We start from the raw sequence: 224,266 nt of genomic DNA, 5'->3' as shown, positions 1-224,266 counted from the left end.
TGTGACACCTGCCCGGTGCCGGAAGGTTAATTGATGGGGTTAGCGCAAGCGAAGCTCTTGATCGAAGCCCCGGTAAACGGCGGCCGTAACTATAACGGTCCTAAGGTAGCGAAATTCCTTGTCGGGTAAGTTCCGACCTGCACGAATGGTGTAACCATGGCCACGCTGTCTCCACCCGAGACTCAGTGAAATCGAATTCGCCGTGAAGATGCGGTGTACCCGCGGCTAGACGGAAAGACCCCGTGAACCTTTACTATAGCTTGACACTGAACATTGAACCTACCTGTGTAGGATAGGTGGGAGGCTTTGAAGTGATGACGCCAGTTGTCATGGAGCCGACCTTGAAATACCACCCTGGTATGTTTGATGTTCTAACCTCAACCCATTATCTGGGTCAGGGACAGTGTCTGGTGGGTAGTTTGACTGGGGCGGTCTCCTCCCAAAGAGTAACGGAGGAGCACGAAGGTGGGCTAATCACGGTCGGACATCGTGAGGTTAGTGCAATGGCATAAGCCCGCTTAACTGCGAGACGGACAGGTCGAGCAGGTGCGAAAGCAGGTCATAGTGATCCGGTGGTTCTGAATGGAAGGGCCATCGCTCAACGGATAAAAGGTACTCCGGGGATAACAGGCTGATACCGCCCAAGAGTTCATATCGACGGCGGTGTTTGGCACCTCGATGTCGGCTCATCACATCCTGGGGCTGAAGTTGGTCCCAAGGGTATGGCTGTTCGCCATTTAAAGTGGTACGCGAGCTGGGTTCAGAACGTCGTGAGACAGTTCGGTCCCTATCTGCCGTGGGCGTTGGATGATTGAGTGGGGTTGCTCCTAGTACGAGAGGACCGGAGTGAACGAACCGCTGGTGTTCGGGTTGTCATGCCAATGGCACTGCCCGGTAGCTAAGTTCGGAAAAGATAACCGCTGAAAGCATCTAAGCGGGAAACTTGCCACGAGATGAGTCATCCCTAGGACTATAAGTCCTCTGAAGGGCCGTTGAAGACTACGACGTTGATAGGTGGGGTGTGTAAGTGTAGTGATACATTGAGCTAACCCATACTAATGACCCGAGAGGCTTAACCATACAACACCCAAGTAGTTTTGAAGCGCTTGTTTGATTGATGAACGAAATAAAGACCGCGAGGTCACAGCTTTCCAAGACTTATTGCTAACGAGACCCAATGAGTTAGTGATAAGGGACCCGAATATGCCTGGCGGCAATAGCGCGATGGAACCACCTGTACCCATGCCGAACACAGAAGTGAAACGTTGTAGCGCCGATGGTAGTGTGGCATTCGCCATGTGAGAGTAGGACACTGCCAGGCTTCTAAATTAGACGAAAGTCAGCCGGAATAAAGTGCTGATATGGCTCAGTTGGTAGAGCGCACCCTTGGTAAGGGTGAGGTCCCCAGTTCGACTCTGGGTATCAGCACCATTGAAAAAACAAAGCCCTGCAGTTATCTGCAGGGCTTTTTGTTTTTATAACATTCTGAATAATAAAAAGCGGGTTTCCCCGCAACATCCGAATTATTTTTTCTTAAAGAGAAATTTATTGAGTGGTTCAGGATCTGCTATCTGTAATGTGCCTTTGATATCCAGCAATTCTTGCTGTAATTGATATTCTTCCCAACTTAGATCCTGCTGCTGTTCCTTATTTGCTGAACCTTTAGCTATTTGAATTTCTTTCAGCCGTGTTTCTATTCGCTGTAATTCCACTTTCTGTCTGGTTTCTGCTGCACCAATACTGAATGTTTTTCGGAATTCCGCATCTGCAAGACAAGGACCGGTATAACTCTGCTGACTGGCGGCTAATTCAAATGCTTTTGTTGAAGGGCATTGTTGATGTAAAGCCGATAGGTATCCTTTACGCCATTGTTTGAAATCTGGTTGGATATCATATTCAGCACATTGGTCAGCATATTCATCGGCATCACTTAAATATTTTCCTGACCAGGCATCACTGATCCCGCGGGTATGCCAATTGGTGTCGGCACATTGTTGTTCTGTCATTGAACTACTACAGCCGGCAAGTATCAGACTGGCGCAAATAAGATATTTCATAAGATTTAAATAATGTTGAAAGCGATAATTGGATCTTATCAGTTAACAATACCAGGTGGTATTGATTCGACAATGGCATATCAGTAATAGATACAGTCGCCCAAATGAACATATAGTCTATATGTTATTACTTATTCACATTCTCTGTGGATCCTCTGATGGAAGTATCCATAGGAACAACAGAAATAGCACTTTTGTAAGAACCATCGACAACACGGGTACTATATGTCAGATAAATCAGTGTGTTATGTGTTTTATCCAGAAAACGAACAACGCGCTGTTCTTTAAATATCAATGATGTTTTTACATCGAAGACGATTTCGCCGGGTGAAAAAGGCTGATTGATTTTTACTGGCCCGACCCGGGTGCAGGAGATTGAAGCATAGGCCCTGTCTTCCGCAAGACCCAGCCCACCCGAGAGCCCCCCGGTTTTGGGGCGGGAAAGGTAACAGGTAACACCGCTGATTTTGGGATCTTCAAACGCTTCAATAATGATTTTGTGGTTTGGTCCCACTAATTTAAATTCGGTACTGACTTCACCAATTCGTTCTGCATCCTGCGCGTTGGCAAGTAATGAACCAAAAGAAAGAAGGCAAAGAGTGAACAGGCGCATTGGTGACTCCTTGAATGCGGGATAGCAGCATAAACCGAACAACTCAGTGTTATCGCTATGCCATTCATAACCGTTGATTTTACTGTCTGGATCTTAAATAAGATCGTGGATTTTTTGCATACAACCACATTTATTCTAAATATAATGAAATTGTATTCGTCCATGATGACATGCCACTGATTGGCATATTTCGAGAATACCACACAAAGCGACACGGATAGAAATGTGGATGCGTCTGCCATATGCATCACTTTCGTATACGGATCCATTACTTGAGATTCAGGAGATGCTTGATGTCATACATTAAAGGATTAGTGGCTGCTTCTCTTGCAGCTACTGTGACGATGAGTAGTGCAGTGGCTCAGGAAGAAAAAGTTCTGCATGTATATAACTGGAGCGATTATATCGCTGAAGATACGGTTGCCAACTTTGAAAAAGAGACCGGTATCAAGGTTGTTTATGATGTATTCGATAGTAATGAAGTCTTGGAAGCTAAGCTGTTAGCGGGAAATACAGGCTTTGATATTGTCGTGCCCAGCTCCGACTTCCTGGCTCGTCAGATCCAAGCTGGTGTGTTTCAATCAATGGACAAGAGTAAGTTGTCTAATCTGAAAAACATGGATGCCGGCATCATGAAATTGTTGGCAGAAAAGGATCCTGACAACGCACATTCTGTTCCGTATTTAGGCGGGACCACAGGCATTGGTTTTAATCCGCAAAAAGTTGCTGCGGTAATGGGGCCTGATTTCAAACTGGATAGCTGGGATGCGGTGTTTAAACCTGAGAACTTGGCGAAGCTGAAAAAATGCGGTGTGTCATTTCTGAATGCACCAACTGAGATAATGGCAACAGCGCTGCATTACATGGGCAAAGATCCTAACAGTACGAATCCGGCTGATTATCGTGAAGCAGGTAAGCTGCTGTCGACTCTGCGTCCACATATTTCTTATTTCCATTCTTCTCAATACATCAATGACTTGGCAAACGGCGACATTTGCGTTGCAATCGGCTGGTCTGGTGATGTGATGCAGGCGGCTGCGCGTGCAGAGGAAGCGAAAAATAATGTGACTGTTGATTATGTGATCCCGAAAGAAGGCGCACTGGTTTTCTATGACATGCTGGCTATTCCGGCAGATTCAAAACATCCGGAAAATGCACATGCATTTATTAATTATCTGATGCGTCCGGAAGTGATCGCAAAAATTTCTAACTATGTTTCCTATGCCAGTGGTAATGAAGCATCATTACCGATGGTGGATGAAACATTACGCAATAATCCGAATATTTATCCGCCTGTAGAATTAAAGGCCAAGATGTTCGGGCTGAAAGTTTTACCCGCTAAGATCAATCGCGAAATTACTCGTGAATGGACTAAAGTCAAAACCGGTAAATAACCACTGTTTATATAAGAATAGGGGCGTCGTTAACGCCCCTTGATTGTTTCTGGGAGAAAAACATGGCTGTGGTCGATAAACCTGCCGTAGCGTCTACCGAGCACTCTGCTCGACCACTACTGGAAATCCGCAATCTTACCAAGCTGTTTGATGGTATTCCTGCGGTGGATAATGTCAGTCTTACTATTAATAAAGGTGAGATTTTTGCGTTGCTGGGAGCATCCGGTTGCGGTAAATCGACGTTATTGCGTCTGTTGGCCGGTTTTGAAACACCGACTAAAGGACAAATCATTCTGGATGGGCAGGATCTGGCTGATATGCCGCCCTATAAACGACCGATTAATATGATGTTTCAATCATATGCTTTATTTCCACATATGACGGTAGAACAGAATATTGCATTTGGTCTGAAACAGGATCGTTTACCCAAGGATGAGATCAATCAGCGGGTGCATGAAATGCTGGAGCTGGTTCATATGCTTCAGTTTGCCAAACGTAAACCACACCAATTATCAGGCGGTCAGCGGCAGCGAGTGGCTTTAGCCCGTTCTCTGGCAAAACGTCCCAAGCTGTTATTGCTTGATGAGCCGATGGGGGCGTTGGATAAAAAGTTACGTGAAAAGATGCAGTTGGAAGTCGTCGATATCATTGAGCGGGTCGGCGTAACCTGCGTTATGGTAACCCATGATCAGGAAGAGGCCATGACGATGGCGGGCCGTATCGCGATCATGGATCGTGGTGAATTCGTGCAGATCGGTAGCCCGGAAGAGATTTATGAACACCCTAACTGCCGTCTGAGTGCTGAGTTTATTGGTTCGGTAAATATTTTTGAAGGAACGCTGGTTGAAGACGGTCCTGATTACATGATCATTCAGTCTGACGCTCTGACGCACCCTATTCAGGTTAACCATGGTGCTTCGATGGCGGAAGGGGTGCCGCTGATGGTGGCTTTGCGCCCTGAGAAAATCCATTTCCGTAATGACATTCCATCCGATCATACGAACTATGAACGAGGTCTGGTTGAGAACATTGCCTATCTGGGTGATATCTCTATTTATCACGTGCGTTTGGAAAGTGGTAAGTTGGTGACTGCGACATTACCGAATGTGAACCGTTTCAGAACGGGCCAGCCAACCTGGGATGATCAGGTTTATCTGTGCTGGGATCCGGATTCTTGTGTGGTGCTGACAATATGAGTGCTGAGAAACTACGACAACTTCCCTTCATGGGCTGGTTGCCGGGTGGTCGTCATCTGGTGATTGCGATTCCCTATTTATGGATGGTGCTGTTTTTTCTTATTCCATTTTTGATCATTCTGAAAATCAGTTTTGCTGAAGTGCTGATCGCTATTCCGCCTTATTCAGATCTGGTCTCATATTCTGAGGAAAAACTGAACTTTGTGCTGAACCTGGGAAATTACATCTATCTGCTGGATGATGTGATGTACCTTGATTCATATCTGCAATCCATTCAGGTCGCTATCACATCCACCTTGCTTTGCTTGCTGATTGGTTATCCCATTGCATGGGCGATCGTTCATTCCAGTCCGGCGATGCGTAATGTTCTGTTGATGCTGGTCGTACTGCCCAGCTGGACGTCATTTCTGATCCGTGTTTATGCATGGATAGGGATACTGAAGAATAACGGGCTGATCAATAATGTATTGATGTGGTTAGGTCTGATCGATGAGCCACTGCATATGTTGCATACCAATGGTGCAGTGTATGTCGGGATCGTATATGCGTATCTACCATTTATGATCCTGCCTATTTATACCGCTTTAATGCGGGTGGATTATTCTCTGATCGAGGCGGCGTCTGATCTGGGGGCCCGACCATTCCGCTCATTCCTTTCTATCACCTTGCCTTTGACCAGGAGCGGTATTATTGCCGGCTCTATGCTGGTCTTTATTCCTGCGGTCGGTGAGTTTGTTATCCCTGAATTATTGGGTGGCCCGGACTCATTACTGATTGGCCGTGTCTTGTGGCAGGAATTCTTCAATAACCGTGACTGGCCGGTGGCCTCCGCGGTAGCGGTGGTAATGTTAACTATCCTGATGGTACCGATTATCTGGTTCTACCGTTATCAACGTCGGGAAATGCAGGAGAGTGGATCATGACACCAATCCCGCAGGTGAAATCGAAATTTCGTACATTTATCTTGCTGGCCGGATTTGGCTTTTTGTATGTGCCGATCCTGTTGCTGATTGTGTACTCGTTCAATGAATCCCGTCTGGTGACCGTGTGGTCAGGCTTTTCAGTTAAATGGTATGGCGAGTTATTTGCCGATAACCTGATGATGAACGGTGTGATCCTGAGTCTGACCATTGGTGTATTGAGTGCCAGTATGGCGGTGGTAATTGGTACGTTGGCCGCGTTTGTCCTGACGCGTATTGGCAATTTCCGCGGACAAACCAGCTTTGCTTTTTTGATCACTGCACCAATGGTTATGCCAGAGGTGATCACGGGTCTGGCATTACTACTGTTGTTTGTTGCTATGTCCAATATGTTTGGCTGGCCAGCGCAGCGTGGGGCGATGACGATCTGGATCGCGCATGTGACGTTTACTGCCGCGTATGTCACGGTGATCGTGCGTTCCCGTTTACAGGAACTGGATCTCTCGATTGAAGAAGCGGCGCAGGATCTGGGGGCCACACCCTTCAAGGTGTTTTTCCTGGTCACGTTACCCTCTATTGCGCCGGCAATTGCTGCGGGGTGGTTATTGGGATTTACTCTGTCAGTAGACGATCTGGTTATTACCAGCTTTGTTTCCGGGCCTAACGCAACTACGCTGCCGATGGTAGTGTTCTCCAGTGTTCGCTTAGGTGTAAGCCCTAAAATCAATGCATTAGCGACGTTGATTATCCTGGTCGTATCTATTGCCACTTTTATTGGCTGGTGGATGATGGCCTCTGCCGAGAAGCGTCGCAAGGCAGAAATTAAAGCAGCTATGCAAAACGGCTGATGTGATTAGATGAGAGGTTCGAATCCTCTTACGCCGACCAAACTATTCAAAGGGTTAGCTGAAGCTGACCCTTTTTTCTTTTTGGCATTTGCCATGTCAGTTATACTTTAATCCCTTATAGTTATATTGGTTGTTTCAGAATGGCGACAGAACATAGTCATTATTATCGTTGGGTGACTTTCGCGGGGATCGCTTCTTCTGCAACCGCGGGTTTATTGATTATCGGTAAACTTACCGCCTGGCTGATGACAGGCTCATCAAGTTTACTGGCGTCACTGACTGACTCAATGATGGATATTAGTGCTTCACTGATCAGCCTGATGGCTGTGCGCTATGCATTAATTCCTGCGGACGATAATCATCAGTTTGGTCATGGCAAAGCGGAATCGCTGGCCAGTCTGGCTCAGGCTGCATTTATCACAGGTTCAGCCGTTGTATTGTTGATGCATGGTGTGGATGCGCTGCTGGATCCTAAGCCGTTACAGCATGTTGCTGTCGGGATCTGGATCAGTATCGCTTCATTGGGATTGACTCTGGTTCTGGTCACGTTCCAAAGCTATGTTATTCGTCTGACGGGAAGCCAGGCGGTAAAAGCGGATTCATTACATTACCGGTCGGATTTGCTGCTGAATGCGGCGGTATTACTGGCTCTGGTTTTATCGTCACAGGGGTTTCCTAATGCCGATGCGATCTTTGCTATTCTGCTGGGCGGGTATATTCTGTGGAGTGCGCTGCAAATTGGCTACGAAGCGATACAGACATTGTTGGATCGTCAGCTGCCGGAAGATGAATGTCAGCAAATTACGGACATTTGTTGCGCAGTGGACGGGGTTCGCGGGATCCATGATTTGAAAACCCGCCTTTCCGGACCAATGCGTTTTATTCAGTTACATCTGGAGCTGGATGATGAACTTCCACTGGTGAAGGCGCATGAGTTAGCGGATATCGCTGAAATGCGTTTGAAGGCGCAGTTTCCAATTTCAGACATTCTTATTCATATGGATCCTGTTTCTGCGCTGCCCAAAGAGAATGTGCACCATCAGCCATGAAATACTGCAGTTAGGGAGTGATATGGCCTGCAAAAAATGCGTTAAAAAAGACAAAGCTTGGCAGACTATCCGGGATGAAGCCGTGCAAATGGCAGCCGAAGAACCGATGCTGGCCAGCTTTTTCCATTCCACGATTATTAATCACGATAGTCTGGGGGCTGCACTCAGTTTTCAGCTGGCCAATAAACTAGGCAGCGTGACCATGCCACCGATAGTGCTGCGCGAAGTCATTGAACAAGCGCTCCGTACCGATCCAGAAATTCTGAATGCAGTTGCCTGTGATATTTGTGCGGTCACGGAACGTGATCCGGCTGTGAACTTCCTTTCTACGCCTCTGCTTTATCTGAAGGGGTTTCAGGCTTTACAGGCTTATCGTGTATCGCATTGGTTATGGCTGCAGGGAAGACAGTCGCTGGCGTTATTTCTGCAGCATCAGATTTCTGTTGTTTACGGTGTGGATATTCATCCGGCCGCGCAGATAGGCTTCGGTATCATGCTCGATCATGCGACGGGCATTGTCATCGGGGAAACCGCCGTTGTGGGGAATGATGTTTCTATTCTGCAAAATGTGACGCTGGGTGGTACAGGTAAAGAACACGGCGACCGTCATCCTAAGATCCGTGAAGGGGTGATGATTGGTGCTGGTGCCAAAGTGCTGGGTAATATTGAAGTCGGTGAGGGCGCCAAGATTGGTGCGGGGAGTGTGGTACTGGCTCCGGTACCGCCACACACGACAGTTGCGGGCGTACCGGCAAAAGAAGTCGGACGACCATCTACATTAAAACCATCACTGAGTATGGAACAGGATATCTGAACGGGGCAACAGCCCCGTTTTCTTCAACGGAGGATCCATGTTAAAGCCAGTGGCCGGGGTGTTACTGCTCGGTATGTGGGCCTGTTATCTGAGCTATCTGTTCATGGGAATGTCTCCGTGGCCTGCGACTGCTCTGGCATGGAGTGCGGCCTTATTGCTGGGGCCGCGTCTGGATCACGCTGCCCGCCGGCAATGCACCATTTTATACGGGGTGGCATTCCTGCTGCTTTTGTTTTGCTGGCTGAACGGTGTTCATTTTTCTGCCCGGCAATTATTCCTTCCTAATCTTGATATGGTGGCGTTATTCACCGGGGTCAGTACATTAAATCTGGCTACGAGTGCGCTGGCAGAAAATGCGCAGTCTAACTGGCGTGGCTGGAAGGGCTTATTCAGTTCCTTGTTAGGAGTGAGTTTTCTGGGGGCCGTGATCAATATGTCGGTGTTGTTTGTCGTTGGTGATCGGTTGGCAGTTAACGGCACACTGGAGCGGCGACAGGTAATTATTCTTAACCGGGTCTATTGTGCAGCTGCATTCTGGTCACCCTTCTTCATTGCTATGGCCGTAGCATTAATTTATGCCCCAGGGATGCAGTTTTCACGGATTTTGCCGTTTGGCTTGCTGGCAGCACTGGGCGCTATGCTGATCACAACATGGGATGTGTGGCGGCGTGGTATCGCCGATTTTGAAGGCTATCCACTGAGTATACAGACGCTACGGTTACCGGTTTTATTATCACTGGCGGTGATATTGGGAAAGTGGTGGTGGCCGGCATTAACTATCACCGGCATTATTGCCTTAATGGCACCGCTGATATCTGTGCTGTTAATGCCTAAAAAGCAGATGACAACCGCATTAAAACGACAGGTTACAGAACGTTTTCCTGCAATGGGCAGTCAGGTGGTGTTGTTTTTGGGGGCAGGGCTGCTGGCTGCCGGGATCCACGGCTTAACACAGATCTGGTCTCCGGAGGCGTTATTTGCCCGCATTGAGCATTACGGTGTTCTGGAAGCGGCTGTTGTGACGCTGGTGATCCTGCTGGTGGCTTATCTGGGCGTTCACCCTATTATTATGATATCCAGTCTGGCGCCATTGTTGTGGCACTTACATCCTGATCCCTCTTTACTGGGAATGACATTTTTGTTTGCCTGGGGACTTTCAACCGGGGCCACACCTTTATCCGGTGCCAATCTGGCGCTGATCGCCTGTTACCGGGTAAAAGCCTGGAATATGCTGATTTGGAATCTTGGGTATGCAGTCAAACAATGGCTCTGGCTGACAGCATTATATGCGTTGTATATCTGGTGTTATTTGTAACTTTTATGGTGCGGCTTTTTGCGCTGGTTAGTTGTGTCGCCGGCATTAGCAGACTATCCTAGCCTTCCAAATGAATTCCTCTGCCGCTGGCAGAATTGTGTATAGGTGTGTTATGTCTTTTGAAGTATTAGAACAGCTTGAAGCGAGAGTCCAATCTGCGGTGGATGGCATCACTTTGTTGAAAATGGAACTCGATGAGCTGCGGGCACAAAATCAGCAACTGAAAGAAGAAAACCAGCATTTACGGAATGAACATCAGGCATGGCAGGAACGTCTGCGTTCTTTGCTGGGCAAAATGGATCAGATGAACAGCGAAGGTTAATAACAAAAACGCCGGAAAATTCCGGCGTTTTTCATGGTATCGGTTATTCGATATCCAATGGTTCCGGCGATAAAATGACACCGGTAGTATCCGCATAGATATGGTCTTCCGGCAGGAAAGTGACACCGCCGAAGTTAACCGGCAATTCGCTGTCTCCGGTATCATCTTCATCTGCACCGACCGGAATGGACGCTAGCGCCTGAATTCCGATCTCCAGATCAGCCAGTGCATCGACTTCCCGCACTGAACCGTAACAGATGATGCCTTCCCAACCATTATCTGCAGCAATAGCTGCAATATCTGCATCGATCAGGGCGCGTCGTAAAGAGCCACCACCATCAATCAACAGTACTCTGCCAACGCCACTTTCTTTGACAATCTGGCGAATAATGCCATTTGCCTCAAAACATTTAATTGTGGTTACCAGTCCACCGAAAGAGGAGCGCCCGCCGAAGGTGCTGAACATAGGTTCCACAACATCGACTTGATCCTGGTAAATATCACAAAGCTGGGAGGTATTGTATTCCATGGTGATGAGTCCAACGTATTGACGTTATTAGCAGTATAAGGATGCCATCGTGGAAAGCAAAGCATGAACCATACAGAATTGGCCTGTGTGACAGAAAAACGCTGGCTGGTATTGGTTGAATACGGAAATTAGCGAAGAAATGTGATTGTCATCACTCAGTCATCGGTGTTTAATCAATAAATCAGGCTGCTGCGCATTAAAAATGTCTGTTTTTGGGTTTTATTGCGAATTTGTGGCCGGTATAAGAGGGAATTTGCATATTTCTGCTGCGAGGAAGCCATGTCACAAGATATATCATCAATATCAACCGGGGGAGCTCATCGCCCGCTTAATCGTAATGATTACAAAACATTATCTCTGGCTGCACTGGGCGGTGCGTTAGAGTTTTATGATTTCATTATCTTTGTTTTTCTGGCTACGGTCGTTGGCCAGCATTTTTTCCCGACTGATATTCCGGAGTGGCTGCGTCAGTTTCAGACTTACGGCATTTTTGCTGCCGGCTATCTGGCCCGGCCGCTGGGTGGCATTGTGATGGCGCACTTCGGCGATCTGTTCGGCCGCAAGAAAATGTTTAACCTAAGCATTTTGCTGATGGCTTTTCCGACCTTGTTAATGGGGTTGTTACCGACTTATGCCTCAGTGGGTGTGATTGCACCGGTTGGTTTGCTGATCCTGCGTATTTTGCAGGGGGCAGCGATTGGTGGTGAAGTTCCGGGGGCGTGGGTCTTTGTTTCTGAGCATGTGCCTGCCCGTCGTGTCGGTTATGCCTGTGGCACACTGACCGCCGGCCTCACAGCCGGTATTCTGCTGGGTTCACTGGTTGCGACTGCGCTGAACACCATACTGACACAAGAAGAGATCATCGCCTGGGGCTGGCGTATTCCGTTCCTGTTAGGTGGTGTGTTTGGGTTGTTTGCCATGATGCTGCGTCGTTGGCTGGAGGAGACCCCGATATTTACCGAGATGAAAGCCAAAAAACAGCTGGTGGAAGGTTTACCGCTGAAACAGGTGCTGGGTAATAGTAAAGCCGAAGTGGCGGTATCGATGTTGCTGACCTGGGTGCTGTCTGCCGCGATCGTGGTGGTGATCCTGATGACGCCAACCTATCTGCAGAAACAACTGGCCATTGCGCCAACCGCTGCGTTGCAGGCGAACTCACTGGCGATTGTAGCATTAACGATCGGTTGTATTTTCTTTGGCTGGTTAAACGATCGTTTCAGCAGTGGTCTGATTTTTATCGTTGGCAGTATTGGACTCGCGCTGTCTGCGTATACTTTTTATCACGGTGTCGTAGCGGATCCGTCTTTGTTGTTTGTCCTTTATCCGCTGGTTGGTTTCTTTGTGGGGATCGTCGGCGCCGTGCCCTATGTCATGGTGAATGCGTTTCCGCCAGCGATCCGTTTTTCCGGCCTTTCATTTTCTTATAATCTGTCTTATGCCATTTTCGGTGGTATGACGCCGATGCTGGTGGCGTTCTGGCTGAAGAATGAACCCATGGCACCTTGCTATTATGTTATGGCGCTGTGCTGCGTTGGTGTGGCGGTCGGTGGCTGGTTGTTGCTGCAGGAGCGGCAGGAACCTGAAGCGATACCTCAGGTTAATTAAATTTGTCGGGCCAGCAGTTACTTGCTGGCCTGATAACAATGCAGTTCTTTGCCGATTTCCAGCACACTCAGATAGCCACCGGGAAAAACAGCGCCGCTGTCCAGCCAGATACAGTTTCCTTTTCTGAATGGTGTAGGACGAATTGGCGTGTGTCCCATGATGCACCAGTCGACGCCTTTGATCCGATAAGCATCGGAGAGCAGATCTGTTTTATTGGCCAGCGAGATCCGTTCTCGTGACCAGATCAGTTTTTCAATCAGGTCTTCCCGTTTTTTCTGCTTGTATTCATTTAATGCGGTCCGTAATTCCTGCCAGTCATTGAACACCGGATCTGCGTGACAGATGCCGATGTGCAGGTTATCTGCAGTAAAGAGATCAATGACGAGCGGCAATTGTTCCAGTCTGGGAAGCCAGTGCTCTTTGGTTCTTTGCTGTTCTTCCGGCGGAAGCTCATAGAACCAGTTTCCTCCATTTCTGATCCAGCAATATTCCGACAGCGGTTCCTCTCTCCAGGCAGAACAGCACATCTGTTCGTGGTTTCCCTGGATAGCGAAGATCCCGGGTTGATCCAGTAACTTCAGGCAACCGGGGCTATCTGGCCCGCGATCGGTCAGGTCACCCAGCAGAATGCATACATCGCCCTGATCGGCAGAAAAGTGAACCTGTTGCAGTATGGATTGCAACGGTGACAGGCAGCCATGTAAATCACCTGCAACAAATGTTCTGCCCCGAACCTGCAATGTCTGACAAGACGGCATGATGATGCTCCGGACACGGTATCCCATTATCCAAGCGTAGTTTATTTTCACTGTTTTAGATTTGTCGGCGGTAAAAATCCGGCTGTATGGAACTGAGCTGTAAAGAGGGCTGTGTTAAAATCAGTGCTTTGTTGGCTTCTCAGGAAACACTATGTCATCCAGCACAGAATTGTGCCCTTGCGGTAGTAAAAAGCTCTTTTCTCAGTGTTGTCAGCCGCTACTGAACAGAGAGAAAACGGCAGAGACGCCGGAACAGTTAATGCGTTCGCGTTTTACCGCATTTTCCCGGGCGGATGCGTGGGGATATGTACTGAAAACCTGGCATCCTGATAACCGGCCTGCGGTGAGTGAAGCGGAACTGGCGGAAGAAAGCCGGTTAGCTAAATGGGAAAAGCTGGAGATCCGTGAGACGAAAGTGCACGGAGAGCAAGGTGAAGTCACCTTCTGTGCCTGGTATCGCGACCAGACGGGATTGCATCCGCATATTGAGCGTTCGCAGTTTGTGCGTTATGACGGTGAATGGGTGTATACCACCGGGGAATTTTTGCCTTATACCCGTGCGGTGAAAACCAAACCTAACGATCCGTGCCCGTGCGGGAGTGGTAAAAAATATAAGCGTTGCTGCGGCTGAGTGCGGAGTAATTATGATCCTGCTGATCGATAACTATGACTCTTTTACCTATAACCTGGTGCAGTATTTCGGACAGCTGGGTGCGCAGGTGGATGTGCGTCGCAATGATGCCGTGACTATCCCGGACATCTCAGCACTACGCCCCTCGCATCTGGTTATTTCGCCCGGTCCGTGTACACCCAATGAGGCAGGGATCTCGCTGGATGCGATCCGTATGTTTGCCGGAAAAATACCGATCCTCGGCGTTTGTCTCGGGCATCAGGCCATTGCTCAGGCATTTGGCGGCACGGTGATCCGGGCGCGCCAGGTGATGCATGGCAAAACCAGTCTCATTGGTCACGATGGCAAAGGTGTCTTTCGCGGATTAAACAATCCGTTGACGGTGACGCGTTATCACTCCTTGCTGGTTGAAGAATCGTCATTACCGGCGGAGTTTGAGGTATCAGCCTGGACCCTGCCGGAAGCGGGGGTTGCCAGAGAGATAATGGGATTACGTCATCGCAGCCTTCCTGTGGAAGGCGTTCAGTTTCATCCCGAAAGTATACTGAGTGAGCAGGGACTCGAATTATTAGCAAATTTCCTGCAGCAATAGTGTTTCGTTATTGGGTGTCACCATTTGTGGTGATATATTATGCACTCTAATTGATTAAATTTTCATTTTCCTGGTTTTACAGTGCTAAGGAGTTTGTATGACAGAACAGATGCAGGTGACGCGTAGTTGGTTTGATGAAGTCATTGTCCCAACTTATGCTCCCGCAGCTTTCATTCCGGTGCGTGGTCTGGCTTCCCGTTTATGGGACCAACAGGATCGCGAATATATCGATCTCGCGGGTGGTATCGCGGTCAATGCGCTGGGTCACTGTCATCCGGCTTTAGTTAAAACCCTGACTGAACAAGGGCAGCGTCTGTGGCATGTCAGTAACTGGATGACCAACGAACCGACATTGCGTCTGGCACGTAAAATGGTTGATGCGACATTTGCTGATCGTGCGTTTTTCTGTAACTCCGGCGCAGAAGCTAACGAAGCGGCATTCAAACTGGCGCGTCGTTATGCCAAAGAAAAATTCGGCGAGCAGAAAAACCAGATCATTGCCTTCCTGCAGGGTTTCCATGGCCGTACTTTCTTCACTGTGAGCGTGGGTGGTCAGTCACATTACTCTGATGGCTTTGGCCCGCGTCCGGGAGCGATCCAGCATATTCCTTATAATGATATTGCAGCACTGAAAGAGCTGATTTCTGACAGTACCTGTGCGGTGGTGATGGAGCCATTGCAGGGTGAAGGCGGGGTGTTACCAGCCGATAAAGAATTTGCCAAAGCAGTTCGCGAGCTGTGTGATCAACATAATGCACTGCTGATTTTTGACGAAGTACAGACTGGCATGGGGCGTACCGGTAGCCTGTTTGCTTATATGCAGATGGGTGTGGAGCCGGATATTCTGACGACTGCCAAAGCTTTGGGTGGCGGATTCCCGATTGCGGCGATGCTGACACGTGAAGCGGTTGCTCAGGTATTCCAGCCGGGTGTGCATGGCACGACTTTCGGTGGGAACCCGCTGGCCTGTGCAGTGGCTGAAACCGCGTTTGATCTGATCAATGATCCAGCGATGCTGGCTGGTGTGAAAGAGCGCGAAGGCTGGTTCCGTGCTGAACTGGAAAAGATCAACGCTGAATATCATTGTTTCAGTGAAGTCCGTGGTCAGGGTTTACTGCTTGGTGCTGTATTAACCGAGGCCTTTGCCGGTAAAGCCAAAGCGTTTGTGGATGCGGGAATTGAGCAGGGCGTACTGGTGCTGGTGGCTGGCCCAAATGTGGTGCGTTTTGCTCCGGCACTGAATTTGACGGCAGAAGAGTTCGCCGAAGGTATGCGTCGTTTTACCCTGGCCGTCGCTCAGGTGGTAAAAGCGTAAGCTGTCTTTCAGGCAGAGACAAAAAAGGCTGCGTTTGCAGCCTTTTTACTGTCATTCAAAAACCACCTCCGAAGGAGATGGTGATCGTATGCTTTAACCGGGATTAACGAGTGCCGAACACGACAATTGTTTTACCGTGTGCGGTGATCAGTTCCTGATCTTCCAGCATTTTCAGAATACGGCCCACAGTTTCACGGGAACAACCCACGATCTGACCGATTTCCTGACGGGTGATCTTTATCTGCATGCCGTCCGGATGAGTCATCGCATCAGGCTGTTTTGCCAGATTCAGCAATGTCTGCGCGATACGACCCGTTACATCCAGGAAGGCTAGGTTGCCGACTTTCTGGCTGGTGCTCTGCAGGCGACGCGCCATCTGGGAAGACAAACGCATCAGAATTTCAGGGTTAACCTGGATTAACTGACGGAATTTCTTGTAAGAAATTTCAGCCACTTCACAAGAGGTTTTAGCGCGGATCCAGGCTGAACGAGTTGGGTTTTCGCTTTCATCGAACAGACCCAGTTCGCCGATAAAGTCTCCCTGATTCAGGTAAGACAGAATCATTTCCTTGCCTTCTTCATCTTTGATCAGCACTGCAACAGAACCTTTGATGATGTAGTACAAAGTTTCTGCTTTTTCACCGGCATGGATCAGTGTGCTTTTTGCCGGATATTTATGAATATGGCAGTGAGATAGAAACCATTCCTGTGTTGGATCGCTTTGCGGTTTGCCGATTACCATTATCTGTCCTCTTGAGCGCCTGTGCATTGCATCACTGCGAAGAGTGATACATGCTTTTTTTATTTCTTACTATTTTGAGTCAATCGAAACATCAAAACAGGATCTGTGGCGAAAATGACACAAATTTAGTGACGAGCCCGTCCCTTTCCGGTAACGAACGAAGTTTAAACGTAAGCTCGCAATAACGACTTAGCATAAGGTGCAGAAAAAGTAATGACAAGAGATGCTTATGCAAATAAGCCGCTTGTTACAGCCGGAGTGGGATATTTTAAATTTCTGTTACATCCCCGATCACCTGGATGGCCTCTTTTGGCGCAATCGTCACTGATTCATGCAGTTCACTGTATAAGATGACTACATCACCGTGTTCCAGTTGCTGACGGACCTGCTCTACTTTTTCAGCCAGCGAGAATGTTTGTTCGCCATAATCGGTGCCTTCACGTAATACGAAGGATTCAATCAGGCTATCCAGGGTGGCGGCAGGGAGTTGTTGCCAGGGTATTATCATTGCATGACCTCATATCACCCATTGGGGAGTTGGTTCACTATCCAGTAATTGTCTCAATACCCGTAATGCTTTATCCAGCGAAATATTATCGGCCGGATGACTGATGGAAATACGCACTGCCTGCGGGGAAGGATAGTGCGCGGCAGCAAACAGCTCGGCCCCCGCGACACCGACACCATGCTGGTTTGTTGCCTGCACAAAGGCCTGACTACGCCAGTGAGCCGGGAGGGGTAACCAGGCATGCATACCACCTTCCTGATACTGTACCTGATAATGGCCTAAATGATGACGCAGCAGTGCTCCGCGTTCCCGTAATGTTTTCCGTTGTTGCAGTAACATACGGTCTGCTTGTCCGGATAACAGCCATTGGCAGGTCAGCTCAATCATCAGTGGCGTGATCATCCAGCTGGAACCACGTACAGCAATCGACATGGCCGCATGTAAATGTGCCGGTACCAGCATGTAGCCCAGACGCAATCCGGCACTGGTGTTTTTAGCAAAACTGCCCAGATGAATGACGCGTTCCGGCGCTAGCTCCACCAGTGCTGGCGGCCGAATTTCCGGTAATAGGCCATGGACATCGTCTTCAATGACCGTCAGCTGATAACGCTCGCACAGTGCCAGGATCTCCTCGCGCCGGGAGAGGCTCATGGTCGCAGTCGTCGGATTCTGAATTGTCGGCGTGAGATATAACGTCCGGTAGTTGCCGGTCTGACATGCCTTTTCCAGTGCCTGTGGCAAAAGACCTTCCTCATCCATCGTCAGCCCTTTCAGCTGAATGCGTAACGAATGCGATAATGTGCTGAGCCCCGGATAAGTCAGTCCTTCACATAATATGGTTTCTCCGACGGCACCGCAGGCCATCAGACTCAGTAATAAACCATTCTGAGCACCAAAACTGAAGAACAACCGCTCAGGTTGAGCTGTGCTGAATCCGTATTGACTCAGCCAGTGACAGACCGTTTCCCGCTGCGACAACTCGCCATTCACCGAACTGTATTCCATCAACGCATTGATGCGGCCGGGTGTTGCCAGCAATTGCTCCATGGCATCCCGGAAGGCATTTTCCCGATCCTGCAGGATCGGCAGGTTTTGCCACAATTCGATCCGGGAGGGATCCGGCTGACGGATGTGCCAGTTTAATGCCGGCTCTCCCGTTTCTTCGCGCACATAAGTGCCGGCACCGACTCTTGCGGTTACCCAGCCCTGATGTTCCGCTTCACTGTATGCGCGAGTGATGGTGCCAACCGTGACACCCAGTCGATCGGCTAGGGCGCGATGCGTCGGTAAGCGTTGCCCGGGTTGTAATTCACCCTGTTCCACCGCCTGACCGATAGCCTGCGCCAGTTGACGATAGAGCGGTCCCTGACCGGAAAGCTGCGGATTCCAAATTGTCATGGTGACAATAAACCTGTTGATCCTTTGAATGGCTTCAATATAACGTGAATTCAACGATTGATGTAGTTCAATTCCACTGTTTTTGATTAATTGTATCGATACAATTATTGCAAGGAGTAAACCAATGGAACAAAGCCTGTTATTGTCACTGATTGCTTTTGCCTGGATCACCTGTGTTACTCCTGGTCCGAACAACGTCATGCTGACCAGCTCCGGTGCCCGTTTTGGCTTCTGGCAATCCATTCAGCACATTGCCGGGATCAGTGGCGGTCTGGTTTGTATGCTGACTCTGATGGCGCTGGGCGTGGGTGCCGTATTCCAGCAATGGCCGTTGTTGCAGTGGATGCTGAAGATCGGCGGCTCGGGCTATCTGCTTTATCTGGCCTGGCAAATCGCGCAAGCCGGTATGCCAAAGCTGGATACGGCCGTCAAAACACAGACCATCAAGCCGTGGCGTTTTCATCAGGCGGTGTTGTTTCAGTTTATGAATCCGAAAGCCTGGCTGATGAGTCTGTCAGCAATTGGTAGTTTTACCCTGTTAGGTGAGCAGTATTGGTCATCGGTGATTTGGGTACTGGTGGTGTTTTGTCTGATTTGTTTAAAAACCAGCTCGATGTGGACTTTATTTGGCGTGAAAGTCGGTCAATGGTTAAAAACACCCAGAGCTTGGGAATATTGGAATCGCATCATGGGCGGATTAACGGCACTTTGTGTTGCGTTGATCTGGTTTGAGTGAAATGGGCGTTGCCATAAATCTGGATCGGGCTTATTTCCCGCCAATTAATAGTGTTTATGTCAAATCCGTGTAGAATTGCGCCGTTTTTACTCGCTGCATAGAAAGATATTGGCATGACAACATCGCTTGATGAATTGGATCGTTATAAAGAGATCCGTCCGTACAATGATAATGAAGTTCCGGCCGCGATCGAGCGACTGATCAGTGATGAAGAATTGATCAGTGCTGTGGCGCGTTTTCGTTTTCCACATGCGGTCAACTATTTTGGCTGGGTATTAAAACCCTTGATCCGGCGTGCGCTGCATAAGCGTGTCGCGAATGTCCGTACCGTCGATGATGTACAGCAACAGGTTGCCCATTTTATGGAGCAGATGATTGCGAAGACCACCGATGGCGTGACTTATTCTGGTCTGGAAAATCTGCAGTCAGGTAAGGGATATCTGTTTATCTCTAACCACCGTGATATTGCGATGGACCCTGCTTTCGTGAACTGGGGTCTGTATCAGTGTGGTCTGGATACGGCGCGTATTGCGATTGGCGATAATTTATTGCGTAAACCCTGTGCCACTGAACTGATGCGTCTGAACAAAAGTTTCATCGTAAAACGTTCGGCGAAAGGCCCGCGTGAGATGGCGAAAACCTTCAGTGAACTTTCCTCTTATATTGCGGATTCACTGCAGGAAGGTCACAACATCTGGATCGCACAGAAAGAAGGACGGGCGAAAGACGGTAATGACTGCACCGATCCTGCCATTCTGAAAATGTTCCACATGGCTGGTAAGCAGAAAAAGCTGGGCTTTGTGGAATATATGCAACAGCTGAACATTGTGCCGGTCGCGATCTCTTATGAATACGATCCGGGTGATGAAGCCAAGGCGCGCGAGCTGTACGAGACCTCAACGACTGGTTCTTACCAGAAAAGTGAATTTGAGGATATCGAGAGTATTGTGGCTGGTATCATTGGCTATAAGGGACGGGTGCATGTCAGTGTTGGCAAACCGCTGACCGATGGCTTTGAAACGCCGGAAGAACTAGCGCAAGTTATAGATCGTGCTATTCATAGCCAATATCGTCTGTTTGCATCCAATGTGCTGGCTGCTGGTGAAGCATCTGCCGACATCACTGCGGAACAACGCGCTCAGTTTGAACAGCGAATGGCTGCAATGGATCCGAAGTGGCGTGATATTGCGAAAGCAACTTATGCCAAACCGGTAGAAAATCAGCGCTCCTGAACTACCGCATGACATGACAGGCAGGTATTTAACCTGCCTGCTCTAACCATTTGGCCGACTCTTCTTTTACGGCAGCCATAATATCCAGCAACTCCAGTAATTCCGGTTCAAATGCACTGCAACTGAGGCCGGAACGTAGTCCCTGTTCCAGTCCGGCACAACTGGATTGCAATTGTGGTACGCCGCAATAGGCTGCCCCGCCACGTAATTTATGGATCGTATCGAGTAAGTCAGCACATTCTGTCCCTGCGGCGGAAGCCTCGATCATCGGCGTGATCTCATCAAAGCTGGCGACCAGCATCTGCAGCATATCTCGGGCCAGTGCTTCATTCCCTTTTACTTTTTCCAGCGCCAGGTTCCAGTCAATAAATGTTAGTCTGGCAGCAGTGGATTTGAGATCACTGAACTGCAGCAGCAGTCGTTTTAGCTGAATTTCATCGATTGGTTTTGACAGATACTCATCCATACCACTGGACATCAGACGTTCGCGCTCGCCGGGAGAGGCGTGTGCGGTGACGGCGATAATCGGTGTCAGTTTGTTACAGGTATTCTGATGGATGATCTGGCAGGCCTGAATACCGTCCATGATCGGCATCTGTACATCCATAAAAATAATATCAAAACGCGTCTTTTCCGCCAGAGAGACAGCCAGATGCCCGTCCTGACAGGAGTGGACCTCATCGACTAAGTCGTTTAGCAAAGCGACAATCAGTTTCAGGTTAGCCGGATTATCATCAACAGCCAGGATCCGTAACGGTAATTTCTCTTTATGCTGTTCTGCAGGTTCTGCCAGTATCTGTATCGGTGGCAATGGTTGTAGCAGGGCCTGGAGCAACTTGCTGTGGATCACCGGCTTACTGAGCGAATATATCTTATTATTCTGCATCAGTTTTTCATGCAGAGTCGGATCGCTGGAGTTAATTAATACGATTAATTTATCGAGCTGATAACGTTGCAGACAAAGATCAACCGTATGCTGGATTTGCTCCGTCGGGGTTTCGGGTGCAAAGCCGATGATCATGGCGTAGAACGACGCACCGGCATAAGTTTGTTCATCATTTTCCAGAACCGTCTGCATTTTCCATTCATTAAGCAGACTTAAACAGGACTCCCGGCTCCAGATTGCATTTTCCCACAACAGCACATTTTTCCCGGCCAGCAGTAACTGTTCCGCAGGGATATTCCCTTCCTCTGAAACCAGTTCTAACGGCATCGTGATCGTAAATTCAGAACCCTGGTTCGGTTCAGAATGCACCTGCATGGAACCATCCATCTGCTCAATCAGTTTCTGGCTGATCACCAGACCCAGCCCGGTACCGCCATAACGGCGTGAAATGGAACTGTCGCCCTGAATGAACGGCTGGAACAGACGCATCAGCTGCTCATCATCCATACCAATCCCGGTATCACGGATCCGGAACCGCAGCAGTACTTTTTGCTGGTCGATGGAAGGGGTGGTACTGACATGGATGTTCACCATTCCCTGTTCGGTGAACTTGATGGCATTACCGACGATATTGGTGATGATTTGCTGCAGACGTAATGGATCCCCGGCAACCAGATCCGGTATCGGCTGGCTGACCAGCAGCGATAACTCCAGCTTTTTGTCATGTGCCGACGGCGCCAGCAGCGTGACCGTATCATTAATCATTTCACGGATGTTGAACGGAATGTTTTCCAGCGTCAGCTTGCCGGCTTCCAGTTTCGAGAAGTCGAGGATGTCATTGATGATGCTGAGCAGATTCTTGGCTGAATGCTCGATGGTGCTTAAATAGTCACGCTGATGCAGGCTGAGCTGAGTCTTAAACAGCTGACGGGTAAAGCCAATGACGCCATTGAGCGGAGTTCGCAGTTCGTGCGACATGTTGGCCAGGAATTCGGATTTGATACGGGCCGCTTCCTGGGCACGCTTTTTCGCCATATCCAGTTCGACGTTCTGGATCTCGATCTGCTCTAACGTTTCCCGCAGATCGGAGGTGGCCTGATCGATACTCTGCTGCATTTCGTTATGGTATTCGCTGATCGCTTTCGCCATCGCGTTGATACCATTTTTCAGCATGTCCAGTTCACCATCCATCTTGCCGCGCACACGGGTATCCAGCCGGCCTTCACGAATATGATAAACCGCGCGTACCATACGGTTTATGGGCTCGATGACCACATGCACCAGATTCAGACCAAAAAACAGGCTCATGATCAAACCGAGCAGCACGATGAAAATGGCCGTCGCGGTATCCCGGTACTGCGCAATCACCGAGCGATCAATATTGAGCTGGATGGCCATGTAACCAATCACTTCCGGCGTACTGCTGGTTTGCAGCGACGTTTCACTCAGGCTGTTTTCTGCCAGAATAGGTGTCCGCAGGATAATATAGTCATCCAGATGTTCAACGCTGGTCAGCTCCGGAATACTTCTGCCTTCCGGCAAACGCATCTGCATAAAATCACGGTGAAAGTTCGAGGTGACAAACAGATTGTTGTCTTTGGTAAAGATCGCGATGGATTTAATCAGGGGTGAGTTACGACGATGACTGGTGCTGATCAACCGGCGCAGATCTTCCCGGCTGGAGCGGGTCAGGCCATATTCACTGGCAATTGCCAGCGGTTCTATCACGCTGGTGCCTTGCTCGATCATGAAATTTTCGATCTGCTGGTGGCGATGAAAAATAAAATAGCCAGCTAAAAGCGTACCGATCAGCAGCGTTGGTATAATAGTGAATGCAAGAACGCGGGCGCGCAGGCCATATTTCGTCATAGTCTGTTTTGGTTGACCCGTACTTGTGGGACAATAAAGTATTCCGGTGCTTCTCTTTCAGCATCATACCTACCTAACGATAAGCCACCAAGAGATATGGTTCAGTTTTTCCAACCCAAACCTAAAGCATTACCTACCCAGGCGGTAGAGATAACTATCGATAACTTGGATCACCACCTGACCGGTGTGGGTCGCTATCAGGGTAAAGCCTGTTTTGTCGAAGGAGTCCTGCCTGGCGAAAAAGTCAGTGTGCAGATCACCGAGCAGAAAAAGCAGTATGCTCATGCCCGGTTACGGCAGGTGATTGAGCCTTCTGCCGATCGCTGCGAACCTTTTTGTCCGGCATTCAAGCAATGCGGTGGTTGTAACGCACAAATGATGCCGCAAGCAATGCAATGCCAGGCAAAACAGCAAGGTGTGCAGCGTTTATTCCGGCAACTGGCCAAAATCGACCTGCCTGCACCGCTGTGGATCGAAAGCAGCGCCCCGCAAGCCTATCGACGTGTCTGCCGTCTGGCGGTGAAATACGATAAAAACAAACGTTGCGTGCTGGTTGGTTTCCGTCAAAAGCAAAGTCAGGCGCTGGTGGAAATTAACAGCTGCCCGGTGCTGACTGCTGCGTTATCGGCGCTCATCGTGCCATTGCGCACACTGATCAATGAGCTCAGTTCGGCTCGTGATGTCGGTCATATTGAACTGTATGAAACCGAAAGCGGGCTAGCGATGTTGCTGCGTCACAACGGTCGTCCGCCAGTAAAAGATAAAGAGCTGCTGCTGGCGTTTGCGTTACAGCATGATTGTGCTCTGTATCTGCAGACAACCGGCTACCCGGAACCGCTGGCTGACGTTAAACCGAGCTTCTATCAGCTGGATGGCTTGCGGCTTTATTTCCAGCCGGGTGACTTCTTGCAGGTCAATCCGCAGGTCAACCAACGTCTGGTCAACTATGTGCGCGAATGGCTGGCTCCGACCGCGACAGATAATGTGCTGGATCTATTCTGTGGTATCGGTAATTTCACCCTGCCGTTAGCCCGTGAGGCAGCATCTGTCACCGGAATCGAAGGTGTGGATGAAATGGTACAAAGAGCCACTCATAATGCAGAACAGAATCAGCTGGTTAATACCGGATTTCATCGCGCAGATCTGACAAAAATGGCGGAATATGCCAACGCAGGCTGGCAGCAACAATGCTATGATCTGGTGCTGTTGGATCCGGGGCGGACAGGTGCTGAAGCGGTCATGCCATGGCTGGCCAAAAGCGGTGCCCGCCGGATCGTGTATGTTTCTTGCAACCCGGTCACCGCAGCGCGTGATTGTGCACTGTTACAACCGGGCTATACATTGAAACAGTGGGGATTACTGGACATGTTCCCGCATACCGGGCATGTCGAATCTCTCTTTTTGTTTGAACGAAAATAAATAAGGACGAGCGTCCCATGGTTGCGGTTCGTGATACTCACCTGAAAACTGGTTTTGACTTAAACGAGTGGATGACTACGCTGGATCTGCCTGCAGCAGACAAAGCCGCATTGTTCTCGGTATTCGAATATTGTCATAACCGCATTCAGGACCAAAACGAACAGCAACGCCTCTCCAAACGCAGCGCCGAAATGATCGGTATATTACTGACGCTGCATATGGATATGGATACGCTCAAAGCAGCGGCGTTATTCCCGCTGATTGAACCTGCATATATGACCGTCGAGCAGGTAACTGCCGATTTTGGCGCGGTGATCAGCCAGTTGCTGCAAGGTGTGATTGATATTGATGCGATCCGCTTTCTGCAACAATTGAGTAGTGCCAGTGTTTCCGATGCTCAGGTAGACAATGTTCGCCGCATGCTGCTGGCGATGGTCGAAGATGTGCGTGCGGTCGTTATTAAACTTGCCGAACGCATTGCCTGCCTGCGGGAAGTAAAAAATGCGAACGAAGAAACCCGGGTGCTGGTGGCCAAGGAAATTTCCAACATCTATGCACCGCTGGCCAACCGTCTGGGGATCGGACAGCTCAAATGGGAGCTGGAAGATCTCTCATTCCGCTATCTGCATCCGGATACCTATAAGCAAATAGCCAAATTGCTGGATGAAAAGCGGCTGGATCGTGAACATTATATCCAGCGTTTTGTTACGGATACCAAAACCGCACTGCAGGAAGCGGGGATTGATGCCGAAGTTTATGGCCGTCCGAAGCACATCTACAGTATCTGGCGCAAGATGCAGAAGAAAAACCTCAATTTTTCTGATCTGTATGATGTCCGGGCTGTGCGTGTCGTAACCAAACGCCTGCAGGATTGCTACGCCGCACTCGGTATCATCCATACCCTCTGGCATCATATTCCGCGGGAATTTGATGACTATGTCGCTAACCCGAAACCCAATGGTTATCAGTCTATCCATACCGTGGTATTAGGGCCGGAAGGCAAAACCGTTGAAATCCAGATCCGTACCGAGCAGATGCATCAGGAATCGGAACTGGGGGTGGCAGCGCACTGGAAATATAAAGAGGGAATGCAGGCGGGTAAAAATGCCGCCTATGAAGAACGCATTGCCTGGCTGCGCAAACTGCTTGCCTGGCAGGAAGATATGGTCGAATCCGGCTCGCTGGTGGATGAACTGCGTACCCAGGTATTTGAAGATCGTGTTTATGTCTTTACCCCGAAAGGTGATGTGGTGGATTTGCCTGCCGGTGCGACACCACTCGATTTTGCCTACCAGGTGCACAGTATGATCGGCCACCGTTGTATCGGTGCCAAAATAGATGGCCGTATCGTCCCGTTCACTTATCAGCTGCAAACCGGTGATCAGATCGAAATTATCACCCAGAAAGAGCCGAACCCCAGCCGTGACTGGATGAATCCTAACCTGGCGTTCTTGCGCACCAGCCGTGGCCGGGCCAAGGTAGCTGCGTGGTTCCGGAAACTCGATCGTGATAAGAACATTCTGGCTGGTAAAGAGTTACTGGAAAAAGAGCTAGATCGTCATGGCTTTACACTTTCCCGTGATGAGTTGGCATCAACGGTAAAAGAGTTCTATACCCGTCTCAGTCTGATGGAATTTGATGATCTGCTGTCCGGAATAGGTTCCGGAGAAGTGCGGATCAATCAGCTGATGAACTTCCTGGAGCAGAAGCTGAATAAGCCGACAGCAGAGGAAGAGGATCGCCGGTTGTTAGAGCAACTGGAAAATAAAACCCAGCACCGGATGAAAAATGTAAAACCGGGGAAAGGGCATATTGTCGTTCAGGGAGTTGGTAACCTGATGACGCATGTTGCCCGTTGCTGCCAGCCGATCCCGGGTGACAGCATTACCGGTTTTATTACCCAGGGACGCGGTATATCGATCCATCGTGAGGATTGTGAACAGTTCAAAGAGCTGAGCCGCCGGAATCCGGAACGGATTATTGATGCGGTATGGGGTGAGAATTATTCCGGTGGTTATGCGCTGACGGTGCGGATCACGGCTAATGATCGTTCAGGACTGTTGCGTGATATCACCACCATCATTGCCAATGAAAAAATCAATGTACTGGGAATGCGCAGCCGTTCCAACGTTAAACAGCAAACGGCAGACATCGATATTGATATGGAAATATATAATATTGAAACACTGAACCGCATGCTGGCGAAGATCAATCAGATGAATGATGTAGTCAGCGCCAAACGTCTTTAATCAGTACTTATCTTTGACCGCCGTTTTCCGCAACGGCGGTTTTTCATTTTCAGCAGGTACCCTCATGACACATACATACTCCATGCAAGATCTTCTGGCTCTGATGCAGCAGTTGCGTGATCCGGAAAATGGCTGTCCGTGGGATAAAAAACAGACCTTACAGAGTTTGACAGCCTATACCATCGAAGAAGCCTATGAAGTGGTGGATAGTATCGAACAGAATGATCTGGGCGGATTACAGTCAGAATTAGGTGATCTGCTGTTTCAGGTGGTTTTTTATGCGCAACTGGCGCAGGAACAAGGCCTGTTCAATTTTCAGGATGTCGTGAATACCATCAGTGAAAAACTGGTACGCCGGCATCCGCACGTTTTTGCCGGTAAAGATTTTGCAGATGTCGCTGCGGTAAGCGCTAACTGGGAAGCAGAAAAAGCGAAAGAACGCCAGGAAAAGGATGCTGATGCGATCAGTGTCCTGGACGATATTCCGCAAAGCCTGCCTGCACTCATGCGGGCGGCTAAAATTCAGAAACGATGTGCGACCGTCGGATTTGACTGGCATGAATTGCCACCCGTAATTGAAAAGATCCACGAAGAGCTGAACGAGGTCATGGCTGAGGTTAATCAGCCGGAACTGGATAAAAAAGCACTCGGCGAAGAGCTGGGCGACCTTTTGTTTGCTAATGTTAATCTCGTACGCCATCTGGGCTTCGATCCGGAGAAAATTCTGCGGGCCGGCAATCATAAATTTGAACGTCGTTTTCGTGCACTGGAACAAATTGTTCAGTCACAGGGACGTACTTTGAAGGCCTGTTCACTGGATGAACTGGAAGCCGTTTGGCAACAAGTCAAACAAATGGAGTGAAGTTGACCCAACGCAAGACTCCTCTCAATGCAAATGAGTATCCTGTTGCCGTTGTTAGGAGCGGGGGCTTGCGGTATAATTTCATCCCGTCTGTTTCTCCCGCACGCATCTGCGTGATTCCTAAACTTCTTCAGGTTCAGCATGACGACTAAATATATTTTCGTGACAGGCGGGGTGGTTTCATCCTTAGGTAAAGGTATCGCAGCAGCCTCATTGGCAGCGGTCCTGGAAGCGCGTGGTTTAAAAGTAACCATGCTGAAACTCGATCCGTACATCAACGTTGATCCGGGCACCATGAGCCCCATTCAGCATGGTGAAGTATTCGTCACGGAAGATGGCGCTGAAACCGATCTGGACTTAGGTCACTACGAACGTTTTATTCGTACCAAGATGTCCCGTCGCAATAACTTTACCACCGGCCGTGTGTATTCCGACGTGCTGCGTAAAGAGCGTCGTGGTGACTATCTGGGTGCAACCATTCAGGTTATTCCTCACATCACTAACGCTATTAAAGAGCGCGTGATTGCAGGTGCTGAAGGGCATGATGTTGCGATCGTTGAAATCGGCGGTACTGTCGGTGACATCGAATCGTTACCATTCCTGGAAGCTATCCGTCAGCTGGCAGTGGATATCGGCCGTAATAACGCGCTGTTCATGCACCTGACTCTGGTGCCATATCTGGCCGCTGCCGGTGAAGTGAAAACCAAACCAACTCAGCACTCCGTTAAAGAATTGCTGTCGATCGGTATTCAGCCAGACATTTTGATCTGCCGCTCCGACCGCGCTATTCCTGCGAATGAACGTGCGAAAATCGCCTTGTTCTGTAACGTGCCGGAACGCGCTGTTATTTCACTGAAAGACGTTGATTCTATTTATAAAATCCCGGCATTGCTGAAATCACAAGGTCTGGATCAACTGGTAGTTGATCGTTTTGGCCTGCAATGTGGCGAAGCGAATCTGGCTGAGTGGGAACAGGTTATTTATCAGGAAGCCAATCCAACTGGTGAAGTCACTATTGGTATGGTCGGTAAATACGTTTCTCTGCCGGATGCTTATAAATCAGTTAACGAAGCCCTGAAACACGCAGGTCTGAAAAACCGTTTGAGCATCAATATCCGCTACATCGACTCTCAGGATCTGGAAACCAAGGGTCTGGAAGTTCTGGATGGTCTGGATGCGATCCTGGTTCCTGGTGGTTTCGGTGAGCGTGGTGTCGAAGGTAAGATCCTGGCAGCACAATATGCGCGTGAAAACAAGATTCCTTACTTAGGTATCTGTCTGGGTATGCAGGTTGCGCTGATTGAATTCGCGCGCCATGTTGCCGGTATGGATGGTGCACATTCTTCCGAATTTAAGCGTGATACACCTTATCCGGTCGTTGGTCTGATCACTGAATGGATCGACGAAGAAGGTAAAGTGGAAGTGCGCACCGAAGGTTCTGATCTGGGCGGCACCATGCGTCTGGGTTCGCAACTGTGTCATTTGGTGGAAGGCTCTAAAGTTCGCGCATTGTATGGTAGCGACACCATTCAGGAACGTCATCGTCATCGTTACGAAGTGAACAATACTCTGTTGCCGAAGATCGAAGCGGCTGGTCTGAAAGTCACCGGTTTGTCTGCAGACAAGAAACTGGTAGAAATTGTTGAAAACCCTGATCACCCATGGTTCGTAGCAGTACAGTTCCATCCGGAATTTACCTCTACACCTCGTGACGGGCATCCTCTGTTTGAAGGCTTCATTCAGGCCGCAGGGGAATACATGAAAAGACACCTAAATTAATCGACAATAACCGTGGTTGTGGCATATTGCGGCAACTGCATTTTATAACTTTGTTTGTTGTTTATTTCTTAAAACGAGGATTGATAATATGTCTAAAATCGTCAAAGTGATTGCTCGCGAAATCATCGACTCACGCGGTAACCCTACTGTTGAAGCTGAAGTGCACCTGGAAGGTGGTTTCGTAGGTATGGCTGCTGCTCCGTCTGGTGCATCTACCGGCTCTCGCGAAGCACTGGAACTGCGTGACGGTGACAAAGCTCGTTTCCTGGGTAAAGGTGTTCTGAAAGCTGTTGGCGCTGTAAACGGCCCAATCGCTGCTGCCCTGCTGGGTAAAGACGCTCAGGATCAAGCTGCTATCGACCAGATCATGATCGACCTGGATGGTACTGAAAACAAATCTAACTTCGGTGCTAACGCAATCCTGGCTGTGTCTCTGGCGAATGCTAAAGCGGCTGCTGCTGCTAAAGGCCTGCCACTGTACGCTCACATCGCTGAGCTGAACGGTACTCCAGGTGTTTACTCTATGCCTCTGCCAATGATGAACATCATCAACGGTGGCGAGCACGCAGACAACAACGTAGACATCCAGGAATTCATGATCCAGCCTGTTGGCGCTAAGACCCTGAAAGAAGCAGTTCGCATGGGTGCTGAAGTGTTCCACAACCTGGCTAAAGTTCTGAAATCTAAAGGCTACAACACTGCAGTTGGTGATGAAGGTGGTTTCGCTCCTAACCTGAAATCTAACGCTGAAGCACTGGAAGTTATCGCTGAAGCTGTTGCTGCTGCTGGCTATGTGCTGGGTAAAGACGTTACTCTGGCGATGGACTGCGCTGCATCTGAATTCTACGATGCTGAGAAGAAAGAATATAACCTGAAAGGCGAAGGTCGTATCTTCACCTCTAACGGTTTCTCTGACTTCCTGGAAGACCTGACTACCAAATTCCCAATCGTTTCTATCGAAGACGGTCTGGACGAATCTGATTGGGAAGGCTTCGCTTACCAGACTCAGAAACTGGGTAAAAAAATCCAGATCGTTGGTGACGACCTGTTCGTAACTAACACCAAGATCCTGAAACGTGGTATCGACAACGGTATCGCTAACTCAATCCTGATCAAATTCAACCAGATCGGTTCTCTGACCGAAACTCTGGCTGCGATCAAAATGGCTAAAGACGCTGGTTACACTGCAGTTATCTCTCACCGTTCAGGTGAAACTGAAGATGCAACCATCGCTGACCTGGCTGTTGGTACCGCTGCTGGCCAGATCAAAACTGGTTCTATGAGCCGTTCTGACCGTGTTGCTAAATACAACCAGCTGATTCGTATCGAAGAAGCTCTGGGCGCTAAAGCACCGTTCAACGGTCTGAAAGAAGTGAAAGGTCAGGCTTAATTCCTGTATTCGCTTAAAAAATGATGAAGCCCCGCCAATTGGCGGGGCTTTCTTTTATGTTGGAATATGGGAAACTATGTCTCCAGGAGGAGACGCCATGCGCCTGTTTACCCTTATCCTGATGGTTGTGTTGGCGTTAGTGCAACGTCAGCTCTGGTTCGGGAAAAACGGACTCGTTGAGTATCGACAAGTCTCAGAAAATTTATTACGCCGGCAGGCTGATAATCAGAAACTGCAGGAACGTAATATGCTGCTTAAAGAAGATATTGAAGACCTGAAAAGTGGTCTGGAAGCCATTGAAGAATTAGCCCGAAATGATCTGGGTTTTATTAAATCCGGAGAAACTTTTTATCGGGTACTGCCTCGTGACAGTGCCGGACAAAATAAACAAAGCTCACTACCGAAGAGTGATTAAGTCATGCAGACATTTACCGCCGTAGTGCCCGCCGCAGGCCGGGGAAGCCGGATGCAGGCTAATAAGCCGAAACAATATTTGCATCTGGGTGATAAAACGATCATCGAGCATACGTTAACCCGCTTGCTGGCTCATCCGCAGATTGAAAAAATTGTTGTGGTGATCGCCGATGATGATCACTATTTTTCCTCGCTGCCCCTGGCGAATCATCCCCGGATTGAAGTAACGCTGGGGGGGCCGGAACGGGCAATATCGGTATTAAATGGTCTGTCCTCAGTTGAAACAGACTGGGTGCTGGTGCATGACGCTGCACGGCCCTGCATTACGCAGTCTGATCTGGATGCTTTAATGGCTGCGGCGGAACTCGGTGAGGACGGCGCTATTCTGGCGGTTCCGGTTAAAGACACCATGAAACGTTCCGACTCACAGCAACGGATTGAAGAAACAGTAGAAAGAGGTCACCTCTGGCATGCGTTAACACCGCAAATGTTTCCTACTCAGCAGTTGGCTGATGCAATTGATGCCGGACTGACTCAGTCAATCGTATTAACAGACGAAGCTTCAGCGATGGAGCGGGCAGGATTCAAGCCTCTTCTGGTTGCAGGGCGTTCCGATAATATCAAAGTAACCCGGCCGGAAGATTTGGCATTGGCGGCATTTATTCTGCAGCAACAGGAGCTTGAATGATTCGGATCGGGCACGGTTTTGATGTCCACCGTTTTGGTGGCGAGGGTCCCTGTATTCTGGGCGGCGTAAAAGTACCTTATGAACAAGGATTAATTGCCCATTCTGACGGCGATGTTGTACTACATGCGGTGGCTGATGCTTTACTGGGCGCGATTGCCGCAGGTGATATCGGACGTCATTTCCCGGATACCGATCCACAGTTTAAAGGTGTGGATAGCCGTATCCTGTTGCGGGACGTTTTTGCCAGAGTGAAAAATAGCGGATTTAAACTGGGCAATCTGGATGTCACCATTCTGGCGCAGGCTCCTAAAATGGCACCGCATATTCCGGCGATGTGCATCAATCTGGCTGCAGATTTAGAAAGCGGGTTATCGCAGGTTAATGTGAAGGCAACGACCACGGAAAAGCTCGGCTTTACTGGCCGTAAAGAAGGAATAGCTGTGGAAGCTGTCGTGTTACTGGTTGCTGCCGATGAGTAAAGAATTCGATATGGATTGGCCATACCGTTTTGGCAAACCGGAACAATCTGCATTATTTAAAGCTGAACCTGCAGATTTCCGCGTAGTTGAAGATCTGGGCTTCATGCCATGCGGACAGGGGGAGCATCTGTTTGTCCGTATCCGCAAAACAGGGGAAAACACAGCCTGGGTTGCAAAGCTACTCGCTGAGCACACGGGGTTGCCACTTTCCTCCGTCAGCTGGGCCGGCCTTAAAGACAGACATGCAGTCACCGAGCAATGGTTCGGTCTGCATCTGCCCGGGAAGCCAGATCCGGATCTGCGAGCGTTAGAGTCTGATACTATTCAGGTTTTACAGACAATCCGGCATGATAAAAAGCTGAGACCAGGCGCATTACGTGGTAACTTCTTCTGTCTGCGATTGCGAGAGCTCAGTCAGAGTCGTGATCTGGATATGCGGTTACAGCAAATATCGCAATTAGGTGTTCCTAATTATTTTGGCCCGCAGCGATTTGGCCGCAATGGTAATAATTTACGTGCTGTAGAGGGTATGTTTGCCGGTCGCCGTATCCATGATCGGCAGAAACGGGCTATCTATCTCTCTGCCGCCAGAAGTTATATTTTTAATCATGTTGTGGCTGCCCGTATCCGCGATAACTGTCTGCATGACGCGATGCCTGGGGATTGTTTGCTGTTTAATCATAGCGATGGTTATCTGGTAACCGATAAGAAAACAGATAAAAACGTTATCGCTCAGCGAATTGAGTTTGGTGAGTTAGTCACCAGCGCACCGCTGTGGGGGCGTGGAGAGAGTCCTGTTCAGGGTGATGCTCTGACTTGGGAGTCGGCCGTATTAGCAGAACATGAAGTCTGGTTGCGTGCATTAGAGCAGGCAGGAATGCAACAGGAACGGCGTCGGGCTGTTTTACGTACCAATGATTTACGCTGGCGTTGGCTGGATAATTCACTGGAGCTGCATTTTTCATTATCGGCCGGTAGTTATGCTACCAGTCTGATCCGCGAATTAGTTAATACAAGAGAAAACAGTCACGATGAAGATTTTGGTCAGCAATGATGATGGTGTCAATGCACAGGGATTACACTGCCTGAGCGAGGCATTGTGTTCACTGGGTGAGGTTATTGTCGTCGCCCCTGATCGCAATCGCAGTGGCGCCAGTAATTCGTTAACGCTGGAAAATCCTATCCGGGTTGAGACGCTGGAAACAGGGAAACGTTATTCCGTCAAAGGCACGCCCACGGATTGTGTGCATTTTGCCGTGAACAAATTACTGGATCCCTGGCCGGATATTGTCGTATCAGGAATCAATCATGGTGCGAATCTCGGTGATGATGTTATCTATTCCGGTACCGTAGCTGCAGCCACAGAAGGCCGGCATATGGGGTTGCCTGCAGTTGCTGTATCACTGGTCGGTGAGACTCATTTTGCTTCTGCAGCTCATTATGCATGTCTGCTGGTTTCGCGTTTGCGGACGCATCCGCTACCATCCGACCAGATCCTGAATGTAAATGTACCTGATTTACCTCTGGAGCAGATCAAAGGCATTAAGGTAACCCGACTCGGTAATCGTCATCGTGGCGAAAAAATGATCGTCATGCAGGATCCTCGTGGTAAACCAGTCTATTGGATTGGCCCTCCGGGTGAAAAACAGGATGCCGGAGAAGGCACTGATTTTCATGCCATCGAACAAGGCTATGTATCTATCACTCCGCTTCAGGTCGATATGACAGCCTATGGTAGTGTCTCTGAACTAACCACATGGGTTGGGGAGTTTAAGTAGCGTGCGTGGCACGGTGGCTTATCTTTTAATCAAACAGTTGCAGGAACTCGGCATCAGAGATGAACGGGTGCTTTCTGCTATGGCTAATGTTCCGCGCAACTATTTTGTGGATGAAGCCATCTCCCATCAGGCCTGGGATAACACAGCGTTACCGATCGGCTTTGGTCAGACGATTTCACAGCCTTACATCGTAGCTAGAATGACGGAACAACTGATTCAGAACAATCCGCAGAATGTGTTAGAAGTTGGCACCGGATCCGGTTATCAGACTGCCGTGTTATCTCAGCTTATCCCGCGGGTTTACACTGTTGAACGAATTAAAGCTCTGCAATATCAGGCTCGCCGCCGGTTGCTGCGCCTTGATTTTCATAATGTCTCTATGCGTCACGGCGATGGCTGGGCGGGATGGACAAGCAAAGCCCCATTTGATGCAATTATTGTGACTGCGGCTGCTGAAAAAGTCCCTGATGCATTACTGGCGCAGTTAGCTGATGGTGGCAGGATGGTGATACCTGTTGGTGAATATAAGCAGGAACTGTTGCTGATTGAAAAATATGGCAAAACAATCAGAACGGAGGTACTTGAAGCCGTTCGTTTTGTTCCTCTGGTTCATGGTGAGTTGATGTGAAGTTGATTAATTCAGCCCGGGTATTCATGCGTACATATAATATACAACGAATTGTTTCCTGCATGCTGGCGTTATTGTTTTCTCTGGTAATAACAGCGTGTACCTCATCGTCATCTCCGGCTCCCGTTCGTGATGCTGGCAGTAAGCATCAGCTAAAAACGTCATATCGTATTAATAACGCTGCCGGTGTAAAGAATGAAAACATCCGTTCAACTGCTATTACAACCGGAAATGAGCGTCCAAAATTAACACCTGGTACACCGTATACGGTCAAAGCCGGTGATACTTTATATGCGATTGCATGGATGTACGGGGCTGATGTCCGTACGCTGGCGGAACAGAATGTGATCCCGGTGCCCTATCATGTGCGTACGGGCCAGGTGTTGCGATATTCATTACCTGACACAGTGTCATCGTCACGCGCTATACCGGAAACATCGGTGATATCCGAACACCGGGTAACCGTGGGTGACAGCCTGTCTGTCCTTGCGGAAAAAAATGGCTTACGTCTGGCCGAATTGGGCGCTTTTAATAATATCAAGCCACCTTATGTTATCCATCCGGGACAAATTATTCATTTCCCCGCATATGCATCCACAGCAACTGAAAACAATGCAACAACCAGTCCATCTTTTGGTCCAAAAGGCTCCTTTAATGAGGAGCGTGCAGTAGATCAGATATCTGAAAAAAGCAATAAAAAAGTGGTTGTTGATAAAAAAGAAACTGCTTACTCTGAACCTGAGAAATCAGCTGCTAACAAATTATTAACTTGGCGATGGCCAGCAAAAGGAACGGTTGTTGGCGGTTTTAGCGCTGGTGAACAGAGTAACAAGGGGATTGATATATCAGGTAGCCGTGGTCAGCCAGTAGTCGCTGCAGCCGGAGGGCGAGTTGTCTATGCTGGTAATGCACTTCGCGGGTATGGAAATCTTATCATTATCAAACATAACGAAGATTACCTTTCAGCGTATGCACACAATGATGCGTTGCGAGTGACAGAGCAACAAGTGGTTAAAGCTGGGCAAAAGATTGCCGATATGGGTAGTAGCGAATCGTCAGATGTCAGACTACATTTTGAGATCCGTTACCGCGGTCAATCTGTAAATCCGTTGAGATATTTGCCGAAACGATAGCTCCCCAATGTCGCAGTCAGATACGTTGTGGAGCTCAAGGAGGGAACCATGAGTGTAACTGAACGTGCTGATAGTGATCAGGATCTTTTAGAGTTACAAGATCCGGTAGAGATGGATGACATTGCTGAGATCGATGTTGACGTTACCGAACCAGCCGATGAACTCCAGCTATCTCCCACACTAAATCGCATCATGGATGCGACTCAGCTTTATCTCGGTGAAATTGGTTTTTCACCTCTACTGACTGCAGAAGAAGTCTATTTTGCCCGCCGGGCTCTGCGTGGTGATGATGCAGCACGTAACCGCATGATTGAATCCAATCTGCGCTTAGTCGTTAAAATCGCCCGCCGTTACAACAACCGGGGACTGGCGCTATTGGATCTGGTTGAAGAAGGTAACCTTGGCCTGATTCGCGCCGTTGAAAAATTCGATCCGGAACGGGGCTTCCGTTTTTCAACTTACGCAACATGGTGGATCCGCCAGACGGTTGAACGTGCCATCATGAATCAGACCCGGACCATCCGCTTACCTATTCATGTAGTCAAAGAACTGAATGTATACCTGCGTACGGCCCGGGAATTGGCTCAACGTCTGGATCATGAACCGACCGCTGAAGACATCGCCAGTTTGCTGGATAAACCGGTAGAAGAAGTATCCCGCATGCTGAAACTGAACGAGAGAATTTGTTCAGTGGATACACCGATTGCCGGTGATGGTGACAAGTCTTTGATCGATATTCTGACTGACGATCGTATTAATTGTCCGGAAGATCAGACCCAGGATGATGACATGCAGCACAGCATTGTCATATGGCTGGAACAACTCAATCCAAAACAACGTGAAGTATTAGCCCGCCGTTTTGGCTTGCTGGGCTATGAACCCGCTACTTTGGAAGAAGTCGGGGAAGAGATAGGGCTGACCCGGGAAAGAGTCCGTCAGATCCAGGTTGAAGGTTTGCGTCGCATGAAGGAGATGCTGACACAGCAAGGTTTATCGGTAGAGACGCTCTTCCAGCTGGACTGATTTTATTACTCAGTAAACAATATCGCCGGCATGAAGTCCGGCGATGTTGTTTCTATCAATCAAGCAACTCTGTTCTGGCCAGCTCTTTTATTTTATACAGCCAATCCAATGCATCTCTTGGCGACAAACTGTCAGGATCTAGCTGCTCTAACGCACGGTATAACTCACTTTCTTTTATGGAGTAATGGGTTTCCGGTGCTGCTGATGCTGAACCACTGGCCAACGCTTGTGGCGCGGAGTGATCGCGACTTTCCAGCTCATGTAACTTAGCTCTGGCCTGGTTGATCACTGCACGCGGAACGCCTGCCAGTGCTGCTACCTGTATGCCATAGGAGCGATTCGCCGCACCTTCCTGAACGGTGTGCATGAAGGCGACACTATCGCCATGCTCAATCGCGTCAAAATGCACGTTCACGATATTAGCTTGTTGTTCAGCCAGTTGTGTCAGTTCAAAGTAGTGCGTGGCAAACAGGGTATAGGCATTGATTTTTTGAGCCAACTGTTCAGCACAGGCCCACGCAAGGGAGAGGCCGTCATAAGTACTGGTTCCTCGTCCAATTTCATCCATCAGAACCAGACTCTGATGCGTTGCATTGTGCAGGATATTTGCAGTCTCGGTCATTTCCACCATAAAAGTAGAACGTCCGGAAGCCAGATCGTCAGATGCGCCGATTCGGGTAAAGATGCGATCTATCGGTCCGATTCTGGCTGCTTCCGCCGGGACATACGAGCCGATATAAGCCAGCAGTACGATTAATGCTGTCTGGCGCATATAAGTGGATTTACCACCCATATTCGGACCGGTGATGATCAGCATGCGCCGCAGGTCATTCAGTTGCAGATCATTAGCTATAAATGGTGTCTGTAAACTTTGTTCGACCACCGGATGGCGTCCGGCTTTGATCTGGATCCCTGGTTCATCAACCAGTTCTGGCCGGTGATAATCCAGCGTCTGTGCCCGTTCCGCCAGATTATTCAGTACATCCAGTTCTGCCACTGCGGCTGCACTGACCTGCAATGCAGGTAAATGAGGTAATAGTTGATCCAGCAGATCTTCATAAAGCTGTTTTTCCAGCGCAAGTGCCCGGCTTTGTGCGGTCAGGACTTTATCTTCATACTCTTTTAGTTCCGGGATCAGGTAACGCTCGTTATTTTTCAACGTCTGACGGCGGATGTAATCAACAGGAACCAGATGCGCGTTGGCTTTAGTCACATCAATGTAGAAGCCATGCACCTTGTTGTAGCTGACTTTCAGCGTCGTGATACCGGTTCGTTGTCGTTCACGTAATTCAAGCTGTTCCAGATAGCGGGTCGCACCATTTTCCAGATCGCGTAATTCGTCCAGTTCCGGATGATAACCGCTGGCAATCACTCCGCCATCACGGAGCACGACCGGCGGGTTTTCCACCACGGCGCGCTCAAGCAGCTCCTGTAATTCAGGGAAGGTGCTTATTGCCTGTGCCAGTTGCTGCAGCGTCGGATTGTTCTGCAGGATGATCTGTAATTCAGGCAGTTGCTGGAATGCCACACGCAAGCGACTCAGATCGCGGGGGCGGGCAGAACGCAAAGCCAGACGAGCGATGATCCGCTCCACATCACCGATCTGTTTTAAAACCGGCATCAGTGCACTCATCATTTGCTGATCCAGTAATTCAGTGATCACGTCTTGTCGCTGTTGCAGCTGATTTTTACTGCGGATTGGCTGATGTAACCAGCGTTTTAATAAACGGCTACCCATCGGTGTTGCGGTAGCATCCAGTACGGCGGCCAGTGTGTTATCGAAGCCACCGGACAAATTACCGGTTAATTCAAGATTACGTCGGGTGGCCGCATCCATCACCACCATCTGCTCACTTTTTTCCAGCCGGATGCCCTGAATATGTGGCAACGCAGTACGCTGTGTATCACGCACATATTGCAACAACGCGCCGGCTGCCTGCAGTGCGATTTTTTCTTCTTCAACACCAAAACCACGCAGGTCCTGTGTTTCGAATTGGTTGCAAAGCAAATGATAGGAAGTGCTGAATTCAAACTCCCAGGCTGGACGGCGACGCATACCACGGCGTTGTCCCAGCTGAGTCAAATCAGGGAAATTTTCAGAATAAAGTAACTCTGCCGGATTCAGTCGTTGAAGTTCAGCAGCCAGCGTTTCCTGCCGGGTAAACTGATTGATGACAAAACGGCCTGAAGCTACGTCCATTGCCGCCAGACCATAATGCGGTGCCACAAAATCGACCGCAACAATCAGGTTATCCTGGCGTTCATTCAGTAACGCTTCATCTGTTAATGTACCCGGAGTAATGATCCGGACAACTTTACGTTCTACCGGTCCTTTACTGGTTGCCGGGTCACCAATTTGCTCACAGATAGCAACTGATTCTCCGAGCTGTACCAGACGGCTCAGATAGCCTTCTACAGCATGATACGGAACGCCTGCCATCGGTATCGGCTGGCCCGCAGACTGTCCACGTTTGGTCAGTGATATATCCAGTAATTCCGCTGCCTTACGGGCATCGTCATAGAACAACTCATAGAAATCACCCATCCGGTAAAACAATAAAATATCCGGATGCTGGGCTTTGAGCCCCAGATATTGTTGCATCATCGGAGTATGGGTGGTCAGTGATTGCGGTGCAGAAGAGGCTGGTAGCATAATGGATTCAGGTTCAGTTGAGAGAGTCAGCATGCAGAAGGATATTATTGAATTAGCTCAGCGGGTAGGACAAGCGTTGCTGGCCAGACAATGGATGGCGGCAACGGCAGAATCCTGTACCGGTGGAGGAGTAGCATACGCTATCACTACTATTTCGGGAAGTTCGGCCTGGTTTGATCGTGGTTTTGTTACTTATACCAACGAAGCCAAACAACAGATGCTGGGCGTGTCCGCGGAGACTTTACAAGCTCACGGTGCAGTCAGTGAAGCTGTTGTGAAGGAAATGACAGCTGGTGCACTGGCACATTCACAAGCCAATATCGCAGTTGCCATTAGTGGTGTTGCCGGGCCTACCGGTGGTTCAGATGAAAAACCGGTTGGTACTGTCTGGATTGCCTGGCAAATAGCCGAAGGGAAAGCCAGCACAAAAGGTTATAAATTCTCAGGAGATCGGGAACAAGTCCGCTTGCAAGCGATCCGTGAGGCCTTACTCGGTTTGTTATCATACAGTAAATAAAATACTTGATACTGTATGGATAAACAGTATGATGCTATTCATCAGCTAAGATGCTCGTTTCGTGGGGATAATTATGGATTCAAATAAAGAAAAAGCACTGGCCGCCGCATTAGGCCAAATTGAAAAACAATTTGGTAAAGGTTCGATCATGCGCCTGGGAGATACTCAGTCTCTTGATATTGATTCAATCCCTACGGGCTCGCTGTCGCTGGATATTGCTCTGGGTATCGGTGGTTTACCGATGGGGCGTATTGTTGAAATTTTTGGTCCTGAGTCGTCAGGTAAAACGACGCTGACTCTGGAAGTCATTGCCCAGGCACAAAAAGCCGGTAAAACCTGTGCTTTTATTGATGCGGAACATGCACTTGATCCTATTTACGCCGGCAAGCTGGGCGTGAAGGTCGATGATCTGCTGGTTTCTCAGCCAGATACCGGTGAACAGGCACTGGAGATCTGCGACATGCTGGTTCGTTCCGGTGCCGTGGATGTCATCATCATTGACTCTGTGGCTGCGCTGACACCAAAAGCAGAGATTGAAGGTGATATGGGTGATTCCCACGTTGGTTTGCAGGCTCGTCTGATGTCTCAGGCGCTGCGTAAACTGACAGGGAATATTAAAAATGCCAACTGTCTGTGTATCTTCATTAACCAAATTCGTATGAAGATTGGTGTGATGTTTGGTAATCCGGAAACCACAACCGGTGGTAACGCACTCAAGTTTTATGCATCAGTTCGTCTGGATATTCGTCGTACCGGTGCCATCAAAGATGGCGAAGAGATTGTTGGTAACGAAACCCGCGTCAAAGTGGTTAAAAACAAGGTCGCACCACCATTTAAGCAAGCAGATTTCCAGATCCTGTACGGTGAAGGGATCTCTAAAGAGAGTGAGCTGATCGACCTTGGTGTGAAATGTAAACTGATCGATAAATCAGGTGCCTGGTATGCCTACAAAGGTGACAAGATTGGTCAGGGCAAAGCGAATGCGATGAAATATCTGAAAGAAAATACCGCTGCAGCAGAAGAGATTGAACTGAAGTTGCGTGAATTGCTCTTAAGCCACAATCCGCCAACTGAAATCGCCGTAGCTCCGGTGGTTGAGGAGTTCACCCCATCAGATGATGAACTGGATAGTTTGTCGTTAAGCGATGATATCTGATGTGATCAGGGTTGCTTCGGCAGCCCTTTTTTCTGTGTGATTTCATTCTATGAGTTTATCTGCAAATAAAAAAAGCGTATCACCGCTGGCTAAGGTGCTGAAATTACTTGCCAGACGCGATCACAGCGTCAGTGAGTTAACACTGAAATTAAAACCCTTTTATTCCGGCAGTGAAATTGATGACGTTATTGAGCGTTGTCTGCGGGAAAACTGGCTGAATGATGCCCGGTTTGCTGAAAGTTATATTCGCAGCCGCAGTAGTAGTGGCTACGGCCCCCGGCGTATTGCGATGGAATTGCAGCAAAAAGGGGTAGCATCGGAAACTATTCGTCTGGCATTGCGGGAAGCCAATATTGACTGGCAAGCCTTGTTACTCTGGTTACTTGAACGCCGACGTCCCTTACCAGAAGAACCAGCAGAACGATTTAAACTGCAGAATATGCTGCTGCGCCGGGGTTTTTCGCCCGATCTGATTCAACGCTGTTTTTTCTCAACAGAAATCTGATTCTGTAGTGTCTTTATTATCGCCAGCGTTTTACTTTGCCGGCGATAACTTTTACAGTATGCCCACCATAAGCCTGTCTGCTTAATTATCTGAATTTAATTAATCAGGCGGGACTCAATTGCCCATGATTATTTTGTAGCAAGCAGGTTTTTTCATGCAAATGACCACATCAGAGATCCGTACCGCGTTTCTCGAGTATTTCCGTTCGCAGGGACATCAGGTTGTCGACTCCAGTTCTCTGGTGCCGCATAACGACCCTACATTGTTGTTCACCAATGCCGGGATGAATCAGTTCAAAGATGTTTTCCTTGGCGGTGACATTCGCCCATATTCCCGTGCAACAACGGCTCAACGCTGTGTTCGTGCGGGTGGTAAGCACAACGATCTGGATAACGTCGGCTATACCGCGCGTCATCATACCTTCTTTGAAATGTTAGGTAACTTCAGCTTCGGCGATTATTTCAAACATGATGCGATCCGTTTTGCATGGGATTTCCTGACTAAAGTCTTGCAATTACCGCAGGAAAAATTGCTGGTAACTGTCTATGCGACTGATGACGAAGCCTACGGTATCTGGGCTAACGAAATTGGTGTTTCGGCTGATCGAATTGTACGTATTGGCGATAACAAGGGTGCTCCATATGCTTCAGATAACTTCTGGCAGATGGGTGACACCGGCCCTTGTGGCCCTTGTACTGAGATTTTCTATGACCATGGCGCTGATATCTGGGGCGGCCCACCGGGTTCTCCAGAAGAAGATGGCGACCGTTTCATCGAGATCTGGAACGTCGTGTTTATGCAGTTCAACCGTCAGGCCGATGGTACGCTGGAACCACTGCCGAAGCCATCGGTTGACACCGGCATGGGTATCGAACGTGTTTCTGCGATCATGCAAGGTGTGCATTCCAACTACGAAATTGACATCTTCAAGACGTTGATTCAGAACGCAGCGAAGATTGTGGGTGTTACTGACCTAGAAAACAAATCGCTGCGCGTTATTGCCGACCATATTCGTTCCTGTTCATTCCTGATCAGTGATGGTGTGATGCCATCCAATGAAGGCCGTGGTTATGTGTTGCGCCGTATCATTCGCCGTGCCGTACGTCATGGTCGTAAGCTGGGTGCGACAGATACTTTCTTCTATCAATTGGTCGGTGCACTGGTTGCGTTGATGGGCGAAGCCTATCCGGAACTGAAGAGCCAGCAGCCAGTTGTTGAACGTGTACTGAAACTGGAAGAAGAACAGTTTGTCCGGACACTGGATCGTGGTCTGTCTTTGCTGGAAGAAGAACTGGTTCGTCTGGGTGACGTACGCGAAATTCCGGGTTCTGTTGTATTTAAACTGTATGACACTTACGGTTTCCCGGCCGATCTGACGGCAGACGTAGTTCGTGATCGCGGTTATACCATCGATGAAGCTGCTTTCCAGCAAGAGATGGAAAAACAACGTGAACGAGCTAAAGATGCTTCTCATTTTGCTGTGGATTACAACAAACAGCTGAAAATCGAGCAGACCAGCGACTTCTGTGGCTATGAAAGAACAATTGCTAATACCACTATTACCGCCATTTATCTGGCTGATCAGCTGGTATCGACACTGAAAGATGGTGATCAGGCTCTGATCGTATTGGAAAATACGCCTTTCTATGCAGAATCCGGTGGTCAGATGGGTGATGCTGGTCTGTTGCGTGTCGGAGATGCGCTGTTTGCGGTAACAGATACCCATAAAATAGGGCAGGCGATTGTTCACAAAGGTTTTGTTGAACAAGGTAGTTTCAAGACAGGTGATACTGTAGAGGCGATTGTCGATAACACTCGCCGTAATGCAACTGCTCTGCACCATTCAGCAACGCATTTACTGCATGCCGCTTTACGTAATGCGCTGGGTGAACATGTCGCACAGAAAGGTTCACAGGTTGGTCCGGATCGTCTGCGTTTTGACTTTTCTCATTTTGAAGCCATCAATCCTGCTGCATTGCGCCAGATTGAACAAAGTGTAAATGCGGAAATTCGCAAAAATGTACTGATTGATACTCAGCTGATGTCGCTGGATGATGCGAAAACCAGTGGCGCGATGGCGCTGTTTGGTGAGAAGTACGGTGATGAAGTCCGCGTAGTTAAGATGGGTGATTTCTCGACTGAACTGTGTGGCGGTACACATGCTAAACATACTGGTGATATCGGGTTCTTTAAAATCATCAGTGAAAATGGTGTTGCTGCCGGTGTTCGCCGTATTGAAGCAGTAGCTGGTGAAGCTGCTCTGGCGCATATTCATCAGTTGGGTGAACAACTGGATGAAGCAGCTTCCATTGTTAAAGCCGATGCTTTGTCAGTCGTGAGCAAAATCCGTCAGATGCAGGAGCGTAGCCGCCTGCTGGAACGCGAAATTGAAACCCTGAAAGCAAAACTGGCCTCACAGGCTGGTAATGACCTGTTATCGCAGATCATGCAGATCAACGGTCAGCAAGTGTTGGTAGCGCAGGTGGAAGGTGTTGATGCCAAATCACTGCGTACCACCATGGATGATCTGAAGAATCGTTTGCAGTCGGTTGTGATGTTGCTGGCGGCAGTGAATGATGGCAAGGTCAGCCTGATTGCTGGTGTAACGGCTGATTTAACTTCTAAAGTTAAAGCCGGTGAACTGGTGAATCTGGTGGCGCAGCAAGTAGGCGGTAAGGGGGGCGGACGTCCTGATATGGCGCAGGCGGGTGGTACCGATGCGACCGCCTTACCGGGTGCTCTGAAGTCAGTACAATCCTGGCTGGAAGAACGTCTGTAATTACGTCTTTTATAGCTGATGATCGACAAGCGGCGTTCAGTGAATGCCGCTTGTCGTTTTTTATATCAAAAAAATTTCAAACACTTCAGGAAAATTTCAGATGACTGATTTCCTGAACTAGACTTGAAATATGACTAATTAAACCGCACATTGATTAAACCGCCGGGATTTTTTCTGGCTGAATTCAAAAGGAGTTTATTAATGCTGATTCTGACTCGCCGTGTAGGCGAAACCTTGATGATCGGTGATGAAGTCACTGTAACCGTACTGGGTGTGAAAGGTAATCAGGTCCGGATTGGTGTGAATGCGCCGAAAGATGTTTCGGTACATCGTGAAGAAATTTATATGCGCATTCAGTCTGAAAAAGACAATGAGAACGGGCCGCAGTCTTATTGAGCCAGAACGAAAAAGTACTCAATAGGGGCGGCTAACAACCGCCTTTGTTGTAGCTATTTGATGTAAAAAGAGTAAATCTGCTCACTCCCTGTACGGATGAGTAAATCGCACAGAAAAATTGTTTGACTTATTTTCCCTGCACAGTAATATCTGCCCCCGCAACGGTGAGGTGGCCGAGAGGCTGAAGGCACTCCCCTGCTAAGGGAGCATGCGGTCAAAAGCCGCATCGAGGGTTCGAATCCCTCCCTCACCGCCATTGCGCCTGTGCATCCGTAGCTCAGCTGGATAGAGTACTCGGCTACGAACCGAGTGGTCAGAGGTTCGAATCCTCTCGGATGCACCATTTTATTTTAGTGTTATAGTTTACTCATGCATCCGTAGCTCAGCTGGATAGAGTACTCGGCTACGAACCGAGTGGTCAGAGGTTCGAATCCTCTCGGATGCACCATTTTCTTCACCTGTTTTACCTTACTCTTGCATCCGTAGCTCAGCTGGATAGAGTACTCGGCTACGAACCGAGTGGTCAGAGGTTCGAATCCTCTCGGATGCACCATTTTCTTCACCTGTTTTATCTTACTCTTGCATCCGTAGCTCAGCTGGATAGAGTACTCGGCTACGAACCGAGTGGTCAGAGGTTCGAATCCTCTCGGATGCACCATTTCCTGTTTTATCTGCTATATCCTTACTTCCTCTGTTTCACTGTCGGCTAAAAAGTCCGATAATGTATCCGTTATTCTGTTTGGTATCGAGTTTATGCCTGCCACGTCATCCAGTAAAAAAGATCAGAATGTAGAACAACTCAAGCTGCCGCCACATTCATTTGAAGCAGAGCAGTCGGTGCTGGGTGGTTTGCTGCTAGACAATCAGGCCTGGGACCGGGTCAGTGAACGGGTGGTTGAACGGGACTTCTACAGCCGGCCACATCGCCTGATCTTTCAATCGATAGCCCGTCTGGTTGAAAAAGGCAGCCCGATTGATCTGATCACGTTGCAGGAAGAACTGGAACAACGTGAACAGCTGGATGCGGTGGGTGGCTTTGCCTATCTGGTCGAAATCGCCCGCATTACGCCCAGTGCAGCCAATATCAGTGCTTATGCGGAGATTGTGCGTGAACGCGCTGTTGTCCGCGAAATGATCGCTGTGGCTAATGAGATCGCTGAAGCAGGATTCGATCCGCAGGGGCGGGGGGCAGCGGATTTATTAGATCTGGCTGAAACCAAAGTATTCAAGATTGCGGAACAGCGTACCAGTAGTACTGAAGGGCCTCAGCCACTGAAAGTCTTGCTGGAAAAGACCGTTGATAAAATCGAAGAGTTGTTTCATAAACCACACAACGGTGTGACCGGGGTTTCCAGTGGTTATGCTGACCTGGATAAAATGACTGCCGGTTTTCAGTCTTCCGATTTGATCATTGTTGCTGCGCGTCCTTCCATGGGGAAAACCACGTTCGCGATGAACCTGTGTGAACATGCTGCGTTAACCTGTGATAAGCCGGTACTTATTTTTTCGCTTGAAATGCCTTCTGAACAGATCATCATGAGGATGCTGGCGTCACTCGGTCGTATTGAGCAAAACCGGGTCCGAACCGGACAACTGGATGATGATGACTGGGGCCGTCTCTCTTCCACTATGGGGTTGTTACTGGAAAAAGGACAACTCTATATTGATGATGCCTCCGCGCTGACTCCGACAGAGTTGCGTTCCCGTGCCCGCCGTATTGCCCGAGAGCATGGCGGGCTCAGTATGATCATGATCGACTACCTGCAACTGATGCGGGTTCCGTCACTCAGTGAGAACCGGACGCTGGAAATTGCGGAAATATCCCGTTCATTAAAAGCATTGGCTAAAGAGCTGCAGATTCCGGTGATTGCATTATCACAGCTGAATCGTGGTCTGGAACAACGTGCAGATAAACGTCCGGTTAACTCGGATTTGCGTGAGTCAGGCTCTATTGAGCAGGATGCTGACTTGATCATGTTCATTTATCGCGATGAAGTTTATCACGATGACAGTGCTGATAAAGGCATTGCCGAAATCATCATCGGGAAACAGCGTAATGGCCCGATCGGTAAGCTGCGTCTGACATTTCAGGGGCAATATTCCCGGTTTGATAATTATGCCGGCCCCGCGTTTAATGACGATTACTAAGGATTATTCATGAAGGGTGCAACGGCGCAGATTGATACTCAGGCATTACAACACAATCTTGCGGTAGTCCGATCTCAGATCCCGGCGAATACAAAAGTAGTCGCAGTAGTGAAAGCCAATGCTTACGGGCATGGGCTGATTCAGGTTGCTAAAACATTAGCGTCGGCAGATGCCTATGCCGTAGCTCGTTTGGAAGAGGCGCTGATCCTTCGTTCCAGCGGTATTGTGAAGCCAATTATTATGCTGGAAGGTTTTTTCAGCGCGGATGATTTGCCTGTGTTAGCTGCCAACAATATCCAGACTGCTGTGCATTCGGTCGAACAACTGGATGCGCTGGAGCAAATGCAGTTACCTAATCCGGTTACCGTATGGTTAAAACTGGATACCGGAATGCATCGGCTGGGGGTGCGCCCTGAAGAAGCTGAAGAGTTTTGTGAGCGGTTGGCTAACTGCCGGAATGTAGTGCAGCCGTTCAACTTCATTACCCATTTCAGTCGTGCTGACGAATTAGACAATCTGGCTACAACCAAGCAAATTGAATTATTTAATCAACTGACTCAAAAGTATGCCGGTGAGTGTTCTTTGGCCAGTTCTGCAGGCATCATGGAATGGCATGATGCGCATGCGGATTGGATCCGTCCCGGGATCATGCTGTACGGTGCATCACCGTTCCTCGGAAAAACAGGTTATGATCATGGTTTGCAGCCTGTGATGACTTTGAAAACCAGCCTGATTGCGGTGCGTTTAGTGAAACAGGGCGAACCTGTTGGCTATGGCGCGAAATGGGTAGCTCAGCAAGACACTAAAGTCGGTGTGGTCGCGATAGGATATGGTGATGGGTACCCTCGCATGGCACCCAGCGGTGTTCCGGTGCGGGTGAACGGCCGTATCGTACCATTGGTTGGCCGGGTTTCAATGGATATGCTGACGGTTGATTTGGGGCCGGATGCAACTGATAAGGTTGGTGATGATGTTACCTTATGGGGTGAAGGCTTACCTGTTGAAACTGTCGCTGAAGCAATCGGGACGATCCCTTATGAGCTTATTACTAAGCTGACACCACGCGTTATCATGGAATATAAATAATTCAGCGATAGTAAAACGCCAACCCGTGAGTTGGCGTTTTATTTGTTTATTGCATAAAGCCCAGTGTTGGTACTGCTGGCTCTTCTTCTTCCGATGGATCTTGCTTCCATTTTACAATGCCGGGAGTCCAGTAAAAATACAGCCATGGCTGTTCTGTCTGCCATTGCGGGAAGATGATCTCAATGCTGTTTTTATCTTCTTTATAAATCGATGTTTCCAGATTGATTTCGGAGCAAGCCAGTACGGCTACAAATGCTATAAAGGACCATAAAAATAGTTTGTTAAACATAGGCTAATTCCTGCTCTGTCAATGTTCCATCACTCACGTTGCTACCGTAAACTCTAACATACCGGGAGCCAAGTGGTAGCTGATGCGCTGATTATATCTGTCAGATGTTACATAAAAGATGTGTTTTCACTCTTTTTGTCATTAACAGCTGATGATTGCAATACCGTAATTCTCACGTAACATACTCGCCTTTTCAGCTATTACAGGTTATGCAGGCATGCTCAGTCCGGCTTCATCTACCGATAACATTTCCGGTTATCCTCTTAATCGTTTTTCTATTGCACCTATGCTGGACTGGACTGACCGGCATTGCCGCTATTTTCACCGCTTGCTGACGAAAAATACCTTACTTTACACAGAGATGGTTACTACCGGGGCTATCTTGTTCGGGAAAGGGGATTATCTGCAATACAGTACGGAAGAGCATCCTATTGCATTGCAGCTGGGCGGTTCTGATCCGGTTGATCTGGCGAAGTGCGCCAGAATTGCCGAAGATCGTGGTTATGATGAAATTAATCTGAATGTGGGATGTCCTTCCGATCGGGTACAGAACGGACGTTTCGGTGCTTGTCTGATGGCATCTGCACAGCTGGTGGCGGATTGTGTTGCTGCGATGCGGGCAGAAGTGCAGATCCCGGTAACCGTGAAAACCCGCATTGGTATTGATGAACTCGATTCTTATGCTTTTCTGTGTGACTTTATTGAGACCGTACAGCAGACAGGGTGCAATACGTTTATTGTTCATGCCCGCAAAGCCTGGCTGAGTGGCCTGAGTCCGAAAGAAAACCGGGATATTCCGCCTCTGGACTATGAGCGGGTCTATCAGTTAAAGCGTGATTATCCGCATCTCACGATCGCCATTAACGGAGGCATAACGGATCTGGCACAAGCCAAACACCATCTGCAGTATGTTGACGGGGTGATGGTTGGCCGTGAGGCATATCAGAATCCCTATATGCTGGCTCAGGTTGACGCTCAGTTATTTGCCGATCCACATCCGGTTCTTTCCCGCCATGAAACGGTCATGCAGATGTTGCCATACATTGATGCCCATCTGCAGGCCGGCGGTTATTTGTCGCATATCACCCGTCATATGCTGGGTCTTTTCCAGGGTGTTCCGGGAGCACGGGCATGGCGTCGCCATCTCAGTGAAAATGCGACCCGTAAAGGTGCTGATACTAAAATTGTGCTGGATGCATTAAGCCATGTACAGGAATGTGATCTTGTTGGCTAAATATTAAGCAGAACCATCTATAGTCATGAGACTTCTGTATTCGGAGGTCTCATGATGCCTTATTCACTGACCGAAGAGTTTCCCGATCTGGCCGGCCGCTTTGAACGCCTGAGCCATAACGATCCTGAATTTGCCGCACAACTCGCTTCTTTTTATGCGGTAGATGCTCAGATCACGACTCTGTGTGGCGCGAATGCGCTGGATCAGTTGCCAAATCTGGCTGTTCAACGTCTGCGCCTGAAAGAATCACTTTACCGCCAGTTACTCGCGAAATAAATTCCATCGATAAATATGTGATCTTTATCGCTTTTCATGTACGCATTACTGGTACCCGTAGTAAAAACGATCTGACACTGATTATTGTTATTACTAATCCGGGATGAGTATGAAATTGCGTGGTGTGGTATTTGATTTTAATGGTGTTTTACTGTGGGATACGCATCTGCATGAGCAGGCATGGCAGCTGTTTTCAGAACGACTGCGCGGCTATGCATTCACGGCAGAAGAGATGGATCTGCATGTCCATGGTCGTAATAACAAACATACACTGACTTACTTGTCTGGCGGCCGGGAATTAACCGTAGCTGAGCTGAACTCTCTGATAGAACAAAAAGAACGCACCTATCATGAACTGGCTATTGCCGCTGGTGATCAATACTGTTTTTCTCCCGGTGCGTTAGCACTGCTGGAAAAACTGCAGCAGTTGCAGATCCCGTTTACTATCGCGACAGCTTCTCCTAAGTTAAATGTTGATTTCTATTATCAGCAGCTCGATCTGGGTCGCTGGTTTGATCCGGCAAAGCTGGTTTTTGATGATGGTTCGCGTCCGGGAAAACCGGAACCGGCGTTATTTTTGGCGGCCGCCGCGCAAATTGACGTGCCATTTAATGAGTGTTTATTGATTGAAGATTCGTTATCCGGACTGGAAGCAGCCCGACGTGGTGGTGCGGGTTACATCGTGGCGTTAGGCCCTAAAGAAAAGCATGCCCGATTAAGTGAGGCGGAAGGTGTCCATCAGGTTATTTCGCAGTTGGATGAACTGGATGTATCCGCATTGTTTGGTTGATTTGGAATAAGCAGGTCAGCGTACTGACCTGCGTTAAACAGATTACAGATAGCGGGGTCGTTTATGGTTTTGTCGCCATAATCCGATTATTAATGCCACTATACAGAAGGCAATCAACGGCAGCGATCCCCACCGGGTATAAGGCGTAACACCTGTTGTCGGTGCCACATCAACACGCAATACCTTTTGTTCAAATTGCGGCAGCATGCCGATGATTTTACCCTGATGATCGAAAGCAACGGTGACACCACTGTTCGTTGCCCGCACTACGGCTTTACCGAATTCAATGGCGCGCATACGTGCAATTTCCATATGTTGCCACGGACCACCTGAGGTACCAAACCAGCTGTCATTGGAGACATTGACTATAAATTGCGTATCTTCATGAATGTTCTGGCGCAGCTCGTCAGAGTATTCCATCTCATAGCAGATAGAGGTGGCGAACTTATAGCCGCCTGACAGCAGGTTTTCCTGCACGGCATCGCCGCGGGAAAATGAGGACATAGGCAGATCGAAGAACGGGGCGATCGGGCGCAGCAGATCACCAAATGGCACAAACTCACCAATTGGCAGCAGATGGTGTTTATACCAGCGGTTGCCCTGTCCGTACTGATATGTTCTCTGTCCTTCTTTATCTATCATACCGGTAGCCACTACGCCGTTATAGTAGCGATCCAAGGATTGATCATAATACTGTATGCCGGTGATGAAACCGGCTTTCTGGCTGCGTAATGCATCGTCCATGTTCGTCATGAACTCACGCATATCATTTTCCAGTGCCGGTACAGCAGACTCAGGCCAGATGATGATGTCGGCCCCTTTGCTTTCCCGGGTAAGATCAAGGTAACGGACCAGCGTCGGTTTAATAAAGTCAGCTTCCCACTTTGATGATTGCGGGATATTCCCTTGAGCCAGTGCAAAATTGACTGTTTCACCCGGCTGTGTCCAGACTTTCTGTTGTAATCCGTAGCCGGTAACAAACAGTAAGGGCGGCAGCAGTAACCATAAAATCCGGCGCTGTTGCCAGCAGAGCAGACAAGCCGCCGCACTCCACAGTACTGCCAGAGTGATACTCTGCACGCCAAATAATGGCGCAAAGCCGGTTAACCAGGTATCGACCTGACTGTAACCCAGCCACATCCAGGGAAAACCCGTCATGACATGACCCATGGCCCAGTCACTTAACAGCCACAATGCCGGAAAAGCAAACAGTAACCGGGTAACACCGGTGCGGGGGAAAAAACGATTGAGCAGGGCTGCAGCCAGTGCCGGATACAGCGATAAATAGGCGCATAATATGGCAACCAGCACAAACGCTGCTGGCAGGGAGATCCCGCCGAATTGGGTCATACTGACGTGGATCCACCACAAGCTGGGCAGATTCATTGCCATGGCAAAAAGCCAGGTCAGCCAGAATGCACGTTTGCCGGTTTGCTGATGCAGGGAGGCCAATAAGCCGAACATGGCGAAGAAAGCCAGTGGCCAAAGTTTGAATGGTGCAAAGGCAGCACCGCAGAGCAGGCCAGACAACAACGCGCCCCAGAGAGCGCGTTGTGAAACCGGACGGCTGAAACCGTCATAATCATTCCATTTCATTATCAGTTCGCTGTTCAGGAATAGTGACTTGTAATTGAATCAGACGGCGACGATCGACCTGCAGGATCTTGAATTCAAACCCTGATAGTTCAATGCTTTCACCGCGTTTTGGCAGGTGACCGAATCCATGCATGACCAGACCACCGATCGTATCGACGTCATCATCACTGAAGTGACTGCCAAAATGCTCGTTGAAATCCTCAATCGGAGTCAATGCATTGATGGTGTACCGATATTCATCCAATGCCCGGATCGACGGTTGATCCTGCGCCTGATCATCATATTCATCTTCGATTTCACCGACGATCAATTCCAGAATATCTTCAATCGTGACGAGTCCGGAGACACTGCCAAATTCATCGACCACAATCGCCATATGATAACGTTGCTGCTGGAACTCTTTCAGCAAGCGATCAACGCGTTTACTTTCCGGCACGACGACTGCAGGGCGTAAGACCTTCTCGAAATCGAATGATTCACTGGTCAGTCCGAAGCCGTAAGGCAGCAGGTCTTTCGCCAGCAAAATGCCATCGACATGGTCTTTATCATCACTGATAACAGGAAACCGGGAATGTGCCGAGCGGATGATCATCGGTAAAAATGCCGAGACCGGCTGGTCACTGCGAATGGTGATCATCTGTGTACGCGGGATCATGATGTCCCGCACTCTTAATTCGGAAACTTCAAGAACACCTTCAATCATTTCCTTTGTGTCTTCGTCAATGACGTCGCGTTCTTCGGCATCCTGTATTACTTCAACCAGATCGTTACGATCTTTCGGTTCACCCTGAAACAGATGGCTTAAACGCTCCAGCCATTTTTTTCGTGATGAACCGTGACTACTGTGAGAGTACTCGTCACTCATGATGTCATTAATCCTTAAATTTCATCATCTTTATAGGGATCAGGGAAACCGAGAGTCTGCATGAACTCTTTTTCCAGTGCTTCCATCTCTTCGGCTTCTTCATCTTCTATATGGTCATAACCGAGTAAATGCAAGCTGCCATGAATAACCATGTGTGCCCAGTGTGATTCCAGCGTTTTTTGTTGCTCAAGTGCTTCTTTTTCCACCACCTGCCGACAAATAATTAAATCGCCTAATAACGGGAAATCTTCCACTTCCGGCGGACATTCAAACGGGAATGAGAGCACGTTAGTTGGTTTATCTTTGCCGCGGTAGGTGAGGTTCAGCTCATTACTTTCGGCTTCATCCACCAGACGGATGGTAACTTCTGCTTCCTGCTGAAAAGGTAATACTGCCGTATCCAGCCATTGCTGGAATTGCGTTTCAGAAGGCAGGCCGGTGCTGTCAGCACAGGCTATTTGCAGATCAAGCGTAACGCTCATGACGATGATTCCTCGCGATCAGCTGGTTTACTTTCAGCTACCGCTTTTTGTTGTTCGAATTTTTCGTAAGCCTGCACGATGCGTGCGACAACCGGATGACGAACGACGTCTGTTGACTGAAAAAAGTTAAAAGAAAGACCATCGACACCGCTCAGCACTTCAATCGAATGGCGCAGACCGGATTTTACATTGCGCGGCAGGTCGATCTGGGTGATATCACCGGTAACCACTGCTTTGGAGTTAAAGCCAATACGGGTCAGGAACATCTTCATCTGTTCGACCGTGGTGTTTTGCGCTTCATCCAGAATGATAAAGGCATCATTCAGCGTACGGCCACGCATGTAAGCCAGCGGCGCAATTTCGATCACATTGCGTTCAATCAGCTTTTCCACACGTTCGAAACCCAGCATTTCAAACAAGGCATCATAAAGCGGGCGCAGGTAAGGATCGACCTTCTGACTTAAATCACCCGGCAGGAAACCGAGTTTCTCTCCGGCTTCGACTGCAGGACGGGTCAGCAGGATCCGGCGGACATCCTGACGTTCCAGCGCATCAACTGCTGCGGCAACCGCCAGATAGGTTTTACCGGTTCCGGCCGGGCCGATACCAAAAGTGATGTCATGCACCACGATATTGTTGATGTACTGCGCCTGATTCGGTGAGCGTGGTTTCACCATGCCACGTTTGGTTTTGATGTTGACCTCTTTGCCATAAGGAATGGCATCCGGGGTTTCATCATCATTCTGTTCCAGCATATGACATTGCTGAATGGCCAGATGTACCTGATCCGGCGTCAGATCAACGACTTTTTGCCCGCGGACAGGCTGTGTTTCAACATAAAGCTGTTTCAGGAGTTCAACGACCACTTGAGACACATTGCCTTTACCGACAACCTGAAAGTGATTATTGCGATAGATGATTTCTACGCCCATGCGGCGTTCAATCTGCTTGATGTTGTCGTCGAAAGGTCCGCACAGGCTAGCCAGTCGATGGCTGTCGGCGGGTTCAAGATGGATGTCGAGAGTGGCGATGTGTCGGCTCAAAGTATTCCTCTCTATAAAACAGGCCGTCATGTGACGGCCATAGAATCAGCAATTAAGGGCGGAACTGGGCTACACCCAATTCATCTGCTACGCCATCCGGGCGGCGATTCAGGATCTCTGCCGGGCTGACTGCATGACGCAGATCCATTTCCGCTTCAGTACGGATAATTTTACCACGTAATGAGTGTGGCCGCGCTTCTGTGATCTCCACATCCACGAACCGACCAATCAGACGGGCATCACCGGCAAAGTTTACGACACGGTTATTCTCAGTGCGGCCACACAGCTCCATAATGTCATGGCGTGACGGGCCTTCTACCAGAATCCGCTGAATGGTGCCGTGCATCTGGCGGCTGTACTGCATTGCTTGATTGTTGATGGTCTGTTGCAGATGAGCCAGACGCTCTTTTTTCACTTCCATCGGCGTGTCGTCAGGCATATCGGCAGCCGGTGTACCCGGACGGGCACTGAAAACAAAGCTGTAGCTGGTATCAAACTGAATGTCTTCAATCAGCTTCATGGTCTTGGCGAAATCTTCATCGGTTTCGCCCGGGAAACCCACGATAAAATCAGAACTGATCAGAATATCCGGACGTACCGCTTTCAGCTTACGGATCTTCGATTTGTATTCCAGCGCCGTATGCGGACGTTTCATCATCGACAGGATCTTGTCTGAACCGCTTTGTACCGGCAGATGCAGGAAATTCACCAGCTCAGGCGTATCTTTATAGACTTCAATGATGTCATCGGTGAATTCGATCGGGTGGCTGGTGGTGTAACGGATACGGTCAATACCGTCGATCGCGGCAACCAGACGCAGCAACTGCGCAAATGAACAAATGCCACCATCGTAAGTTTCACCACGATAGGCGTTGACGTTCTGCCCCAGCAGATTCACTTCACGTACGCCCTGTTCAGCCAGCTGTGCGATTTCGTACAGCACGTCATCTTGCGGACGGCTGACTTCCTCACCACGGGTATAAGGCACCACGCAGTAAGTACAATATTTAGAACAGCCTTCCATGATGGAAACATAAGCGGTCGGACCTTCGGCGCGTGGTTCCGGCAGGTTGTCGAATTTCTCGATTTCCGGGAAGGAAACATCGACCTGTGCACCGTGACCGGCTTTGACCTGTTTGATCATGTTTGGCAGACGGTGCAGTGTTTGCGGACCAAACACGACGTCCACATTCGGCGCCCGGGAACGAATTGCTTTGCCTTCCTGGGAAGCGACACAACCACCCACTGCGATCACCAGTTCAGGATTTTTCTTTTTCAGCTCTTTCCAGCGTCCTAACTGGTGGAACAGTTTTTCCTGCGCTTTTTCGCGGATGGAACAGGTATTCAATACCAGCAGGTCAGCTTCTTCCGGAAGCTCAGTGGTTTCATAACCCAGAGAACTGGTCAACAAATCTACCATTTTGGCCGAGTCATACTCGTTCATCTGGCAGCCCCAGGTTTTGATATGCAGTTTCTTGCTCATGGATGTGCTTGGCCGACTCACTATTAACAAAGACGCAATATTCTACTTGGTTACTCAGACACTGACTATATTTCCGGCTTTAACCTGACCAGAATTCACATCTTTAGTGATAAACAGGCGTGGTAATCACTACTTGTGATAGTTATCACCGCGCCGACTTTCATCTATAATGCCCGGTCTTTTGTGGAACAATCGTGGGTTAACACTATGCCAATGTATCAGTACGAATGTACTCATTGTGGTCATCAGCTTGCGAAATTGCAGAAAATGTCTGATGCGCCGCTTGTGGATTGTCCGGCTTGCTCTCAGGCCGCACTGAAAAAATTGCTGTCCGCACCAGGATTTCGTCTGAAAGGTGGTGGCTGGTATGAAACAGATTTCAAAACCGGCACGAAAAAGAATCTGGCGAGTTGTGACTCGGAGCAGGGCGGATGCAAGGGCTGTCCGGCTGCTGGCGAATAATTAAATGAATCTCCGGAATGCCGGAGATATAAATTCAGTAAAGGAATAAATCATGCGTAGCATTTACTGTGGTCAGGTGACAAGTAGCCATGTCGAACAGACCGTAACCCTGTGTGGTTGGGTTCATCGCCGTCGTGATCTGGGCGGACTGATTTTTATCGACATGCGTGATCGCGAAGGCATTGTTCAGGTGTTTTTTGATCCGGATAAACCGGAAGCTTTCGCACTGGCTTCAGAACTGCGTAATGAATTCTGTATCCGTGTAACCGGTGTGGTGCGTGCACGTCCGGACAGCCAGATCAACAAAGATATGGCGACTGGTGAAGTTGAAATCTTCGCGCATGGCCTGGAAATCATCAACCGTGCAGAACCACTGCCGCTGGATTTCAACCAGACCAACACCGAAGAACAACGTCTGAAATACCGCTATCTGGATCTGCGTCGTCCGGAAATGGCCGCATCACTGAAAACCCGTGCCCGTATCACCAGCTTTGTGCGCCGTTATATGGATGAGCATGGTTTTCTGGATATCGAAACCCCGATGCTGACTAAGGCGACACCGGAAGGTGCACGTGACTATCTGGTACCAAGTCGTGTGCACAAAGGCAAATTTTACGCGCTGCCACAATCACCTCAGCTGTTCAAACAGCTGCTGATGATGTCTGGGTTCGACCGTTATTATCAGATCGTTAAATGTTTCCGTGATGAAGACTTACGTGCGGATCGTCAGCCTGAATTTACCCAGATCGACGTAGAAACCTCTTTCCTGAACGCAGAACAAGTACGTGAGCTGATGGAAAACCTGATCCGAGGTCTGTGGCAGAACATTATTGGCGTCGATCTGGGTCAGTTCCCGATCATGACCTTTGATGAAGCAATGCGCCGTTACGGTTCTGATAAGCCCGATCTGCGTAACCCGATGGAAATGGTTGATATTGCCGATTTGCTGAAAGACGTTTCTTTTGCGGTGTTTGCCGGCCCGGCTAACGATCCGAAAGGTCGTGTTGCCGCACTGCGGGTACCGGATGGTGCACAGCTGTCGCGTAAACAGATTGATGAATATACCCAGTTCGTGTCTATCTATGGCGCGAAAGGTCTGGCGTGGATGAAAGTCAATCAGGCTGACAGCGGGCTGGCAGGCGTGCAGTCACCGGTGGCTAAATTCCTGAACGATGAAATCGTGCGTGAAATTCTGAGCCGTACCAGTGCACAAGATGGCGATATCATCTTCTTCGGTGCTGACAGCAAGAAAGTAGTGTGTGATGCCATTGGTGCGTTGCGTCTGAAACTGGCCCGCGATCTGGATCTGGTGGAAAACTGCTGGAAACCGCTGTGGGTTGTTGACTTCCCGATGTTTGAAGAAGATGGCGAAGGTGGTGTGACTGCGATGCACCATCCGTTTACTGCGCCGAAAGATTTTACGCCGGCCCAGCTGGAAGCTGACCCGTTAGCTGCTTATGCCAATGCCTACGATATGGTTATCAATGGTTATGAAGTCGGCGGCGGTTCCGTGCGTATTCACCGTGGTGATATGCAACAGACGGTATTCCGTGCGATCGGTATCAGTGAAGCAGAACAAAAAGAAAAATTCGGCTTCCTGCTGGATGCACTGAAATTTGGTACGCCACCGCATGCGGGTCTGGCATTCGGTCTGGATCGTCTGACCATGTTGCTGACTGGTACTGACAATATCCGTGATGTGATTGCATTCCCGAAAACTACCGCAGCAGCCTGTCTGATGACAGATGCGCCTAGTTTTGCCAACCAGCAACAGCTGAGCGAGCTGGCTATCCAGACGACCGTGAAAGCGGCTGAATAAATTTTGTTTTCCGGGTGACGCGGCTTTTGTGGCAGAAATACTACTGCCACCACGTTACCCGCTGATTTTAGCTGATAGATTCAGCGTTAATTTTTATCAGGAGAGAGTTATGGCAGGTCACAGTAAGTGGGCCAACATTAAACACCGCAAAGCAGCGCAAGATGCCAAACGCGGTAAAATGTTTACTAAAATGATCCGTGAAATTACCACCGCTGCCCGCCTTGGTGGCCCTGATGGCGGTTCTAATCCTCGTCTGCGTGCGGCCGTTGCCGCGGCACTGTCTATCAACATGACCCGTGATACGGTTGATCGTGCGATCAAGCGTGGTGCCGGTGGTGACGACGGCGTTGAGTTAGAAACCTTAGTGTATGAAGGTTACGGCCCGTCAGGTACCGCAGTAATGGTTGAATGTATGACTGATAACCGTAACCGTACTGTTGCTGGTGTACGCCATGCTTTCAGTAAGAGCGGTGGTGCATTGGGTACTGATGGCTCTGTGGCCTATTTATTTACCAAGAAAGGTATCCTTTCTTTCACCAGCGCAGATGAAGACGCACTGATGGAAGCCGCTCTGGAAGCGGGTGCTGATGACGTTGAAACCAACGATGATGGCTCTATCGACGTTTACACCTCACCAAACGATTTTGGTACTGTGCTGGATGCGCTGGAAGCGGCGGGTTTTAAACCTGATAACGCGAATGTCAGTATGATCCCAAGCACCGAAGTAGATCTGAACGCCGATGATGCACCGAAACTGCTGCGTCTGATCGACATGCTGGAAGATCTGGACGACGTACAAGAGGTTTATCACAACGGTACTATTTCTGATGAAGTTGCGGCAACACTGGAATAACTGTTCTGCAAATTCATGATACAGGGAGCTTCGGCTCCCTTGTTTTTTTCCGGCGTGTTAGTCTGCCGGGTAGTTATTGCGTTATCTGAATAAGTGTTGTTATGACAATCATTCTGGGTATAGATCCGGGATCCCGTATTACGGGGTATGGCGTGATCCGCCAACAAGCGGGAAAAGTGGAATACTTGGGTTCTGGTTGTATCCGTACCAGCGGTGAACAACTGTCTGATAAGTTGAAGCAGATTTATGATGGTATCAGCGAAATAATTCTGCAGTTTAAGCCAGACTTGTTTGCCATCGAACAGGTATTTATGGCGAAAAACCCGGATTCTGCCTTAAAGCTGGGGCAGGCGAGGGGGAGTGCGATTGTGGCGGCGGTGAATGCCGGATTGCCGGTCGCGGAATATGCTGCCCGTCAGGTAAAACAATCGGTAGTTGGCACCGGTGCGGCCGATAAAGAACAGGTACAGCATATGGTGAAACAACTGCTGAAACTGCCGGCCTGTCCGCAGGCGGATGCAGCTGATGCGCTGGCCGTCGCCTTGTGTCATTCGCATACTCAGCAAACACTGATCCGCATGGCGGGAAAAGTGCATGGTACTGCGCGCGGACGCCTGCGATAATCCATCGAATAACTGGATGTTCATCCAGTTATTTATTATGCTAGCGCGATAATTAAGTCAAAGGAGCAAGCGCGTGATCGGCAGACTGCATGGCATCATTATCGAGAAATCCCCACCGGAAATTCTGCTGGATGTTGGCGGTGTGGGTTATGAACTCCAATTGCCGATGACTTGTTTCTATGAGCTTCCGGCCGTCGGGCAGGAAGCGACTATCATCACCCATTTTGTGGTGCGTGAAGATGCACAGCTGCTGTATGGGTTTAATACCAGACAGGAACGCACTTTATTCCGTGAGCTGCTGAAAGCTAACGGGGTGGGGCCCAAACTGGCACTGGCGATTATGTCCGGTATGTCCGCGAATCAGTTTGTCTCCTGTGTCGAACGGGAAGATGTTTCCTCCTTAGTCAAATTACCGGGTGTCGGTAAAAAAACAGCTGAACGCTTAATCGTCGAGATGAAAGATCGCCTCAAAGGCTGGATCAGTCACGATCTGTTCACCCCCTATACCGATGCTGCACCTGTTGATCATGAACCGTCGCTTGCGCCTGCTGACACTGTCGAGTCTGAGGCGGTTGCGGCACTGCTGGCATTAGGTTACAAACCACAACAGGCTAGTCTGGTGGTGAGTAAAGTCATTAAGCCGGAAATGACAGTCGAGAATGTCATTCGTGAAGCCCTGCGATCGATGCTGTAACGGAACCTGAATCATGATTGAAGCTGACCGCCTGATTGCTCCGGCTGCAATAACCGAAGAAGAACAACTGGATCGTGCGATCCGCCCTAAAATGCTGTCCGATTATCGGGGGCAGGATCAGGTGCGTTCGCAGATGGAGATCTTCATCGAAGCAGCTCGTCGCCGCAGTGAAGCACTGGATCATGTACTGATTTTTGGCCCGCCTGGTCTGGGTAAAACCACTCTGGCTAATATTGTGGCGAATGAGATGGGGGTGAATATCAAAACCACCTCCGGACCTGTGCTGGAAAAAGCCGGTGATCTGGCCGCGTTGCTGACCAACCTCGAACCGCACGACGTCTTGTTTATCGATGAGATCCACCGGCTCAGTCCGGTAGTGGAAGAAGTGCTGTATCCGGCAATGGAGGATTACCAGCTGGATATCATGATCGGCGAAGGGCCGGCAGCCCGTTCAATCAAACTGGAATTGCCGCCCTTTACGCTGATTGGTGCGACAACCCGCGCCGGTTCGCTGACATCTCCGTTACGCGATCGTTTTGGTATCGTGCAACGCCTTGAGTTTTATAAGGTGGAAGATCTGGCACATATTGTTGGCCGAAGTGCCGATGTGCTCGGTTTATCGCTAGACCAGCAAGGTGCATTTGAAATTGCCAAACGTGCGCGTGGTACGCCGCGTATTGCTAACCGCTTGTTACGCCGGGTACGTGACTTTGCTGAAATCCGGTCTGATGGTCATATCTCCGACCAGATCGCCGCTCAGGCGCTCGATATGCTGGATGTAGACAATGCCGGTTTTGATTATATGGATCGGAAGTTACTGCTGGCGATCATAGATAAATTTCTTGGCGGGCCGGTAGGTGTTGATAACCTGGCGGCGGCTATCGGTGAAGAAAAAGAAACCATCGAAGATGTGCTGGAGCCTTATCTTATCCAGCAGGGATTTTTACAACGTACGCCACGTGGACGTATCGCCACGCCTCGTGCCTATCTGCATTTTGGTCTTACCACTCCGGAACGTCAGGGCTGAACCTGACGTTCCATTCCCCGATCCCTTCTGTTTTATCCATCCTGCATCCGTATTCCGGAATATTTTTTGTTAAAATATTGTTAATAATTTATCCGGTTTATTTATTAAGGATACTGAGAATAACATCTCAATTTCCTGATGAATAATTGCTTTGTTTATTGAGTTAAATCAACGAAAAGAGTTTAAGCTTATCTTAACTAATTGTTCTGATTTACAATGATGAGTGCTGAGTTTGTTTAACGAATTGTTAAATATAAGAATTATTGTCGTCTTTCATTTTTCGCCAAAGCGTTAAGATTTAACTACATTTATGGCAAAAATGATCCAAATTTGTGCCAGATAGTATAACATTTACGAAAAATACAACATTAACGTGGCTCAGTCGTTTCCTGCCGACGAAGTTACAAACAATGTCACTTTTGATGAGGAATAATCATGATCAATGAACTTGTGGTTGATCTGTCGCGGCTCCAGTTTGCCGCTACAGCGCTCTATCACTTCCTGTTCGTTCCATTAACTATCGGGATGACGTTTATCCTGGCAATAATGGAATCAGTGTATGTGATGACAAACAACCCGATCTATAAGGACATGACCAAGTTCTGGGGTAAATTATTTGGTATTAACTTCGCTCTGGGTGTGACCACTGGTCTGACCATGGAGTTTCAGTTCGGTACTAACTGGTCGTATTATTCCCACTATGTGGGTGATGTTTTCGGTGCACCGCTGGCAATTGAAGGCCTGATGGCGTTCTTTCTGGAATCGACCTTCGTTGGTATGTTCTTCTTCGGTTGGGATCGTCTGAGCAAAAATCAGCATCTGGTTTCAACCTGGTTAATGGCGCTGGGGACTAACCTCTCTGCACTGTGGATCCTGGTGGCAAACGGCTGGATGCAGTTCCCGGTGGGTTCTGAGTTCAACTATGAAACCATGCGCATGGAAATGGTCAGTTTTGCTGATCTGGTTTTCAGCCCGGTCGCTCAGGTTAAATTCGTACACACTGTTGCCGCTGGTTATACCTGTGGCGCTATGTTTGTACTGGGGATCTCTTCTTACTATCTGCTGAGAAAACGGGATATTCCTTTTGCCCGTCGTTCTTTCGCTATTGCCGCTGCTTTCGGTATGGCTTCAATTCTCTCCGTTATCGTGCTGGGTGATGAATCCGGTTACGAATTAGGTGATGTTCAGAAAGCCAAGCTGGCAGCTATCGAATCGCAATGGGAGACGCATGAAGCACCAGCTCCTTTCACTGCATTTGGTATTCCTGATCAGGAAAATCAACGCACTGATTTTGCCATCGAAATTCCGTATATGGCCGGTATTATTGCCACACGCTCTATCGATGAAGAAATCACCGGTCTGAAAGATCTGATCGCGCAGAATGAAAAACGTATCCGTAATGGCATTCAGGCGTATGCGTTGATGAAAAAGCTGCAGGCAGGCGAGAAGACTCCTGAAAATCTGGCTAAATTCCAGGAACTGAAAGTTGATCTGGGATATGGCCTGCTGTTAAGCCCATATACAGCAAATATCGTTGATGCTACTGAAGAGCAGATCAAAATGGCTGCTGATGATTCAATTCCGCCAGTAACGCCGATTTTCTTCTCATTCCGGGCCATGGTTGGTGCGGGTGTGCTGATGCTGCTGCTGATTGGTCTGGCATTTTATGACAGCTGCCGTCACCGTATCGGTGAGCGTACCTGGTTGCTTAAAGCATTGCTGTGGGGTATTCCGCTGCCATGGATCGCGATTGAAGCGGGTTGGATAGTTGCTGAAATCGGTCGTCAGCCATGGACGATCGGTGAGGTATTACCAACCTATCTGTCCGCATCGACTCTATCAACGAGTGATCTGCTATTTTCCATGATTGGTATCTGCGCGTTCTATACCGTATTACTGGTCATTGAAATGTACCTGATGGTTAAGTTTGCCCGCAAAGGTCCGAGCAGCTTAAAAACAGGTAAATATTTCTATGAAACAGAGCAGGCATAAGAGGAAGCCATCATGTTTGATTACGAAGTATTGCGTCTGATTTGGTGGGTTCTGATTGGTGTATTGCTGATCGGATTCGCTGTGACTGACGGTTTTGACATGGGGGTAGGCGCACTGTTGCCTATCCTCGGTAAAACAGACACGGAACGTCGTGTCATGATCAATACCATTGCACCGCACTGGGATGGCAATCAGGTGTGGTTGATCACGGCCGGTGGTGCATTGTTTGCCGCCTGGCCAATGGTGTACGCGACTGCTTTTTCCGGTTTCTATATTGCGATGGTTCTGACACTGATGGCGCTGTTTTTCCGCCCCGTTGGCTTTGATTACCGCTCTAAACTGGAAAATCCACGCTGGCGTAACAGTTGGGACTGGTGCTTGTTCATCGGTGGTTTTGTTCCGCCAACAGTCATCGGTGTGGCGTTTGGTAACTTGCTGCAAGGCGTACCATTCAGCGTTGATACCATGATGCGTACCACTTACGAAGGTACTTTTTTCCAGTTGCTGAATCCGTTTGGTCTGCTGGCAGGACTGGTCAGTCTGTTCATGTTCGTCACTCAGGGTGCTACCTGGCTGATGATGAAAACAGAAGGTGATCTGCAGGATCGAGCTCGCAAAACCGCCATGCTAACGGCATTACTGGTATTTGTATTGTTTGCGGTGGCAGGTTATTGGGTTGCAAATGGTATCGATGGTTACACCATCGTCAAATTTGCCGGTACAGAAGCGGCGTCTAATCCATTGAACAAAGATGTTGCTGTTTCCGCAGGTGCGTGGATGCAGAATTATGCTCAGTATCCATGGATGATGGCAGCTCCGTTGGTTGGGTTAGCCATGGCAGTATTGACCATTCTGGCGGCACGCTTTGATCGGGCTGGCTTTGCCTTCCTGTTCTCATCGCTGATGATTGCCGGTGTGATCCTGACCGCGGGTTTCTCTATGTTCCCGTTCATCATGCCATCTAGCCTGAATCCGGCACAGAGCCTGACCATGTGGGATGCTACTTCATCGAAAAACACCCTGACGGTCATGACTTTTGCCGCAGCTATTTTTGTACCAACTATATTGGGCTACACCATCTGGACTTACATCAAGATGTTTGGCCGTGTCAGCAATCAGTTTGTAGAAAAGAACAAACATTCAGTCTACTAGGAGGCGTTAAATGTGGTATTTCACGTGGGTTCTGGGTGTATTGCTGGCTTGTTCTTTTGGCATTATTAATGCACTTTGGCTGGAACATACCGAAAATATGGATCGTCGTGTAGACGATAAGTAAATTCACAGAGCGAAAAAAAGCCACCTTAACCGGGTGGCTTTTTTATTGGGAAAATAAAGTGAGCAAGATCACCTTCTTTCCTCAATTCTGCTGGGGTATATTATGCGCGTCTTACGACTGCGGGATTGAGGTCGATGATCAACTCAGAATTTAGCTGGCCAGTGCGGATCTATTACGAAGATACCGATGCTGGCGGCATAGTATATAACGCAAATTATCTGAAATTTCTGGAGCGTGCGCGCACAGAATGGCTGCGACAGCTGGGAATAGAACAAGATCAGCTATTGCAGCATAATGTAGCTTTTGTTGTGCGTCATATCGATATTGAATTCCGTAACGCAGCGCGTTTTAACCAGCTACTGGCAGTTTCCTGCCGGGTGGCTCAGCTAAAACGGGCTTCAATGGTATTTTCACAAGTGATTGCAGATGAAACTGGCCGGGTGATTGTGACAGCCAATGTAACAATAGCCTGTGTCAACCTCGCTGCAATGAAACCTATTGCTATTCCTGAAGATGTAAGTGGAGTGATTGCTCGTGCAACCAGCTGAAATGTCGTTTACCAACCTGATCCTAGAAGCCAGTCCGTTGGTACAGATCGTTATGTTGATTCTGTTATCTATGTCGATTGCATCATGGGCAATCATTGTCCAGCGGACTAAAGTTCTGAAAACTGCGCGTTCTATTTCTGAACAATTTGAAGAACGTTTCTGGTCCGGCATTGATCTTAATCGCCTGTATCAGGAGTGTGCCAACCGACGTGATGAGCTGAGCGGTCTGGAGCAGATTTTTTATTCCGGTTTCAAGGAGTTCGCTCGTCTGCATAACAGCGGTCTCAAAAATCAGGAAATGATCATGGATGGAACTTACCGTGCAATGCGTGTTTCTCTTTCCCGCGAACTCGATGAACTGGAAACACATTTGCCTGTGCTGGCAACCATCGGTTCTATCAGCCCGTATATCGGTCTGTTCGGTACCGTATGGGGGATCATGCATGCCTTTATCGCCTTGTCTGCGGTAAAAAATGCATCACTGGCAATGGTTGCTCCGCCAATCGCGGAAGCTCTGATTGCAACGGCAATGGGTCTGTTTGCCGCGATCCCGGCGGTAGTAGCCTATAACCGTTTCAGCACCAAGGTTGAGCGTCTGGATAATTCTTACATCAATTTTATGGATGAATTCTCTACTATTCTGAACCGCCAGCTTGGCAGTAAAGGTGAGTAATAATGCACGCCAATAAACGCAGCAAAAGACGCGCCGTCGCCGAGATCAACGTTGTGCCCTATATCGACGTTATGTTGGTATTGCTGATTATTTTTATGGCTACAGCACCTGTCGTGATGCAGAGCGTTAAAGTTGATCTGCCGCAGACCGACTCTCAGCCACTGTCTGAAGATTCAGAGCCGCCTGTCATCGCTCAGGTCGATAAAGATGGTCACTATTCGTTGATGCTGGGTTCGGAAGAAGAAAAGGATATGGCTGATTTAGTAGAACTGGCCGGTATCGTTTCTGAATACCATAAAACGCATCCGAACAGTCCTGTGGTCGTTGCCGGTGCCAAAGAAGTGCAATATGACGCTGTAGTCCAGCTCATGGCTGCACTGAAAGAGGCCGGGGTAGAAAACGTCGGGTTAATGACTGACTCAGTAGATAAGAAAAAATAAACGGAGTAGTGGCGTCGTGAAACGAGGCATGAGCGGTCCGGTAGTTATATCTATCATACTGCATGCACTGTTGATCCTGATGTTCATTCTGAAATGGAATCTGGATAAACCCAAACGGCCTGCTGGTGGCGGCGGTGGTGGTGGCGGTGTTGTGAATGCAGTTGTGATTGATCAATTAAAATTTGATCAGCACAAACAATTTATTAAACAACAGAAAGCAAAGAAAGTTGAAGAGGCGAAAGAGCAGGCTGCCGAAAAAGCAGCAGCTGCGGAAGCGGTTCGCCAGGAAAAAGTTGAAAAAGCGATCCGGCTGAAGCAAGAAAAACAACAACAGAAAGAAGCGAAAGAGAAAGAGCGGAAGCTGGAAGTTGAACGTCAGAAACTGGACGCTGAAAAGAAAATAACGCTTGAGAAGAAGAAAAAAGAAGAACTGAAGAAAAAACTGGAAGAAGAGAAAAAGCTGGCGGATCAGAAAGAAGCTGAAGAAAAAGCGGAAAAACTGAAAGCCGATAAGGATGCTAAGGCAAAGGCTGACAAAGAAGCCAAAGAAAAAGCTGAACAGGAAGCCAAGAAAAAAGCCGAGCAGGAAGCCAAAGAAAAAGCAGCCGAAGAAGCTAAAGAAAAGGCTGAAAAACTGAAGGCTGAAAAAGCAGCTAAAGCCAAAGCAGCGAAAGAGGCCAAAGAAAAAGCGAAACAAGATGCTGCTGACGCCAGCAAGTTGGAAGATGAGTTATTGAGTGAAGATATCGGTGGCGCTGCAGCAGGTCCGTCAGGTAACAGCTCAAAACCATCAACATCCGCTGGTCCTGGTGGCTCTGGTGGTGGCGATCCGGGCTATGGCGACAAAGTTGCTAATATGATCGAACAACGAATGCTGATCGATCAGAATATGAAAGGTAAGAGTTGTGTTGTCAAAATAAGACTGGCGCCGGATGGACTGGTTCTGAGTGTGACGGCGGGCAGTGGTGATCCTTCAATCTGTCGGGCAGGGATTACAGCTGTTAATATGATTGGGACGTTCCCAGCTCCGCCATCGGACGCCGAACGAACCATTAATGCAACAATACAGCCCCAGTAATGATGGTTATTATTAATTTTGTAACAACCGGGAAATGAATAAAGATGAAAAAACTCTTGATGGCATTGGTAGGATGGTTGTGGTTTAGTCAGTCTGCGATGGCAGAACTGGATATTCTGGTAACCGGTGGTATGGACAGCGGTCGCCCTGTCGCAATTGTGCCTTTCAAATCAGATGGCTCTCTGCCGGAAGATTTGGCTAACGTGATCAGCTCGGATCTGATGCGCAGTGGTAAATTTACGCCACTGAGCCGTAACTCAATGCCGGAACAACCGGCACAGAGTGGTCAGATTAATTATCCAACCTGGTCTGCACTGGGCACTGAAGCCGTGGTTGTTGGTCATGTTGAATCTGCCGGCGCAGGTCAATACCGTGTGACTTTTGAACTGGTTGATGTTGCACGCGGTAAAGATGGCGGGAATGCGGTGCTGGACAGCCGCGTCGCGACAGTAACGGCCAAACAGCTGCGTAAATATGCTCACCGTATTTCTGACATCGTCTATGAAAAGCTGACCGGCGAACGCGGTGCCTTCCTGACCAGTATTCTGTATGTCACGGTTGACCGCAGCCAGGCAATGCCTTACCGCCTGATGCTGGCTGATTATGACGGTTACAATGAACGCATGTTATTACGTTCCCGTGAGCCAATTATGTCTCCGACCTGGTCACCGGATGGTCGTAGAATTGCCTATGTCAGTTTTGAGAAACGTACACCGGCAATCTTCATTCAGGACTTGTATTCCCAGGCCCGTTCAATGTTAGTGGCTTTGCCGGGAATCAACGGTGCGCCGTCATGGTCACCGGACGGACGTTCTATGGCGGTTGTTTTGTCTAAAGATGGTCAGCCGGATATTTACACTGTAGATATAGGCAGTCGCCGTCTGAATCGTCTGACATCTGATCAGGCCATTGACACTGAACCTTCATGGAGTGCCGATGGACGTTCTGTTTTCTTCACCTCAGAGCGTGGTGGCAGACCGCAAATTTATAAAGTAGATGTGGCATCACACAGTGCCAGCCGTGTAACATGGGAAGGTGATTCTAATCTTGGCGCAAGCGCTACACCGGATGGAAAAGCGTTGGTTATGGTGAGCCGGGTTCAGGGTTCATACCGCATTGCCCGTCAGGATCTGAATGGTGGTGGTGTGTATGTACTGACCAGCTCATCACTCGATGAATCACCAAGTGTTGCGCCTAATGGCAGTATGATCATCTATAGCACTGTATATCAAGGTCGCCAGGGGCTGGCACTGGTATCGGCAGACGGGCGATTCAAAGCAAACTTACCTTCCGCGAAGGGAGAAGTGCGCTCTCCGGCCTGGTCACCGTTTTTGAATTAATCCGAGCAATGTACCAAGGATATGAAAATGAAAATTAACCCACTGCTGAAAACGCTGCTGATTGCGATCCCACTGGTTACTCTGGCTGCATGTAGCAGTAAAAAGGGTTCTACCTCTGCCGATACTGACGGTATGGCTGGTCAGGGCGTAGAAACTTCCGGTCTGGACTCAGGTCTGTCAGCTGATGAACAAGCTCGTCAGCAGTTCGAATCCCTGAAACAGGACAACGTGATTTACTTTAACTACGACTCAGATGCGATCGAAGGTCAATATGCTCAGCTGTTACAGACTCATGCAGATTTCCTGCGTGGTCATAACAGCGTTAAAGTACTGATCGAAGGCCACACTGACGAACGTGGTACTCCTGAGTACAACATTGCACTGGGTGAGCGTCGTGCGAAAGCTGTCGCGAAATACATGCAGAACCTGGGTGTAGATGTGTCTCAGCTGTCTGTTGTCAGCTATGGTGAAGAAAAACCAGCTGATCCAGGTCACGCTGAAGATGCTTTCGGCCACAACCGTCGTGCGGTTCTGGTCTACTAAGGTAGAATGCTGATGGGTAAATTCCATTATGTAAAAGCGGCCATATTGATGGCCGCTGTTTTTTCTGTTTCTCTGGTGCATGCTGACGAACTCGAAGATCGGGTGCTGAAGCTCGAGCGAATGGTGAGTGCGCGTAATTTGTCGCAGGTTGAAATGCAGCAACAAATCGATGCATTAACTAACGATATCCGTTCATTACGCGGTGCACTGGAAGAGTCGAACTACAAGCTACAACAGGCTACAGAGCGGCAGAAAGCGCTGTATCAGGAGCTGGATAAGCTGCAACAGTCCGCACAAGCCCCGGCAGCACCGGTATCTGCAGGCACGCAAGCAGCATCATCACCACAACCTGCTGCTGCCACGCCAGCAGCGGCTCAGGCTGCCAGTGATGCACCAACTCCGGCTACACCCGCTGCTGCTCCAGCCAGTGGCTCGGAAAGCAATGACTATGAGTCTGCGGTCAATCTGGTGATCAAGGAAAAGAACTACGCGAAAGCAATCCCGGCTTTCGATACGTTCATTGCAAGCTATCCGAACTCGGCATTACAACCGGGAGCGCATTACTGGTTAGGCCAATTACAGCTTAATCAGGGTGATCGGGAGCAGGCAAAAGCACATTTTCTGACCGTCGCGCAAAAATATAAAGATTCGCCAAAGCGTCCGGAAGCAATTTATAAGCTGGGTGTCATCGCGAAAGCGGATGGTGATAAAGAAAAAGCGAATAAATTTTTCCAGTTAGTCATTAAGCAATATCCAAATACTTCTGCTGCACAACTGGCACAGAAGGCGATGGGTGGTTAATAATAAGCCAAAACTGGCTTAAAGTAGGCGGAATTGGTCGAACGATGAGCAAACAGGAAAAAATCATTATTTTTCTGTTGCGTCGGAAACGTAAATCCGTATTATAGGCCGCCGTTGGCAGGGCAGAATGCAAAGCCAGCAAAGAGTGGGTCGTTAGCTCAGTCGGTAGAGCAGTTGACTTTTAATCAATTGGTCGCTGGTTCGAATCCAGCACGACCCACCACTTATTCCCAGGTCGCTTAGCTCAGCTGGGAGAGCACCTCCCTTACAAGGAGGGGGTCACTGGTTCGATCCCAGTAGCGACCACCAAGTTTTAAAAATGATACAGATGGGTCGTTAGCTCAGTCGGTAGAGCAGTTGACTTTTAATCAATTGGTCGCTGGTTCGAATCCAGCACGACCCACCATCATTTGCAGTATCCCAGGTCGCTTAGCTCAGCTGGGAGAGCACCTCCCTTACAAGGAGGGGGTCACTGGTTCGATCCCAGTAGCGACCACCAGTTTTACACATAGTTGCTTTCCAGAATAACTGTGTTGAAGTTTCCCAGGTCGCTTAGCTCAGCTGGGAGAGCACCTCCCTTACAAGGAGGGGGTCACTGGTTCGATCCCAGTAGCGACCACCAAATTTTGTGTTACACGTGTGGGTTGTTAGCTCAGTCGGTAGAGCAGCGGACTCTTAATCCGTAGGTCGAAGGTTCGATCCCTTCACAACCCACCAATAAATCCCAGGTCGCTTAGCTCAGCTGGGAGAGCACCTCCCTTACAAGGAGGGGGTCACTGGTTCGATCCCAGTAGCGACCACCAGTTTTACAAAGTGACAAAGATGGGTCGTTAGCTCAGTCGGTAGAGCAGTTGACTTTTAATCAATTGGTCGCTGGTTCGAATCCAGCACGACCCACCATCTCTGCTTAAAACAATCTTTTCCTTAAAATAGCCTTCATCTTAAAACTTTCCTCAGTTAAAAAATAAATACACAAGTGATATGTGAAAAATCATTTCTGTTTCTTGCTCCATTTCACTAATTGCATTTAGCAAGCATCTCTTCTCGGTTATAATCAGCAAAGCACAATTGTAAGCCGGAGTAAGACATGAACAGCTCAGTCAATGTGGTTGAAATTGACTATCCCTTCCCGCAAATTCCTGCCCCGTTATCAGCGGCGCGTAAACAGGAGTTGACTGCGCGTATCACTGAATTGCTGAAAGCAAAAAATGCAGTATTGATTGCGCATTACTATACCGATCATGAGATTCAGGCATTGGCTGAGTCGACAGGCGGTTTTATCGGGGATTCGCTGGAGATGGCGAAGTTCGGTAAACAACATCAGGCTCAGACCCTGATCATCGCCGGCGTCCGCTTCATGGGCGAAACAGCGAAAATATTAAGTCCTGAGAAACACGTGTTGATGCCAACACTGCAGGCTGAGTGTTCTCTGGATCTCTCTTGTCCTATCAAAGAATTTTCGGCTTTCTGTGATGAACATCCGGATCATACCGTGGTGGTCTATGCCAATACCTCCGCGGCAGTTAAAGCGCGGGCTGACTGGGTGGTGACTTCCAGTATCGCACTGGAAGTGGTTGAACATCTTGATGCAGAAGGTAAAAAAATTCTCTGGGCTCCGGATCGTCATCTGGGCGCTTATATCGAAAAGAAAACCGGTGCAAAGATGCTGCGCTGGCAAGGTGCCTGTATCGTTCATGATGAGTTCAAAGCGAAAGCTCTGGCTCGTCTGAAAGCCGAACATCCTGATGCAGCTATATTGGTTCATCCTGAGTCGCCGGCAGCAGTAATAGATATGGCGGATGCGGTTGGTTCGACCACTCAATTGATCAAAGCTGCACAGCAGTTGCCACAAAAGACACTGATAGTGGCTACCGATCGCGGTATCTTTTATAAGATGCAGCAAGCCTGCCCGGATAAGGTCATGATAGAAGCTCCGACGGGAGGGGATGGTGCTACCTGCCGTAGCTGTGCACATTGTCCGTGGATGGCGATGAATGGACTGGAAGCGATATATGCTGCGTTGTCTGAACAGGCTGATGCGCATGAAATTAAGGTGGAAGAATCAACTCGCCTGAAAGCGTTGATCCCATTGAATCGTATGCTGGATTTTGCCGCTAGTTTGCAGCAGAAGGTAAACAGTAATATTTGATGACACACCGAGACAAGAAAGCAGAATACGTTTGTATCCTGCTTTCTTGTTGTTTATGCATCACGTGTATCTTTATTGATAACTGATCACAGTGCTGAGAGTGTGTTCTTCACCGGCTGCAATCGTTTGGCCTTCCCCAGTGACACAGGTTTCGACGCAAACCATGGTCTGCCAGCGATCGCTATCGAAGTCAGCCATATTCTCTGCTGCAGTCCAAGGGTTCCAAACCACTGCAGAATTTTCACCACCATTATCTAATTCGATGGTGTCGTAGCCAGTCGTGAATGTCACTACTTTGGCTGGTTTACTATAAACACGATCAACCGCTGCAATCAGATGAAAATCGCCATCTTGAACGCTATCTGATTTTGTCAGTTTATCGTAGAAGCTGTCGCCCAGACCTTTCACCGTGACAAACTCAGTGCCTTTGGTATTGAAGTAAGTGTGCAGGGCTTCGAAAACACGGAATTCTTTATCACTGGTATTTTCAGTGGTTAACGACATGGTCAATGTAGCACCAACACGAACTTCAAACTCAAGACGGAATGGGTGAGGCCACATAGCCAGTGTTTCGGCTGTGTCGTTCAGTGATAGATGCACAAATGTGCCTTCATCTGTTTCACTGACGCCTTCCAATTGCCATATCAGACCACGAGCAAAACCATGCGCAGGAAGCCCTGTGCCTAACTCTGCAGGGGCTGGGCCGAACCAAGGCCAGCAGATAGGCACACCACCACGAAATGGCTTAGATCCATCTTGAGCACTGGTATGGCTCATCCACAGTAAAGGTTGTTTGTCTTTTGCTTGATAGTGCAATACATGTGCACCAAATAAGGCGATGGCCGCTTCTGCATGCTGGTTTTTGATAAGGATGTAGCTTAGCCCTGATTCATTGGTGGCTAACTGTGTATTGCTGGTGAGATCTTGTTGTTTGGTAAATTTGAATTTTCTTAACATGTGTAAGCTCCCAAAGTAAAAAGGCAGCCCGTAGGCTGCCTTTTGTAAACTCATTCGGAATGAGTGCTCAATTATTTAGAGATGTGAGCAATCAGGTCCAGAACTTTGTTTGAGTAACCGATTTCGTTGTCGTACCAAGATACAACTTTAACGAATTTGTCAGTCAGTGCGATACCAGCTTTAGAGTCGAAAATTGAAGTACAAGTTTCGCCGTTGAAGTCAGTTGATACAACTTCATCTTCGGTGTAGCCCAGTACGCCAGCCAGTTCGCCCTCAGAAGCTGCTTTCATTGCTGCACAGATTTCAGCATAAGAAGCGGCAGTTTTCAGGTTAACAGTCAGGTCAACAACAGAAACGTTGGTAGTTGGTACACGGAAAGCCATACCAGTCAGTTTGCCGTTCAGTTCTGGCAGAACAACGCCTACTGCTTTAGCTGCGCCAGTTGAAGATGGGATGATGTTCTGAGAAGCACCACGACCACCGCGCCAATCTTTAGCAGATGGGCCGTCTACAGTTTTCTGAGTAGCGGTAGTTGCGTGAACAGTAGTCATCAGACCAGATTCGATACCGAATTTGTCGTTCAGAACTTTAGCGATAGGTGCTAAGCAGTTAGTGGTGCAAGAAGCGTTAGAAACGATGTCTTGACCAGCGTAAGTAGCGTGGTTAACGCCCATTACGAACATTGGGGTAGCATCTTTAGATGGGCCAGTCAGAACAACTTTCTTGGCACCTGCAGTGATGTGTTTACGAGCAGTGTCGTCAGTCAGGAACAGACCAGTTGCTTCAGCAACTACGTCAGCACCGATAGCATCCCATTTCAGGTTTGCTGGGTCACGTTCTGCAGTTACACGGATAGTTTTACCATTAACGATCAGGTTGCCGTCTTTAACTTCAACAGTACCGTTGAAACGGCCGTGAGTTGAGTCATATTTCAGCATGTAAGCCATGTAATCAACGTCGATCAGATCGTTGATACCAACAATTTCGATGTCTGAACGTTCGAAAGCTGCACGGAATACGAAGCGACCGATACGGCCAAAACCGTTAATACCTACTTTGATAGTCATAGTTGTACCCAACATGTGTTCAAGGGAAAAAATTCGCCTATGAATTTACAAGAATTAAGGGGGAATGAGCAACTACCAAGCGACTTTTAATTGCGATATATCATGAAATAGTCAATTTGTTCACTAAGCTTTACCGGATTTGTGCTAAGTCAAGTCACGTTTGCCGGTTTTTGCTGAATAAATTATAAGCGATTGAGAATAGCAAAAATAATTGCTGGTGGTCAGGTCACATTCAGTATTACCTTCAATATGTGAGAATTAGGGTTTACCAAGTGGCACTGGCATTATTAGCCTGAATTATTCAACGGGAGGATATGATGGATGATCTCCTTGAGTTACTGGCAAAAAAGCGTGGGATAGGGCAGGAATACACGGACATCTGGGGTAAGACGACCCGGATTTCTCCGGAGAATAAGCGGGCAATTCTGAGCGCAATGGGATATGAGGTCTCGGAGCCTGAAGTATTGGCTGGACAGATTGCTCATGATGATTTGGCATACTGGCAACAAATTCTGGATCCGGTATATGTGAGACGGCAACAGCCTGAATTTCAAATCGTCTGCCGTTTGCCTGCCGGCTCTGACCTGCGGCTAAGCTGGCGTATTGAACAGGAATCAGGAGAGCAATTACAGGGCACTGTTGTTATAACGGATAGTCAAAAAGTAAAGTCGTTTCAATATAATGAATTATTATTTTCTGAATACTCAGTGACTATCCAGCATAATATTCCTTGTGGGTATCATAGATTAGTTCTTTTATCTGAAAATGAAGCACAAATATTAGCGGGTTCATCTTTAATTATCGCTCCTGCCAATTGTTTTCACCCCGGATTTATACAGCAAAATCAGAAATGCTGGGGTCCGAGTGTACAGCTATATAGTTTGCGTAGTCAGCGGAACTGGGGGGTTGGTGATTTCACTGATCTTAAAGCTTTACTGCGCGGTGTTGCTGCCTGGGGGGCCGATTTTGTTGGCCTGAACCCTATTCATGCTTTGTATCCGGCTAATCCGGGTGCCTGCAGTCCTTATAGTCCGTCTTCCCGTCGCTGGTTGAATATCATTTATATTGATGTTGAAGCCATTCCTGAATTTCAGGCCAATCCTGATCTCCGGAAAGCATTAGATGCTGCGGAAGAGCAGGAACAATTAGCACAACTGCGGGCTGTTGAATGGGTCGATTATCGCGCTGTCTTTGCGTTCAAACTGCGCTGGTTGCGCCAACTCTTTGAAAATTCTGATTTATCCACCAGGACGGAGCGGGGCAAAGCACTTGCTGACTATATCTCCGCCGGCGGGGACAGCCTGTTGCAGATGGCTACCTTTGATGCATTACAGAATACCCTGTATGCCGGTGGTCTGGATGCCTGGGGTCCTCCGGTCTGGCCTGATGCTTACCGGGAGTATAACTCAGCCGCTGTAAAAACCTGGATTGCTTCACATCAGCTGGATATTCGTTTTTATCTGTTTTTGCAGTGGGTTGCGGATCAGCAGATGGCCGAAGCGGAACAGCTGGCCAAAGGTCTGGGCATGAAGGTTGGCTTGTATCGCGATCTTGCTGTTGGTGTTTCCGAAGGGTCTTGTGAGATTTGGGCGAATAAAGATTTGTATTGCCCTAAAGCCAGTATTGGTGCGCCGCCTGATCCTCTTGGTCCACAGGGACAGAACTGGGGGTTGCCACCCATAGATCCGGTGCGCTTATATCAATCGGCGTATCAGCCGTTTATTGAGCTGGTACGTGCCAATATGCGTGGCTGTGGTGCGCTGCGGATCGATCACGTAATGGGATTGCGGCGTCTGTGGTGGGTGCCTCCGGGCGCGCCATCGAGTATGGGCGCCTATGTCTATTATCCGGTAGATGATTTACTTGCCATTCTGGCACTGGAATCACATCGTCAGCGTTGTCTGGTCATCGGTGAGGATTTAGGCACGGTTCCGCCTGAAATGCGGACATTGCTGCATGAAAATGGTATCTACTCTTATAAGGTCTTTTTCTTTGAGCGGGCACAGGATGGCGGATTTTATTCACCATCTCATTATCCTGAACAGGCGATGTCGGCATTAACGACACATGATATGCCGACACTGCGTGGCTTCTGGCATTGTGATGATCTTTCTCTGGGCCGTGATTTGGGTCTCTATCCGGATGAGGAAAAATTGCAGGATCTGTATCGGGAGCGGCATAGTGCAAAGCAGGCGATCCTTGATTCATTACGCTGGCATGGCATTTTGCCAGATCATATCGAGCATGATGTCAGCTGGGTTGGCATGAATGCCGCGTTATCCCATGCGCTGCAGGTGCATATGGGGCGGGGAAACAGTGCTCTGTTCAGTACGCAGCTTGAAGACTGGTTGGAGATGGATAAGCCGGTCAATGTGCCGGGTACCAGTTATGAATATCCTAACTGGCAAAGAAAGCTGAGCAGGGATCTGGAGAGTTTTTTAAATGATCCGGCATTAGCAGCGCTGGCTGACAGACTGACTAATGCAAGAAAACAACGACAAAAAATTTAATATCAGCGAGTTATTGTATCTGTAGCTGATGGTCTTTAGTGATGTAACCGAGGTTTCTATATGTTGTTAAGAGAGCTTAATGAAGCGCGTTGTGGACAGCCCTTTGAAAAGCTGGGATGGATCTATGATAACGAAAAATCGTTATGGTGCCTTCGGGCCTGGCTGCCGCATGCAAAAAAGGTTGCGGTTCGTCGTATTGAGAAAAAATCCATCGAATGCAGCCTGAAGTGTCTGAATGCTGACGGCTTGTTTGAAGCTGAATTTCCGGAATTAGCCGCACCGTTTTCCTATGCACTGAAAGTGGATTACGCTGATGCGAAGACCGAGGTAATTGATCCTTACCAATTCCATGATGAAGCATTCCGTGGCCTGGCAGAGATGAAACACAGTGCGGATAATATCTACCGCACTCTTGGTGCTCAGATCATGGAAACCGAAGCTGGTGGCGTCAAAGTCAAAGGCGTACGTTTTGCTGTTTATGCTCCGAGCGCGATGTCTGTCAGTCTGATCGGTGATTTCAACTACTGGGATGGTCGTCGCCATCCGATGCAGCGTAGCCTGTGCGGCCACTGGGTCTTGTTTGTTCCCGGACTGGAAGCCGGTGCCCGTTATAAGTTTGAATTAAAAGATATGCATGGCCATTGTCTGCCACATAAAGCGGACCCGGTGGGCTTCTATTCAGATCAGTACCCATCATTTGCTTCGGTTGTATATGACCAGAAGCAATACGAATGGCATGATGCTGACTGGCTGCTTGCACAGCGTAATGACAAACTGGAACAGCCAATCTCTATCTATGAAATGCATTTTGCTTCATGGAAACGTCATGACGATGGCAGTTCACTGAGCTACCGTGAAATGGCGGATCAGCTGATCCCATACCTGCTGGAAATGAACTACACCCATATCGAACTGATGCCGATCATGGAGCATCCGTTCTCTGGTTCCTGGGGGTATCAGCCATTAGGTTTGTTCGCACCAACCAGCCGTTTTGGTTCCGCGGATGATTTTAAATATTTTGTCGATCGTTGCCATAAGGCCGGGATCGGTGTGATTCTGGACTGGGTTCCTGCACATTTCCCATCTGATGCGCACGGTCTGGCTCGTTTTGATGGTACACCATTGTATGAGTATGAAGATCCGCGCCGTGGCTGGCATCCTGACTGGAACTCCTATATTTATGATTTTGGCCGCGATACAGTCCGCCAGTTCCTGATCGCCAGCGCTCTGTATTGGCTTGATCATTTCCATATTGATGGTCTGCGTGTGGATGCTGTGGCATCCATGTTGTATTGGGATTATTCACGCGACGATGGCGAGTGGGTGCCGAACCTGGATGGCGGTAATCATAACTATGAAGCCATCTCCTTACTGCAATGGTTCAACCGTGAAGTGTATGAACGATTCCCGCATGCGATGACTATTGCGGAAGAATCGACGGCATTCTCCGGCGTATCCCGTCCTACTTATACTGGTGGTTTAGGCTTTACCTTTAAGTGGAACATGGGATGGATGAACGATTCGCTGCGTTATATGGCAAAAGAGCCAGTCCATCGTAAATTCCATCATAACGATCTGACCTTCTCGATGGTCTATCACTATAACGAAAACTTTGTTCTCTCTTTGTCTCATGACGAAGTGGTGCATGGTAAACAATCGCTGTTATATAAAATGCCGGGCGATGAGTGGCAACAGGCGGCAAACCTGCGTACTTATATGGGTTATATGTATGCTCATCCAGGCAAGAAACTCAACTTTATGGGCACGGAGATCGCTCAATCCACCGAGTGGGATCATGATGGTCAGCTGGATTGGTGGTTGCTCGGCTTCGACAAGCATCGTGGACAGAAGAATCTGATCCGGGATCTGAACCGACTCTACCGTTCGGAATCTGCGTTATATGATGCTGATTACCTGCAAAGTGGTTTTGAGTGGTTGGATCATTCAAACTGGGAAAGCAGTTCCTTGCTGATGTTGCGCCGTAACAAAGCGCAGGATAGTTTTATCATTGCTGCCTGCAACTTTACTCCGGTTCCGCGGGATGGTTTCCGCATTGGGGTACCGGAAGCCGGTTGCTATCAAATTGTACTGAACACCGATAGTAGTGAATACTGGGGTGGTGATTATTTCGTGGGCGCAGATGTCTTCCAGTCTGAAGCTGTTGAGTCACACGGAAAAAGTAACTCGATTGTGTTGAACCTGCCGCCACTGGCCACCGTATTTATCAAAAAAGTGGCTGAGTAGCAGCGCAACAGGCACCCGTTGCGGTTTAACGGGTGCCAGATGGAGTTAAGACTATGACGGATCAGTATACGTTGCTATCTGGCAGGGATGCGCCCTTTGGCGCAACCCTGGATGCGCAGGGATGTAATTTTGTCTTATGGGCTCCTGAGGCTGAGCGCGTCGAGTTATGTCTGTTTGATTCAAAAGAACAGGAAATTGCCCGGATCCGCTTTCGTGAACGACGCGGTCATATCTGGTATGGCTATGTTCAGGGCGTCACATCCGGTGTCTTGTATGGTTATCGCGTACATGGGCCGCATAATCCGGCACAGGGATTATTATTTGATCCCCAAAAGTTATTATTAGATCCCTATGCCAGAGCTTTATCCCGTGTTCTGGAATGGAACGATGAGCTTTATCAGGGCGATAGCCAGTACATGATGCCTAAGGCTATTGTCTGGGATGATGAGTTCGACTGGCAAGGTGTGGTTTCTCCACGCCATAGCGATGCTCAGACCATCTTGTATGAAGTTCATGTCAAGGGCTTCACCAAACTCCATCCTGACGTGCCGGAGAAATTACGCGGCAGTTATCTCGGACTTTGCCAGCCGGCGGTGCTTCGCCATTTACAGGAACTCGGCGTTACGGCAGTGCAGCTGATGCCTGTCGCCAGTTTCATGAGTGAGCCGAGATTAATTCAGCTTGGTCTGAAAAACTACTGGGGATATAACTCACTCTGCTTTATGGCGCCTGATCCGCGGTATGCGGTGAAACATGCGGTCACTGAGTTTAAAACCATGGTGCGTGAATTGCACCGTGTTGGTATCGAAGTCATTCTTGATGTGGTTTTCAACCATACAGCGGAAGGTGGAAATGGCGGGCCATTACTGAGTTACAAAGGGCTGGATAACCGTAACTACTATTGTTTTGATAACGGTGGTGCCGGGCCTGATTATGCTCACTACAGCAACATGACTGGTTGTGGCAATACCTTTAATGTCGATCATCCGAATGCGCTGCGTCTGGTAATGGATAGTCTGCGTTACTGGGTAACCGAAATGCATGTTGATGGTTTCCGTTTTGATCTTGCGGTTTCTCTGGCCCGTGAAGGCGGTGAATTCGATCCTTACGGTGGATTCTGTAAAGCATTGATACAGGATCCGGTATTGCGTAATGTGAAACTGATCTCTGAGCCTTGGGATATCGGTCCGTTCGGTTATCGTCTGGGACAATTTCCGACACAGTGGCGTGAGCTGAATGATCGTTACCGCGATACGATCCGCTCTTTCTGGCGTGGCGATATGGGGAAAATGGCTGAGTTTGCCACTCGTTTGCTGGGTTCCCGCGATATTTTCCCCAAATCGGTGCGTGTCATTCATTCCAGTGTGAATTTTGTCTGTTATCACGATGGATTTACGCTGGAAGATACAGTCAGTTATGAGCAACGCCATAACCAGGCCAATTCAGAGGAAAATCGGGATGGTCATGGCCATAATTTGTCAAAAAATTATGGCCTGGAAGGGCCAACACGTGAATCGCGTACCTGCCGGATGCGTTTGCAGCAAAAACGAAATATGCTGGCTACTTTGTTGTTATCTCAGGGAATCCCGCATCTGTTAGCCGGAGATGAAATGGGGCGTACCCAGATGGGGAATAATAATGCCTATTGCCAGGATAACCGGATCAGCTGGGTGAACTGGCAACTGAACGAGGAAGACGAAGGTTTACTCACATTCGTTAAACAGATGATCCGAATCCGCCGTGCAGCCGGTGCCTTTACTGAATTGCATCTGGCGGATGATCGCTATTTTGGCTCACGAACACATGCGGACAGCGTTCACTGGTATCACCCGGATGGTAGTGAACTGACCGAAGGTGACTGGAACGCGCCTTCGGCTCAGGCATTGGTGATGGAAATTATTGCCCGGGAAAATCAGGAGCATTGGCTGGTGTTATTCAATGCGAGCGGTTATAGCATTAATTTTGAATTGCCCGAACCTCTGCAGGGGAATCAGTGGCAACTGGCTATGGATACTGTGTTGCATCCCGGTGAGAGTAAATTCCTGTCATCGGATAATTTACCCCGCTTGGTTGCGACCTGTGGTGCCCATGCCATGAAGCTTTTACGGGCTTGTCCTGCTGGTGGATGTGATATGAATTAAACTTTCCGATTAACCCTGCAGTTTGTAGTTTGAATCTGCTTCCACTCTCATCTAGGCTGTTAACAACTTCGTAACATTAACACTGAGATGAGTGGGAAGCAGATGACAGACTGGCGGTTAAAATTGACACCGGAGCAATTTCATATTTGCAGAGAGAAGGGGACTGAACGCCCGTTTTCCGGTGCGTTATTACATAATCGGAAAACCGGTATCTATCATTGTGTCTGTTGCGATGCACCTTTGTTTGAGTCAAATGCTAAATTTGATTCAGGGTGTGGCTGGCCAAGCTTTGATCGTACTATTCCGGATGCAGTCCGTTATGAAGAAGATTCCAGCCATGGCATGCGCCGGATAGAGATATTATGTGCGAATTGTGGCTCGCATTTAGGACATGTTTTTCCTGATGGTCCAACTGAGACCGGACAGCGTTATTGTGTAAACAGTGTATCGCTGGAATTCAGCGAAGAACAGAAAACAACCGACTAAGCATCAGTACGCTGAAAAACAATCCCCTGATAATCAGAGGATTGCTTTTCGTGTATTGACTAGAGTGACAGTTCTCCGCGCAGATCTTGCTGCATCAAGGTGCGGATCTGTTCAGAAGATAAATCCTGGCTAAGTAGAAAATGTAATTTGGCCAGCGCAGCTTCGGTTGTCATGTCATATCCGGATAACACTCCGGCATCGGCCAGCGCATTGCCAGTCGCATAACCACCCATATTTACTTTGCCACGCAGACACTGACTGAGATTCACAATGATCACCCCTCGGGCTGATGCTTCGCGTAACAAGCGCAGCATCGCCGGATTTTGTGGCGCATTGCCTACCCCATACGTCAGCAGGATCAGTGCTTTAACCGGTTGTTGCAGAATATTGGCGATAACATCGACAGCGATCCCCGGGTATAACGTCACCACACCAATGGGCTGTGGCTGAATGGAGTGCATCTTTAACGGTTTATCCGTTGCGACAGCGGGTTTTCCTGCGTTCCAGTCAATATGAATACCCACATCCAGCAGCGGAGAGAAATCCGGTGAGTCGAACGCATGGAAGCCATCGGCATGTACTTTGGTGCTGCGATTGCCGCGGAACAGCTGATTGTTGAAGTAGAGCGTGACTTCATGGACCGGATAATTGGCCGCAATATACAGGGCGTTCAGCAGATTTTGCTGACCATCAGAACGCAGTTCAGCCAGCGGGATCTGAGAGCCAGTGATGATAACGGGCTTATTCAGATCTTCCAGCATGAATGAAAGTGCGGAAGCAGTATAAGACATGGTGTCAGTACCATGTAATACCACAAAACCATCAAAGTCCTCGTAATGATCGCGGATATCCTCAGCGATCCGTTGCCAGTCAGCCGGTGTCATATCGGAAGAATCAATCAGCGGATTGTACTCATGAATGACATAATCCGGCATTTCTTCCCGATGGAATTCCGGCATCTCTGCCAGACAGTTTTCCATAAAACCAGCTTGCGGAATGTAGCCCTGACTGGAACGCTGCATACCGATGGTTCCGCCGGTATAAGCAATATAAATACGTTTTTTCATCTATGCATAACCTTGCGTAAAACAGAGAGGCAAAGCCTCTCTACTGCTGACAAACCGGACAATAACTGTAAATACCTTGTGGATCCTGCAGGGCGTTTAATGGCTGTAATGCCTGATTACCTGCAGACCACCATTGTATGGCCAGTTTACCTAATGCTGAATGAGTGACTGAAGAAGGTAAGATTTCAGCGCTCTGATTAAAGAACTCTCGTAGCAGTTTATCTTTGGCGGATAACTCCGGTTCAATCAGGGTCAGCTGATAATCAGTCAGTTTTGCTAGTCTACCTGCTTCAGCAGACGCGTCACTTAAACTGCCTAACTCATCAACCAAACCTAATTTTTTCGCATCAGTACCAATCCAGACCCGGCCTTGTGCAACTTTATCGACCTGTTCCGGTGTCATGCCACGACCTTCAGCGACCAGATCCAAAAACCGCTGATAAGTATTCTCTACATTCAGCTGCACAATCTGTTTGATATGGTCGGGTAATGGTTGTGTCGGGCTGATACCGGTAAAGTCGGTGGTGCCCAGGCCATCGGTATGAACACCCAAGCTGTTCAGCGCTTTTTCTGCAGTCAGAAACATACCGAATACTCCGATTGAGCCCGTAATGGTCACCGGTTCGGCATAGATCTTATCGGCATCGGCTGCAATCCAGTAACCACCGGAGGCGGCCATACTGCCCATGGATACAACCAGTGGCTTGCCACTGGCTTTGAATGCCAGTAATGCGGTGCGGATCTGTTCAGCAGCAAATGCACTGCCACCAGGGCTATCAATGCGTAATACCAGCGCTTTAATTTTTGAATCGTACATGGCGGTGCGGATCTGTTTGGCCAGCGCTTCACCATTGATGGTGCCTGGTTGCGACATACCATCTACAATGGCGCCGGCGGCGACTAACAATCCGACCTGAGGCTTATTGGCAACCGGCTGATAACGGGGTGGCAGAGATTGCAGATAATCACTCATCGCAATACTGCGGAAATCATGTTCATCACTACCGGCGAAATCACGGATGGTATCGGTCATTTCATCATAAGTAGCCAGTTGATCTACCAGTCCCTGCTCCAAAGCATACTGTGCCGCATTACCTTCTGCTTTAGTTAAGCGTTCCAGTACCTGTTCTTTCGTTGGTGCAATAGCATCTGCCGGAATATGACGCGCTTTACTGGCATTGGTAACATATTCTTGCCATACGGCACCAAGCCAGCGCTGATTCGCTTCACGTGCTTCTGCAGACATATCGTCACGGATATAAGGTTCCACGAAGGATTTATAGGTACCAACCCGGAAGACATGCGGTGTCAGGTTGAACTTTTCCAGTGCAGATTTGAAATACAGGTTATAGAGCCCTAATCCCTGAATAGTGACGGCCCCAGCAGGGTTTAGCAAAATAGTATCTGCGTGCGCGGCCAGTAAATACTGGTGTTGCTGATAAAAATTACCCACGGCAACCACAGGTTTTTTGCTCTGCTTAAACTCATCCAGAGCCTGTGTAATCGTTAATAATTTGCCAATGCTGGTGGTTTCCAGATTTACCGTTTTCAGCACAATGCCTTTAACCCGGGGATCCTTCTTTGCCTCCTGAATGACATAAACAACATCACCCACGGCAATCTCGCGAGGCTTATCACTGTCTGAAAGCCAGTTTTCTATTAACTGATCCGCTGGATTTGGTGTTGTTGGTTGTTCCACTAATTTACCTGAAAGATCGAGAACCAAGGCGCCTTCATCTATTGCTTCTTCCGGGGCTTCTTCGCGCAGCCCAATAACGATGAGTAATACAATGGCAATGAAAATCAGATTGAGGATCAGCAGGCGGGTAAAGTTGAGCGCCCGCCAGAGAGAATGGAAAAACCATTTAATACTACGGAACAGAAAACGCATTTAATAATTCCCGTAAGAGTTTAATAACGACATTATGTGAATTGCTGGCACAGATTACTACGCATGTAGCGGCCAGAGCGATCTCTGATCCACTTATCTGCGTACATCCTATGCTATGTTGATAAGGATAATGGTAATCAATAATGAGGAACAGCATGAATCAGGCAGCATTATCATTGTTACTGACGCGTTCATCGTGTGGCTTGTTACAAGCACCGGCACCAAGCGGTGAAGCGCTGGAACATATTTTACAGGCTGGTTTGCGGGCCCCGGATCATGGTCATCTTCAACCTTTTCAGTTTTTACTGGCTGAGGGGGAGGGATTAAACCGGTTGGGGGCATTGCTGGCAGAAAGTGCAAAACAGGATGGTGCCGCAGAAGAGGCGATTGAGCGGGCAACGCAGATGCCATTACGGGCACCATTAGTTATTACAGTGGCAGCAAGAGTTCAGCCTCACAATAAAGTCCCCGCTTTTGAACAGCATTTATCAGCGGGTTGTGCGGTAATGGCTATGCAGATGGCGGCGCAAGCGCAAGGATTTGGTGGTATCTGGCGTTCCAGCCCGCTGATGTATTCGCGTAAGCTGCATGAATTACTGGGGCTTAACGAACAGGATCAGATCGTCGGTTTCCTTTATCTGGGTACGCCGGCGACCTCGTTACGTATACCATCATTTGTTAACAGCGCAGAGTTCGTACGCTGGATCTAAGTTGCTGCACTGCTCATTTCATCCAGAGTCAGTGAGAAACTAGGGATGAATACATCAATAAAATATTGTACGGCTGGTGTCATCCGCTCTTCCAGCATGATTTCCAGCCGGCGTTTGGCGAGTACAAACTCTTTATTCCCGGCTGCGATCTCTTCCAGACATTTAATGTAGGCACATAAGGTATCGGCTGCTTTTACGACTTTAGCCTCTTCTGCATCCTGATATTCTGAGTCGAGCAGAAAGCGATAGTCATCAATAAACTCATCAGGTAACAGCGATAACAGCTGTTTTTCCGCCAGCTTTTCGATCTTTTTATATTCTGTGGCTATTGCATTATTTTGATATTTCACCGGGGTTGGCAGATCGCCGGTAATAATTTCCGTTGCGTCATGAAACATCGCCATCAGCGCAATATGTGCTGCATCAAGTTGGGTACCGAATTTCCGGTTACTGATCAGCGCCAAGGCATGCGCTACCATTGCAACCTGCAAACTATGCTCGCTGATATTTTCTTTTTGGATGTTGCGCATCAGTGGCCAGCGGTAAATCAGCTTCATACGTGATAACTGGGCGAAGAAATGGCTGGTGGACACAGGAGATTCACTGGAAGACATAGTGTGTGGCTCACGAAGAAAGGAACAGTTGTTGTAATAGATAGCAAAAAAAAATGGCGACTATCAAGTCGCCATCCGAAATTATTGTTTGTAGGTTTTCAGGAACCGGGCCAGTCGGCCTATCGCATCTTGTAATTGCTCTTCCGCTGGCAGGAAGACGATACGGAAGTGATCAGGTGCAGGCCAGTTAAAGCCAGTACCCTGCACGATCAGCATTTTTTCCTGCTGCAGCAGATCAAATACCATTTTCTGGTCATCTTTAATCGGATAAACCTTCGGATCTATGCGCGGGAACATATACATCGCGCCTTTCGGTTTAACACAAGATATGCCCGGAATATTGTTCAGCAGTTCCCAGGCCAGATCGCGTTGTTTACGCAGGCGACCACCGGGCAGGATCAGCTCGTTAATACTCTGATAACCGCCAAGGGCGGTTTGAATGGCAAACTGCATCGGCACGTTGGCACATAACCGCATCGAAGCCAGCATTTCCAGCCCTTCGATATAACCACGCGCGTGCTGTTTCGGGCCGCTGACCATCATCCAGCCTTGGCGGAAACCACAGGCGCGATAGGCTTTTGACAGGCCATTAAAAGTGACAACTAAGACGTCATCGCACAGGGTACAAATACTGTGATGGGCAATGTCGTCATAAATGATTTTGTCGTAGATCTCATCAGCGAAAATGATCAGATTGTTCTGACGCGCCACCTCAATCACTTCCAGCAGGAATTCGGTGCTGTACACCGCGCCGGTTGGGTTATTCGGGTTGATCAGCACAATGCCGCGTGTGCGTGGGGTGATTTTTGCTTTGATATCATCCAGATCCGGATACCAGTCAGCTTGTTCGTCACAGATATAATGCACCGGGCGGCCACCGGATAAGGTCACGGCGGCAGTCCACAGCGGATAATCTGGCGCAGGCACTAACAGTTCATCACCGTTGTTCAGTAATGCCTGCATTGACATCACGATCAGCTCACTGGCGCCGTTACCGATGTAGATGTCGTCCACATCCGCTTTGCGCAGACCTTTCTGCTGATAATACTGGGCAATGGCTTTACGTGGGGCAAATAACCCCTTGGAATCGCAGTAACCCTGACCCTGATGCATATTGACGATAACGTCTTTGATCACTTCTTCCGGGGCATCAAAGCCAAAGGAGGCCGGGTTACCGATGTTCAGTTTTAGAATGCGATGGCCTTCGTCTTCCAGACGACGGGCTTCTTTATGTACCGGACCGCGAATGTCGTAACAGACGTTGTCCAGCTTGTGTGATTTCTCAATAAGTGACATGACTACAACGCGCCTCTGCAATACTTGCGGGAGAACCGACAGACGGGCTGGCTCCCAGGGCGTCTATTGTTCTCCATATGCGATACTAACTCAATGGAATTTGTCGGTTTTTTCTTCTGACGCCTGGGCGATAAAATCAGATTGAAAAGTTTAATATTCTTGTGTTTTGTTATTATTCAGTGATTTCTATCGGTGCTTCCCGGTAAATCTGCTCTAAAATCTGTCGTTCAAACTTGTAATGAGGAGATGCAATCCGGTGTGCTTTTAATGCCTGGCGAACAGATGGTGGGAAGGTTAAGCCGTTTGCCATCAGCACAAATGCTTTGCGTTTTCCTGATGCGGTAGTGATAAATCCAGCCAGATTAGATACGTTTTGCAACGTACCTGTTTTTGCAGTGACATTTTTAACCAGCGGCGGGTTTTGCACACTGCCGCGAGATCCCAGCGTACCACTCATCCCGGCTACTGGTAATAATCCGATCAGCTTTAATTCATCATCGTGTAGTGCCATGTAATCCAGCACTTCCAGCATTTGTTTGGCGGTGATCAGGTTATGTGCTGAGAGGCCAGAACCATCGGCTAACAACGCCGATCCCAAATCGATGCCAGCTTTATTTTTCAATATGCCGCGCACCGCATCAGCGCCAGCTGCATAGCTGGCTGCGCGTTTCAGGTAATAGTGACCTAATGCGCGGGAAAGACTGTCAGCAATCAGGTTATCTGAGCGCTTCAGCATGCGATCCAGCAATTTTTTCAGTGGTGCGGAAGGTACATGCGCCAGCTCCACCAGATTGTCCGGAATGTGACGAACGGCTTTTACCTGCCCAGTCAGGTTGATGTCAGCACGTCGGGCTGCCCAGCTGACCAGTTCCACCCCCCACGCGGTCGGATCGGTGATTGCGAAGCTCAGTGGCCATGGCTTCCCGGATTGCTGGGGAATACAGCCTGTCAGATGATAGTTATTACTGGAGTTCATATCGACACGCAGATCACAGCCGGAATAATACTCCTGCTGCGTTACGACCCGAGCCTCACTGGTAATGGTAATCGGCTGGCCTGCGGGAATGATGGGTTCAGCGATGGCTCCCAACTGATTCGCTTTTAGCTGGGCAAAGACGCAGTTACGGTCGATGACGACAGCAGAGGCCGGAGCGGTAAAACAGATAGGTAAATCATTCCATGACCAGCCGTCACCATGGTCATATCCGCCATAGCCACTGACATCCAGCAGAATATCGCCATTGATCTGCGTTACTTTCTGCTGTTTCAGATAGGCCAGCAAATTGACCAGAGCCTGACGGGTTAGATCAGGGGCACCATCAAATTCCAGCACCAGATCGCCATTTAATACGCCGTTTTGGATTGCCCCTTTCGGTGCCAGCATCCGGGTTTTGAATTGCCAATCCGGACCAAAATAGAGGCTTGCTGCCAGTGCTGTCAGTAATTTCTGGGTGGATGCCGGGATCATAAAGGTATCGCCGTGATAAGCCGCCACGGAATCAGAACCAGGTTCTTTGAAAGCCAGTGCTATGCGGCTGCCCTCCGGTACAGAAATCGCGGCCTGAGCACTGCACACAGTCAAAACAGAAAGGAAGATCGCGAATGCAGAGCTAATAAATTTCAGCATAGTAATAAGTCTCAAAAGAGGATAGCGGAAGGTGTAATGCGCCGCTAAACACAGGATTTGTGCTGGCCGATTATAGAGAGCTCTCGCGCCGGCGCAACATTCGCAACACAAACGTGGCAAGATCATGTATCTTATAACGCGATTTTTTGCATAAAACCCTTAACCAGGTGAGAACAACCGATGATTATTGCTCCGAAAGTCCGAGGCTTTATCTGCACCACCACCCATCCTGCCGGCTGCGAAGCCAATGTCCGTCAACAAATTGCTTATGTAAAAAGCAAAGGCCCGCTGGCGAATGGCCCGAAACGGGTTTTGGTGATTGGCGCCTCTACCGGTTATGGTCTGGCATCCCGTATTACTGCTGCATTCGGTTCTGATGCGGCAACAATAGGTGTATTTCTGGAAAAAGCCGGTACAGAAAAGAAACCAGGCAGTGCTGGCTGGTATAACTCAGCTGCTTTCGATAAAGCGGCGAAAGAAGCCGGTCTTTATTCTAAGAGTGTTAATGGCGATGCATTTTCTGATGAATGCCGCGCTAAAGTTGTTGAACTGATCAAAGCAGATCTGGGTCAAGTTGATATGGTGGTTTACTCACTGGCTTCTCCAGTCCGTAAATTGCCAGCGACCGGCGAATTGATCCGTTCAGCGTTGAAACCAATCGGCGAAGTGTATACCGCTACGGCAGTTGATACGAATAAAGACGAGCTGATCGAAGCGCATGTAGAGCCCGCGAATGAAGAAGAAATCGCTAATACCATCAAGGTAATGGGCGGTGAAGACTGGGAACTGTGGTTACAGGCGCTGGATCAGGCTGGTGTACTGGCTGAAGGCGTGAAAACAGTTGCCTATAGCTACATTGGCACTGACATTACCTGGCCAATCTACTGGCACGGTACTCTGGGTCGCGCTAAGGAAGATCTGGATCGCGCCAGCAGCGCAATCCGTCAACAATTGAGCAGCAAAAATGGTACAGCGAATGTCGCCGTACTGAAATCTGTTGTGACCCAGGCTTCTGCTGCGATACCGGTGATGCCGCTGTATATTGCTATGTCTTTCAAACTGATGAAAGAGCAGGGCATTCATGAAGGTTGTATCGAACAGATCCAGCGTATGTTCTATACCCGCCTGTTTGATGGCGAATTTGTAACAGACGATGCTCAGCGTATCCGTATGGATGACTGGGAACTGCGTGAATCAGTACAGCAGGCGTGCCGCGATTTGTGGCCACAAGTAACGACTGAAAACCTGTCGCAGCTGACTGACTATCAGGGATATAAAGCTGAATTCCTGAAACTGTTCGGTTTTGGCTGGGAAGGCGTGGATTACACCGCGGATGTTAATCCGGAAGTAAATTTCGACGTCGTTGCTATGTAATAAATACTCTTTTGAATAAAAACGACGCCCCTCATCAGGGGGCGTCGGCATAAATACCAGGCATCCAATCTTACCTTCCAATATTTTGCGCAAACTCTTCCTGAGTCGCTCCTCTGTCTTATGATCTCTGTTTTCCTAATCGCATATTCCACCAAGTAAGTTCTCATAACTAATTGATAAATAATTACTATAATTAGACTGTCGGCAGATGCTATCCGGAAGAGTCAGAAAATCGATTCATACATGTGACTATGTCTATTCATTAAACGGCATATGGGGATGCATATGAGTGTATTTGGATTATTGAGTGGCTATTGGCCAGCTTCAGAAATATCTATCAATTTTCTGATTTTTATTAATGTATTCGGAGCATTGCTGTTGGGTCTGCTCGTTGGCTATGAACGTTCATATCATGGGCGTGCTGCTGGTATGCGGACTTACGGTCTGGTTTGTATGGCTTCGGCAGCACTGACTGTTATTGCTGGTTACTCTGATTATTGGTACAACGGTTTTGCAGACATGAGTGGAACGGAACCAACCCGAATAATTCAGGGGATAGTCACCGGGATTGGCTTCCTGGGAGCCGGAGTAATAATGAAAGAAGGATTCAGCATCAGCGGACTCAGTTCTGCGGCTTCGATCTGGACGGCATCTGCTATCGGTGTGATGGTTGGTGTTGGTTTCTATGGTGCCGCAATCTCGCTGGCTTTGTTATCCGTTATTTGCATGATGTGGATATCCCGGCTGGAACACTGGCTTCCCTCGCATAAAGCGTTAGCAATCACATTGCAATTTCAGAAAAACTTCATTCCCCGGGAAGCTGTTTTACGGGAAACAGCCATAAAATGTGGTTATGACATCAATAGTGAATCACTCTCTATTACATCGAAAGATGGATTCTCTGAATGGCATTTTGTTGCCAGCGCTCTTAGCAAAGACTGCGGTATCACTTTGGAGGAACTTACTCACGTGCTGGCTAAATTAGAGGGGATTGAAAACTTCGCTGTATCCCATGCTAAAAATTGATAAGAAATAAAGCGACCACACCGATGCATAAGTGGCGCGTACATCTTTACACGCCATGCTTCATCATACTTAAAAATAAAGATGTCTTCTCACTGCCGCTACCGTGGAGCCAACCAGATTCACAGCTTCAGCCAGTTGTTTTTCTGTACAACCAAAAGCCTCACACCAATTCATAACATCTGACGGATCGCTGATATTAATTTGTTTAACAGTGATGTTTTTATAGTCGCCCATTATTACCTCCTCATTCTATTGATCAAAATAGATAACAAATCAGGCGGTTAATGTATCCTAATGAGCACGCAAATGTAACCAAATATTTCATTATGATACTCAATATTGCGTGCCGTGTTGGATATCTATATAGCACATATAAGCACAATTACAGGGAGTTAAAAAATCAACAACTGCTTATATGTCTTATGCGATTTAGAGTGCTATGGCTGCAAAACCAGTATTCACAAATAAAAGCGACTGTTTGCCTGGATACTGATTAACGTGTCCTTCGGAAAACTCCCTTTCTTGTATATCAAAGAGGTTTGCCTTGGGTAATTTTACGGTTGGATGCTTGCTCTCGTTGGGGCTGAAATGCGGGAATAAGGGGATAACGACGCTAAATAGCAGAAATAATAGACTGCTTGCTGCAAAAAGCAGCACTCAGCAAAAATCTGCAATAAAGCGCTTGCCTAAAAAGTACGGCTCCCTATAATGCGACCCCACTGAGACGGCAGACGCCGCGACAGAGCGAGTTAAGTGGTTGTGACGAACGACACTTGACAAGCCAGAGGGAAAGCGTAGAATGCGCCTCCCTGACCCAATGCGGTCACGCTCTTTAACAATATATCAAGCAATCTGTGTGGGCACTTGCGTAGATTGATTAGATTGAAAAAATTTAATCAATGATGCGAGTGACTATTAAGAAACAAGTATTCATTGAGTCAAAAAACTTTAATTGAAGAGTTTGATCATGGCTCAGATTGAACGCTGGCGGCAGGCCTAACACATGCAAGTCGAACGGCAGCGGGGGATAGCTTGCTATCCTGCCGGCGAGTGGCGGACGGGTGAGTAATGCCTGGGGAGCTGCCCAATCGAGGGGGATACCAACTGGAAACGGTTGCTAATACCGCATACGCCCTGCGGGGGAAAGGTGGGGACCTTCGGGCCTACCGCGATTGGATGCACCCAGGTGGGATTAGCTGGTTGGTGAGGTAACGGCTCACCAAGGCGACGATCTCTAGCTGGTCTGAGAGGATGACCAGCCACACTGGAACTGAGACACGGTCCAGACTCCTACGGGAGGCAGCAGTGGGGAATATTGCACAATGGGGGAAACCCTGATGCAGCCATGCCGCGTGTGTGAAGAAGGCCTTCGGGTTGTAAAGCACTTTCAGTAGGGAGGAAGGGGTGATGTCTAATACGCATCATCATTGACGTTACCTACAGAAGAAGCACCGGCTAACTCCGTGCCAGCAGCCGCGGTAATACGGAGGGTGCAAGCGTTAATCGGAATAACTGGGCGTAAAGCGCACGCAGGCGGTTAGATAAGTCAGATGTGAAATCCCCGGGCTCAACCTGGGAACTGCATTTGAAACTGTCCGACTAGAGTCTTGTAGAGGGGGGTAGAATTCCAGGTGTAGCGGTGAAATGCGTAGAGATCTGGAGGAATACCGGTGGCGAAGGCGGCCCCCTGGACAAAGACTGACGCTCAGGTGCGAAAGCGTGGGGAGCAAACAGGATTAGATACCCTGGTAGTCCACGCTGTAAACGATGTCGATTTGGAGTTTGTGCCATTATGAGCGTGGGTTCCGAAGCTAACGCGATAAATCGACCGCCTGGGGAGTACGGCCGCAAGGTTAAAACTCAAATGAATTGACGGGGGCCCGCACAAGCGGTGGAGCATGTGGTTTAATTCGATGCAACGCGAAGAACCTTACCTGGCCTTGACATGCTGAGAAGTTTGTAGAGATACGAATGTGCCTTCGGGAACTCAGACACAGGTGCTGCATGGCTGTCGTCAGCTCGTGTCGTGAGATGTTGGGTTAAGTCCCGCAACGAGCGCAACCCCTATCCTTTGTTGCCAGCGAGTAATGTCGGGAACTCAAGGGAGACTGCCGGTGATAAACCGGAGGAAGGTGGGGATGACGTCAAGTCATCATGGCCCTTACGGCCAGGGCTACACACGTGCTACAATGGCGTATACAGAGGGAAGCGACCTCGCGAGAGCAAGCGGAACCCACAAAGTACGTCGTAGTCCGGATCGGAGTCTGCAACTCGACTCCGTGAAGTCGGAATCGCTAGTAATCGTGGATCAGAATGCCACGGTGAATACGTTCCCGGGCCTTGTACACACCGCCCGTCACACCATGGGAGTGGGTTGTACCAGAAGTAGTTAGTCTAACCCTTCGGGGAGGACGATTACCACGGTGTGATTCATGACTGGGGTGAAGTCGTAACAAGGTAACCGTAGGGGAACCTGCGGTTGGATCACCTCCTTACCTTAAACTAATTGACTATGTAAGTGTTCACACAGATTGCTTGATGATATTAAGAGCGACGAAGTGGGTGTCCTACCCACTTTCAGAGTCTAATAAATGAAAGAAGCCAGAGTCATATTGCAGGTAGCGATTACTGCACTATCACTGTGTCTTCTTAACTGGAAGACAGTTCTTTAAAAATTTGGAAAGCTGATAAAAGTTCAATCAAGACAAACAAGCGTCTTGGAAAAACTTGGTATGTAAACCAGTATAACTGGTCACATATGCAGCGTTGAGTAGGAAACTACTTGGGGTTGTATGGTTAAGTGACTAAGCGTACACGGTGGATGCCTAGGCAGTCAGAGGCGAAGAAGGACGTGCTAACCTGCGTTAAGCTGTGAGGAGTCGGTAAGAGACGCTATTACTCACAGATATCCGAATGGGGAAACCCACTGCATTTATGCAGTATTGCATGATGAATACATAGTCATGCAAGGCGAACCGGGAGAACTGAAACATCTAAGTACCCCGAGGAAAAGAAATCAACCGAGATTTCCTTAGTAGCGGCGAGCGAACGGGAATTAGCCCTTAAGTTTCTTGGAAGTTAGTGGAACAGTCTGGAAAGGCTGGCGGCACAGGGTGATAGCCCCGTACATGAAAACGACCTTGAGATGAAAACGAGTAAGGCGGGACACGTGGTATCCTGTCTGAACATGGGGGGACCATCCTCCAAGGCTAAATACTCCTGACTGACCGATAGTGAACCAGTACCGTGAGGGAAAGGCGAAAAGAACCCCTGTGAGGGGAGTGAAATAGAACCTGAAACCGTGTACGTACAAGCAGTGGGAGCCTCTTTGTGGGGTGACTGCGTACCTTTTGTATAATGGGTCAGCGACTTACATTCTGTAGCAAGGTTAACCGAATAGGGGAGCCGTAGGGAAACCGAGTCTTAACTGGGCGACTAGTTGCAGGGTGTAGACCCGAAACCGAGTGATCTAGCCATGGGCAGGTTGAAGGTGCCGTAACAGGTACTGGAGGACCGAACCCACTAATGTTGCAAAATTAGGGGATGACCTGTGGCTAGGGGTGAAAGGCCAATCAAACTCGGAGATATCTGGTTCTCCCCGAAAGCTATTTAGGTAGCGCCTCGGACGAATACTACTGGGGGTAGAGCACTGTTTCGACTAGGGGGTCATCCCGACTTACCAACTCGATGCAAACTCCGAATACCAGTAAGTACTATCCGGGAGACACACGGCGGGTGCTAACGTCCGTCGTGAAGAGGGAAACAACCCAGACCGCCAGCTAAGGTCCCAAAGTACTAGTTAAGTGGGAAACGATGTGGGAAGGCTCAGACAGCTAGGATGTTGGCTTAGAAGCAGCCATCATTTAAAGAAAGCGTAATAGCTCACTAGTCGAGTCGGCCTGCGCGGAAGATGTAACGGGGCTAAACTAGTCACCGAAGCTGCGGATTTGCACGCAAGTGCAAGTGGTAGGGGAGCGTTCTGTAAGTCTGTGAAGGTGTGTGGTAACGCATGCTGGAGATATCAGAAGTGCGAATGCTGACGTGAGTAACGTTAAAGGGAGTGAAAGACTCCCTCGCCGGAAGACCAAGGGTTCCTGTCCAACGTTAATCGGGGCAGGGTGAGTCGACCCCTAAGGCGAGGCTGAAAGGCGTAGTCGATGGGAAGCGGGTTAATATTCCTGCACTTTTTGTAACTGCGATGAGGGGACGGAGAAGGCTAAGTAAGCCAGCGGTTGGTAGTGCTGGTGAAAGGTGGTAGGGATGTACGGTAGGCAAATCCGCTGTACTTTATTCCGAGAGCCGAGACGAAGTGACTACGGTCATGAAGTTACTGATGCCACGCTTCCAGGAAAAGCCTCTAAGCTTCAGGTTACGAAGAATCGTACCCCAAACCAACACTGGTGGTCAGGTAGAGAATACCAAGGCGCTTGAGAGAACTCGGGTGAAGGAACTAGGCAAAATAGTACCGTAACTTCGGGAGAAGGTACGCTGTTGTTGGTGAAGGAATTTACTTCCGGAGCGAATGACAGCCGCAGTGACCAGGTGGCTGGGACTGTTTAACAAAAACACAGCACTCTGCAAACACGAAAGTGGACGTATAGGGTGTGACACCTGCCCGGTGCCGGAAGGTTAATTGATGGGGTTAGCGCAAGCGAAGCTCTTGATCGAAGCCCCGGTAAACGGCGGCCGTAACTATAACGGTCCTAAGGTAGCGAAATTCCTTGTCGGGTAAGTTCCGACCTGCACGAATGGTGTAACCATGGCCACGCTGTCTCCACCCGAGACTCAGTGAAATCGAATTCGCCGTGAAGATGCGGTGTACCCGCGGCTAGACGGAAAGACCCCGTGAACCTTTACTATAGCTTGACACTGAACATTGAACCTACCTGTGTAGGATAGGTGGGAGGCTTTGAAGTGATGACGCCAGTTGTCATGGAGCCGACCTTGAAATACCACCCTGGTATGTTTGATGTTCTAACCTCAACCCATTATCTGGGTCAGGGACAGTGTCTGGTGGGTAGTTTGACTGGGGCGGTCTCCTCCCAAAGAGTAACGGAGGAGCACGAAGGTGGGCTAATCACGGTCGGACATCGTGAGGTTAGTGCAATGGCATAAGCCCGCTTAACTGCGAGACGGACAGGTCGAGCAGGTGCGAAAGCAGGTCATAGTGATCCGGTGGTTCTGAATGGAAGGGCCATCGCTCAACGGATAAAAGGTACTCCGGGGATAACAGGCTGATACCGCCCAAGAGTTCATATCGACGGCGGTGTTTGGCACCTCGATGTCGGCTCATCACATCCTGGGGCTGAAGTTGGTCCCAAGGGTATGGCTGTTCGCCATTTAAAGTGGTACGCGAGCTGGGTTCAGAACGTCGTGAGACAGTTCGGTCCCTATCTGCCGTGGGCGTTGGATGATTGAGTGGGGTTGCTCCTAGTACGAGAGGACCGGAGTGAACGAACCGCTGGTGTTCGGGTTGTCATGCCAATGGCACTGCCCGGTAGCTAAGTTCGGAAAAGATAACCGCTGAAAGCATCTAAGCGGGAAACTTGCCACGAGATGAGTCATCCCTAGGACTATAAGTCCTCTGAAGGGCCGTTGAAGACTACGACGTTGATAGGTGGGGTGTGTAAGTGTAGTGATACATTGAGCTAACCCATACTAATGACCCGAGAGGCTTAACCATACAACACCCAAGTAGTTTTGAAGCGCTTGTTTGATTGATGAACGAATTAAAGACCGCGAGGTCACAGCTTTCCAAGACTTATTGCTAACGAGACCCAATGAGTTAGTGATAAGGGACCCGAATATGCCTGGCGGCAATAGCGCGATGGAACCACCTGTACCCATGCCGAACACAGAAGTGAAACGTTGTAGCGCCGATGGTAGTGTGGCATTCGCCATGTGAGAGTAGGACACTGCCAGGCTTCTAAATTGAAAGAACACAAAAACCCCGCTTACGCTGGGTTTTTGTGTTTTTATTTTTTAGTAGAAATTAATACTTAATTATTAATGTAATCCATTCTATTTCAGCCCCTGAATAGCATCTATCAGCGCAGTTTGTATCACTCTGTATGTCAGCCGCGCCATGATTGAATTCAATCATTCTGTGGGGCGACTGTTGGATATCGCATCAAAAAGGCCTTATCGACTCAATATTGAACTTACGCTGCAATATTACCCAATAATAATTCACAACCGCTGTGTGCCGAATAAACTGAACAAAACGTATGGCACACCAAGTTGCGTATTCCGGCGAAGTTGAACAGTGATTCTGGCCCAACGTGAACACCTCTTTTCTCAACGCATCACGTCCATTATGTTTTAGCCTGACTGTTCATCTTGCGTCAACTTATCCTGTCTTTTTCTCATCGATTCTCCTTTAAGTTGTAACCGGTGGGCGTTGTGCATTAACCGGTCAAGGATGGCATCGGCTAGCGTGTTATCACCGATACTCCCGTACCATTGTTCTGTCGGTAACTGGCTGATGACGATTGTGGAACTCTGTCCGTGCCGATCATCCATGATTTCCAGCAGGTCATTGCGATACGCCTGGGTCAATGGCTCCAGCCCCCAGTCATCAAGCACGAGTAACCGGGTTCGGGCTAGCTGTCTTAACAGTTTGTGGTAACTTCCATCGGCTTTAGCTTGTGTCAGCGCCTGCAACAGCCGGGATAGCCGGTAATAATGCACACTATAGCCATGCAGACAGGCGTTATGGCCGAACGCACAAGCCAGATAGGTTTTACCACTACCACAGGATCCGGTGATCAACAGATTCTGACCCCGGTTGATCCATTCGCTCTGCGCCAGTTGGGCGATCTGACTGCGTTCGACATTCCTCGGATGCTGATAGTCGATATCCTGCAACGTCACATTGAGTTTCAGGTGCGCTTGTTGCAGTAACCGCGATTGTTTCTTTTGCTCCCGATACAGATGTTCCTGTTCAACCAGCATGGCCAGCCGTTCGGTAAATGACAGTTCTGCATACGGTCCCGGTTGTTCCTGTTGCTGTTGTAATGCCTGCGCCATGCCGCCCAGTTTCAGTTCCCGTAAGCGGTTAAGTGTGGGTATGCTCATGTTCATTCCTCTTAATGGAAGCTCTGTGGGCCCCGGATATTTTCATGATCCTGCGGGAGTTCCAGCGTCACGATGGCGTGCACAGCCAGTTCATCCCGGCGGCTTTCTAATATCGATTTGATCTGTTTCAGACGAGTTAACCCTTCCTGGTTGGCAAGGCGGCAACTGTTATTCAGGCGAATGGGCAGATAAGTCCGGCTCAGGTTGAGTAATCCCAGGCAAAGACGATAAGCCTGTTCTGGATGCGCTTTTTCCGCTAACCGGGCAGTCACCCAGCGTAAGACATCCGGACCCATATCCTGCGCCCACTGTTTTAACCGGCCCGGTGTCCATTGCTGCTGATGACTGTGTTTCAGCGGCATATGACCGGTCTCTGTGGTGGTGCCGGGTACGCGTTTTCTGGGATGTGAGGCGACTAACTGCTGCCGGAAGTACACCCGGATCAATCCATCTGAGGCATGTAATTCGAGTGTTTCACCGACAAGCTGATGAGGGACAGAGTAATGATGCTGTTCAAATTGAACATGGTAATCGATATTCACTTTGACCCGTTTGATGGCGACATAGTGATAGGGATGCAGCGGCAAGGGCTTGAGTGCCGGGCGGTCGAGGTATTCAAACGCCTGACAGCGGTTCCCCGGTAACTGCTTGAAGGGTTTATTATTCAGCTCCATTAATAAGGTACGGATACACTGATTCACCTCTGCCAGCGAGAAGAAGGTGTAATGCCGAAGACGGGCTAAGATCCAACGCTCAACGATCTGCACACCGACTTCGGCTTTCGCTTTGTCTTTGGGTTTATAGGGCCGAGCTGGCATGACGGCGATCTGATAATGCTCCGCCAGTTGCTGATAGCTCGGGTTGAGTTCCGGATCGTAACGACAAGCGCTACTGACACCACTTTTCAGATTATCTGGGATCACCAGCTCCGGTGTACCGCCAAAGAACTCAAAGGTCCGAACATGACTTTGCAACCAGTCAGGCAGTGACTGCGTGAACGTCGCCTCCGCATAGGTGTAATTGGATGCGCCCAGTACGGCCACAAAGATCTGGACCTGACGGATCTCACCGGTCGTCGGTGAAACTACCGGCACCGTTGGTCCACAGTAATCGACAAAGCATTTTTCCCCGGCACGGTGGTGCTGACGCATGGAGCGTTTTTGTTTTTTACCCCACTGCGCATAACGGTCGCAAAACTGGGAATAACAGAAGCAACGATTGGGAAAGCGTTGAGTATATTCCTCCCACAGCAGCAGTTTGGTAACGCCTTTGCGTTTGAGCTCTTGATGCACTGAAGCCCAGTCAGGCACCTGATAACGGGATGACACGGTGGTATCGGCTTGCGGATAAAACAGCGCAGCAAGCTGACTGTCATCCAGTTCAGCAGGCAGCGGCCAGTTTAACGACAGTTCATCAGCTTTTTTCAGCAGCTTCTGAATAGCGCCAACACTGACTTTGGCGCTGGCATTTATTTGCCGGACAGATAAGCCAGCCTCAAGCCTGAGTCGCAGAATTTCACGGATTTTACGCATTGCAATCCTCTTGGCAGACATAGCCTCTCCCGGAGAAAAAGGGAAAGGTTATCAAGATTAAGAAAATCAATGCGTTGAAAAGAATTCTGGGTAATGTGAACAGTGATTCTGGCATGATGAACACTGATTCCGGCAAAGCGGCTAAAAGTGTTCACGATAAAACCGGAATGGGTGTTCACGTTGAAACAGAATAGGTGTTCACATTCAGCCGGAATGGCTGTTCACGATGCGCCGGAATATGCACAAGTTGTATCAGAAAGTGATGAACGTTTATTTGATGGATGGTTTTAATCGCTAAGCATTCATTGCCGGGGAAACAATTTTGCAAATAAAGTGTAATTTGCAGATCCCGCCCGCTATGGAAAATATAGATATTCAGCATAGTGGTGATTACAGTAGTGTTCTGTGTGGGTGATAAAAATAAATATTGAGGATACGAGATTACAGGCAGATGTATAAACAAAAAGGACTTACAACAATTTGATGTAAGTCCTTGATATATCTGGTGGCCCCTCCCCGGTTTGAACGGGGGACCAAGCGATTATGAGTCCTGTTATTGAATTATCTCTATATATCTTTATATATCTCAATTGATGTAAATGCACATACAAATCATTAAGTTATGTTGATGATGTGTTCTCGAGTGCTATCATTATATTACATTAAGTCTCAATATTACTTGACTTGATGCTTGACTTGAACTGTTCTTAAGTCAAGTAATGATTAATTGCTTGAGGATTGCACCATGGCAAAAGCAACGGGTTTGACGTTTAACAAAATTAAAGGTCTTAAGCCAAAGGAAACCCAGTATTACGAGTGGGATGTTACAGGGAAGCGAGGGCAGGGACGTTTAGGTGTTCGAGTTAATACATCTGGTGAGAAGGTTTTTATTTATCGTTATTTTGTCGATGGTAAGACCCGGTTCATACAGTTAGGGTTATTTCCAGCTATGAGTCTTGATGAAGCTGGACAGAAGACCAGGGAATTTGCCGGATTGTTAAAGGCAGGGCTTGATCCCAAAAATGAGCTTGAGCGCATGAGCCGAGTGCGTGAGGCACAAGAAAAAGCTGAAGCTGAAAAAGGCTCAATCAAACAGTTGATTGAGACCTATATCTGGAAAATGAAAACGGACGGTAAAAGGACTTACGCGGATGTATTACGGCGATTAGAAAAAGATGTTTATCCCGTCATTCCTCCAACAAAAAAAGCCAAAGAGGTCACATCGTTAGATATTAAGCAGATCCTGACTAACATGATTCAGCGTGGGGCTATTGTTCAGTCTAACCGGGTGCGTTCATATCTCCATGCTGCGTTTCAATATGGGCTTGGTGCAGATCTGGATCCTGCCAATAACCGTGAATCAGTTTTGTTTGGGTTAACTATGAATCCTGTTTCAGTCATCCCACGACAAGGCTATGCAGAGAAAGCTGGGCAGAACTGGTTGAGTCTTGAATGTGTTCAAAAATTGATGGCTATTTTTGAAGATGTGCCAAAGGTCGGTAGCTTACCTGCTCAGCTATTAAAGTTTTGCTTTTACACCGGTGGACAACGTCCTTATGAGTTAGCTGCCAGTGAGTGGTCTTCTGTTGATTGGGAACAACGAACTTTATTAGTTATAGACTCGATTTCTAAAAACAAACGGGAACATCTCATACCATTGACTGATAGTGCATTAGCTATTCTCAAAGAGCTGCATGAGAAAAATACTAATGGTAGCCGGTATATATTTCCTCAGAAAGATCCGGAAAAGCATTTTAGAACGGACTCTTTCGCCCAAGCTATTATCTATTTCAGAAAATCACATCCTGATTTTTCTGTGTTTGTTGCTCGTGATGTTCGCAGAACTTGTAAAACTCTTATGGGTGAGCTTGGTATCACAAAAGAACTGCGGGATCGTACTCAGAATCATGCGCAGAATGATGTGAGTTCACGTCATTATGACCGTTATAGTTACCTACCGGAGAAGCGCAGAGCTCTTGAGGCATGGGAAGCCAGGCTTAATAGCACTGATACCGGAGTAAATGTAATTAAGTTTGTTAATGGCTGAGCTAGTTTTTTGTAAAACTGTATGAAAAGTGAACGGTTGTTTGGAGCTGTTATTGCATATCTTAATTCATCTCTGATAACCTAAACGTGTTTAATTAAATTGCAATTAACCTTTTTATTCTGGTCTGGAAGGTAATATATCTATTATGTTATGTATGGATCTAAAATTGATTGATGACCCAAGAATGATTTGGTCTAAATCTTATTTAGATTTTTGCTTCGAACAGCTTGAAAAAATAGATGCAGACTCGTTACCTATCTCCCTTGAAGAAAAGGCTAAACAAAAACGCATTGCTCAGCTGTTGCTTATTCTGACTATAGTCAGAATTAAGAGATATCTGGAATCTCTATTCCGTCTGGCTGTTTCACTTTTCATTCTTCCTGCCATCTGGGTTTGCAAACCAACCAAGTTTGCCCGCATCACGCCGTTTATATACTTTCCTTAATTTCCGTCAGAACACTCTTTCGCGTAGTGCCTCGATGAGCTCTATGCGTCGATTTTTATTCTTCAAATTTCTTTAATCGAATTTTTGCCTCACAAAGAGGAAATGCATTCTATGGAACAAATCATCTCTATTCCAAAAATGGAAAAGTTAGTAAACCGCGATTACAAAACTTTGTGGACTTGGTGCAAAAACGGGAAATTTCCACAGCCTGTGCGTGTAAATGGTCGTGCTATTGGCTGGACTGAGGCGTCCTACCAGAAATGGCTATCTGATTCGTTGGCAGCGTAGGGAGGTAGTATGAAAGAGTTAATCAATCTGCAACTAGCAGAGATGGCTGGTAATCAAATTCATGCTGTCGATGCGCGTGAGTTACATACTTTTCTTGAAGTTGGCCGTGATTTTTCCACATGGGTAAAAGACCGGGTTGAACAATACGGTTTCGTTGAAAATATTGACTATATCAAGTTTGATTCCCCAAAACCGGGGAATCAAAAACAACGAGGCGGCGATCGTCGCCGCCAAGAATATACGTTGTCGATTGATATGGCTAAAGAGCTATCAATGGTGGAAAACAACGAGCAGGGGCGTATTGCCCGACGATATTTTATTGATTGTGAAAAATGTTTGATTGCTATCGCTCCAGAACAGCACCAGATCTCGGTAAATGGCTGGCGCAAAGCCAGAATTGAAACTCGTGATTATCAGAAGATCATGGCAGCGGCATTAAACCTATCAAGAGCACGTCAGGGGAAATACACCAAGGCTACTCATTACACCAATGAAGCCAATATGTTGTATGGGGTATTGCTTGGCACAACAGCGAAAAAATGGATGACATCCAAAGGGTTAACTGGCGAATTGAGGAAATATCTCACTGCTGCCCAGCTTGTGAACTTGGCTTATCTGGAACGCACCAATGTCGCGTTGATAGAGCTTGATATGAGCTATCAGCAGCGCAAAGAGAAGTTAACAGAGCTACTTAATCGTCATCTTTTGGAAATGGTATCATGACTGAAATATTAAAAATCAGTGATATTGCCAGGGCTGCACAGGGTCAGTGGGGAGGTATCTTCCCCACTCTTGGCATCAATGTTCCAGCAAGGGGCAAACATGGTCCTTGCCCTATTTGTGGTGGCAAGGACCGCTTTCATTTCGACGACATTGAAGGCCGTGGTACTTGGATTTGCCGCAAGTGTGAAGGTAAACAGGCTGGAGATGGTCTTGATCTGGTGTGCAAAGCAACAAGCAAAGATAACAAGTCAGCTTCGTTGCTGGTTGCGCAGGCATTAGGACTAACAGCAGGGTTAGATGTCGATACTATCCGCGCCAATAAAGCCAGATCACAACGTCAGGCCGAACAGGAACGACAACGGGAACATGCCAGGCACAAGGCCGCCACAGATCTGGCTCAAAATATCCTGAACCAATGCCAGCCAGCCAAAGGACACCCCTATATGGTCGGTAAAGGCTTGGCTGAGTGTGAGGTGCTGATTCTGCAAAGTCCGGTGATGGCCGGTAACGTGGAATTGAAACAGGGGGTTTCAGTTATTCCGCTGTATAACGCAGCCAGAGAGCTGACTACCTGCCAGACCATTGATAATTCCGGACATAAATATCTGCTGGCTGGTGGCCGTAAAGCTGGTTCATTCCATTGCATACCTGGCTCTGAGGTGTTGGCTATCTGTGAAGGTTACGCCACCGGGCTATCGGTTCACCTGGCTACCGGGTTCACTGTTTACTGTGCCATTGATGTCGGGAACCTTCGGGCGGTGGCTGAGACGGTGAGAGACCAACACCCAAGCGCTGAAATCATACTGGCTGCTGACAATGATGCAGATCACCAGGAAAACATCGGACTAATCAAAGCTAAATCTGCTGCTGATGCGGTTGGTGGGATTGTGGCATTACCACCGGTATCCGGTGACTGGAACGACTACCACCAGCACCACGGCATAGATAAAACCAGAGAGGCTATTCTGATGAGCCGCAAACAAAGCAATGTTGTTTCACTGGCAGACAAAACCCGCCCCGCCAAATCACCAATTGATGATTTAAAGCCACGTATTGAGGCTAAGGGAAGTGATCTGGTTTATGTCGTGCCTAAGATGGATAGAGACACTGGTGAAATTCACGAAACCCAGAACTGGCTGTGTACTGCCATTGAGCTAATTGGTCGGGGCAGGGATGAGGATGGGGCCCACTTTCGCATGATCCGCTGGAAAGAAAATGGCACTGGTACAGAACGCACGGATGCTTTTCCTTTGGAGATTGTCGGGGAGCGTGAGGGCTGGGCCCGTATGCGCCGTGGTGGCCTCTCTGTCACAACATCCCGAATGCTACGCGCTCACCTAGGCAACCATATGCAGTTAGCCGGGTCAGATCAATTCTGTCGAGTGGTTTCCCGTAGTGGCTGGCAACATGGCGCTTATGTTCTACCCAATGCTGAGGTAGTTGGAAACCCAGTTGATCCGGTGTTCTTCAATGGACGATCTGCCAGTGCCAATGCTTATCGTGTCAGTGGCACTGTGGCGCAATGGCAGGAACAGGTAGGCGCACTGGCTCGGGATAATGTTTGCATGATGCTGGGTGTGGCTTGTTCGCTGGCAGCACCAGTGTTGGACTTGGTAGAGGCAGATAGCTTTGGGGTTCATCTGTTCGGTAATTCCGGCACAGGAAAAACAACTATTGGTATGGTGGCTAACAGTGTCTGGGGTCATCCTGAAGAACTGAAACTGAGTTGGTACTCCACCGCGCTGGGTTTGGCTAATGAGGCAGCAGCACATAATGACGGACTGATGTCGCTGGATGAGATCGGGCAAAGTACCAAACCCAAAGATGTGGCCACTTCGGCCTATGCGTTATTCAACGGGGTCGGGAAGATACAAGGCGCTAAAGATGGTGGTAACAGGGAGGCGATGCGTTGGCGTGTATTGGCGCTAAGTACCGGTGAAAAGGACTTAGAAACCTTTTTGCATGAAGCTGGTGAAAAGGTACATGCGGGGCATCTGGTGCGCCTGCTGAACGTTCCTATCCAGGCTATTACCAATATTCACGGACTGGCTGACAGTCGGGCCCATGCTGATGCTGTACAACAGGCTGCAAAACGTTGCTATGGCGCAGTGGGGCGTGAATGGGTCAATTATCTGGCCGTCCACAAAGACGATGTGATCCACGCAATTAAAACAGCCATTACCGCATGGCAGGCAAGATTGCCGGAGAAAGCCAGTGATCAAGTTCGCCGAGTAGCGTCCCGTTTTGCCATTCTGGAAGCCGCATTGGTATGTGGTTCTCATTTGACTGGGTGGATGCCTGACGAAAGCAAAAAGGCTGTGCAGCGATGTTTTAATGAATGGGTCGAGCTGTTTGGCATGGAGAACCGAGAACGGAAGACCATCATTGATCAGGTGATCGCATTCCTGAATAGCAATGCGTTCAGCCGTTATATGGTACTCCCATATGACTATACTGCCCCTCAAATCCGTGATGCTGCAGGGTATCGCAAACAGGAAGATCCTAAAGCGGAGGAATGGACGTTTTTCACCTTTCCTCATGTCTTCGAAAAGGAAGTATCGAAAGGTTTCAACCCAAAGATGGTGGCACAAATCATGGCAGATTGCGGTATGTTGAAACGAGACAATGGCAAGGATGCAGGCTTTACCAAACGAACACCTCGGATAGATGGGAGACAGATCCGGTGTTATACCTTGTTGTTTGCGCCTGATGATACCGACCAAGAGGGAGGTGTTTAGCTATCTCTCATCGCCCGGTGAATATCCGGGCATTTCTTTCTCTGCAATCTTTTACGTGTGAAATAAAAAATCCTGTCTCAGTTGTCACACTTGTCTCAGTTATAAAATATATAAATAAATCATGTTTTTATAAGTTAAACCTGTGACAGAAGTGAGACGGCCGTGACAGAGCATGTGATATAAAAAAGTGAGCTATCAGAGCGTGAGACAGAAATCAGACAGACTGAGACAGGCAAAAACAGGCTAACTTGTCTCAAAATGTTGAGTTTAATGCTTTGATTTGTATAAATAAAAAATCAATGAGACAAGTGAGACGGGTGTGACAGCCACTTTTCTATATATATAGTTTCTGAAACAATAAATATGACCGCACAAATAGCAATCTATGGTTGGCTAATGGTTGATTGAACCATAACCGCACCAAACCCAAACAGGTACAGCCATTATACCCGCAACGATGGCGGGTATTTACCCCTGTAGTGGTATATACCTTTGTAAAGACAGCTATCTCGGCATTGTTTGTGTCTCAATCTTAGCTAATTCATTCAAGATTGATTCTGATCAGCAAAATAGAAAGATTGCTATCGCATGCTTGAAGAATCAAGTGAAACTACGATAAAAGAGCGCATACAGGGTGGCCAGTTTAAATTTCTTAAACCGTTCAATACTGTCTATTCAATAATGGAGATAAACATGGATGTCATGAAGTGGCTATTAATTGCCGCAATGTTCTTCCCTTCTGTTTCATTTGCTTGTGCGTTTGATGTTGACTGCTCACCTGGTAGCAAATGTTTAAAGGGATCAGGGCAGCTATATGGATATTGTGCTGGCGGAATCAGCCCGGGTAACTCAAACGATAGCAATCCTGCTTATAACCCGCTGGATCTAAGTGGGTCAGCCGGTGATACATGTAGCTTTAACACTGATTGTGGTGTTGGCGGACGATGCTTAAAAGAAGCAGGATACGTGGACGGTGTTTGCATATCAAGATAAATGAAAAATACACCCCGAGGGTGCTGTTCCGTGGCCTTTCTTGTATCTGTCGTCTATGTGACACTAATTTATGAGCCAATATTTCACAAAACTACGTCGACTTATTCACTCAATTAACCGAACGCTCGCATATATTTTGGTGATATTTTGTCAGCGTTTCATAGGTATAGCCTGAATTACTATTGATGTACTAACTCTGTCAATGGCTGAGTAATCACTACAGAACTGGATACTGCTTAAAAACGAAACGTGGGCGGCAAGGTTAAATTGCTGGCGCACCTAGAGGCAATAACAGTCCGGTTCAGCATGGTGAATACTGCCGTTCGAAGATAGATGTTGACTGTTCCAGCACACTAGAATTGCTCAGAGTGAATGCTGTGATTTTGCGAACGTAGCTTTATCTGCCTGATCTTGGCAAGGGCTCGTCATCTGAAGTGCGGGAATATTTACGCTTAACTAGGTGTCCATCAAATCGGGGTAAAACCAACATCCATCTTGGCATTACTTGTGCCGTGAGCCTAGCTAACGTATTCAATATTGATCCTGATCAGTCAAACGGAAAGATTATTGTCTTGATGCTTGAGGTATCAAGTAGAACCACGATAAAAAGTATATACAGGACGGACCTGTGAAATTGCTTAAGCCGTTTAATCTGGCATGCCAAACTATGCAGAACAATGGAAACTGCTGGAGTATTGGGGCGGTTAAGCAGATGGTATAGATCTCTAATTACTGGTGTTTAAAATGAATGGATTCAGGTTTATTTCTCGGATATTAATAGCAATTTTATTTCTTTCATCTAGCAATCAAGTGTCTGCTGCGTTTAGGACTGGAGCGGATCTATATGAAGGCGCCACAGATTATACAAATAACAAGGAGTCTTTTGCCGCAGATTACTTTATGGGGTATGTGGTTGGAACGATTGATTCATATGGCATTGATTTAATGGTTCCAGCTAACGTGACGGTTGGACAAATGTGTTTTATTGTCAAAAAATATCTTACGGAGCATCCAGAAGAGTGGAACAAACCAGCCCCATCCATTATATCCGATGCTATACATGAAGCATTCCAAGAGGGTCGAGGTCAGCGTAAAAGCAAAAAAGGGAGTTGATAATGAAAAACTGGTTTTACTGTTCATGACTTTACTTTCTATTTGCATTAGCACTACAGGTTACTCAGGAAACTGCCAGCATGATTGCGCTCGTGCAGCAGACGGTTCTCGTTGTGGCGGCCGTTCATCTGAAACTTGCTCGGGAGGATTAATTTTATAAACCTTTTCTACAAATATAAGGCTGCTTCGGTGGTTTTTTTACCTCTGGATTTTATGTGTTAGCCAGTTGATATAGGAACATCAGATAAATTTTCTGACTGAGTAAAACTGCGAATTTCGCAGAATGGAATACAAACAATTCGCAGTTTTATTCGCACTATAAAAGTGCCAGGAGCTGACATAGACTGGCTGAATTAGTGGTTACTTAAGTCTGCATCTAGTATTTCGTAGAAGTGCCCCCGCTAATCATTTTTTACCGGGGACATTCAAGTTATTAAAACTGTTCAATCCTGCATATACATGGTAACTGTAGGATCGTAGCGGTCTTCATAGAGAGAAAAATAAAACTTTAAGGAAAGAGTATGAGTGATTGTGATAACGTTTATAAATTATATACAAAAAGTATAATAGCTTCTATCGCTGTATTTTCAGCAGTATCTGTAGCTTCATACACTTACTATTTATCAGTAGTTCCACAAACATATGATGAATGCGTTATACAGTCAGTTCCTAACATGAATGACAAGGCACTGGCCAAAGTAGTTATTGACTCATGTTTGAATAAGTTCTCTCAAAATGCGATTCAGCTTTTACCGAATGATATAAGTGGCCTTACGGGGTTTGGTTCTGCAAAAAAATCAGCGTATTCAGATAAAAATGATGAGTTTTCTGCGGAGTTATATAACGGGAACGAAAACACATATATCAACCGTGTTGTTATTGGTGTTGGTTCATCAACTGACATAAAGAATTACAGCGTAAACGTCAACCTTCCACCATATTCAAAAACGTATGTTACATTTCACATACTGCCTGTATCTGATACAGACAAAGGAGAGTGGGTTATCGCCAAAGCGTTCGGAAGTGTTAAAAACAAACAGTAATAGAAAATCCAATAATTAGGCTGTCGTTCGGCAGCCTTTTTGTATCCTGATTACGCATTAACGGTTGTATCTCAGACAGTTGATGCAGATCCCGATCTTTCACGTTCGCCATTAGAATTCTCGGATCTATTTGATGGAGTTAGTTGCCAAGCGTTGATAATTTATTTTTATCAAAGTAATTGTCCATTTCATTCATATATGCCTCAACTTTTGAATTTTTCATTAATCCTGACATTGCTACCTCACCAAAAAGCTTGAAACTATCCCCCCAGGCTTTATCACCTTCATATTTTAATGCTTGTTTTGCTTCATCATGGCATCGATTAACGACGAGATCTTGTATTAATAACGCTGTGTTTTTGCTAACAAGGTTGCTTTCTTTTTTGCTGATAGAAGTAAAATTGTTTACATCAGGATGCTTAGATATTGCAACGAAAATCCATTGCATTAGTAGCACCTTATCCGTGTCATTTGTCTTTTTAAGAAGGCATCTTGATAAGTCATCTGAGAATGGTCCTGATAAAGCATTTGATGACAACAAACATGTAAGTAATATGGCACTTAAGATCCGTTTCATTAAATTGCATCCTTACAATTATTAACTCGATCAGAGTATCAAACAAATATCAATCATCTTTGACTGTCGTCATATTTAAGGTACAAAAAGCTGTAGAGACCTAATATTATTGTGACTCATAAAGTCACATGGATATTTTCAATTCTGTTTCCCCCCCCTTGTTGAAGACAGAAAGAAACTCTCAAGATCATTATTTGCAGACAGATTGGTACCGCATGATTCGGATTATATTAATTGGAGTTACGTATTTTCTCCTTTAAGTCTTTTACTCTGATTTTCATGTAAATAGACACGGCCATTTTGTCATCTCCGTATGCTCCCTTTATTGCTTGTGCCATGCAATACGGATCTAGTTTTCTTTCTGCCACTTCTTCTAATGCCATCATATGTGCTATTTCGTCTATTTTCTGTTCTGCTTCAATGGTGTTATCTAGTGATTTTTTATATTTTTTTACTTTGTTCTTTGTCTCATTCAGTTTTTCAGGTATATCAACAAAGATGACATGGAGTAGCCCAGCCACAATAAGCAGTATGAAGCCCCAAGACATTATGTTGCCCATTGATGCTTGTATCTGATCTCCGCCAAATATATAAGCCAAAATAAGTCCGGCAACACAGATCAGCACAAGAACAACACGATCAGTGTTTTTTTGCTTAGTCTCTTCTTTTTTTATTTTATACTCAGCCCAATCAGCTTCTAGTTTCTTCGCCTTTTCATTTACCGGAACCGAAGGAATTGTGTTTTGAACATTTACTGGTACTGGTTCAACATTTTCATTAGTCATTTCTAGGAAGGCTGATCGTCTTCTCTTTCTCTTGTTGGCTCTATTTGTGTTGTCACCTGCATAATCATTCAATGGTTCCATGCGTTCATCCTTGATTAGTCATTCTTAACAAAGAGTAGCAAATGGACATGCCTGAGCAATGATCATGGTCATCTTCGTGGCATTATGAGAGATAGAACAATGGTAATTCAGGAGTAGTAGACGTTATCTATTACGGTATTGATAGTACTAATTAGGTGGATATGCCAGTCAACTGGTTGGATTACCGTGTTGTTATCGCGTAATTACGAAACGTGAGCGGCGGGGTAAAATTACGAAGCTATCTCTTCAACGTGGGGTGGTCAAGTTTGTGCGATTCGAGCAGCAAGTGTTGTTAATTAGATCGTTTTTTACTGAGCTGGATTTTACCTAATGCTCTCCGATCAAACTCTTACTTGACTTAATACTTGACTTACTTAGCCAGAAAAACAAAAAAGACTTACAACAAAACGCTGTAAGTCCTTGATATATCTGGTGGCCCCTCCCCGGTTTGAACGGGGGACCAAGCGATTATGAGTCGCCTGCTCTAACCACTGAGCTAAGGGGCCGTAATGGGTGGCATTATACGAATTGATGCACTGAGTGTCTAGTTATCAACAGGTTAGACGCTCATAAAAGCGTCAACCTGTGTGATATATACTATTCGTCCAGGAAACTGCGCAGTACTTCAGAACGACTTGGATGACGCAGCTTACGCAGCGCTTTAGCTTCGATCTGACGGATACGCTCACGGGTAACATCGAATTGCTTACCTACTTCTTCCAAAGTATGGTCAGTGTTCATATCGATACCAAAGCGCATACGCAGTACTTTCGCTTCACGTGCAGTCAGACCAGAGAGAACATCGCGGGTTGCGGCTTTCAGGCTTTCTGAGGTTGCAGCATCTGCCGGCAGAGCCAGTGTGGTGTCCTCAATGAAATCACCCAAATGCGAATCTTCATCGTCACCGATAGGGGTTTCCATGGAGATTGGTTCTTTAGCGATTTTCAGCACTTTACGGATCTTGTCTTCAGGCATACCCATACGCTCTGCCAGTTCTTCAGGATTAGGTTCACGACCCATTTCCTGCAGCATCTGACGGGAGATACGGTTCAGCTTGTTGATCGTTTCGATCATGTGTACCGGAATACGGATAGTGCGGGCCTGATCTGCGATAGAGCGGGTGATTGCCTGACGGATCCACCAGGTTGCATAGGTCGAGAACTTGTAGCCACGGCGATATTCAAACTTATCGACCGCTTTCATCAGACCGATGTTACCTTCCTGGATCAGATCCAGGAATTGCAGACCACGGTTGGTGTATTTCTTTGCGATAGAAATAACCAGACGTAAGTTTGCTTCAACCATTTCTTTCTTCGCACGGCGGGCTTTTGCTTCACCGATACTCATACGACGGTTGATATCTTTGATCTGTGCAATCGACAGTCCGGTTTCCTGTTCAACCTGTTGTAATTTCTGGATTGAACGCTGAACGTCTTCATCCATATTGGCCAGTGCAGTTGACCAAGGCTTACCGCTGCTTTTGGCAAATTCGAACCAGCCGTTGCTGGATTCATTGTTAGTAAACGCGGTAACGAAGTTTTTCTTCGGCATTTTTGCATATTCAACACAGTAGCGCAGGATCAAGCGCTCCTGAACACGAACACGCTCCATCATTTCACGCATGCTGTTAACCAGACGGTCAAACTGCTTCGGCACCAGACGGAATTCTTTGAATACGTTGGCTAATTCAAGGATCTGGACTTTAGCCAGATCGCTGTCACGGCCATTTGCTTTGATAGCATCACGTGTTATTTCATACTGAGTACGAAGTGCTGAAAATTTCTCACGAGCGACTTCAGGATCCGGACCAGTATCTTCTTCCGCATCATCATCGCCGTCTTCATCTTCATCTTCATCATCGGTATCATCTGCTTTCAGAGTTTCCTCGTCCAGGGCAGAACCGATGTTGGTTGCAGTCGGCGGTAAATCATCATCTTCACTGACGAAGCCGGAAATGATATCGCCCAAGCGAATATGACCTGCTTCGAAGCGATCGAATTGATCCAGCAGGTAAGTGATCGCTTCCGGATATTCGGCTACGGAACTTTGTACCTGATTGATACCGTCTTCAATTCGTTTAGCGATGTCAATTTCGCCTTCACGAGTCAATAGCTCAACCGTACCCATTTCACGCATATACATACGCACTGGGTCAGTAGTACGACCAATTTCAGACTCAACGGATGCCAGCACTTGTGCTGCAGCTTCGGCTGCATCGTCGTCGGCGGCATTGTTTTCGGTCAGCAACAGATCATCGGCATCAGGTACGTTTTCAACGACCTGGATACCCATGTCATTGATCATCTGAATAATGTCTTCTATCTGATCTGAATCAACGATATCTTGTGGCAGATGATCGTTTACTTCAGCATAAGTCAGATAACCCTGCTCTTTACCTTTGGCAACGAGGAGTTTTAGTTGCGACTGAGGGGTTTGCTCCATAGAACTCATCCGGTTGGTACTTCCTAAGGCTGATTTATCGCTCGGTGGCATAAAATCCGCCGATTATAAAGAAACGACGGCCGTTTTGCACGTTAACGACAAAGTAAAAATCCGCCCCGTTATATTTTGTATAACAAGGTAGTAGTTTGGTCAGTGCTGTTCTTGCATCAAGTAGCTATATTCCCGTAACCGGGCTGTGTTAATCATATAGTGCCGTCGGGCGGTAAATTCAAGCTGACGGTCACTTATTTCGTGGAACGTTTGTACTCTGTTAATAAAAACTGAAGTTCTTGCTTTTCTTCAAGACTCATTTGATTCTTTTGGAGTAAGCTGTCTAATCGTTGCTGCAGATAAAGATCCAACAGCCGATCACAGACATCTTCCAGTTCTTGCTGAATATTATCGCCAACAGCGACTTCATCCAGCATTGCCAGCTGAGCCAGTGCGCGTCCTTCACGGGTATCACGCCAGTGCTCCAGTAGCTGACCAGTGGACATCGGATTGTTATGCAGTTGCGTTAACAACGAGAGCAATACTTCAATGCCTGGTTCCTTTAAGGATTTTAGCACATCAGGCAGGGAAGGCAGTAATGCTGCCTGCTGAGGATGCTGCACAATCAGCGCAATAGCACGACGGATCAGTGTCAGTTTAATTTTACCGCTATTCTTATGTGTAGTTGCTGTCTGCTGGGCTTCCTGTTCCTGGCGGTGGAATATTTCGCGCAGCCGTTTTTCATTTTCACCCCAGCGCAGCTGCACAGACAGTTTGGTCAGCAGACTTTCGCGGTTAAATCCTTCCGGGACACGCCGGATCAGGGCGATAGCTTTATTCGCCAGTTCATTTTGTCCGGCTTCACCGCTTAAATTCAGATCCCGCGTCAGACGTTCAAACAGAAAGTCGGCATACGATTGTGCGTCGTCCAGTTTCTGTTCAAAAGCGCCGCGTCCGTATTCACGGATGAAACTATCCGGATCATGTTCCTGCGGCAGGAATACGAAGCGTAAATCTTTACCGTCCTGCAGACCAGGCAGCGCGTTTTCCAGCGCACGCCATGCGGCTTCGCGCCCCGCATTATCACCGTCATAACAACAAACGACTTCTGATGTAGTACGGAACAGCAGATGCATATGATCAGCGGTAGTCGAGGTACCTAGCGAGGCAACCGCATAATCGACGCCAAACTGTGCCAGTGCCACTACATCCATATAGCCTTCGACGATCAGGATGCGGGCAGGTGTACGGTGACGCTCTTTGACCTGATACAGGCCAAACAGTTCTTTACCTTTATGAAAAATGGGCGTTTCCGGCGAGTTGAGATATTTAGGTGTCCCATCGCCCAGTACGCGACCACCAAAACCAATCACCCGGCCACGACGATCGCGGATCGGAAACATGATCCGATCCCGGAAACGATCATAGCTACCACCGCCGTCACGGCCTATCAGCATGCCGAGTTCAATCAGCTGAGCTTCGGTTGCAGCGGAACGCACCAGTGTCTGGCGTAAGCCGTCCCAGCCACCAGGGGCATAGCCGATCGCAAATTGTTTTACGATCTCACCGGTAAGGCCTCGCCCTTTCAGATAGTCGATCGCCTGCGGGGCAGTTTTCAATTGATTCTGGAAATAACGTGTAGCCCATTCCATCAGTTGATAGTGATCGGCAGAAGGTGCCGGTCCCTGACTGTGAAATGGTTGATCGTTCGGTACGGTTAATCCATGCAGATTAGCCAGTTCACCAACTGCATCCGGGAAGTTCAGCCCGTCGTACTCCATCATAAAACCAATGGCGTTACCGTGCGCACCACAGCCAAAGCAGTGATAAAACTGTTTTTCCGGACTGACAGAGAATGAGGGTGATTTTTCGTTATGAAACGGGCAGCAGGCCTGGTAATTCTTGCCGGCTTTTTTAAGATGAACGCGACTATCGATTAACTCGACAATGTCGGTTCGATTTAGCAGATCATCAATGAAGGATTGCGGGATTTTACCAGCCATCTGAATTCCATCTGCCAATAGAATAAGCCGCGCAATCAAAAGAATGCGCGGCTTATCAAGAAAACTTAACGGTCTGTAGAATTAGTACAGACGGTTACGACGTGCGTTTTCGCGAGCCAGTTTCTTCATGTGACGCTTAACCGCAGACGCTTTAGCACGTTTACGGATAGTAGTTGGCTTTTCGTAGAATTCGCGGCTACGAACGTCAGACAGAACACCTGCTTTTTCGCAAGAGCGTTTGAAGCGACGCAGAGCTACGTCGAATGGCTCGTTTTCACGTACTTTAATAACTGGCATGTGCCTTTCACCTCGGTGTGAATGTTTTTCTGGCTGAAAGTCAGCCTTACTAAAAATGGTGCCGAATTTTAATCCTATGCATGGGGGTATGTAAACCCCGATCAGAACAAGCTGGAGTAAAAAACCGCTGAAATGTACCATAGCGCATAATAATCGGTGGGAATTTTACCGGAGTAACCGAAAAATGCGGGTATTAGGTATCGAAACATCCTGTGATGAAACCGGGATCGCGATCTTCGACGATCAACATGGGATCCTCGCGCATCAACTATATAGTCAGATTAAATTACATGCCGATTATGGTGGCGTGGTGCCGGAACTGGCCAGTCGTGATCATATCCGCAAAACATTACCGCTGATTGAAGCTGCGATGCAGCAGGCGGGTTGTCGATCCGAGGATCTGGACGGGATCGCCTATACAGCGGGTCCTGGTTTAGTCGGTGCATTGCTGGTCGGTGCGACGATTGCCCGATCTCTGGCGATGGCATGGAATAAACCGGCAATACCGGTCCATCATATGGAAGGTCATCTGCTGGCACCGATGCTGGAAGAACGGGTACCGGAGTTTCCTTTTATTGCGTTGCTGGTATCCGGCGGGCATACCCTGCTGGTGCGGGTGGATGGCATTGGTCACTATCAGATCCTGGGTGAATCGGTGGATGATGCGGCCGGTGAAGCCTTTGATAAAACAGCCAAATTACTGGGGCTGGATTATCCAGGGGGTTCTGCATTGTCAAAACTGGCTGAGCAGGGGACGGCTGGCCGTTTTGTGTTTCCGCGTCCGATGACAGATCGTCCGGGGCTGGATTTCAGCTTTTCCGGCCTGAAAACCTTCGCTGCGAATACCATTCGTAGTCAGGGAAGTGATGATCAGACGCGGGCTGATATTGCTCATGCTTTTCAGACAGCGGTAGTCGATACACTGGCAATCAAATGTAAACGTGCGTTGCAGGCGACGGGTCTGAAACGACTGGTCATTGCCGGTGGGGTCAGTGCCAATAAAGAATTACGCAGCCAGCTTGCAGAGCTGATGCATAAGCTCGGTGGCGAGGTGTTTTATCCGCGTCCGGAGTTCTGTACTGATAACGGTGCCATGATTGCGTTTGCCGGTATGCAACGTCTGAAAGCCGGACATACTACCGGTCTGGAAATTGTGGTGCAGCCACGCTGGAATCTGGAAACGCTAGCGCCGGTGACGTTTTAACGGATGGCGTGACCAGACCTGCGGCTCGTGGCCTTGCAGCAAACGGCTGATGTTCTCGTGATGACGCAGAATGATCAGGCAACAAAGCATGGCCACGGGCAGGGTATATTCCGGCTTCAGGCAGTAGGTGTAGAGTGGTGCCAGCAACGCCGCACCAATTGCCGCCAGTGAAGAGTAGCCGGTGAACAGCAAAACAATCAGCCAGGTCACAATCATAAAACTGCCCATATCCAGCCCGAGTGGCAGTAGTGCACCGAGCGCTGTTGCTACTCCTTTGCCTCCCCGGAAATGAAAGTAGAGCGGATACATATGTCCCAGACAGGCTGCAATACCGATAAATCCGAGATAAAGCGGTGGAATGCCCAGATACCAGGCCAGATAAACCGGAATGGTGCCTTTAAGCATATCCAGCAGAAAGACTATCAGCGCTGCCAGCCGGTTTCCGGAACGGAGCACATTGGTTGCACCAGGGTTGTGTGAGCCATATTCACGGGGATCCGGCAAATCACAAAGACGGCTAATCAATACTGCGTTACTGACTGAACCCAGCAGATAGGCTATACCTGACATGGCGAAAGTGAGAGCGAGCATAAGTCTCCTGACGTTGTTCGCGGGCACTATTTTTCTATCGGCGCTGGCTGGAGTATGATCCCTACCAGATACCCACGTTCCAGATTAGCAGAATTAGGATAAAACATGGATAAAGTCTTTATCGATCATCTTGAAGTCTACTGCACAATTGGTGTGTATGAGTGGGAAAAGCAGATCACCCAGAAACTGGTGCTGGATCTGGAAATGGATTTTGACACTCAGGCTGCCGGTGAGCAGGATGATATGTCACTGGCACTGGATTATGCGGCGGTGTCTAAGCGTGTGACCGATATGATCAGTACCTGTCCGATTGGATTGGTAGAAGCTGTGGCGGAACAGACCGCGCAGCTGTTACTCAGTGAGTTTCCTGTTTTACGGGTACGGGTACGGGTGACGAAGCCGGGTGCGGTGGTCAATGCCCGTGGTGTCGGGGTTGAGATCGTGCGGGAGGCATAATGGCCCGTATCTATATCGGTGTCGGTTCTAACATCGAGCGGGAGCATTACCTGCGGGCGGGCTGGCAGGCGTTGCAACAGGTGTTCTCTGCCTGTCGTTGTTCAACCGTATATGAAAGTGACGCGGTAGGTTTTGATGGCGCGCCTTTTTATAATCTGGTGATCGCAGCTGAAACCTCAATCAGTGTGGCTGAAGTGGCGGCACAATTGCGGGCGATTGAGTTTGCGCATGGCCGTCCGGCTGATGCACGCAAATTTTCCGGCCGGACGCTGGATCTGGATCTGCTGGCTTATGATGAACTGGTGATCGCGGCTCCGGTCGAGTTACCACGCAGCGAGATCCTGCATAATGCGTTTGTACTGCGACCGTTTGCCGAGCTGGCACCACAATGGCGGCATCCGCTGGCTGAGATGACCCTGGCTGAATTGTGGCGTGAATATGATGCCAGTCGCCAGCCATTGCGGGCAGTCGCCTTTGACTGGCGTTAAAGCCTTATTTATCGTTCCAGCGACAATGCACATCACGGATGGCAAAAATACGGCGGCGACTTAACTGCAGCCGTATTGCCTCACCGGTATAACCTGCCTCCACGATGGGTTTTACCGCCACAGCTACCGCAGCGTCGTAAGCCTGTTGTACATATTCCGGTTCCGGATATTCCCGTTCGGCAAAGCCCTGACGGCCATAAAAGTCAGCCTGACAGCAGAGTAACAGTTGCGATAAGCGTTCCGGTTTTCGCCAGACATCCAGACGATCAAATAATTTCAGCATCGTTGCCGGGCGCAACTGCAATGCGGTGTGCACTAATGAATGTAACTCACTGACCAAAATCGCCAGATCGCGACAGTCATTCGGCACTTTCAGCCGTTTACACAGTTCCCGGATCAACGGTGTGCCACGTTCACCGTGCCCATGGTGACTGGGAAGAATATGAGCCGGTGTCTGCGCTTTACCTAAATCGTGACAAAGGGTTGCGAAGCGGACTGCCAGCTGTTCACTGCGCTGGCTGGCCTCACGCAATGCCATCATCACATGAATGCCGGTATCGACTTCCGGATGCCAGTCCGGGCGTGCCGGTATGCCAAACAGGGCATCCACTTCCGGTAGCAGCACATTCAAGGCTTCACAATCATGCAGGATCTCGAAAAAGATCTGCGGATTTCGTCCGGATAATACTTTTTCAATTTCTTTCCAGATCCGTTCCGGTGTCAGATGATTAAGCTCACCACTACGGCTGAGCTTGCGCATTAAGGCCAGCGTTTCCGGGGCAATATAAAAACCGAGATGATGGAAGCGGGCTGCGAAACGGGCAACCCGTAATACGCGCAGCGGATCTTCACTGAAAGCGGGAGAAATATGTCGCAGAACGCGGTTATTGAGATCGCTGATCCCGCCATAAGGATCGTAAAGCTGGCCGTCCTGATCTTGCGCAATCGCATTAATGGTCAGATCACGGCGCAGCAGATCCTGCTCCAGCGTGACGTCCGGTGCGGCATAACAGGCAAAACCGGTGTAGCCTTTGCCTTGTTTGCGTTCAATTCTGGCCAGTGCATACTCTTCTTTCGTTTGCGGATGCAGAAATACGGGAAAATCACGTCCGACCGGCTGATAACCCAGATCTAATAAAGTCTGCGCTTCGCTGCCAACGACGACATAATCCCGCTCGGTCACTGGCAATCCTAACAGGGTGTCACGTACCGCACCGCCCACCAGATATATCTGCACTTATTCATACCTCTCGTTTCTCAGCTCGGATTATAGCGTGCTTTTGACTTCATTCGTGCTGCGGATTACTCTGCAATGAGTACTTACGGGATTAGCTGATTATGTATAAAGCATTTTTTAATCTGACGGATAATCCGTTTTCGATATCGCCGAATCCTAAATACCTCTATATGAGTGAACGTCATGCTGAAGCATTGACGCATTTATTATACGGTTTGCGTGATGGTGGCGGATTTGTACTGCTTACCGGTGAAGTCGGAACAGGAAAAACGACGGTTTCCCGTTGCCTGCGACAGCAGTTGCCGGAAGATACCGATCTGGCGTTTATCCTGAATCCGGCACTTTCAACAGAGGATATGCTGGCTTCCATTTGTGATGCATTCCACCTCACTTACCCGCAACCAGTCAGTCTGAAAGCGTTGTTTGATACGTTGCATCATTTTCTGCTGCAGAATCATCAGGCCGGACGGCGTACGCTGCTGGTGATTGATGAAGCCCAGCATCTGATGCCGGAAGTATTGGAGCAATTGCGATTGCTGACCAATATGGAAACGGATGATGCCAAACTGCTGCAGATTGTGCTGATTGGGCAGCCGGAATTACAGCAGCTTTTACGCCAGCCGTTATTGCGTCAGCTGGCACAACGGATCACGGCGCGTTATCACCTGCTGCCGCTGGATCTGAATGACGTAGATTCTTATGTCCGCTTCCGGATGCAGGTAGCCGGCAGCCTGCAGCCTGTCTTTACACCGTCAGCCATCAGAGCATTGCATCGCTTAAGTGGCGGGATCCCGCGTGTCATCAATCTTATCTGTGAACGAGCATTACTCGGTGCGTATGCGGCAGGATGCGAACGGATCAATGATAAATTACTGGCGCAGGCCGCCTATGAAGCAACGGGTGTCCGGGATGAAGGCAGTACCCGTTCTGTGCTGTCTTTTTCGCTGGTGGGGGTGTTAATGCTGGCTGCTGGCTGGTTTGGCTGGCAGCAGTGGGGGGTCTTGCCGCAACCTCCGGTGAAAAAAGTTTCTGTACCGGTGACGTTGCCGCCGGATGCCAACCTGCTTAAACATTTTGATCGTGTTATTGCGGAAGCCGATTATGAAGATCAGGCTATGCAGCAGTTGTATCGTGTCTGGGGTTTTGAAGCTGCTATTGATGAGGCGTCTTGTGATGCCGCGCAGCGAGTGAATCTGAGCTGTGTACAGGAATTTGGAACGCTGGATGATCTTCTGAAACTGAATTATCCGGCGGTTGTTCATTTGACGGAAGAAGATGGACGGGAAATCTATGCTGTCGTACTGCATGTTGCTGATGGACAAGCGGATTTACTGCTGGGTAGCGAGCGTTGGCAGGTCTCTGTGGAATGGTTAAATAAAGTCTGGGGACAAGGCTACACGTTCCTTTGGCAATTACCCGAGAGCGGTCATACGGTGATTTCGAAACGCAGTGGTGTGGCGGATGTCCGGTGGCTGGAAGCGGCTGTCAGTCAGGCATTACGTTTGCCTGTCCGCAATAAAGTGTCGCGTTTTGATGCGCAACTGACAGACAAAGTCCGTCAGTTCCAGAAACAGGAAGGGCTGGTTGAGGATGGCGTTGCCGGTGAGCAAACGTTACTGCGGCTAGTTATCCGCAGTCAGAAAGCGGTTCCCCGGCTGAACGGACGTATTCCGGCACAACAAACGGTTAGTAACAGTGATGAGATAGAAAATACGGGAGGAGATAGCTAATGTCATTACTCACTTCGGCCTCCCGCCAGGCAAAACGGGTAGAACAAGCGCACTTTTTTATGCCGGAACGGCTGCATGGTGAGCGGGGTAGCAAAGCCAGCTGGCTAGTCTGGTTGCTGGGGTTACCGGTTTGTGCGGTGCTGGGCGCTGCAACAAATTATGGCTGGCACTTATTGCACAATGAACCTGTGGTACAGCGGGTGGAAGTGCCGCACCCTACAGAGTTGCCATTTAAACCACTGAACCAGAATTATGAATTCGTGACGGAACCACTGCCAGAGGCAGAAGAACAGAATCTGGCGATGATTGACCCAGCGGCTCTCCCTCTTCCTGCTGAACAACCGGCAGCAGAGGAAGCGGATACCCGGAGTTCTCTGGAAAAACGTTTTATGCAGGCAGTTAATGAGACGGTTCAGTCTGAGCCTCCGGTAGTGCGGGCTCCGGCCACCGCTTCGTCGGATGCAACACCATTGGGGGCATTACCTCCCCGAATCAGTCAGCAGGTGCCGGCCATGAAATATGGTGCACATGTCTATTCCTCAATACCGGCTAGCCGCACGATCAATATCAATGGCCGGGATTATCATGAAGGCGATGAAGTTGTCAGCGGTGTGGTGTTATTACGCATCGAATCCGAAGCCAGTATTTTTCGGGTTGGCTCGCAAAGTTTTAGTTTAAATGCGCTGACTGACTGGCAGGGCTATTGAAAGCATGATCTGGCGGGTGCACTATAAACTATTGAGTTAAAAGGTAAATGAACCGATGTTAACGGATGATTTACACAGAAGGCCGGAGAGACCTGCATGAGCAATGAAGTTGAACTGAAGTTTCTGGTCACCGACGATGTATTTTCGTATCTGGAACAGGTACTGAGTTCACTGGGTGCGAAAGAACAACAAGATCAACAGCTGGAAAATATCTATTTTGATACAGCCGATCAGCAGTTGCGGGCGCTCGATTGTGGTCTGCGGATCCGTACTTATAGCGGTAAACACGAACAGACGATTAAACTGGCCGGACAAGCTGTCGGGGGATTGCATCAACGGCCTGAATACACATTGCCGAGTAATAATCCCTGGCCTGATTTACGGGCCTTTCCGGCGGAGATATGGCCGGAAGGGACCGATGTCGGTTTGCTGCAACAATCATTAACCACGCTGTTTCGCACCGATTTTCATCGCAGAACATGGACTGTTGCCCTGCAGGACGACTCTCTGATTGAGATTGCCTATGACATTGGTTCTATCGATGCCAATGGCCAGAACGAACCCATCAATGAAGTTGAACTGGAAATTGTCTCCGGTCCGGTAGCACCGCTGTTTAAACTGGCAGAATTACTCGTAACGCGTCCCGGCTGGCAACTGGGTTGTGCTTCCAAGGCGCAACGTGGTTACCGGCTTGCAGGTCTGAGCGCCGAGCCGGATGTTCGCCGAATGGGGTTTGTACCTGTTACCCCGGAACAGACGGCAGAAGAAGGATTAATCACCGCATTACAGTATGCGTTGCGCCACTGGCAGTATCATGAACAGCTTTATATGCAACAGCCATCCATTGGGGCGTTGTTACAATTGCGCAGTGCGGTCACGTTGATTCAGCATACCCGTTTGCTGTATGCGGATGTTTATGCCGTGTTAACCCCCGTCGACTGGGAAACAGATCTGGCATGGCTGGTGGAACAATTGTCGTGGCTGGATGAAGCGCTGGTGTTACAGCGTATGCAATTTGAATATCGCCAGATGCTGAAAAATGCGCCGTGCCAGAGTGAGCTGGCCAGTGAGATCCAGCGTCATGAACAGCTGTTGCCGACAGAGAAACAGACGCAGGCCCTGTTATTGTCAGTTCACTATTGTCAGACGCTATTAAAATTATCTTCCTGGATGGCATTACATAAAGCGGATAATCCGCATAGTCCGGGTCTGGTGCAGCCGATTCATTCACTGGCCGTGGTTGCATTAGACAATAGCTGGCAGGAATTGCTATCGATGTCAAAACTGAGTGATGCGCTGGATCATGCCAGTTATCAGCACTTACGGGAAATGCTGCGGCACAATCTGCAGGTAGGGGTCTGTTTTGCTACGTTGTTTGATACGGAACGTCAGCAAGGATTCCGGTTACCGTGGCTGAATATGCTGGGGCGGTTAACTGACCTGGAACATATTGAATGGATTTTTGAAGCAGCCACGAATATGGCTTGCCCGTATCAGCAGGAATTGAATGACTGGTTGCAGAAAGAGTTAAAACCACAGCTGATTGAACTGGATCAGATCCGCCAGCGTGGTATCGGGATGCAGCCTTACTGGGAATAAATCATTCTGATGCAGAAATGACAAGGGACAGCATATGCTGTCCCTTATTTTATCCGGTCACCGACCCGATTTATTTCTGTTGTCGTTTCATCGACTCGAAGAATTCATCGTTGGTTTTGGTCAGCGAAAGCTTGTCGATCATGAATTCCATCGCATCGATCTCGCCCATCGGGTGAACGATCTTACGCAGGATCCACATCTTTTGCAGTTCATCCGGCGCAGTCAGCAACTCTTCACGACGAGTACCAGAACGAGTGATATCAATCGCAGGGTAAACACGTTTCTCTGCAATCTTACGAGACAGATGCAGTTCCATGTTACCGGTGCCTTTGAATTCTTCGTAGATCACTTCATCCATCTTCGAACCGGTATCGACTAACGCAGTCGCGATGATGGTCAGAGAACCACCTTCTTCCACGTTACGTGCGGCACCAAAGAAGCGTTTTGGACGATGCAGAGCATTGGCATCCACACCACCGGTCAGTACTTTGCCTGATGATGGGATCACGGTGTTGTAGGCACGCGCCAGACGAGTGATCGAATCGAGCAGGATCACCACGTCTTTCTTGTGTTCTACTAAGCGTTTGGCTTTTTCGATAACCATCTCAGCAACCTGCACGTGACGTGTTGCTGGCTCATCGAAGGTAGAAGCAACGACTTCACCTTTCACCATGCGCTGCATTTCGGTTACTTCTTCCGGGCGCTCATCGATCAGCAGAACGATCAGTTCGCAATCAGGATGGTTGCTGGTAATACTCTGGGCAATGTTTTGCAGCAGAATGGTTTTACCGGCTTTTGGTGGTGCCACGATCAGACCACGCTGACCTTTCCCGATAGGCGAAGCCAGATCAAGGATACGGGCAGTGATATCTTCGGTTGAACCATTACCACGTTCCAGACGCAGACGCTTGGTCGGGTGCAGCGGTGTCAGGTTTTCAAACAGGATCTTGTTACGGGCATTTTCCGGACGGTCGTAGTTGACGGTATCAACTTTCAACAGTGCGAAATAACGTTCACCTTCTTTCGGCGGACGGATTTTGCCGGAAATAGTGTCGCCGGTACGCAGGTTGAAGCGGCGCACCTGGCTTGGGGATACATAAATGTCATCCGGGCCGGCAAGATAAGAGCTATCAGCGGAACGCAGGAAACCAAAACCATCCTGCAGAATTTCCAGCACGCCATCACCAAAGATGTCTTCCCCGCTTTTCGCATGGGCTTTGAGAATGGCAAAAATGATATCTTTTTTATGCAGACGGGCCAGATTTTCCAGGCCCATAGATTCGCCCAGATGTACCAGTTCAGAGACTGCGGTATTCTTTAGTTCAGTTAGATTCATAGAGGTGATGTAGTTTCGGGAATTGCAATAGGGTTGGATTGACTGCTGGAGAGCGCGCATCGAGCGGATATGAACAGCATCGTTTAACCAAATTAGCACCAATTTATCGGGGCGTCCAGCTATCTGCAGTGAGAAATGGATGAAAATCAGGCATTATTAAAAATAGAGGAGGCCTGAAGCCTCCCCGGGGATAACGATTACAGATGGGCGTCGAGAAACTCTTTCAGCTGAGTTTTAGACAGTGCGCCAACCTTGGTGGCGGCAACAGCACCGTTCTTGAACAGCAGCAGGGTAGGAATACCACGAATACCGAATTTTGGTGGAGTACCAGAGTTCTGATCGATGTTCAGCTTGGCAATAGTCAGTTTACCGGCATATTCGCCTGCAACTTCGTCAAGAATCGGGGCAATCATTTTGCATGGACCACACCATTCAGCCCAGAAATCAACCAGAACCGGGGCGGAAGCATTCAGTACGTCATTCTCGAAGCTGGCATCAGTCACGTGTACAATTTTGTCACTCATTTTTTACTCCACATTTGCAATTCGTTTGCTCTAAACAATATAGGGGTACGAAGATGCAAATTAAAGGGATCAAGAAATAAAAGCCAAACAGTTACCCTAATTAAAGGATACTGTTTATTATTGCAAGTCTAATTCAATAAGCATATTGCCCATGAGCAAAACACATCTTACAGAGATCACATTCGCTGAACTCGGACTGGAACCACAAGTTCTGGCCGGCGTGGAAGCTAAAGGCTTTCATAATTGCACGCCTATTCAGGCGGAAACTATACCTCTGCTGCTGACCGGGAAAAACATTGCGGGCCAGGCACAGACCGGTACCGGCAAAACGATCGCGTTTCTTGCCGGTACATTCAACTATTTACTGACTCATTCAGCAAGTGCTGAACGTCGTCAGAATCAGCCGCGTGTGCTGATCATGGCGCCAACCCGTGAACTGGCCGTACAGATTTATAACGATGCGGTTCCGATGTCTGAAAGCTGTGGCTTTAAGATGGGGCTGGCTTACGGTGGTGATGGCTACGATAAGCAGCTGGCCGTATTGCAGGAAGGTGTTGATCTGCTGATCGGAACCACTGGCCGTATTATCGATTATCTGAAACAGGGCATTATTGACCTGGGTGCCATTCAGGTTGTTGTGCTGGATGAAGCGGATCGTATGTTCGATCTGGGCTTTATCAAGGACATCCGTTTTCTGTTCCGTCGGATGCCGCCGCCAGCGCAACGTCTGAACATGCTGTTCTCTGCCACCTTGTCACTGCGTGTGCAGGAGTTGGCTTATGAACACATGAATGAGCCGCAGCATATCCAGATCGAACCGGAACAAATGACCGGTCAGCGCATCAAGGAAGAGCTGTTCTATCCTTCTAACGAAGACAAGATGCTGCTGTTACTGACGCTGATGGAAGAAGACTGGCCGGAAAAAGCGATCATCTTCGCCAATACCAAACACGGTTGTGAAGATGTGCATGCCTGGTTGCAGGCGGATGGCCATCGTGTCGGTCTGCTGACCGGTGATGTGCCACAGAAGAAACGTCTGAAGATCCTGGAAGATTTTACTGCCGGTCTGCTGGATGTGCTGGTGGCGACTGATGTGGCGGCTCGTGGTCTGCACATTCCGGATGTAAGTCATGTGTTTAACTATGATTTACCGGATGACGCGGAAGATTATGTGCATCGTATCGGCCGTACTGGTCGTGCTGGCCGTAGCGGACATGCAATCAGCTTCGCTTGCGAAGATTACGCGTTCAACCTGCCTGAAATCGAAGAATATACGCATCATCCGATTCCGGTCAGCAAGTATGATCCAAGTGCATTGCTGGATGATGTGACAGCGCCAAAACGCGTGGTCCGTCATCGTCTGCCGGTAAACCGTAATATGCGTGATCGCCAATCGACAGGCCGTCGCCGTCCGGGTAATAAATCTTAACGACAGGATGTCTCTTTTGGATCAATCTCCGTTATATGCCGCAATTGATCTTGGCTCGAATAGTTTTCACATGCTGATGGTACGGGAAGTGGCAGGTGCCATCCGTACCGTTGCCAAGGTTAAACGCAAGGTTCGTCTGGCTGCCGGACTGGATACCGAACACAATCTGAGCCTGGAAGCGATGGCGCGGGGCTGGGACTGTCTGCGTTTGTTCGCTGAACAGTTGCAGGATGTGCCACGGGAAAATATCCGGGTGGTGGGGACGGCGACTTTGCGTCTGGCACGTAACGTTGATTCATTCCTGCTCATCGCTGAACAGGTGTTGGGACATAAAATCGAGATCATTTCCGGCGAAGATGAAGCCCGTACCATTTACCAGGGGGTGTCCTGGACATCCAGTGGTGAAGGTAATCGTCTGGTGATCGATATCGGTGGCGCCAGTACGGAGCTGGTGATTGGTGAAAGTAATGAAGCCAAGCTGCTGAACAGTCTGCATATGGGCTGTGTTATTTGGATCAAACGCTATTTTGCGGATGGTCTGCTGAACGAGGCTAATTTCACTGCGGCTATTGATGCAGCCAAGGCGGTTTTGCAGGATGTTGCGCCGGGATACCGGGAGCTGGGCTGGCTGAGTTGTGTCGGTGCATCCGGTACGGTGCAGGCATTGCAGGAGATCATGATTGCACAGGGACGCAGCGAACGGGTGACACTGGCCAAGCTGTATGAGCTGAAAGCGCAAACGATCATCTGCGGGCATCTGGATATGCTGGTGTTGCAAGGGCTGATGCCGGAACGGCTGAGTGTCTTTCCGTCCGGACTGGCGATCCTGATTGCGATCTTTGAGACGCTGCATATCGAAAACATGACACTGGCAGGTGGTGCGCTGCGTGAAGGGCTGATTTACGGCATGGTTGGTAAAAACCGTAGCTGTGATGTCCGCGAACGCGCTGCGGATAGCCTGATCACCCGTTATCAGATGGATCGTATTCAGGCTGAACGGGTGCGGGATGCGGCATTATATGCATTCCAGCAGGTGCAGAAAGAGTGGCAACTGAGTGAGCAGTACGGGCGTCCGATGCTGCGCTGGGCGGCCATGCTGCACGAACTCGGGTTGTGTATTGAATATAAGAAAGCACCACAGCATGCTGCTTATATCATTGATAATATTGATATGCCAGGCTTTACGCCGGCACAGAAACAGTTGCTGTCAGCACTGGTATATAACCAGCGTGACAGCTTTAAACTGGACGTGCTGGAAAAGCAGAATGCAGTTTCTTTGCGTCAGGCCTGCCGCTTAGCCCGTCTGCTGCGATTTGCCATTATTCTCTGTATGCGCCGGACTGAAGGTTCTGTCCCGCGTTTTGTTCTGGAAGCCAATGATGAACAGCTGATGCTTCGTCTGCCTCTGGGCTGGATGAATGAGCATTATCTGCGGGCATCGGAATTACAGCTGGAAGCAGAACGTCAGACTGCGATGGGCTGGCCAACCTCAATTGAGGAAGCTGACATCTGAGTTACTGACAGGCAGGTTCTCCTGCCTGTTTTATTTCCCGCCTGTTTATCGGTTCTCTCCTTTGCTTATATCCTCTGCTGTTCATCTTAATTTGTCTTTTTATTTTCATTAATAAAATACCAATTAGATTTATATTGATACCAATAAGATACCTTTGTGATCTTTGTCGCTTTTTTATATTCCCATAGGTTCTATATTGATACTGCACAACATCACAACTGAAACGAAAAATTTCAGCTGCATAAAAAAGAATATGTCGATGGAGATGACGATCCACGTCACTGAGGCTGGAAACTGAGGAGCGACACCCATGTTAAAGTTATTACAACGATTCGGCGGCGCGATGTTTACCCCCGTATTGTTATTCCCGTTTGCGGGAATAGTTGCTGGTATATCGATATTATTAACCAACCCGCAGTTAGTGGGTTCCATTGCAAATTCTGATACGGTCTGGTTTAAACTCTGGATGATTATTCAGGAAGGTAGCTGGACTGTATTCCGTAATATGCCAATTATTTTTGCAATTGGTCTGCCGATAGGTTTAGCGAAAACAGCGCCGGCCCGGGCTTGTTTGGCGGTAATAGTTTCCTATCTGACTTTTAATTATTTTATCGCTGCCATATTAACGACCTGGGGTGCTGATTTTGGTGTTGATTTTAATCAGCCGATTGGTGGTGTCAGCGGGTTAACTAATATTGCCGGTATTAAAACATTAGATACCAGTATTATTGGCTCTATCTTTATTGCGGCTATTATGACGTATGTCCATAACCGCTATTTTGATAAAAAACTGCCGGATTATCTGGGTATTTTTCAGGGCACTGCTTTCGTTACCATTATTGGTTTCATTGCGATGCTGCCGCTGGCATTTTTAACCGCACTGGTATGGCCTAAAGTGCAGGGTGGGATTGCTTCACTGCAGGAGTTTCTGAGTCAGGCCGGGGCACTGGGCGTCTGGATCTACACTTTCCTGGAACGCATTCTGATCCCGACTGGTCTGCATCATTTTATCTACGGTCCGTTCGTGCTTGGCCCGGCAGTGGTGGAAGGCGGTATTCAGGCTTACTGGATCCAGCATATCGCGGAATTCAGTAACTCCAGCCAACCGCTGATCGAGCTGTTCCCGCAAGGTGCTTTCGCTCTGCACGGTAACTCGAAAATATTTGGTGCCATTGGTATTGCCGGTGCGATGTACATGACCGCCAAACCAGAGAACAAGAAGAAAGTAGCGGGTCTGCTGATCCCTGCCGTGCTGACTGCTGTGCTGGTGGGTATTACTGAACCGCTGGAGTTTACCTTCCTGTTCGTTGCTCCGTTCCTGTTTGCCATCCATGCGGTACTGGCGGCAACCATGGCGGCGGTGATGTATATGAATGGCATCGTTGGCAACATGGGTGGTGGTTTACTGGAAATCATGGTGCAAAACTGGCTGCCGATGTTCCACAACCATGCCATGAACGTTGTGATGCAAATCATGATTGGCTGTGTATTCACCGTTATTTACTTCTTCGTCTTTAAATATCTGATTGTCCGCTTTGATGTGAAAACACCAGGCCGTGAAGCAGAAGCTGAAGATATTAAATTATTCACCAAGGCGGATTATAAAAACCGTCAGGGTGCTCAGGGTGAAGATAATAAAGGTAGTCAGTTTGATGATCAGGCACTGCAATTACTGGAAGCATTAGGTGGCAGTGAAAATATTGCGGAAGTAAATAACTGTGCGACCCGCTTACGTATCAGTGTTAAAGATGAAAAACAGGTAATGAGTGATGCAGCCTTCCGTCAAATCGGTGCGCATGGTGTGGTCAGAAATAAAGATGCAATACAGGTAATTATCGGTTTGTCGGTGCCGCAGGTTCGCGACAGCATGGAAAACCTGATGAAAAACGCTTAATGATTAAATCGGTAATAGTTAAATCCTTAATAGTTAAATAATTAATTAGTCGTAGTTGGAGATTAACATGAAAAAGTATTCTGTATTAGTAGCTGGTGGTGGTAGTACTTTTACGCCTGGTATCGTTTTAATGCTGCTGGATAATCTGGATAAATTTCCGATTAAAGAACTGAAATTCTATGACAATGATGCAGCGCGTCAGGAAACCATCGGTAAAGCTTGTGCAGTATTAATTAAAGAACGTGCACCGGAAGTTGTGTTCTCTTATACCACTGATCCACGTGAAGCATTCAGCGGTGTGGATTTCGTGATGGCACACATCCGTGTCGGTAAATACCCGATGCGTGAGCTGGATGAGAAGATCCCGCTGAAATACGGTGTTGTGGGTCAGGAAACCTGTGGCCCGGGTGGTATCGCTTACGGCATGCGTTCTATCGGCGGCGTGCTGGAGCTGGTGGATTACATGGAGAAATACTCTCCGAATGCCTGGATGCTGAACTACTCTAACCCGGCGGCAATTGTTGCGGAAGCAACCCGTAGCATGCGTCCTAACTCTAAGATCCTGAACATCTGTGACATGCCGGTGGGTATTGAAGTGCGTATGGCAGAGATCCTGGGTCTGGAATCTCGTAAAGAGATGACCGTGAAATACTATGGTCTGAATCACTTCGGCTGGTACAGCGATATTCGTGACCAGGCGGGTAATGATCTGATGCCGAAGCTGAAAGAGCATGTCGCAAAATACGGTTATGTGGTGCACAAGGATATTGATTCTCAGCATGTGGAACCAAGCTGGAACGATACCTTTGCCAAGGCGAAAGATGTCTTCGCACTGGATACCAATACCTTACCAAATACGTACCTGAAGTATTACCTGTTCCCTGACTATGTGGTGGAACATTCTGATAAAGAATACACCCGTGCTAACGAAGTCATGGATGGCCGTGAGAAGCATGTGTTTGGTGAATGCCGCAAAATCGCAGAGAAAGGTTCATCTGCCGGTGCATCACTGCATATTGATGAACATGCTTCGTACATTGTCGATCTGGCACGTGCGATTGCCTATAACACTAAAGAACGCATGCTGCTGATTGTGCCAAACCAGGGTTCGGTCAGTAACTTTGATCCGACTGCGATGGTGGAAATTCCATGTCTGGTAGGTAATACCGGCCCTGAACCAATGCAAATCGGCAAAATCCCGCAATTCCAGCTTGGTTTGATGAATCAGCAGGTCGCAGTAGAAAAACTGGTGGTTGAGGCGTGGATGGAAAAATCTTACACCAAACTGTGGCAGGCCATCACACTGTCGAAAACAGTGCCAAGTGCCAGCGTTGCTAAAGCGATCCTGGATGATCTGATTGCAGCCAACAAAGATTACTGGCCAGAGCTGAACTAATTTCTGTATCAGCAGGCTCTGCTTGGGGTGAAGCCTGCTGAAACAGAGTGTGAGGGTGAGTTGTTCTTGGGGTTACGTTATGCCACCTTCGGGTGGCATTTTTGCGTCTAATTACAGCGCCAGTTTCAGCAATTGAGCGACATCATCCGGGGTAATATCGCCATGCTCACCCAATTTCAGCCGGCCGTGTTGTTTTAACTTCGCAACAACGGCAGGGATGACGGTTTCATCCAGACCATAGTCTGAGAGACGGGTCGGAACGCCCATCAGCTCAAAGAACTCACGGGTTTTCTCAATCGCCAGAGTGGCACGCTGATCGTCATCGCCTGCAGTTATGCCTAACACACGGCTGGCATATTGCAGCAGTTTGGCTTTCTTCTGCTCTTTCTTGTAACTCCAGATTGCTGGTAACACGATAGCCAGCGTTTGTGCGTGATCCAGACCATACAGTGCGGTGATCTGATGACCAATGGCATGAATTGACCAGTCACCTGGCACGCCCAGGCTGAGTGTTCCGTTCAGTGCCTGAGTGGCAGCCCACATGATATTGGCGCGCACATCATAGTTCGTCGGATCTTTCAGTGCCTGTGGGCCGTCTTCCATCAGGATTTGCAGCAGGCTTTCTGCATAGCGATCCTGTACTTTGCCATTCACCGGATAGGTCATGTACTGTTCGACGATATGCACAATGGCATCGACTACGCCGTTACCGGTCTGACGATCTGGCAGGCTGTAGGTGGTTTCCGGATCAAGAACGGAGAAAGCCGGGCGGATCAGGTCAGAAAAAATGCCGATCTTATCTTTGGTTTCCCAGCGGGTGATCACGGCATTGCCATTCATTTCAGAGCCGGTAGCCGGTAAGGTCAGTACACAGCCCAGCGGTAGTGCCTTACGGATGTGAGCACCTTTGGTCGGCAGCAGTTCCAGTGGGTCATTTTGATATTCAGCCGCCGCAGCGATGAACTTGGTGCCGTCAACGACTGAACCACCGCCGACCGCCAGCAGATAGGTGATTTTTTCTTGTTTTACCAGTTCAACGGCTTTCATCAGTGTTTCAAAATGCGGATTTGGTTCAATACCACCAAATTCAAAAAAAGTGATGTTTTGTAAGGCAGCATGCACCTGATCCAAAACCCCATTTTTTTTGATACTGCCACCGCCATAGGTAATCAGTACACGGGCATCTGCCGGAATTTCTTCTTTGATTTTAGCGATCTGTCCTTTGCCAAAATGAATTTTGGTGGGATTACGAAAGCTGAAGTTATTCATCTTCTGTGTTTCCTTTTCATGATGAGGGAATGATTATTGTACGGGATAAAACTTGAGGTTTTCCTCTGCCGACGCATGCGGGATGGCTTCGCGATCAGTTACTAATCCTTGTTTCTGTGACAGGATTGGCCCCTGTGTTTCCCTGCGTATATACATGGCATGCAGGTATTCACTGGCTTTAAATTTCATGATGCTGTAATCGAAAATGGTGCCATCCTGAAAGTTAGAAAGAGAGGTAATTTGCAGAACAGGTTCACGCCCTTGCAGATTGAGTAGCTTTTCTTCTTCTTTATCGGCTAATACCGGCGAGAATATCCTGATAACTGCCTTCTATTTTCAGTCCCAGCTTATCTTCAATGTATTCGAACTTGGAATGTTCCAGCACCCGGATAGTGAGTTCCGGAAACAGAGACACCGGCATAAAGCTCTCTTCAATGATTTGTGGTCGCTCATTGAGCTTACGCAGACGCTTGGTGTAATAAACGCGATCAGTGGTTTTAATCTTTAAGCGGTTAGCGATTTCATCATCCGGATAAATGATGGAAAATGCCAGAACATCACTGGTGATGGTTTGTCCTATTTTTTGTGAACTTTCAAGACCACTTCGCAATTGATCCATCAGATGCACAACTTCTTTTTGCTTGATGTAAGTACCGCTGCCTTGTTTCTTTTCAATCAGATCCAGCGTAACCAGTTCATCAATCGCCTTGCGGATTGAGACACGGCTGGCCTGATACTCTTCCATCAGTTGCCGCTCGGTTGGCAGGACATCTCCGACGACAAACTCATCTGAGTTGATGCGGAACCGTAGTTTCTTGGCGATATTTTTATATAACACGGTTATTCCTTCGTATGAACGCAGCTTGTTCAGGGCGTACTGGTTTTATGTAACCGGTATCAATAATACCAATATAAGATGAATCGGGCAGGGAGGATGTATAAAAAACTGGCACACTTCACAGGAAATGTGCCGGAGAGGAGGGTTAAGGGGTGGCTAATTGTGCCAGTGGCAGCAGATCGAGCAGTGGTTGCGGATAGATACCCAGCAGCACGACCAGGATGGCCGAGGTCAGAACCATAAAGCCGCCGGTGGTCAGCGCCCAGTCGTTAGTCGCATCACGCGATGGCATGCCCGGCGTCTTCAGATAGAGAATACTGATCACACGCAGATAGTAATAAAGACCAACGGCACTGCCGAATACCACGGCACCGGTCAGCCACCAGAGGTGGAACTGGATGCCGACCGCCAGTATGTAAAACTTGCCAATGAAACCTAACGTCATAGGGATACCCGCTAACGACAGGAACATGATGGTCATGGCGGACGTCAGGATCGGACGGCGCCAGAACAGACCACGATAAGCGGGCAGCTCATCAGCATCCCGTTCCTGATACGGGCTGGACATCAGACTGACCACGCCGAAGCTGCCGACAGAGGTCAGCAGATACATCACCAGATACAGTGCCACGGCTTCCTGAGACAGTGAGCCGAGACGGCAGGCAATCAGGGCGACCAGCAGATAACCGAAATGTGCGGTGGAAGAAAAACCGAGCAGCCGCTTCAGATTACTTTGCAGCAACGCCAACAGGTTACCAATAATGATGGAAATAAAGGCCAGACCGCCTAACAGACTGTAGAAGAAAGAATCGGTAGCCGGAATGGTGTAGAACAAGCGCAGCAGCACCGCAAAGACGGCAATTTTACTGACGGTCGCGAGGTAGGTCGTCACCGGAGCAGGTGCCCCCTGATAGACATCCGGTGTCCACAGATGGAATGGCACCAGCGACAGTTTGAAGCCAAAGCCAATCACCACCATGCCCAGCCCGACAATCAGCAGGGTGATATGGGCACTTTCTGCCTGTGGCAGCCGGGAAATTTGCGCGCCGATGGTTGCGATATCCAGACTGCCGACCTGCGCATAAATCAGTGCAATACCGAACAGCAGAAATGCCGTGGCGCTGGCAGATAACACCATGTATTTAACTGCCGCTTCCAGCGAACGGCGTTGCCGGAAGGCATAACCGACCAGACCAAACAGCGGCAGCGACATCAGCTCTACCCCGATAAAGATGGCCGCCAGATGATGCGCCTGTGCCATGACCATGGCACCGGTAGATGCCAGTGACAGCAGCAGGTAGAACTCTTCGCGGTTATCGGGGAATTTCTTCAGCCAGGCCCGCGCCAGTGTTACGGTGGCCAGTGAACCTATCAGGATCAGGGCCGAGTAGAACACGCTGTATGAGTCAACAATCAGCAGTGGCGTTACCGTGACCGGCGTTGCACTGCTGGCCGGAAGTAAGCTGAATAATGCCGCGTTCAGCCCAATTACGGTGATGTAAAACACCTGCTTATGGTTTCGTTGCCAGGCAATCGATAACATGACAGCAATGGCGGTGAGTGCGGTCAGCAGGAGTGGCAGCTCAGCAATAAATAATACAGAGTTAAACGACATACTTTTCTCCTAGCGCTGACCAGTCATGACGGCAGCATCGCCGGGGTGCATCAAAGTTCCGGTCATCCCGCTGACATCCAGCACCGGCTGTGGATAAATACCGAGACCGATCAGCAAGGCAACCAGCAACAGCAGAATCGCGAATTCCCGGGCGCTGAGTGCTTTCAGCGGGGTATTGACCTTGCCTTGTCCGAAGCAGGCGCGTTGCAGCATCACCAGGGAATACACGGAAGCCAGCACTAACCCCACGGTGGCGATAGTCACAATAACCGGTACCGAAGGGAAACTGCCCAGCAGGATCATAAACTCGCCGATAAAGTTACCGGTACCCGGCAAGCCCAGCGAGGCGACCGAGAAGAACAGCATCACCCCCGGCAGGTAGCGCAGACGATGCCAGAGCCCGCCCATTTCCCGCAGGTCGCGGGTATGCAGACGTTCATACAGCTGACCGCACATGATGAACAATCCGGCAGCGGACAGACCATGCGCGACCATCTGCACAATGGCACCCTGAATGGCGGTCGAGGTGCCGGCATACAGCGCAATCACTACAAAGCCCATATGCGAGACACTGGTGTAGGCGACCAGACGTTTGATGTCGGTCTGACTGAAGGCCAGCACCGCGCCGTAGATGATCCCGATCAGACCCAGGCTCATGGCGATAGGGGCAAATTCAGCTGCTGCGTTCGGGAATAACGGGATACCAAAGCGCAGCAGACCGTAAGCCGCGGTTTTCAGCAAGATCCCGGCCAGATCCACCGAGCCGGCAGTCGGCGCCTGCGAGTGCGCATCCGGCAGCCAGCCGTGCAGTGGCACCAGTGGCATCTTGACCGCAAAGGCGATAAAGAAACCGAGCATCAGCATAAATTCCACTTCACTGCTCATGCTGGTATTCAGTAATACCGTGTAGTCAAAGGAGAATGTACCGGTGGCCTGATAATGGATGAATACCAATGCCAGAATAGAAAGCAGCATCAGTAAACCACTGGCCTGGGTGTAGAGGAAAAACTTGGTGGCGGCGTAGATCCGGGTCCGGCCATCTGAACCACTGTGTCCCCACAGGGCAATCAGGAAGTACATCGGCACCAGCATCATTTCCCAGAAGAAGAAGAACAGGAACAGATCCAGTGACAGGAACACACCGATCACACCACCCAGGATCCACAACAGGTTCAGGTGGAAGAAACCGACACGATCCTGAATTTCATTCCAGGAGCAGACCACTGCCAGAATCCCCAGCAGACCGGTCAGCGCGACCATCAGCAGGGAAATACCATCCAGTGCCAGATGGACCGAGATGCCAAAGCGCGGGATCCACGGCAACTGATAATCCAGCGTCCAGCTGCCTTGTCCCGGCAATACCAGAGAATAATCGTAGGCATGCCACAGATTCAGCGCCAGCAGCAGTTGCAACGACATAGTGATCAGTGCGATCCAGCGGGGAATGTTGGTTCCCTTGTGGGTAAATTCCACCAGCCAGCAAAGGAAGCCGCCGATAAACGGTAACAATATTAACCAGATTAAACTCACGACAGGCCTCCTAGTACACCAACAACAACGTCAATATGACCAGCGCACCCAGACTCATACTGGCGGCATACCAGCGCAGGTTTCCGGTGACCATTTGTACACTCAGCCGGTTCAGTGCCCCGATAACCAGCACACTCAGTGCAATCATGCGATCCAGTGGATCCCGTTTCAGCAGCTGTGCGATCCACTGATAGGGCATCACGAACAGGTGATGATACAACCAATCGAACCCCCAGGCATGAAACCAGAGCTTGCAGAGTGGTTTACCGAAAGCACTGTTAGCCAGTTGTCCGATCAGATTGCGTTTTCCAAGGAACAGGAACGCGGCCAGCGCAATACCGGCAATTGCAATCGTGGCGGAAAGCAGTTCAATCAGTAATTTCCCGTCATGACTTTCATTGGCGGGTGGGAAAACACTGGCCAGTGGTGGTGTAATCAATGCACCGACAAAAGTGGAAAGCAGCATCAGCACCAGCAATGGCAGATGATGACTGATGCCATGACCCGGATGCACGTTCAGCTTGCTGTCACCGTGGAACACAATGAAAATCAGACGGAAGGTATACAGTGAAGTCAGGAAGGCACCCGCCAGACCGGACAACAGCAGACCTGCGTATCCGCCCTGATACGCCGCAAACAGGATCTCGTCTTTACTGAAGAAACCGGCGGTGATGAAGGGCAGGGCAGCCAGTGCGGAACCACCAATCAGAAATGCGGCATACACCAGCGGAATGGATTTACGCAATCCACCCATTTTGAAGATGTTCTGCTCATGGTGACAGGCCAGAATCACCGAGCCTGCGGAGAGGAACAACAGCGCTTTGAAGAACGCATGCGTCATCAGGTGGAAGATGGCGCCACCCCAGGCGCCGACACCCAGAGCCAGAAACATGTAACCGATCTGACTCATGGTGGAATAAGCCAGAATACGTTTGATGTCGGTCTGCACCATGGCGGCAAAACCGGCGAGCAGCAAGGTGACTGCGCCGACAATACCGACTAGATGCAGTACATCCGGTGCCATCAGAAACAAGCCATGCATACGGGCGATCAGATAGACACCGGCAGTTACCATGGTCGCCGCGTGGATCAGTGCCGAAACCGGAGTCGGGCCTGCCATCGCATCGGCCAGCCAGGTTTGTAATGGCAACTGCGCGGATTTACCCACCGCACCACCCAGCAGCATTAGTGTGGCAAACTCAATGGTTGGATCGCCGGCCGTCAGTTTCTGCGGCGCCAGCGTCAGAATATCGGCAATGTTCAGTGTGCCCAGTTCGCGGTAAAGCACAAACAGACCAATCGCCAGGAACACGTCACCGACCCGCGTTACGATAAACGCCTTCATCGCAGCGGCGATATTGTTGCGATCTTTATAGTAGAAACCGATCAACAGGTAACTGCACAGCCCGACACCTTCCCAGCCCAGATAAAGAAACATCAGGTTATCGGCCAGCACCAGAAACAGCATGCTGGTGATAAACAGGTTGGTGTAAGCAAAGAAGCGGGAGTAACCCTCTTCACCGCGCATATACCAGGAAGCAAACAGGTGGATCAGGAAGCCAACGCCGGTTACGACACCCAGCATGGTCAGTGATAAACCATCCAGATGCAGTACCAGTCCGATTTTCAGATCAATCGTGTTGATCCATTGCCACAGCGTCTGGTTAAAGGTGTTGGCAGCGCCTTGCTGCAGGAACTGCAAACCGACATACAAGCTCGTCAGCGCAGAAAGCCCGATACTGCCGACACCAATCAGTGCCGCGCGGTTTTCACTTAATCTTCCGGCGGAAAACGCGAGGATCAGAAATCCGAGCAGCGGAAACAGGCAGGTCAGAAATAACAGGCTCATCCGTGCATCTCCTTAACTGAATCGACATTCAGTGTGTGGTGACGACGGTACATCCGCATCAGCAGCGCAAGGCCAATACTGGCTTCGGCCGCGGCGAGACTGATCACCAGAATGTACATGATTTGCCCGTCAACCTGACCGTGGCGGCTACCGGCAACGACAAAGGCAACTGCCGACGCGTTCATCAGCACTTCAATGCTCATCAGAATAAACAGCAGATTGCGGCGAATTAACAGACCGCACAACCCTAACGAGAACAGGATGGCAGCAACAATCAGCCCATGCTCAAATGGAATGCCGTTCATGCGTCATCCTCCTCGTTACGCGTGGAGATAATGTCTCCGCGTTGACTTTCCCGACCCAGATGATAGGCGGCGACCAGACCGGCCAGCAGCAACAGGGAAGCCAGTTCCACGGCGAGAACATACGGGCCGTATAAGGCAATACCGACCTGTTTGGCGGTGATCGGCTCACCAGTAATGATGCCAGGAACGCCATGCAGTGCGGCATAAAATACCGCCATCTGTCCGGCACTCAAGATCAACGGACCAATCCAGGTAATGGGTCGCAGCCATTGCCGCTCCTGTTCCTGCGCGGTGCCGAGGTTCAGCATCATCACCACGAACACAAACAGCACCATGATGGCACCGGCATAGACAATCACCTGCATGGCACCGACGAAGCTGGCACCGAGACTGAAGAAAATCATGCCGACGGCAATCAGTGACACAATCAGATAAAGCAGGGCATGCATCGGATTTGTTCCGGTGATGACCCCGAGGGTAGCCAGAATCGCAACTACCGAAGATCCATAAAACGCGAGTTCCATATCCGCTGACTCCTTACGGCAGAATGCTCTTCACATCGATAGGGGCGGCTTCTTTCTGGGCACTGCCTTTCGGCTTGCCGTCGATAGACATCCCGCTGACACGGTAGAAGTTGTAATCCGGATATTTTCCGGGGCCGCTGATCAACAGATCTTCCTTTTCATACACCAGATCCTGACGACGGTATTCGCCCATTTCAAAATCGGGTGTCAGCTGAATGGCGGTGGTCGGACACGCCTCTTCACACAAACCGCAGAAAATGCAGCGTGAGAAGTTGATGCGGAAAAACTCCGGATACCAGCGACCATCGACACGTTCGGCCTTCTGCAGTGAAATACAGCCAACCGGACAGGCGACGGCACACAGGTTACAGGCCACACAACGTTCGTCCCCGTCAGGATCCCGTGTCAGTACGATACGTCCGCGATAGCGTGGTGCTAACGGTACTTTTTCTTCCGGATAACAGAGCGTATCTCTGGGGCGGAATGAGTGCGAAAACACCATCGCCAGACTGCGAAGCTGGGTACCAACACCCTGTACTATTTGTTTTATATTCACGGTCTTTTCCTCATTCCGCCTGTAACAGCACCAGTGCACCGGTCACCAGCAGGTTGATCAGTGTCAGTGGCAGACAGACTTTCCAGCCAAAGGTCATTACCTGGTCATAACGCGGACGGGGTAATGACGCCCGCAGTAAAATAAACAACATCATGAAAAAGCCGGTTTTCAGGGCAAACCAGACGACTGGCGGCAGCCACGGGCCATGCCAGCCACCGAAGAACAGCGTCACCAGCAAGGCGGAAATCAGCACGATCCCGATATATTCACCGACGAAGAACAGACCCCATTTCATACCGGAATATTCAATGTGGTAACCATCGGCCAGTTCCTGTTCGGCTTCCGGCTGATCGAACGGATGACGGTGCGTCACGGCGACACCGGCAAACGCGAAGGTCACGAAACCAAAGAACTGCGGAATGATGAACCAGAGGTCACGTTGTGCTTCGACGATATCGCGCATGTTGAATGAGCCGGTCTGCGCCACGATCCCCATCAGCGAAAGACCGAGAAACACCTCATAGCTTAAGGTTTGCGCGGAAGCACGCAGGCTGCCTAACAGAGAGTATTTGTTGTTACTCGACCAGCCGGCGAACAGCACGGCATACACCGCCAGCCCGGCAACAGCGAGAAAGAACAGAATACCGATATTCAGATCAGCCACACCCCAGTCGGGGGTAATAGGGACAATGGCAAAGGCGATCAGGAACGAGGTGAAGGCAATCATCGGTGCCAGTACAAAGATCAACCGATCGGCAAACGGCGGGACCCAGTCTTCTTTGAAGAACATTTTGATCATGTCGGCGACCAGCTGGAAGATACCGAACGGCCCGACCCGGTTCGGACCATAACGATCCTGCCAAAGGCCAAGCAGACGGCGTTCGATAAAGCTCATGAACGCACCGATGCCGACGACCACCACCAGAACAATCAGTGCTTTGCCGACGGCAATCAGCAGATCAAGAAATTCTGCAGACATTGTCATGTTCTGACCTCCTGCAATGATTCAATTGTCGCTGCCAGCATGGCCGGTGTGAATGGCGCCACGCCCAGTGGCAAGCCGATCAGTCCGTCAGCCAGATGGTGACTGACTTTCAGCGGCAGTTCGAACTGCTGACCATCCCAGACAAAGCTGACGATGGAACCTTCCTGTAATTTCAGCCGCGCTACATCATCTTCGCTCAGCCAGAGCACCGGCGCGGCCATGCGTTGCTGCATCACCGGTGAGCGTTGCGTCAGTTCTTCACTGCCAAAGAGTTGCCAGTAAGCCACGATCTGCAGTCCGTTATCCGGGGTATAAGCGGCCGGAATGTCCGTCCGGTAAGCCGCGGGCGTGGAACGTGAGCTATCAAACAGGTGTGTGCCCGGATCGCCGGCCCGCAGATGACCGCCCACTTCATCCTGGAATTTGTTCCAGGCGGAAGGAGAGTTCCAGCCCGGTGCCCAGGCGAAGGGCACCTGCTGGAATGATTCGCGGCTGCCGATATAACCTTCCATGGAAAACGCAAACGCCGAGTCGGGATCCTGTGCCGCTTGCGGTTCGCTGACATCAATATTGGCCCGCATCGATGTCCGGCCACTGTAGCGGTGGGGCGAACGGGCCAGCTTCAAGCCTTTGATACGGAATTTGGCATTAGGTGCGGCATCAGTTATAGCTCTCAGTTCCGGTACCGCCTCGGCACACCGGGTTACGATCTCATCCAGATCGCCCCAGTCAATCCGCCGGTGAGCCAGTAAACTGTTCAGTACATGCAGCCAGTGCCAGCTGTTTCTTACAGCGCGGGTATTATCGTAATAGGTTGGTTCAAACACCTGGAAGAAGCGTTGTGCCCGGCCCTCATTGTTGATCACCGTACCGTCCGCTTCCGCAAAGGTGGCAGCCGGCAGAACCCAGTCTGCGGCTGCAACGAGTTCTGTCTGCTGGTGGTCGAGCACGATCAGCTGCTGTACCTGCGCCAGAGCGGCTTTCACCCGGGAAGCGGGAGCACGGCGGAACAGATCATTTTCCATCACGATCAGGGTATCGAAATGTCCCTGTTCCAGCTCAGTCAGCATTGTTTCCAGTGTTTTACCACCGATTAATGCACTGCCGATGCTGTTGGCTTCGGCCGCTACCAACGACAAGCTGACCTCTGAATTCTGCTGTTTCAGCGCTCGGATGATATTGGCCGCGGCATCCAGCAGGGCGGGTGTTTCCGCAGTAGTACCGGTGATGATCAGCGGTTTTTTCGCTTTGGCTAACCCATCGGCAATTTTTTGTGCCATCGCCATCAGATTATCGTCGGCATAGGGCACGGCAGGCGCATTGCGATCCAGCAGATGTGCGACGGCAAAGCCCAGACGGGCCTGATCGGCATAGGCGCCGTGATAATGCAGACAAGCCACATCATCCAGACGGGTACTATCCACACTGGTCAGATAAAGCGGGAAGCGCTCGTCCTGCCCGATATTCTGAATGGCAGCGATCTGCCAGACATCCACTTTCAGTTCGGTCGCCAGCTGGCGGGCTTTACCTTTCACGGCCTGACGGACGGCCAGTGCCATCCGCGCAGCAGTCTGGGTTAAATCTTCACCCAGCACAAAAATCGCATCACAACTTTCGATTTCCCGTAGAGTCGGTGTACGGACGCCGCTGTGACGCAGTAACTCCGTCATTTTCTGCAGCGCTTGCCATTCGTTATCCGCAATGCCGCTGGAGTAGTGTTCGGCACCAACCAGTTCCCGCAGCATGAAATTACTTTCCACACTGGCGCGGGGTGAGCCGATACCGGCAATCCGTTTATGCTGGCGTAAAATATCGGCGACATTTTCGGCCGCCTCCGTCACGCTGAGTTCAAATAACTGACTTTCATGACGGTGATAGGCTTTGTATGGGCGTTCCGGCAGATTGACATAGCCATAACCAAAACGCCCACGGTCACACAGGAAGTAGTGGTTAATGCCGCCGTGGTAGCGGTTTTCGATGCGCCGCAGTTCACCATAACGCTCGCCGGGGCTGATGTTGCAACCTAAGCTGCAACCGTGGCAGATGCTGGGGGCATACTGCATATCCCACTTGCGGTTAAAGTGTGCGGATTGGGTTTTATCGGTAAACACACCGGTCGGGCAGATATCGACCAGATTGCCGGAGAACTCGCTTTCCAGCGTGCCGGATTCAACCCGGCCAAAGTAGACGTTATCGTGCGCGCCATAGACACCCAGATCCGGGCCGTCGGCGTAATCTTTGTAATAACGCACGCAGCGGTAACAGGCGATACAACGGTTCATTTCATGTGAGATGAACGGGCCGAGATCCTGATTTTCATGCGTACGTTTGGTGAAGCGGTATTTACGGGTGTTATGACCCGTCATCACCGTCATATCCTGCAAATGGCAGGCACCACCTTCCTCACACACCGGGCAGTCGTGCGGATGATTCAGCATCATCCATTCATTCACACTCTTACGGAATTCCACCGCTTCTTCGTCATCAATCGAGATATAGGTGCCATCGCTGGCTGGTGCCATGCACGACATCACCAGCCGGCCGCGTTTATCGTCAGGCCCTGAAAACTGTTTTACCGCACATTGCCGGCAGGCGCCGACACTGCCCAACGCCGGATGCCAGCAGAAATAGGGGACGTCTAATCCCAGAGACAGACAGGCCTCCAGCAGGTTATCCGCACCATTGACTTCGAATTCTTTGCCGTCTACATGAATTGTGGCCATAGCAACATCACTTCCTTTTCTGTATGTCCGGCGATTCACTCACCGGACAGGCAATTACCAGCGTTTTTCCAGCAAATTAGGCTGTATACCCTTAGGAACAGGCGATGCCAGCAGTGGCTCTGGGTTAATACCAGCCTCAAATTCTGCTCTGAAATATTTGATTGCACTTTGCAGCGGCTCCACGGCACCAGGGGCATGGGCACAGAACGTTTTTCCGGGGCCGAGATCGCGGCACAGTTTTTCCAGCGTCTCAATATCACCGCGCTGGCCTTCACCTTTTTCCAGCGCCTGCAGGATTTTCACACTCCATGGCAGCCCTTCACGGCACGGTGTGCACCAGCCACAGGACTCACGGGAAAAGAATTTTTCCAGATTCAGCGTTAACGACACCATGTTGATTTCGTTATCCACCGCCATCGCCAGCGCAGTACCCAGACGGCTGCCGGCTTTACCAATCGAGTCAAAATCCATCGGCAGATCGAGATGCTGTTCGGTCAGGAAATCAGTACCGGCACCACCGGGCTGCCAGGCTTTCAGTGTCAGACCATCCCGCATACCGCCGGCATAATCCTCCAGGATCTCACGGGCAGTCGTGCCAAACGGCAATTCCCATACACCGGGATTGTTGACCCGGCCGGAGAAGCCCATCAGCTTGGTGCCCGTATCGTTACTCTTGCCGGCGGAAATGCCCTTATACCAATCCACGCCGTTTTGCATGATGGAAGGGATATTGTTCAGGGTTTCCACGTTATTCACGCAAGTCGGTTTACCCCAGGCACCTGCCAGTGCCGGGAACGGCGGTTTGGCGCGCGGGTTAGCACGGCGGCCTTCCAGCGAGTTGATCAGTGCGGTTTCTTCTCCGCAGATATAACGACCGGCACCGGTATGCACGAACAGTTCAAAATTAAAGCCCGTGCCAAGAATGTTTTTACCCAGGAAACCGGCTTTGGTGGCTTCCTCAATCGCCTGACGCAACCGCTGTGCGGCTTCGATATATTCACCACGCAGGAAGATGTAACCGCGATAGGCCTGCAGCGCATACGCACCAATCAGCATGCCTTCGATCAGCTGGTGGGGGAGTTGTTCCATCAACAGACGGTCTTTATACGTGCCGGGTTCCATTTCATCGGCATTACAAAGAATGTATTTTTTGTCGAATTTCGGATCCATCGGCACCAGGCTCCACTTCACGCCGGTCGGGAAGCCTGCGCCGCCACGACCGCGTAAACCGGCCGCTTTCACCAGATCAGTTACCGCAGTCGGTGCTATGGCCAGTGCCTTTTCAGCGCCGACATAACCCTGTTTGGCGCGATATTCTTCAAACCAGACCGGTTGGTGATCAGCGCGCAACCGCCAGGTAAGGGGATGAGATTCAGCCGTTCGGATCATGGATATTGCTCCAGCAGTTCATCCAGGTTATCCACGCTCAGATGACTGTGAGTATCATCATCAATCATCATGCTGGGCCCTTTGTCGCAGTTGCCAAGGCAACAAACCGGCAATAGTGTGAAACGGTTATCTGCGGTGGTCTGACCGGGCCGGATGCCCAGCTTTTCCTCCAGCGCTTGCTGTATTGTCTGATAACCATTGATAAAACAGACCACGCTGTCGCAGTAACGAATGATGTGACGACCCACCGGCTGGCGGAAGATCTGGCTGTAGAACGTGGCGACACCTTCCACATCCGAAGCGGGAATACCCAGCACATCAGCAATCGCGTAGATGGCACCATCAGGCACCCAGCCGCGTTCCTTTTGCACCAGTTTCAGTGCTTCGATAGTGGCAGCACGCGGATCTTCATAGTGATGCATCTCGTGCTGGATCGCCGCCAGTTCAGACGCTGACAGCGCAAACGGCTCATTTTGATATTGGCATTGATGGCTCATAATTAGCGATCCACATCTGACATAACGAAATCGATACTACCCAGATACACAATCAAATCTGACACCAACTGACCACGGATCACCGATGGGATCTGCTGCAGATGGGGGAAACTTGGTGTGCGGATCCGCGTGCGATAGCTCATGGTGCTGCCATCGCTGGTCAGGTAGTAACTGTTGGCACCTTTGGTGGCTTCAATCATCTGGAATGATTCCTGTGCTGGCATAATTGGCCCCCAGGAAACCTGCAGGAAGTGATTGATCAGGGTTTCAATGTCCTGCAGCGTGCGTTCTTTCGGTGGCGGTGTTGTTAATGGGTGATCAGCCTTGAACGGACCTTCCGGCATGTTATGCATACATTGTTCGATGATGCGCATGCTCTGACGGATCTCTTCGACCCGCACCATGGCACGATCATACGCATCGCCGTTCTGACCAACCGGCACGTCAAAATCAAACAGCTCGTAGCCGGAATAAGGACGCCACTTACGCAGATCGAAATTCAGTCCGGTCGCCCGCAAACCAGCACCCGTTACGCCCCAGCTTAGTGCTTGTTGCGTGTTATAAGCTGCAACACCAACGGTACGTCCCATCAGTACACTGTTTTGCAACGCAGCTTTGACGTATTCATTCAGACGATTTGGCAACCAATCCAGCAAGTTATCTTTGATTAAACGTTGCCAGCCTTGCGGTAAATCATGCGCCACACCACCAATCCGGAACCAGGACGGGTGCATCCGCGCACCGGTCACCGCTTCAATGATGTTGTAAATCTTCTGACGGTCGGTGAACGCATAGAACACCGGTGTCATGGCACCAACGTCCTGAATGTAAGTTCCCAGGAACAGCAAATGGCTGTTAATACGGAACAGTTCCGACATCATGATGCGGATGTATTTCACCCGCTCTGGCACGTCAATGCCGGCCAGTTTTTCCACCGACAGTACATATGGCAGGTTATTCATCACGCCGCCGAGATATTCCACCCGGTCGGTGTAGGGAATGTAGCTGTGCCAGGATTGCCGCTCGCCCATCTTCTCGGCACCACGATGGTGGTAGCCGATATCCGGTACGCAGTCGAGGATCTCTTCACCATCCAGCTGCAGCACTAAACGGAAGGCGCCATGCGCGGAAGGATGGTTCGGCCCCAGGTTCAGAAACATGTAATCTTCGCTGCTGGTGCCGCGTTTCATGCCCCACTCTTCCGGTTTGAACAGCAGTTGCTCCTGCGCTTCATCCTGCCGCATTTCATCCAGCATGAAAGGTTCAAACTCAGTCGCCCGGGCAGGGTAATCCTTACGTAATGGGTTACCTTTCCAGTTGCGCGGCATCAGAATACGGGTCAAATGCGGGTGTCCGTCAAAATGGATACCGAACATGTCCCAGACTTCCCGTTCATACCAGTTGGCATTCGGGAATTCACCGGTAATTGATGGCATTTTCAGATCGCTTTCCATCACCGGTATTTTCAGGATCACGTCACTGTTCCGCTCGATCGACAACAGGTGATAGAACATCGTGAATTCAGAATCAGGTAACCCCTGACGGTGTGTCCGCAGACGCTCGTCGGTGGCATGCAGGTCATACAACATGACAAAAGGCTTGGCTGCATGACGTAAATAGCGGATAGCGTGCAGCAGTGTTTCCCGTTTGATCCACACGACCGGAATACCCATGCGCGTGTTTTGTACATGCAGAATATCGTGCGGGAAACGGTGCAGCAGTTCCTGCACCACAGGTGTATCCTGCAGATCGCGAGTTTGCCACAGTTGCATCTCGGAATTGGTCGGAAATTGTTGTGTCAGCTTGATCATCATAGGGCCCTTACAACTTATCCGGAGTAGGAAGATTGGTTACGGCGATACGTTCCTCGCGGAAAAGATCTTTTTCACAAGGCATCTGTGCCCGGTAAACCCCCTGATCACCTACAACCCATGACAACGGACGACGCTCTTCTCCAATTGATTTCTGCAGTAACAGTAAGGCCTGCAGGAAGGCTTCCGGACGGGGAGGACAACCTGGAATATAAACATCTACCGGCAGGAATTTATCCACACCCTGTACCACGGAATAAATATCGTACATCCCGCCCGAATTGGCGCAGGCTCCCATACTGATTACCCATTTCGGTTCCAGTAACTGCTCATACAAACGCTGAATAACCGGCGCCATCTTGATAAACGGCGTGCCGGCGATCACCATAAAATCCGCCTGACGGGGTGAGGCACGGATAACTTCGGCACCGAAGCGGGCGACGTCATGTACCGCGGTAAAGGCGGTAGTCATTTCTACATAACAGCAGGAGATACCAAAGTTATACGGCCAGAGCGAGTTCTTGCGGCCCCAGTTCACCGTTGAGTTCAGCACGTTTTCCAGCTTGCCGAGCAGAATGCCGCGGCCAACCTCCTGCAAGGGATCATTCACAGTCTGCTTCTTTTCAGCCGGATAACGCTCGATCGGTGCATTCGGATCGATTCTGGTCAGGGTGTACTTCATGACGAGCCTCGCTGTTACTTCGATGGGTCAATGTTACGAGAGGAGGAGGGCTGTTTTTTGGGTGCCCAGTCAAGCGCGCCAATGCGCCACAGGTAGAGCAGGCCAATCAGTAACAGAACGATAAAGGTCGCTGCTTCAATAAAACCAATCCAGCCGCTTTCACGAACGGAAACAGACCAGGCAAACAGGAATAGCGCTTCTACGTCGAAAATAACGAAGAACATTGCAATCAGATAAAACTTTGCGGAAAAGCGCAGGCGTGCACTGCCGACCGATTCGACACCCGACTCAAACGGTTTGTTTTTACTGCGGCCCTGGGCTCTGCCGCCCAAAAACGCGGCCAGACCAATCATGATGCTGCATAAACCAATCGCAGCCAGAACGTAAAACAAAAAAGAGCCATTATGAGCCAAATCAGCCATATGCCACCTCTGCCAGCAACCACGCTGTAGCTTTGTATTTGTATTGATGTGTGCTGAAAAGACATCCTGTCAGCGGATGATGAAACAATGAACGGAGTCGGGCACCCCGGGCATCATCACAATGGCGGGGTTGCTGGCTCTGCACATCCCGGCTCCGGAGGCAGGTGATGTTATTCACACGAGTTCTATTTCAGACTAGTTAATCGCATGAAGCGTCGCCAGAGAGAATGTCAAAATCGTGAGGAAGAACAATTAAGCCTTATTCAGCAGGCACTTAATTCTGAGGGATGATACTCAGTAGTTTATACAAGGTGTATTTCAAATGGTTGTTTGTGTGAGTCAGAACAACAAATTTATAACAATTAACTGCGTGTCATTTTTGATATCCGGCGCTTTGTTCAAACTTTGGTTACGTTTACATCAAGTAAAAACAAGGCCTTACCAAATTACAGAACGTGTTGATGGATTTGAATGAGAATACATTGCTAATTATTATACAATGTAACTGAATGTAACCGGGCTTCCAGAGCTTATAAATTCACCAAAATCTAACAAACAGGGTTGTAATTTAACATCAGTGTAAGCGATACCATTGTTTTTTAGATGGTTACTGCCAGTAGTAGCCACTGATTAAGCCGTATACAGCCAAAACTGTTACCTGATTCCCGAAAATTAAGAATTTTTGTGTAAACGATTTCATATTGTTGAGGAGATCACAAAAGAATAACAAGAAACTGAGTACTGTTATTTACGAACACGCTCAATGACAAAATAGTCGTTGGGAATCCCATAAAAGTGCTTTGCAGCAAAAAGAAAAACTGGAGAAAAACCGAATGAAAAAGTTCTCTAAATTGGCTGTAATTTTAGCTGGTCTGACCATTGGTGCCGCCGCACAGGCTGAAACACTGCTGGGTTTTACTATTTATAAATACGATGACAACTTCATGTCTGCTGTTCGTAAAGCGATTGAGAAAGAAGGTGATCAGTATCCTGACATCAAACTGTTGATGAATGATTCCCAGAATGATCAGTCCAAACAGAATGACCAGATCGACGTATTGATTTCCAAAGGCGTAAAAGCGCTGGCGATTAACCTGGTTGACCCTGCTGCAGCACCAGTTGTAATCGAAAAAGCCAAAGAAAACGGCATTCCGGTTGTGTTCTACAACAAAGAACCATCCAAAGAAGCACTGGCCAGTTATGACAAAGCCTATTATGTAGGCACTGACTCTAAAGAATCCGGCATCATTCAGGGCGACATCATTGCGAAGCAATGGAAAGCTCATCCTGAGTGGGATCTGAACAAAGATGGCGTAATTGACTACGTATTGCTGAAAGGTGAACCAGGCCATCCGGATGCTGAAGCCCGTACTATTTACGTGACCAAAACGCTGGATGAAACCCATAAGATCAAAACCAACGGTCTGAACGTGGATACCGCGATGTGGGATACCGCAATGGCGAAAGACAAAGCTGACGCCTGGTTATCTGGTCCTAACGGTGAAAAAATCGAAGTCGTTATCGCGAACAACGATGCGATGGCAATGGGTGCAGTAGAAGCGCTGAAAGCACACGGCAATACCAAAACGCCGGTATTCGGTGTTGACGCTCTGCCAGAAGCACTGGCAATGGTTGAAGCGGGCACTATGGCTGGTACCGTACTGAACGATGCGAACAACCAGGCCAAAGCGACTTTCGATCTGGCTAAAAATCTGGCAGAAGGAAAAGCAGCTGCTGAAGGTACTCAATGGAATATCGTCGACAAAGTGGTACGTGTACCATACGTAGGCGTAGACAAAGAAAACCTGAGTCAGTTCAAGTAAGAAATAACTCCTTCAAGATAGACCTAATAAGAGGAGGTTTTCCTCCTCTTATTTCTTTATGGTTGTGGCAATATTATGGCTGATATCACAGTGAATTCATCTCAGGAATATCTGCTGGAAATGGCGGGTATTTGTAAAGAGTTTCCGGGTGTAAAAGCTTTGGATAATGTAAATCTGAAAATTCGTCCTCATTCAGTTCATGCATTAATGGGTGAGAATGGTGCGGGTAAATCAACATTATTGAAATGTTTATTCGGTATCTATGAAAAAGATGCTGGCACTATTATTTTTCAGGGCAAAGAAATTAATTTCCATTCAGCCAAAGAAGCATTGGATAACGGTGTTTCTATGGTGCACCAGGAATTAAACCAGGTAAGACAACGTTCTGTGATGGATAACATGTGGTTGGGAAGATACCCAACAAAAGGCATGTTTATTGATCACAGTAAAATGTATAAAGATACAAAAGATATATTTGAAGAACTGGGTATTGATATCGACCCGAAACAAAAAGTAGCAGAGCTTTCTGTATCTCAAATGCAAATGATTGAGATCGCTAAAGCTTTCTCATATAACGCCAAAATTGTAATTATGGATGAGCCAACTTCATCTCTGACAGAGAAAGAAGTCAATCATCTGTTTACTATTATCCGTAAATTAAAAGATCGTGGTTGCGGTATTGTTTATATCTCGCACAAAATGGAAGAAATATTCCAGCTGTGTGATGAAATTACAATCCTTCGTGATGGTCAATGGGTCGCTACCCAGTCACTCGAAGGTCTTGATATGGATAAAATCATCGGCATGATGGTTGGTCGTGCGTTAACGCAGCGTTTTCCGCCTAAAATTAACCGACCAAAAGAAGTTATTCTGGAAGTCAGTGGCCTGACTGCATTGAATCAGCCATCGATTAAAGATGTCTCTTTCCAGTTGCGTAAAGGCGAGATCCTCGGGATTGCCGGTCTGGTTGGTGCCAAACGAACTGAAATTGTCGAAACCATTTTCGGTATTCGTGAAAAAGCGTCAGGCACGATTAAGCTACATGGCAAAGAAGTTAAGAATACAGATGCCCACGATGCCATCCGCAATGGTTTTGCGCTGGTGACGGAAGAGCGTCGTTCCACTGGTATTTACAGTCAGTTGGATATTGAATTCAACTCGCTGATTGCCAATATGGATAGTTACAAAGGTAAATCCGGCTTGCTGGATAACAGACGTATGAAGAGTGATACCCAATGGGTTATCGACTCCATGCGTGTTAAAACACCAAGTCAGAAAACAGCAATAGGCTCGCTGTCAGGTGGTAACCAGCAAAAGGTTATTATCGGTCGTTGGTTATTAACTCAGCCGGAAATATTAATGCTGGATGAACCAACCCGCGGTATTGACGTTGGGGCAAAATTTGAAATTTATCAATTGATGCTTGAATTAGCTAAAAAAGATAAAGGCATTATCATGATCTCATCAGAAATGCCGGAGTTATTAGGTATCACCGACCGTATTCTTGTTATGAGTAATGGTCGCGTGGCTGGTATCGTTGAAACAGAAAAAACCGACCAGCAAGAAATTATGCGTTTGGCAGCTTTGTATTTGTAATCCGGGGATATACATCATGAATGTATCAAAAACTTTAAACTACCTGAAAAATGGTGGTATTTATGTAGTTCTTTTTATTTTGCTGATGATCATCATCATAAAAGAACCAACATTTTTAAGCCTGAATAACTTTAGTAATATCCTCACTCAATCAGCTGTGCGCGTTATTATTGCGTTAGGTGTGGCGGGTCTGATTGTTACACAGGGAACTGACTTGTCAGCGGGTCGTCAGGTTGGTTTAGCGGCGGTTATCGCTGCCACATTGCTGCAATCAATGACTAACGTGAACAAAGTATTTCCAGCCATTGGCGAAATGCCAATTCCTGTTGTTATTCTGATTGTTTGCGCAGTGGGTGCATTAATTGGTCTGATTAACGGTATTATCATTGCGAAATTAAACGTAACGCCGTTTATTACCACTTTGGGTACCATGATCATTGTATACGGTATTAACTCACTGTATTACGATCTGGCTGGTGCATCACCAATTGCTGGTTTTGATCCACGTTTCTCCAGCTTTACTCAGGGTTATTTCAAATTAGGTACCTTCAAATTATCTTATCTGGTGATTTACGCAGCGATAGCAACAGCACTCGTCTGGGTATTATGGAATAAAACCAAATTTGGTAAAAACATCTTCGCAATCGGTGGTAACCCTGAAGCTGCGAAAGTGTCCGGCGTTAACGTAACAGTCAACCTGATCCTGATTTATATGCTCTCCGGTATCTTCTATGCCTTCGGCGGTATGCTGGAAGCAGGCCGTATCGGTAGTGCGACTAACAACTTGGGTTTCATGTATGAACTTGACGCGATTGCTGCGTGCGTAGTTGGTGGTGTTTCTTTCAGTGGTGGTGTGGGTACGGTACTGGGTGTCATTACCGGCGTTATCATCTTCACCGTTATCAACTATGGTATGACTTATATCGGTGTCAGCCCATACTGGCAGTTCATTATCAAGGGCGCGATCATCATCATGGCGGTTGCACTTGACTCACTGAAATACGCCAAGAAAAAATAATCTGTTTCACCCCCAAAATATGAATCGGACTACCTGTTTTCAGGTAGTCCGAATTATTTTTTGCAGAACAGAACAGAACAGAACAGAACAGAACAGAACAGAACAGAACAGAACAGAACAGAACAGAACAGATATGCGAGGTTTTTTAGCAGACTGCATATTTACAGCCTGCTGTTAAGAGGGGGATTAGCGGAGTTCCTGGGGGGCAATAGCCGAGGACTGACGTCTGACCAGAACAGGGCGAAACATCTGGGCGTTATTTTCCGGTGCTTCTCCGGTTGCAAGCTGCATCGCCATCTGGGTTGCTCTGGCTGCCATCATCGAAATGGGATAACGCATGGTGGTTAATTTCGGCCGAGAGAAGCGGGCAAAGATAACATCATCAAAACCCACCACGGATACATCTTCGGGAACCCTGAATCCATTATCGATCAAAACGGAAATGATCCCGGTTGCCATTGCATCGTTATAAGCCACGACGGCAGTGAAGGGTATTCCGCGGCCAAGCAAATCCTGAATCGCCTGCTCGCCACCTTCTTCATTTGGTTCTGCCCGTTCCACCGCCATTTCATCGGGATCCAGTCCGGATTCTCGCATGGCATCCTGATAACCACGGATCCGCTCATGCGCATCCTCAATATCATATTTCGATGCGACACAGGCGATATGTTTATGACCTAATTCGATCAGATGCTGGGTAATGGTGTGGCTGCCATAATGGTTATCCAGCCAGATGCAGCGGGAAGGCATCTCAGGCAGTAACCGGTTGATAAATACCATCCCCGGAGACTTTTGCGCATAAGCGGTCAGCTCATCATTACTGAGTGCTTTACTGTGAATTATCAGCGCTTCGCAACGTTTACTGATTAAAAGCTCAATGGTTTCACGTTCCTGCGCTGCATCATGTGAACCGTTGCCGATCAGTAAATGTTTGTGGTGAGCCCGGCATTCAGTTTCGATAGCTTTCACCATCGCGCCGAAAAAAGGGTCTGCCACGTCAAAAACCATGCAACCAATGGTATCGTTTACCCGGCTGACTAATGCTCTGGCATTCGGATCCGGGCTGTAGTTCAACTCTTCCATGGCCCGTTTGACTGCTTCTCTTGCTGCTTCGCCGGTTTTAGGGGAATGGTTTATCACCCTTGAAACGGTCGCAATTGAAACTCCAGCTAGTTTAGCGACGTCTTTAATCGTTGCCATAATGCGTATTTCTCATCTTGTGCGCGTAGTTTTCATACTGACTGTACGCAATATATCAGGGATGGTGATGCCATCACCAGTACAAATCCTCACTAATCATAGGATATAAATCAGGAATAAATGTAAACGTTTACATTTTGTTTGTCAGATCACAGTCTGGCGGAATACTCTCTTCTAGACTAACGGACAACATATATACCAACCGCGTGTTGTCATTTTCAGAGAGGAGATAACATGAAAATTCTGGTTACCGGCGGGACAGGCTATATCGGCAGTCATACCTGTCTGGCTTTAATGGCGGCAGGGTTAGAGCCGGTCATTCTTGATAACCTGTGTAACAGCAAGTTATCCGTATTGAAAAGAATAGAAGAAGTCGCTGGTAAAGCACCGGTTTTTTATCAGGGCGACATCCGGGATCCCGCATTATTGGATCGTATTTTTCAGGAACAACAGATTGCCGGTGTGATCCATTTTGCTGCGCTGAAGGCAGTTGGTGAATCAACACAAAAACCGTTTGAATACTTTGAAAATAATATCGCTGGCACTTTGAGTTTGCTGGGTGCGATGCGCCGGGCCGGTTGTTACCGCTTTATTTTCAGCTCCTCTGCCACCGTGTATGGCGATCCGCAGGCAGTCCCTATCCAGGAAGATTTCCCCCGTTCAACCATGAGCCCTTATGGCAGAACCAAACTCATGATTGAACAGATCCTTGAGGACATGCAGAAGGCCGATCCGCGCTGGAGCATGACATTACTGCGTTATTTTAATCCGATCGGTGCGCACGAATCCGGACGGATGGGCGAGGACCCGCAAGGTATTCCGAATAACCTGATGCCTTATATCACTCAGGTGGCGATTGGTCGCCGCGATTGTCTGAACATTTTCGGTAATGATTACCCAACCAAAGACGGTACCTGCGTCCGTGATTACATCCATGTCATGGATCTGGCTGAAGGTCACGTCAAAGCATGGCAGGTTTGTGGTGAACAATCCGGCCTGCATATCTATAACCTGGGCACAGGGCAGGGTGTCTCTGTGCTGGAAATGGTGCATGCATTTGCACGGGCCAGTGGGTTGAAAATTAACTACAAACTGGTTGAGCGTCGTCCGGGTGATGTTGCGGAATGCTGGGCTGATCCGGCTAAAGCACAGCGTGAGCTGGGCTGGAAAGCGACCCGAACTCTTGATGATATGACCCGTGACAGCTGGCGCTGGCAGCAAGCTAATCCTAATGGATACGAGGAATAAACGATGTTCAATCCGATAGACCATCCTCATCGTCGTTTCAATCCGCTGACCGGTCAGTGGGTATTGGTTTCTCCGCACCGGGCGAAACGTCCGTGGCAGGGGCAGGTAGAAAAAACCGCGCCGGATGATCGTCCTGCGCATGATCCGGATTGCTTCCTGTGTGCCGGGAACACCCGTGTCAACGGTGAAATAAATCCCGATTACAAAGGTACTTTTGTTTTTACGAATGATTTTGCCGCCTTAATGGCGGATACACCGGACTCACCACATTCTGCTGATCCATTGTTCCAGTGCGAGTCAGCGCGTGGCACCAGCCGGGTGATCTGTTTTTCTCCGGATCACAGCAAAACGCTGCCTGAATTACCTGTTCCGGCTATCCGGCAGGTCATTGATACCTGGTGTGAGCAGGTGACCGATCTGGCAAAAGAGTATCTCTGGGTACAGGTATTTGAGAACAAAGGTGCGGCAATGGGGTGCTCAAATCCGCATCCGCACGGTCAGATCTGGGCAAATAATTTCCTGCCAAACGAGCTGGCACGTGAAGAGCTGACGCAGAAACAGTGGCTGGCTGAACAAGGTGCGCCGATGCTGCTGCAATACGCGCAGAAAGAGCAGCAATCCGGTGAGCGGACCGTCGTTGAAACTGAGCACTGGATTGCCGTTGTTCCTTACTGGGCTGCCTGGCCGTTCGAAACACTGTTATTACCGAAAACGCATGTCCGGCGTTTAACCGAATTGAACGATGCGCAGAAACAGGATCTGGCACTGGCATTGAAAAAGCTCACCAGCCGCTATGACAACCTGTTTGAGTGTTCCTTCCCTTACTCCATGGGCTGGCATGGTGCGCCGTATCAGGAAGGCGATGTGGAACACTGGCAGCTGCATGCGCATTTTTATCCGCCGTTGCTACGTTCCGCCACAGTGCGCAAATTTATGGTTGGTTATGAAATGCTGGCTGAAGCACAGCGTGATTTAACCCCGGAACAAGCGGCCGAACGTTTACGTGCAGTCAGCGATATTCATTACAAAGAACAAGCTTGAGGAAACCACTATGTCATTAAAAGAAAAAGTGCACGCCGTATTTCAGAACAGTTTTGGTTGCGAACCGGATCTGTATGTCCGGGCTCCGGGGCGGGTTAACCTGATTGGGGAACATACCGATTATAACGATGGTTTTGTGCTGCCCTGCGCAATCGATTATGAAACCGTAGTCGCACTGCAACGCCGGGACGATGACAAAGTGGTGGTGGTCGCAGCGGATTATGCGAACCAGCGTGACGAGTTCTCTCTGTCACAACCGATAGAAGCACATGCTGATCAGCTGTGGAGTAACTATATCCGCGGTGTGGTGAAATATCTGCTGGAAAAAGGTCTCAGCCTCAAAGGGCTGAACATGGTGGTTTCAGGCAATGTGCCACAAGGGGCAGGGCTAAGTTCTTCTGCTTCTCTGGAAGTCGCCATTGGACAGGCATTTAACGATGCCTATCAGTTAGGTCTGACGCCGGCCGCGATTGCCCTGAATGGACAGGAAGCAGAAAACAAATTCGTGGGCTGTAACTGCGGCATTATGGATCAGATGATTTCAGCTAGTGGCGAAAAAGATCACGCCTTGTTGCTGGACTGCCGTTCACTGCAAACCCGTCTGGTAAAAATGCCGGATGATCTGGCGGTACTGATTGTTCACTCCAACGTGAAACGTGGTCTGGTCGATAGCGAATACAATACCCGCCGCGCACAATGTGAATCGGCTGCCCGTTATTTTGGTGTGAAAGCACTGCGTGACGTTACGCTGGAACAGCTGCAGCAAGCCGCAGAACAAGGCAAACTGGAACCGGTGGTTTATCAGCGTGCCCGTCATGTCATCACTGAAAACGAACGGACTCTGGCCGCTGCGGATGCACTGGAAACCGGTGATCTGGAAAAAATGGGCGTCTTGATGGCAGAGTCTCACAATTCAATGCGTGATGATTTCGCTATTACTGTCCCGGCCATTGATACCTTGGTTGAGATCCTGCAGCAACATATCGGTAATGATGGCGGTGCCCGCATGACCGGTGGCGGCTTCGGTGGCTGCGTGGTTGCACTGCTGCGTCCGGCTCAGGTTGATGACGTTATCGCTGCGGTTGAAGCCGAGTATCCGGCAAAAACCGGTCTGAAACCGACTTGCTATGTTTGCAAAGCAAGCGATGGTGCTGGCATTTTCTAATCCGGAGATAACCATGACACAACTGATCACGCTTGCCAATGAGTCAGGCGTACAGCTTAAATTAATGACAACCGGAGCCGCATTATTGTCATTGACTGTTCCCGTTGGCGAAAGCCAGCGGGAAGTATTACTGGGTTGTAAGCCGGAAGACTACGCTAAACAACAGGTTTACCTGAATGCCATGGTGGGGCGTTTTGCTAACCGCATTGCCGACTCTGTTCTGCACTATCAGGGCGAGACATATCATCTGGTTCCCAGCCAGGGAGCAAACTGTCTGCATGGCGGTAAAGATGGGTTTGATCGCAGAGAATGGTCAGTGGTCAGCCAACAGGAAGACAAGGTCACCTTGTTATTACATTCAGCCGATGGTGATCAGGGGTTTCCCGGCGAGTGCGATGTTACGCTGACTTATGCCCTGGAAGGTACCGACTTACTGATTGATATTCAGGCCACAGTGTCTAAACCCAGCCCGGTTAATCTGACCTGCCATGGTTATTTTAATCTGGACGGTAAACGCAGTGATGTCCGGGATCATGCTCTGATGGTGAATGCCAGCCGCTATCTGCCAATCGATGGTATGGGGATTCCGTTATCTGTTCCGCAGCCTGTTGAAGCAGCGCTGGATTTACGACATTCCCATCTGTTGAAAGATCGTTGGCTGAGCCATCCGCAGCTGATCTCAGCTAAAGGGTTTGACCACTGCTATCTGCTCGATACTGCCGGTTCAGATGAAGTTGCTGCGCGGCTGACGTCTGCAGATGAAAAACTGACTATGGAAGTATTGACGAATCAGCCCGGTATTCAGGTTTATACAGGCAACTATCTGGCGGGCGCGCCATCCCGTGATAACGAGCTGTACCATGACTATGAAGGCGTCTGTCTGGAAACCCAGCTTCTGCCGGACAGTCCTAATCGTCCTGAATTAGGCGATCCATGGCTCTTGCCCGGAACCATCTACCATCATCAGACCCGCTATCGGTTTATTGCCGGATAATTCTCCTCTTTGCCCAGGCCGGAACATTTTCCGGCTTTTCCTTCTGCCGCATCCTACATTTAGTTAAAATAGCCGACCTTATCCTGAAATATCACCGGAGCCACCATGCCGCATAACGGGCAACCCATAACTCTTTCTATCAATACTCTTTCAGATAAGGGTGATGGCATTGCCAACTGGCATGAGCGTAAAGTCTTTGTTCCTGCCGCATTGCCCGGAGAACAAGTGACCGTTTCTCTGCATGGCATCAAACCGAAATATGCGCAGGCTGAATTGCTCAGTATTGACCAGGCGCATCCTCAGCGGGTTGAACCGCATTGCCGTTATACGGAATGCGGTGGTTGCCAGCTATCGCATCTGTCTTATGCCGAACAATTAAAACTCAAGCAGCAGCAAGTCATTGATGCATTACAACGCAAGGGGATTTCAAACCCTGTTGAATCATGTCTGGGGATGTCCGAGCCGCTCGCGTTCCGTAATAAAGCTGTGTATGCCGTGCGCAGCGAAAATGGCGAGCCTCAGATTGGGTTTTATCGTAAAAACAGCCACCAGGTCATAGATATCGCAGCTTGTCCGGTTCAGCACCCGCAAACTACAGAGATCATTGCAGCTATCCGGCAATGGATGAAGGATCTGCATATCGCGGGCTATGATGAAGCTAACCATGCCGGTTGTCTTCGTTACGTCATGATCCGGCACGGATTTAAAACCAATGCCTGCATGGTGGTACTGGTGACTCTGACTGACGAGTTACCAGGGGAAGCTGAATTACTCCAATATCTGACCGCGGGCGGTAACATCGACAGCGTGATCCATAATATTAATCCGGAAAGAGTGAACCGGATTTTAGGTTCTCAGCAACGGGTCTGTTATGGCGCTGAAGCGATAGAAGATGAATTACACGGTCTGACATTCAGCATTTCCGCGCATTCTTTTTATCAGGTTAACCCTCAGCAAACCGATCAGCTTTATGCCACCGCATTACAGTTTGCCGAATTGAAAGGTGATGAAACAGTCGTTGATATTTACTGTGGTATTGGCACTATCTCGTTATATCTGGCACAGGAAGCCAGCAAGGTTATCGGCATTGAAGTGGTGTCACAGGCCATAGAGGATGCCCGCAGCAATGCAAAGCGCAACCAGCTGGATAATACGGAGTTCTATGTCGGTAAAGCTGAAGAAGTTGTACCGGCACTCTATGCGCAGGGGCTGCGTGCTGACGTGGTGGTAGTCGATCCGCCACGCAAGGGATGTGAACTGGCGGTGCTGAATACCATGGCTGCGATGACGCCTGAGCGTATCGTTTATGTATCCTGTGATCCTGACTCACTGGCCAGAGACCTGGCGGTGCTGCAGCAAGCCGGATATGCCATCACCAAGGTACAACCCGTGGATATGTTTCCGCATTCAATGCATGTTGAAACAGTGGTACAGCTGATAAGAAGTTAAATCATCGGATGGCAGATAACAGCAGCTTACTGAGTGGGTCTGCTGTTTGAGGTATGCCATATAACAAAAAAGCACACGGCCTTATGAGCTGTATGCTTTTCTATGAAATTTGGTGCGAAAGGAGGGACTCGAACCCTCACACCCGAAGGCACTAACACCTGAAGCTAGCGCGTCTACCAATTCCGCCACCTTCGCACTGATTGTCTCTGACTAATTTTACATGCTGTCAGCAACATGATTTTGGTGCGAGAGGAGGGACTCGAACCCTCACACCCGAAGGCACTAACACCTGAAGCTAGCGCGTCTACCAATTCCGCCACCCTCGCACACTATCCGACTATTTTTACATGCCGTCAGCAGCATGGTTTGGTGCGAAAGGAGGGACTCGAACCCTCACACCCGAAGGCACTAACACCTGAAGCTAGCGCGTCTACCAATTCCGCCACCTTCGCATCTGGGCGGCATTCTACCGATTCCTGAAAACTCGTCAACTGTCAGGAAGAAGAAAAACAGAGAATCTGGTTAGATTGCTCTGTTTTTCATCAATTAATCACTGCCAGCCTAACGCTTTGCGGTACATGTCCTCGTAACTATGTACAGAATCTGACCACAAATAACGAGTTAACATGGCATTATGCTGCACTCTGCGGAACTCCTGCGGATCCTGCACATAGAGTAACAGTGCACGAAGCAATACATTCAGCAGATCATATGGCTCAGGTTCTTCAAACACAAAACCAGTGGCCTGTGCCGGATTCTGATCATAATCGGTAACGGTATCTTTTAATCCACCGACGGCCCGGACGATAGGCAACGTGCCATATGCCAGACTGTACATCTGGTTCAAACCACAAGGTTCAAACTGAGATGGCATCATGAAAAAGTCGCTGCCAGCTTCCACCAAATGAGCCAGTTCGTTGCTATGCGCATTGATAAAGACAAATTTTTGCGGAAATTGCTGAGCGACGGCTTCCAGTCTTTGTGCCAATACAGGATCACCAGAACCGACAATAACAACCTGAACATGATGCACCAGGAATTTAGCCAGTATCGGCAGTAAATAATGGATGCCTTTTTGTTCTGTCAGACGACAAACCATACCGAAGACCGGAAGGTCACAAACAGGAAGATTAGCGCGTTGTTGTAACTGTCGCTTACATTCTGTTTTGCCTTGTAAGTCATCCGAATGATATTGGGCCGGTATCAGATGGTCAGTCGCAGGATCCCAATCGTTGTAATCGCAACCATTGATAATGCCGCAAATATCCTCTGCCCGATCCTGAAAGTGTTTCGCCATACCATGCCCACCGAGGTATGACATGAGTTCTTTGGCGTACGTCGGGCTGACAGCATTAATTTTGTCTGCGTATAAAACGGCGCATTTCAGAAAATTAATGTAGTAGGGGCCCTGATAAATCGCATCATTATGTGAATTGCGAATTTCAGGTAACGCCCATAACTGTCCGCGTTCGCAAATACCCTGAAAAGCACCATTATGAATCGTAATGACGCTTTTGGTCTGAGCAAAAAACGGATTCTGACCAAATCGTGTTTTCAATAACATCGGCACCAGTGCAGTGTGCCAGTCATTACAATGTACGATATCGGGCTTGAACCCTAACTGCTCAGTTGCCTGCAGGGCGGCAGCCGAAAAGAAGGCAAAACGCTCACCATTATCCGCATAGGCATTATTATTTTCCCCATACAGACTTGGTCTTTCAAAATAGTGTTTGTTCTCAATCAGATATAATGGAATATCTGCCAGAGATAGTTGGCGGATGTCATATGGCACATCAACATACTGAGGCTCGGTTGACAATACGCCAGCATTCACGATCGGACCGTGTTCGCGTTGCGTGATAGCGCTGTAGCCAGGAATCATGATTCTGACATCATGACCCGCTCGTTTTAATTCCAGCGGAAGAGCCTTGGCTACATCAGCCAGGCCCCCTGTTTTTACAAAGCTTTCAACTTCAGAAGCTATAAACAATATATTCATTTATCAGAAACCAACTCTAGCCCCTTTCGGGATAACAATAATACCGCTTTCTGACACAGTGAAGCGCTGGCGATCATAAGCGAGATTTTCCCCAATCACTGTACCAGGTGCTATTTCCACCTGTTTATCAATGATCGCCCGACGAATGGTACAACCTTCACCAATTTTCACATCGCCCAGAAAAATCGATTCGCTGATCTCTGAACCCGATGCGATGTTGCAACGGAATCCAAGAATACTGCGATTGATCCGGCTACCCTGAATGTAGCACCCGGCTGAAATCAGAGATTGTGATACATTCGTTTTATATGCAGCGGTGTCAATGAATGTTGCCGGTGGCAATGGCGGATAAAAAGTATGTAATGGCCATTTCCGGTTATACAGAGAGAATGGCGGATTATCACTGACTAAATCCATATGTGACTGCCAGTAAGAATCAATAGTACCCACATCACGCCAGTAAGCGCCTTTTTCACCTTCGATCTGGTTCACACTGAAGTCATAGACGTAAACCGGAGCGTTTGGATATAACCCCGGAATAATGTCCCGGCCGAAATCATGACTAGAGTCTTCTTTTTCCGCATCAGAAGTTAATTCACTTAACAGCGTATTGGTCTCAAAAATATAGTTACCCATAGACGCTAATGCGAAATCAGGATCTCCCGGAATAGATTTAGGATTTTTAGGTTTTTCTTCAAAACCAATCATCCGGCCATTTTCATCAACTTCAATTACGCCAAAAGCCGAAGCTTCAGCAATAGGAACACGGATTGCGGCTACAGTCAGAACTGCTTGTTTTTCTTTATGAAAATCCAGCATCTGACGAACATCCATTTTATAGATATGGTCACTGCCGAAAATACATACATGTTCCGGGCTGTCTTGTTCAATGAAGCCGATATTCTGGTAAATCGCATCTGCGGTACCATCATACCAACGTTTTCCCATACGCATTTGTGCTGGGATAGGGTCGATGAAACGGCCACTAATCCCGGTCAGATTCCATCCTTTTTTTAAGTGTAAATAGAGCGATTGCGATTTAAATTGCGTTAATACATAAATACGCAGCATGTCTGAGTTGATGAAATTATTCAGTACGAAGTCTACTAAGCGATAGCTACCACCAAAAGGAACGGCAGGTTTACTGCGCGATACAGTGAGTGGTTGTAACCGGGTGCCTTCGCCACCTGCTAAGATCATCGTTAATACACCAGACATATGTTCTCCTATTTCAATTAAGTCCAAATCCATTAAGGCAAAGCGCTGATATGATCAGGCTTGTAAATATCATCGTTGCATTATCGGTGCGACTTTTACACCAGACTAAGAATGTTGTTATATCAGCAGGCATTGCACAAACGGCAGCGCTTACTAATCAGGTTAACTTGGCAGCTAAGTGTAGACGACTTGAAACAAAAAGCCTGTGGTGCGTGTCAAGAGTTAGTAAACAACAGAAGAAAGAATAAAAAGTCAGGTAGGTAGCACAGCGACATGACAAAGAACAACGGTGGCATGCGCCACCGCTTTAATCTAACAGATCCCTTAGGGATTTGTTAATGTAATCTTAGAATCAAAAAGCGCGGATGATTTTGAAGCGGGAGTTTTCTTTGATCACCGATACCGAATGGAAAACATCAGCCAGAATCGGTTCATAGCGCAGAAATTTGTTGGCCACCAGAAATAGTTGTCCGCCACGTTTCAAATGAGCCGGTGCCTGATGAAGAAAACGTTCAGTGGCTTCATAATTTGTCTTCAATCCGGCGTGGAATGGCGGGTTGGAAATAATGAAGTCAAACTTTGCTTCTACATCGGAAAACATATCTGATGCAATAACCTGAGCTGAGAGGTTATTTCCTTCCAGTGTTTTTGTGGCGGAAAGAAGAGCCAGAGCATTAACGTCTGTCATAACAACATTGGCGTCAGGAGTCCGCTGACAGATTGCAGCACCAATAACCCCCGCACCGCAACCAACATCTAAAATATCTCCGCTGAGCGCGGGTAAACTATCCAGTAAAAGTTGTGTCCCTTCATCCAGCTCACCAGCACTGAATACGCCCGGTAAGGCCGATATTTTTAATGCGGCCTGATCATGGGTGAGCTGCAGTGTGTAATGACTAAACAGCGAATCCGGCGTGGAGGATACAGGCGGCGTTACCAGTTGTGCATAGAATAAAGAACAGTGCCGTGCACTATCTATTTTTTGTACCTTATCCGCGTAGGGTTGCAGCAATTTAGGTGCTGCACTGATGCCCCCCCGGTTTTCACCAAGGACAAAAATGTCACCGTTTGGTTTTAATGAAGGTAATACACTGTCAAACCATAACGCGGCTTCTTGTTTTGCTTTCGGCATAAACAGTAGTACAGCATCATATTTTTGTTCGACGTCATTGAGCATGAATCCATAGCGTAGCCGTGAACCCATCATAGGCGAGGTCGCTTGTAGCATATTAAATACACTGTAATCAGAAACCAGAAAGGTAGTCACAATCTCTGATAATAAAGGCGTCAGCGACACAGACTGAAGCTGACCACAGATCAGAATACTCTTGTTTTGAAAGAGTGATTGATGCCGGATCAGAAAAGAAGAGAGGTTATTGGGCTCAGCGTATTGCATAGCAGTCATGTTCAAATAAAAAAGTGATTATCCTATAAAAAAAGACCTCTGCACATGGCAGAGGTCTGATGTTACAGATATTGGGTGAAAAAGGTTTACAGATTACCCGTTACAATCTTAGGCGTAACGAAGATCAGCAATTCTTTCTTGGTATTCGTGTTTACTGTGTTACGGAACAACACACCAACACCTGGAATATCACCTAATACAGGTATTTTATTTACTGTTTTCTTGATGGAGCGGTTATAGATACCACCCAACACCAGTGTTTCACCATTTTTTACCAGAACCTGAGTCGTGATCGCCTGGGTAGACAGGGCTTTTGCAGTACCACCATTACCCGTGTTCACATCCTGATAGATATCATCCTGGGTGACATGCAGATCCAGAATCACATTATTATCCGGTGTGATCTGCGGTGTCACTTTCAAACTCAATACTGCCTTTTTGAACGAGATAGTGGTTGCACCACTAGATGCACTTTCGTTGTAAGGAATTTCATAACCTTGTTCGATCAGTGCTTCTTTCTGGTTCGCGGTTGTTACTCGTGGGCTGGAAATGATTTCTGCTTTATTTTCGTTTTCCAGTGCACTGAGTTCCAGATCAAGCAATGAGCCATCAGCGAGTTTCGCTACCTGAAACGCAATGCTGGCCGCTGTACCACTGGATGGCGCCGCTGCAAGGTTAACGTTCAGACGGTCATCGATAGCTGGTGTTTCTCCGGTTGCAGCAGTATCCAAGCCTTCTATTGAACCAGAAGTACTACCATTGGTGTTTATATCTGTCACACCCCAACGAATCCCTAAAGCATCTTCAACACCGTCAGTAACTGTAACCATACGGGCTTCAATGACTACCTGTTTGACTGCTACATCCAGTACTTTGATCATATCTTTAATGTGATCAATCACCTCGGCAGTATCTTTTACCAGCAGGGTATTGGTGCGTTCATCCACACTAACGGCGCCGCGAGGGGATAGCAGACGGGTTTTGTCATCTGCCAGCAACTTGGCAACATCCGGGGCTTTCGCATAGTTGATCTGTATATATTCGGTTACAAGCGGTGCCAGGTCAGCCACTTTCTGATTATTCTCAAGTTGCTGTTTTTCCTGAGCTGCGATCTCTGCTGCCGGGGCAACCAGCAGAACATTATTGTCCAGTCGCTTATCCAGCCCTTTCACTTTTAACACTGTATCAAGAGCCTGTTCCCATGGTACTCCATCCAGGCGCAGAGTGATGTTTCCGTTAACAGAATCACTGGTGACCAGATTGAGTTTGTTAAAGTCAGCGATCAGCTGGAGTACAGTGCGGACAGGAACATCCTGGAAGTTAAGAGAAATTGGTTTCCCTTTATACTTTTTCGGTGCATCTGCTCTGACGGTTTTCGATGGCGGGCTTACTTCAACAATGAATAAGCTGCCAGACTGGTCGTATTTATAGTCAAACTTTCCTTTAACATTGAGATCAAAAGTCACATTACTTTTGTTTTGCTGCACATCAATATTAGTCACCGGGGTATTAAAGTCGGTTACATTCATCAATGCTATCAGGTCAGGTCTAATTCCAGTTGCATTAAATGATGCGATTACATGATTACCTCTGGAGGTAACTTCAACTGCCGCAGCACTATTTTGTAAATTAATTAATAATTGACCCTGTCCATTTTTGCCTCGGCGAAAATCAACATGTTCAATACTATTTATTACTCCTGCATTGCTTTTCATTGCACTGCTATCGGAGGTGGTAGTTGTTGGCGTAGCCAGAACTTTACTTTCAGTCGCTGATTGAGGTTTAGCTTCATTAGCCAGTGACTGCCCTAATGTAACAGAAATATGAGAGCCATCCTGTTTGATGCGGTAAGGCATCAATCGTTCCAGGTTAACTGATACATCCAATCCTGCATTTTTAGGTTTAACTTGTATATCCTGAATCCCTAATCGTTCAATTGGGATAGTGTTTTGCTTTAATGCAGAGGTGGTTGTCGGAAAATTCAGATATAACTGATTAGGCTGATATTTCAACTTATCAGTAAAATTTGTTACCGGTTCATTGAAATCGAACTGTAATTCAAGCTGATCTCCACTCAGAGGACTGACCCGGATATTTTCAAGTTCTGCCAGGGCGAATACCGTAGTGGAGTACGCAGCGAAAGAAAGCACAGCCGCCGTATATAATCCTGAGTTAAATAGTCTGTTAGTACGCATGACTCATCCCTGTTTTTTGTTGGCGTTAGTAGTGGACGTATTAAGCGTCAGTGTAGTTGTTCTATTATTCCAGCAACCACTACCGTCCGGTATCATCTCGACTACCTCTATATCGTTTTTAGTTACTTTTGTGATCTTGCCATGGTTTAAACCTATGTATTGATCCGCAGTAATGCGATATACGATACCTCCGGGTGCCAGTACCAGCCCCCATAATCCCCGATCATCTGAAAGTGTTCCTTTCATCATCAGATTGTCCAGAGAGTATTGCTCTAATTCTTCTTTCGGTCTGGTGATATCGGGTTGAATACATTTTACTTTTGTTTTGCTAAATAGTTGCCCCTGCTCAGGTTGCGGATCAATAAAAGGATTCCGAGATTCCTGAGCAATAAACGCCATTGGCTCATAAGGCGTAATCGTTGGCAGTGGATCTATTGGCTGCGCTGGTCGGGCTTTTACCTGAGCGACATAGGTCTGCAGATCAGAGTTTTGCTCACAACCTGAAATCATAACCGTACTTAGAAAAAGGATCAGTATTTTGTATTTCATTTCTTCACCGTTCCCTTAGTTTTGGTTTGTTTTTGATTAGGGTCAATACGGTAGGTTTTAGCCTGAACAGACATAATAATGTTATTCGCTTTTCCTTCTTTGCCCTCTTTAGCTCCAGCAGTTCCGGCATCTTTATTTACAGTGAAACTACCGAGCAAGACTATTCTTGGTAATGCCGCAATATCCGCAGAGAACTGTCCAAGTTGACTATATTGGCCTGATATATCTATTCTCATTGGAAGTTCAGTATAAAACTCCTTTCTAATCTCAGGTTCCCAGTTGATGCGCAGCAATTTGAGCCCATTATTAGTAGCTATATAGCTGATGTCATCAAGAAGCCCCGCGATTTCGGTTTTATCCGGTAGTTGTTTTAACTGGGTTTTGAGCATTTCCTCTAGTTGAATCATTTGCTGACGATAGGCATTTAAACTACTGGCCTGCGCTGCTCTGACTTCAAACTGACTCTTGAGTTCAACTTCTTGCTGTCTGGTTTGATCAAGTTTCTTTATGGAGTCAGCAATAAGTGCATAGTAACCAGCCCCGCCAATCAAAGCACAAATAAAGGCAATTAAAATACCTTTCGCAAGTGCCGGCCACGATGCAACATCATTAATGTCTAAATCATTTAATTCTTGAATATTCATTTACGCCCCCTATGCTCTTACTGTTTCGGAGCGGGATTAGACTTATTATTGTTCAATACTGAGAATCGCATTGAAAATTCACTCAATTTCATGAGCGTGGTGTCATTGGCAAAAATAGAGTTGATTGTGGTTTGTCCTAACCAGCCACTTCCATCAATCAAACGCATCGTACTTGCCACACGGTTATACGCTTCAGCTTTTCCTACTACGTCGATTCCTAACGGACTAAAATTGAGCGATTGCAAATAAACACCATTCGACACAACAACAGGCAGATCATTGAATAATCTGACAGATACGTTACGGCTTTGTTGCAATGTATCAATCAGCTTCATTCTGTTTACCAGCGATTGCTTCTGCGCCTTTATCTCATTTATCTGACCAATCTCAGTATCGAGTATGGCTATTTCGTGTTGCAGGAACTGATTCCGTTGATTCTGAGCACTAATTTGATGATTAAAATACTGGTTAACCGCAAATACACCGGCAGCAGCAACAGCGCAACTTACACCAATCAGAATGAAGAACGCTTGTTTCTGGCGCTCTTTGGCAGATTCGCGCCACGGCAGGAGATTTATATTTGACATGGTGTAAAACTCCTTAAAGCTAATCCGAGCGCAGTCATATATTTAGCGCCATGGCCAAAATTATCTGCCAGCTTATGCTGGTTATATAACAGAACAGGATCCGGATGTCTGACATCCATTTCCAGTTGTAGTGCTAATTGCTGGCGTAAACCCGGTATCAAACTGCCGCCGCCTGACAGTACTAAAACGTCCACAGTCCGGTGACCGGAGGAGCTGCAAAATAATTGAATATTTCTTTTTATGTGCTGAGTGAGCTGGTTGATATAAGAGTTGATAACATCAATATCGGTATAGGAAGACAGTGCGCCTTTCAGCTTCACGTTTTCAGCTTCTTCCGGTGGTAAGTTATAGAATGTAGCCAGGGAGCGGGTGAGACTTGCGCCACCGAAATCCTGCAAACGAGAGTAGATCAATTCGCCCTGGAATATAATTCCAAAGCTCAGAGATAATTCGCCGATATCAACTACAGCACAGTATTTGTTGGCATCTGTTGTTTGTAATGATTTTTCCATTGAAACCACAGCACGGGTCAGCGCGTGCATTCCAACGTCGACGACCTTGACGGTCTGATCACAATCATTAAATACGCTGATTGCACTGGCAATTGACTGGGAACGTGCCGCGCATATGAGTACATCATTGCGGGACGGGTCTGTAGTGTTTGGTCCTAAGACTTCAAAGTCGAGACTTACTTCGTCAAGAGGGAAGGGAATCAGTTGCTCTGCTTCCATCATGACGATATTTTCAAAGTCAGTCTGGTTTATGTTGCTGGCTACCTGTGTGATCTTGGTAATGACGCTTGATCCATTCACGGCAGTAGCTGCGTATTTGTATTTACCGGGCAACATCCTTAATAATTGTTTAAATGTCTGAGAAACCTTGTCGACATCCTGCAATTGGAAGTCCCTTATGGCACCTTTGGGGGTTGCTATTTCGGCCCAGGCATCAATGGAAAAATTCTCGGCATCACCTGACACAGCAACAGCCTTAATTGTGCTGCTACCGAAATCAACTCCTAACATGGGAGTATTCGTGCTCTTTTTTAGAAACATGACCATAGAGGCATCCATGCTTATATTGTTAAAATAGACGCGATGCGCCAAACGTAAAACTAACTATAGCCGTATGGCCAGTTTTTTGCGATACGAATGTGTCCTTCAATTCTCTCGAATTTGAAGCAGATAACACTATATACTGCACGCCCATAGGGTCTTGGATTGTGGATGCTCCGGTTATGTTGAAATGGTTAAAGCGATTATTGTGGTTAGTGCTCTTATTATCCTCAATTGGAATCGCTGCTGTCGCTGCTTTTTACTTTCATTTAGAGAAAGGATTACCTGATGTATCTACGTTAAAAGATACCACTTGGGAAACACCGCTCAGAGTCTATAGCGCTGATGGCGAATTGATGTCTGAGTTCGGCAATGTAAAGCGAATTCCTTTGCAGCTGGAACAGATCCCGCAACAAATGCAGCAGGCATTTCTGGCCATTGAAGACTCCCGTTTCTACGAGCATCCCGGGATTGATTTGATTGGTATTGCCCGTGCTGGTGTTGTCTGGGCTGTTTCTGGTCAAATGCGCCAGGGGGCCAGCACGATTACGCAGCAGGTCGCCCGTAACTTTTTCTTAAGCCGGGAAAAAACACTTTCGCGAAAAGTTAAGGAAGTTTTTCTGGCCTGGCGTATCGAAAGAGAATTAACAAAGGGCGAAATTCTTGCTCTTTATCTGAATAAAATTCCTCTCGGATACCGTTCTTACGGTGTTGGCGCGGCAGCTCAAGTCTATTACGGGAAAACGGTAGACCAACTCACACTAGGTGAAATTGCTGTTATTGCCGGTTTACCTAAAGCGCCGTCAATGCTGAATCCTATTCGCTCACCACAACGGGCGTTAGCCCGACGAAATCTGGTTTTATCCAGAATGTTGCAGCTTGGCATGATAAATCAGGATGAATATCAGCAAGCAGTAAAAGAGCCGATAGTCACACGATATCACGGTACGAATGTGGGCCTTGATGCGCCTTATCTGGCAGAGATGGTCAGAAAGTTTATGCTGGATACCTATGGCGAGGAGTCATATAGCAAAGGCTATCAGGTTTATACCACGATAAGTTCAGCCCAGCAGCAAGCAGCTCATTCAGCCGTATTTAAAGGGCTGCTCGATTACGATATCCGTCACGGTTATCGGGGGGCTGAAAAACACCTTTGGACTAAAGGTGCGGCCTGGAATATTGAACAAATCAGTAATTATCTTTCTGATTTACCTAGCTATGAACCATTTGAGCCAGCCATTGTGACGGCGGTAAACAGTAAGGATGTTACTGTCATTATTAAAGGCGGGCTTGATGCCACTATTTCATGGAATGGCTTGAAATGGGCTCGCCCGTTTATCAGTGATGAACGGCAAGGTGTTACTCCCCGGAAGGCTGCCGATATTCTGCAGACTGGCGATTTGATCTGGGTGTGGCAGGATGAAAATAGTGATCAACTCCGGTTGGCGCAAATTCCTGATGCAAATGCGGCATTTGTTGCGTTAAATCCGAAAAACGGAGCCATTCAGGCGTTAGTTGGTGGTTTCAGCTTTGAAATCAGCAAATTTAACCGTGTAGATCAGGCCCGGAGACAGATTGGTTCAAACATCAAACCATTTATTTACTCTTCCGCGCTGGCAAATGGATTCACATTATCCTCGATCATCAATGATGCACCCATTACCCAATGGGATGGTGGCACTTCAGGCTGGAGCCCTAAAAACTCCCCGCCGCAGTATGATGGCCCGATTTCTCTGCGGGAAGCTCTCGCTCGGTCTAAAAACGTAGTCACTGTCCGGTTATTGCGCAGTGTGGGTATTGATAATGTCTTGAATCACCTGCGTTTATTCGGTTTCCCTGAGAGTAGCCTGCAACGGAATGAATCAATATCTTTGGGGACGGCAGAGTTTACGCCTCTGGAATTGGTTACCGGCTATGCTGCTTTTGCGAATGGCGGGTTTAAGGTAACACCTTATTTCATTGATCGTATTGAAGATGCTTCCGGGCGCGTAGTTTATGAAGCTTTACCTCAGATTGCCTGTGCAGGGTGTGGCAAATTAGCCGAAACAGGTTTAGACAGTGTTAACGCCTACAATGATGAATTAGGCGACTGGCATAGTCAGTGTCCGATCGATCCGGTTACCTCTGCCAAACAGGCCCCGCGGATCATCACTGGTGCGAATGCTTTCCTGATAACGGAAGCATTACATTCAGCGATATATGGTGGCGCTGATCGGGGCCTTGGTGGATGGACGGGGACAGGCTGGCGGGCGGCTAAAGAGCTTAAACGTACCGATCTGGCAGGTAAAACTGGTACGACCAATGAAGCCAAAGATGCCTGGTTCAGTGGTTTTACCCCTAACGTGGTTGCTACAGCATGGGTTGGTTTTGATGACCACCGCAGGGCTCTTGGCCGGAGTATCGCAGGTAATGAATATGGAGCCAGTGCCGCTCAACCTATCTGGATTGATTACATGAAGGTAGCGTTACGCGGAACGCCTGATCGCGCTTTTGCTCAGCCGGATGATGTGGTGACAGTTAAAGTTAATAACTATTCCGGGTTAGCTATGTCGGGATCTTCGCCTGGTAGCCGGGAAGAGTTTTTTGAGAAGGGTAGTGAACCAACTGCAGTCAGTCAGCAGGAAAGCGTTTTGTTTGATGACGGCGATGCAAGAGGACCATCACAAACCCAGACTCCGGAATCTCCGACGCCAGCCGGTGGAGATACGGGTACGGATGATATTTTTTGAGTGTTTTTTAATCTTTTTTAAGAAATTGAGACCTGATCCATGTGGATCGTAGGTCTCAATTGCTTTTCCCTGATTTTGGTTAATAATGTTTGAGTATGTAAAGAGCTCGGATAAAGACATTAGTCAGGGAAATAAATATGAATTATCGTAAAAATATGTTTGCTTTGTTGGTTGCTGGCACATTGTTAACCGCATGCGGTGGTGGCGGAACGGATATCAGTGGTGGCAGTTCTGATAGTTCTACTGGTGGTACTACTAGTGGCAGTACAGGAACTGGTTCAACAGTTACTGTAGGGGTTGCAAAATACATCATTGCTGATACACCGACGCCATCATTCCAGCCATTAATTAATGGTGCTTCCTCAAGAGTTACATTTACTGTTACTGATGTTGCAGGTAATCCTGTAGCAGATAAGAAAGTGAATGTTGCATTTTCGTCTTCCGTATCCAGTGGTTATTCATTATCAGCCAGTCAATTTACAACAAACTCTTCTGGGCAGGGCAGTATTTACGTATCTGCGGGTACAAGCCCTTCAACTGTGTATGTTAAAGCCACATTGAATGATGACAGTTCTGTTTCAACGTTATCCTCGTCTGTTTCATTCGGTATGGGTGTGCCTGATTCTGATAGTTTCTCAGTTTCAGCTTCAGTGTATTCTTTAGATTCGGCTGCTGAAATGGATGGTGTCTCGACGGAAATTAATGTCTATGCCGGAGATAAATTCAATCACGCAGCATTAGATGGTACAAAAATTTATGCGCAGTCTAATGGCGGGCAATTACAAGGTGACTCGTCTAGCAGCGGAACAACACCGTTTTGCACTACTTCTGCGGGTTCATGTAAGTTTAACTTAATTAGCTCTGCCCCCAGACCATCAAATGGTATTGTCAGCGTTATATTTTATACTGATGGCGAAGAATCATTTAAAGATCTGAACAATGATGGTGTCATGAATTCAGCAGAGTTTAATCCTGGTGATTTTGACGATATCAAAGAGCCTTATCTTGACGCTGATTTATCAAATGACTACATATCAGGTGAATATTATTGGGATCTTGATAATAGTGGGGCCTACACACCAGCAGATGGCAAATACCATGGTTTAGCCTGTGATTCTGCTCTAGTTGCCGCAGGTTCCTGTATTTTAGGTACTGTCAAAATCTGGGATAGAAGAGATTTTGCTTTCAGCTCTGTAAAAAATATTACTCCAACATTAGAAAGATGGAATGGAACTCGATGGGTTTCTGCAACGGAAATTGATCTTGAAATTACTACAAATTACAGGGTATTACTTGCTAGTACAAACAACGATGACCATGCATTAATGGCTCTGCCGAGCAATAGTACTATCGCATTTACTTCAACTAATGGCGGAACGCCTGTATTTGGCTTGCCGAGTGGTTATACCGCAGATTATGTCGATACCACTGATGAAAGTATTTATGCTGTATCTAATTTATCAGATATTAGTTTAACAAAGATTGGCAACTTTACTTCGTCTTATCCCGTAAATCAGATTAAACCGTTTTATTTTTATTTTAATGTGCCAGAAGAAACAAAGAATAATGGAAATACAACTGGGACATTAACCATTCAGATTACAAGCCCTGGCTCGGAGGCTGCAACCCCGGTTGTTTATACCGTCAAAGATGCCGCATGATCTCAGATGGTTTAGTCAAAAAGCGAGCATCATGCTCGCTTTCTTGTTTACAGTTGTAAACTACAGTATAAGCTAAAGACATATAACTTATTGCTTGAAGAGAGATAACAATGACAAGCGAAACTCAGAATTATACCAGTCTTGAACAGGCGTTTTCGCTTGGGAATGGTCAGGACGCAGCGTTGAACTGGCTACGTAAAAGTCACACGAATGTGGCCATTTTTCTGGTCAGTGGAATTAAATTGGAAGGTGTTATCAGTGGATTCGATCAATACAGCGTGCTGCTGACTGATGCACATAATAACCAGCAAATGATCTATAAAGCCAAGATTTCGACAATTGCGCCACTGGGCAACCGGGTAAGCAGCAATACTTTTCAGCGCAGACGTCCTCCGCGTTACCAGAATGAAAATCCGGAAAATCCGGGATCATCTTCAGGCGGAAATACTGACTAGGTATAAGCTTCTATCAGGGGTGCCGCATTAACTTTGAGGCATCCCTAATAAAGTACTGACTCGGGTCTTATTGGCAGATTAGCAAGAACTATCAGCGTTAAAGCGTGTAAACGTATTCCAGTCAGGCTTTCCTTCCCGGATCAGTACACAATCCATCTTCCCCTCTTGTGCAGCCTGAAGACCAATCTCAGTATCTTCAAATACCAGACAGCGGGATGGTTTGACGTTGATTTTGGCTGCTGATAACAAAAAGGTATCAGGATTAGGCTTATGATGAACAACATCATCGGACGTTGTGAGCACCTGAAAGTAGGAGCGTAATCCGTTATTGGCCAGCACGATCTCTGTATTGACCCGCATTGAGCCGGTGCCAATGGCTAAAGGCCGATGATGAAACAGGTTAGTCACCAATTCTTTCATCGCTGGAAATACGGTTGCTTTTGATATAACTTGTTGATAATAATCAGATTTAACTTTAGTGACAGCATCTAAATCAAGATCAAGATTTTGTGTTTCAGCCACCAGTTTGGCAATTTTTCGGCTTGGAACTCCGCCTAAGTTATAAAACCATGTGGCATCATAATGAAAACCATATACAGCCGCTGCATGCTCCCAGCCAGCAAGATGCAGCGGCATTGAATCTACCAGGGTGCCATCCAGATCGAAAACAAACCCATCATATTTTTCCAGTAAATCTTCGATTTGCATGACTAAATTCCCTTGGTGATTAAATAAGCTCTAGTTGTTCCATGACCTGGCGAATACGCTGTTTGGTGGCATCGCTGAGAGGCATGATCGGCAGACGGCATTCTTCGGTACATAGACCTAACAATGATGCTGCATATTTTGCACCTGCCGGACTAGGTTCGGCAAACATGACCTGGTGCAGAGGAATCAATTTATCCTGTAAGTCTCTCGCTTCTTCCCACTTACCGGCTGCGGTCAGATTTTGTACTTCAGCAACCAGTTTTGGTGCTACGTTCGCTGTAACAGAAATACAGCCGGTACCGCCACTAACGTTATAGGCAACAGCGGTCGCGTCTTCACCGGATAACCAGATAAATGGTTTCTTGATTAACTGACGTTCAGCCCATGGGCGGGCCAGATCACCGGTCGCATCTTTTACGCCGATAATACGTGGTAATTCAGCCAGTCGTGCCATGGTGGCAGGCTGAATATCTACAATTGCCCGCGCCGGAATGTTATACAGAATAACAGGAATAGCGGTTTGATCATGCAACAGCTTGAAATGCTGATATAAACCTTCCTGATTAGGACGGTTATAATAACCGGCAACATGTAAAGTTGCATCGGCACCTGCACGTTCAGCTACCTTGGAATATTCGATTGCTTCGATCGGGTTGTTGGAGCCTGCCCCGGCAATAACAGGTACACGTCCTGCCGCTTGCTGTACCACGATTTCAATGATACGGCAGTGTTCATCATGGGTAACGGTAGGACTTTCACCTGTAGTACCGACAGGTACAATCCCATGAGTGCCTTGTTCAATATGCCAGTCAACCATCTGACGTAATGCTGTTTCATCCAGCTGACCATCCCGGAACGGGGTGATCAAGGCCACAATAGAACCGTGGATCATACAAACTCCTTTTGATCTTTAATCTCAACAAAAAACCCCGATCCGCTATGGCGTAACCGGGGTTTATAAACTGGGTATCGACAAGCTGGTTACGCGAAAACGTACGCACCCGGTTTTGAGGCACGTTTATAAGGTTTTCGAACGATAAACCATTTGCTCATGATGCTGATCATCAGAATGACAATAATTAAGAACATAGTTCTGTATCAGAGCGTAAAAGTCAAGAAGTCATACTGAGCAGGATGATGCAATGTGCATAAATATGTTTTATTTGGGTAAAATGATTCATGATTGTGCACATTTATTCCACCCGTTTCCTGGTGTTCGAGTAGTAAATGTTAACGGTTTTCTATTTATTCAAGTAAAATGCAACTTGAACATCATGCTATCCCCTGTAGTTCAGTTGCTATAAAGCGGGGGGTACTGCATAATTCCCCGTCCAGTTTCTAACGTAAGGTACTGTTCTCTAGGTTCCCGTTATATATAACGGGCATTCGTTATTTTTGAAAAAATAGACAGACAAAATGGCTGAAAAACGCAATATTTTTCTGATTGGCCCTATGGGGGCAGGTAAAAGCACCATCGGCAAGTATTTGTCGGAAACGTTGCATATGGATCTCTATGACTCGGATCAGGAGATAGAACGTCGCACCGGCGCAGATATCGCGTGGGTTTTTGATGTCGAAGGTGAAGAGGGTTTCCGCAAACGGGAAGAGCAGGTAATTAGTGACCTGAGCGAATTGCAAGGTATTGTTCTTGCGACCGGTGGTGGTGCAATCAAGAGTCCTTTGACCAGAAACCGCTTATCAGCGCGGGGCATTGTTGTTTATCTGGAAACACCGATTGAAAAACAACTTGCCAGAACTCAACGCGATAAGCGTCGTCCACTGCTGCGCACTGAAGAACCTCCTCGCGAGGTGCTGACTCGTCTGGCTGACGAGCGCGAACCGCTGTATCGCGAAATTGCAGATTATGTGGTTCGAACTGATGAATTGACGGCCAAACAAGTTGCAACGCAGATTGTTGAACTGTTAGGACTGTAATTAAACGATATAGATGGAGGCTGTAGTGGAGACGTTGACAGTTAATTTGGCCGAACGTAGTTATCCTATATATGTTGGAGCCGGGCTACTGACATCTTCAGCACTGTTTGCACCGCATATTGCAGGGCAGCGGGTCATGATTGTGACCAACGATACAGTTGCTCCATTATATCTGGATGTACTCCGTAAGACGCTGGCTGGCTATCAGATTGATACATTGATTTTGCCCGATGGTGAAGCGCATAAAACACTCGCTTCATTTGAGGTAATTATGTCTGCGCTGCTGAAAGGAACGCATGGTCGTGATACTACCCTGATTGCACTGGGTGGTGGCGTGATCGGTGATCTTGTTGGCTTTGCTGCTGCCTGTTACCAGCGTGGAGTGCCTTTTATTCAGGTACCGACAACTTTGTTATCTCAGGTTGATTCATCTGTTGGTGGAAAGACCGCAGTTAACCATCCTCTTGGTAAGAATATGATCGGTGCTTTTTATCAGCCGAAAGCTGTCATCATCGATATTGATTGCCTGCGCACGTTGCCATCCCGTGAACTGGCAGCCGGTATGGCTGAAGTCATCAAATATGGCATCATCTGGGATGCTGATTTCTTCAGTTGGCTGGAACAGCATATCTCTGATATTCAGTCTTTGTCGCCGGATGCATTATCTAAAATCATTCTTCGCTGCTGTGCTATCAAAGCGGATGTTGTCGCGCAGGATGAAACTGAGAACGGCGTAAGAGCGTTGCTTAATCTGGGTCATACATTTGGTCATGCGATCGAAGCTGAGCAGGGTTATGGCAAGTGGTTACACGGTGAGGCTGTTGCTGCCGGCACCGTACAGGCTGCAGAAACATCACTGCGGTTAGGCTTATTGTCTGATACGGATGTTTCCCGGATTAAAGCCTTACTAAAGGCAGCAAATCTGCCTGTTACTGCTCCTGCTGATATGACATATGATGATTATATTCACCATATGTTGCGCGATAAAAAAGCGAAAGCCGGAAAACTGCGACTGGTATTGCCTCAGGCTATCGGTCGTGCGGATTTGTTTACTGACGTGGAGCAGACCGTGCTTCGCGCAGTTATTGATGCGACACACTGAATGTGACATCAATCGAATATTTATTACTGCCAACTCAAACCCAATTAGTGTCACGGTTAAGACAACTGATTGGGTTTTCTTCTTCATTTATCTTTTTATCTGGTCAGGAAGGTTCCGGACGGACTTCGGTTGGCCAGCTTTTGATGAATGAACTGGATGCTGATTCTCACATCAGCTATGTCGTGTTGCATCCGGAGATGGATCTGTCCCGTATCAGGGAACATATTGTCTTACAACTGGTTCCGGGCGCTGTGTTTGATCCCGGCGAACCGTTGTATAAAACATTAATCAGACTCATTCCTGATCTGTCTGTTCCCCGATTACTGGTCATTGATGATGCAGATAGTCTTAGCCCGGAATGGTTATTTGAGCTATGGCAATGGCTTAATTATGCCGATGAATTGTATCCATCCCACAAAATTAGTGTATTACTGATCGGAACCCGTGAATTTTCTGAACTTCTGGCGCAACATCTGGAAGGCAGAGATCAGAAGGCACTGAAGATTGAAGTCGAACCGCTGACTCTCAAGGAACAAAAAAAACTGTTGGTGAACTGCCTGCAGGACGGAGATGTCTCCGCAGCTCAGGGTGAACAAGCCCTGGCTCGCCTGGCTCATTGTCAGGGTAAGCCTGGTGAGGTAGTTGCAATTGCGGAGGCTTGTATGGATAAAAAATCATTATCTTCATTCGGAAAAAATGATTTACCGGTTAATAAAATAGTAGCTGCGGTCGCTGTTCTAGCTGGTGTTGTTTTATTGCTAAGCTGGCTTGTTCCTTCCTCATCAGACAACGAATCGTCAGCAGAGTCTTTAGCTCAACCGGAACGTCAGGCGGTAGCGCTGGCTCCCAGTACTTCGGCAGCAACGGCTCCTGATGGTGTTGTCCCTGCAACTGATGCATTACCGGCTGTTGTGGCACAAGAAGGTATTGTTTCTGGCGCTGCCACCACGGGCATTGATGCTGCTCAGGCGGAAGATGATAGCAATAAGCGCCGTGTAGTGATTAGTGACCAGGCCGTACAGCAGATGGCAGCTAATCAACCAGTAACCGGTGCGGTTGTTGTTGATGAACCAGTACAATCATCAGCTACAGTGACATCGCCGGATCAGCTGAAACCGATAGTTGATGAAATTAAAAGTCCATCTCCGGCGCCCGCCAAATCCGTGAGTAAAAAAGTGATTCCGGAAAAAAAAGCAGTACAGCATAAACCGAAAGCGACTGTTGAACGTAAAATTGTTAAAACCAAAACGCCAGTAGTCAGGAAGACGACTGTATCCAAGAGTAGTGTCGCGGCAGCTCCGGTAACTGATGGCTATGCATTGCAACTTGCAGCCAGTGGTAACCCGACTGCACTCAAAACACTGGCAGCCAGTAGCGGTTTACAGGCAAAGACAAAAATATACAAAAATCAATCCAATGGCATGTATGTTCTTATCTATGGGGAATACAATTCATCCGCAGCAGCTAAAGCCGCTGTAGCCGGATTGCCAGTGGCATTGAAAAGTACGAAACCATGGCCGAAGTCCTATGCTCAGATCCATAAAGAGCAGGGTAAATAAGCAGAGCAGAAGCTGAATGACGCAAAGATATAACACCCTATTCTGCTTTAGTTTTATACGGGCACAGCATGTTTCTGAATGGAGCAATGCTGTGTCATGAAGAAACAGCGGGCATTTTTAAAATGGGCTGGTGGAAAATACAGCCTGATTGAATCGATCACACAATATTTACCAACAGGTAAGGTGCTGGTTGAACCTTTTGTCGGTGCGGGTTCTGTATTTCTGAATACTGACTATGATGCCTATCTTCTCGCGGATATTAATCCTGATTTGATAGCGTTATATAATTTACTGAAGTCTGAACCGGATACATTTATTCGTATTGCTAACAGCCTGTTCTGTGAACAAAACAATCAACGCGAACGTTATTTTCAGTTGCGGGATGAATTTAATCAGACAACAGACACGGAATGGCGGTCTGCGTTATTCCTGTATCTGAACCGGCACGGTTACAACGGATTATGCCGTTACAACCGGAAAGGTGGCTTTAATGTGCCTTTCGGGCGTTATAAAAAACCCTATTTCCCGGAAAAGGAATTGTGGTTTTTTGCTGAAAAGGCTCAGAAAGCGACCTTCGTGTGCCAGTCTTTTATGGAAACATTTGCCATGCTGGAACAGGATCATGTGGTTTATTGTGATCCGCCGTATGTGCCTTTATCCGCGAGTGCCAGTTTTACCAGCTATGCTGCCAAAGGTTTCAGTGAGAATGAACAGCGTCATCTCGCGGAATTAGCCTGGCAGGCTGCGTCGGAGAAACGCATCCCGGTATTGATTAGTAACCATGCTACTGATTTAACTTATGATTTGTATAAGCATGCCTCATTGCATGAACTTCAGGTAAAACGAACCATTAGCCGTGCAGGGCATTCCCGTCAGCGGGTTGCTGAATTAATTGCCCGTTATGAACCACACCGACTGGCCAGAAAGGCTGGATAACCTTAAAGACTGATGAATATGAAACCGTATCTGATTGCTCCTTCAATTCTTTCCGCCGATTTTGCCCGTTTAGGCGAAGATGTTGCCAATGTATTAGCAGCGGGTGCTGACGTCGTTCATTTTGATGTAATGGATAACCATTATGTCCCGAATCTGACAATTGGCCCGATGGTATGTAAAGCGCTGCGTGATTACGGTATCACTGCACCGATTGATGTACATTTGATGGTGAAGCCTGTTGATCGGATTATCCCTGATTTTGCCAAAGCGGGCGCTTCGATCATCACATTCCACCCGGAAGCATCAGAACATCCGGATCGGACTTTGCAGCTGATTAAGGAACATGGCTGTCAGGCTGGTTTGGTACTGAATCCGGCGACATCATTACATTATTTAGATCATGTAATGGATAAACTGGATATTATTTTGTTGATGTCAGTTAACCCGGGTTTCGGTGGTCAGAGCTTTATTCCGGCTACATTGGATAAATTACGTCAGGTTCGTCAGCGTATTCAGCAAAGCGGACGTGATATCCGTCTGGAAGTTGATGGTGGCGTGAAAACAGATAATATCCGTCAGATCGCAGACGCAGGCGCAGATATGTTCGTCGCCGGTTCTGCAATTTTTGATCAACCTGATTATGCTGCTGTTATTGCTCGTATGCGTCAGGAGTTAGACTCTGCAAATGTCTGATTTAAATAATGTAAAAGTTATTTTATTCGATTTGGACGGAACGCTGATTGACAGTGTTTCGCAACTTTATCTGGCTGTTCAGGCCGCATTAAATGCCCATCAACTGCCGGCGGTATCGTTGGAGCAGGTGAAAGAATGGATTGGTAATGGTGCCGAGGTATTACTGAAACGGGCAATGTGCCGCCAATATCATTTTCATGATGTGGATGAAGTTCTGTTTCTGCAGGTAAAAGCTGATTTTGACCATCATTATCATGCTGGTATCGATAAAGACTATTCACTTTATCCTTTTGTTCCGGAAACCTTGTCTGCGCTGGCGCAAGCCGGCTATTCACTGGCCGTGGTAACAAATAAACCAGATGAGTTTGTGCAGCCTTTGCTGCAATCTGCCGGAATTGCTCAGTTTTTTTCTCATACCTTGGGTGGTGGACGGTTACCTGCGAAAAAACCGGATCCGATGCCGCTGCATTATTTATGTGAGCAATTCAATGTGAAACCGACAGAAACTCTGATGGTCGGTGATTCTAAAAATGATATTCAGGCTGCCCGTGCCGCAGGTATTCCCGTTGTTGGTTTAAGTTATGGCTATAACCATGGTGAGCCAATAGAAAACTGTCAGCCAGACTGGGTACTACATCGCTTTGATGAGTTAGCGTCGTTGTTGGCGCTGAAGTAAGGAATTGAAATGGCAAAACCAATCGTATTGAGCGGAGCTCAACCTTCAGGACAACTGACCATTGGCAACTATATGGGTGCATTGCGTCAATGGGTTCAGATGCAGGATGACTATGATTGTCTGTATTGTATTGTGGATTTGCATGCAATAACTGTGCGTCAGGATCCCCTGGTGTTACGTAAAGCGTGCCTGGATACCGCGGCCTTGTATTTGGCTGTTGGCATTGATCCGGCAAAAAGCACTGTATTTATGCAGTCGCATGTACCGCAACATGCTGAATTAGGCTGGATATTAAATTGCTATACTCAAATGGGTGAATTATCCCGTATGACGCAATTTAAAGATAAATCACAGCGTTATGAGAATAATGTCAGTGTGGGTTTATTTGATTATCCGGTATTAATGGCTGCAGATATTTTGTTATACCAGGCGAATCAGGTTCCGGTTGGTCAGGATCAAAAACAACATCTGGAATTAACACGTGATATTGCATACCGTTTTAATTCCATTTACGGCAATGTATTTACGACTCCTGAGCCATTTATTCCGCCGCAGGGCGCTAAAGTGATGAGTCTGCAAGATCCGGTTAAGAAAATGTCTAAATCGGATGATAATCAGAATAATGTCATTGGTTTACTGGAAGATCCTAAATCCATAACCAAAAAATTGAAAAAAGCAGTCACTGATTCAGAAGATCCGCCAGTAGTTCGTTTTGATATTGAAAATAAAGCGGGTGTCAGTAATCTGCTCAGTCTGATGCATGGTGCGACCGGCCAATCAATTGCTGAGCTGGAAGCGCATTTTGAAGGCAAGATGTATGGTCATCTGAAGACCGAGGCTGCAGAGGCTGTTGTAGCACTACTGGAGCCTATCCAGCAGCGTTATCAGGAGTTCCGCTCTGATGAGTCGGCTCTGCTGGCTATTCTGCAGCAGGGTGCTGAAAAAGCGCAGGTGCGGGCTGATGAAACGATGCGTCGTGTATTTGATGCGATTGGTTTTGTAAGTAAACGTTAATAATTCAGCCGGATTATTAAAATATAGTCCGGCTAAATTATTTCTCATTATATAACTACTTTAAGACAAGATATGGTATCTAAAAAACAAGAAGATATAGTTGAACCACTGGATCTGGAATCAAAAGATATGTGGTTACGAAAATTCCGTATGGCGAAAACACAACAGACGTTAACATTGATGGTTGAAAGAGCGATAGATCAATATCATCAAAAACCCTCCGTGTTAGGTGCAATATATTTAGCTGAATGCCAGAGAGAACGAGAGTTAGAAACTGGTATGTTATTGAATCGCTAAAAGTAATTATCCAAATAAAACTAGCCAAATAATGTACCTTGTTAGACAATATCATTATTTCTGGTATCAACAGATGATGGTTAGCTAGGGTATATTTATGAACAAAACGCTTAGTTGTATCGGTGTGTCGATGGTTCTGCTGTTAGCAGGTTGTTCCGGTTCCAGTGGGGTATCCGAGCAATATCGTTATACGCCACCGACTGCTGTACCTGTACAAACCAGTACGGAAGTTAATGTTCCCTATGATTTATTGTGGGGACGCGCTCAACGCTGGCTGGCTGAGAAAGGCTTTGAAGGTCAGGGTGACGTAACCGGCGGAGTATTGTCAGCTTCTCAGGAAAGTTATGGCGATGGATTAAAATATCTGGATTGTGGTAAGGGCGGTTCCCGCGTCAGTATTGAACAACCAGCCGTTAAGATTAATCTCATGATCACGCAAAATGCTGATAAAGCCGTTGCGTCTATTAATCTGAAAGGCACAACTACCGTTTCTTATCTTGAAGGTAATGGCGAAAAAGTCGCAGCGCCTTCAGTTACCCCGGTTTGTGTTTCTAACGGACAATTGGAAACGGATTTCCTGAGTTATATTAATCGCTAATATCCGTATCTGTCAGAGATAAAAAGCCGTTGTTCTACAACGGCTTTTTTGGTTTTAAAACTATTAAACGCCAAGCTTGGCGTGATATTCGTTCATCAGATCTTTCAGCTTTGCCGCTTCAGCTTTTGCTTCGGGCACTTTCCCTTCATCGGTTAACTTGATGGCAACATCAATCTGAGCGATGAGTTTTTTCATTCCTTCAGCGAAAGTTTTGCGATCAGTGCTGTCCGGCGCTTGTTTTTTCATGTTACCCGGCACGCCGGATTGTGCTTCAACGGCGGCAGCACGTAGCGTGGTTAAATCTTTTTTCAAACTTGCAGCATCAGCATCTTTCATTACCAGACGATAACTTTTGCTCATGTCTTTCATGGCATCTTCTACATCAACCGCTGCAAATGCCGGTGCAATCAAGGCGGCAGAAGAAAGAAGTACAGAAGATATGAGCGTTACACATTTTTTCATCAGTAACTCCTTAGAAAAGGCTTTCCAGGTAAACAGAGTAAGGCTATATCATAAAGATTAAAAATTCGTTAATAAGTTGACTAATATTTGTAACTTATTGATAGTCATAATCACTACTTGTTATTCTTTTGATAGCTTAAATCTATCGGAAACCACAATGAATCTACGGGATCTGGAATATCTGGTTGCGCTGGCTGAACACCAGCACTTTCGGTTAGCGGCAGAAGCTTGCTATGTCAGCCAGCCGACACTGAGTGGGCAAATTCGTAAACTTGAGGATGAACTGGGCGTTGTGCTGCTGGAACGGACCAGCCGTAAGGTATTGTTTACTGCATCAGGTTTACAGTTGGTCGCACAGGCAAGACGTGTATTGGAAGAGGCGCGTTTGCTGAGAGAAATGGCGCAACAGCATACCGAAGAGATGGCGGGACCACTGCATATTGGGTTGATTCCTACGGTTGGCCCTTATTTATTACCACATATAATCCCGGCTATCCGGCGTGAGTTTCCGGATTTGGAAATTTATCTGCACGAGGCTCAGACGCATCAGATCGTGGCTCGACTGGATAACGGCGAACTGGATTGTGCATTACTGGCGCTGGTAAAAGAGACTGCTGGTTTTATTGAGATTCCGGTATTTGACGAGAACATGTATCTGGCCGTTGCTGCAGATCACCCGTGGGCGGAACGTGAACAGGTTGCAATGAGTGAACTGTCGGGACAGCAGTTATTGATGCTGGAAGATGGGCACTGTTTACGCGAACAGGCATTAGGTTTTTGTTTTGCCGCCGGAGCCCGAGAGGACACACATTTCCGGGCAACCAGTCTGGAAACATTACGCAATATGGTGGCTGCCGGTGCCGGAATTACACTGATCCCGGAACTGGCCGTACCGCAGGAAAAGATTCGCGACGGCGTCTGCTATTTACCTTGTCATGATCCAGAACCGAAACGCACAGTCGGTCTGATTTATCGTCCGGGGTCTCCGCTTAAAACCCGTTATCAGCGTCTGGCTCAGTTGTGTCAGCAACAACTACAAAATCTCTGTGCTATATCATAGCGTTGTCGTTCATACCGCGTAGTCGTATTCCTGACAAAAAGTGGTTGATTTCGCTATACTCATTATGACTTTATTTATTGCCAATGGCAGGCCTTCTATGTCCCCCAAAGATCCTTTCGCTGCACGCGAAGCTGAAAAATACGAAAAACCGATTGCGAGTCGTGAACTCATTCTGGCATTGATTGAAAAGAATGGTCGTCCGATGTCACGGGACGAGATCGAAAAGACATTAATGCTGGAAGGTGAAGATCAGCTGGAAGGGCTGCGCCGTCGTTTGCGCGCTATGGAACGGGATGGACAGTTGATTTTTACCCGGGGGCGCACCTACGCCTTGCCGGATAAGTTAAATCTGATCAAAGGACATGTCATTGGTCATAAGGATGGCTATGGTTTCCTGCGCCCGGATAGTGGTGGTGCTGACCTGTTCCTGAATCAATGGGATATGGCGAGTCTGATGCACGGTGATTATGTGCTGGTTCAGCCAACGAAAACAGATGCCAAAGGCCGGCAGGAAGCCCGGTTGGTGCGTTTGCTGCAATCACGGGATATGGATCTGGTCGGACGCTATTTTGTTGAAAATGGTGTTGGCTTTGTGGTTCCGGATGATAACCGTATTATTCAGGATATTCTGATCCCGCCTGATGCCACTCTTGGCGCCCGGCAGAGCCAGATCGTTGTGGTGCGTGTAACTCAGCGCCCGACTGGTCGTCTGAATGCGATGGGGCAGGTCCTGGAAGTGCTGGGTGACAATATGGATCCGGGCATGGAGATCGATATTGCCATCCGTAAATTCGGTATCCCACATGAATGGCCACAGGAAGTGCTCACGCAGATCAAATCGCTGACAGAGCAGGTTCCGGAAGAAGCGAAAGCAGGCCGTGTGGATTTACGTGAGTTACCACTGGTCACAATTGATGGTGAAGATGCCCGCGATTTTGATGACGCGGTATTCTGTGAACGCAAGCGCGGCGGTGGCTGGCGGTTGTGGGTCGCTATTGCTGATGTTTCCTATTATGTGCGGCCGACGACTGCCCTGGATCATGAAGCATATAACCGTGGTAACTCCGTCTATTTCCCTGAATTTGTAGTACCGATGTTGCCGGAAGTGTTATCCAACGGCTTGTGCTCATTGAATCCGCAAGTTGATCGCCTCTGTATGGTTTGTGAAATGACCATTTCCGAAGCGGGGCGTCTGTCCGGATTTAAATTTTACGAAGCGGTGATGAATTCTCACGCCCGTCTGACTTATACCAAAGTGGCGGCGATGCTGGATGGGGATATCAAGCTGCGTGAACAATACGCTGCACAGGTGCCGCATATTGAAGAACTGCACAAGCTTTATCTGGCGCTGAAAACAGCCCGTCATCAGCGCGGTGCGGTAGAATTTGAGAGCGATGAAACCCGCTTTATTTTCAATGCACAGCGCAAAATCGAACGTATTGTGCCGTTGATCCGTAACGATGCACACAAGCTGATTGAAGAGTGCATGATCCAGGCGAACGTTGCCGCGGCTAAATTTATCGAGAAGCAGGAAGCAGAAACCTTATTCCGCGTGCATGATCGTCCGGGTGAGCTGAAGCTGGAAACCTTCCGTCAGTTCCTCGCTGAGTTGGGACTGGAGCTGAAAGGGGGTGATGAACCGGAGCCGATGGATTATGCAGAATTAGCTGCCAAGGTGCAGGATCGTCCGGATGTTGAGCTGATCAATACCATGCTGCTGCGTTCCATGCAGCAGGCGCAGTACAGTGCGGACAACATCGGTCACTTCGGACTGGCACTGAAATCATATGCACACTTTACATCACCAATCCGCCGTTATCCGGATCTGTTACTGCACCGGGCAATCAAATACGAGTTAGCGCGTCAGGAAGGAAATCCGAAACATAAATGGACGCCAAGCGGTGGTTATCATTACAACTATGATGAAATCTCCCCGATGGGTCTGCAGTGTTCGATGACGGAACGCCGCGCTGATGATGCTACCCGGGATGTTGCCGACTGGCTGAAATGTGAATACATGCAGGATCATGTCGGTTCTGAATTTGACGGTGTGATTGCCAATGTGACTTCATTCGGCTGCTTTATCCGCCTGGCAGAACTGAACATTGATGGTCTGGTGCATGTATCGACACTGACTAATGATTATTATCAGTTTGATCCATCCCGTCAGACGCTGATCGGTGAGAACTTCCGCCGTGTGTATCGCTTAGGCGATAAGGTACGGGTGCGGGTTGTCGGTGTAAATCTGGATGATCGTAAGATCGATCTGATGCTGGTTGAAGATCCGCTGGTGTTCACTGGTAAAGATGCGAAGAAAAATCAGAAATTACTCACTGATATCCAGGGTAAAAGAGAGCGCAGTAAACAGCGTAAAGCCAGCAGTGATCAGGAAAAAGCAGCCGGTAAAGAACGTAAACAAAAAGACAAACAACGTACGGGTGCCAGTGATAAAATTGATCGTACGCGATCAGCTAAGAAAGACGATCGCAAAAAACGTCAGGGAAAAGCGAAGAAATGAGTAGCGAATTGATTTACGGGATCCATACGGTAAAAGCACTGTTGGAGCAGGCTCCGGAGCGTTTTCTCGAAGCCTGGGTGCTGAAGGGACGTGATGATGATCGTCTGCAACCACTGTTAGCCATTTTGCAACAGTACGGTGTCAGCATTCAGTACGTACAGCGTAAAACACTGGATGACAAAGCTGAAGGCGCTATCCATCAGGGGATCATTGCCCGGGTGCGGGAAGGAAGAAAGCTGGACGAGTCTGATCTGGATAAAATTCTGGAGAAAGAACAGACGCCCTTTTTTCTGGTACTGGATGGAGTAACTGATCCGCATAATCTGGGCGCTTGTTTGCGTACTGCAGATGCTGCCGGCGTGCACGCGCTGATTGTGCCGCGGGATAAATCAGTCAGCCTGACGGGCACTGCCCGGAAAGTCGCTTGCGGTGCGGCGGAAAGTGTCCCGTTTATTCAGGTCACTAATCTGGCGCGGACACTGCGTGAACTGAAAGAACGCGGGGTCTGGGTTGTCGGAACAGCGGGTGAAGCAACGCATGATGTTTTTGCGGCTAAACTGACTGGTTCACTGGCACTGGTGATGGGCGCGGAAGGTGATGGTATGCGCCGTCTGACCCGGGAACACTGTGACGAGCTGATCAGTATCCCGATGGCGGGTGCTGTTTCCAGCCTGAACGTTTCTGTTGCTACCGGTGTTTGCTTGTTTGAAGCGGTGCGTCAGCGTCGTGGTTAACAGATAAAAAAAGAGGCTGGTATATACCAGCCTCGAACATATCACCCTTCAGAGGAGGAGAAAGGGCGGGTCTACAGAGTTTTGCTCAACATTACGATGTTTGCAATATATCATAATGATAATTATTCTCAATTGGTTTTTTCTCTTCTATATCCCTCTTATATCTCTCTGCTTCTGATATGTGATTACGATCGCAGCAAATTGCACTCTGCTGGTGAGTTTACTGGCATTAAAAGTTTACATTGCCATTGATTTGTTCTCGTCCGGGCATAGTGGGCTGGTGGTCATCTGCTGGTAGCATAGCGGCGGTTATGTTCTATGGATAAATGTGATGCCTGCACAACACAGTTGGCTGGAAGATACGTTGGCGATGCTGACGGCAACCGGCCTGATCTCATTAGGTATTGTTTTTTTTAATCAGCCGGGGCTCGTGGTCGGTGGTACTGCCGGGCTGGCATTACTGCTGAATAAATTATTACCATTTAGTTTTGGGCAGCTGTTTTTTATGCTGAATGTGCCCTTTTACTGGCTGGCCTGGAAACGTCTGGGTGGATGGTTTGTCGCGAAAACCCTGCTGTCTGTTACTGCCGTTTCGTTTTTTGGTGATCACCTGCATCAATGGATGCAAATCAATGAGGTGCGCCCAATCTATGCGGCGTTGATGGGTAGTGCGCTGGTGGGGGTTGGTTTGCTGATCCTGTTCCGGCATCGTGCCAGTCTGGGTGGGTTTAATATTGTCTGCCTGTGGTTGCAGGAACGTTATGGCGTGAGCGCGGGTAAAGTCCAGATGGGGATGGATTGCACTATCGTGTTGTCTTCTGCGTTCATTACTTCGTGGTCAGTGCTGCTACTCTCTGTTTTTGCTGCTGTTATTGTGAATGTGGTACTGGCGACGAACCATAAACCCGGCCGGTATAATTCCGCAGTCGCGTGATCTCATTTTCTTCAATTCCACCTTTTTGCAGGCGCTGGTCGCCTGCTTTTTTCTGCTTAAATTTCAGTCATCATCAATCATGGGAAAAGTCGGGCACAAGGTTTATAATCCGCCCCCAGTTTTGATGTATTACTAGCCAGTCAGAGACAGAAAATGCCAGATTTTCTTCAGGAAGTGAGTAAAAGACGCACTTTCGCGATTATTTCACACCCCGATGCGGGTAAAACGACCATTACCGAAAAGGTCTTGTTATTCGGACATGCTATTCAGACCGCCGGTACGGTAAAAGGTCGTGGTGGCACAGGTCAGCATGCCAAATCTGACTGGATGGAAATGGAAAAACAGCGTGGTATTTCTATTACCACCTCAGTGATGCAATTTCCTTATCGCGACAGTCTGGTTAACCTGCTGGATACACCGGGCCACGAAGATTTCTCGGAAGATACTTACCGTACCCTGACCGCAGTTGACTGCTGTCTGATGGTGATCGATGCGGCGAAAGGGGTTGAAGACCGGACGCGTAAACTGATGGAAGTAACTCGTCTGCGGGATACGCCGATCCTGACGTTCATGAACAAACTTGACCGTGACATTCGCGATCCAATGGATCTGCTGGATGAGGTTGAGCGTGAGCTGAAAATCAAATGTGCGCCGATCACCTGGCCGATTGGCTGCGGTAAATTGTTCAAAGGGGTTTATCATCTGGCGAAAGATGAAACCTATCTGTATCAGTCTGGTAAAGGTCACACCATTCAGGAAGTCCGTATTGTTAAAGGACTGAATAACCCTGATCTGGATGCGGCAGTTGGCGAAGACTTGGCGGAACAATTCCGTGGTGAACTGGAATTGGTACAAGGCGCCTCACATGAATTTGATATGGATCTGTTCCTGAAAGGTGAACTGTCTCCGGTATTCTTCGGTACGGCACTGGGTAACTTCGGTGTTGACCATATGCTGGACGGTTTGACTGACTGGGCACCAGCGCCAATGGCGCGGAAGACCGACACGCGTCTGGTGGAAGCAACTGAAGAGAAATTCTCCGGCTTCGTATTCAAGATCCAGGCAAATATGGATCCGAAACACCGTGACCGTATTGCGTTCATGCGTGTGGTTTCCGGCAAATATGAAAAAGGCATGAAAATGCGTCATGTTCGCCTTGGTAAAGATGTCAACATCTCCGATGCGGTCACCTTTATGGCGGGCGATCGTGAACAGGCCGAAGAAGCTTATCCGGGCGATATCATCGGCTTGCATAACCACGGTACTATTCAAATCGGTGATACCTTCACTCAGGGTGAAGATCTGCATTTCAGCGGTATTCCAAACTTTGCGCCAGAGCTGTTCCGCCGTATTCGCTTGAAAGATCCACTGAAGCAGAAACAGTTGCTGAAAGGTTTGGTGCAGCTTTCAGAAGAGGGCGCCGTGCAGGTGTTCCGCCCAATCGACAACAACGACTTGATCGTGGGTGCGGTGGGTGTGCTGCAGTTTGATGTGGTGGTTTCGCGTCTGAAGTCGGAATACAACGTCGAAGCCATTTACGAAACGATCAACGTATCAACCGCCCGCTGGGTGACTTGTGCTGATGCGAAGAAATTCGATGAATTTGAGCGTAAATGTTCACTGAACCTCGCGCTGGATGGTGGCGATAATTTGGCTTATATCGCACCGACCATGGTGAACCTCAATCTGACGATGGAACGTTATCCTGACGTGAAGTTCCATAAGACTCGTGAGCATTAATTCCCTTCGCTTAAAATTTTTTGCCTGATTTCGCAATTTTGCCCCCTGATTCCGGGGGGCATCTCCGAATGCTGCTATCTTTATTGTTGTTCAAATGAATTCTGTTATCTAGTGTTGGATTCAAATGAATAATTAATCTGAGCTGTTTTTATAAAAACTCAATTGATATTACCTCTCTTTACTTATTGTGTAAGGATGTATCATGAAGACAATGCTCGCACCATCCCTCGCTCTGTTAACTGTGTTTTGTGCCTCCTCTGTTTTTGCCGCACCTGCGTTGCGAACTGAAACGGGGCAGGAACTGGGACTCAGTGTCTCTTACTATAAATTTGAAGTATCTGACGTCGATCTTGATGATGAGTACCGGCTTACCGGTACGGAACTGGATGGCGTCAAGATTGGTGTGGATTACACCACCACCATGGCTTTGCAAAACGACTGGTTTTTTAAGATAAATGGCCGTCTGGCTTATGGTCAGGTTGATGCTTCGGCAGAAGCAAACGGTTATCCATTAGATCTGGATGATAATTCTGATTTATATTACGAAATCAGACCTTTACTCGGTAAAGACTTTTTTATCACTCAGGGTATCCTGGCGCCCTATATTGGATTTGGTTACCGCCATTTACGGAACGAGCTGAGTGGTAATGATGAAACGGGGGCGTTTGATTTCGACCGCACCAGTCAGTACTACTATTTACCGGTAGGGTTGATATACCGGGCTGCGCTGGATAGTCAGTCTCAGTTAGAAACAACACTGGAGTACGATTATCTTATCCGGGGTGAGCAGGATAGCGATATCTCTGCCGATGGCTCATCAGACAGTTCGGAAAATACACAGAACAATGGTTATGGCATCAAATTTTCCAGCTTATACCGCATTAACGATTTAGCGTTTGGCCCGTATATTGATTACTGGAATATTGATAAATCTGATCTCTCTGATGTTGGTTATTACGAACCGGGTAATGAGACCTTTGAAGTGGGTGTTAAAGCCTCCATGCGCTTCTAAAAAGCGATTAATTAGCATATAAAGGCCGTATCAACGGCCTTTTTTATTGCTGAGATTATGCTGACAGACACTCACATCCATCTTGATCTGCAGGAGTATGCTGATGACCTGCCGCAGGTAATGGCGCGCAGTGAAGCGGCTGGTGTTGACCGCTGGGTTGTACCGGCAATTGGATCGTCTTATTGGCCGGCATTACCCGCGTTGCATCAGCAATATCCCGGTCTCTATTACGCATTCGGTCTGCATCCGTGGTTTTTGGCGCAGGAAAATGATTCTTCCATTGCGGAATTAGAGCGCTTTTTACAGCAGCGACCAGCCGGATTGGTAGCAATCGGGGAATGTGGCCTGGATGGTGCGATTGATGTTCCCATGTCATTACAAATAGACATGCTGGAAAAGCAATTAGTACTGGCCAGTCAGTATCAGTTACCGGTGATTCTGCATTGTCGCAAGGCGTATAACGAGTTATTGCGCATTGTGAAACAGTACTCTTTGCCTCGGGGCGGTGTCTGGCATGCCTTTTCCGGTTCCCGTCAGCAGGCGGAACAATTTATCGAACTGGGATTTATGCTCGGTATCGGTGGGGTGATCACCTATGAACGGGCGGAGAAAACCCGCAAGGCTGTCGCCAAACTACCGGTAGAAAGTTTGCTGCTGGAAACGGATGGCCCGACCATGCCATTAGCGGGGCGTCAGGGAGAACGTAATGAGCCTGCTTATCTGCCGGAGGTTCTGCAGGAATTATCACTGTTGCGAGGATCTGCACCGGAGGCGTTAATTCGGCAAACAGAGTTGAATGCTGAAAAAATGTTCCGTTTTTCTTGCTGACAATACATACCATTAACACTTTGACCGGATGCTGTCCGGTACGATTGATCTGGAGATACGGATGCCTGATTTACAACAAGCGGCACAGCGTGCACTGCAACTGATGGATCTGACTACCCTGAATGACAACGATACGGATGCCACCGTGATTGCACTGTGCCGGCAGGCAAAAACAGCTGCAGGAATGACGGCGGCGGTGTGTGTTTATCCGCGCTTTGTTCCCGTCGCACGTCAGACATTACGTGAAATCGGTGCGGCAGATGTCAGGGTGGCCACTGTGACCAACTTTCCGCATGGTAATGATAATATTGAGATTGCTGTAGCTGAAACTAAAGCTGCAGTGGCTTATGGTGCTGATGAAGTTGATGTTGTATTTCCTTATCGTGCCCTGATGGCGGGAAATCGTGATGTTGGTTCTGAACTGGTAAAAGCCTGTAAAGCAGCCTGTGGCGAGCATGTCTTGCTGAAAGTGATCATAGAAAGTGGTGAACTGGGAACACCGGAGCTAATCCGCTCTGCTTCTGAAATTGCCATTGCGGCTGGTGCTGATTTTATTAAGACATCCACCGGTAAAGTGCCGGTTAATGCTACGCTTGAAGCAGCAAAGATCATGTTACAGGTGATAAAAGAAAAAAATCCGGCAGTAGGTTTTAAGGCTGCTGGTGGTGTAAAGAATGCGGCGCAGGCGGCGGAATATCTGGCACTGGCTGCCACTGTGCTGGGTGATGAATGGATTTCAGCAAGAACATTCCGCTTTGGCGCATCCAGTTTGCTGGCGGATCTGTTAACAACGCTGGGACATCAATCCCGGACCGCATCATCAGGGTATTAATTGCTTTCGTCATGTAAGGGGGCGCCATGTTCCTTCCGCAAGAAATTATCCGTAAAAAACGCGACGGATATGCACTAACCGACAGTGAGATTCAGTTTTTCGTTCAAGGCATCACGCATAACACAGTTACTGAAGGACAGATCGCTGCGCTGGCAATGGCGGTTTTCTTTAAGGGCATGACGATGCCGGAACGGATCACACTGACCTGCGCCATGCGTGATTCCGGTTCAGTGCTGGACTGGCATGAGCTGGAATTGCCGGGACCGGTGCTGGATAAGCATTCCACCGGCGGTGTGGGTGATGTGGTCTCGCTGATGTTAGGCCCGATGGTTGCTGCCTGCGGTGGTTATGTGCCGATGATTTCCGGCCGCGGCTTAGGACATACCGGTGGTACGCTGGATAAGTTTGATGCTATCCCGGGATATCAGACCAGCCCGCTGAAAGCGATTTTCAAGAAAGTCGTGAAAGAGGTCGGGGTGGCTATCATTGGCCAAACCTCGGATCTGGCGCCGGCGGACAAACGCTTTTATGCCACCCGTGATGTCACTGCCACAGTCGAATCCATTCCATTGATCACTGCGTCCATTCTGTCGAAAAAACTGGCGGCAGGACTGGAAGCACTGGTGATGGATGTTAAAGCCGGCTCGGGTGCTTTTATGCCTACTTATGAACAATCTGAAGAACTGGCAAAAAGTATTGTCGCTGTAGCCAATGGTGCCGGTTGCCGTACGACAGCGCTACTGACCGATATGAATCAGGTGCTGGCGACCAGTGCCGGCAATGCCGTCGAGGTGCGGGAAGCGGTGCGTTATCTCACCGGAGCCTATCGTCACCCGCGGTTACATGAAGTGACCATGGCATTGTGTGCGGAAATGCTGCTGTCCGGTGGCCTGGCAACTAATGAGCAGGAAGCAAGAGCCAAACTGCAGAGGGTGCTGGATAACGGTAAAGCTGCAGAAACATTTGGCCGCATGGTCGCAGCTTTAGGTGGTCCGGCTGATTTTGTCGATCACTTTGATGATCATCTGGAGAAAGCCGCGGTTATCCGTCCGGTTTACGCTGAATCAGCCGGTATAGTCGGCGGAATGGATACCCGGGCACTCGGTATGGCGGTGGTCGCGTTAGGCGGTGGTCGCTTACGTGCCACTGATCCGATTGATTATTCGGTAGGGCTGACAGACGTTATTTCTCTGGGTGAAAAGGTGGATAAAGAACGTCCGCTGGCGTGGGTTCATGCCCGCACGGAAGCACAATATGAACAAACAGCAGCGGTAATTCGTAATGCTATTAGAGTCGGCGATGCTGTGGCTACTTTGCCACCGGCTGTTTATCGCCGCATTACCTTAGCTGATGTTTGAGGTTTAAATGAAACGCACCATTATTTTAATGCTGGATTCACTGGGTATCGGAGCGAGTGCCGATGCCGTCCGTTTTGGTGATGAAGGCGCAAACACGCTGGGTCATATTGCACAGGCCTGTGTGACCGGAAATGCGGATAACGGACGCAAGGGACCTCTGACCCTGCCCAACCTGACCAGGCTTGGGCTGGCGCATGCCTGTGCCGCCTCCTGCGGAGAATTTCCGGCCGGACTGGATGCTTCAGTAACGCCGATAGCCGCTTATGGTTATGCACGGGAACTTTCATCCGGCAAAGATACGCCTTCGGGGCACTGGGAAATGGCGGGGGCACCCGTGTTATTTGATTGGGGTTATTTCACGGATAAGCAAAACAGCTTTCCGCCGGAACTGCTGGATGCCTTGGTGGCGCAGGGGAATTTGCCGGGCTATCTTGGCAACTGTCATGCTTCCGGTACGGAGATCCTGGATCGTCTCGGTGAAGAGCACATGCGTAGCGGTAAGCCGATTTTCTATACCTCAGCGGATTCCGTATTCCAGATCGCCTGTCATGAAGAGACCTACGGTTTAGATAAACTTTATGAACTGTGCAAACTGGCCCGTCAGCTACTTGAGCCCTATAACATCGGTCGTGTAATTGCCCGTCCGTTTGTAGGCAGTAAAGCTGGTGAGTTTAAACGTACCGGTAACCGTCATGATTATGCGGTTGAACCGCCAATGCCGACCTTACTGGATCGAATGAAAGCTGCGGGTGGTGACGTGATCTCAATTGGCAAGATCGCCGATATCTATGCCTGTTGTGGTATCACGCAACAACATAAAGCAACCGGTCTGGACGAGTTATGGGATATGACACTGGCGCAGGTAAAAACAGCTGCGGATCAGTCGATTATCTTCACAAACTTCGTGGATTTTGATTCCTCTTACGGCCATCGCCGTGATGTAGCGGGTTATGCGGCTGCGCTGGAGTATTTTGACTCCCGTCTGCCGGAGTTATTAGCATTACTGCTTCCGGGCGATCGAGTTGTCCTGACTGCCGATCATGGCTGTGATCCCATCTGGACGGGAACAGACCATACCCGCGAGCATGTACCGGTCATTTTCTATGGTGATACGGTGCAGCCGCAGGATCTGGGTATGCGGGATACTTTCGCGGATATCGGACAAACTATCGCGGCTTATCATGGCCTGCCAGTACTCGACTATGGCAGCAATTGCCTGCCTGAACATCATTAACAGAAGGAATAATAATGGCAACTCCACACATTAATGCCAAAGATGGTGCTTTTGCTGAAACCGTACTGATGCCGGGTGACCCGTTGCGTGCGAAATACATCGCTGAAACTTATCTGGAAAATGCAGAACTGGTGACAGATGTACGTAACATGTTTGGTTACACCGGTTTCTATAAAGGGCAGCGTGTCTCTGTGATGGGGCATGGCATGGGTATTCCGTCCTGTTCTATCTATACCAAAGAGCTGATCACCGAATACGGCGTTAAAAACATTATCCGTATCGGTTCCTGCGGCGCCGTGCGGCCAGATGTCAAAGTGCGCGATGTCATTATCGGGATGGGGGCGTGTACCGACTCCAAAGTAAATAGAATGCGTTTCAAAGATCATGATTTTGCCGCGATTGCTGATTTTGGCCTGTTGCGCAAAGCCGTTACTGCCGCTGAAACCTTAGGTATCCCGGTTAAGGTCGGTAACCTGTTCTCAGCCGATCTGTTTTATAGCCCGGATCCACAGATGTTCGATGTGATGGAAAAATTCGGCATTCTGGGTGTGGAAATGGAAGCTGCCGGTATTTACGGTGTAGCCGCCGAATACGGTGCTAACGCGCTGGCGATCTGCACGGTTTCTGACCACATTAAGACCGGTGAACAGACCTCTGCTGACGAACGTCAGAACACATTTGATGACATGATGAAAATTGCGCTGGATTCTGTGTTGCTGAAATAACGGATGATGAGATAACGCTTGCCTGAAGGAAAAGCGATCGGCTACGCTGTCGACCGCTTTTTCTGACAGGGAGTGTATCACCATGCCGATTTCCGCGTTGCCTGAGCAAATTGCTGACTGGCTCGTTCATTTTCCCGCTTCCGGGGTGCTTCAATTTACAGATCGTGGAATCGAGGCCGTCGATAAGCCTGAGTGCGATGGCTATGTCATGCTGATGGGCGCTACCCTGGCACCAGAGCATGTTGCCGCGACCTTAAAACAGATCCGGGATATGGGCATGGCGACCTGTTGCTTTGTACCGTTTGCCGTAGGCGAAGTCTGGACTGTGGTGCTGGGAACGTCCGCACACTCTTCTGATCTGATGCAATGGCTGAAAGTTCAGGACTGGTCAATTGATGGCGCTCATGTCGCTGAATTGCCACGTCTGCAAGCAGGTGGACTGATCCTGATGGACATGGATTCCACTGCGATCCAAATCGAATGCATTGATGAAATCGCCCGTCTGGCGGGTGTCGGTGAACAGGTTGCCGCAGTGACTGCCGCGGCCATGCACGGCAAACTGGATTTCGCGGAAAGTCTGCGTAACCGTGTCGCACTACTGAAAGATGCCCCGATTTCCATTCTCGATCAGGTCGCTGCTGATATTCCGTTGATGCCTGGACTTACGGATCTGGTCAGCACCGCTAAGGCAGCTGGCTGGAAAGTGGCAATCGCCTCTGGCGGATTCACTCACTTTGCCGGTGTACTGCAGCGTAATCTTGGTTTAGATCATATCGAATCCAACGTACTTGATATCGATGGTGATCATCTGACCGGTAAGGTTAATGGCCGTATTGTTGATGCCAAAGTGAAGGCGGAAACTCTGAAAGTGCTGCAGGAACGTTATCAGGTGTCGGATAAGCAAACCGTCGCTATTGGTGATGGTGCCAACGATTTGCCGATGCTGAAAGCAGCGGCTCTGGGTGTGGCGATCCACGCCAAGCCAGTAGTGCGTGAGCAGGCGCAGGTAGCCATCCGCCATATGAACCTGGAAGCAGTGATTTGTCTGTTACAGGCCGGTGATTTAATCGCCAAAGCCTGATCGACCGGAACGCCTGACCGGTGATATTCGCCGGTCAGTCAGATGCATACCTCGCCTGAATCAAACGCCCCACCGGTAAAGTCACTACCTGTCTTAATTCCATGAACTCCCCACTGCTGCGCTGATTATTGTTATTATCACGCTCTGATATCAGCATGATATGGCTATTTCTTGAAGAGGATCTGTGATGGCAAAAAGTAAAGTCGCCTATGTCTGCAATGAATGTGGTGCAGAGTCTGCCCGCTGGCAAGGTCAGTGTGGCGAATGTAAGGCGTGGAATACCATCACAGAAATCCGGCTGGGGCCATCTGTCGCAACCAGCAAAGTGGTGCGGACTGGCTATGCCGGTGAACTCAGCAGCAAAGTGCAGACGCTGGCGGAGGTCTCATTAGCTGAAATTCCGCGAATCAGTTCAGGCTATAAAGAATTGGATCGTGTGCTGGGCGGTGGAATAGTGCCCGGCTCTGCCATGCTGATTGGTGGCCATCCGGGGGCCGGGAAAAGTACGTTGTTACTGCAAACCATGTGCTTGCTGGCCGATCGGATGACGGTGCTCTATGTGACCGGTGAAGAGTCATTGCAACAGGTGGCAATGCGGGCACACCGGCTGGGGCTGCCAAATGATAAGTTACGCATGCTGGCGGAAACCAGTGTTGAACAGATTTGCCATCTGGCTTTGCAGGAAAAACCCGCAGTCATGGTCATCGATTCGATTCAGGTGATGCATGTGGCGGATGTCAGCTCATCGCCCGGTTCAGTCTCTCAGGTGCGTGAAAGTGCTGCCCATCTGACGCGGTTTGCCAAACAGCATCAGGTCGCTATTTTTATGGTCGGGCACGTCACGAAAGATGGCGCTTTGGCCGGGCCTAAAGTATTAGAGCATTGTGTCGATTGTTCGGTGTTACTGGAAGGCGATGCAGATTCACGCTATCGAACCTTACGTTGTCAGAAAAACCGTTTTGGTGCTATCAACGAGCTGGGCGTATTCGCCATGACCTCGCAAGGCATGAAAGAGGTCAGCAACCCTTCGGCAATCTTCCTCAATCGTGGCGAGGCAGAAAGTGCAGGTTCGGTGGTGATGGTGATCTGGGAGGGGACACGTCCTTTGCTGGTGGAGTTACAGGCACTGGTCGACTATTCACAACTGGCAAACCCACGCCGGCTGGCAGTAGGTGCCGAGCATAATCGTCTGGCGATGTTACTGGCTGTGATGCACCGGCATGGCGGCATTCAGATGTCTGATCAGGATGTATTTATCAACGTGGTGGGTGGTGTGAAAGTCGAGGAAACCAGTGCTGATCTGGCATTGATTGCTGCGATGGTCTCCAGTTTCCGCGATAAGCCGATCCCGAAAGATCTGATTATTTTTGGTGAGGTGGGATTGTCCGGCGAAATCCGGCCGGTACCATCAGGTCAGGAGCGTCTGCAGGAAGCGGCGAAACATGGTTTCCGGCAGGCCATCATCCCGAAAGCCAATATGCCTAAGCATGAGATCCCGGGCATGAAAATTATGCCGGTAACGAGTTTGCAGGAAGCGATAGAGCTACTCTGAGGCTGATACATGCATTCATGCTTATTCCGGTTTACAGGGCGTATCACAAGACGCCCTGTGACTTTCCGGAATCAGGCAGTGGTGACCGATTTTTGCGGCTGTTCCGGTTTATTGTCATCGCTCAGCACATTCAGAACCAATACCAGCTTGTCTTCAAGTTTAAACCGTTCCTCTAAGGTTAAACCCAGCTGACTCAGATCTGCTTCCAGCTCAGGCATTTCATCGTCGCTGATATCACCATAACGCTCATTGAAATCCAGAATGGATTCTGTCGTATCCTGAATACGGTCAATCAGACGGTTTGTTAATGACAGGTGATGCTCTTTCTCCTGCACCTTTTCATAGGCATCAATCAGAATTTCATAAATTTCAAAGTGTCCGGCAGAGATGTAGTCTACCAGGCGATCACAAAAGTCAGACAATGCCTCTTTGCTGGGCAAAGTTTTGCTGTATGGAGGCATCAACCCGGCTAGTTGCATATATTCGACTAACAAGGTGCGACGGACATCCAGCCATGCATCTATTGCCGGGTGTTTCCCTGCGACTTGTTCGCGGATTTTATCGAGAGTAACCAGCATGTTGCCTCCTTGGTTAACTATTCAGATAGTTCATGTCCCTTCTGATCCCATTGTGCGACCTTTGGTGAAAATGACACACAAATGAATATTACAACTGTTAACCATGTCTCTTTTCCGATTGCATCTCGTTTACGCTTTAAACAGTTCTCTGATTGTTAGCAGCATGTTAACCGGCGGAATGTTAGAATTATTTAATATCGACCAACCAGAACAGATAAATGACTAAGATAGAAAATGATCGTTACCTGCGCGCGTTGTTACGTCAGCCCGTTGATCGCACTCCCGTTTGGTTAATGCGTCAGGCCGGACGTTATCTGCCTGAATACCGTCAGCTGCGTGCTGAAGCCGGTGATTTTATGACGCTGTGTCAAACCCCGGAACTCGCCTGTGAGGTGACTCTGCAGCCATTGCGGCGCTTTGAGTTAGACGCGGCCATTTTATTTTCTGATATTTTGACCATCCCGGATGCCATGGGGCTGGGGTTGACCTTTGGTGCAGGCGAAGGGCCAAAGTTTGCCAAGACCATTCAGCATCAGCGGGATGTTGATGCATTGCCGTTACCGGATCCGGAAGGCGAATTGCGCTATGTCATGGATGCGGTCCGGACCATCAAGAAAGCGCTGGCACAGCAGGTGCCGTTGATTGGTTTCTCCGGCAGCCCCTGGACACTGGCAACCTATATGGTGGAGGGTGGCAGCAGCAAGCAATTCAGCCGTATCAAACAAATGATGTACCGTGAGCCGAAGCTGTTGCATGGGTTACTGAGCAAGCTTGCTGCCAGTGTGACGCAGTATCTGAATGCTCAGATCGCTGCCGGTGCGGATGCGGTCATGATTTTTGATACCTGGGGCGGGGTGTTATCACATCAGGATTATCAGGAATTCTCACTGCAGTATATGACCGCGATCGTTCAGGGTATTCATCGTCAGTATGATGGCCGCACGATACCTGTGACGTTGTTTACCAAAGGCGGTGGGCAGTGGCTGGAAGCCATCGCGGCATCCGGTTGTGATGCAATTGGTATTGACTGGACTACGGATATTTCAGCGGCCAGAGCGCGTGTCGGGCACAAAGTGGCATTGCAGGGTAATATGGATCCGGCTGTTTTACAGGGCGATGATGCGGTTGTGACAGCTAAAGTACAGGAAATATTACAGCAGTATGGCAACGGTTCCGGTCATGTATTTAATCTGGGACATGGGATTACGCCTGATATTGAACCTGCGCGGGTAAAAACATTTGTCGATGCGGTGCATCGGTTTTCTGCCCCTTATCATCAGTCCTGAAATAACAAGACCGGCACTCAGGCCGGTCTTGTTTAATCATCTTCAATCATCAGCTATGCTGATTAGCTGTCATTCAGCATGCGCTTATATTCATTGATTTTGGCAACCAGTGACTTACGTGCTTTTTGCTGCATTGGCTCGTTCATTGGCAAATCAACGCGCATGGCATTCACTGCACGATTGTTCACATGGAATTCATAATGCAGATGTGGACCGGTTGAACGGCCGGTATTGCCGGACAATCCAATGATCTGCCCCATCTTCACTTTCTGACCCGGTTTCACCATCGATTTGCTCAGGTGCATGTATACCGAGCTGTAACGGCCACTGTGACGTAAAACAATATAGATCCCCATATCTCTATGGCGGGTTGCTTTCACGACCACGGCGTCACCAGTTGCCTGCACTGGCGTACCAACACGGACAGAGAAATCAGTACCGTTATGTGCCATGACACGACGTGTTACCGGATTAACCCGGTGAGGGTTGAAACCGGAACTGACTTTGGTGGATGACGGAATAGGGTAACGCAGGAACTTGCCACCTTTGGTCATGCTCAGGCTACTGCCATCATCATCATAAAACTGGTTGTCTTTTGAACTGCGGAAAGCGGAATAGGTTTTCCCTTTCGCGGTGATCATCACGGCCAGAACGCGCGCATCACTGCCTGCTTTGCCTGCTATCGCGTTACGATCAAACAATACTTTGAAGGTATCGCCTTTTTTCAGATCACGACGGAAATCGATTTGCCCCTGGAACAGACGGGAAACCTGGTGAATATGTCCGGCACTCAGCCCTGCATTACGGGCACTGGCACCGAAAGAGCCGGCAATTTTGCCACGCAGCACGCGGGTAGGACGAATTGCCGTGCGGGCAGCTTCTTTCTTTGCGGCTGCCTGAGCTTTTGCTTTTTCGGCCGCTTTCTTATCTGCTTTTTCTTCTGCCGCAATTCGTGCAGCTTCTTTTTTACTGATTTTGCTATTTGTTGCTGCTACAGCAGGCGAATCTGTTTTGCTGTTTTCAACTGATGTGTCAGCGGCACTGACACTTTCCTGTTTATTATCTTCATCTGCAGTATCATTCTGCTCAACGCGGGACTGATATTTATCATCTTTACGTTCAAAAACAACGTGCTTTCCAAGTTCCAGAGGAATATCCAGTTTCTGGATAACGTTTGCATCATCCAGATAGAACGTGATTTTTTGTCCGGGTTTCAGACGTACCAGTGAATTCTGGATATCAACCTCAACCAGCTTCTGCAGTGTCACCGGGGAAAGGTTAAGCGTGTTAAAGATATAAGACAGATTATCGTCATCTTTAACGATGTAATCCATGAGCTGGAGCTCACCGGTTGGTGCAGTAATGTCATCAGGGATGCCATCGTCGTCATCCAGCAATGCATCATGGGGTACGGTAACGAATTCGGTATCAGCTGCCTGCTTACTCAATTCAGCATCGATGGTGAGATTATCGCTTGAAACCGGGATCGGTTCATCAGAAAGTAATTCACCTGGCGGCGGTAACAGAGTGATGCTGGCCACAGAGAAACATGCCAGCATAATGATGGCGTACAGGTGCTGTCGGGGAATGGGTAATTCACGATTCGCCAAACCTGTAAACGGTGTCAGGATCCGTTTCATTGTTTTGTCTTCGCTCTGTCAAAAATGGATGAGTTATACCATCACTGAATGCAGGGTGATAATTTCATCGACCCTAGATGGCACAAAGTTAGATTTGTATCACGGACGGCGGTGTCATGACAATAAAATGGGCTATGAAATGCGGAGATGAGGTGCATTTGATTATTTTTTGTTCAGTATTGTTTTCCTTCTGCCTGTAATCTGTATGTCAGTTAGTTTTTCATTAGAGGAAGACTAGCTTACAATTGAGTTCTCACTCAAAGGAGAAAACCGTGTTTGGTGACAAATTCTATAAGAAATTGCGTAAGCTGATGCCGTGGCAACAGACTGTATTTGCGCTGGCGTTAAGTGAAAGAATGTATCCCAATTACTGTCTGTATGCCGAGAGCACAGGACGTGGTGATACCAAACTCATCCGCCATGCGCTGGATACAATGTGGCAATATCTGACAGAAAAAAGTATGCAAGTGGATTTGTCCGCTATTCTGGAGCAGGTAGAAGCCAGCATGCCGGAACCACAGAATGAAGAGTGCTACGGTGCCTGGCCGGCATTAGATGCCTGTGTGGCTCTGGCGACGGCATATAACTCTGTTGTATTCCGTTTGGGTGATGAAGCTTATGATATCAGCCAGACCTCGCTGGGCAGTGTGGTTGGCTTTATTGAGATGCAGCAGGGGAAAGAACTTTCTGCCGATGAATTATATGCTGAACCACTGATAGAAGAAGAGATGGCATTTCAGGTTGAATTGCTGGATCAGGTCTCTCAGCCCCGTGATGCGGTTGCTATTCTGAACATCAAAACACTGGCAACGCAGGGCGGTATTTCCAATCTGGGCATTTCTCTGGAATAGGATGCCTACAGGATGATTCTCTGCCTGATGGTATAAACCTTAATCGACTAACAGTATGTTTTGTGACATCAATGTGGTTCCTAACGAAAATGTGCTGTTTTTCCGGAGAACATGGCAGAAAGTTTTTGCCAGTCAGCGGAATTTTGACTAGATTGAGTCAGCTTTTTTGATCGGCTTAAATAATAAGGATTGCGTATGAACAAAACTGAGCTTGTTGATGCGATTGCGGCCAAGGCTGACATGAGCAAAGCCCAGGCTAAAGTGGCACTGGAACAGATTTTGGAAACTATCACTCAAAGCCTGAAAGAAGGTGATCCGGTTCAGCTGGTTGGCTTCGGTACTTTCAAGGTGAATCATCGTGCAAGCCGTACTGGTCGTAACCCTCAGACCGGTCAGGAAATCACTATTGCTGCCTCTAACGTACCAACTTTCGTTGCAGGAAAAGCATTAAAAGATGCTGTAAACGGTTAATTCAGTTTTTCCGTTTACAAAAAACCCGGCTTTGATAGGCCGGGTTTTTTTATGCCATCCAATTACAGACTGGCTTCTGTTTCACCATTATCCAGCGTTGCATCTTTTGCGCTGAAGTAGGCAAATGTTTCTGCGGCAATGACATGGCGTAAGCCAATCAAACCAATCAGATTCGGAATTGCCATCAGACCGTTCACGATGTCAGCAATGATCCAGATCAGATCCAGATGCAGGAACGCACCAGCTGCAACCAGCAGGACAAATATCCAGCGGTAACCTTTAATCGCTTTAACACCCAGCAGGTATTCGGTACAACGTTCACCGTAGTAGTTCCAGCCAATGATGGTGGTAAAGGCAAAGAACAGCAGACCGATGTTGACCAGATAGAAGCCTAACTGGCTGCCAATACCTTGGGTAAAGGCCATATTAGTCATCGCCGTGCCGGCAACATCAGATTGCCATGCACCGGTCAGAACCAGAGTGATGCCAGTCATGGTGCAGATGATGATGGTATCAAAGAAGGTACCGGTCATGCAGACCAGGCCCTGTTCTACGCAGGAATCAGTCTTCGCCGCTGCGGCAGCAATCGGTGCGGAACCTAAACCTGATTCATTGGAGAATACCCCACGGGCCACCCCGGCCTGCAGTGCCAGCATCATGGTGGCACCGGCAAAACCGCCGGTCGCTGCTGTGGTGGTGAATGCGGCATTCAGGATCTGATCAACCACGGCTGGCAGTTGTTCGGCATGCAGATACATGACACCAAAGCAGGACAGCACATACAGTATCGCCATGAATGGCACGACTTTGGTGGAGATCCGCGAGATAGACTGAATACCACCCACAGTGATCAGTGCGACCAGCACAGCCAGAATTAATCCGGTGGTCCATTTCGGCACTTCAAAGGCTAACTGCGCGGCATCGGCGATCGCGTTAACCTGCGGGAACGTGCCGATACCAAACAGCGCCACGCCGATACCAAACAATGCAAAAGCACTTGCCAGAAATTTGCTGCCTAAGCCTTTTTCCAGATAGTACATCGGGCCGCCGCTCATCTGACCGTTGGCATCTTTCTGACGGTAACGGACGGCCAGCAAACCTTCGGCGTATTTGGTTGCCATACCTAAAAAGGCCGCCATCCACATCCAGAAGATGGCACCCGGACCACCCAGTTTTACCGCAGTGGCGACACCGACAATATTACCGGTACCGATGGTGGCGGAGAGGGCGGTACACAATGCAGCAAAGCTGGATACGTCACCTTCTTTGTCATCATGTTTGGGCGGAAAGAATACCAGTTTCAGTGCCAGCGGCAGGCGAATGACCTGTAACAGACCTAAACGGATGGTGAGATAGAGTCCGGTACCCATCAGCAAAGCTAACAGCGGCGGGCCCCAGATAAAGTCATCAACGGCGGTAAGAAATGAATGAAGCATAGTTTTAAATATCCTCCTGAAACGAAGCTGTTCATTCGTGAAAGGAGGAGACAGGAACGCCTACCCGGTGAGGATCACCAGATATGCCATTCCATCCCCTCTGTCCTTTTGCCTGAGAGTTTCAACCTTTGACAGGTTTTGCTCCTTCGGCGCCCGATTTAACGGATCTCTCCAGAGTATCGTCCAGTAGCAGTCCTCGCCTTGCGGCACCTGAAAGATTCACTTCTTCGGTGGATGTAGAACCATCCTCTCCTGCTACCTTCATCCGAACATTGGAAGGTAGGGTCGGATCCTAAATAAAATCGCGGGATTTGTCTGCAGATCAGCGGAAAAAATTACAAAACGATATTTTTCTGACCATTCCGTCTTGGTTGCTGCAGTAGTTGGAGTCAGATAGTTCTGATAGGCGGGATGACAGACTCAAACGCAAGGTTCAGAACGTTATGCATTAATTTCATTAATTCATCTTTCAGGAAAGTTAGCGCTAAAAACGCTGAATGTAACCGGTTTATCCGGTAAAATACGTGCAACTTTACTACTCCGGTGATGACGATGTATAAGCTGATTGCTCTCGATATGGACGGTACGCTGTTGCGTGGCGATGGTACGATTTCTGAACGCACCAAGAGTGCAATTCAACAGGCCCGGCAGAAAGGGGTAAAGGTAGTATTGGCTTCCGGTCGTCCGATCGAAGGGCTGGAGCGCTACCTGACTGAACTGGGGCTGACCACAGATGATGATTATGCACTGAGTTATAACGGCGCGTTGATTAAAAACGTAGGTACCCGGGAAAATATTTGCAGCCAGCTGATTAGCGGCAAAGATCTGCATGATGTGTATGCGGTGAGTCAGCAGATTGGTGTTAATACCCATGCGTTTTCTACTGAGCTGGGTCTGATTTCACCAAAATTAAGTCATTACACGGTGCATGAGCGCGATATCAATGGCATTCCGCTGACACTGATCGATTTTAATGAGCTGGCGGAAGATCATCAGATCATAAAAGTCATGCTGGTCGATGAGCCGGAAATTCTGTCACCGGGTGTTGAGCAGCTTCCGGTGGATTATTACGACCGTTTTACGGTAGTGCGCAGTGCACCGTTTTTCCTGGAAATTCTGAATAAAAACAGTAACAAGGGAAATGGTGTATCCATGCTGGCTGATTATCTGGGCATTAAGGCGGAAGAAGTGATCTGCGTGGGTGATGCCGGTAATGATGCTCACATGCTGGAATATGCGGGCTTGTCTGTTGCGATGGGTAATGCGTTTGATGATATCAAAGCCATTGCGGATTATGTCACTCACTCCAACGAAGAAGATGGTGTGGCGCATGTGATTGAGAAGTTTATTCTCGCCTGATTTTGCTGATAAAACAGAGATTAAGCCGTCTTTCATCTGAAAAGACGGCTTTTTTTTACTTATACAAAACGCATGGAGAGATCCATGGCGTGGGTGTGCTTGGTCAGCGCCCCAACAGAGATGTAATCCACACCGGTTGCCGCGTAAGTGGCGATGGTCTGCAGTGTCACGTTACCGGAAACTTCCAGTTTGGCTTTACCGGCATTGATGGCAACGGCTTCACACATCATCGGCACTTCGAAGTTATCCAGCATGATGATATCGGCACTGGCATCCAGCGCCTGTTGCAGCTCATTCAGGGTTTCGACTTCGACTTCGACTTTTTTACCCGGATTCAGCTTGCGCGCGGTTTCAATGGCCTGAGCAATACCACCACATGCCATGATGTGGTTTTCTTTGATCAGGTATGCATCGAACAGCCCCATACGATGATTGGTACCACCGCCACAGGTCACAGCATATTTCAGTGCCGTACGCAGGCCGGGAATGGTTTTGCGGGTATCCAGCAATTTGCACTGTGTGCCGGCCAGTTTTTCGACATAAAGTGCGACGTTGCTGGAAACGCCGGATAAGGTCTGGATAAAGTTCAGCACGGAACGTTCACCCGTCAGCAGAATACGCGCCGGACCATACAGGCGAACCAGTTCCTGATTAGGTACAACATGGTCACCATCCTTCACTTTCCACTCAATGCGGACGTTACCGCCGAGCTGAGCAAAGACTTCTTCCGCCCAGGCTTTACCACAGAACACGCCCTTTTCGCGGGTGATCACATAGGCTTCAGCTTGTTTGTCAGCCGGAATAAGTTGTGCGGTAATATCGGCATGCGCATCGAGTACGCCACCTAAGTCTTCTTCTAATGCGGCACGCACTGTGCGCTGAATATCATTTTGCAACATGACGAGTCCTGTTGAATTAGCCGGTTTTTCCGGTCGAAACAAAAAGATGTTGGCCGTAAGCATACCATGTAGCATGCTTTGGCGCTAAAAACAGAGAGGGAAACAGGTATGTTGTATAAAGAGTGGTCGATTAATGAACAAGGCTGGCTAACTGAGGCCCGGCATTGTCCTTCACCGTTTTTTAATCAGCGCCCGCAAGGGGAGCCTGTTTCGTTGCTGGTGGTACATGGCATCAGCTTGCCGCCGGGGCAATTCGGTGGGCCGCATATTGATGAATTGTTTACCGGAAAACTGGATCCGCAGGCACATCCGTACTTTGTCGAAATTGCGCATCTGGAAGTGTCGGCGCATTGTCTGATCCGCCGGGATGGGGAAGTGGTGCAGTATGTCAGTTTTCTGGATCGCGCCTGGCATGCCGGGCGGTCGCAATTTAATGGCCGTGAAAATTGTAATGATTTTGCGATCGGCATTGAGCTGGAAGGTACGGATGATGGTGGCTATAGCGAAGAACAATATCAGCAACTGGCGGCGGTAACACAAGCGATTCAGCAGACGTATCCGGCGGTTACCGCTGAACGAATCGCCGGACATTCCGATATAGCACCGGGAAGAAAAACCGATCCCGGTGCGTCATTTAGCTGGGATCGGTTTCGTCAGTTGTTAGCCTGATCAGGTCACAGGCGCTGGGTTAAACACCGACAGAGCGTTGAACAGACCCCATTGATCAGACCATGGTTTCTTCTTGCCACTGGCGACATCCAGCATGAAGTGGAACAGCTCCCAGCCTATATCTTCAATGCTGGCTTCACCGGAGGCGATACGGCCGGCATCGATATCAATCAGATCATGCCAGCGATCAGCGAGTGATGTGTGCGTTGACATTTTGATCACCGGCACCGCGGCCAGACCGTAAGGCGTACCACGGCCGGTGGTAAATACCTGCAAGGTGATGCCGGAAGCCATCTGCTGCGTGCCGCAGACAAAATCACTCGCCGGTGTTGCGGCAAAGATCAGCCCTTTCCTGGTTGGTCGTTGCCCCGGTGACAGCACTTCCACAATGGCACTGGTTCCTGATTTGGCAATCGAGCCGAGCGCTTTTTCCACGACGTTGGCTAAGCCACCCTTTTTGTTACCGGGGGAAGGATTGGCGCTGCGGTCGGTTTTACCGGTATCCAGATAATTGTCATACCAGGCCATTTCACGCAGTAAGGCTTTGCCCACTTCCTCATTGGCGGCACGGGGTGTCAGCAGATGAATGGCATCACGGACTTCGGTCACTTCAGAGAACATCACGGTAGCACCGCAACGAACCAGCAGATCAGAGGCATAACCTACCGCCGGATTGGCAGTCACACCGGAGAAGGCATCACTGCCGCCGCATTGCATACCCACGACCAGATCGGATACCGGACAAGTTTCACGCTGCCGCTGATTCAGTCGCTGCAATAACTTATCAGCCTGCTGCAGAATATCATCCACCATGGCTTTAAAGCCGACATGCACTTCATCCTGCAGCATGATGATCTGACTTTTATCGACGTTGATTTGTTGCAGCTCGTCGCTGCCAGCCAGCAGACGTTCCGGCTGTAATTTTTCACAGCCCAGACCGACAACCAGCACTTCACCACCAAAGTTCGGGTTTTGCGTCAGGTTGTGCAGAGTGCGGATTGGCACCACCGCAGCGGGCGCATTAATCGCCACACCACAACCGTACAGATGATTCAGGCCCACGACACCATCGACATTCGGGTATTTCGGCAGCAGATCGCGTTCAATCAACCGGGTGACAAAATCAACCACACCTGCCACACACTGTACGCTGGTGGTGATGGCTAACAGGTTTTTTGTTCCCACACTGCCATCGGCATTGCGATAGCCCTGAAAGGTGTAACCTTCCAGCGTTGGTAATGGTTCCGGTACTTTGGTGGCCAGTGGCAGGGTTTCTAAGGCGGGTGCTTTGGGTAAATCAACCTGATGCTCGCTGATCCAGCCACCTTGTTTGATGTCCTGATTGGCATAACCGATCACTTCACCATAACGGATGATGGCATCACCCTGTGCAATTGCCTGTAGGGCGACCTTGTGACCTTTCGGTACGAATTCGGTGAGTGTCAGCCCGCACGGGAAACGACTGCCTTCAGGAAGACCATTGCTGTTTACCACAATAGCAACGTTATCGTTCGGATGGACCTTTATATAGTGCGGTTGATTCTTTCGTTCATCTGCTGCAGACATGATTATTGCCTTGTTATTAAATTGTTAATTGGGAATTTAAACCAAATTGAAAATATCACCATTCGGCTAAACGGTGCATTGTTAATAAGGACAATAAATCAGACCATCCGGACTTTATTTTTAGTCATATGACATATGCTTTGTGATATTAACCACAAATTAGACTTAACGGTTTATTTTTCACAAAAACGTCAAGGTTGGATTAATAGAACTGTGATGAAAGTCCTGTTCTGTTTTAAAGTAAAAATTCATGTAAATCCTGGTTTGCTATATCCATCCCAAAATCCTGGTTTTTGTGATCCGCTCGCTAAATATTTGTGCCGATGCCAAGTATATTGCGCATCCCGTGCATCATCCTTGTGGTTTTGCACGATGAACCCGCCATCCTACCTCTTTATACTTTGCTTCGAGTTGGACGTTTTGGTTTTGCTTGCTGTAGTGACGCCGTGTGTCTCCCGGCAATTAGAAACCAAGTGGTAGTGTTCAATAACTTTGTATGCAGAGCTACTTATTAAGTCACTCACATATTTTTTATAGCCTGAAGCTATAAACCGGGAGAATGCAATGGAATCAGTGAATACAATGACGCTGGAGGCGGGGAAACGCACCAACGTTCGCTATTGGATTGTAGTAATGCTGTTTATCGTCACAGCATTTAACTATGGGGACCGGGCAACCTTATCTATTGCCGGTGCATCCATGACTAAAGATCTGGGACTCGATTCAGTTGGCATGGGATATGTGTTTTCCGCATTCTCATGGGCCTACGTAATCGGACAAATTCCGGGTGGCTGGTTGCTGGATAAGTTTGGTTCAAAACGGGTTTATTTCGTCAGTATTTTGACCTGGTCTATATTTACCTTATTGCAAGGCTTCGTTGGTTCATTGGGTAGTATTTCCAATGCAGTTATCGGGTTATTTATTTTGCGTTTTATGGTTGGCCTGTGTGAATCACCTTCATTCCCTGGTAACAGCCGTATTGTGGCCGCCTGGTTCCCGGCGCAGGAACGTGGTACAGCAGTATCAATCTTTAACTCCGCGCAGTATTTCGCGACTGTTATTTTCGCACCAATCATGGGGTGGTTAACGCACGCTGTGGGTTGGTCCCATGTGTTCTTCTTCATGGGTGGTTTAGGTATTCTGCTGAGCTTTGTGTGGTTGAAAGTAATTAAAAATCCAACAGACCATCCAAGCATGAACCGTGCAGAGCTGGAATATATCGAGCAGGGCGGTGCGCTGACCAATATGGATCAGCCCGCGAAGAAAGCTGCGATGACAATATCAAAATGGGATGCGATTAAACAATTACTGCAATCCCGCATGATGGTAGGTGTTTATTTAGGTCAGTACTGTATCAACGCTTTGACTTACTTCTTTATTACCTGGTTCCCGGTCTATCTGGTTCAGGAACGTGGTATGTCGATTCTGAAAGCCGGTTTCATTGCATCAATTCCGGCTATCTGTGGGTTCACCGGTGGTGTGCTGGGCGGCATTATCTCTGACCACATGCTGCGTCGTGGTTACAGCCTGACGATTGCCCGTAAAACACCCATCGTATTAGGGATGATGCTCTCCATGTCGATGGTAATTTGTAACTACGTTGATTCTGAGTTCATGGTCATTGCAATTATGGCTGCAGCGTTCTTCGGTAAAGGTGTTGGCGCACTGGGCTGGGCGGTAATGGCAGACACAGCACCGAAAGAGATCAGTGGTCTGAGCGGTGGTCTGTTCAATATGTTCGGTAACATCTCCGGTATTGTGACTCCGATTGCGATTGGCTACATAATCAGCGCAACCGGCTCATTCAATGGTGCATTGGTTTACGTCGGTATGCATGCATTGCTGGCAATCGTGAGTTTCATATTCATCGTCGGCACCATCAAACGTATTGAACTGAAATATTAATTCGCCAATAAAGTTATAAAAGGAATTAATAATGAATTCTCAAAGTACACCAGTCATTACTTCGATGCAGGTTATTCCGGTCGCCGGTCATGACAGTATGTTAATGAATATCGGTGGCGCACACGGAACTTATTTCACTCGTAATATTGTTATTCTGAAAGACAACGCCGGAAATACCGGCGTTGGTGAAGCCCCGGGTGGTGAAGTAATTTATAAAACACTGACTGATGCTATTCCGCATGTTCATGGAAAACAGATTTCAATTTTAAATAAAATTGTCAGTCAGATGCATCAGGGTAATTTAAGTTCCGATTTTGAAACCTTTGGTAAAGGTGCCTGGACATTTGAATTACGTGTTAATGCGGTGGCTGCTTTAGAAGCTGCATTATTAGACCTGATGGGTAAATTCCTGAATGTACCGGTCTGTGAGTTATTAGGTCCGGGCAAGCAACGTGATGAAGTAACCGTATTAGGCTATCTGTTCTATATCGGTGATCGTGAAGCAACTGATTTGCCATATCAGACACCGGAAACCGGTAAGCATGACTGGTATCGCCTGCGTCATGAAAAAGCGATGAGCACGGATGCAGTCGTCGAACTGGCTGCTGCCGCCAAAGATCGTTATGGCTTTAAAGATTTCAAACTGAAAGGCGGCGTACTGGCTGGCGAGACAGAAATTGAAACGGTAACAGCACTGGCAAAACGTTTCCCGGATGCGCGGATCACGGTTGATCCTAACGGTGCCTGGTCACTGGATGAAGCCATCCGCCTGTGTAAAAACATGCACGGTATTCTGGCTTATGCGGAAGATCCTTGCGGGGCGGAACAGGGCTTCTCTGGTCGCGAGATTATGGCTGAGTTCCGCCGTGCGACCGGTCTGCCGGTTGCAACCAACATGATTGCGACCAACTGGCGTGAAATGGCGCACACCGTGATGCTGAATGCGATCGACATTCCGTTGGCGGATCCGCATTTCTGGACACTGACCGGTGCAGTTCGGGTTGCACAACTGTGTAACGACTGGGGTCTGACCTGGGGTTGTCATTCTAACAACCACTTCGACATTTCACTGGCGATGTTCACTCAGGTTGGCGCTGCTGCACCGGGTAATCCTACGGCGATTGATACCCACTGGATCTGGCAGGAAGGTCAGCATCTGACCAAAGAACCACTGCAGATCGTCAACGGTAAGATCGCTGTGCCTGACAAACCTGGTTTAGGTGTTGAACTGGATATGGATCAGGTAATGAAGGCCCATGAGCTGCATAAAAAGCTGCCTACCGGTGCCCGTAATGATGCGATGGCAATGCAGTATCTGATCCCTGGCTGGAAGTTTGATCGCAAACGTCCTTGCATGATTCGTTAATCAATTTGATTTAGCGCTCTCTGTGAGAGCGCCTTCTGGATGGAGTATTAATAATGAGTGTTTCTAAAGCCCCTGTTGTTACCGAAATGCAGGTTATCCCGGTTGCTGGTCATGACTGTATGCTGATGAACCTGAGTGGTGCGCATGCGCCATTCTTCACCCGCAACATTGTGATCATGAAAGACAGCGCGGGTAACACCGGTCTGGGTGAAGTGCCGGGTGGCGAAAAAATTCGTCAGACACTGGAAGATGCCAAAGCACTGATCATTGGTAAATCACTGGGTGAATACAAAAACATCATGACCCGCATGCACAAAGAGTTTGCGGAACGTGACTCTGGTGGCCGTGGCTTGCAGACGTTCGATCTGCGTACTGCGATCCATGCCGTGACTGCGGTGGAATCAGCAATGCTGGACCTGCTGGGTCAGTTCCTGAATGTACCGATTTGTGCGCTGCTGGGCGATGGTCAGCAACGTGATGCGGTAGAAATGCTGGGTTATCTGTTCTTCGTCGGTGACCGTAACAAAACCGATCTGCCATACCTGAGCAATCCGGATGCATCCTGCGACTGGTATCGCGTGCGTCATGAGGAAGCCATGACGCCGGAAGGGGTAGTTCGTCTGGCGGAAGCAGCTTATGAAAAATACGGTTTCAACGATTTCAAACTGAAGGGTGGTGTACTGCGCGGTGTTGAAGAAGCGGAAGCCATCAAAGCGCTGGCTAAACGCTTCCCTGAAGCACGTGTGACACTGGACCCTAACGGTGCCTGGTCACTGGCTGAGGCGATTGAAATCGGTAAAGACCTGAAAGGTGTGCTGGCTTATGCGGAAGACCCTTGCGGTGCAGAGCAAGGCTTCTCCGGCCGTGAAGTCATGGCTGAATTCCGCCGTGCGACTGGTCTGCCAACTGCAACCAACATGATTGCCACCGACTGGCGTCAGATGGGTCATTCAGTACAACTGAACTCTGTCGACATCCCGCTGGCTGATCCACATTTCTGGACTATGCAGGGTTCTGTTCGTGTGGCGCAGATGTGCCACGAGTGGGGCTTAACCTGGGGTTCACACTCTAACAACCATTTCGACATCTCTCTGGCGATGTTTACCCAGGTGGCAGCAGCGGCGCCGGGCAAAATTACTGCCATTGATACCCACTGGATCTGGCAGGAAGGCATTGACCGTCTGACCCAGCAACCGCTGGAAATCAAAGGCGGCATGGTGAAAGTGCCTGAGAAACCAGGTCTGGGTGTCGATATCGATATGGACCAGGTGCTGAAAGCACATGAACTGTACAAGAGTATGGATCTGAACGCCCGTAACGATGCTGCCGGTATGCAGTATCTGATCCCTGGCTGGACCTTCGATAACAAACGTCCTTGCATGGTTCGTTAATTGCCTTATGGCCGGGATCCGTTCCCGGCCCGTATTCAGAAAGGAAGTAGTATGAACACTAAGTATTTACCCAATCAGTTTCGTCGCAGCATTCAGAGTAAATCAGTACAGATTGGGTGCTGGTCTGCACTGGCAAGCCCTATCACTACCGAAGTTTTAGGTCTGGCTGGTTTTGACTGGATTCTGCTGGATGGTGAACATGCGCCAAATGACATCACCACCTTCATCCCTCAGCTGATGGCGCTGAAAGACAGCGTCAGTGCGCCGGTTGTGCGCCCTCCGGTTAACGAACCGGTCACTATCAAACGCTTACTGGATATCGGTTTTTATAACCTGCTGATCCCATTTATTGAATCGGCAGAAGATGCAAAACAGGCGGTGGCATCGACCCGTTATCCGCCAGCAGGTATCCGCGGTGTGTCTGTTGCTCACCGTAACAATGCTTACGGCACACTGCCGGATTACTTCGCCACCATCAATGACAACATCTCCGTCATTGTGCAGATCGAAACGCAGAAATCGGTCGATAACATCGATGAAATCGCCGCGGTCGAGGGTGTGGATTGCCTCTTTATCGGCCCGGGCGACTTGTCTGCCGGCATGGGTTATATCGGCCAGCCAAATCACCCTGAAGTGCAAAAAGCCATCAAATATGTCTTCGACCGCGCGAAAGTGCACGGCAAGGCCTGCGGCATTTTGGCGCCTAACGAAGCTGATGCCCGTCGTTATATCGAATGGGGTGCAACAGTTGTTGCTGTTGGCAGTGATCTCGGGGTCTTCCGTGGTGCCACTCAGGCGTTATGCGACAAATTCAAGAAATGATGATTCGCCGTTTACCCAGACTGGGAAAGATCCCTTGTCTGGCTGAACGATGGAAAACACCGCTGGAACATAAAGAAGGAAAAGAACATGAGTCTGAAAATCGGTTTTATTGGTCTGGGAATTATGGGCAAACCAATGAGCAAAAACCTGCTGAAAGCCGGTTATTCATTGGTAGTTTCTGATCTGAATCAGGTAGCAGTTGGTGAACTGGTTTTGGCAGGCGCTACGTCAGCCAAATCACCAAAAGAAGTTGCTGAGCAGGTGGATGTGGTTATCACCATGCTGCCGAATTCTCCGCATGTGAAGGCGGTTATTCTTGGTCCTAACGGTGTCATTGAAGGTGTTAAGAAAGACACTATCGTGATCGATATGAGCTCTATCGCTCCACTGGCCAGCCGTGAAATCGCCGTTGAACTGGCGAAAAAAGGCATCGCGATGCTGGATGCACCAGTGAGTGGTGGTGAGCCAAAAGCGATCGACGGTACTTTGTCGGTGATGGTGGGTGGCGACATCGGTGTCTTTGATCGTTGTTACAACGTGCTGAAAGCGATGGCTGGCTCTGTGGTTCATACCGGGGATATCGGTGCCGGTAACGTCACTAAACTGGCCAACCAGGTGATTGTGGCACTGAACATCGCTGCGATGTCAGAAGCACTGTCTCTGGCGACCAAAGCCGGCGTGAACCCTGAGCTGGTATTCCAGGCGATCCGTGGTGGTCTGGCTGGCAGCACCGTGATGGAAGCGAAAGCGCCGATGATCATGGATCGTAATTTCAAGCCGGGTTTCCGTATCGATCTGCACATCAAGGATCTGGCGAATGCGCTGGATACCTCGCACGGTGTTGGCGCATCACTGCCATTGACTGCTGCGGTAATGGAAATGATGCAGGCGCTGAAAACTGATGGCATGGGTGAATGTGACCACAGTGCACTGGCCCGCTATTACGAAAAACTGGCAAAAGTAGAGATTTCTCGTTAAGGGAAAACAGCCCGGTGGCGACCGTACCCAACACCCAACGCCGGGCTGACCTTTTTACGTAAGATGAATGACCGAGGACGCGATTATTTCGCGAAGTAGTGAATTATGAAGATAGTCATTGCCCCCGATTCGTACAAGGAAAGTCTGAGTGCTATGGAAGTAGCCATTCAGATTGAAGCCGGATTTCGCGAAATCTATCCGGATGCGGAATATATCAAGTTACCGGTTGCTGATGGTGGTGAAGGTACCGTTGATGCCATGGTTGCCGCGACCGGTGGTCGTCAGATCAACGTCAGTGTAACTGGTCCGACCGGTAAACCCGTACTGGCCCATTTTGGTATTACCGGTAATCAGCAATGTGCGGTGATCGAAATGGCGTCGGCCAGTGGTCTGGAATGCATTCCGCCGGAAGAACGTAACCCGCTGATCACCACCAGTTACGGCACCGGTGAGTTAATCAAGGCAGCATTAGACCTTGGTGTGACTGAATTTATTATCGGTCTGGGGGGAAGTGCCACCAATGATGGTGGTGCCGGTATGTTGCAGGCGCTGGGTATCCATCTGCTGGATAAGGCGGGCCATAATATTGGCAAAGGCGGGCAATGCTTATCTGAACTGGAATATGTTGATGTTTCCGGAATGGATCCCCGCCTGAAGCAATGCCGCATTACCGTGGCTTGTGATGTAACGAATCCGCTGACCGGACCGCAAGGCGCTTCTGCCATCTTCGGGCCGCAGAAAGGGGCGAATCCGGCCATGGTGCGCTTCCTGGATGAAAACCTGAAACACTATGCGGAAGTTATTGCCCGTCAGACCGGAAAAGATGTGGAGTTTGCTCCCGGCGCCGGTGCAGCCGGTGGGTTAGGGGCCGCATTGCTGGCGTTCCTGAATGCAGAATTACGTTCTGGTATTGAGATCGTGACCGAAGCGGTTGAGCTGGAAAAGGCCATCATGGATGCCGACCTGGTGATCACCGGGGAAGGACGCATTGATAGTCAGAGCATCAAGGGTAAAGTACCGGTTGGTGTCGCCAGATTGGCGAAACGGCACAATAAACCGGTGATTGGCATCGCAGGTAGTTTGAGTGCGGATGTTGCCGTGGTCTATGAACATGGTATCGACTGCGTGTTCAGTGTGCTGAATAAAGTCTGTTCTCTGGATGAGGCACTGAACGATGCGGCTGCAAATGTACGTCTGACCGCCCGCAATATTGCCGCCACATTACGGCTGCTGCCACGCTGAAATTGTTTACGATCACAATTGTAATAGTGCATTTGATTGTACTGTCACAATTGTGATCGGCTCGGTTTTGTGCATTTGACCAATCCGTTATCGTAAGCACCAGTTTCTGCTTATCCGCTTACGAAGGCCCGCCCATGTTTCATAATTTTCTCGACTCCCGTCTGGCACAGGAAATTGTTGCCCGGACCATGCGTATTATCGACTGTAACGTGAATATCATGGATTCCAAAGGCTACATCATCGGTAGTGGCGATCCGGAGCGTATTGGTGAATTGCACGAAGGTGCGCTCCTGGCGTTATCCCATGGCCGCATGGTGGAAATTGATTCTGATCTGGTCAAACACCTGCAGGGTGTGAAACCCGGCGTTAACCTGCCGATGCGGATTGATGGTCAGATCGTCGGTATTATCGGTTTAACCGGCGAACCTTCACAACTGCAGCAGTTTGGTAAGCTGGTCTGTATGACCGCTGAAATGATGCTGGAGCAGGCGCGGTTGTTGTCGATGCTGGCACAGGACAGCCGTCTGCGTGAAGAGCTGGTGCTGAACCTGATCCGCTCCGAATCCTTATCCTCGGATCAAATTGAATGGGCGCAGCGGCTGGGGATCGATCTGAACTTACCGCGTGTGGCCGCCGTGATCGAAATCGACAGTGGTCAGCTGGGTGTTGATACCGCGATTGCTGAATTACAGCAGTTACAGAATTTACTGAATACGCCGGAAAAACAGAATCTGGTGGCGACAGTATCGCTGACCGAAATTGTGGTGCTGAAACCGGCACTGAACAATGCCGGCCGCTGGGATTCTGCCCGGCTGAAAAAACAGATTGATACCTTGCTTGCCAATATGAGCATGTCGGGCGGGCTCAAGCTGCGGATTGCGCTGGGTAACTATTTCAGCGGTGATGGCAGTATCGCCAGATCATACCGGACCGCCTGCACCACGCTGCAGATCGGCAAGCTTTATTACCCCGAACAACGCAGTTACAACTATCAGGATCTGATGTTACCCGTCTTGCTGGATAGCCTGCGTGGCAGCTGGCAAACCAGTGAGCTGGTAAGACCAATGCAAAAGCTCAAAGTCATGGATACAAACGGACTCTTGCGACGCACATTAATGGCCTGGTTCAAACATAATGTGCAGCCGATCGCGACCGCAAAAGCGCTTTATATTCATAGAAATACACTTGAGTACCGCTTGAATCGCATCGCTGAACTCACCGGGCTGGACCTCAAAGAGAGTTTTGACGACCGTTTACTGCTTTATATCGCGCTTCAGCTGGATGAAACGACATAAATTAACCATTTGTTAATGCCGTGTTATTCATTGGTAATGCTTAGGATAAAATATTCCCGCATTTTTTGATTTTAATCAGATAATTCGTGGACAGTTGTTAATGATTTTGCTAATTTGTTTAACAATTCGTTTATTGGTAATACCAAGTTAACAAATATCACATGACTGAATACAAACCAACCCAGCCAAAACTCTCAGACAGCATCGTTGCCGAACTGGAACAGATGATTGTCGATGGCACCCTGCAGCCTGGTCAAAAGCTGCTGCCGGAGCGCGAATTGGCTGTGCAGTTCGGTGTTTCACGTCCATCGTTGCGCGAAGCGATCCAGCGCCTGGAAGCGCGCGGTTTGCTGTACCGTCGTCAGGGCGGTGGCACGTATGTCAAAAGCGAACTGAACCGCGGATTGTCAGACCCTTTCTTTGAATTACTGGCTAATCATCCCGGTTCACAATTCGATCTGCTTGAATTCCGTCATGTTCTTGAAGGGGTTGCGGCCTATTACGCCGCTCTTCGCAGCAATGAAACTGATTTTGCTCACATGCGCGAGCTGCAGAATGATATCGAAGCAGCCCAGACCAGCGGTAACGTTGCCGTAGAGGCCAAAGCTGTGTCTGCCTTCTATCTCGCCATGACTGAAGCGTCGCACAACGTGGTGCTGTTGCACCTGATGCGTGCCATCCGGGAGTTACTGGAACGTAACATTCTCGGCAATCTGGAAGTACTGAATCAGCGTCCGGGGGTGGTTAACCGGATCCGTCGTCACAGGTCAGACCTGATTGCGGCGATCCTGGCTGGCCATCCAGAACAGGCCAGAGATGCTTGCCATGAGCATCTGGCTTTTATCGAGGATACCCTGCTGGATATACAGCGAGAGGATGAGCGTGCACAACGCCCCTCGCGGCAGATCCATCAGCGTTAGCCTTACCAAACAACATGCCGTCAACAAACACAGGAAACAGCCATGTCTGAACTCCTTAAACATGATGTGGACCCAGTAGAAACTCACGAGTGGTTAACTGCTCTGGAATCACTGCTGCGGGAGGAAGGTCCGGAACGTGCCCAGTACATTCTGGATCAATTATCATCAGCTGCCAGCAAAGCAGGTTTATCTGCGGGTACAGGCACTGGTGGTAATGTGCTGACTGATTATATCAATACCATCGCAACCAGCGATCAACCAGCCTATCCGGGTAAACTGGAACTGGAACAACGTATCCGCGCTATCATCCGCTGGAACGCAGTAATGATCGTATTGCGTGCATCGAAGAAAGGCTTGGATCTGGGCGGACACATGTCGTCTTTTGCCTCATCCGCCACGATTTACGATGTGTGCTTCAACCATTTCTTCCGTGCGCGTAACGAGAAAGACGGTGGCGACCTGGTTTACTTCCAGGGTCATATTTCCCCCGGTATTTATGCCCGTGCTTTTGCTGAAGGTCGTCTGACCGCAGAGCAACTGGACAGCTTCCGTCAGGAAGTGGACGGCAAAGGTCTGTCATCTTATCCGCATCCTAAACTGATGCCGGAATTCTGGCAGTTCCCGACTGTATCTATGGGTTTAGGCCCGGTAGGTGCGATCTATCAGGCTCGTTTCCTGAAATATCTGACCAACCGTGGTATCAAAGATTGTTCAGAACAGAAAGTGTATGCCTTCCTGGGTGACGGTGAGATGGATGAGCCGGAATCTAAAGGCGCTATCACAATCGCTGTGCGCGAAAAACTGGATAACCTGATCTTTGTTATCAACTGTAACCTGCAGCGTCTGGATGGTCCGGTTATTGGTAACGGTAAAGTTATCAATGAGCTGGAAGGCGTGTTTGGTGGCGCAGGCTGGGATGTGATCAAAGTTCTGTGGGGCACCGGTTGGGATGCGCTGCTGCAGAAAGACACTTCCGGCAAGCTGATCCAGCTGATGAACGAAACGCTGGATGGTGACTATCAGACTTTCAAATCCAAAGATGGTGCTTATGTCCGTAAACACTTCTTCGGAAAATACCCTGAAACTGCCGCACTGGTTGCCGACTGGACTGACGAGCAGATCTTTGCTCTGAAACGTGGTGGTCATGACCCGCGTAAACTGTTCGCTGCCTTCCAACAGGCTTCTGCTGCGAAAGACAAACCAACTGTGATCCTGGCGAAAACCATCAAGGGTTACGGCATGGGTGACGCAGCTGAAGCGAAAAACATCGCGCATCAGGTTAAGAAGATGGATCTGGATTCAGTCCGTCACATGCGTGATCGTTTCTTTGTCCCGGTTAAAGATGAACAGATCGAAGATCTGCCATATCTGGAAATCAAAGAAGGTTCAGAAGAGTATAAATACCTGCACGAACGTCGTCAGGCATTGAAAGGCTATCTGCCAACTCGTCTGCCACAGACTTCCGTAAAACTGGATATTCCTGAGCTGTCAGCATTTGATGCGTTGCTGAGTGAACAGACCCGTGAAGTGTCTACCACTATGGCGTTTGTGCGTAGCTTAAACGTGCTGTTGAAAGACAAATCTGTTGGTCAGCGTATCGTTCCGATCCTGGCAGACGAAGCCCGTACCTTCGGTATGGAAGGTCTGTTCCGTCAGATCGGTATCTACAGCCCGCATGGTCAGCAGTACACCCCGCAAGATAAAGAACTTGTGGCGTACTACAAAGAAGACCAGAAAGGTCAGGTTATTCAGGACGGTATTAACGAACTGGGCGCGATGTCATCATGGCTGGCTGCTGCAACTTCTTACAGCACCAACGACTGCCCGATGATCCCGTTCTACGTTTACTACTCAATGTTCGGCTTCCAGCGTATCGGCGACCTGGCATGGGCCGCTGGTGACCAGCAGGCTCGTGGCTTCCTGGTGGGTGGTACTTCCGGCCGTACAACACTGAACGGTGAAGGTCTGCAGCACGAAGATGGTCACAGCCATATTCTGGCCAGCACTATTCCGAACTGCGTCAGCTACGATCCATCATTCGTGTATGAAGTAGCGGTCATTATTCAGGACGGTCTGCGTCGTATGTACGGTGACAATCCGGAAAATATCTACTACTACATCACTACACTGAACGAAAACTACCATCACCCTGCAATGCCAGCCGGTGTTGAAGAAGGTATCCGTAAAGGTATCTACAAACTGGAATCTAACGCAGGCGCGAAAGGCCAGGTTCAGCTGATGGGCTGTGGTTCTATTCTGAACTACGTACGTCGTGCCGGTAAGATCCTGGCTGATGAATACGGTATCGGTTCTGATGTGTACAGCGTAACCAGCTTCAACGAACTGGCCCGCGATGGTCAGGATGCAGATCGTTACAACATGCTGCATCCGGAAGCTGAGCAGAAAGTTCCTTATATTGCTCAGGTTCTGGGAACTGCACCTGCAATCGCTGCGACCGACTACATGAAGTCATACGCGGATCAGGTTCGTCATTTTGTTCCTGCAGAAAGCTATCGTGTACTGGGTACTGACGGTTTCGGTCGTTCAGACAGCCGCGAAAACCTGCGTCGTCACTTCGAAGTGAACGAAGGTTATATCGTTGTCGCTGCACTGACTGAACTGGCGAAACAAGGCACCGTTGATAAGAAAGTAGTTGCTCAGGCAATTGCCAAATTCGGTATCGACGCTGACAAGATCAACCCGCTGTACGCATAAGGGGAAATTTCATGTCTAAAGACATTTTCGTTCCGGATATCGGCGGTGATGAAGTAGCCGTTACTGAAATTCTGGTTAAAGTGGGTGACAAGGTTGAAGCTGACCAGTCACTGCTGACCGTGGAAGGCGACAAAGCCTCTATGGAAGTACCTGCTCCTGAAGCCGGTATCGTTAAAGAGATCAAGATTGC

194 protein-coding genes, 18 tRNA genes, 5 rRNA genes and 1 riboswitch (2 of these 218 only partly in view) are annotated in these 224,266 nt (G+C 48.5%); of the genes, 146 read left to right on the top strand and 71 right to left on the bottom strand.

The window, feature by feature from the left end; translation table 11 throughout:
• From TOLA_RS14160 to TOLA_RS14150, 3 genes are all read left to right on the top strand, one after another.
• Positions 1 to 1,080: ribosomal RNA gene (locus TOLA_RS14160) — 23S ribosomal RNA — on the top strand; it begins 1,809 nt to the left of the window's first position.
• Positions 1,081 to 1,206: 126 nt separating this feature from the next.
• Positions 1,207 to 1,321, top strand: a 5S ribosomal RNA gene (rrf, locus tag TOLA_RS14155).
• Between the two features lie 34 nt (positions 1,322 to 1,355).
• A tRNA-Thr gene (locus TOLA_RS14150) sits at positions 1,356 to 1,431 on the top strand.
• A 92-nt stretch (positions 1,432 to 1,523) separates the two neighbouring features.
• Here TOLA_RS14150 and TOLA_RS14145 read toward each other — a convergent pair.
• Entirely contained in the window at positions 1,524 to 2,006 is a 483-nt protein-coding gene (locus TOLA_RS14145; protein WP_041609549.1) for a DUF2799 domain-containing protein, read from the bottom strand.
• Positions 2,007 to 2,184: 178 nt separating this feature from the next.
• The gene (locus tag TOLA_RS14140) at positions 2,185 to 2,670 is read right to left on the bottom strand and encodes a CreA family protein (protein ID WP_015879809.1); all 486 of its coding nucleotides are present in this window, start codon (positions 2,668 to 2,670) and stop codon (positions 2,185 to 2,187) included.
• A 293-nt stretch (positions 2,671 to 2,963) separates the two neighbouring features.
• Between TOLA_RS14140 and TOLA_RS14135 the strand changes: the two genes are divergently transcribed.
• The 8 genes from TOLA_RS14135 (at position 2,964) to TOLA_RS14100 (ending at position 10,528) form a co-directional block, all read left to right on the top strand.
• Positions 2,964 to 4,064 (top strand): extracellular solute-binding protein, encoded by a 1,101-nt coding sequence (locus TOLA_RS14135; protein ID WP_015879808.1) that lies wholly within the window; start codon positions 2,964 to 2,966, stop codon positions 4,062 to 4,064.
• Positions 4,065 to 4,126: 62 nt separating this feature from the next.
• Positions 4,127 to 5,260: a putrescine ABC transporter ATP-binding subunit PotG gene (gene potG, locus TOLA_RS14130; protein WP_015879807.1), complete on the top strand. Its 1,134-nt coding sequence runs from the start codon at positions 4,127 to 4,129 to the stop codon at positions 5,258 to 5,260.
• Positions 5,257 to 6,183 carry a putrescine ABC transporter permease PotH gene (gene potH / locus TOLA_RS14125; protein ID WP_015879806.1) on the top strand — a complete coding sequence of 309 codons (927 nt, stop codon included), beginning with the start codon at positions 5,257 to 5,259 and terminating at the stop codon, positions 6,181 to 6,183. The genes potG and potH overlap by 4 nt, the downstream gene beginning before the upstream one ends.
• Positions 6,180 to 7,028 carry an ABC transporter permease subunit gene (locus TOLA_RS14120; protein ID WP_015879805.1) on the top strand — a complete coding sequence of 283 codons (849 nt, stop codon included), beginning with the start codon at positions 6,180 to 6,182 and terminating at the stop codon, positions 7,026 to 7,028. Before potH ends, TOLA_RS14120 begins: the two co-directional genes overlap by 4 nt.
• 140 nt (positions 7,029 to 7,168) lie before the next feature.
• Positions 7,169 to 8,077 (top strand): cation efflux pump FieF, encoded by a 909-nt coding sequence (gene fieF, locus TOLA_RS14115; RefSeq protein ID WP_015879804.1) that lies wholly within the window; start codon positions 7,169 to 7,171, stop codon positions 8,075 to 8,077.
• Positions 8,078 to 8,099: 22 nt separating this feature from the next.
• Positions 8,100 to 8,891 carry a serine O-acetyltransferase gene (cysE, locus tag TOLA_RS14110; protein ID WP_015879803.1) on the top strand — a complete coding sequence of 264 codons (792 nt, stop codon included), beginning with the start codon at positions 8,100 to 8,102 and terminating at the stop codon, positions 8,889 to 8,891.
• A gap of 37 nt (positions 8,892 to 8,928) precedes the next feature.
• Positions 8,929 to 10,206, top strand: coding sequence for a hypothetical protein (locus TOLA_RS14105; protein WP_015879802.1), 1,278 nt, complete (start codon positions 8,929 to 8,931; stop codon positions 10,204 to 10,206).
• A gap of 112 nt (positions 10,207 to 10,318) precedes the next feature.
• On the top strand, positions 10,319 to 10,528 hold the full coding sequence (locus TOLA_RS14100; protein ID WP_015879801.1) for a cell division protein ZapB: 210 nt from the start codon (positions 10,319 to 10,321) through the stop codon (positions 10,526 to 10,528).
• A gap of 43 nt (positions 10,529 to 10,571) precedes the next feature.
• Here TOLA_RS14100 and rraA read toward each other — a convergent pair whose 3' ends face one another.
• A complete protein-coding gene (gene rraA, locus TOLA_RS14095; protein ID WP_015879800.1) occupies positions 10,572 to 11,057 on the bottom strand; it encodes a ribonuclease E activity regulator RraA in 486 nt (161 codons plus the stop codon).
• A 279-nt stretch (positions 11,058 to 11,336) separates the two neighbouring features.
• Here rraA and TOLA_RS14090 point away from each other — a divergent pair, with 279 nt between their 5' ends.
• Positions 11,337 to 12,662 (top strand): MFS transporter, encoded by a 1,326-nt coding sequence (locus tag TOLA_RS14090; RefSeq protein WP_015879799.1) that lies wholly within the window; start codon positions 11,337 to 11,339, stop codon positions 12,660 to 12,662.
• A 17-nt stretch (positions 12,663 to 12,679) separates the two neighbouring features.
• On the opposite strand, the gene TOLA_RS14085 is transcribed toward TOLA_RS14090, so the two are convergent.
• Positions 12,680 to 13,420 (bottom strand): metallophosphoesterase, encoded by a 741-nt coding sequence (locus TOLA_RS14085; protein WP_015879798.1) that lies wholly within the window; start codon positions 13,418 to 13,420, stop codon positions 12,680 to 12,682.
• Positions 13,421 to 13,571: 151 nt separating this feature from the next.
• Between TOLA_RS14085 and TOLA_RS14080 the strand changes: the two genes are divergently transcribed.
• The 3 genes from TOLA_RS14080 (at position 13,572) to TOLA_RS14070 (ending at position 15,958) form a co-directional block, all read left to right on the top strand.
• Positions 13,572 to 14,051, top strand: coding sequence for a YchJ family protein (locus TOLA_RS14080; protein WP_015879797.1), 480 nt, complete (start codon positions 13,572 to 13,574; stop codon positions 14,049 to 14,051).
• A gap of 13 nt (positions 14,052 to 14,064) precedes the next feature.
• Positions 14,065 to 14,643 carry an anthranilate synthase component II gene (locus TOLA_RS14075; protein ID WP_015879796.1) on the top strand — a complete coding sequence of 193 codons (579 nt, stop codon included), beginning with the start codon at positions 14,065 to 14,067 and terminating at the stop codon, positions 14,641 to 14,643.
• Between the two features lie 97 nt (positions 14,644 to 14,740).
• Positions 14,741 to 15,958: an aspartate aminotransferase family protein gene (locus TOLA_RS14070; protein WP_015879795.1), complete on the top strand. Its 1,218-nt coding sequence runs from the start codon at positions 14,741 to 14,743 to the stop codon at positions 15,956 to 15,958.
• Positions 15,959 to 16,061: 103 nt separating this feature from the next.
• On the opposite strand, the gene crp is transcribed toward TOLA_RS14070, so the two are convergent.
• The 3 genes from crp to TOLA_RS14055 form a co-directional block, all read right to left on the bottom strand.
• Positions 16,062 to 16,700, bottom strand: a complete 639-nt coding sequence (crp, locus tag TOLA_RS14065) for a cAMP-activated global transcriptional regulator CRP (protein ID WP_015879794.1) — start codon at positions 16,698 to 16,700, stop codon at positions 16,062 to 16,064.
• A gap of 268 nt (positions 16,701 to 16,968) precedes the next feature.
• A complete protein-coding gene (locus TOLA_RS14060) occupies positions 16,969 to 17,208 on the bottom strand; it encodes a YheU family protein (RefSeq protein WP_015879793.1) in 240 nt (79 codons plus the stop codon).
• Positions 17,209 to 17,217: 9 nt separating this feature from the next.
• Positions 17,218 to 18,606: an aminotransferase-like domain-containing protein gene (locus tag TOLA_RS14055; protein ID WP_015879792.1), complete on the bottom strand. Its 1,389-nt coding sequence runs from the start codon at positions 18,604 to 18,606 to the stop codon at positions 17,218 to 17,220.
• Between the two features lie 124 nt (positions 18,607 to 18,730).
• Here TOLA_RS14055 and TOLA_RS14050 point away from each other — a divergent pair, with 124 nt between their 5' ends.
• Positions 18,731 to 19,342: a LysE family translocator gene (locus TOLA_RS14050; RefSeq protein ID WP_015879791.1), complete on the top strand. Its 612-nt coding sequence runs from the start codon at positions 18,731 to 18,733 to the stop codon at positions 19,340 to 19,342.
• A gap of 113 nt (positions 19,343 to 19,455) precedes the next feature.
• On the top strand, positions 19,456 to 20,574 hold the full coding sequence (locus tag TOLA_RS14045; RefSeq protein ID WP_015879790.1) for a 1-acyl-sn-glycerol-3-phosphate acyltransferase: 1,119 nt from the start codon (positions 19,456 to 19,458) through the stop codon (positions 20,572 to 20,574).
• A gap of 28 nt (positions 20,575 to 20,602) precedes the next feature.
• On the opposite strand, the gene barA is transcribed toward TOLA_RS14045, so the two are convergent.
• Positions 20,603 to 23,329, bottom strand: coding sequence for a two-component sensor histidine kinase BarA (gene barA, locus TOLA_RS14040; RefSeq protein WP_015879789.1), 2,727 nt, complete (start codon positions 23,327 to 23,329; stop codon positions 20,603 to 20,605).
• A 96-nt stretch (positions 23,330 to 23,425) separates the two neighbouring features.
• Between barA and rlmD (TOLA_RS14035) the strand changes: the two genes are divergently transcribed.
• From rlmD (TOLA_RS14035) to rpoS, 13 genes are all read left to right on the top strand, one after another.
• Positions 23,426 to 24,748, top strand: coding sequence for a 23S rRNA (uracil(1939)-C(5))-methyltransferase RlmD (gene rlmD, locus TOLA_RS14035; RefSeq protein ID WP_015879788.1), 1,323 nt, complete (start codon positions 23,426 to 23,428; stop codon positions 24,746 to 24,748).
• A gap of 17 nt (positions 24,749 to 24,765) precedes the next feature.
• A complete protein-coding gene (gene relA / locus TOLA_RS14030) occupies positions 24,766 to 26,997 on the top strand; it encodes a GTP diphosphokinase (RefSeq protein ID WP_015879787.1) in 2,232 nt (743 codons plus the stop codon).
• Between the two features lie 64 nt (positions 26,998 to 27,061).
• Entirely contained in the window at positions 27,062 to 27,859 is a 798-nt protein-coding gene (gene mazG, locus TOLA_RS14025; protein ID WP_015879786.1) for a nucleoside triphosphate pyrophosphohydrolase, read from the top strand.
• A 141-nt stretch (positions 27,860 to 28,000) separates the two neighbouring features.
• Positions 28,001 to 29,638, top strand: coding sequence for a CTP synthase (locus TOLA_RS14020; protein ID WP_015879785.1), 1,638 nt, complete (start codon positions 28,001 to 28,003; stop codon positions 29,636 to 29,638).
• Between the two features lie 88 nt (positions 29,639 to 29,726).
• On the top strand, positions 29,727 to 31,028 hold the full coding sequence (gene eno / locus TOLA_RS14015; protein WP_015879784.1) for a phosphopyruvate hydratase: 1,302 nt from the start codon (positions 29,727 to 29,729) through the stop codon (positions 31,026 to 31,028).
• A gap of 97 nt (positions 31,029 to 31,125) precedes the next feature.
• Positions 31,126 to 31,443 carry a cell division protein FtsB gene (gene ftsB, locus TOLA_RS14010; protein ID WP_015879783.1) on the top strand — a complete coding sequence of 106 codons (318 nt, stop codon included), beginning with the start codon at positions 31,126 to 31,128 and terminating at the stop codon, positions 31,441 to 31,443.
• Between the two features lie 3 nt (positions 31,444 to 31,446).
• Complete coding sequence (gene ispD, locus TOLA_RS14005) at positions 31,447 to 32,130, top strand: 2-C-methyl-D-erythritol 4-phosphate cytidylyltransferase (RefSeq protein WP_015879782.1); 684 nt, start codon at positions 31,447 to 31,449, stop codon at positions 32,128 to 32,130.
• Positions 32,127 to 32,609 (top strand): 2-C-methyl-D-erythritol 2,4-cyclodiphosphate synthase, encoded by a 483-nt coding sequence (ispF, locus tag TOLA_RS14000; protein WP_015879781.1) that lies wholly within the window; start codon positions 32,127 to 32,129, stop codon positions 32,607 to 32,609. The genes ispD and ispF overlap by 4 nt, the downstream gene beginning before the upstream one ends.
• A complete protein-coding gene (truD, locus tag TOLA_RS13995) occupies positions 32,602 to 33,663 on the top strand; it encodes a tRNA pseudouridine(13) synthase TruD (protein WP_015879780.1) in 1,062 nt (353 codons plus the stop codon). The genes ispF and truD overlap by 8 nt, the downstream gene beginning before the upstream one ends.
• Entirely contained in the window at positions 33,641 to 34,387 is a 747-nt protein-coding gene (gene surE, locus TOLA_RS13990) for a 5'/3'-nucleotidase SurE (protein WP_015879779.1), read from the top strand. Before truD ends, surE begins: the two co-directional genes overlap by 23 nt.
• 1 nt (position 34,388) lies before the next feature.
• A complete protein-coding gene (locus tag TOLA_RS13985; RefSeq protein ID WP_015879778.1) occupies positions 34,389 to 35,015 on the top strand; it encodes a protein-L-isoaspartate(D-aspartate) O-methyltransferase in 627 nt (208 codons plus the stop codon).
• Positions 35,012 to 36,148: a peptidoglycan DD-metalloendopeptidase family protein gene (locus TOLA_RS13980; protein WP_015879777.1), complete on the top strand. Its 1,137-nt coding sequence runs from the start codon at positions 35,012 to 35,014 to the stop codon at positions 36,146 to 36,148. Before TOLA_RS13985 ends, TOLA_RS13980 begins: the two co-directional genes overlap by 4 nt.
• A 48-nt stretch (positions 36,149 to 36,196) precedes the next feature.
• Positions 36,197 to 37,171 carry an RNA polymerase sigma factor RpoS gene (rpoS, locus tag TOLA_RS13975; protein ID WP_015879776.1) on the top strand — a complete coding sequence of 325 codons (975 nt, stop codon included), beginning with the start codon at positions 36,197 to 36,199 and terminating at the stop codon, positions 37,169 to 37,171.
• 55 nt (positions 37,172 to 37,226) lie between these two features.
• On the opposite strand, the gene mutS is transcribed toward rpoS, so the two are convergent.
• A complete protein-coding gene (mutS, locus tag TOLA_RS13970) occupies positions 37,227 to 39,824 on the bottom strand; it encodes a DNA mismatch repair protein MutS (protein ID WP_015879775.1) in 2,598 nt (865 codons plus the stop codon).
• A 31-nt stretch (positions 39,825 to 39,855) separates the two neighbouring features.
• Between mutS and pncC the strand changes: the two genes are divergently transcribed.
• The 12 genes from pncC to alr all read left to right on the top strand — a co-directional run bounded on the left by pncC (position 39,856) and on the right by alr (position 48,411).
• Positions 39,856 to 40,341 (top strand): nicotinamide-nucleotide amidase, encoded by a 486-nt coding sequence (gene pncC, locus TOLA_RS13965; protein ID WP_015879774.1) that lies wholly within the window; start codon positions 39,856 to 39,858, stop codon positions 40,339 to 40,341.
• 73 nt (positions 40,342 to 40,414) lie between these two features.
• The gene (gene recA / locus TOLA_RS13960; RefSeq protein ID WP_015879773.1) at positions 40,415 to 41,497 is read left to right on the top strand and encodes a recombinase RecA; all 1,083 of its coding nucleotides are present in this window, start codon (positions 40,415 to 40,417) and stop codon (positions 41,495 to 41,497) included.
• A gap of 49 nt (positions 41,498 to 41,546) precedes the next feature.
• Positions 41,547 to 42,002, top strand: a complete 456-nt coding sequence (locus tag TOLA_RS13955) for a regulatory protein RecX (protein WP_015879772.1) — start codon at positions 41,547 to 41,549, stop codon at positions 42,000 to 42,002.
• A 154-nt stretch (positions 42,003 to 42,156) separates the two neighbouring features.
• On the top strand, positions 42,157 to 44,781 hold the full coding sequence (gene alaS / locus TOLA_RS13950) for an alanine--tRNA ligase (RefSeq protein ID WP_015879771.1): 2,625 nt from the start codon (positions 42,157 to 42,159) through the stop codon (positions 44,779 to 44,781).
• 201 nt (positions 44,782 to 44,982) lie between these two features.
• Positions 44,983 to 45,177 carry a carbon storage regulator CsrA gene (gene csrA / locus TOLA_RS13945; RefSeq protein WP_015879770.1) on the top strand — a complete coding sequence of 65 codons (195 nt, stop codon included), beginning with the start codon at positions 44,983 to 44,985 and terminating at the stop codon, positions 45,175 to 45,177.
• A gap of 163 nt (positions 45,178 to 45,340) precedes the next feature.
• Positions 45,341 to 45,433: transfer RNA gene (locus TOLA_RS13940), tRNA-Ser, on the top strand.
• A 10-nt stretch (positions 45,434 to 45,443) separates the two neighbouring features.
• Positions 45,444 to 45,520, top strand: a tRNA-Arg gene (locus TOLA_RS13935).
• Between the two features lie 28 nt (positions 45,521 to 45,548).
• Positions 45,549 to 45,625: transfer RNA gene (locus TOLA_RS13930), tRNA-Arg, on the top strand.
• A 28-nt stretch (positions 45,626 to 45,653) separates the two neighbouring features.
• A tRNA-Arg gene (locus TOLA_RS13925) sits at positions 45,654 to 45,730 on the top strand.
• A 28-nt stretch (positions 45,731 to 45,758) separates the two neighbouring features.
• Positions 45,759 to 45,835: transfer RNA gene (locus TOLA_RS13920), tRNA-Arg, on the top strand.
• A gap of 95 nt (positions 45,836 to 45,930) precedes the next feature.
• Positions 45,931 to 47,325, top strand: a complete 1,395-nt coding sequence (dnaB, locus tag TOLA_RS13915; RefSeq protein WP_015879769.1) for a replicative DNA helicase — start codon at positions 45,931 to 45,933, stop codon at positions 47,323 to 47,325.
• A gap of 9 nt (positions 47,326 to 47,334) precedes the next feature.
• A complete protein-coding gene (alr, locus tag TOLA_RS13910; RefSeq protein WP_015879768.1) occupies positions 47,335 to 48,411 on the top strand; it encodes an alanine racemase in 1,077 nt (358 codons plus the stop codon).
• A 46-nt stretch (positions 48,412 to 48,457) separates the two neighbouring features.
• On the opposite strand, the gene TOLA_RS13905 is transcribed toward alr, so the two are convergent.
• Positions 48,458 to 48,700, bottom strand: coding sequence for a hypothetical protein (locus TOLA_RS13905; protein ID WP_015879767.1), 243 nt, complete (start codon positions 48,698 to 48,700; stop codon positions 48,458 to 48,460).
• A 217-nt stretch (positions 48,701 to 48,917) separates the two neighbouring features.
• Here TOLA_RS13905 and dusA point away from each other — a divergent pair, with 217 nt between their 5' ends.
• From dusA to TOLA_RS13890, 3 genes are all read left to right on the top strand, one after another.
• Entirely contained in the window at positions 48,918 to 49,934 is a 1,017-nt protein-coding gene (dusA, locus tag TOLA_RS13900) for a tRNA dihydrouridine(20/20a) synthase DusA (RefSeq protein WP_015879766.1), read from the top strand.
• Between the two features lie 51 nt (positions 49,935 to 49,985).
• Positions 49,986 to 50,210: an HP1242/YdcH family protein gene (locus tag TOLA_RS13895; protein ID WP_015879765.1), complete on the top strand. Its 225-nt coding sequence runs from the start codon at positions 49,986 to 49,988 to the stop codon at positions 50,208 to 50,210.
• Between the two features lie 109 nt (positions 50,211 to 50,319).
• Positions 50,320 to 51,000, top strand: coding sequence for an HAD family hydrolase (locus TOLA_RS13890; RefSeq protein WP_015879764.1), 681 nt, complete (start codon positions 50,320 to 50,322; stop codon positions 50,998 to 51,000).
• 42 nt (positions 51,001 to 51,042) lie between these two features.
• On the opposite strand, the gene lnt is transcribed toward TOLA_RS13890, so the two are convergent.
• From lnt to miaB, 5 genes are read right to left on the bottom strand one after another with little or no spacing between them, the layout of a single operon-like run.
• A complete protein-coding gene (lnt, locus tag TOLA_RS13885) occupies positions 51,043 to 52,596 on the bottom strand; it encodes an apolipoprotein N-acyltransferase (RefSeq protein ID WP_015879763.1) in 1,554 nt (517 codons plus the stop codon).
• On the bottom strand, positions 52,583 to 53,461 hold the full coding sequence (gene corC / locus TOLA_RS13880; protein ID WP_015879762.1) for a CNNM family magnesium/cobalt transport protein CorC: 879 nt from the start codon (positions 53,459 to 53,461) through the stop codon (positions 52,583 to 52,585). Before corC ends, lnt begins: the two co-directional genes overlap by 14 nt.
• Before the next feature lie 14 nt (positions 53,462 to 53,475).
• Positions 53,476 to 53,943 carry an rRNA maturation RNase YbeY gene (gene ybeY / locus TOLA_RS13875; RefSeq protein WP_015879761.1) on the bottom strand — a complete coding sequence of 156 codons (468 nt, stop codon included), beginning with the start codon at positions 53,941 to 53,943 and terminating at the stop codon, positions 53,476 to 53,478.
• A complete protein-coding gene (locus TOLA_RS13870) occupies positions 53,940 to 54,986 on the bottom strand; it encodes a PhoH family protein (protein WP_015879760.1) in 1,047 nt (348 codons plus the stop codon). The genes ybeY and TOLA_RS13870 overlap by 4 nt, the downstream gene beginning before the upstream one ends.
• A 52-nt stretch (positions 54,987 to 55,038) precedes the next feature.
• Positions 55,039 to 56,469 carry a tRNA (N6-isopentenyl adenosine(37)-C2)-methylthiotransferase MiaB gene (gene miaB, locus TOLA_RS13865; protein WP_015879759.1) on the bottom strand — a complete coding sequence of 477 codons (1,431 nt, stop codon included), beginning with the start codon at positions 56,467 to 56,469 and terminating at the stop codon, positions 55,039 to 55,041.
• A gap of 207 nt (positions 56,470 to 56,676) precedes the next feature.
• Between miaB and TOLA_RS13860 the strand changes: the two genes are divergently transcribed.
• From TOLA_RS13860 to nadA, 25 genes are all read left to right on the top strand, one after another.
• Entirely contained in the window at positions 56,677 to 56,931 is a 255-nt protein-coding gene (locus TOLA_RS13860; RefSeq protein ID WP_015879758.1) for an FmdB family zinc ribbon protein, read from the top strand.
• 52 nt (positions 56,932 to 56,983) lie between these two features.
• Positions 56,984 to 58,750 (top strand): aspartate--tRNA ligase, encoded by a 1,767-nt coding sequence (aspS, locus tag TOLA_RS13855; protein ID WP_015879757.1) that lies wholly within the window; start codon positions 56,984 to 56,986, stop codon positions 58,748 to 58,750.
• 109 nt (positions 58,751 to 58,859) lie between these two features.
• On the top strand, positions 58,860 to 59,603 hold the full coding sequence (locus TOLA_RS13850; RefSeq protein WP_015879756.1) for a YebC/PmpR family DNA-binding transcriptional regulator: 744 nt from the start codon (positions 58,860 to 58,862) through the stop codon (positions 59,601 to 59,603).
• A gap of 101 nt (positions 59,604 to 59,704) precedes the next feature.
• Positions 59,705 to 60,226 (top strand): crossover junction endodeoxyribonuclease RuvC, encoded by a 522-nt coding sequence (gene ruvC / locus TOLA_RS13845; protein ID WP_015879755.1) that lies wholly within the window; start codon positions 59,705 to 59,707, stop codon positions 60,224 to 60,226.
• Positions 60,227 to 60,299: 73 nt separating this feature from the next.
• On the top strand, positions 60,300 to 60,920 hold the full coding sequence (gene ruvA, locus TOLA_RS13840; RefSeq protein WP_015879754.1) for a Holliday junction branch migration protein RuvA: 621 nt from the start codon (positions 60,300 to 60,302) through the stop codon (positions 60,918 to 60,920).
• A 13-nt stretch (positions 60,921 to 60,933) separates the two neighbouring features.
• A complete protein-coding gene (ruvB, locus tag TOLA_RS13835) occupies positions 60,934 to 61,947 on the top strand; it encodes a Holliday junction branch migration DNA helicase RuvB (RefSeq protein WP_015879753.1) in 1,014 nt (337 codons plus the stop codon).
• Between the two features lie 435 nt (positions 61,948 to 62,382).
• Positions 62,383 to 63,939, top strand: coding sequence for a cytochrome ubiquinol oxidase subunit I (locus TOLA_RS13830; protein ID WP_015879752.1), 1,557 nt, complete (start codon positions 62,383 to 62,385; stop codon positions 63,937 to 63,939).
• 12 nt (positions 63,940 to 63,951) lie between these two features.
• Positions 63,952 to 65,091: a cytochrome d ubiquinol oxidase subunit II gene (cydB, locus tag TOLA_RS13825; protein WP_015879751.1), complete on the top strand. Its 1,140-nt coding sequence runs from the start codon at positions 63,952 to 63,954 to the stop codon at positions 65,089 to 65,091.
• Positions 65,092 to 65,101: 10 nt separating this feature from the next.
• Positions 65,102 to 65,215 carry a cytochrome bd-I oxidase subunit CydX gene (cydX, locus tag TOLA_RS16570; protein ID WP_015879750.1) on the top strand — a complete coding sequence of 38 codons (114 nt, stop codon included), beginning with the start codon at positions 65,102 to 65,104 and terminating at the stop codon, positions 65,213 to 65,215.
• A gap of 137 nt (positions 65,216 to 65,352) precedes the next feature.
• Entirely contained in the window at positions 65,353 to 65,763 is a 411-nt protein-coding gene (ybgC, locus tag TOLA_RS13815; protein ID WP_171804935.1) for a tol-pal system-associated acyl-CoA thioesterase, read from the top strand.
• Between the two features lies 1 nt (position 65,764).
• The gene (gene tolQ / locus TOLA_RS13810) at positions 65,765 to 66,436 is read left to right on the top strand and encodes a protein TolQ (RefSeq protein ID WP_041609546.1); all 672 of its coding nucleotides are present in this window, start codon (positions 65,765 to 65,767) and stop codon (positions 66,434 to 66,436) included.
• A gap of 2 nt (positions 66,437 to 66,438) precedes the next feature.
• On the top strand, positions 66,439 to 66,876 hold the full coding sequence (tolR, locus tag TOLA_RS13805; RefSeq protein WP_015879747.1) for a protein TolR: 438 nt from the start codon (positions 66,439 to 66,441) through the stop codon (positions 66,874 to 66,876).
• Between the two features lie 16 nt (positions 66,877 to 66,892).
• Positions 66,893 to 67,954, top strand: coding sequence for a cell envelope integrity protein TolA (tolA, locus tag TOLA_RS13800; protein ID WP_015879746.1), 1,062 nt, complete (start codon positions 66,893 to 66,895; stop codon positions 67,952 to 67,954).
• Positions 67,955 to 67,998: 44 nt separating this feature from the next.
• Positions 67,999 to 69,294 (top strand): Tol-Pal system beta propeller repeat protein TolB, encoded by a 1,296-nt coding sequence (gene tolB / locus TOLA_RS13795; RefSeq protein WP_015879745.1) that lies wholly within the window; start codon positions 67,999 to 68,001, stop codon positions 69,292 to 69,294.
• Between the two features lie 27 nt (positions 69,295 to 69,321).
• The gene (pal, locus tag TOLA_RS13790; protein ID WP_015879744.1) at positions 69,322 to 69,837 is read left to right on the top strand and encodes a peptidoglycan-associated lipoprotein Pal; all 516 of its coding nucleotides are present in this window, start codon (positions 69,322 to 69,324) and stop codon (positions 69,835 to 69,837) included.
• Positions 69,838 to 69,849: 12 nt separating this feature from the next.
• Positions 69,850 to 70,638 carry a tol-pal system protein YbgF gene (gene ybgF, locus TOLA_RS13785; protein ID WP_015879743.1) on the top strand — a complete coding sequence of 263 codons (789 nt, stop codon included), beginning with the start codon at positions 69,850 to 69,852 and terminating at the stop codon, positions 70,636 to 70,638.
• A 147-nt stretch (positions 70,639 to 70,785) separates the two neighbouring features.
• Positions 70,786 to 70,861 (top strand) — tRNA-Lys (locus TOLA_RS13780).
• 10 nt (positions 70,862 to 70,871) lie between these two features.
• A tRNA-Val gene (locus TOLA_RS13775) sits at positions 70,872 to 70,947 on the top strand.
• Positions 70,948 to 70,968: 21 nt separating this feature from the next.
• Positions 70,969 to 71,044: transfer RNA gene (locus tag TOLA_RS13770), tRNA-Lys, on the top strand.
• A 17-nt stretch (positions 71,045 to 71,061) separates the two neighbouring features.
• Positions 71,062 to 71,137: transfer RNA gene (locus TOLA_RS13765), tRNA-Val, on the top strand.
• A 47-nt stretch (positions 71,138 to 71,184) separates the two neighbouring features.
• Positions 71,185 to 71,260 (top strand) — tRNA-Val (locus TOLA_RS13760).
• A gap of 19 nt (positions 71,261 to 71,279) precedes the next feature.
• Positions 71,280 to 71,355: transfer RNA gene (locus tag TOLA_RS13755), tRNA-Lys, on the top strand.
• A 10-nt stretch (positions 71,356 to 71,365) separates the two neighbouring features.
• Positions 71,366 to 71,441 (top strand) — tRNA-Val (locus tag TOLA_RS13750).
• 21 nt (positions 71,442 to 71,462) lie between these two features.
• Positions 71,463 to 71,538, top strand: a tRNA-Lys gene (locus TOLA_RS13745).
• Positions 71,539 to 71,725: 187 nt separating this feature from the next.
• Positions 71,726 to 72,787 carry a quinolinate synthase NadA gene (gene nadA / locus TOLA_RS13740; RefSeq protein WP_015879742.1) on the top strand — a complete coding sequence of 354 codons (1,062 nt, stop codon included), beginning with the start codon at positions 71,726 to 71,728 and terminating at the stop codon, positions 72,785 to 72,787.
• Between the two features lie 72 nt (positions 72,788 to 72,859).
• On the opposite strand, the gene TOLA_RS13735 is transcribed toward nadA, so the two are convergent.
• Entirely contained in the window at positions 72,860 to 73,744 is an 885-nt protein-coding gene (locus TOLA_RS13735) for a D-hexose-6-phosphate mutarotase (RefSeq protein ID WP_015879741.1), read from the bottom strand.
• Between the two features lie 71 nt (positions 73,745 to 73,815).
• Complete coding sequence (gapA, locus tag TOLA_RS13730) at positions 73,816 to 74,811, bottom strand: glyceraldehyde-3-phosphate dehydrogenase (RefSeq protein ID WP_041609545.1); 996 nt, start codon at positions 74,809 to 74,811, stop codon at positions 73,816 to 73,818.
• 317 nt (positions 74,812 to 75,128) lie between these two features.
• On the opposite strand from gapA, the gene malQ reads away from it, so the two are divergent.
• From malQ to msrB, 4 genes are all read left to right on the top strand, one after another.
• Entirely contained in the window at positions 75,129 to 77,321 is a 2,193-nt protein-coding gene (gene malQ, locus TOLA_RS13725; protein WP_015879739.1) for a 4-alpha-glucanotransferase, read from the top strand.
• A 60-nt stretch (positions 77,322 to 77,381) separates the two neighbouring features.
• Entirely contained in the window at positions 77,382 to 79,565 is a 2,184-nt protein-coding gene (gene glgB, locus TOLA_RS13720) for a 1,4-alpha-glucan branching protein GlgB (protein ID WP_015879738.1), read from the top strand.
• A gap of 53 nt (positions 79,566 to 79,618) precedes the next feature.
• Positions 79,619 to 81,706 carry a glycogen debranching protein GlgX gene (glgX, locus tag TOLA_RS13715; RefSeq protein ID WP_015879737.1) on the top strand — a complete coding sequence of 696 codons (2,088 nt, stop codon included), beginning with the start codon at positions 79,619 to 79,621 and terminating at the stop codon, positions 81,704 to 81,706.
• A gap of 102 nt (positions 81,707 to 81,808) precedes the next feature.
• Positions 81,809 to 82,192 carry a peptide-methionine (R)-S-oxide reductase MsrB gene (gene msrB, locus TOLA_RS13710; RefSeq protein ID WP_015879736.1) on the top strand — a complete coding sequence of 128 codons (384 nt, stop codon included), beginning with the start codon at positions 81,809 to 81,811 and terminating at the stop codon, positions 82,190 to 82,192.
• Positions 82,193 to 82,251: 59 nt separating this feature from the next.
• Here the strand turns inward: msrB and ansA are convergent, their stop codons facing one another.
• Together ansA and sppA are read right to left on the bottom strand one after the other, a co-directional pair.
• Positions 82,252 to 83,259 carry an asparaginase gene (gene ansA / locus TOLA_RS13705; RefSeq protein ID WP_015879735.1) on the bottom strand — a complete coding sequence of 336 codons (1,008 nt, stop codon included), beginning with the start codon at positions 83,257 to 83,259 and terminating at the stop codon, positions 82,252 to 82,254.
• Positions 83,260 to 83,299: 40 nt separating this feature from the next.
• On the bottom strand, positions 83,300 to 85,150 hold the full coding sequence (gene sppA / locus TOLA_RS13700; RefSeq protein ID WP_015879734.1) for a signal peptide peptidase SppA: 1,851 nt from the start codon (positions 85,148 to 85,150) through the stop codon (positions 83,300 to 83,302).
• A gap of 155 nt (positions 85,151 to 85,305) precedes the next feature.
• Between sppA and TOLA_RS13695 the strand changes: the two genes are divergently transcribed.
• The gene (locus TOLA_RS13695) at positions 85,306 to 85,860 is read left to right on the top strand and encodes an NAD(P)H nitroreductase (RefSeq protein WP_015879733.1); all 555 of its coding nucleotides are present in this window, start codon (positions 85,306 to 85,308) and stop codon (positions 85,858 to 85,860) included.
• Here the strand turns inward: TOLA_RS13695 and yfbR are convergent.
• The 3 genes from yfbR to dacB all read right to left on the bottom strand — a co-directional run bounded on the left by yfbR (position 85,857) and on the right by dacB (position 89,397).
• Positions 85,857 to 86,474 carry a 5'-deoxynucleotidase gene (gene yfbR, locus TOLA_RS13690; RefSeq protein WP_015879732.1) on the bottom strand — a complete coding sequence of 206 codons (618 nt, stop codon included), beginning with the start codon at positions 86,472 to 86,474 and terminating at the stop codon, positions 85,857 to 85,859. The two genes, TOLA_RS13695 and yfbR, sit on opposite strands and share 4 nt — an antisense overlap.
• Before the next feature lie 81 nt (positions 86,475 to 86,555).
• The gene (locus tag TOLA_RS13685; protein ID WP_015879731.1) at positions 86,556 to 87,770 is read right to left on the bottom strand and encodes a pyridoxal phosphate-dependent aminotransferase; all 1,215 of its coding nucleotides are present in this window, start codon (positions 87,768 to 87,770) and stop codon (positions 86,556 to 86,558) included.
• A 172-nt stretch (positions 87,771 to 87,942) separates the two neighbouring features.
• Positions 87,943 to 89,397, bottom strand: coding sequence for a D-alanyl-D-alanine carboxypeptidase/D-alanyl-D-alanine endopeptidase (gene dacB / locus TOLA_RS13680; RefSeq protein WP_015879730.1), 1,455 nt, complete (start codon positions 89,395 to 89,397; stop codon positions 87,943 to 87,945).
• Positions 89,398 to 89,577: 180 nt separating this feature from the next.
• On the opposite strand from dacB, the gene fabV reads away from it, so the two are divergent.
• Positions 89,578 to 90,771, top strand: coding sequence for an enoyl-ACP reductase FabV (gene fabV / locus TOLA_RS13675; protein WP_015879729.1), 1,194 nt, complete (start codon positions 89,578 to 89,580; stop codon positions 90,769 to 90,771).
• 285 nt (positions 90,772 to 91,056) lie between these two features.
• The gene (locus TOLA_RS13670) at positions 91,057 to 91,797 is read left to right on the top strand and encodes an MgtC/SapB family protein (RefSeq protein WP_015879728.1); all 741 of its coding nucleotides are present in this window, start codon (positions 91,057 to 91,059) and stop codon (positions 91,795 to 91,797) included.
• Between the two features lie 69 nt (positions 91,798 to 91,866).
• On the opposite strand, the gene TOLA_RS16565 is transcribed toward TOLA_RS13670, so the two are convergent.
• Positions 91,867 to 92,031: a DUF3606 domain-containing protein gene (locus TOLA_RS16565; protein WP_015879727.1), complete on the bottom strand. Its 165-nt coding sequence runs from the start codon at positions 92,029 to 92,031 to the stop codon at positions 91,867 to 91,869.
• A 715-nt stretch (positions 92,032 to 92,746) separates the two neighbouring features.
• Between TOLA_RS16565 and TOLA_RS13665 the strand changes: the two genes are divergently transcribed.
• The 3 genes from TOLA_RS13665 (at position 92,747) to rrf (TOLA_RS13655) (ending at position 97,721) form a co-directional block, all read left to right on the top strand.
• Positions 92,747 to 94,292: ribosomal RNA gene (locus tag TOLA_RS13665) — 16S ribosomal RNA — on the top strand.
• Between the two features lie 299 nt (positions 94,293 to 94,591).
• Positions 94,592 to 97,480, top strand: a 23S ribosomal RNA gene (locus TOLA_RS13660).
• Between the two features lie 126 nt (positions 97,481 to 97,606).
• Positions 97,607 to 97,721 (top strand): 5S ribosomal RNA (gene rrf, locus TOLA_RS13655).
• Together the 16S, 23S and 5S rRNA genes form the textbook arrangement of a ribosomal RNA operon.
• Before the next feature lie 397 nt (positions 97,722 to 98,118).
• Here the strand turns inward: rrf (TOLA_RS13655) and istB are convergent.
• Together istB and istA are read right to left on the bottom strand one after the other, a co-directional pair.
• The gene (gene istB / locus TOLA_RS13650) at positions 98,119 to 98,874 is read right to left on the bottom strand and encodes an IS21-like element helper ATPase IstB (RefSeq protein WP_015879726.1); all 756 of its coding nucleotides are present in this window, start codon (positions 98,872 to 98,874) and stop codon (positions 98,119 to 98,121) included.
• Between the two features lie 11 nt (positions 98,875 to 98,885).
• Complete coding sequence (gene istA / locus TOLA_RS13645) at positions 98,886 to 100,427, bottom strand: IS21 family transposase (protein ID WP_015879725.1); 1,542 nt, start codon at positions 100,425 to 100,427, stop codon at positions 98,886 to 98,888.
• Between the two features lie 724 nt (positions 100,428 to 101,151).
• Here istA and TOLA_RS13640 point away from each other — a divergent pair.
• The 8 genes from TOLA_RS13640 to TOLA_RS13610 all read left to right on the top strand — a co-directional run bounded on the left by TOLA_RS13640 (position 101,152) and on the right by TOLA_RS13610 (position 109,796).
• Entirely contained in the window at positions 101,152 to 102,453 is a 1,302-nt protein-coding gene (locus tag TOLA_RS13640; protein WP_015879724.1) for a tyrosine-type recombinase/integrase, read from the top strand.
• A 166-nt stretch (positions 102,454 to 102,619) separates the two neighbouring features.
• Positions 102,620 to 102,898: a hypothetical protein gene (locus tag TOLA_RS13635; RefSeq protein WP_148210455.1), complete on the top strand. Its 279-nt coding sequence runs from the start codon at positions 102,620 to 102,622 to the stop codon at positions 102,896 to 102,898.
• 111 nt (positions 102,899 to 103,009) lie between these two features.
• Positions 103,010 to 103,186, top strand: a complete 177-nt coding sequence (locus TOLA_RS13630; RefSeq protein WP_015879722.1) for a helix-turn-helix transcriptional regulator — start codon at positions 103,010 to 103,012, stop codon at positions 103,184 to 103,186.
• Between the two features lie 9 nt (positions 103,187 to 103,195).
• The gene (locus tag TOLA_RS13625; RefSeq protein WP_015879721.1) at positions 103,196 to 103,909 is read left to right on the top strand and encodes an antA/AntB antirepressor family protein; all 714 of its coding nucleotides are present in this window, start codon (positions 103,196 to 103,198) and stop codon (positions 103,907 to 103,909) included.
• Entirely contained in the window at positions 103,906 to 106,647 is a 2,742-nt protein-coding gene (locus TOLA_RS13620) for a DUF927 domain-containing protein (RefSeq protein WP_015879720.1), read from the top strand. The genes TOLA_RS13625 and TOLA_RS13620 overlap by 4 nt, the downstream gene beginning before the upstream one ends.
• A gap of 588 nt (positions 106,648 to 107,235) precedes the next feature.
• Complete coding sequence (locus TOLA_RS16715) at positions 107,236 to 107,640, top strand: hypothetical protein (protein ID WP_148210454.1); 405 nt, start codon at positions 107,236 to 107,238, stop codon at positions 107,638 to 107,640.
• Positions 107,641 to 108,384: 744 nt separating this feature from the next.
• On the top strand, positions 108,385 to 108,753 hold the full coding sequence (locus TOLA_RS13615) for a Rap1a/Tai family immunity protein (RefSeq protein WP_015879719.1): 369 nt from the start codon (positions 108,385 to 108,387) through the stop codon (positions 108,751 to 108,753).
• 521 nt (positions 108,754 to 109,274) lie between these two features.
• Positions 109,275 to 109,796 (top strand): hypothetical protein, encoded by a 522-nt coding sequence (locus TOLA_RS13610; protein ID WP_015879718.1) that lies wholly within the window; start codon positions 109,275 to 109,277, stop codon positions 109,794 to 109,796.
• Positions 109,797 to 109,935: 139 nt separating this feature from the next.
• Here the strand turns inward: TOLA_RS13610 and TOLA_RS13605 are convergent, their stop codons facing one another.
• From TOLA_RS13605 to rpsU, 6 genes are all read right to left on the bottom strand, one after another.
• Positions 109,936 to 110,373 carry a hypothetical protein gene (locus TOLA_RS13605; protein WP_015879716.1) on the bottom strand — a complete coding sequence of 146 codons (438 nt, stop codon included), beginning with the start codon at positions 110,371 to 110,373 and terminating at the stop codon, positions 109,936 to 109,938.
• Between the two features lie 230 nt (positions 110,374 to 110,603).
• A complete protein-coding gene (locus TOLA_RS13600; protein ID WP_015879715.1) occupies positions 110,604 to 111,239 on the bottom strand; it encodes a hypothetical protein in 636 nt (211 codons plus the stop codon).
• Between the two features lie 430 nt (positions 111,240 to 111,669).
• A tRNA-Ile gene (locus tag TOLA_RS13595) sits at positions 111,670 to 111,745 on the bottom strand.
• A 91-nt stretch (positions 111,746 to 111,836) separates the two neighbouring features.
• Positions 111,837 to 113,690, bottom strand: a complete 1,854-nt coding sequence (gene rpoD / locus TOLA_RS13590; protein WP_015879714.1) for an RNA polymerase sigma factor RpoD — start codon at positions 113,688 to 113,690, stop codon at positions 111,837 to 111,839.
• Positions 113,691 to 113,926: 236 nt separating this feature from the next.
• Positions 113,927 to 115,675, bottom strand: a complete 1,749-nt coding sequence (gene dnaG, locus TOLA_RS13585) for a DNA primase (protein ID WP_015879713.1) — start codon at positions 115,673 to 115,675, stop codon at positions 113,927 to 113,929.
• Positions 115,676 to 115,756: 81 nt separating this feature from the next.
• Positions 115,757 to 115,972 carry a 30S ribosomal protein S21 gene (rpsU, locus tag TOLA_RS13580; RefSeq protein WP_015879712.1) on the bottom strand — a complete coding sequence of 72 codons (216 nt, stop codon included), beginning with the start codon at positions 115,970 to 115,972 and terminating at the stop codon, positions 115,757 to 115,759.
• 184 nt (positions 115,973 to 116,156) lie between these two features.
• On the opposite strand from rpsU, the gene tsaD reads away from it, so the two are divergent.
• Positions 116,157 to 117,176 (top strand): tRNA (adenosine(37)-N6)-threonylcarbamoyltransferase complex transferase subunit TsaD, encoded by a 1,020-nt coding sequence (gene tsaD, locus TOLA_RS13575; protein WP_015879711.1) that lies wholly within the window; start codon positions 116,157 to 116,159, stop codon positions 117,174 to 117,176.
• On the opposite strand, the gene plsY is transcribed toward tsaD, so the two are convergent.
• Positions 117,156 to 117,767, bottom strand: coding sequence for a glycerol-3-phosphate 1-O-acyltransferase PlsY (gene plsY, locus TOLA_RS13570; RefSeq protein WP_015879710.1), 612 nt, complete (start codon positions 117,765 to 117,767; stop codon positions 117,156 to 117,158). The genes tsaD and plsY overlap by 21 nt on opposite strands.
• A 105-nt stretch (positions 117,768 to 117,872) precedes the next feature.
• On the opposite strand from plsY, the gene folB reads away from it, so the two are divergent.
• Together folB and folK are read left to right on the top strand one after the other, a co-directional pair.
• Positions 117,873 to 118,223 carry a dihydroneopterin aldolase gene (folB, locus tag TOLA_RS13565; RefSeq protein WP_015879709.1) on the top strand — a complete coding sequence of 117 codons (351 nt, stop codon included), beginning with the start codon at positions 117,873 to 117,875 and terminating at the stop codon, positions 118,221 to 118,223.
• A complete protein-coding gene (gene folK, locus TOLA_RS13560; protein ID WP_015879708.1) occupies positions 118,223 to 118,711 on the top strand; it encodes a 2-amino-4-hydroxy-6-hydroxymethyldihydropteridine diphosphokinase in 489 nt (162 codons plus the stop codon). The genes folB and folK overlap by 1 nt, the downstream gene beginning before the upstream one ends.
• A gap of 4 nt (positions 118,712 to 118,715) precedes the next feature.
• Here the strand turns inward: folK and TOLA_RS13555 are convergent, their stop codons facing one another.
• Positions 118,716 to 119,948, bottom strand: coding sequence for a multifunctional CCA addition/repair protein (locus TOLA_RS13555; RefSeq protein WP_015879707.1), 1,233 nt, complete (start codon positions 119,946 to 119,948; stop codon positions 118,716 to 118,718).
• Between the two features lie 101 nt (positions 119,949 to 120,049).
• Here TOLA_RS13555 and TOLA_RS13550 point away from each other — a divergent pair, with 101 nt between their 5' ends.
• The 3 genes from TOLA_RS13550 (at position 120,050) to TOLA_RS13540 (ending at position 123,984) form a co-directional block, all read left to right on the top strand.
• Positions 120,050 to 121,678, top strand: coding sequence for an ExeA family protein (locus TOLA_RS13550; RefSeq protein WP_015879706.1), 1,629 nt, complete (start codon positions 120,050 to 120,052; stop codon positions 121,676 to 121,678).
• A complete protein-coding gene (locus tag TOLA_RS13545) occupies positions 121,678 to 122,385 on the top strand; it encodes a general secretion pathway protein GspB (protein WP_015879705.1) in 708 nt (235 codons plus the stop codon). Before TOLA_RS13550 ends, TOLA_RS13545 begins: the two co-directional genes overlap by 1 nt.
• Before the next feature lie 96 nt (positions 122,386 to 122,481).
• Positions 122,482 to 123,984 carry a CYTH and CHAD domain-containing protein gene (locus tag TOLA_RS13540; protein ID WP_015879704.1) on the top strand — a complete coding sequence of 501 codons (1,503 nt, stop codon included), beginning with the start codon at positions 122,482 to 122,484 and terminating at the stop codon, positions 123,982 to 123,984.
• Positions 123,985 to 124,054: 70 nt separating this feature from the next.
• Here the strand turns inward: TOLA_RS13540 and rho are convergent, their stop codons facing one another.
• Together rho and trxA are read right to left on the bottom strand one after the other, a co-directional pair.
• Complete coding sequence (rho, locus tag TOLA_RS13535; RefSeq protein ID WP_015879703.1) at positions 124,055 to 125,320, bottom strand: transcription termination factor Rho; 1,266 nt, start codon at positions 125,318 to 125,320, stop codon at positions 124,055 to 124,057.
• A gap of 197 nt (positions 125,321 to 125,517) precedes the next feature.
• Entirely contained in the window at positions 125,518 to 125,844 is a 327-nt protein-coding gene (gene trxA / locus TOLA_RS13530; protein ID WP_015879702.1) for a thioredoxin TrxA, read from the bottom strand.
• A 151-nt stretch (positions 125,845 to 125,995) separates the two neighbouring features.
• Here trxA and rhlB point away from each other — a divergent pair, with 151 nt between their 5' ends.
• The 4 genes from rhlB to TOLA_RS13510 all read left to right on the top strand — a co-directional run bounded on the left by rhlB (position 125,996) and on the right by TOLA_RS13510 (position 132,076).
• Positions 125,996 to 127,273: an ATP-dependent RNA helicase RhlB gene (gene rhlB, locus TOLA_RS13525; protein WP_015879701.1), complete on the top strand. Its 1,278-nt coding sequence runs from the start codon at positions 125,996 to 125,998 to the stop codon at positions 127,271 to 127,273.
• Between the two features lie 16 nt (positions 127,274 to 127,289).
• Positions 127,290 to 128,786: a guanosine-5'-triphosphate,3'-diphosphate diphosphatase gene (gene gppA, locus TOLA_RS13520; RefSeq protein ID WP_015879700.1), complete on the top strand. Its 1,497-nt coding sequence runs from the start codon at positions 127,290 to 127,292 to the stop codon at positions 128,784 to 128,786.
• Positions 128,787 to 129,096: 310 nt separating this feature from the next.
• The gene (locus tag TOLA_RS13515) at positions 129,097 to 130,680 is read left to right on the top strand and encodes an alpha-glucoside-specific PTS transporter subunit IIBC (protein WP_015879699.1); all 1,584 of its coding nucleotides are present in this window, start codon (positions 129,097 to 129,099) and stop codon (positions 130,678 to 130,680) included.
• A gap of 67 nt (positions 130,681 to 130,747) precedes the next feature.
• Complete coding sequence (locus tag TOLA_RS13510; protein WP_015879698.1) at positions 130,748 to 132,076, top strand: 6-phospho-alpha-glucosidase; 1,329 nt, start codon at positions 130,748 to 130,750, stop codon at positions 132,074 to 132,076.
• Between the two features lie 111 nt (positions 132,077 to 132,187).
• On the opposite strand, the gene TOLA_RS13505 is transcribed toward TOLA_RS13510, so the two are convergent.
• The 16 genes from TOLA_RS13505 to TOLA_RS13435 all read right to left on the bottom strand — a co-directional run bounded on the left by TOLA_RS13505 (position 132,188) and on the right by TOLA_RS13435 (position 149,071).
• Positions 132,188 to 133,345, bottom strand: a complete 1,158-nt coding sequence (locus TOLA_RS13505; RefSeq protein WP_015879697.1) for an iron-containing alcohol dehydrogenase — start codon at positions 133,343 to 133,345, stop codon at positions 132,188 to 132,190.
• A gap of 33 nt (positions 133,346 to 133,378) precedes the next feature.
• Positions 133,379 to 133,612, bottom strand: coding sequence for a hypothetical protein (locus tag TOLA_RS17095; protein WP_425358060.1), 234 nt, complete (start codon positions 133,610 to 133,612; stop codon positions 133,379 to 133,381).
• A gap of 22 nt (positions 133,613 to 133,634) precedes the next feature.
• Positions 133,635 to 134,183, bottom strand: a complete 549-nt coding sequence (locus TOLA_RS13500; protein WP_015879696.1) for a GntR family transcriptional regulator — start codon at positions 134,181 to 134,183, stop codon at positions 133,635 to 133,637.
• Between the two features lie 145 nt (positions 134,184 to 134,328).
• Positions 134,329 to 135,798: an NADH-quinone oxidoreductase subunit NuoN gene (gene nuoN, locus TOLA_RS13495; protein ID WP_015879695.1), complete on the bottom strand. Its 1,470-nt coding sequence runs from the start codon at positions 135,796 to 135,798 to the stop codon at positions 134,329 to 134,331.
• Positions 135,799 to 135,807: 9 nt separating this feature from the next.
• The gene (gene nuoM / locus TOLA_RS13490) at positions 135,808 to 137,328 is read right to left on the bottom strand and encodes an NADH-quinone oxidoreductase subunit M (protein ID WP_015879694.1); all 1,521 of its coding nucleotides are present in this window, start codon (positions 137,326 to 137,328) and stop codon (positions 135,808 to 135,810) included.
• 10 nt (positions 137,329 to 137,338) lie between these two features.
• The gene (gene nuoL / locus TOLA_RS13485) at positions 137,339 to 139,177 is read right to left on the bottom strand and encodes an NADH-quinone oxidoreductase subunit L (protein WP_015879693.1); all 1,839 of its coding nucleotides are present in this window, start codon (positions 139,175 to 139,177) and stop codon (positions 137,339 to 137,341) included.
• The gene (nuoK, locus tag TOLA_RS13480) at positions 139,174 to 139,482 is read right to left on the bottom strand and encodes an NADH-quinone oxidoreductase subunit NuoK (protein WP_015879692.1); all 309 of its coding nucleotides are present in this window, start codon (positions 139,480 to 139,482) and stop codon (positions 139,174 to 139,176) included. Before nuoK ends, nuoL begins: the two co-directional genes overlap by 4 nt.
• Positions 139,479 to 140,006 carry an NADH-quinone oxidoreductase subunit J gene (gene nuoJ / locus TOLA_RS13475; protein ID WP_015879691.1) on the bottom strand — a complete coding sequence of 176 codons (528 nt, stop codon included), beginning with the start codon at positions 140,004 to 140,006 and terminating at the stop codon, positions 139,479 to 139,481. The genes nuoK and nuoJ overlap by 4 nt, the downstream gene beginning before the upstream one ends.
• Before the next feature lie 13 nt (positions 140,007 to 140,019).
• Entirely contained in the window at positions 140,020 to 140,562 is a 543-nt protein-coding gene (gene nuoI, locus TOLA_RS13470) for an NADH-quinone oxidoreductase subunit NuoI (RefSeq protein WP_015879690.1), read from the bottom strand.
• A gap of 10 nt (positions 140,563 to 140,572) precedes the next feature.
• Positions 140,573 to 141,541: an NADH-quinone oxidoreductase subunit NuoH gene (gene nuoH / locus TOLA_RS13465; RefSeq protein WP_041609913.1), complete on the bottom strand. Its 969-nt coding sequence runs from the start codon at positions 141,539 to 141,541 to the stop codon at positions 140,573 to 140,575.
• Positions 141,542 to 141,543: 2 nt separating this feature from the next.
• The gene (gene nuoG / locus TOLA_RS13460) at positions 141,544 to 144,270 is read right to left on the bottom strand and encodes an NADH-quinone oxidoreductase subunit NuoG (RefSeq protein WP_015879688.1); all 2,727 of its coding nucleotides are present in this window, start codon (positions 144,268 to 144,270) and stop codon (positions 141,544 to 141,546) included.
• 54 nt (positions 144,271 to 144,324) lie between these two features.
• Positions 144,325 to 145,659 (bottom strand): NADH-quinone oxidoreductase subunit NuoF, encoded by a 1,335-nt coding sequence (gene nuoF / locus TOLA_RS13455; protein ID WP_015879687.1) that lies wholly within the window; start codon positions 145,657 to 145,659, stop codon positions 144,325 to 144,327.
• A complete protein-coding gene (gene nuoE, locus TOLA_RS13450) occupies positions 145,656 to 146,156 on the bottom strand; it encodes an NADH-quinone oxidoreductase subunit NuoE (RefSeq protein ID WP_015879686.1) in 501 nt (166 codons plus the stop codon). The genes nuoF and nuoE overlap by 4 nt, the downstream gene beginning before the upstream one ends.
• 2 nt (positions 146,157 to 146,158) lie before the next feature.
• Positions 146,159 to 147,964: an NADH-quinone oxidoreductase subunit C/D gene (gene nuoC, locus TOLA_RS13445; protein WP_148210510.1), complete on the bottom strand. Its 1,806-nt coding sequence runs from the start codon at positions 147,962 to 147,964 to the stop codon at positions 146,159 to 146,161.
• A 13-nt stretch (positions 147,965 to 147,977) separates the two neighbouring features.
• Entirely contained in the window at positions 147,978 to 148,649 is a 672-nt protein-coding gene (locus TOLA_RS13440) for a NuoB/complex I 20 kDa subunit family protein (protein ID WP_015879684.1), read from the bottom strand.
• A gap of 14 nt (positions 148,650 to 148,663) precedes the next feature.
• The gene (locus TOLA_RS13435) at positions 148,664 to 149,071 is read right to left on the bottom strand and encodes an NADH-quinone oxidoreductase subunit A (protein WP_015879683.1); all 408 of its coding nucleotides are present in this window, start codon (positions 149,069 to 149,071) and stop codon (positions 148,664 to 148,666) included.
• Positions 149,072 to 149,904: 833 nt separating this feature from the next.
• Here TOLA_RS13435 and mglB point away from each other — a divergent pair.
• From mglB to mglC, 3 genes are all read left to right on the top strand, one after another.
• Positions 149,905 to 150,894: a galactose/glucose ABC transporter substrate-binding protein MglB gene (mglB, locus tag TOLA_RS13430; RefSeq protein WP_015879682.1), complete on the top strand. Its 990-nt coding sequence runs from the start codon at positions 149,905 to 149,907 to the stop codon at positions 150,892 to 150,894.
• Positions 150,895 to 150,969: 75 nt separating this feature from the next.
• Positions 150,970 to 152,490, top strand: coding sequence for a galactose/methyl galactoside ABC transporter ATP-binding protein MglA (mglA, locus tag TOLA_RS13425; protein ID WP_015879681.1), 1,521 nt, complete (start codon positions 150,970 to 150,972; stop codon positions 152,488 to 152,490).
• 16 nt (positions 152,491 to 152,506) lie between these two features.
• Positions 152,507 to 153,508 (top strand): galactose/methyl galactoside ABC transporter permease MglC, encoded by a 1,002-nt coding sequence (mglC, locus tag TOLA_RS13420; protein WP_015879680.1) that lies wholly within the window; start codon positions 152,507 to 152,509, stop codon positions 153,506 to 153,508.
• Between the two features lie 186 nt (positions 153,509 to 153,694).
• On the opposite strand, the gene TOLA_RS13415 is transcribed toward mglC, so the two are convergent.
• On the bottom strand, positions 153,695 to 154,708 hold the full coding sequence (locus tag TOLA_RS13415; protein ID WP_015879679.1) for a substrate-binding domain-containing protein: 1,014 nt from the start codon (positions 154,706 to 154,708) through the stop codon (positions 153,695 to 153,697).
• A gap of 234 nt (positions 154,709 to 154,942) precedes the next feature.
• On the opposite strand from TOLA_RS13415, the gene galE reads away from it, so the two are divergent.
• From galE to rlmD (TOLA_RS13390), 5 genes are all read left to right on the top strand, one after another.
• On the top strand, positions 154,943 to 155,956 hold the full coding sequence (gene galE, locus TOLA_RS13410; protein WP_015879678.1) for a UDP-glucose 4-epimerase GalE: 1,014 nt from the start codon (positions 154,943 to 154,945) through the stop codon (positions 155,954 to 155,956).
• Between the two features lie 3 nt (positions 155,957 to 155,959).
• Positions 155,960 to 156,997 (top strand): galactose-1-phosphate uridylyltransferase, encoded by a 1,038-nt coding sequence (gene galT, locus TOLA_RS13405; RefSeq protein ID WP_015879677.1) that lies wholly within the window; start codon positions 155,960 to 155,962, stop codon positions 156,995 to 156,997.
• Between the two features lie 10 nt (positions 156,998 to 157,007).
• On the top strand, positions 157,008 to 158,162 hold the full coding sequence (gene galK, locus TOLA_RS13400) for a galactokinase (RefSeq protein ID WP_015879676.1): 1,155 nt from the start codon (positions 157,008 to 157,010) through the stop codon (positions 158,160 to 158,162).
• Positions 158,163 to 158,175: 13 nt separating this feature from the next.
• A complete protein-coding gene (locus TOLA_RS13395) occupies positions 158,176 to 159,156 on the top strand; it encodes a galactose-1-epimerase (RefSeq protein WP_015879675.1) in 981 nt (326 codons plus the stop codon).
• 105 nt (positions 159,157 to 159,261) lie between these two features.
• Entirely contained in the window at positions 159,262 to 160,605 is a 1,344-nt protein-coding gene (rlmD, locus tag TOLA_RS13390; RefSeq protein WP_015879674.1) for a 23S rRNA (uracil(1939)-C(5))-methyltransferase RlmD, read from the top strand.
• A gap of 110 nt (positions 160,606 to 160,715) precedes the next feature.
• Here the strand turns inward: rlmD (TOLA_RS13390) and TOLA_RS13385 are convergent.
• The 11 genes from TOLA_RS13385 to pilM form a co-directional block, all read right to left on the bottom strand.
• A tRNA-Leu gene (locus tag TOLA_RS13385) sits at positions 160,716 to 160,800 on the bottom strand.
• A gap of 46 nt (positions 160,801 to 160,846) precedes the next feature.
• Positions 160,847 to 160,931, bottom strand: a tRNA-Leu gene (locus TOLA_RS13380).
• Between the two features lie 41 nt (positions 160,932 to 160,972).
• Positions 160,973 to 161,057: transfer RNA gene (locus TOLA_RS13375), tRNA-Leu, on the bottom strand.
• A gap of 98 nt (positions 161,058 to 161,155) precedes the next feature.
• The gene (glgA, locus tag TOLA_RS13370) at positions 161,156 to 162,604 is read right to left on the bottom strand and encodes a glycogen synthase GlgA (protein WP_015879673.1); all 1,449 of its coding nucleotides are present in this window, start codon (positions 162,602 to 162,604) and stop codon (positions 161,156 to 161,158) included.
• Between the two features lie 3 nt (positions 162,605 to 162,607).
• Positions 162,608 to 163,822 (bottom strand): glucose-1-phosphate adenylyltransferase, encoded by a 1,215-nt coding sequence (glgC, locus tag TOLA_RS13365; RefSeq protein WP_015879672.1) that lies wholly within the window; start codon positions 163,820 to 163,822, stop codon positions 162,608 to 162,610.
• A 352-nt stretch (positions 163,823 to 164,174) separates the two neighbouring features.
• Positions 164,175 to 165,218: a 16S rRNA (guanine(1207)-N(2))-methyltransferase RsmC gene (gene rsmC, locus TOLA_RS13360; protein WP_041609911.1), complete on the bottom strand. Its 1,044-nt coding sequence runs from the start codon at positions 165,216 to 165,218 to the stop codon at positions 164,175 to 164,177.
• Between the two features lie 95 nt (positions 165,219 to 165,313).
• Positions 165,314 to 167,422, bottom strand: a complete 2,109-nt coding sequence (locus TOLA_RS13355) for a type IV pilus secretin PilQ (RefSeq protein ID WP_015879670.1) — start codon at positions 167,420 to 167,422, stop codon at positions 165,314 to 165,316.
• A gap of 3 nt (positions 167,423 to 167,425) precedes the next feature.
• A complete protein-coding gene (locus tag TOLA_RS13350) occupies positions 167,426 to 167,971 on the bottom strand; it encodes a pilus assembly protein PilP (protein WP_015879669.1) in 546 nt (181 codons plus the stop codon).
• The gene (locus TOLA_RS13345; RefSeq protein WP_015879668.1) at positions 167,968 to 168,615 is read right to left on the bottom strand and encodes a type IV pilus inner membrane component PilO; all 648 of its coding nucleotides are present in this window, start codon (positions 168,613 to 168,615) and stop codon (positions 167,968 to 167,970) included. The genes TOLA_RS13350 and TOLA_RS13345 overlap by 4 nt, the downstream gene beginning before the upstream one ends.
• 17 nt (positions 168,616 to 168,632) lie before the next feature.
• Positions 168,633 to 169,202, bottom strand: a complete 570-nt coding sequence (locus tag TOLA_RS13340; protein ID WP_015879667.1) for a PilN domain-containing protein — start codon at positions 169,200 to 169,202, stop codon at positions 168,633 to 168,635.
• Entirely contained in the window at positions 169,190 to 170,224 is a 1,035-nt protein-coding gene (gene pilM, locus TOLA_RS13335) for a type IV pilus assembly protein PilM (protein WP_148210451.1), read from the bottom strand. The genes TOLA_RS13340 and pilM overlap by 13 nt, the downstream gene beginning before the upstream one ends.
• Before the next feature lie 212 nt (positions 170,225 to 170,436).
• On the opposite strand from pilM, the gene TOLA_RS13330 reads away from it, so the two are divergent.
• The 3 genes from TOLA_RS13330 to hfq all read left to right on the top strand — a co-directional run bounded on the left by TOLA_RS13330 (position 170,437) and on the right by hfq (position 175,099).
• Positions 170,437 to 172,983, top strand: a complete 2,547-nt coding sequence (locus tag TOLA_RS13330; protein ID WP_015879665.1) for a penicillin-binding protein 1A — start codon at positions 170,437 to 170,439, stop codon at positions 172,981 to 172,983.
• Positions 172,984 to 173,120: 137 nt separating this feature from the next.
• Positions 173,121 to 174,644 (top strand): Ig-like domain-containing protein, encoded by a 1,524-nt coding sequence (locus tag TOLA_RS13325; protein ID WP_015879664.1) that lies wholly within the window; start codon positions 173,121 to 173,123, stop codon positions 174,642 to 174,644.
• Positions 174,645 to 174,754: 110 nt separating this feature from the next.
• The gene (gene hfq / locus TOLA_RS13320) at positions 174,755 to 175,099 is read left to right on the top strand and encodes an RNA chaperone Hfq (RefSeq protein WP_015879663.1); all 345 of its coding nucleotides are present in this window, start codon (positions 174,755 to 174,757) and stop codon (positions 175,097 to 175,099) included.
• Positions 175,100 to 175,177: 78 nt separating this feature from the next.
• Here hfq and TOLA_RS13315 read toward each other — a convergent pair whose 3' ends face one another.
• Both TOLA_RS13315 and dapA read right to left on the bottom strand, forming a co-directional pair.
• Positions 175,178 to 175,807: an HAD family hydrolase gene (locus tag TOLA_RS13315; protein WP_015879662.1), complete on the bottom strand. Its 630-nt coding sequence runs from the start codon at positions 175,805 to 175,807 to the stop codon at positions 175,178 to 175,180.
• Positions 175,808 to 175,826: 19 nt separating this feature from the next.
• Complete coding sequence (gene dapA / locus TOLA_RS13310; protein ID WP_015879661.1) at positions 175,827 to 176,699, bottom strand: 4-hydroxy-tetrahydrodipicolinate synthase; 873 nt, start codon at positions 176,697 to 176,699, stop codon at positions 175,827 to 175,829.
• A 524-nt stretch (positions 176,700 to 177,223) separates the two neighbouring features.
• On the opposite strand from dapA, the gene aroK reads away from it, so the two are divergent.
• From aroK to TOLA_RS13265, 9 genes are all read left to right on the top strand, one after another.
• On the top strand, positions 177,224 to 177,742 hold the full coding sequence (gene aroK, locus TOLA_RS13305; protein WP_015879660.1) for a shikimate kinase AroK: 519 nt from the start codon (positions 177,224 to 177,226) through the stop codon (positions 177,740 to 177,742).
• Positions 177,743 to 177,767: 25 nt separating this feature from the next.
• The gene (gene aroB / locus TOLA_RS13300) at positions 177,768 to 178,844 is read left to right on the top strand and encodes a 3-dehydroquinate synthase (protein WP_015879659.1); all 1,077 of its coding nucleotides are present in this window, start codon (positions 177,768 to 177,770) and stop codon (positions 178,842 to 178,844) included.
• Between the two features lie 2 nt (positions 178,845 to 178,846).
• Positions 178,847 to 180,403, top strand: coding sequence for an SPOR domain-containing protein (locus tag TOLA_RS13295; protein WP_015879658.1), 1,557 nt, complete (start codon positions 178,847 to 178,849; stop codon positions 180,401 to 180,403).
• Between the two features lie 96 nt (positions 180,404 to 180,499).
• Positions 180,500 to 181,339: a Dam family site-specific DNA-(adenine-N6)-methyltransferase gene (locus tag TOLA_RS13290; RefSeq protein WP_015879657.1), complete on the top strand. Its 840-nt coding sequence runs from the start codon at positions 180,500 to 180,502 to the stop codon at positions 181,337 to 181,339.
• 18 nt (positions 181,340 to 181,357) lie between these two features.
• Complete coding sequence (gene rpe / locus TOLA_RS13285; protein WP_041609907.1) at positions 181,358 to 182,032, top strand: ribulose-phosphate 3-epimerase; 675 nt, start codon at positions 181,358 to 181,360, stop codon at positions 182,030 to 182,032.
• The gene (locus TOLA_RS13280; RefSeq protein ID WP_015879655.1) at positions 182,025 to 182,708 is read left to right on the top strand and encodes a phosphoglycolate phosphatase; all 684 of its coding nucleotides are present in this window, start codon (positions 182,025 to 182,027) and stop codon (positions 182,706 to 182,708) included. The genes rpe and TOLA_RS13280 overlap by 8 nt, the downstream gene beginning before the upstream one ends.
• A 9-nt stretch (positions 182,709 to 182,717) precedes the next feature.
• Positions 182,718 to 183,722: a tryptophan--tRNA ligase gene (gene trpS / locus TOLA_RS13275; RefSeq protein WP_015879654.1), complete on the top strand. Its 1,005-nt coding sequence runs from the start codon at positions 182,718 to 182,720 to the stop codon at positions 183,720 to 183,722.
• A 72-nt stretch (positions 183,723 to 183,794) separates the two neighbouring features.
• On the top strand, positions 183,795 to 184,019 hold the full coding sequence (locus TOLA_RS13270) for a hypothetical protein (RefSeq protein WP_015879653.1): 225 nt from the start codon (positions 183,795 to 183,797) through the stop codon (positions 184,017 to 184,019).
• A 97-nt stretch (positions 184,020 to 184,116) separates the two neighbouring features.
• The gene (locus tag TOLA_RS13265) at positions 184,117 to 184,617 is read left to right on the top strand and encodes a hypothetical protein (RefSeq protein WP_015879652.1); all 501 of its coding nucleotides are present in this window, start codon (positions 184,117 to 184,119) and stop codon (positions 184,615 to 184,617) included.
• A 63-nt stretch (positions 184,618 to 184,680) separates the two neighbouring features.
• Here the strand turns inward: TOLA_RS13265 and TOLA_RS13260 are convergent, their stop codons facing one another.
• Entirely contained in the window at positions 184,681 to 185,079 is a 399-nt protein-coding gene (locus TOLA_RS13260) for a cytochrome b562 (RefSeq protein ID WP_015879651.1), read from the bottom strand.
• Positions 185,080 to 185,236: 157 nt separating this feature from the next.
• On the opposite strand from TOLA_RS13260, the gene oxyR reads away from it, so the two are divergent.
• From oxyR to radA, 13 genes are all read left to right on the top strand, one after another.
• The gene (gene oxyR / locus TOLA_RS13255; protein WP_015879650.1) at positions 185,237 to 186,139 is read left to right on the top strand and encodes a DNA-binding transcriptional regulator OxyR; all 903 of its coding nucleotides are present in this window, start codon (positions 185,237 to 185,239) and stop codon (positions 186,137 to 186,139) included.
• Positions 186,140 to 186,236: 97 nt separating this feature from the next.
• Positions 186,237 to 188,657, top strand: a complete 2,421-nt coding sequence (rnr, locus tag TOLA_RS13250; RefSeq protein ID WP_015879649.1) for a ribonuclease R — start codon at positions 186,237 to 186,239, stop codon at positions 188,655 to 188,657.
• Positions 188,654 to 189,391: a 23S rRNA (guanosine(2251)-2'-O)-methyltransferase RlmB gene (rlmB, locus tag TOLA_RS13245; protein ID WP_015879648.1), complete on the top strand. Its 738-nt coding sequence runs from the start codon at positions 188,654 to 188,656 to the stop codon at positions 189,389 to 189,391. The genes rnr and rlmB overlap by 4 nt, the downstream gene beginning before the upstream one ends.
• 331 nt (positions 189,392 to 189,722) lie before the next feature.
• A complete protein-coding gene (locus TOLA_RS13240) occupies positions 189,723 to 190,325 on the top strand; it encodes a YitT family protein (RefSeq protein ID WP_015879647.1) in 603 nt (200 codons plus the stop codon).
• Between the two features lie 153 nt (positions 190,326 to 190,478).
• Positions 190,479 to 192,065 (top strand): peptide chain release factor 3, encoded by a 1,587-nt coding sequence (gene prfC, locus TOLA_RS13235; protein ID WP_015879646.1) that lies wholly within the window; start codon positions 190,479 to 190,481, stop codon positions 192,063 to 192,065.
• A gap of 202 nt (positions 192,066 to 192,267) precedes the next feature.
• Entirely contained in the window at positions 192,268 to 193,077 is an 810-nt protein-coding gene (locus tag TOLA_RS13230) for an outer membrane beta-barrel protein (RefSeq protein WP_015879645.1), read from the top strand.
• 57 nt (positions 193,078 to 193,134) lie between these two features.
• A complete protein-coding gene (locus tag TOLA_RS13225; RefSeq protein ID WP_015879644.1) occupies positions 193,135 to 193,905 on the top strand; it encodes a TatD family hydrolase in 771 nt (256 codons plus the stop codon).
• Positions 193,906 to 193,966: 61 nt separating this feature from the next.
• Positions 193,967 to 194,737: a deoxyribose-phosphate aldolase gene (deoC, locus tag TOLA_RS13220; protein ID WP_015879643.1), complete on the top strand. Its 771-nt coding sequence runs from the start codon at positions 193,967 to 193,969 to the stop codon at positions 194,735 to 194,737.
• Between the two features lie 26 nt (positions 194,738 to 194,763).
• Positions 194,764 to 196,095: a thymidine phosphorylase gene (gene deoA, locus TOLA_RS13215; protein ID WP_015879642.1), complete on the top strand. Its 1,332-nt coding sequence runs from the start codon at positions 194,764 to 194,766 to the stop codon at positions 196,093 to 196,095.
• 7 nt (positions 196,096 to 196,102) lie between these two features.
• Positions 196,103 to 197,329, top strand: coding sequence for a phosphopentomutase (locus tag TOLA_RS13210; RefSeq protein ID WP_015879641.1), 1,227 nt, complete (start codon positions 196,103 to 196,105; stop codon positions 197,327 to 197,329).
• A 14-nt stretch (positions 197,330 to 197,343) separates the two neighbouring features.
• On the top strand, positions 197,344 to 198,054 hold the full coding sequence (gene deoD / locus TOLA_RS13205; RefSeq protein WP_015879640.1) for a purine-nucleoside phosphorylase: 711 nt from the start codon (positions 197,344 to 197,346) through the stop codon (positions 198,052 to 198,054).
• A gap of 82 nt (positions 198,055 to 198,136) precedes the next feature.
• A complete protein-coding gene (serB, locus tag TOLA_RS13200) occupies positions 198,137 to 199,135 on the top strand; it encodes a phosphoserine phosphatase SerB (RefSeq protein WP_015879639.1) in 999 nt (332 codons plus the stop codon).
• 187 nt (positions 199,136 to 199,322) lie between these two features.
• Positions 199,323 to 200,687, top strand: coding sequence for a DNA repair protein RadA (gene radA / locus TOLA_RS13195; protein WP_015879638.1), 1,365 nt, complete (start codon positions 199,323 to 199,325; stop codon positions 200,685 to 200,687).
• Between the two features lie 71 nt (positions 200,688 to 200,758).
• Here radA and TOLA_RS13190 read toward each other — a convergent pair whose 3' ends face one another.
• Positions 200,759 to 201,265 carry an Rsd/AlgQ family anti-sigma factor gene (locus tag TOLA_RS13190; RefSeq protein ID WP_015879637.1) on the bottom strand — a complete coding sequence of 169 codons (507 nt, stop codon included), beginning with the start codon at positions 201,263 to 201,265 and terminating at the stop codon, positions 200,759 to 200,761.
• Between the two features lie 218 nt (positions 201,266 to 201,483).
• Between TOLA_RS13190 and hemE the strand changes: the two genes are divergently transcribed.
• A complete protein-coding gene (hemE, locus tag TOLA_RS13185) occupies positions 201,484 to 202,551 on the top strand; it encodes a uroporphyrinogen decarboxylase (RefSeq protein ID WP_015879636.1) in 1,068 nt (355 codons plus the stop codon).
• Between the two features lie 62 nt (positions 202,552 to 202,613).
• Here hemE and TOLA_RS16390 read toward each other — a convergent pair whose 3' ends face one another.
• Positions 202,614 to 204,191 carry a peptidoglycan DD-metalloendopeptidase family protein gene (locus tag TOLA_RS16390; protein WP_015879635.1) on the bottom strand — a complete coding sequence of 526 codons (1,578 nt, stop codon included), beginning with the start codon at positions 204,189 to 204,191 and terminating at the stop codon, positions 202,614 to 202,616.
• A gap of 272 nt (positions 204,192 to 204,463) precedes the next feature.
• On the opposite strand from TOLA_RS16390, the gene TOLA_RS13175 reads away from it, so the two are divergent.
• Complete coding sequence (locus tag TOLA_RS13175; RefSeq protein WP_015879634.1) at positions 204,464 to 205,042, top strand: YjaG family protein; 579 nt, start codon at positions 204,464 to 204,466, stop codon at positions 205,040 to 205,042.
• 195 nt (positions 205,043 to 205,237) lie between these two features.
• Positions 205,238 to 205,513 (top strand): HU family DNA-binding protein, encoded by a 276-nt coding sequence (locus TOLA_RS13170; RefSeq protein WP_015879633.1) that lies wholly within the window; start codon positions 205,238 to 205,240, stop codon positions 205,511 to 205,513.
• 62 nt (positions 205,514 to 205,575) lie between these two features.
• Here TOLA_RS13170 and TOLA_RS13165 read toward each other — a convergent pair whose 3' ends face one another.
• A complete protein-coding gene (locus TOLA_RS13165) occupies positions 205,576 to 206,949 on the bottom strand; it encodes an alanine/glycine:cation symporter family protein (protein ID WP_015879632.1) in 1,374 nt (457 codons plus the stop codon).
• Between the two features lie 90 nt (positions 206,950 to 207,039).
• Positions 207,040 to 207,134, bottom strand: a riboswitch (glycine riboswitch).
• Positions 207,135 to 207,501: 367 nt separating this feature from the next.
• On the opposite strand from TOLA_RS13165, the gene yidA reads away from it, so the two are divergent.
• A complete protein-coding gene (gene yidA, locus TOLA_RS13160) occupies positions 207,502 to 208,308 on the top strand; it encodes a sugar-phosphatase (protein ID WP_041609538.1) in 807 nt (268 codons plus the stop codon).
• Between the two features lie 59 nt (positions 208,309 to 208,367).
• On the opposite strand, the gene nadC is transcribed toward yidA, so the two are convergent.
• Positions 208,368 to 209,207: a carboxylating nicotinate-nucleotide diphosphorylase gene (nadC, locus tag TOLA_RS13155; RefSeq protein WP_015879630.1), complete on the bottom strand. Its 840-nt coding sequence runs from the start codon at positions 209,205 to 209,207 to the stop codon at positions 208,368 to 208,370.
• A gap of 108 nt (positions 209,208 to 209,315) precedes the next feature.
• On the opposite strand from nadC, the gene ampD reads away from it, so the two are divergent.
• Positions 209,316 to 209,876, top strand: a complete 561-nt coding sequence (ampD, locus tag TOLA_RS13150) for a 1,6-anhydro-N-acetylmuramyl-L-alanine amidase AmpD (RefSeq protein ID WP_015879629.1) — start codon at positions 209,316 to 209,318, stop codon at positions 209,874 to 209,876.
• Here ampD and garD read toward each other — a convergent pair whose 3' ends face one another.
• The gene (gene garD / locus TOLA_RS13145) at positions 209,877 to 211,442 is read right to left on the bottom strand and encodes a galactarate dehydratase (RefSeq protein WP_015879628.1); all 1,566 of its coding nucleotides are present in this window, start codon (positions 211,440 to 211,442) and stop codon (positions 209,877 to 209,879) included. It abuts the gene before it with no gap.
• A gap of 564 nt (positions 211,443 to 212,006) precedes the next feature.
• On the opposite strand from garD, the gene TOLA_RS13140 reads away from it, so the two are divergent.
• From TOLA_RS13140 to aceF, 10 genes are all read left to right on the top strand, one after another.
• Positions 212,007 to 213,347 carry an MFS transporter gene (locus tag TOLA_RS13140; protein ID WP_015879627.1) on the top strand — a complete coding sequence of 447 codons (1,341 nt, stop codon included), beginning with the start codon at positions 212,007 to 212,009 and terminating at the stop codon, positions 213,345 to 213,347.
• Between the two features lie 31 nt (positions 213,348 to 213,378).
• On the top strand, positions 213,379 to 214,713 hold the full coding sequence (locus TOLA_RS13135; RefSeq protein WP_015879626.1) for an enolase C-terminal domain-like protein: 1,335 nt from the start codon (positions 213,379 to 213,381) through the stop codon (positions 214,711 to 214,713).
• Positions 214,714 to 214,766: 53 nt separating this feature from the next.
• Entirely contained in the window at positions 214,767 to 216,104 is a 1,338-nt protein-coding gene (gene gudD, locus TOLA_RS13130) for a glucarate dehydratase (protein WP_015879625.1), read from the top strand.
• A 51-nt stretch (positions 216,105 to 216,155) separates the two neighbouring features.
• A complete protein-coding gene (gene garL, locus TOLA_RS13125; RefSeq protein WP_015879624.1) occupies positions 216,156 to 216,926 on the top strand; it encodes a 2-dehydro-3-deoxyglucarate aldolase in 771 nt (256 codons plus the stop codon).
• A gap of 87 nt (positions 216,927 to 217,013) precedes the next feature.
• A complete protein-coding gene (gene garR / locus TOLA_RS13120) occupies positions 217,014 to 217,904 on the top strand; it encodes a 2-hydroxy-3-oxopropionate reductase (protein ID WP_015879623.1) in 891 nt (296 codons plus the stop codon).
• 105 nt (positions 217,905 to 218,009) lie between these two features.
• Positions 218,010 to 219,146, top strand: a complete 1,137-nt coding sequence (locus TOLA_RS13115) for a glycerate kinase (protein WP_015879622.1) — start codon at positions 218,010 to 218,012, stop codon at positions 219,144 to 219,146.
• A 134-nt stretch (positions 219,147 to 219,280) separates the two neighbouring features.
• Positions 219,281 to 220,441: a CdaR family transcriptional regulator gene (locus TOLA_RS13110; protein ID WP_015879621.1), complete on the top strand. Its 1,161-nt coding sequence runs from the start codon at positions 219,281 to 219,283 to the stop codon at positions 220,439 to 220,441.
• A gap of 161 nt (positions 220,442 to 220,602) precedes the next feature.
• Positions 220,603 to 221,361, top strand: coding sequence for a pyruvate dehydrogenase complex transcriptional repressor PdhR (gene pdhR, locus TOLA_RS13105; protein WP_015879620.1), 759 nt, complete (start codon positions 220,603 to 220,605; stop codon positions 221,359 to 221,361).
• Positions 221,362 to 221,403: 42 nt separating this feature from the next.
• Positions 221,404 to 224,076: a pyruvate dehydrogenase (acetyl-transferring), homodimeric type gene (gene aceE / locus TOLA_RS13100; protein ID WP_015879619.1), complete on the top strand. Its 2,673-nt coding sequence runs from the start codon at positions 221,404 to 221,406 to the stop codon at positions 224,074 to 224,076.
• Between the two features lie 11 nt (positions 224,077 to 224,087).
• Positions 224,088 to 224,266: the 5' portion of a pyruvate dehydrogenase complex dihydrolipoyllysine-residue acetyltransferase gene (gene aceF, locus TOLA_RS13095; protein ID WP_015879618.1), read on the top strand. It continues 1,711 nt past the right edge of the window; only the first 179 of its 1,890 coding nucleotides appear in the window; the start codon lies at positions 224,088 to 224,090; the stop codon falls past the right edge of the window.

It is taken from the genome of Tolumonas auensis DSM 9187 (genome assembly GCF_000023065.1).
Classification (GTDB): Bacteria; Pseudomonadota; Gammaproteobacteria; order Enterobacterales; family Aeromonadaceae; genus Tolumonas; species Tolumonas auensis.
The sequence above is the reverse complement of the archived record's forward strand: the minus strand, read 5'-3'. Positions and strand labels throughout refer to the sequence as shown.

What these genes read in the sequence shown, in the direction of transcription:
- TOLA_RS14145 (WP_041609549.1), bottom strand. Translation starts at nt 2,006, where the DNA reads ATGACAGAACAACAATGTGCCGACACCAATTGGCATACCCGCGGGATC.
- TOLA_RS14140 (WP_015879809.1), bottom strand. Translation starts at nt 2,670, where the DNA reads ATGCGCCTGTTCACTCTTTGCCTTCTTTCTTTTGGTTCATTACTTGCC.
- TOLA_RS14135 (WP_015879808.1), top strand. Translation starts at nt 2,964, where the DNA reads ATGTCATACATTAAAGGATTAGTGGCTGCTTCTCTTGCAGCTACTGTG.
- potG (WP_015879807.1), top strand. Translation starts at nt 4,127, where the DNA reads ATGGCTGTGGTCGATAAACCTGCCGTAGCGTCTACCGAGCACTCTGCT.
- potH (WP_015879806.1), top strand. Translation starts at nt 5,257, where the DNA reads ATGAGTGCTGAGAAACTACGACAACTTCCCTTCATGGGCTGGTTGCCG.
- TOLA_RS14120 (WP_015879805.1), top strand. Translation starts at nt 6,180, where the DNA reads ATGACACCAATCCCGCAGGTGAAATCGAAATTTCGTACATTTATCTTG.
- fieF (WP_015879804.1), top strand. Translation starts at nt 7,169, where the DNA reads ATGGCGACAGAACATAGTCATTATTATCGTTGGGTGACTTTCGCGGGG.
- cysE (WP_015879803.1), top strand. Translation starts at nt 8,100, where the DNA reads ATGGCCTGCAAAAAATGCGTTAAAAAAGACAAAGCTTGGCAGACTATC.
- TOLA_RS14105 (WP_015879802.1), top strand. Translation starts at nt 8,929, where the DNA reads ATGTTAAAGCCAGTGGCCGGGGTGTTACTGCTCGGTATGTGGGCCTGT.
- TOLA_RS14100 (WP_015879801.1), top strand. Translation starts at nt 10,319, where the DNA reads ATGTCTTTTGAAGTATTAGAACAGCTTGAAGCGAGAGTCCAATCTGCG.
- rraA (WP_015879800.1), bottom strand. Translation starts at nt 11,057, where the DNA reads ATGGAATACAATACCTCCCAGCTTTGTGATATTTACCAGGATCAAGTC.
- TOLA_RS14090 (WP_015879799.1), top strand. Translation starts at nt 11,337, where the DNA reads ATGTCACAAGATATATCATCAATATCAACCGGGGGAGCTCATCGCCCG.
- TOLA_RS14085 (WP_015879798.1), bottom strand. Translation starts at nt 13,420, where the DNA reads ATGCCGTCTTGTCAGACATTGCAGGTTCGGGGCAGAACATTTGTTGCA.
- TOLA_RS14080 (WP_015879797.1), top strand. Translation starts at nt 13,572, where the DNA reads ATGTCATCCAGCACAGAATTGTGCCCTTGCGGTAGTAAAAAGCTCTTT.
- TOLA_RS14075 (WP_015879796.1), top strand. Translation starts at nt 14,065, where the DNA reads ATGATCCTGCTGATCGATAACTATGACTCTTTTACCTATAACCTGGTG.
- TOLA_RS14070 (WP_015879795.1), top strand. Translation starts at nt 14,741, where the DNA reads ATGACAGAACAGATGCAGGTGACGCGTAGTTGGTTTGATGAAGTCATT.
- crp (WP_015879794.1), bottom strand. Translation starts at nt 16,700, where the DNA reads ATGGTAATCGGCAAACCGCAAAGCGATCCAACACAGGAATGGTTTCTA.
- TOLA_RS14060 (WP_015879793.1), bottom strand. Translation starts at nt 17,208, where the DNA reads ATGATAATACCCTGGCAACAACTCCCTGCCGCCACCCTGGATAGCCTG.
- TOLA_RS14055 (WP_015879792.1), bottom strand. Translation starts at nt 18,606, where the DNA reads ATGACAATTTGGAATCCGCAGCTTTCCGGTCAGGGACCGCTCTATCGT.
- TOLA_RS14050 (WP_015879791.1), top strand. Translation starts at nt 18,731, where the DNA reads ATGGAACAAAGCCTGTTATTGTCACTGATTGCTTTTGCCTGGATCACC.
- TOLA_RS14045 (WP_015879790.1), top strand. Translation starts at nt 19,456, where the DNA reads ATGACAACATCGCTTGATGAATTGGATCGTTATAAAGAGATCCGTCCG.
- barA (WP_015879789.1), bottom strand. Translation starts at nt 23,329, where the DNA reads ATGACGAAATATGGCCTGCGCGCCCGCGTTCTTGCATTCACTATTATA.
- rlmD (WP_015879788.1), top strand. Translation starts at nt 23,426, where the DNA reads ATGGTTCAGTTTTTCCAACCCAAACCTAAAGCATTACCTACCCAGGCG.
- relA (WP_015879787.1), top strand. Translation starts at nt 24,766, where the DNA reads ATGGTTGCGGTTCGTGATACTCACCTGAAAACTGGTTTTGACTTAAAC.
- mazG (WP_015879786.1), top strand. Translation starts at nt 27,062, where the DNA reads ATGACACATACATACTCCATGCAAGATCTTCTGGCTCTGATGCAGCAG.
- TOLA_RS14020 (WP_015879785.1), top strand. Translation starts at nt 28,001, where the DNA reads ATGACGACTAAATATATTTTCGTGACAGGCGGGGTGGTTTCATCCTTA.
- eno (WP_015879784.1), top strand. Translation starts at nt 29,727, where the DNA reads ATGTCTAAAATCGTCAAAGTGATTGCTCGCGAAATCATCGACTCACGC.
- ftsB (WP_015879783.1), top strand. Translation starts at nt 31,126, where the DNA reads ATGCGCCTGTTTACCCTTATCCTGATGGTTGTGTTGGCGTTAGTGCAA.
- ispD (WP_015879782.1), top strand. Translation starts at nt 31,447, where the DNA reads ATGCAGACATTTACCGCCGTAGTGCCCGCCGCAGGCCGGGGAAGCCGG.
- ispF (WP_015879781.1), top strand. Translation starts at nt 32,127, where the DNA reads ATGATTCGGATCGGGCACGGTTTTGATGTCCACCGTTTTGGTGGCGAG.
- truD (WP_015879780.1), top strand. Translation starts at nt 32,602, where the DNA reads ATGAGTAAAGAATTCGATATGGATTGGCCATACCGTTTTGGCAAACCG.
- surE (WP_015879779.1), top strand. Translation starts at nt 33,641, where the DNA reads ATGAAGATTTTGGTCAGCAATGATGATGGTGTCAATGCACAGGGATTA.
- rpoS (WP_015879776.1), top strand. Translation starts at nt 36,197, where the DNA reads ATGAGTGTAACTGAACGTGCTGATAGTGATCAGGATCTTTTAGAGTTA.
- mutS (WP_015879775.1), bottom strand. Translation starts at nt 39,824, where the DNA reads ATGCTACCAGCCTCTTCTGCACCGCAATCACTGACCACCCATACTCCG.
- pncC (WP_015879774.1), top strand. Translation starts at nt 39,856, where the DNA reads ATGCAGAAGGATATTATTGAATTAGCTCAGCGGGTAGGACAAGCGTTG.
- recA (WP_015879773.1), top strand. Translation starts at nt 40,415, where the DNA reads ATGGATTCAAATAAAGAAAAAGCACTGGCCGCCGCATTAGGCCAAATT.
- TOLA_RS13955 (WP_015879772.1), top strand. Translation starts at nt 41,547, where the DNA reads ATGAGTTTATCTGCAAATAAAAAAAGCGTATCACCGCTGGCTAAGGTG.
- alaS (WP_015879771.1), top strand. Translation starts at nt 42,157, where the DNA reads ATGCAAATGACCACATCAGAGATCCGTACCGCGTTTCTCGAGTATTTC.
- csrA (WP_015879770.1), top strand. Translation starts at nt 44,983, where the DNA reads ATGCTGATTCTGACTCGCCGTGTAGGCGAAACCTTGATGATCGGTGAT.
- dnaB (WP_015879769.1), top strand. Translation starts at nt 45,931, where the DNA reads ATGCCTGCCACGTCATCCAGTAAAAAAGATCAGAATGTAGAACAACTC.
- alr (WP_015879768.1), top strand. Translation starts at nt 47,335, where the DNA reads ATGAAGGGTGCAACGGCGCAGATTGATACTCAGGCATTACAACACAAT.
- TOLA_RS13905 (WP_015879767.1), bottom strand. Translation starts at nt 48,700, where the DNA reads ATGTTTAACAAACTATTTTTATGGTCCTTTATAGCATTTGTAGCCGTA.
- dusA (WP_015879766.1), top strand. Translation starts at nt 48,918, where the DNA reads ATGCTCAGTCCGGCTTCATCTACCGATAACATTTCCGGTTATCCTCTT.
- TOLA_RS13895 (WP_015879765.1), top strand. Translation starts at nt 49,986, where the DNA reads ATGATGCCTTATTCACTGACCGAAGAGTTTCCCGATCTGGCCGGCCGC.
- TOLA_RS13890 (WP_015879764.1), top strand. Translation starts at nt 50,320, where the DNA reads ATGAAATTGCGTGGTGTGGTATTTGATTTTAATGGTGTTTTACTGTGG.
- lnt (WP_015879763.1), bottom strand. Translation starts at nt 52,596, where the DNA reads ATGAAATGGAATGATTATGACGGTTTCAGCCGTCCGGTTTCACAACGC.
- corC (WP_015879762.1), bottom strand. Translation starts at nt 53,461, where the DNA reads ATGAGTGACGAGTACTCTCACAGTAGTCACGGTTCATCACGAAAAAAA.
- ybeY (WP_015879761.1), bottom strand. Translation starts at nt 53,943, where the DNA reads ATGAGCGTTACGCTTGATCTGCAAATAGCCTGTGCTGACAGCACCGGC.
- miaB (WP_015879759.1), bottom strand. Translation starts at nt 56,469, where the DNA reads ATGAGCAAGAAACTGCATATCAAAACCTGGGGCTGCCAGATGAACGAG.
- TOLA_RS13860 (WP_015879758.1), top strand. Translation starts at nt 56,677, where the DNA reads ATGCCAATGTATCAGTACGAATGTACTCATTGTGGTCATCAGCTTGCG.
- aspS (WP_015879757.1), top strand. Translation starts at nt 56,984, where the DNA reads ATGCGTAGCATTTACTGTGGTCAGGTGACAAGTAGCCATGTCGAACAG.
- TOLA_RS13850 (WP_015879756.1), top strand. Translation starts at nt 58,860, where the DNA reads ATGGCAGGTCACAGTAAGTGGGCCAACATTAAACACCGCAAAGCAGCG.
- ruvC (WP_015879755.1), top strand. Translation starts at nt 59,705, where the DNA reads ATGACAATCATTCTGGGTATAGATCCGGGATCCCGTATTACGGGGTAT.
- ruvB (WP_015879753.1), top strand. Translation starts at nt 60,934, where the DNA reads ATGATTGAAGCTGACCGCCTGATTGCTCCGGCTGCAATAACCGAAGAA.
- TOLA_RS13830 (WP_015879752.1), top strand. Translation starts at nt 62,383, where the DNA reads ATGATCAATGAACTTGTGGTTGATCTGTCGCGGCTCCAGTTTGCCGCT.
- cydB (WP_015879751.1), top strand. Translation starts at nt 63,952, where the DNA reads ATGTTTGATTACGAAGTATTGCGTCTGATTTGGTGGGTTCTGATTGGT.
- cydX (WP_015879750.1), top strand. Translation starts at nt 65,102, where the DNA reads ATGTGGTATTTCACGTGGGTTCTGGGTGTATTGCTGGCTTGTTCTTTT.
- tolQ (WP_041609546.1), top strand. Translation starts at nt 65,765, where the DNA reads ATGTCGTTTACCAACCTGATCCTAGAAGCCAGTCCGTTGGTACAGATC.
- tolR (WP_015879747.1), top strand. Translation starts at nt 66,439, where the DNA reads ATGCACGCCAATAAACGCAGCAAAAGACGCGCCGTCGCCGAGATCAAC.
- tolB (WP_015879745.1), top strand. Translation starts at nt 67,999, where the DNA reads ATGAAAAAACTCTTGATGGCATTGGTAGGATGGTTGTGGTTTAGTCAG.
- pal (WP_015879744.1), top strand. Translation starts at nt 69,322, where the DNA reads ATGAAAATTAACCCACTGCTGAAAACGCTGCTGATTGCGATCCCACTG.
- ybgF (WP_015879743.1), top strand. Translation starts at nt 69,850, where the DNA reads ATGGGTAAATTCCATTATGTAAAAGCGGCCATATTGATGGCCGCTGTT.
- nadA (WP_015879742.1), top strand. Translation starts at nt 71,726, where the DNA reads ATGAACAGCTCAGTCAATGTGGTTGAAATTGACTATCCCTTCCCGCAA.
- TOLA_RS13735 (WP_015879741.1), bottom strand. Translation starts at nt 73,744, where the DNA reads ATGTTAAGAAAATTCAAATTTACCAAACAACAAGATCTCACCAGCAAT.
- gapA (WP_041609545.1), bottom strand. Translation starts at nt 74,811, where the DNA reads ATGACTATCAAAGTAGGTATTAACGGTTTTGGCCGTATCGGTCGCTTC.
- malQ (WP_015879739.1), top strand. Translation starts at nt 75,129, where the DNA reads ATGGATGATCTCCTTGAGTTACTGGCAAAAAAGCGTGGGATAGGGCAG.
- glgB (WP_015879738.1), top strand. Translation starts at nt 77,382, where the DNA reads ATGTTGTTAAGAGAGCTTAATGAAGCGCGTTGTGGACAGCCCTTTGAA.
- glgX (WP_015879737.1), top strand. Translation starts at nt 79,619, where the DNA reads ATGACGGATCAGTATACGTTGCTATCTGGCAGGGATGCGCCCTTTGGC.
- msrB (WP_015879736.1), top strand. Translation starts at nt 81,809, where the DNA reads ATGACAGACTGGCGGTTAAAATTGACACCGGAGCAATTTCATATTTGC.
- ansA (WP_015879735.1), bottom strand. Translation starts at nt 83,259, where the DNA reads ATGAAAAAACGTATTTATATTGCTTATACCGGCGGAACCATCGGTATG.
- sppA (WP_015879734.1), bottom strand. Translation starts at nt 85,150, where the DNA reads ATGCGTTTTCTGTTCCGTAGTATTAAATGGTTTTTCCATTCTCTCTGG.
- TOLA_RS13695 (WP_015879733.1), top strand. Translation starts at nt 85,306, where the DNA reads ATGAATCAGGCAGCATTATCATTGTTACTGACGCGTTCATCGTGTGGC.
- yfbR (WP_015879732.1), bottom strand. Translation starts at nt 86,474, where the DNA reads ATGTCTTCCAGTGAATCTCCTGTGTCCACCAGCCATTTCTTCGCCCAG.
- TOLA_RS13685 (WP_015879731.1), bottom strand. Translation starts at nt 87,770, where the DNA reads ATGTCACTTATTGAGAAATCACACAAGCTGGACAACGTCTGTTACGAC.
- dacB (WP_015879730.1), bottom strand. Translation starts at nt 89,397, where the DNA reads ATGCTGAAATTTATTAGCTCTGCATTCGCGATCTTCCTTTCTGTTTTG.
- fabV (WP_015879729.1), top strand. Translation starts at nt 89,578, where the DNA reads ATGATTATTGCTCCGAAAGTCCGAGGCTTTATCTGCACCACCACCCAT.
- TOLA_RS13670 (WP_015879728.1), top strand. Translation starts at nt 91,057, where the DNA reads ATGAGTGTATTTGGATTATTGAGTGGCTATTGGCCAGCTTCAGAAATA.
- TOLA_RS16565 (WP_015879727.1), bottom strand. Translation starts at nt 92,031, where the DNA reads ATGGGCGACTATAAAAACATCACTGTTAAACAAATTAATATCAGCGAT.
- istB (WP_015879726.1), bottom strand. Translation starts at nt 98,874, where the DNA reads ATGAGCATACCCACACTTAACCGCTTACGGGAACTGAAACTGGGCGGC.
- istA (WP_015879725.1), bottom strand. Translation starts at nt 100,427, where the DNA reads ATGTCTGCCAAGAGGATTGCAATGCGTAAAATCCGTGAAATTCTGCGA.
- TOLA_RS13640 (WP_015879724.1), top strand. Translation starts at nt 101,152, where the DNA reads ATGGCAAAAGCAACGGGTTTGACGTTTAACAAAATTAAAGGTCTTAAG.
- TOLA_RS13630 (WP_015879722.1), top strand. Translation starts at nt 103,010, where the DNA reads ATGGAACAAATCATCTCTATTCCAAAAATGGAAAAGTTAGTAAACCGC.
- TOLA_RS13625 (WP_015879721.1), top strand. Translation starts at nt 103,196, where the DNA reads ATGAAAGAGTTAATCAATCTGCAACTAGCAGAGATGGCTGGTAATCAA.
- TOLA_RS13620 (WP_015879720.1), top strand. Translation starts at nt 103,906, where the DNA reads ATGACTGAAATATTAAAAATCAGTGATATTGCCAGGGCTGCACAGGGT.
- TOLA_RS16715 (WP_148210454.1), top strand. Translation starts at nt 107,236, where the DNA reads ATGCTTGAAGAATCAAGTGAAACTACGATAAAAGAGCGCATACAGGGT.
- TOLA_RS13615 (WP_015879719.1), top strand. Translation starts at nt 108,385, where the DNA reads ATGAATGGATTCAGGTTTATTTCTCGGATATTAATAGCAATTTTATTT.
- TOLA_RS13610 (WP_015879718.1), top strand. Translation starts at nt 109,275, where the DNA reads ATGAGTGATTGTGATAACGTTTATAAATTATATACAAAAAGTATAATA.
- TOLA_RS13605 (WP_015879716.1), bottom strand. Translation starts at nt 110,373, where the DNA reads ATGAAACGGATCTTAAGTGCCATATTACTTACATGTTTGTTGTCATCA.
- TOLA_RS13600 (WP_015879715.1), bottom strand. Translation starts at nt 111,239, where the DNA reads ATGGAACCATTGAATGATTATGCAGGTGACAACACAAATAGAGCCAAC.
- rpoD (WP_015879714.1), bottom strand. Translation starts at nt 113,690, where the DNA reads ATGAGTTCTATGGAGCAAACCCCTCAGTCGCAACTAAAACTCCTCGTT.
- dnaG (WP_015879713.1), bottom strand. Translation starts at nt 115,675, where the DNA reads ATGGCTGGTAAAATCCCGCAATCCTTCATTGATGATCTGCTAAATCGA.
- rpsU (WP_015879712.1), bottom strand. Translation starts at nt 115,972, where the DNA reads ATGCCAGTTATTAAAGTACGTGAAAACGAGCCATTCGACGTAGCTCTG.
- tsaD (WP_015879711.1), top strand. Translation starts at nt 116,157, where the DNA reads ATGCGGGTATTAGGTATCGAAACATCCTGTGATGAAACCGGGATCGCG.
- plsY (WP_015879710.1), bottom strand. Translation starts at nt 117,767, where the DNA reads ATGCTCGCTCTCACTTTCGCCATGTCAGGTATAGCCTATCTGCTGGGT.
- folB (WP_015879709.1), top strand. Translation starts at nt 117,873, where the DNA reads ATGGATAAAGTCTTTATCGATCATCTTGAAGTCTACTGCACAATTGGT.
- folK (WP_015879708.1), top strand. Translation starts at nt 118,223, where the DNA reads ATGGCCCGTATCTATATCGGTGTCGGTTCTAACATCGAGCGGGAGCAT.
- TOLA_RS13550 (WP_015879706.1), top strand. Translation starts at nt 120,050, where the DNA reads ATGTATAAAGCATTTTTTAATCTGACGGATAATCCGTTTTCGATATCG.
- TOLA_RS13545 (WP_015879705.1), top strand. Translation starts at nt 121,678, where the DNA reads ATGTCATTACTCACTTCGGCCTCCCGCCAGGCAAAACGGGTAGAACAA.
- TOLA_RS13540 (WP_015879704.1), top strand. Translation starts at nt 122,482, where the DNA reads ATGAGCAATGAAGTTGAACTGAAGTTTCTGGTCACCGACGATGTATTT.
- rho (WP_015879703.1), bottom strand. Translation starts at nt 125,320, where the DNA reads ATGAATCTAACTGAACTAAAGAATACCGCAGTCTCTGAACTGGTACAT.
- trxA (WP_015879702.1), bottom strand. Translation starts at nt 125,844, where the DNA reads ATGAGTGACAAAATTGTACACGTGACTGATGCCAGCTTCGAGAATGAC.
- rhlB (WP_015879701.1), top strand. Translation starts at nt 125,996, where the DNA reads ATGAGCAAAACACATCTTACAGAGATCACATTCGCTGAACTCGGACTG.
- TOLA_RS13515 (WP_015879699.1), top strand. Translation starts at nt 129,097, where the DNA reads ATGTTAAAGTTATTACAACGATTCGGCGGCGCGATGTTTACCCCCGTA.
- TOLA_RS13510 (WP_015879698.1), top strand. Translation starts at nt 130,748, where the DNA reads ATGAAAAAGTATTCTGTATTAGTAGCTGGTGGTGGTAGTACTTTTACG.
- TOLA_RS13505 (WP_015879697.1), bottom strand. Translation starts at nt 133,345, where the DNA reads ATGAATAACTTCAGCTTTCGTAATCCCACCAAAATTCATTTTGGCAAA.
- nuoN (WP_015879695.1), bottom strand. Translation starts at nt 135,798, where the DNA reads ATGTCGTTTAACTCTGTATTATTTATTGCTGAGCTGCCACTCCTGCTG.
- nuoL (WP_015879693.1), bottom strand. Translation starts at nt 139,177, where the DNA reads ATGAGCCTGTTATTTCTGACCTGCCTGTTTCCGCTGCTCGGATTTCTG.
- nuoK (WP_015879692.1), bottom strand. Translation starts at nt 139,482, where the DNA reads ATGAACGGCATTCCATTTGAGCATGGGCTGATTGTTGCTGCCATCCTG.
- nuoJ (WP_015879691.1), bottom strand. Translation starts at nt 140,006, where the DNA reads ATGGAACTCGCGTTTTATGGATCTTCGGTAGTTGCGATTCTGGCTACC.
- nuoH (WP_041609913.1), bottom strand. Translation starts at nt 141,541, where the DNA reads ATGTCTGCAGAATTTCTTGATCTGCTGATTGCCGTCGGCAAAGCACTG.
- nuoG (WP_015879688.1), bottom strand. Translation starts at nt 144,270, where the DNA reads ATGGCCACAATTCATGTAGACGGCAAAGAATTCGAAGTCAATGGTGCG.
- nuoF (WP_015879687.1), bottom strand. Translation starts at nt 145,659, where the DNA reads ATGATCCGAACGGCTGAATCTCATCCCCTTACCTGGCGGTTGCGCGCT.
- nuoE (WP_015879686.1), bottom strand. Translation starts at nt 146,156, where the DNA reads ATGAGCCATCAATGCCAATATCAAAATGAGCCGTTTGCGCTGTCAGCG.
- TOLA_RS13440 (WP_015879684.1), bottom strand. Translation starts at nt 148,649, where the DNA reads ATGAAGTACACCCTGACCAGAATCGATCCGAATGCACCGATCGAGCGT.
- TOLA_RS13435 (WP_015879683.1), bottom strand. Translation starts at nt 149,071, where the DNA reads ATGGCTGATTTGGCTCATAATGGCTCTTTTTTGTTTTACGTTCTGGCT.
- mglB (WP_015879682.1), top strand. Translation starts at nt 149,905, where the DNA reads ATGAAAAAGTTCTCTAAATTGGCTGTAATTTTAGCTGGTCTGACCATT.
- mglA (WP_015879681.1), top strand. Translation starts at nt 150,970, where the DNA reads ATGGCTGATATCACAGTGAATTCATCTCAGGAATATCTGCTGGAAATG.
- mglC (WP_015879680.1), top strand. Translation starts at nt 152,507, where the DNA reads ATGAATGTATCAAAAACTTTAAACTACCTGAAAAATGGTGGTATTTAT.
- TOLA_RS13415 (WP_015879679.1), bottom strand. Translation starts at nt 154,708, where the DNA reads ATGGCAACGATTAAAGACGTCGCTAAACTAGCTGGAGTTTCAATTGCG.
- galE (WP_015879678.1), top strand. Translation starts at nt 154,943, where the DNA reads ATGAAAATTCTGGTTACCGGCGGGACAGGCTATATCGGCAGTCATACC.
- galT (WP_015879677.1), top strand. Translation starts at nt 155,960, where the DNA reads ATGTTCAATCCGATAGACCATCCTCATCGTCGTTTCAATCCGCTGACC.
- galK (WP_015879676.1), top strand. Translation starts at nt 157,008, where the DNA reads ATGTCATTAAAAGAAAAAGTGCACGCCGTATTTCAGAACAGTTTTGGT.
- TOLA_RS13395 (WP_015879675.1), top strand. Translation starts at nt 158,176, where the DNA reads ATGACACAACTGATCACGCTTGCCAATGAGTCAGGCGTACAGCTTAAA.
- rlmD (WP_015879674.1), top strand. Translation starts at nt 159,262, where the DNA reads ATGCCGCATAACGGGCAACCCATAACTCTTTCTATCAATACTCTTTCA.
- glgA (WP_015879673.1), bottom strand. Translation starts at nt 162,604, where the DNA reads ATGAATATATTGTTTATAGCTTCTGAAGTTGAAAGCTTTGTAAAAACA.
- glgC (WP_015879672.1), bottom strand. Translation starts at nt 163,822, where the DNA reads ATGTCTGGTGTATTAACGATGATCTTAGCAGGTGGCGAAGGCACCCGG.
- rsmC (WP_041609911.1), bottom strand. Translation starts at nt 165,218, where the DNA reads ATGCAATACGCTGAGCCCAATAACCTCTCTTCTTTTCTGATCCGGCAT.
- TOLA_RS13355 (WP_015879670.1), bottom strand. Translation starts at nt 167,422, where the DNA reads ATGCGTACTAACAGACTATTTAACTCAGGATTATATACGGCGGCTGTG.
- TOLA_RS13350 (WP_015879669.1), bottom strand. Translation starts at nt 167,971, where the DNA reads ATGAAATACAAAATACTGATCCTTTTTCTAAGTACGGTTATGATTTCA.
- TOLA_RS13345 (WP_015879668.1), bottom strand. Translation starts at nt 168,615, where the DNA reads ATGAATATTCAAGAATTAAATGATTTAGACATTAATGATGTTGCATCG.
- TOLA_RS13340 (WP_015879667.1), bottom strand. Translation starts at nt 169,202, where the DNA reads ATGTCAAATATAAATCTCCTGCCGTGGCGCGAATCTGCCAAAGAGCGC.
- pilM (WP_148210451.1), bottom strand. Translation starts at nt 170,224, where the DNA reads ATGTTAGGAGTTGATTTCGGTAGCAGCACAATTAAGGCTGTTGCTGTG.
- TOLA_RS13330 (WP_015879665.1), top strand. Translation starts at nt 170,437, where the DNA reads ATGTTGAAATGGTTAAAGCGATTATTGTGGTTAGTGCTCTTATTATCC.
- TOLA_RS13325 (WP_015879664.1), top strand. Translation starts at nt 173,121, where the DNA reads ATGAATTATCGTAAAAATATGTTTGCTTTGTTGGTTGCTGGCACATTG.
- hfq (WP_015879663.1), top strand. Translation starts at nt 174,755, where the DNA reads ATGACAAGCGAAACTCAGAATTATACCAGTCTTGAACAGGCGTTTTCG.
- TOLA_RS13315 (WP_015879662.1), bottom strand. Translation starts at nt 175,807, where the DNA reads ATGCAAATCGAAGATTTACTGGAAAAATATGATGGGTTTGTTTTCGAT.
- dapA (WP_015879661.1), bottom strand. Translation starts at nt 176,699, where the DNA reads ATGATCCACGGTTCTATTGTGGCCTTGATCACCCCGTTCCGGGATGGT.
- aroK (WP_015879660.1), top strand. Translation starts at nt 177,224, where the DNA reads ATGGCTGAAAAACGCAATATTTTTCTGATTGGCCCTATGGGGGCAGGT.
- TOLA_RS13290 (WP_015879657.1), top strand. Translation starts at nt 180,500, where the DNA reads ATGAAGAAACAGCGGGCATTTTTAAAATGGGCTGGTGGAAAATACAGC.
- rpe (WP_041609907.1), top strand. Translation starts at nt 181,358, where the DNA reads ATGAAACCGTATCTGATTGCTCCTTCAATTCTTTCCGCCGATTTTGCC.
- TOLA_RS13280 (WP_015879655.1), top strand. Translation starts at nt 182,025, where the DNA reads ATGTCTGATTTAAATAATGTAAAAGTTATTTTATTCGATTTGGACGGA.
- trpS (WP_015879654.1), top strand. Translation starts at nt 182,718, where the DNA reads ATGGCAAAACCAATCGTATTGAGCGGAGCTCAACCTTCAGGACAACTG.
- TOLA_RS13270 (WP_015879653.1), top strand. Translation starts at nt 183,795, where the DNA reads ATGGTATCTAAAAAACAAGAAGATATAGTTGAACCACTGGATCTGGAA.
- TOLA_RS13265 (WP_015879652.1), top strand. Translation starts at nt 184,117, where the DNA reads ATGAACAAAACGCTTAGTTGTATCGGTGTGTCGATGGTTCTGCTGTTA.
- TOLA_RS13260 (WP_015879651.1), bottom strand. Translation starts at nt 185,079, where the DNA reads ATGAAAAAATGTGTAACGCTCATATCTTCTGTACTTCTTTCTTCTGCC.
- oxyR (WP_015879650.1), top strand. Translation starts at nt 185,237, where the DNA reads ATGAATCTACGGGATCTGGAATATCTGGTTGCGCTGGCTGAACACCAG.
- rnr (WP_015879649.1), top strand. Translation starts at nt 186,237, where the DNA reads ATGTCCCCCAAAGATCCTTTCGCTGCACGCGAAGCTGAAAAATACGAA.
- rlmB (WP_015879648.1), top strand. Translation starts at nt 188,654, where the DNA reads ATGAGTAGCGAATTGATTTACGGGATCCATACGGTAAAAGCACTGTTG.
- TOLA_RS13240 (WP_015879647.1), top strand. Translation starts at nt 189,723, where the DNA reads ATGCCTGCACAACACAGTTGGCTGGAAGATACGTTGGCGATGCTGACG.
- prfC (WP_015879646.1), top strand. Translation starts at nt 190,479, where the DNA reads ATGCCAGATTTTCTTCAGGAAGTGAGTAAAAGACGCACTTTCGCGATT.
- TOLA_RS13230 (WP_015879645.1), top strand. Translation starts at nt 192,268, where the DNA reads ATGAAGACAATGCTCGCACCATCCCTCGCTCTGTTAACTGTGTTTTGT.
- TOLA_RS13225 (WP_015879644.1), top strand. Translation starts at nt 193,135, where the DNA reads ATGCTGACAGACACTCACATCCATCTTGATCTGCAGGAGTATGCTGAT.
- deoC (WP_015879643.1), top strand. Translation starts at nt 193,967, where the DNA reads ATGCCTGATTTACAACAAGCGGCACAGCGTGCACTGCAACTGATGGAT.
- deoA (WP_015879642.1), top strand. Translation starts at nt 194,764, where the DNA reads ATGTTCCTTCCGCAAGAAATTATCCGTAAAAAACGCGACGGATATGCA.
- TOLA_RS13210 (WP_015879641.1), top strand. Translation starts at nt 196,103, where the DNA reads ATGAAACGCACCATTATTTTAATGCTGGATTCACTGGGTATCGGAGCG.
- deoD (WP_015879640.1), top strand. Translation starts at nt 197,344, where the DNA reads ATGGCAACTCCACACATTAATGCCAAAGATGGTGCTTTTGCTGAAACC.
- serB (WP_015879639.1), top strand. Translation starts at nt 198,137, where the DNA reads ATGCCGATTTCCGCGTTGCCTGAGCAAATTGCTGACTGGCTCGTTCAT.
- radA (WP_015879638.1), top strand. Translation starts at nt 199,323, where the DNA reads ATGGCAAAAAGTAAAGTCGCCTATGTCTGCAATGAATGTGGTGCAGAG.
- TOLA_RS13190 (WP_015879637.1), bottom strand. Translation starts at nt 201,265, where the DNA reads ATGCTGGTTACTCTCGATAAAATCCGCGAACAAGTCGCAGGGAAACAC.
- hemE (WP_015879636.1), top strand. Translation starts at nt 201,484, where the DNA reads ATGACTAAGATAGAAAATGATCGTTACCTGCGCGCGTTGTTACGTCAG.
- TOLA_RS16390 (WP_015879635.1), bottom strand. Translation starts at nt 204,191, where the DNA reads ATGAAACGGATCCTGACACCGTTTACAGGTTTGGCGAATCGTGAATTA.
- TOLA_RS13170 (WP_015879633.1), top strand. Translation starts at nt 205,238, where the DNA reads ATGAACAAAACTGAGCTTGTTGATGCGATTGCGGCCAAGGCTGACATG.
- TOLA_RS13165 (WP_015879632.1), bottom strand. Translation starts at nt 206,949, where the DNA reads ATGCTTCATTCATTTCTTACCGCCGTTGATGACTTTATCTGGGGCCCG.
- yidA (WP_041609538.1), top strand. Translation starts at nt 207,502, where the DNA reads ATGTATAAGCTGATTGCTCTCGATATGGACGGTACGCTGTTGCGTGGC.
- nadC (WP_015879630.1), bottom strand. Translation starts at nt 209,207, where the DNA reads ATGTTGCAAAATGATATTCAGCGCACAGTGCGTGCCGCATTAGAAGAA.
- ampD (WP_015879629.1), top strand. Translation starts at nt 209,316, where the DNA reads ATGTTGTATAAAGAGTGGTCGATTAATGAACAAGGCTGGCTAACTGAG.
- garD (WP_015879628.1), bottom strand. Translation starts at nt 211,442, where the DNA reads ATGTCTGCAGCAGATGAACGAAAGAATCAACCGCACTATATAAAGGTC.
- TOLA_RS13140 (WP_015879627.1), top strand. Translation starts at nt 212,007, where the DNA reads ATGGAATCAGTGAATACAATGACGCTGGAGGCGGGGAAACGCACCAAC.
- TOLA_RS13135 (WP_015879626.1), top strand. Translation starts at nt 213,379, where the DNA reads ATGAATTCTCAAAGTACACCAGTCATTACTTCGATGCAGGTTATTCCG.
- gudD (WP_015879625.1), top strand. Translation starts at nt 214,767, where the DNA reads ATGAGTGTTTCTAAAGCCCCTGTTGTTACCGAAATGCAGGTTATCCCG.
- garL (WP_015879624.1), top strand. Translation starts at nt 216,156, where the DNA reads ATGAACACTAAGTATTTACCCAATCAGTTTCGTCGCAGCATTCAGAGT.
- garR (WP_015879623.1), top strand. Translation starts at nt 217,014, where the DNA reads ATGAGTCTGAAAATCGGTTTTATTGGTCTGGGAATTATGGGCAAACCA.
- TOLA_RS13115 (WP_015879622.1), top strand. Translation starts at nt 218,010, where the DNA reads ATGAAGATAGTCATTGCCCCCGATTCGTACAAGGAAAGTCTGAGTGCT.
- TOLA_RS13110 (WP_015879621.1), top strand. Translation starts at nt 219,281, where the DNA reads ATGTTTCATAATTTTCTCGACTCCCGTCTGGCACAGGAAATTGTTGCC.
- pdhR (WP_015879620.1), top strand. Translation starts at nt 220,603, where the DNA reads ATGACTGAATACAAACCAACCCAGCCAAAACTCTCAGACAGCATCGTT.
- aceE (WP_015879619.1), top strand. Translation starts at nt 221,404, where the DNA reads ATGTCTGAACTCCTTAAACATGATGTGGACCCAGTAGAAACTCACGAG.